The sequence below is a fragment of the Lutimaribacter degradans genome (assembly GCF_023703375.1).
Lineage (GTDB): Bacteria > Pseudomonadota > Alphaproteobacteria > Rhodobacterales > Rhodobacteraceae > Lutimaribacter > Lutimaribacter degradans.
Map to the genome: position 1 here is coordinate 1 of NZ_JAMQGO010000005.1, position 222,877 is coordinate 222,877.

Sequence of the window (222,877 nt, forward strand, 5' to 3'; positions counted from 1 at the left end):
GACGTGTGGCGACCCGATACGACAGATGCCCAAAGGTCTTCCTCTCCGCCATCGCACTCGCGGCGCTCGTCATTTATTGGCTATGAGTCCTGAGCCTAGAGACCATCATGACGGGTCCTTTAATTGCTATATTTTTGTGTTGAGGCTGAGAAAATACACGCAGGTCTGAATTTTATTAACGGTGCTCAGTTTGGTCATGTTGCGCGACTGCTGTAAACTGACCTTGCGGGCAGGTTCACGACTACTGCAAACTGGCCAAATGGACAGGGTCAGGACTGCTGATCTCCCCCGTCTGCGATGGGTTGATACCCGTCATCTGAGTGTTGCGCATCAAGGATGCAGGGCCGGGAAGCGATACCATGCGTCCCGTGGGGCGCTTATGTCAGGTGCTGATCCCTAAAGCGTTTCGCGAAAAACCTGCAACACAGCTTTTCGCGAAATGCAGTGCAATAGCCAATCGTTGCACGCGTTTCACCTTTCGCTGATGTCTCAGGTTAAAGGCGAAAGTTGGATTCAACTCACCAGTGCAACTTGACTGTTGGTGACAGTGTAAGGCGGCGATGCTCTTATGCTTCTTACCGACTAAAGTTAAGGAGCATCGAATGCGAGCCTACCGTCGCCTTACGGAAGACGACCGTATAGAGATTTACGCCTCATTGAAAGCGGGCGAGAGCCAAGCGGCCATTTCACGGGCCTTGGGGAACCATGACGAGTCACTCGCGGCGGATTTCAGTTTCTGCATCGTCCTCAATAGCGGTGATGACGGGCGCGTCGAGACTGAGCGGTGCGCGCATAAGGAACACGTTGTAGAGCGGTTTCCACCGGGACATCGTGAAGCGGACGTCCGTGTCGAGCGCTTCGCCCGGCACGATATAGGGGGCATAGAGGCCCGGGTAGTCGCCGGCATGGGCTACGGTCTGCGCCGCGCTCCATGGACCGACAAGATCGGGCGCGGTGCGCAGGACGATCGCGGCCATGCTCTCGTCGAGATACATCATCAGCCAGCGGTGGTGCGTCTCGCTCCAGGCGACCGAAAGCTCGCCTGCCGGTGCCGGAACCACGGTCGCGGCCGCATGGTGATCGGACACCCAGCCGCTGCCATCCCAGTACCTGTAGGCGGCAGGATCGAACAAGGCATCGCGCGCGACACGGCGCAGCCGCACACCGCCGAAGCGGCCCGCGGGGATGCCGAAGCTGTAGATCAGCTCGCCCTGATCGACGAAGGCCACCTGCTCAAATCCGGACCCGTTCGGCCAGACGGCCGTTGGCGAGCGGTTCCAGCTATGTCCATCGTCATCGGAATAGGCGAGGCCGGACTCGCTGACCAGCCAGCGGCCGTCCGAGGTCCACATTCTCACGGACATGTAGTGCAGCACCATCCGCTCGCCCAGCGAGATGCCGTTGGTGGGGATCACGGTCCACTCGATGCCCGGGATTTTCGCAGAGCGGATGAGTTCCTTTGCGTTGCCGTCAGGGTCCGAGATCATCTGCGCGAAGTCAAAGGTGCCGCCCTGGTCGGAGATGCGTGCCATCGTGCTGCTACGCCACGCGCTGCCATCGGCCCCGTAGGTATCCCCAAACACCATGTAGAGCGCGCCCTTGTGGCGGATCATATGGCCAAGGTCGGTGCCATGGACATTCCAGCGGTCGGTCTCATTGGCCGACACCGGGCCGGTCAACTGCTGAACCATTTCGGCTGGCCCGATGCTGAGAGTCGCTACGCCGGGCGTGCTCTCCGGCACTGGTGCTGCCGACACTGCGGGTTCGATCGCGACGACCCCGTCGCCCGCTTGTTGCGCATCCGGCATTGCAAACGCCTGTGCTTGCGCCAGAAACATTCCGGCGGCGACACAAATCCCGATTGTTGCAAGATGCAAACTCACCCGTGGGCTCCTGATGTTAGGAAATCTGCGGCTGGTTCCACTTGGTCAGTGGACCATGGCCTTTGGGGACTTATACGCAGAAAACTGCCGATAACGCCAGTATATAAGCAGAGTCTCGCGGTCACGATTTCGTTGACGTGACGCCGTGGCGACAAGATTGTGGCCCGGTTCCCGCTACCTGCCGCCTTCGGGTCCCGGTTCCGCATCGGTGGCGGTGTCGGGGGCGCAAAGAAAGCCATAGGCGGGCCATGGCGTCCCCTCCGGCTGGTCAAGAGCCCAGGACCGGCAGGCGAGGTCGGGATGGCGATGCTCGATCCAGCGCAGGAGTTGTTCGCCATCGGTCGGCACGACAATGCCACCCACCTCCTCCCGTTCGACGGCGGCCTCTTCCGCGCGCCAGGGCACGCGATAGCGGGCCTGCGGCGTTTCGCCCAGAAATTCGTGGTAGAGCGTGGCCATCCTGAGCCCGTAGGGCATTGAGACCAGCGGATCTTCGATCGGGGCTTGGGCGACCAGCGGGCCGAGTGTCTCCGGCAGGTCGGTGAAGATCGGCTGGCGCGCGGTCAGGCCCTCTGCCATCACCGCGACCCGCCAGATGCCAAGCGCGATCAACAACAGGGCCGTGCCGCGTTGCAGCCCCCGCCAGCGCCCGGCCCACCAACCGATCGCCGCCACGGCGCCGACGAGCAGTGGCCCCAGCACCGGCAGGTGAAAGGCCTGGATATCATAGGCCCCGTACCAGATCACGAAGGGCACAAAGGACAGCGCCACACCGAACACGGTTGCCACGCCAATCCATCCCGCATCGCTGCGGCGCCAGCCCATCGCGAAAAGCACCACGCCCGCAACGATGAGCGGCGCCGAGATCCACGGATGCGCCGAGCGCAGCGTCACCAGCAGCGTCTCGGAACTGTAGGTTGATTGCAATCCGGAGCCGTAGAGGCTGCTGAAATAGGAGCCTGTGATGTACTGAAAGAACTCCTTCAAGGTTGGCGGCAGCGGCAGGTATTCCGAATAGGCCGTCTCCGGGTGGTGGGTGATGTAGGCGAGGTAAAGGTACTGGCTGGCGCCGAGCGCGAGGAGGACGAGAATGGAGGCCACGATGCGCAGACGCAACAGACGCCGCCAGTGCAGTGCGATCACCACAAGGCCCAGCGGCGCCAGCATGATCATCATAAGATGGTTGCCGAAGGACAGCGCGTAGACACCGCAGGCGGCCAAGAAATAGCCTTCGCGCTTGGTCTCAAGGAAGAGGACCAGAAGGAAGGTCGTCGAGAGGACGAAGGCCAGAGCGAGCGGGTAGACCTCCGCCTCGGTCGACTGGACGGCCATCAGCCCGGCGCTGCCCAGAAGGAGCGACCCAGCGATGCCGAAGAGCAGGCTGCGGGTCACGCGTGCGACGATCAGGAATGCCATCGTGTTGGCGACCGCGCCGGGGAGCGCCGCAATGGCGAAGGTCATCGCGCGCCAAGGTTCGACCGGCAGGTCAAGCGCGCGCAGCACGGCGCCAAGGAACAGGATCAGCGGGTAGCCGGGCCCATGGACGAGGATCTGGGTATGCCCGAGCGTTTGGAACTTGGCCGTATCGCCAGCATTCATGACGCCGCCCAGCCCGGGAAACAGGCACCAAGCATAATACGCCGCCCAGAACGCGAGCAGGCCAAGCGCGATGCAGACCCGGAGCAATCCCGACCACGGCCGGTCCACCCGCATGCCCGGGATGGTCCGGGGTGTTGTCTCGGTCGCGGTCATGGCGCGCCCCGACGGGTGGCCGGCGTGATGCGCGCCGGTGTCCGCTGTTGCTTTCTGACAGCGCCCGGCCTCATTCGACTTCTCCCTCTGCGGCGGCCCCGGACGTCAGTTCGTCGCCGCTGCGCGGCACGCCCGCCGCCACGACCGGCGCCGCAAGCGTTCCCCCCAGTCCGAAGGGCAGATCGACGATCGGGGACGCGTCGGCGTCGTCGGCGAGGTCGTCGAGGAGCCTGGCCTGTCCGTCCCCGCGGATCGCCCCGATCCCGAGGTCAGCTTCGCCGAGCATGTCGATGTCGTAGCGCCCGCCGCGGATTCGAAACATGGAGATGCGCGCGACCCCGGGGCCGAAATCGATCCGGCCCTCTGCCGTGTCGAACTCGGTGCGGCCGGCAGATGGGATCAACGGTCCGTCTCGCTCTGTCATGATTTTGCGGCCGTCCGCCAGCCCCTCCAGGGTCATGGCCAAATCAGCCCCCGCAACGCTGCCGTCGCGCGCTTCAGCTTTGATTGCGCCGTCCAAGGCCGTGACCATTGCGCCCAAGGTCGCGCCTCGGGTCGCGAGGTCGATATCTGCATCGAGCGTGCCTTCGGGCATTGGCGGTGGACTGACGAGCGGGGGCGGCGCGAGCAACAGCAGGGTGCGCCCGGTCGCGCCCATATCGACGCTTTCCAGACGGCCATTCACCGCGACCTGCGGTGGGCCACCAGAGGGGACGGCATCAAGCATCAGGTCGCCCCGCAGCCGCCCCAGATCGCCGGCGGCGGCAACTTCGAGCCGGGCGCGACCGTCCTGCGCGTGAAGCCGGATCCGCCGTGCCTCGACACTCTGTCCGGCGAGCCTGCTGTCGCGGAGCCTTGCGGCAAGCGTAACCTCCAGCGGCGCCAGCCAGTCCAGCGTGACAGGCGCGTCTCGCCACGCGCCCGCCGCGATGGAAGTGGCCGCGTCACGCCAGGCTGCCGCCGCTCCGCGGACCACGTCGTCCAGCTGATCGACGGGCGGCTTCTGGCCCGTGAGGGCGATGGTCATGTCGCCTTCTCCCAATAGGCCGCCGAACGAGACCCTCGCATCGGCGACCCCGAGCGTTCGCGGCATGGCGGAGACCCGTCCCTCGATCGCAATCCGACCTGCGCCGGTCAATCCGACCACAGCTGCGATCCGCCTCAGACCTGAGATTATCGGGGTCTCCTTGGCGGCACCGGGCATGTCGGGCTGCGGCTGCGGTGGCGGCGTGCCCGCATCGTCCGCGGTGGCCGCGCCCGACAGAGCCAGCCGTGCGTTACTGCCAGAGCCCGACAGGACGGCGACCGGATCATCAAGCCGACCTTGCACATGCAGCCGTCCCCTCCCGGCGGGAAGGGTGCCGCTGAGCAGAACCGCGGTCGAGCCGGGCTCCGCCGCAATGCGCAGGTCCATGCCATCGAAGCCGACGCGCCGCCCGGCCGACCCCTCATAAACGAAGCTTGCATTGGTGACGATCACCTCGCCCTCGGGCTTGGGGAGGTCCGGTTTGTCGGCCCGAAGGTCGCGCAAGGCGGCCATCGCAGACTCGTCGTGGTCCACTAGGCGCAGGTGCGGCGCCTCCAACGTAAGGGTCTCAATCTCCAACTTGCCCCACAGCAAGGGAAGCACCCGGACCGTGGCCTTGATCGCGGCCACCCCCAACTGCCACTCGGCACCGCCGAAGGTGCCGCCGAATTTCGCGTTCTCCAATGTGATGACGCGGCCCCGCACGGATGAGACCGCCGTGTCCGCGGGCAGGTGGACTTCGCCACCGCTCCAGATCGCGGCATGGGCGGTCAGAGCCCTGCGCAGCCTATCCTCGGACACGAGGCTCGGAAGGGCCCAATAAGCCGCCGTCCCGGCACCGACCACGACAGCGGCAATCGCCACGACTAGGATGTGTCGCAGCTTCGGACGTATCTTGTGGATCCAAGTCACTGTTCCGCGACCTTCCTTTGCTTGCGCCGGACGTCAGGCGCGGAACGTACCATCCTTCGCGGTTCACCTGCAGGGCGGGGCACGGTCGTCTTGCCCCGATATGACCGTCGAAATCCCTCTCGGCTTTCGATTTAAAGGGAACTCGGACACCGTGCAAGGTCGGGGCCGACCTGGTCGGATCAACGGGTCCACCCCGCGCGTCCCCCCTCCATCGCCGGACTCAGTAATCTCCGTCGCCCTCGGGCCCCGCATCCCGGGCCCGGCAGTCCGGCAGACCGCCTTCGAAATAGGTCTCAGGCACGTGGCGCGCCTCGGTGACGACGAGGTTGCGGTCGTCATCCCACGGCAGGTGTCTTTCCCAGACCAGTTGGCCCTCGGTGTCGACTTCCAGAACGCGTCCGCGCTCCGCCTCCGTCAGCAAAAGATTGCCGTCCGGAAGGATCTGATGTTTGCCCCGCCGCCACGAGTAGAAGGGTACCTTGTCGTTTCCCTCGAAGACAACCGACATAGTGTCGTCCGACGGATCGACCCGACGGATCAGCGATCGTCCGGTCCCAGTGCCGTTGTCGTAAACAGTGATGGTTCCGTCGGGCTGGAAGTCTGGATCATGCTGCCGGATCCATGGGCCGTGATGCCACCACTTCAAGCGTCCGGTCCCCGGATCGACGACTGCAACAAGATTGATCTCGCGCAGGCTGAAAAGGATGTCACCCGGCGCGAACATCGGAAAGGCATCGGCCATCTGCGCAGTCAGCGGCTCGGCGTCGTTGGGGTGGAATGGATCCTCGACATAGACCATGCGATCGCCGACTTCTTCCAGAGTGACCGTGCGCAGTTCAAGGTATCCACGCTGCTCGCCCTTGGCCGCCGGGATGACATCCCGCCGGATGTCGAGCACCGACAGCTCCTCCCCGGTCTCCTCGTTGAGGCGCACGATGGCTTCGTCGCGCCATGTCACCAATGCGCCTTCGCCGTCGCGCGCAATGGAATGATGGTAGTTGCCGTTCTCGACCCACATGGGTTCGCCGCAGGCGTCGATCCGCGCGATGGCGTTGCCCACGTCGAAGGTCACCGCCAGCGAGCCGTCCTCGAAGACCTCCATGCCGTGCATCACGACGTTGCGCGGGCTCATCTTGTCGTCGAAGCTCTCATAGCGGACCGGCCAGCGATGCACCTCCTGGCCCTCGTCATCGAACATCTGCACGAGGTGGCTGGAATTCGTCCGGTCATCGCCGAGTGTCGTGACCAGCACAAAGCCCGGCGTCGGCTCGGCTCCGGGCGTGGGGTGATAGCCGCGGTCGGGGTCATTGTCCGCCGCGGGCACCAGGTGACGGGTGGGCGCGAGGCCCAAGTCGTTGCGCCAGAACAGTGCCAGATCGACGATCGTGTCATGCGCCAGCGCGATCTGCGGCGCCGGGAACCAGCCCCGCACCGAGGCGACCGCGCCGTAAACGACAGAAAGCACCACGAGCGACAGCACGAAGGCCGCGGCGGCGAGGCGATCGGAGAGCGGCGTCTTCATGCCGACCTCGGTGCCGGTTCGGGAGCGAGCGATTTGCTGCACAGCTCGGCATGTAGCTCGCGTGCCCGTCGCATCAGGCCGGGCGATGCCTCGGCGAGCGCCGGCGCAGGTGACGGCGGCCGCAGGGTATTTGCCTGCTGCGTCAGCGCCTCGGGAGCAGACAGATCCAGCGCCGTGGCAAGCGTGTCCAACTGCGGTACGGGATCGCGGCAAAGCGCGTCGTGGTCGACGAAGATCGTCCGGTCCCCGGCGCTGGACAAGATGTGCCGGTAAGCGCTGATCCAGTAACGCAGCCAGAAATCCACGTGCCCGGCCTCGGCGGGATCGGGGGTCGCCCCGTCAAAGGCGATGGGCCGCAATGCCGCGCCGAACTCGAAATGGCCAAGCCCCTCCATGTATTGGCGAGCGAAAGGCTCTTGGGCATGCAGCTCAGAAAACCGCGCGTGCTGGCGCATCAGCGAGGCGACCTGTGCCGCCGGATCGCGTAAGGGGATCACGATGGTCGCGTCGGGGTGCATTGCTTCAAGAAGCGGAAGCCGCGCGATGTTTGCGTTATTTTTCGACAGGTAGCGCCGTGCGCCGGGTTTCGTCGCGACGATCTTGGCAAGGTGGGTGCGAAAGAACGCCTCGAACTGCGCATCGCGGTCGTCGCCGCGCCAGGGGCGGATGTGGTCGCGTCGGTAGTGGTCGGGCCAGAATGCCAGCCAGGCCATCTCCTCGAAGGCCTCGGGGCTGTCCAACCCGACTTCGATCCCGTCGCCATGCGCCCTTTCTGTAAGTTCCGACGACTTTCGGAACGCGGAAGAGAACCCGCCCCAAAGCAGTGGCGCAAGCGTGAAGGGCATGTGCCGGTAGGTGGCTGATGCCAGCTCCGGACAGCGCGCCAGCATCTGTAGCAGGATTGTCGTGCCGGCGCGCGGCAGCGAGGTCACGAAGACCGGCCGCGCCGCCCGCGCCGGGTCAATGCTCCGACGGTAGAGCTGCGACTCGACCTTGGCCAACCGCCGCTGCCGTGCGGGCGCGGCGAAGGCCAAGTTGTGCAACGCCTTGTCGAGCGGACCGTAAGGCACCTCGCTCCCGTCCTCATCGCTGCCGCCTGCGACCCTGGCCCGGCGATCAAGGAAGATCCAAGCCGCCACGGCACTGGCGCTCGAAACCAAGATGAACGGCCAGCCGGTCCCGACGTGCAAAGCCCCTTCCAGGCTGTAAAGGCCGGCGGCCGCGCCCGACCATACCACCACCCCTGCCACGGCCAGCGCCGCGATCCCGATGCCGGCGATCACGAAGAACCGGCCGCCAAGGCGGATCGACGCGCGCCGCACGGCCGCTTCCTTCGCGTCTTCGGACAGATCCGGGTCGGCCATGACCGCGAGCGCATCCTGCGCCGTCCGGACGATCTCTTGCCCGACGGCGGCCGCACGCATCAGCCTGATCGCGGCGAGAAATGCCGCCAGCCCCGCGATGAGGAACACGACCGTCATTCGGGCGCGCGGTCGGCCTTGTCGCCGTCGGAGGCGCGCTTGCGTTTGCGCCGCAGGCGTTTGAGCGGATACCAGACGAAGCCGACGACCGCGAGACCCAGCGCCAGGATGAGCGCGATGACAGTGCCGAGCGCCGTCAGCCCAGCCCCGGGGCCGATGTAGGCCTGCGCGGCCTGCGGAAACGTGGCGGCCGCGGCCGCGGCGAAGGTTGCCCGGATCGCGACGGATTGCGACCAGAACGTGCGGGGCCGGCGGGGCGGCAGGGGTGTCTCGTGTGTCATCGGCGGAAAAATGATCACAAATCGTAGCGGATGGCCAGAGCACCGCATTTGTATTAGCTTACTGCGCATGTCTTTGCCAACCGACGTGAACAGAGCCGAAACCCCGAGCGATCAGACGCATCGTCGCGCGGCTGCAGGCCGGGTGGCGCACTGTCGGCAGCATCTTGCCGAGGGGTGGAGCGCATGAATACCGTGAAGCCTTGGGCGGCGGCGTCGGCGGCAGCCCGCGACGCGGGCGTGGCCGAGACCCACCCGTTGCCCGATGTGCTGGTGGTCGATCTCGACGGCACGCTCATTCGGACCGACATGCTATTCGAGACGTTCTGGGCTGCGCTGTCGCAGCGCTGGACGAGTATCGTCGGGGTCTTGGGCGCGCTCCCCGAGGGCCGCGCGCACCTCAAACGCACTCTTAGCGGGCTCGGTGCCGTCGATGTCGCGGCGCTGCCCTATAACGACGACGTGGTGGCCTATGCACGGCGCTGGCGCGAGGCTGGCGGGCGAGTGGTTCTGGTCTCTGCCGCCGATCAGCGGATCGTCGATAGCGTCGCCGCGCATCTGGGGCTTTTCGATGCAGCGCATGGGTCGGACGGGCAGACGAACCTCAAGGGTGCGCGCAAGGCGGCGTTCCTGTCTGAACGCTTCCCCGAAGGCTTCGCCTATTTTGGCGACAGGGACGCCGACTACCCGATCTGGCAGCGCGCGACGCGCGCCATCACCGTCGACGTGCCGCAGTCGCTACGGGCGCGGGTCGATGCGCTTCCCGTCCCGGCCGAACACCTGACGACCCGCGGATCGCCCTTGCGACCGCTCTTTCGCGCGATCCGGCCGCAGCAATGGCTGAAGAACGTGCTCGTCTTCTTACCGCTGCTCGTGGCGCACCGGTTCACGTTGCCGGCGATCGGCGAGGCCGCGCTGGCCTTCGTCGTCTTCAGCCTGGTCGCCTCGTCGGTCTATGTGCTCAACGACCTGCTCGATCTGGAGGCGGACCGCGCGCATCCGCGCAAGCGCGAACGCCCCTTCGCCTCGGGCGCGCTGCCGCTGTCGTGGGGCACCGCGCTGGCACCGGGGCTGCTGCTGGCCGGCGGGCTTCTCTCGCTGCCGCTGGGGCCGGAATTTCTCGGGGTGATTGTGGTCTACTACCTTGTCACCACGGCCTATTCCTTCGTGCTCAAGCGGCGGCTCGTGGTCGATATCTGCGCGCTTGCCGCCCTCTACACGTTACGGATCATTGCCGGGGGCGTCGCCACCGGCATCCCGCTTTCGGTCTGGCTTCTCGCCTTCTCAATGTTCTTCTTCTTCTCGCTCGCCGCGATGAAGCGTAAGACCGAGCTGGTCTCCAGCGTCGAGGAGGGTGCGGAGGTAGCGCCCGGGCGTGGCTATATGACGGACGACCTGCCGCTGGTGTCGAACATGGCGGTGGCGTCGGGCTATGTCTCGGTGCTGGTGATGGCGCTCTACATTAATTCGCCGGCGGTGACGGTTCTCTATTCTGCGACGGCACCGCTCTGGGGCATCTGCCTCATCCTGCTCTATTGGCTCAGCCGGATGATGATGCTCGCCCATCGGGGGCAGATGCACGACGACCCGGTGGTCTTCGCTGCCAAGGACCGCGTGTCGCTGCTCTGCGGCGGGCTGATCTTCGCCCTGGTGCTATCGGGCATGCTGCTGTGACCCGGACGACGCTGGTCATCCGATACACGGCCTTCGCCGTCGCCGCGACGCTGGCCAATCTCGGGGCGCAGCGGTTGGTGCTCGCGCTCGATGAGGGGCCTCGGGGCTTTGCGGCAGCGGTCCTCGCCGGCACGCTGGTCGGTCTGGTGCTCAAGTACCTGCTCGACAAGCGGTGGATCTTCGAGGACCACACGACCGGGGTCGCAGCGCATGGCCGCAAGTTCACCCTTTATACCGCGATGGGTATCGCCACGACCGCGATCTTCTGGGCGACCGAGACGGCGTTCTGGATCATATGGCACACTGATCTGGCGCGGGAGACGGGCGCCGTCCTCGGGCTCGCGGTTGGCTACGTCATCAAGTACCGGCTCGACCGGCGGTTCGTGTTCACCAACACCGTGGCCGGGGCGGCGTGATGCAGGACTTTCGCACCGAAGAGCTTGCCGGCTGGGGCCGCTACCCGCGGTGCCCGGGGCCTGTGGCGCGGCCGCGCCACGCCGAAGCCGTGGGCGCCCTGATCGGTGCGGGCGGTGTGATCGCCCGCGGCAACGGCCGCGCCTACGGCGATAGCGCGATGGGGGCGGCGGCCACGCTCGACCTGCGGCGGCTGAACCGGATGCTGTCCTTTGATGATCAGGCCGGACGCCTCGTGGCCGAGGCGGGGGTGCTTCTGGGCGACGTGATCGCAACCTTCCTGCCGCGAGGCTGGTTCCCATGGGTGACGCCGGGGACGAAATTCGTGACGCTGGGCGGTGCGATCGCGGCTGACGTGCACGGCAAGAACCACCACCGGGACGGCGCCTTTGGCACCTTCGTTGACTGGATCGACGTGATGGGGGCGGACGGCGAGGTCGTGCGCGCCAGCCGCGACGAGAATTCTGAGCTTTTCGCCTGGACCCTTGGCGGCATGGGGCTGACCGGCGTGATCCTGCGCGCCGCGATCCGGCTCCGCCCGGTGGAAAGCGGCTGGATTGCCCAGACCACCATCCCGGCACAGAACCTTGCCGAGGCGATGGACGCCTTCGAGGCGGCCGACGATGCAAGCTACTCGGTTGCCTGGATCGACTGCCTCGCCTCGGGTGCGGCGCTCGGCCGGTCGCTGGTGATGACCGGAGAACATGTGCAGGCCGACGACCTGCCGCCGGATCGCCGGACGCACCCCTACCGCACACCGCGCAAGCGCCAGCTGTCGATGCCCTTCGACGCGCCCACCGCGGCGCTCAACCGGTTCTCGGTCGGCGCCTTCAACGCGCTTTACTGGCGCCGCGGTCTGCGCGCCCCGCGAAAGGCGCTGGTCGACTGGGACAGCTATTTCTACCCGCTCGACGCGATCCTCGGCTGGAACCGGATTTACGGCCGCCGCGGTTTCGTGCAGTTCCAATGCGCGTTGCCTCTGAACGCCTCCGAGGCGGGACTGCGGGCGCTGCTGTCCGAAACGGCCGTTGCGGGGCAGGGCTCCATCCTCGCGGTGTTGAAACGCTTCGGCCCGCAGCAGAGCCGGTTCTCCTTCCCCATGGCGGGCTACACGCTGGCACTGGATTTCCCGGCCAATGCGCGGACGCTGGCGCTTCTTGATCGGCTCGACGCCATCGCCGCGGACCATGGTGGGCGATTCTACCTTGCAAAGGATGCGCGGCTGTCGGCCGCGACACTGCACCGGGCAGATCCGCGCGCCGCGGCGTTTCGTGCCATGCGGCGGGAAACCGGATGCGACCGCGCGTTCGCTTCTGCACAATCTGAAAGGTTGCTCCTATGACAGATACCGTTCTCGTCCTCGGCGGACGCTCCGACATCGGGCGCGCCGTCGCGCACCGCTTTGCTGCGGCCGGGCATCCGGTGGCCCTCGCCGCGCGCAATGCCCCCGATCTTGAAGCGGACCGCGCCGACATCGCGATCCGTCATGACGTCGAGGCGACCTTGCACGAATTCGATGCGCTCGACACCGACGCCCTCGGCGACTTCGTGGACGCCTTCGATCCGGTGCCCGGCATCGTGGTCTCCGCGATCGGGGCGATGGGCGATCAGACCACGAGCGAGACCGATCCGGCCGCCGCGGCCCAGGTCATGCGCATCAATTACGAGGCACCCGCGCAGGTGCTGGAGCTGTTCGCGGCCCGGATGGCGGCGCGGGGCGGCGGCACGCTTGTCGGCATATCTTCCGTGGCTGGCGATCGCGGGCGGGCGGTGAACTACGTCTACGGCTCGGCCAAGGCCGGGTTCACCGCCTATCTCTCGGGGCTGAGAAACCGCCTGTGGGGCACTGGCGTGCATGTCGTCACAGTCAAACCGGGTTTCGTCGAGACGCGAATGACCGAGGGCATGGACCTACCCGGTGCGCTGACCGCGCGCCCCGAGGCCGTGGCCGAGACGATATTCCAAGCCGTGGCGCGGGGCCGCTCTGTCGTCTATGTCAAGCCAGTCTGGAGGGCGATCATGATCATCATAGGCGCCATTCCCGAGCCAATCTTTCGCCGGACCCGCATCGGCAGTTGAACGGCCAGACGCTGACCCACCGGATCTCGAGTGGCCCAATCCGGGCACCGAATTGCAAGGCCCTATTGTCCAGAAGGTTTTGTCTTGAGTTTCTAAAGCGTTTCGCGAAAAACCTGCAACACAGCCTTTCGCGAAACGCTGTGCTGCATCTGATCGTTGCACGCGGTTCGCCTTTTGCTGATGTCTCAGGTTAAAGGAGGAATGCTTTAGAACAGTTCCAACGGCAGCGGGCGCAGGATCGTCGATGCGGAGCTGTGGGCCGCGTTCGTACTCGCGCAGGATGCGAGTGCCCGCGATCAGGACGGCGGCGATCAGGCCGTAAATCAAAAAATCGGTGGAAGTCATTGCTTGGCCTCGCCTTGCTTGCGGTGGACCGTGAACTTCAACCCTTTGAGGCTGGCGATCTTGACCGTGTCGCCGGGTTTCAGATGGGGGCGGTCCGCGTGCGCGCCAACGCTCGCCATGCGCGTGGACATGGCCGCCGCCGTCGGCGCACTCGGCAGTCCCCCGCCACGCATCTGCACGGGCAGCGCGGCACCGAAATTCGTGCGCCGCGCCATAGCTGCAACGCGTTCAGACGAGGATCAGCAGAACGGGGATCGTGACGCTGAGCTTGCTGCGCGATATCCGAGCGACAGCACTGCGAAAACCGCATTGCGTCATCTGGTCAGAGGGTCAACGTCCAGTGTGGGCCGTTCGTGAAAGCGCCCAGGCCCGAGGTATTCGGATCCGACCATGAGCGGCTCTCGCATCCACCGTGCCAGCGATGCCCGTGTGCCTTCAGAAATTTCAAAACGCACGGGCTTCTGGGTCTTGCTCTGCAGCACCGACGCGCGTGCCTTAATTTGACCTGACGCCATGACATCGACCACCTTCATCTTCACCAGATTGCAGCCGCGCAGCTTGCTGTCGATGGCCAGATTGAAAAGCGCCAAATCACGATAGTTCTCAGCCAGTTCCAGCCGCACCCTTATTGCCCAGACGTGTTTAGGCGTGAGCGGCCGTTTCTGGCCGACAATCCGGCCCTTGTTCCTTGCTGGACGCAATGCGCGAATGGCGGGTAAGTTTGGTGTTTGCATGATGGATCCTCCGATCCACCAAGCCCTCCCACATCGACAACTCGAAGTTGACAAGGCATCATATCATGTGATGCTGCGTTGCATCCGAGGTCGGGTCAGAGCCCAAACTGAATGATGCTGCGGGCAACTTGAATGGCCGCTTCTCACTGTGTCATGAGCTAAACGAAATCGGATGATCATAGCAGGTTTCGCAGGGTTGACTAATAGGTTAGCAATAGCTAACCGCATTGGTATGACCCAAGACCAACCATATGTTCATGACACAGATGCGCCCGGTAAGGCGCTCATCCTTCAAGAGGGGCTACGTCTTTTCGCGCGAAAAGGGCTGTCTGCGACATCAATCAGAGACATTGCCCAAGCCACCGGGCTAAGTAATCCGGCGCTATACAAGCACTTTGCTACAAAGGACCAACTGGCCTTGGTCTTGTTCGAACGGCTGTACCGCGCCCAGTTGCAGCGCGTTTCGCGGACAACAGGACAATCGTCTACATTCCGCCTCAAGTTTCGGGCATTTCTTGAGACCGGGTTCCGCGCAGTCGATGAACATCCCGAAGCGACAGTATTTGTAGCGGACAATCTAAGGACGCTTTGGCCCCATATGCCGGACGGCCTAAAGTCCCGAACAATGCTGTCTGTCCTGCGGGACATTATTCAGCTGGGTCGATCAGAAGGAGACGTGGCGTCCAGCGTTGACGAGAACATGCAGCTGGCTTTGGTCGTTGGCATGCTTGAGAACATCACGCGTCAGGTATTCTTTGGGTCACTGGCGCACCCAGCTTTGGCGCAACTGGACGACGCGGAGCATCTTCTTCGCAAGGCTCTTCGGTAAGTTTTTTTACCACAGGTTAGCGACTGCTAACCATTTAGCCCGGCGCTATGCGCATAACGCAACCACCCAATAGGAGATCCATCATGAAAATCCACGGAATCGAGACAGGACGAGTCAAAGTCACTGAACGCTGGAGGAAGGGTGAGGGCAAAGGAATAAAACGTCTTCTGAATGCGGTATTCGACAAGAAAATGACGGCCTGGCTGCCAATCCATGTTTGGATCATCGAGCATCCTGAAGGCCTCATTGTTATAGACACTGGTATTCCATCTGACGCTAATAAGCCGCGATATTTCCCTCCCTACATGCCACTGTTGCAACGGGCGGCCGTCTTTGATGTCTCGCCAGAGGATGAGATCGGTCCCCAAATACGAAGGCTTGGATTAAATCCAGACGATGTGCGTTGGGTTGTGCTGACCCATCTACATCAGGATCATGACGGAGGCCTGCACCATTTCCCGAACGCCGAGATCGTTGTTTCGCAAGATGAATGGAACTTCGCCTCTGGGTTCAAGGGACGTATGAACGGCTACCTCAATCAACGCTGGCCTCGGCGTTTTAGTCCAACACTCGTGGATTTTCAGGAGACGGCATTCGGGCCTTTCGCAAGCCATGCGAAACTTACCCATGCGGGTGACGTCACGCTTGTTCCAACGCCCGGCCATTCACCAGGGCATTTATCCGTATTTTTGAATGAGGGCGACACGACTATTATGTTTGCTGGTGATACGTCTTATACGGAACGTCATCTGGTTCAGCTGATGGCCGATGGGGTCGGAACTGACATTGTTGCGGAAATAGAAACACACCGCAAAATCCTTGCCTATGCCGCTGAAAACCCCACTGTGTATCTGCCCAGCCATGATCCGGATGCGCTTCAACGATTGGCTGACCGCGCTATAATCAAGATGCAAGAATAGGCGACTGAGGGTATTGCATTGAAAGCGGACCTTCGCGCAGCCGTAGCGAAAGCTCACTTCGTCCGCTCTGCCGACCTTCGTCCTTTGAAAATGCTGCACCATGGACGAATGGCCGCTCTGGTGAAGCTGCGCTGCGGCATGGGCGTGGCGGGTGGAAGGCATCTGTGGGTGGCTCCTGCATTGCAAGAGTTTTTTGGCGATTTCTGCGGTCATTTTTGTCAGTACTGTCGTCTGTCCGGCCTGTTTGTGTGGTGGTGTTCCACTGGCCCTGATGAATTCCGCAAGCGAGGTTCCAATCGGCTTATCGACCTCAAAGGGCCGCTGCCATTCCCGGAGTGTCCTTGCTCTTGGTTGACTTATTTTCGCATCATCACTTCAACGTCTTGCATCTCATGGGCAGTCGGCGCGATTAGAACGCAGGCTGCCGGTATTCCTGTTTCTTCGTGAGCATCGCCCAGATGGCCCGAGTGGCCTTGTTGGCCATGGCGGTTGTTGCCAATCGGAATGGTTTGTCTGCGATGATCTTCGCCGTCCAGAGATCGACTTTCTCTGGCGAACGTTTCGCCATGACAGCGCGAGACGTCATGCCCACGACCAGAAGTTTGCGAATGTATCGATCACCCTGCTTCGTAATCTTGCCCAAACGTTCCTTGCCGCCGCTGGATTTGTTGAGAGGGGTCAGTCCGAGCCAGGCTGCCAGATCACGCCCTGTGCGGAACTGCTTTGCGTCCCCGATCGTGGCGACAATCGCTGAGGCTGTGATCGGCCCGATACCAGGCATGCGCATCAGTCGGCGTGCGTCTGTGCTCAGCATCGCATGCTGCTCGATCATCTTCGTGTAACCCGCAATACGCTCGTTCAAGCCAATGAACTGATAGCACTGCATGCCGAGCATGCCGTTTGCGATATCCGGCATGTCCGGGTGATCTCCATCCAGATGGCGCTTGGCGAACGCTGTGACTGCCTCAATCCCAATCGGCAGAATATGCCCAAACTCGCGTAGTAAGCTGCGGATCATGTTGACCATCTGGGTGCGCTGCCGGACAGCCAGATCGCGGGTGCGATGGATCGACAGAACCGCCTGTTGATCCTCAGTTTTGATCTCGACAACCCGGCAAAGGGAATCCCGCTTTTCAAACAGCAAAGCGATGGGTGGGAGCCTTGGCCAGATGATGTGCGGGATGAGTTTGAATGGCTCGCAACTCCGCGGGCGCGCCTTGTCTACGAGCTTTGCCTTGGGACCGGACAGAGAATCGGCGACGTCCTCAAGATGGAGTGGGCTAACGTTGCGAACGACGGCTTCGACCTGACTCAAGGCAAGACGAATAAACCGCTATGGATCCCACTTACGGATCGCCTGAGTGACTATCTGCAAGGCTTGGAACGTCGAGAGGGACGCCTAGTCACCGACAATGGTCAGTCCGTCAGCTACCGGACGATTGCTCAGGAAATGCGCGCGATAAAGGCGCGGATGAAGCACGCGGACGCCGCGCGATACAAGACCCACGGGTTACGCAAAAACGCGACGATCGAGCTCTATCTGGCTGGCTGCGATGACGAGATGGTCAAGTCCGTGACCGGACATTCTGGCGTTGAGATGCTGAAGAAATATGGCGGCCAGGTCCGGCAACGAGAGCTCGCAAGCCGCGCTCAGGAGGCTCGGAACCGACTGGCGCGCGAAAAGAACGAACCATGAAAGTTTCAACGATTGTTTCAAAATCAACGGCGAAGGAGGTCGAAAATGACGCAAGTCATTGATTTTATTGGAGGCGAGTACCGGAATCGAACCGGTGTACACGGATTTGCAATCCGCTGCGTCACCACTCCGCCAACTCGCCATCCGGGTGGTGCTGCGGAGGTATCGGATTGTTCTGAGCCTTGCAAGTGCCTTAAACACCGCCCAGCGTCGAAATGCGCATGCCTTGGCCGTTGCCGCCATGGCCCCGATGTGACAAAACGATCCTGAACCATGAATGCAAAGGTTTGGCCCCATGACCGATTTTGCCACGCGTCGCACCGTGATGGTCGACACCCAAGTCCGCCCCAATGATGTAACGAAATTCAACGTGATCGACGCGATCATGGCCGTCCCGCGCGAGGATTTCGTGCCAGCCGAAAAGCGCGAAACTGCCTATGTCGGCGAGAATGTCGATATCGGTGGCGGTCGCGTTTTGCTTGAGCCGCGCACGCTGTCGAAAATGCTCGATGCGCTGGATATCCAGCCCGATGAGCTGGTCATGGATATCGGCATCGGGCTTGGGTATTCGGCGGCGGTGATTTCGCGTTTGGCCGAGGCTGTCGTGGCCGTCGAGGAAGACGAGACCATGGCGCAGGAGGCACAGACCGCGCTGGCCGAGGCCGAGGCCGACAACGTTGTCGTGCATGTCGGCCCGCTGGCCGAGGGCGCGGCGCAACATGGCCCCTATGACGTGATCTTGTTGCAGGGGGCCGTTGCCCATCTGCCGGACCAGATCATTGAACAGCTCAAGGATGGCGGTCGCATCATCTGCCTGTTTGACGAAGGCGTCATGGGGACCGTGCGAATCGGCTACAAGGTCGACGGCGTGATGTCCTGGCGCGATGCCTTCAATGCCGGCGCGCCCGTTCTGCCCGGGTTCGAGCGGCACACGGCGTTCACCCTTTGAGTTATTCCAGTTGTCAGACCCTTGTCAGGAGCACAGCGTGACCCTTCTTAGAAAAGTCAAAGCCGGTATTCTGGTCTCCGTGCTGGCCGTTTCCATGACAACGGGCGGCGCGCGCGCCGACAGCCTGGCCGACGCCATGGCCGATGCTTATCGCAACAGCGGGCTGCTTGATCAGAACCGCGCCGTCATGCGCGCCGCCGACGAGGACGTGGCCATTGCCGTGTCTTCGCTGCGGCCGGTCGTGAACTGGGTGGGCGACATCACGCGAACATTTGGTGATACGCGTAATCTCGGGGTGGTGCGCAACAACGAGGCGACATCTGCCTCGATCGCGCTGAACGCTGAAATCGTGCTGTGGGATGGCGGACGATCCAGGTTGAACGTCGATATCGCCAAGGAAACCGTCCTGGCCACGCGGCAGGCGTTAATCTCGGTCGAGCAGTTGGTTTTGCAGCGTGCGGTCAACGCCTTCATGGACGTGCGCAGCACGTATGAAATCGTGCAGCTGCGCCGCAACAACATCCGCGTCATCAGCGAGGAATTGCGGGCGGCGCGTGACAGGTTCGAAGTGGGCGAAGTGACACGCACGGACGTGGCCCTGGCCGAGGCGCGCCTGGCGGAGGCGCGCAGCAACTTGGCCCAGGCCGAGGGCGATCTTGCCATCGCGATCGAGGAATTTCGCGCCACGGTGGGCCGTGCGCCTGGCAACCTGACGCAACCACCGTCGATGCAGATGCCGGTGCGCACCGTCGAGGCGGCCAAGGCCGTGGCAGTGCGCGCGCACCCGGATATCAAGAGCCTTCAATCCCAGGTGACGGCGGCCGACCTGGGCGTGCTGCTGGCGCGCCGCGCGACGGCGCCCGAGGTGAAGCTGACCGGGCGGCTGAGCGTGAGCGAGGGGTTCGGCAACGACAATTACACGCGCGGCGGTTCGGTCGGGGTGCAAACCGGCGGCGTGATCTACCAGGGCGGTCAGTTGATGGCGCAGGCGCGCAAGGCAATGGCACAGCGCGATGCGCGCCGGGGGGAGTTGCTCGATACCCAGCGGGTTATCGCGCAGAACGTGGGCACCGCCTATGCCCGCGTGCAGGTGGCACAAGCCGCGCTGCGGGCCGTCGATGAACAGATTCGGGCCGCGCGCGTGGCCTTTCGCGGCGTGCGAGAAGAGGCCACGCTGGGCGCACGTACAACGCTGGACGTGCTGAATGCCGAACAGGATCTGCTGGATGCGCAGGCCAACAGGATCACCGCCGCCTCGAACGAGTACAAGGCATATTACGCCCTGCTTTCGGCGATGGGGCTGCTGACGGTAGACCAGTTGAACCTGGACGTGCCGCAATATGACCCGGCCGCCTATTACAACATGGTCAAGGATGCCCCCAGCGCGATCAGCGAGCAGGGCCGCCAATTGGACCGTGTGCTTCAGAAGCTGGGCAAAGAGTAAAGTTCCAAGCATCGGTTGTGCGATGGCTGCGCTGCGGGTAAGCTCAAACCAGAGCAGAGAAGGTGGCACAGGCATGTCAGACCCCTTGAAAAGCGCGGATATCGAAGATGTTCTTTCTTCGATTCGCCGGTTGGTGTCCGAGGAATCTCGCGATGTTCCCTTGCGACGGTCCGAGGCAGAGCCGGACAAGCTGCTGCTGACACCCGCGCTGCGCGTCCCCTCGAACGACCAGCAGGACGAGGCTGGAAATATGGCCGCCGAGCCCGAGATGCCCGAGGCGGCGCCCCCCGAAGAACAGGCAGCCCAAGATGCGGAAACGCCTGATGCCGCGCCGCAGGCGGATACTGCCGATGCTGCACAGTCCTCGGTTACAGACGCCCAGGATCTGATCGACGCCTTCGTTGCCGGCGAAGAATATCGCGCTGACGACCAGGGCCATCAAGATGAACCCGAAGCGTCACAAGCCGATGACGCGGCCGAGCTGTTGGAATGGGAAGACCACGCCCAAGGCAACGAAGGCGACAGGGCAGAAGAATGGGCTGGCACGCTCTACGATGCGGCGCGCGCGCATGGCGAAGAGCCGCCGGTGACCGATACTGCCTCCGCGCCGGAGATGACCGCGCCGCAGGATGACCCGCAGACCGAAGAACCGGCTGCTGATCATGCGGCCGCACAGGGTAGCGCGCGGGAATCAGACGCGCAGAATGACGAAGTTTTCGATTTTCTGGCGGGCGACGACGCGGTGCTCGACGAAGAGGCGCTGCGCGAACTGGTGGCCGATATCGTTCGGCAAGAATTGCAGGGCGCGCTGGGTGAACGCATCACGCGCAACGTGCGCAAGCTGGTTCGGCGGGAAATCCACCGCGCGCTTTCCGCGCAAGAGCTTGACTGACAATCAGACCATCGGCGCGGCCAGCCGCAAAATTCCGTCGATGTCCAGATTTGCCTCGAGATGCGTGGCAAGTGCGTCCAGCGTGTCTTCGACCCGGTCTTCGTAAGACAGGTCTGACTGGGCGCCAAGGCGTGCCAGATACGCCGCGCGAAACCCGTCATCGGAAAACAGCCCGTGCATATAGCTGCCCAGGACGCGCCCCGAGGCGCCGGTGGCCCCCTCCAGCGTTCCATCCGAAAGGCGCAGCCATGCGCGGGCGCGGCCCGGCCCCTCGGTTTGGCCCATGTGGATCTCGTAGCCCGCGACGCGGTCGCCGGTGGGTATGTAGGTGGCCCGGGTCAATGACAGGTGCTTTTTCGGGTGCAGAACGGTCGCAACATCAAGATGCCCCAACCCGTCGACCGTGCCGGACGGCCCCTCCAGCCCGTCCGGGTCGGCAATGCTGCGCCCCAGCATCTGGTAGCCGCCGCACAGGCCCAGCACATGCCCGCCGCGCCGTATATGAGCGGCCAGGTCAATGTCCCAGCCGGCGGCGCGAAACGCGGCAAGATCGGCGATGGTCGCCTTTGAACCGGGCAACAGCACCAGCCGCGCATCCCCCGGCAAAGGGTGCCCCGGTGCAATCAACCGAAGGTCGACGCCCGGCTCTCCTGCCAACGGGTCGAGGTCATCGAAATTTGCAATGCGGGGCAGGCGGGGCACGGCGACAACGATGCCGGTGCCGCTGCCTCGCCGCGTCTCGATATCCATCACGTCCTCGGCCGGAAGGCGCCACGCTTCGTCGAACCATGGCACGACCCCGAAACCGGGCCAGCCCGTGGCGCGTTCGATCACGGGCAAGCCGTCATCGAACAGCCTTGGGTCGCCGCGAAAGCGATTGATCGCGAACCCCCGGATCATAGCACGGTCGCCGGGGTCGAGCACCGCGTGCGTGCCCACGATCTGCGCAATGACACCGCCCCGGTCGATATCGCCCACCAGCAGTACCGGAACCTCGGCTGCCCGTGCAAAGCCCATGTTGGCGATGTCGCGCGCGCGCAGATTTACCTCGGCGGGGCTGCCCGCACCTTCGACCAGCACCAGGTCGGCGCGGCTGCCAAGCCGGGCAAAGCTGTCCATTACAGCGGGCAGCAACCGCTCGCGCAGTGTGCCGTAGTCACGGGCTTCGGTCGTGGTCAGGCACTGGCCCTGCACGATCACCTGTGCGCCGGTTTCCGAGGCGGGTTTCAACAGAACAGGGTTCATATCGGTGTGGGGCGCAACGCCTGCCGCGCGGGCCTGAAGGGCCTGCGCGCGCCCGATCTCGCCGCCATCGGCGGTGACGGCGGCGTTGTTCGACATGTTCTGAGGCTTGAACGGAAGCACCCGCATCCCGCGGCGCGCACAGGCGCGTACCAGCCCGGCCACCAGCAGTGACTTTCCGACGTTCGAGCCGGTGCCCTGAATCATCAACGCGCGCGTCATCTGTGATCCGCCCGGAAAAGAAAAAGCGCGCCGTTGCGGCGCGCCGTCTCTTGCAGTGTGGTCACGCCAGTTGTCAGGCGGCTTCGGCCTGCTGGGCGGCGTTGCGGCGCTCGCTTTCCTCACGCGACAGCGCGACCGAGGTGCGCACCCCGCGGCCCACGAAATCCATCAGACCCTGCACGACCCGCTCGTTCGGGTCGATACCCGCACAGCTCAGCACCTCGCGCCCATCGCGCGAGCGTGCCCAGCGGGCGATTTGCTCGGGGCCATTGCCGTATTTCTTGTCATCGGCGATGGCGTCATCCAAGGCAGCCAACACAACGGCTGCGAACAGTTTGCGGGCCCGGTTTCCTTGCTCATTGTTGAAAGCCGTACCGTCAACGAAATCTTTCATGTTTCGTCCTTATTTTATTGCACTTGCAATTCTGGCGTGGCGTCCCTTGTGACAGATCGCACACGATTCGGATAGGCCGATAATGCATGCCTGCCATGCACCTGGCGCAAGTTTTCTGCACATGCAGCACGACATTTCGTCGTCTTGTCAGCAGGTGCAACGCCAGATATAGGTGCCGTCAAAGTCACTTCAACCTTTTGCCAAGGTTACGCCAGAATGCCCAAGATCAACGGAAACGAGATTCGACCCGGCAATGTGCTGGAACATGACGGTGGCCTGTGGGTCGCGGTCAAGGCCGACCATGTGAAGCCCGGCAAGGGCGGGGCCTTTGCCCAGGTCGAGATGAAGAACCTGCGAAACGGTTCGAAGCTGAACGAGCGATTCCGCAGCGCCGACAAGGTCGAGCGTGTCCGCCTTGAACAGAGGGACATGCAGTTCCTTTACGAGGACTCGGGCCAGTTGATCTTCATGGACACCGAAACCTATGACCAAGTGCAACTGCCCGCCGATATCCTGGGCGAACGGCGTCCGTTCCTGCAGGATGGCATGACGATCGTCGTGGAATTTCACGAGGACGAGGCGTTGAATGCCACGCTGCCGCAAAAGGTGACCTGCACCATCGAAGAGACAGAGCCGGTGGTGAAGGGGCAGACCGCTGCCAACAGTTTCAAACCGGCATTGCTGGACAATGGCGTGCGCATCACCGTGCCGCCCTTCGTGGGGCAGGGTGAGGCGATCATCGTCAACACCGAAACCATGGAATATGCCGAGCGCGCCTGACCTCGGGGTTCGTGCGCACATACCCCGTAACCAGCCGGGGGTGTTACAGGACAGATGAAGGGCCTCCGGCGCAAGCCAGGAGGCCTTTTTCAATGATCGATCTTGCAAGTGAAGCCGATATTCTCGCGCTGGCAGATATGCTGCACGGGCCGGGCGCGCTGCAGGCACCGCGTTTGCAGCGCGCGATGGGGCAGGGCGCGCAAATGCTCGTCTACCGTTTGCAGGGCGTGCCGCGCGGCTACTTGATCTGGTCTTGGTCAAAGGCATGCGATGCGGCGCCCGAAAGTGCGGGCCGCTTGGCGGTGCTGGATCATGTCCAGGTCGAGCCGAATTTCCGCAGGCATGGGATGGCGCGCCGACTGATCGCCCGGTTCGAGATGGAAATCGCGCGCGCCGGGGCCGCGGGGTGGGGCTGCCCGATCCATCGCAAGCCCGGTTGCGCGGCCTTGATGTGTGGGGCCGGTGCCCTGATACGCGGTGAAAGGTTCGAAAAGCGGCTTCAGACGCCGCACTCCTCCAACAGTCCGGCCACCAGCCCGCTGTAACCCGCCCCGAAAAGCCGAAGATGCACCAGCGCAGGCCATAGCGCGTAGATCGGCCGGCGCGCCTGCCAGCCCGGGCGCAGCGGTCGTAAGCATCGGCAAAGCCCGGGCCGGGCTGGCCGAAAAGATGCAACATGGTTAGGTCCACCTCGGCATCGCCGTGGTAACAGGCCGGGTCGATCAGCCAGGCACGAGGCCCGGCAAACAGCACGTTGCCGGGCCAAAGGTCGCCATGCAGCAGGGCCGCAGGCGGCGCGCCGGGCAGCAGGTCGGGCAGCAGGGCCGCCAGCCGTTCGATCCGCCGGGCAAGTGCCGGGTCGTCGGGCAGCAGGGCAAGCAGCCGGTTTTCGGCCCAGAACGCGGGCCAATCGGAGGTACGGCTATTGCGGAGGGGCGCGGCGCCAAAGGCATAGTCCTCGGGCCAGCCATAGCTTTCGCCTTTGTGGGCATGCAGCGCGCGCAGGGCGTGGCCCAGATCGGCCCAGCCGCCCGGAAGGGGCCGGGATTCCTCCAGCCACTCCAGCACGAGCAGATCGCCCGCTTGGCCCAGGACACGTGGCACCGGCGCGCCTGTATCGGCCAGCGCGGAAAGCATCCGCCCCTCGATTGCGACGAGCGGCCCGCGCTTGGCCGCCGCGCGGCTGCCATCGGCCAGGGTTACGGCCATGACCTGTGAAAGATCCCCGCCATGCAGGGGGTGCAGCCGTGCAACTGGTTGCCCCAAAAGCGCGGCAATATCGGCATGTGCCTCGCTCACAACGGCGACAGGGTGGCCCCGTCGGCCTGCATCCCTTCGCGCATACGATCAAAGCGCAGATAGGCGATGGCTTGCCCGCCCGACTGCGTGAACAGCGTGCCTGCCGGTTTGCCATCCACCGTGATCGGTGTGCCCACGGGCGCGGCGCCGTCGATGGCCACGGTGATCAACCCCTTTTTCAGTTGGGTCTTGTGCTTCATGCGGGCGGTGACCTCTTGGCCGACATAGCAGCCTTTCTTGAAATCGACGCCATTCAGCCGCTCGAACCCCGATTCAAGGATATAGCTGTCAGGCGTCAGCTCGATACCCGACGCGGGGATGCAATGGGCCACGCGGAAATGATCGAAATCGCTGCCATCATCGCCGCCCTCGGCCCCGTAGAGCCGCCAGCCCAGATCGGGATGGCGCGGGTCGGCCACCGCGCCCTCGGGGGCGGGCCCGGTGCCGCGTTTGACCTGCAGATCGGTCTCGGCGATCTCGACCTCTGCGCGCAGCTTGTACATCGACAGGCGCGGAATGAACCCGGCGGCGATCGTGGCATCCACATCCAGCAGGATTCCATCACCGTCTGCCACCAGCAGGAAATCGGCCAGGTACTTGCCCTGAGGGGTCAACATCGCGGCATAGACCGGGCCCGCGTCAACGCGGGCCACATCGTTGGTGACCAGCCCTTGCAGAAAATCCCGCGTGTCGGTGCCGGTGATGCGATAGATCTTGCGCGTCATGGTGACCTCCGTTCAGCACTGTCTTTTATGTATGGTCGCCGCGGCGCGGGGCAACGGGTCAACGCCCAAAGATCCGTGCCCAGAGTCCGCGGGCCGCACTTTCGGGCTTGGCTGTCTTCAACAGGGCGCGGCTGGCGCGGGCCTCGGCCGTGGGGCCGTCGCTGCGGAATTGCAGGTCATGCAGTCGCGCATAGATTCCGCCGCGTTGCAGCAGCATGTCATGCGTACCCTCGTCGACAACCCGGCCCTTGTCCATCACCACGATCTTGTCGGCCTCGCGGACGGTGGACAGGCGGTGCGCGATCACCAGCGTGGTGCGACCCTTGGCCAGCCGGTCAAGCGCTTCTTGCACGGTCTGCTCCGATTCCGCGTCCAGCGCCGAGGTCGCCTCGTCCAGCAGCAGGATAGGCGTGTTGCGCAAAAGCGCGCGGGCGATGGCCACCCGTTGGCGCTGCCCGCCCGACAGCGCCGAGCCGCGCGGCCCCACGGGCGTGTCCAGCCCCTTGGACAGGTTCGGCAGGAAATCCGACACATGCGCCGCGTCCAGGACATGTTTCAACTCGGCATCGCTTACATCGGTGCGACCCAGCAGGATGTTTTCGCGCAGGGTTTCATCGAACAACGCGGCATCCTGGCTGACCACCGAGAACAGGCCGCGCAGGTCTTGCAACGCCATCTGGCGCACATCGGTGCCGCTCAGCGTCACGTCGCCCTGGCCCGGATCCACCAATCGGGTCAGCACGTTGAAAATAGTCGATTTCCCTGCGCCCGACGGGCCCACCAGCGCGGTCGTCTTGCCCGCCTCGGCCACCAGTGTCGCCCCGCGCAAGACGGGCGTTTCCCCGTAGGATAGCTGTACATCCTGCAGCCGTATCTCGGGCGTGCCGGTTGGCGCGGGCGCGGGTTTCGCGGGCGAAAAGATCGTGGCCTCGGTCTCCAGCAATTGCTTGAGCCGTTCCAGCGCGGCGGCGGCGGATTGCCAGACACCGCTGATTGCGCCCAGGCGGCGCAGCGGCTCGAAGGCAAATCCGATCGCGGTAAAGAACGACATGAACTCGCCGATCGTCTTTTCGCCGGCCATGATCTCGCGGCCGCCGAATACGACGACACCCAGGAACCCCAGCCCCGCCATCAGGTCGACCAGGCCGGGAATGGCGGCGGCCCCCATGCGGGCACGCACCTCGGCGCGGACCAGCTTGTCGGTCAACGCGCCATACTGGCCCGATTGATATTTCTCCAGCCGGTTCAGCTTGACCGGCACGATCCCGTGAAACACCTCGTCGAGCCGCGTTGCAAGACCGGCGCCCAGGTCGCGCGCCTCGCGGGCGCGGCGCCTGACGAACCGTTGCGCCATGCTGGCCGGCACCAGCATCAGCGGAATGCCCACACAGGCCACCAGCGTCCACACCGGATCGACACTGATCGCGACACCCAGCAGGATGAACAGCGAGATCGTATCGCGCCCCGCGCCGGTAATGATCGCGGTCCACAGCGCCTTGACCGCCTCGACATCGCCCTGCACGCGCTGCACGAGGAAGCCAGGCGGATGCGTCTGGTGAAAACTGCCATCCAGCGTCATCAGGTGATCGAGAAGATCACAGCGCAGCCCGGCGGCGGTGCGCTGTTCGACGACCGACAGCATCACCCGCTGGCCGACGTTGGCGATGGCGCGCACCACGAAGATGCCCAGTATTCCGAACCCGACCCACCACAGCGCGGCGTTGTCCCCTTCGACGAATACCTTGTCGAACATCGGCTGCATCATGTAGCTGAGCGCGCCGAGCATACCGCCCTCGACCGCCATGAGAAGCATGGCAAACAGTACCAGCCCAAGATGGCGGCGCAGGTAGGTATGCCAGATCCAACCCAGCAATACGCGCGAGGTTTCGCCATGCGGGGCGTTCTGGGCCGTGTCGCTTGATCTGTCGTCTTGCACGCTGTGCCTGCCCCTGACGGTTGCCTTGCCGGCCTGTCCTATCCGCTGGCCGCGGGGCTGACAAGTTCACCGGCGTGCTTGACGCCGCGCGCAGCGGCGGTAGGGTCGCATGGTTGACCTATTACGAGGCTTGCCATGACGCTTTCAAACGGGCGCGAATACCTTGCCATTCCGGGGCCATCGGTGATGCCCGACCGCGTGCTGCGCGCGATGAATCGCGCCGCGCCCAATATCTACGAGGGCGACCTGATCGACATGGTCGCCGCCATGATTCCCGATCTGCGCGCGGTGGCGCGTACGCGCCACAACGCCGCCATCTATATCGGCAACGGCCACGCCGCGTGGGAGGCCGCGCTGGCCAATGTCATCGCACCCGGCGACACGGTGCTGGTGCCCGCCACGGGCCGCTTTGCCCACGGCTGGGCCGACATGGCGCATGGGTTGGGGGTGAAAACCGATATCATCGATTTCGGAAGATCCACCCCGCTTGACCCGGCACGGGTCGAAGAGTCGCTGCGCTCCGATACCAAGGGCCGGATCAAGGCGGTGCTGGTCACCCATGTCGATACCTCGACCTCGATCCGCAACGACGTGGCAGGCGTGCGCGCCGCCATCGACGCGGCGGGGCACCCGGCGCTGTTGATGGTCGATTGTATCGCCTCGCTCGCCTGTGACCGGTTCGAGATGGATGCCTGGGGCGTCGACGTCATGGTGGCGGGCAGCCAGAAGGGGTTGATGGTGCCGCCCGGGCTGGGTTTTGTCTTTTTCAGCCCCAAGGCGGCCGAGGCCCGCGCCCGCATGCCGCGTGTCAGCCGCTATTGGGACTGGACGCCGCGCGCCAACCCCGAACACTTCTACCAGTATTGGGGCGGCACCGCGCCCACCCATCACCTGTTCGGCCTGCGCGAGGCGCTGACCATGTTGCATGAGGAGGGGATGGAGGCCGTCTGGGCCCGTCACGCCGCGCTGGCCCGTGCCATCTGGGCGGCTTGCGAAACATGGGGGCAGGAGGGGCCGCTGACACTCAACCTGACCGACCGGGCGTATCGCTCGCACGCGGTAACGTCATTGCGTATCGGGCCGCCGCACGGCACCGAGCTGCGTCAGTGGGTGTCTCAGAAAGCAGGCGTAACGCTGGGAATCGGGCTGGGCATGGCCGAGCCGGGCGACCCCGCCTGGCACGGGTTTTTCCGTATCGGGCACATGGGCCACGTCAACGCGCATATGGTTCTGGGCGTGCTTGGCGCGATCGACGCGGGGCTCAAGGCTATCGGCGTGCCGCATGGGCCCGGCGCGCTCGATGCCGCCACGGCCGTGATCGCCGAGGCCGCGTAAACCGCCAGTGGTGTTGCCGCGGGTGCCGACACCCGCGGCAACACGTGCCCGTGTCAGCCGCGCCTCGTTCCTGCAAACCGGGTGATAGCCCGGTTCAACAGCAGGGCCACGATCACAACCCAGCCCATGCCGAACAGCGCCCAGATCACGGCAAATATCCATGTCAGGTTCACCGCGCCCATCACCAGCGCGGCATTGGTAAAGTCCGGGGCCTTGTTCAATCCGTCATTGCGCATGGCAACTCTCCCTGCCGGGAAAGTGTACCGCGGATCGCGGGAAATACGAGTTAACTTTGTCGTGCCGCGTCCAGTGCCGGGCCGAACTCTGCCTCGAGCACGTCCAGATCGGCATCGCGCCCGCAACTGATGCGCACGCAGCGGTTCAACGGCACCACGCCCGGCATCCGGATGAAAACGCCACGCGCGTTCAACGCGTCCAGGAATGCCCGCGCCAGCACGTGATCGCCGCCCATGTCCACCGCAACGAAATTGGTGGCCGAGGGCAGGGCAGATAGCCCGTGCGCCTGCGCGATGGCCGCGATGCGCCCGCGCGCATGGGCCACTTTCTCGCGGATATCGGCCACGTAATCGGCATCCTGCAATGCGGCCAGCGCGCCGTCCTGTGCCGCCCGGTTCATGCCGAAATGGTTGCGCACCTTGTCAAAGGCCCCGATCAGGCCAGGCGCGCCGATGGCATAGCCCACGCGCGCCCCCGCCATGCCGTGGATCTTGGAAAAGGTCCGCGTGCGGATCACGCGGGGGTCGTTCGGGTCGATCCGGGGCGCGGTGCCCTTGGGGGCAAATTCGATATAGGCCTCGTCCAGGACCAGCAGGCAATCCTCTGGCAGATGCGCGTCTATCGCCTTTTGCAGCGTGGCGCCCTCGTGCCAGGTGCCCATCGGGTTGTCGGGGTTGGCAAGATAGACCAGCTTGGCCCCGACTTGGGCCGCCTTTTCGAACAGGCTGGCGGGGTCTTCGTGATCGTTCACGTAAGGCACCTTGTGCAACGTCCCGCCAAAGCCCGCGACGTGGTAATTGAACGTCGGATAAGCCCCCTCCGAGGTGACAACATGATCGCCCGGCGCCACCGTCAGCCGCACCAGGTTGCCCAGGATACCGTCGATCCCTTCGCCCACCAACACGTTCTCGGGGGCGACGCCCTGCGCGTGGGCCAGGGCATGGCGCAAGTCGTGGCTGCTGGAATCGCCGTATTTCCAGATATCGCGCGCCGCGCGCTCCATCGCGTCGATGGCGCGGGGCGAGGGCCCGAATATGCTTTCATTGGCGCCAAGCCGTGCACGAAAGGGGCGGCCGTTTTGGCGCTCTTGTGTTTCCGGCCCCACGAAGGGCACGGTCGAGGGCAGGCTGGCGGCAAGTGGGGTCAGGCGAAATCCGGTCATGCGCGCAGATAAACCAAGCCGGCGCACGGGGGCAAGCACGATTGCGCGACGCAGCGGCAGGCTTGTTTGCCGGCCTGCCTTCGGGTGATCATGCGCGAAACCGCAAAGGGAGGAACCGATGCCCCGCGTCACCACCGAAATCACCGATCACATCGCCCATGTCACGCTGACACGGGGCGACAAGATGAACGCCGTCGACCCTGAGATGGCCGAGGCCATCGTCGAGGCCGGCACCGCGCTGGTCGGCAATGACGACATCCGCGCCGTGGTGCTGTCGGGCGAGGGGCGCGGTTTCTGCGCCGGGCTCGACGTGGCCAGCTTTGCGAAATTCGCGGCGCAAGACCCCCATGACCGCATCATGCCCCGCACCCATGGAGACTCCAACCTCATGCAAGAGGTCTGCATGGTCTGGCGCAAGGTGCCAGTGCCGGTGGTGGCAGCGCTGCACGGCGTCGCCTTCGGCGCGGGGTTCCAACTGGCGCTGGGGGCCGATATCCGCATCGCGCATCCCGATACCAGCTTGGCGATCATGGAGGCGAAATGGGGCCTTGTGCCCGATATGGGCGGCATGGTGATCCTGCCGCGGCTCGTGCGCTCCGATATCCTGCGTCGCATGACCTATTCGGCCGAGCCGGTTCTGGCACGCCAGGGCGTCGATTGGGGCCTGGTGACCGAGCTTTCCGACGATCCGCAGGGCGTCGCGCGCGCGCTGGCGCAAACCATCGCGGGAAAATCGCCCTCGGGTACCCGCGCCGCAAAGCGCCTGATCGCCGTGGCCGAAAGCGGCGCGGATGAGAAAACCGTGCTTTACGAGGAAAGCCGCGAACAGGCCGACCTGATCGGCAAACCCCACCAGATGGAGATCATCGCCGCCAACATGGCAGGGCGTGCACCGAAATTCTAACAGCTCGCACCCTCACGTCACCCATGCCAAGCAGCTTCCTCTTGCCGCAAATACCCCGGGGGGTGAGGCCGCAGGCCGAGGGGGGCAGCGCCCCCCCTTGCCCCGCGCCCCGCAGGGCCCGAACACGCGTCGCGCACGACGCGATTTAGCCCAGTTCGGCCAGGCGCGCGACAGCGGCCTTGATCTGGGCCTCCTCGTCTTCCTTCACGCTCAGCGTCTCGCGGGTTTCGATCACCACCTCATCGGGCGCGCTTTCGACGAATTTCGGGTTGTTCAGCCGCCCGCGCAGGCCGCCAAGATCTTTCGCCAGCTTGGCAAGGGTCTTTTCCAGCCGGGCCTTTTCCTCGGCCACGTCGATGATACCCGCCAATGGCAGGCCAAAGGTGCCGCCCTCCATCGGGATGGTCGCCGTGCCCTTGGGGAACTCGGCCACCTCTTGCAGGCTTTCGATCCGTGCCAGGCGCCGGGCCAGCACCTCGTTGCGGCCCCAGGCCGCGCGCGCCTCATCGCCCAGCCCTGTCACCAGCAATGGCACGTAGGCGCCCGCCGGCACATGCATCTGCGCCCGAACCGAGCGGACCTCTTCGATCAGCCCGATGATCCAGCCCATTTCGCGGTCGGCGGCCCGGTCGGCCAGGTCCGCGCCGTAGCCGGGCCAGTCGGCATGGACCAGCATCTTGGGCCGGGTGCCGGTCTGGCCCCAAAGCTCTTCGGTGATGTAGGGCATGATCGGATGCAGGAAGATCATGCACTGATCCAGAACCCAGGCCATCACTGCCTGCGTTTCGGCGCGCTCGGGCGCGTCCTCGGCCAGAAGCGGTTTGGCAAACTCGATATACCAGTCGCAGACCCGGCCCCAGACGAAGGAATAAAGCGCGTTGGCCGCGTCGTTGAAGCGGTATTCCTCCAGCGCGGTGTCGACGGTTTCGCGTACGCGCGCTGTCTCGCCTATGATCCAACGGTTGACGGTGGCCGTGGCCTCGGGTGGCGTGTCTTGCGTGGCGTGGCCTTCCCATACACCGTTCATCTCGGCGAACCGGCAGGCGTTCCAAAGCTTGGTGCCAAAATTGCGATAGCCCTTGATCCGGTCTTTCGACAGTTTCAGCACACCGCCAAGCGCGGCCATCTGCGCCATCGTGAAACGCAGCGCGTCGGCGCCGTATTCGTCCACGATATCAAGGGGGTCGATCACGTTCCCCTTGGTCTTTGACATCTTCTGCCCCTTCTCGTCGCGCACCAGCTGGTGCAGGTAGACGGTGTGGAACGGCACCTCGTTCACCACGGCCAGTTGCATCATCATCATCCGCGCCACCCAGAAGAAGAGGATGTCGAAGCCTGTAACGAGAACATCGGTGGGGAAGTATTTCTTCAATTCCTCGGTCTGGTCCGGCCAGCCGAGCGTGCCGATGGGCCACAGGCCGGACGAGAACCATGTATCCAACACGTCGGGGTCGCGGAACATCGGGATTTCCTGCGGCGCCTCGAACTGGCGAATGGCCCCTTCATCGCCGGTGTCGGCATGGTCGATGCGATTTTGCAGGACGGCCACCGCCTCCTGCGCGTCGGCCACGATACGGATATCCGTACCATCCACGAAACGGTTGCGGGCAATCTCGATGGCCTCGGCCTCGGTCGCGGCGCAGATGGGCAGCCATTCTTCCTCGCCGGGCAGGTACCAGACCGGAATCTGGTGCCCCCACCACAATTGGCGGGAAATGCACCATGGCTCGATATTTTCCAGCCAGTGGTAATAGGTCTTTTCACCGCTTTCCGGCATGATCGTGGTGCGCCCGTCGCGCACGGCCTCAAGCGCGGGGCCGACCACCTTTTGCGCGTCGACGAACCACTGGTCGGTCAGCATGGGTTCGATCACCACGCCCGAGCGGTCACCGAAGGGCTGCATGATCTTCTTTTCCTCGACCAGCGGTACGAGGTTCTGATCCTCGGTGCGCATCTCGCCGCCTTCGGAGGGTTCCACCGGGGCTTTTTCGGCCGCCTTGCCCAGCCGCGCATCCGTGGATTCGGTCATCACGGCAAGCCCTTCCGCGGTGATCTCGTCGATCACGCGGTTGCGCGCCTCGAACCTGTCCAGCCCACGCAGGTGATCGGGCACAAGGTTCAGCGCGTCGGTTTCGGCCTCGGTCAGGGTCTTTTCCCCGCGCGCCACGGCCTGCGCTACCTCGGCGGCCTCGGTGTAGGGGGCGCCATCGTCGCGCATGTGCCCGCGCGTGTCCATCAGGCGGTAGCAGGGGATACCCCCGCGCTTGGCCACGGCGTAGTCGTTGAAATCATGCGCGCCGGTGATCTTGACCGCGCCGCTGCCGAAATCGGGGTCGGGGTAATCGTCGGTGATGATCGGGACAAGGCGCCGGTGCTCTTTCGGGCCGACCGGGATTTCGCAAAGTTTGCCGACGATCGGCGCGTACCGCTCGTCCTTGGGGTGAACCGCAACGGCTCCATCGCCCAGCATGGTTTCGGGCCGCGTCGTGGCGATCGAAATGTAATCGCGCGTTTCTTCGAACAGCACGGCGCCGTCCTCGTCGCGCTCGACATAGGTGTAGGTCTCACCACCCGCCAGCGGGTACTTGAAATGCCACATATGGCCGTCGACCTCGATATTCTCGACCTCGAGATCGGAAATCGCGGTTTCAAAATGCGGGTCCCAGTTGACCAGCCGCTTGCCGCGGTAGATCAGCCCCTTTTCGAACATGTCCACGAACACCTTGATCACCGCATCGTGGAAATCGGGGCTGTTTTCGTGCCCCGTGCGCGGATCGCCCGGCGCGCCGGCCATGGTAAAGGCGTTGCGGTCCCAGTCGCACGAACAGCCCAGCCGTTGCAGCTGCTGGACGATGGTGCCGCCATACTGCGCCTTCCATTCCCAGACCTTGCCCAGGAATTTCTCGCGTCCCAGTTCGCGCCGGCCCGGTTCGCCCTGGGCGGCAAGCTGCTTTTCCACCTGCAACTGCGTGGCGATGCCGGCATGGTCCTGGCCGGGTTGCCACAGCGTGTCGAACCCGCGCATCCGGTGCCAGCGCACCAGTATATCTTGCAGCGTGTTGTTGAAGGCATGGCCCACATGCAGCGCGCCCGTGACGTTGGGCGGCGGGATCATCACTGTGAATGTCTCGTCGCGGCTGGCATTGGCGCCCGCGCGAAAGGCACCGGCCTGCATCCAGGCGTCGTAAAGCCGCGGTTCGGCTTCGGCGGCGTCAAAGGTCTTGTCCATGCCCATGGGGTAATCTCTCCGTCATCCGGGGTTTGCCGGGTCACTTAGCGAATGTAGCCGCAAAGGGAAAGGCCGCGCAGGCCTGCAGGGCAGGCCCGCCCGGGCCCGCTTCAACCCGCTTGCGGCACCAATTTGCCGGGGTTCAGGATGTTGTGCGGGTCCAGCGCCGCCTTCAGCGCGGCCATCACCTGCCAGCCATCGCCGTGCTCGGCCTGCATGTAGGCCCGTTTGCCGATGCCGATGCCATGTTCGCCGGTGCAGGTGCCGCCCAGGGCCAGCGCGCGTTCCGCCATGCGATGCGACAGCGCCTTGACCGCATCCAGCTCGGCCGGGTCGTCGGGGTCGAACAACAGGATCGCATGAAAATTGCCATCGCCCACATGGCCCAGGATCGGGCCGTTGACGGGGCTGTCGGCGATGTCGGCGGCGGTGTCTTCGACCGCCCGTGCGAGCGCCGAGATCGGCACGCAAATATCCGTCACCAGCGCGCGCTTGCCCGGTGCCCCGGCCAAGGTCGACCAATGCGCGCGGTGGCGCATCTCCCACAGTTTCGTGCGGTCCTCGGGGCGGGTGGCCCAGTCAAAGCCGCTGGCGCCGTGATCGGCCACGATCTGCCCGAAGGTTTCGGCCTGTTCGCGCACGCCCGCGTCCGATCCGTGGAATTCGACCATCAGGTGTGGCACCTCGGGCATCGTGGCGCCGCTTGCCGCGTTGAAGATGCGCGCCATCGCGGCATCGACGAATTCGATCCGTGCCATCGGAACGCCCATCTGGATCGTTTCGATCACCGCCTGCACCGCGCCGTGCATGTCGGGAAAGGCGCAGACCGCCGCCGTCACCGCCTCGGGTTGGCCATGCAGGCGCAACGTCAGTTCCGTGACCAGCCCCAGCGTGCCCTCGGATCCGACCATCAACCCGGTCAGGTCATAGCCCGCCGATGATTTCCGCGCCCGCGTGCCGGTGCGGATCACGCGGCCATCGGCCAGCACCACCTGGCAGCCCAGCACGTTGTCGCGCATCGTGCCATAGCGCACGGCGGTCGTGCCGCTGGCGCGTGTCATCGCCATTCCGCCAAGCGTGGCATTGGCACCGGGATCAACCGGGAAGAACAGGCCGGTCGTGCGCAGTTCGGTGTTCAACTCTTCGCGGGTGCAGCCGGGCTGGACGCGCACATCCATATCCTCGGCATTGATCTCAAGCACCTTGTTCATGTGCCGGAAATCCACCACCACGCCGCCCGAGAACGCCTGGGCCTGCCCTTCGAGCGAGGTGCCCGCGCCCCAGCCTGTGACCGGGCAGCCATGCTCGGTGCAGATCGCCAGCAGACGCGCGACCTCTTCGGTGGTGTCGGGATAGGCCACCGCATCGGGCGGGGCAGGCGGATAATATGACTCGGATGCGGCATGTTGGTCCAGATCGGGCTTGGACCGGCTCAACCGTTGTCCTAACAATTGCGAGAGCGCATCCAGCGCGGTCGATATGGTCATCGGGCTACTCCGGTTCCGGGGTGTTGCGCGCGACACTAGGGCAGGTCGACACAGGGGAAAAGAGGGCGCCGTGCGGCAAATCCTGACAGAGCAATGGTGCGCGATGATCCTGTCGATCAAGGACGGCTGGGCAATCCTGCGTGCGCAGGGCCCGTCAAAGGTGCAATTCTGGTTCATCGCGTTGCTGATCGGCGTGGCCGCCGGATTTGCCGCGCTGTTTTTCCGCAAGGGAATCAACGCGCTGCAAACCGCGCTTTACGGCAGCGAAGACCCCACCCAGTTGCACAGCTTCGCCGAAACCCTGCCGTGGTACTGGATCGTGCTGATCCCCATCGCGGGCGGCACGGTGGTCGGGCTGATCCTGAACTACTTTACCCCCGATGGGCGGGTGCGGTCTGTCGCCGACGTGATCGAGGGCGCGGCAATGCAGAACGGCCGGGTCGAGATAAAGGCCGGGATCGGTTCGGCGCTGGCGTCGATGATCACGCTGGGCTCGGGCGGGTCGTCGGGGCGCGAAGGGCCGGTGGTGCACATGGCGGGGGTGATATCCAGTTGGGTCAGCAACCGCATCCAGGCCGACGGCATCACCGGGCGCGACCTGCTGGGCTGCGCGGTGGCGGCGGCGGTGTCGGCCAGTTTCAACGCCCCCATCGCCGGTGCGCTTTTCGCGCTCGAGGTCGTGTTGCGCCATTTCGCGGTTCACGCCTTTGCCCCCATCGTCATCGCCAGCGTGGCGGGCACGGTCATCAACCGGCTGGAATTCGGCGGCGTGACCGAGTTTGCGTTGCCCTATGCCAGCACGCTGCAATTCTACCAGGAACTGCCCGCCTTCTTGCTGTTGGGGCTGGTCTGTGGCGTGGTCGGGGTGCTGCTGATGCGGGCGATTTTCCTGGCCGAGGACCTGGGCAATTTCGTGCAGGCGCGCACCGGCTTGCCGCGATGGATGCGCCCGGCGATTGCCGGCGCGATGCTGGGCGCGATTGCCGTGGGGTTTCCGCATATCATCGGGGTGGGTTATGAAACGACCTCGGCGGCGCTGACGGGCCAGTTGCTCTGGCACGAGGCGTTCGTCTTCGCGGTGCTGAAATGCGTTGCCGTGGCGATCACGATCGCCGGTCGGATGGGCGGTGGCGTGTTTTCACCCTCGCTCATGGTGGGGGCGTTGACGGGGCTGGCCTTTGGGCTGATCGCCACGGGTATCTTTCCCGAGGTGTCGGGCAGCCACACGCTTTACGCGCTGGCGGGCATGGGGGCGGTGTCGGCCGCCGTGCTGGGGGCGCCGATTTCCACCACGCTCATCGTGTTCGAACTGACCGGCGACTGGCAGACGGGGCTGGCGGTGATGGTGTCGGTGTCGATCTCCACCGCCATTTCATCGCGGCTTGTGGACCGGTCGTTCTTCCTGACGCAGCTGGAACGGCGCGGCGTTCACCTGGCGGCCGGCCCGCAGGCTTATTTGCTGGCGATGTTCCGCGCAGGCATGTTGATGCGCAAACCGGGCGATCCGGGCGCCGCGACCGAGGAAACCTGTCTCGAAATGATCGAGGATGGCATCGCGGTGGATTTCAACGCCACGCTGGAGGAGGCGATGCCCCTGTTCGAGCGCGCGGGCGTGCCGTTCTTGCCCGTCACCATCGTTGAAAACGGCGAATCGCGGCTGTTGGGCGCGCTGTTTCATGTCGATGCGTTGAAAACCTACAACAAGGCATTGGCCGCAACCGCGGCCGAGGAACATTCCTGACGCCGGGCTACCGGCGCCCGAAAAGCCGCATCAACGCGCCGTACTGCGAAAGCGCCACGCCGCACAGGATCAGCACCATTGCCACCAACAACGAGGGATAGAGCGGCTCGCCCAGCAGAAGTACGCCTAGAATCATCGACCAAAGCGGCACCTGGTAATTCGTCAGGTTCATGAAGACAGGGCCGGCCGTGCGGATGACCGAAACCCGCAGCATGTTCGCCGCCGCCGTGGGCACCAGCCCCAGGAAGGCCAGCACGCCAAGACCGTAAAACCCCGGGTTGGCCGGGGTGCCTTCGACCGTGACCGCCACGGGCAGCACGAAAACCGCCCCGATCAGCAGGGTGACGCCCGACAGTCCCACCGGGTCGATGGGGGGCAGGCGGCGCATCAGTACCGAAGACAGGGCGTAACACCCGGCCGCCCCGATACAGGCCATGCGGCCCCAGATCTCGCCCGCTACGCCGGTTGAACGAAATGCCTCGGGGCCGATCAGCACCACCACGCCCACGAACCCGACGACGAAACCGGCAAGGCGACGCAGGGTCATGCGTTCGCCGGGCACCATGAAATGCGCCAATGGCAGCACGATCAGCGCCACCGCCGCCATGCTGACGCCCGCGAAACCCGAGGTCACGTATTGCTGCCCCCAGGCCAGCGCCATGAAGGGCAGGGCGGTCGACAAGACCCCCACCAGCGCAAGGTTGCGCCAGTCTTGCGTCGCGGTCAGGAACAATCGGCCGCCGCGCAGGCGCCAGATCGCCAACGTCAGCAATGCGGCAAAACCGATGCGCGCGCTGGCGATCCAGAAAGGTGTCATGACGTCCAGCGCAAGTTCCGTCACCATGAACGTGCCGCCCCAGACAAAGCCCAGCGTGGCGATCATGGCCCAGCTTGCGCCGGTGATTTGCGGGGCGGTGGTGGTGTCGGTCGTGGCGGTCATCGGCTATCCCTGGCGCGGTTGGAGCCTGATTGGGTCAGCCGCGCAAGGGATGCAAGCGTCAACCGCGCGGGTTAGCCGCTGACCAGCCCGCCATCGACGATCAGGTTTTGCCCCGTCACGGCCCGCGCCCAGGGCGAGGCGAAAAACAGCACCGCGTCGGCCAGTTCCTCGGGCGTTGTGACCTGGCCCAGCGGCGTTTGCTGCGCGATCAGGTCGAACACCGCATCGGGTGTGGCAGCGCTGGCATCGGTCACGCGCAACAACCCGCCCGACACCATGTTGACCGTCACCCCCAGCGGGCCCAGGTCACGCGCCGCCGTGCGGGTCAGCGCCAGCAGCGCCGCCTTGGCGGCCGTGTAGTCATGGTAGGGCACGACCGGGTTTTGCACCAGGTTGGTGCCGATGGTGACGACACGGCCTGCACCGCGTTCGGCAAAATGCGGGCGCAGCGCACGGATCAGGTTCAGCGCGCCGCCCACGGCCGTTTCCGCCTGATGCGCGATATCGGCCCATTCCATCGTATCCAGCCCCTTGCGCGCATCGCCGTTGAACTGGAAATCGGCCAGCGCGTTATGCACCAGCACGTCGGGTGCGCCGAAACGGTCGGTGATGGCGGCAACCATGCCCGCTACCGCACCCGGGTCGGTCACGTCGGCCTGGAACGCGGCGGCGTTGGCCCCCAGTTCCGCGGCAAGGGCCTGCGCGGCCTGTTCGCTCTTGCGATAGTTGATGGCCACCTTGGCGCCTTCGCGGGCAAAGGCACGCGCAATCGCGGCGCCCAGGCCGCGGCCCGCCCCGGTGACAAGCACGGTCTGATCGGTGAAAACTGTCATCTGGTGTTTCCTTGTCCTGCATTCATGGGCTGCAAGCGGGCGCCCCGCAGCGGCGCGGGGAAAGGAAAACATCGCTGGTCGAAGGTGGTATTCATCACGTCCCTTCGCCTGCGCGAAAGGACGAAGCCGCCATGAAGGGGACGGTTCGCAACTTCCTACGCCGGCATGATCCGGTTCAGGTTCCAAGGGTGCTTCTCAGCCCGCGTGCGCGGACGCCCCCGTTGCAGTGCCCGCACCCCACCGCATCGCCGCGCCGCTGTCAAGCGGCAGGAGCCTGGAACTCAAAAAGGCGGACCCGTGGGCCCGCCTTTCTCATCCGGTATCGAAACAGGATCAGTTCTTTTCGCGGTCAACCATCTTGCCCGCGGAAATCCACGGCATCATCCCGCGCAGCTTTTCACCCACTTCCTCGATCTGGTGGGCGTCGTTCATGCGGCGCGTGCCCTTGAAGAAGGGTTGGCCAACGGCGTTTTCGGTCATGAAGTCGCGCACGAACTTGCCGGTCTGGATGTCGTTCAGGATCGCCTTCATGCGCGCCTTCGTCTCGTCGTAGGGCAGAACGCGCGGGCCGCTGACATATTCGCCATACTCGGCCGTGTTCGAGATCGAGTAGTTCATGTTCGCGATGCCGCCTTCGTAGATCAGGTCGACGATCAGCTTCACCTCGTGCAGGCACTCGAAATAGGCCATTTCGGGCGCATAGCCCGCCTCGACCAGCGTTTCAAAGCCCATGCGGATCAACTCGACCAGGCCACCGCACAGCACGGCTTGCTCGCCGAAGAGGTCGGTTTCGCACTCTTCCTTGAAATTGGTCTCGATGATGCCCGAGCGCCCGCCACCGATGGCCGAGCAATACGACAGCCCGATTTCCAGTGCCTTGCCGGTGGCGTCGTTGTTGACGGCCACAAGGCAGGGCACGCCACCGCCCTTGGTGTATTCGCCGCGCACGGTGTGGCCAGGGCCCTTGGGCGCCATCATGATGACGTCGACGCCTGGCTTGGGCTCGATCAGGCCGAAATGCACGTTCAGGCCGTGGGCAAAGGCAATCGCCGCGCCTTCGCGCAGGTTGTCATGCACGTATTTGTGGTAGGTTTCGGCCTGCAATTCATCGGGCATGGTGAACATGATCAGGTCACACCAGGCCGCGGCTTCGGCGATGCCCATGACCTTCAGGCCCTCGGCCTCGGCCTTCTTGGCCGACGCGCTGCCTTCGCGCAGGGCGACGACAAGGTTCTTGGCGCCGCTGTCACGCAGGTTCAGCGCATGGGCGTGGCCCTGGCTGCCATAGCCCAGGATGGCCACTTTCTTGTCCTTGATAAGGTTGATGTCGCAATCGCGGTCGTAATAAACGCGCATGATTTTTCCTCTTGTTGCGGGTCGGTTGCGGCGCAGTCTAGGCGGTTCCAGGAAAAGGTGTTTGCGTTTTGCGTGGAAATTGGCAATTTGGCGGAAATTCAATTCACGAAAATTCCCAGATACGGAAAATCCATGCTTGACGATGCCGATCGCCGCATTCTTCGCCAGTACCAGGCTGCCCCTGACATGCCCGCGGCCGACCTTGCTGCACGCGCCGGCGTCACGCCCAGCACGCTGACCCGCCGGCTGGACAGGATGCGGGCGACGGGTGTGCTGCGCGGCCTGCGCGGGCGGGTGAACTGGGGCGTGCTGGGTTACGAGGTCGAAGTCAGCCTGCGCGTGACTCTCGACAAGACGCAGCCGCGCGCCTTCGATGAATTCATCGCCGCCGCCCGCGCGGTGCCCGAGGTGATCGAGATCCAGACCCTCCTGGGCGTGGTCGATGCCCGCCTGTCGGTGATCGCGCGCGACATAGCCCATTACCAGCAGGTGTATCGGGATCGCATCCTGACCTTGCCGCATATCGCCGATATCGAGGCGCTGATGCACGTGGCGCTGCTGAAAAGCGACGAGGCGCTGCCGCTATGATCGAGCTGGACGAAACCGACCGCCGCCTGGTTCGCGCGGTGATGACGGATGCCGGACAATCGGCCGGTGCGTTGGGCCGCGCGCTGGGCCTGTCGCAGCCTGCCACCTGGCGGCGTCTTAAACGGTTGCGCGACGCGGGCGCGTTGCGCGCCCCCCGGCTCGATCTCGACCATGCCGCGCTTGGCTTTGGCGTGACCGTGTTCCTGGGGTTGAAACTCGCCACCAAGGGCCGCGTCAGCCTGGAAGATTTCGAACGTGCGGTCACCGCGATCCCCGAGGTTCAGACGGTTGAGCACGTGCTGGGCCTGTATGATTATCGCCTGCGCGTGGTGGCCCGCGACATCGCCGATTTCGAACGCGTCCTGCGCCGGCGGATCATGACCTTGCCGGGCGTCGGCAATGTCGAGGCCAACGTGCTCCTCTCCGAAGAACGCCGCCCCGGCCCGATCTGAAGGCCGGGCCACGATTGGTTTTGCCTTTCGGGTCCGCCAGGCGTTATCAGGGCACCAAGACGCATGAAAAAGGACACGCCATGACCGCTTTGCTCGATTCAGTCGATCCCGATGGGCTGCTGGAATACTCGGTGGTTTTCACCGACCGCTCGCTGAACCACATGTCTGCAAGTTTCCAGCATGTGATGCGCGACATCTCCGACATGCTTGCAGAGGTGTATAACGCCGATGGCGTGGCGCTGGTGCCCGGGGGCGGCACCTACGCGATGGAGGCTGTTGCGCGCCAGTTCGGCCACGAGGCCCACGCGCTGATCGTGCGCAACGGGTGGTTCTCCTTCCGCTGGAGCCAGATTTTCGACGCGGGGCAATTCACCCGCGAGACCACGGTCTTCAAGGCCCGGCAGACCGGCAACGGCGCGCAGGCGCCCTTTGCGCCCGCGCCGATCGACGAGGTGACAGCCGCCATTCGCGCCGCGCAACCCGACGTGGTGTTCGCCCCGCATGTGGAAACCAGCGCCGGGCTGATCCTGCCCGACGACTACATTTCCAAATTGGCGCAGGCCGCGCATGACGTGGACGCGCTGATGGTGCTCGATTGCATCGCCAGCGGCTGCGCTTGGGTAGACATGAAATCAACCGGCGTCGACGTGCTGATCTCGGCCCCGCAAAAGGGGTGGTCCGCCTCCCCCTCGGCTGGCCTTGTCATGATGTCGCAGCGCGCGCTCGACCGTCTGCCCGAAACCAGCTCTGACAGCTTTGCCATGGATCTCAAGAAATGGCGCGCCATCATGGAAGCCTACGAACAGGGCGGTCACGCCTATCACGCGACCATGCCCACCGATGCGCTGCGCGCCTTTCGCGACACGATGCTCGAAACGCGCGACTTTGGCTTTGAAAAGCTGCGCCAGGCACAATGGGCCCTGGGCAATGGCGTGCGTGCGATGCTGGCCGAGAAGGGCGTGAAATCGGTTGCCGCCGAAGGTTTCGGCGCCCCGGGCGTGGTCGTCAGCTACACCACCGATCCCGAGATCCAGAATGGCAAGAAATTCGCCGCGCTGGGTATGCAGATCGCTGCGGGTGTGCCGCTTCAATGCGATGAGCCCGAGGGCTTCATGACCTTCCGCCTGGGCCTGTTCGGTCTCGACAAGCTCTACGATGTGCCCGCTGCCCTGGACCGGCTGCAAAAGGTGGTCGACCAGGTGCTCTGATCTCTTCCTCTTGCCTGAAATACCCCGGGGGTGAATTGGCCCATAGGGCCAAGAGGGGGCAGCGCCCCCTCCTCCGGGCGGGCCCGAAGGGTGCGCAAGATCACCCCCGCGCGCCCAGCCCCATCTGCATCATCGTGCGTCGTACCGCGGGCAGTGAATAGATCGCGTTCAGCCCCATCATCCGCAGATCGCGCATGGGCTGTGCCGACACCATCGAGGCACGGTTGAGCACGTCGATTCCGGTTACGCGTGCCTGCACGTCGAGGTGCCGCCGCCTGTGATAGGTTTCAAGCATTTTCGCATCGCCCAGGCGGTCGGGCGCGGCCTCGGCCAGTTCCAGCAAGACGCGCATGTCGCCCAGGCTCATGTTCAGGCCCTGCGCGCCGATGGGCGGCACCACGTGGGCGGCCTCGGCCACCAGCGCCACGCGCTCGGCATACATGCGTTCGGCCAGTTGGCTGATGATTGGCCAGACCGTCCGCTGCGAGGCCAGCGTCAATGGTCCGTAAAGCAGGCAGGACCGCGCGTTCATGGCCGCTTCGAACGCGTCGACCGGCAGGTTCGACAGGCGTATCGCTTCGGGCCCTTGCTCCATCCAGACCACGGCCGAGCTGGGCCGCCCCTCGTAATCGGGCAGGGGCACCAGCGTGAAAGGCCCACCCGAACGGTGGATCTCGGTCGAGATGTTGTCATGCGGAACCGGATGGGTGACGGCAAAGGCCAGTGCTTTCTGCCCATAGCGCGTGGTTTTCACGGGCACGCCCACGGCCTGCCGCACGGGGCTGTCTCGCCCGTCGGCGGCGATCACCAGCTTGCAGCGCAGTTGCGTGCCATCGCTCAGGCCCACGCGCGCCTCGCCTTCGCGGGTGAAAACGGACGTGGTGCCGGTGCCTGCACGAAACTCGACATTCTCGAGCTCGTGCAGCCGGGCGACCATCTCGCGCCGCAAAAGCCAGTTGGGCAGGTTCCAGCCAAAGGGGCGTTCGGAGATGTCTGAGGCGTTGAAGTCCTTGGTCAGCCGCGCCGTCGGATCGGGCCCGCCGGCATCGACGATACGCATGATCTGCAAGTTTGCCGCGTGGGGCGCCAGCCTGTCCCACAGCCCGGCGCGTTCCAGCAGGGCCTGCGCGGGTTGCAGAAAGGCCGTGGTGCGCAGGTCGCTGCCTTCGGCGTCGCGTTCGGTGACCGGCGGGGCGGGGTCGACGCATATAACCGAAAAGCCCGCCGCCCCGAACACGGCCGCAGCGGTCAGCCCGGCGACACCGCCGCCGGACACCAGAATATCAACTGATTGATGGGTCATGGCCTGTTTGCCTCCTGTCACGGGCAATCTAGGCCGGTTGGGGGCAGGTTTCCAAGCGGCATCCTGTCCCGCCGCGCTGACGGGTCAGCCGCGGCTGATCATGATCAGCACGACATACATCACCGGCACCATTGCCAGCGCGGGAATGTAAAGGCCCGGCACGCCCCATTGGGCGATGGCCAGCCCCCAGCCCACCAGCGCCAGAAGCACTGTCAGCAGGATCTTGCGGGCCAGCGCGTCTTCGCTTTTGGTGTCGTTGCGGGGGTCGGACGCGGTGGTTTGGGTGTCGGCAAGTGTCATGATCGGTGTCTCCTGGTTGCGCTGTTGCAACAGTTAACATTCACGATCGCGAATGAAAGATGCAGATTGCCGCAGTGCGACAATGCGCCTGCGCCACGGTTACAATATCTTGGCCAGGAACCCTGACAGGTCGTCCGTGTGGTGATGAATATGGCTGGCCTGAAGGCGCTCTGGTGCCACGTGAACGGTGCGCATGCCCATCTGGTGCGGCGCGGTCAGGTTGCGCGGATCGTCTTCGAACATCGCGGCGCGGTCGGGGGCCAGGCCGTCGCGCTCAAAGATTGCCTGAAAGGCCTCGCGCTCGGGTTTGGGGCGGTAGCCCGCGTCCTCGACCCCATAGATCGCGTCGAACAGGCCCGACAGGCCACGCTGGGCCAGAACCCGTTCGGCATAGGGCGCGCTGCCGTTGGTATAGACGATGCGCCGCCCGGGCAGATCACGGATGCGCGCGGCCAGGTCAGGGTCGGCATCCAGGTGGCGCATGTCGATGTCATGCACCTCGACAAGGTAGGGCTCGGGGTCGATCTGGTGCTCGCGCATCAACCCGGCCAGCGTGGTCCCGTGCGTTTGCCAGTAATGGTGGCGCAAATGGTTTGCCTGGGCATGATCGACGCCCAGATGGTCCATCACGAATTGCGTCATGCGTATCTCGATCTGGTCGAACAGGCGCGCCTGGGGCGGGTAAAGCGTGTTGTCGAGGTCAAAGACCCAATTGTCGACATGGCTGAAGAATTCTCTGGGCATGGGCTCTGCCTACTGCGGCGCGGCGCCGCGCACAAGACACGGCGCTTGATTGCCGGGTGCAGTGAGGGCTACCTTGTCGCGATCGAGCACGGAGACCAGACGGATATGAGCGATCTCAAGACCCCGCAAAAGGATGCCTACAGCCTGATCCTGGACGCGATCGACAGCGGCACCTATCGGCCGGGCGACCGGCTGGTGGAAAGCGAGTTGGCCGACCGGTTCGGGGTGTCACGCACACCGATCCGCGAGGCGTTGCAGCGTCTTGAAACGCAATCCCTGTTGACGCGCGACGGGCGGTCGTTGATCGTGGCGTCGCTGGACCACAACCAGTTGAGCGAACTTTACGTGGTGCGTGCCGAGTTGGAGGGGTTGGCCGCGCGGTTGGCCGCGCGCCATGCCACGGAAGAGGAAATTCGCGTTCTGCGCGACATGGTCGAGGATGATCGCGGCCTGACCGATCAGCCGCAGGCCCTGAGCCGCGCGAACCGCCGGTTTCACAAGCAGATCCACCTGGCCAGCCACAATCGGTACCTGGTGCAGCAGCTTGGGTTGGTGCATCGCTCGATGGCCCTGATGGCCACCACCTCGATCGCGGCCGAGGGGCGCGGGCGCGACACGATAACCGAGCATGACGCCATCGTTGACGCGATTGCCAACCGGAATGAAGAGGTGGCCTATCAAACGCTGAAAGACCACATTTCAAAGGCTTTCGTGACGCGTCTGAAGCTCGATTCTGGCGCTGTCAAATCGGTGGGGGACTAGGCCCCGACTGGGCAGATGCAGCGACAGGCCATGTTCCGTCTTGTCCCAGTAAAAAGGCGCCGTGATCAACTCCCATAGCGCCTTGTATGCGGCGATGCAGCCTAGCGGAAAGTACAAATGCAGGCTGGGCACCCAGGGCCAGAGATGGCGGTGCTCGGCGCCCCGCACGGCATAGATCGCCGCACCCATGGTCAAAAGCTCGACCCCGAGAAACAGTTTTCCCATCATCAGCAGCAAGTCGCGTGACAGCACGTGTTCCATAGGATGCGTGACCCCCAGCGGCATGAGCCAGAACGACCACAACAACGGCGCCAGCAGAAATTGTGACAGCGCGGTGATGAAATGGGTCTGCATGCCAAGGAATTTCCACCACCCCATCTGCCGGATCAGGACACGCGGCCGGCGCATATGCACGATCCAGGTGACCATGTACCCCTTGAGCCAGCGCGAGCGTTGCTTGATCCAGGGCCAGATGCGGCAGTTCGCCTCTTCGCCGGTGGTGGTGTCGATCATTTCCGTGCGATAGCCGTGGCGGGACAGCCGAAAGCCCAGATCGGCGTCCTCGGTCACGTTATGGGCATCCCAGCCGCCCAGTTCCTCCAATGCGTCGCGGCGAAAGAACAGCGTGGTGCCGCCCAGCGGGATGGCAAAGCCCAGCCGCGCCATTCCCGGCAGCATGACGCGAAACCATGTGGCGTATTCGATGGTGAAACAGCGCGCCAGCCAGCTTTGCCGGGGGTTGTAATAATCAAGCACCCCTTGCAGGCAGACCAGGTCGTCAGGCGCTGTCAGGAACCGGGCGGCCACGCGATCGATCTGCTCGGGCGCGGGGGCATCCTCGGCGTCCCAGATCCCGATGATGTCGCCGCGGCAGCAATCCAACGCGTAATTCATCGCCCGCGGCTTGGTGCGCGGCTGACCGTCTGGCACGACGACCATGCGCATCCATGGCGGCAGCGTGACATCGGCTAGCACGTCGCGTGTCAGCGTGTCGGTTTCTTCCAGCACTAGGACCACGTCCAGCAATGCCTTGGGATAGGTCAGGCGCGACAGGCGCTCGACCAGGACTGTGGCCACGTTGCGTTCGCGAAACAGCGGCACCAGTACCGAGACTCGGGGCAGGGGGGCGTTGGTGGGCGGCTGTACTGGCCCGGGGCGGCGCGGGCGCGTCAAGAAGGAGACCAGCGCCGCGGTTTTCTGAAGGGCCGATACGATCAGCGTGAAACAGGCCCAAGTGACCAGCGCCGTCAGGCTTTCGAACGGATAGGCGATCACGAGGGCAAGACAAAGGATGACGGCGACAGCGGTGCAAGCCAGGCGGCGGCGCGGATGCCGGCCCCAGGTGCGGCAGCTTTCCCGCGCCGGAACACGGGCCGACGCAGCGGCAACCAGCACGGATTTTCCGAGCGCGGCGACGGTTTGCTGCACCGTGGCCTCGTCCGTCAGCACGAGGGGGGCGTCAGCCCAAACCCGGGGCAGCGTGTTGCGCACCCGGTCAAGCCGATCAGGCCGGGCGCAAACCAGCAGGCGCTTGCCCGCGCGGTCGCGCGTTGGCAGAAGCGTATGCTTGAGGCAGGTCGCCGGGCCAAGTGCCGCCAGGGCATCGGTATCGACCATGTGCCTGGATTGATCGAACAGACCGACCCCGAGGTGGTCGGCCCGTGCCTGCAACAGCATGTTACCGTCAATGCCATATCCAAGGCGCAACAGGTCCGACAGGTCGGCATCCTGATGTTGCCGGGCCGATTGCGCCCTGAGCAGCACTTGGGGTGAAACCAACCCGCGCCTGCGCAAATGCGACGCGAAACTATACGGCCTGACCGGCTTGTGCGCCGTGAACGGCGTTTGGACGAGTTCTGTCACCCGCTGTTTCCTTCCCTTTTCCCAAGGGGTAAAACAGCAGGGTTAACAGTGGATTAATCGCAATGGGGCCCGACGAACGGCGTCAGGCAGGTTGACGCGTGTTCATGGAAGCGGCGAAGCGTTCGAACAGGTAAAAGCTATCTTGCGGGCCGGGGCTGGCCTCGGGGTGATACTGCACCGAGAAGACCGGGCGATCGGCCACGCGCAGCCCGCAGTTCGAGCCATCGAAAAGCGAAACATGGGTTTCCACGATGCCCTGCGGCAGGCTCTGGCTGTCAACGGCAAAGCCGTGGTTCATGCTTGTGATCTCGACCTTGCCGGTTTCCAGGTCCTTGACCGGGTGGTTGGCGCCATGATGGCCATGGTTCATCTTGACGGTCCGTGCCCCCAGCGCCAGTGCCAGCATCTGGTGGCCAAGGCAGATGCCGAACATGGGCAGATCGGTGCGATCCAGCACGCCGCGGATCATCGGCACGGCGTACGCGCCGGTTGCCGAAGGGTCGCCCGGACCATTCGACAGGAACACGCCGTCGGGCTCATGCGCCAGCACCTCGTCCGCGGTGGCGGTGGCGGGCAGAACGGTCACGTCACAGCCCGCGCTGGCCAAGCAACGCAGGATGTTGCGCTTGGCACCGTAATCTACCGCGACGACCTTGAATTTCGCATCCGTCTGCGGCGCGTAGCCCTGTGGCCAGGCCCACCGCATCTCGTTCCAGCGATAGGATTGTGCACAGGTGACATCCTTGGCCAGGTCCAGCCCTTCGAGCCCGGAAAAGGCGCGGGCGCGGGCAACCAGTGCCTCGACGTCGAACTGGCCATCGGGGTTGTGTTCCAGCGCCACGTGCGGCGCGCCTTGCTGGCGGATGGCACGGGTCAGGCGGCGGGTGTCGACGCCGCCAATGGCGATGCGCCCGCGCCGGGCCAGCCAGTCTGACAGGGGCTCGACCGCGCGCCAGTTGCTTGGTTCGGTCGGATCCCATTTCACCACCATGCCGGCTGCCACCGGATCGGCGGTTTCATCGTCATCGGGGTTCACGCCCACGTTGCCGATATGGGGGAAGGTGAAGGTTACGATCTGGCCGGCGTAGGACGGGTCGGTCATGATTTCCTGGTAGCCGGTCATCGCGGTGTTGAAACACAGCTCGGCCTGGGCCTGACCGGTGGCGCCGAAGCCGCGCCCGTAAAACAGCGTGCCATCTGCAAGGGCAAGGCAGGCGGTGGGGCGGGGTGTCTGCGACATGGGGAATCCTCCGAGCGGCCAAATTGGCGGATACCTATGCCCCTGGCCTCGCCCGGTCAAGGGCGAAGCGCGGTTGTCAGAGAGGGTGTTTGTGCCTATCTCTGACCCTTCAAACGAAGCCAAGGGGATGGCGACGACATGGATATGAGAGAGCGGATCACCGCGGCGCTGAAAAAGGCGATGAAGGAAAGGCAGGCTGACCGATTGTCGACGCTGCGCCTGATCAACGCGGCGATCAAGGATCGCGATATTGCCGCGCGCGGCGATGGCGAAGAGGGCGGTGTCAGCGATGCGGACGTGCTTGCCATACTTGGCAAGATGGCCAAGCAGCGCCAGGAAAGCGCGCGCGCCTACGAAGAAGGCGGGCGGCTGGACCTGGCCGAGCGCGAGCGCGCCGAGATCGAGGTGATCGAAGAGTTCCTGCCCCGGCAGTTGAGCGACAAGGAAGTGCGCGCCGCGATAGATGCGGCAATCACCAACATCGGCGCAACGTCTATCCGCGACATGGGCAAGGTGATGGGGGCCCTGAAAGAAAAATATACCGGCAGGATGGATTTCGGTGCGGTCGGCCCCATGGTGAAAGACCGGTTGAGCACCTGACGCAATGACCTTTGCAAGGATGCCCCGCCCGGCCTGTGCCGTGGCGGGGTTTTTCGTGCCTGCGGGACCGGGATGCAGCACTGTCGGCCCAAGCCTACCAGAAGGTCAGTCGGCCAGTCGCGCGCGGTCGTCAGCCATCCGGGCCATGGGCCGCGCGGGTTTCGCTGAGCGCGCTCGCCAGTTCCCCATAAAGGCTGCGGCGCTCTTCCTCTGACAGGAAGGCGCCGATTTCAACCGTGCGCCCGTTGCCCTTGAGCGTCACGTAATAGGGCACAGGGCCGCCGGTTTGGTGCATCTCGGCGCGCACCCAATAGCTGTTGGCCTGCCATTCCTTTTGGGCCACCTTGTGCGCGCTGCGGCTGAGATGGATCGTTTCTGGATCGAGCGTGAGCACCTCAAGTATCTCGCCATCGCGATAGCTGCGTTCCAGCGCCCACCAGATGCCACCCACGGCCAGCAGCATGAAGGGCAGTATCCCCCACAGAACGAAGGTACCGAGCAGCGGATAAAGCGGAATCGTGATCAGCGTGAAGGTGCCCAGGATGAAGGCGGCGAAACCGCGTCGCGGCAGCGAGCGGTGCGGCCAGAGTTCAAGCCGGCGCGCGGTCGGGGTTTGGACGGTCCAGCGATAGGGCATGATGTCTGGCTTGTTTGCGGCAGAAAATGGAAGGGCCCGGACGATCTGTCCGGGCCCCGATCCGTGTGGTTCAGAGCGTGGCCCTTAGTGGGCGTGCCCCTTGTCCCAGTCTTCCTGCTTGGGCAGTTGCTCGAACGTGTGTTCGGGCGGAGGGCTGGGCAGGGTCCATTCCAGCGTGTCGGCGTATTCGTTCCACGGGTTCGCCTCGGTGGCGCGGGCGCCGCGCAGCAGCGAGTAGATGATCACACCGAAGAAGAACACGAAGGATGCGAAGCTGATGAAAGCCCCGATCGACGACCAGTAGTTCCAGACCGCGAAGGCCTCGGGATAGTCGATGTAGCGGCGCGGCATGCCCTGACGGCCCAGGAAGTGCTGGGGGAAGAATGTCAGGTTTGCGCCGATGAAGAACGCCCAGAAGTGCAGCTTGCCCGCCCATTCCGGATACATCCGGCCTGTCATCTTCGGGAAGTAGAAGTAGACGCCCGCGAAGATGGCAAAGACGGCGCCCAGCGACATCACGTAGTGGAAGTGCGCCACAACGTAGTAGGTGTCGTGATAGGCACGGTCAACACCCGCCTGGCTGAGCACCACGCCGGTCACGCCGCCGACGGTGAACAGGAACAGGAAGCCAAAGGCCCAGAGCATCGGTGTCTTGAATTCGATCGAGCCGCCCCACATCGTCGCGATCCAGCTGAAGATCTTGACGCCGGTCGGGACCGCGATGACCATCGTGGCCAGCATGAAGTAGGATTGCTGGGTCAGCGACATGCCCACCGTGTACATGTGGTGTGCCCACACGATGAACCCGAGAAAGCCGATGGCGATGAGGGCCCAGACCATCGGCAGGTAGCCGAAGATCGGTTTGCGGCTGAACGTGGCGACAACGTGAGAGATGATGCCAAAGCCAGGCAGGATGACGATGTAAACCTCGGGGTGACCAAAGAACCACAGGATGTGCTGGTAAAGAACCGGGTCGCCGCCACCTGCCGGGTCGAAGAAGGTGGTGCCGAAGTTCCGGTCGGTCAGCAGCATCGTGATCGCGCCTGCCAGAACCGGCAGTGCCAGCAGGATCATCCAGGCGGTGACAAAGATCGACCACGAGAACAGCGGCACCTTGAACAGGGTCATGCCCGGCGCGCGCATGTTCAGGAACGTGGTGATCATGTTGATCGCGCCGAGGATCGAGGAGGCACCCGAGACGTGGACGGCGAAGATCGCCAGGTCCATCGACATGCCGCCCTCGTTGACGCTGAGCGGCGGGTAAAGCACCCAGCCGACGCCCGAGCCAAGCTGGTCATTGCCACCGGGGGCAAGCAGCGAGGCCACGCCCAGCGACGTGCCCGCAACGAACAACCAGTAGCTGAGGTTGTTCATCCGAGGGAAAGCCATGTCCGGCGCGCCGATCTGCAGCGGCATGAAGTAGTTGCCGAAGCCGCCGAACAATGCCGGGATCACCACGAAGAACATCATCAGGACACCGTGATAGGTGATCATCACGTTCCAGAGGTGCCCGTTGGGGGTGCATTCGCCAGCGGCGGCCGCGGTAAAGCGTGCGCCTTCGAGGCACATGTATTGCACGCCGGGCTCCATGAGCTCCAAGCGCATGTAAACGGTGAAAAGCACCGAGACCAGGCCGACAATCGCCGACGTGATCAGGTACAGAATCCCGATGTCCTTGTGGTTGGTCGACATGAACCAGCGGGTGAAGAAACCGCGCTGATCTTCATGGTCGTGGCCGTGAATGGCTGCGTCTGCCATTGTCTGCCTCCTGTTGTGTCCCTTGGTATGCGGCGGAATCCCGACGCACGGCTATCCATTCGCGTTTTAGAATGACTGGTGGGCACCGGCAATGGCGTTGTTTGATCCAGATCAAAATTAATTGTCGCACCCCCCCCCCCGCTTGGCCAAGGCAGGCGGGGCCGGGAATTCACGCGCCGACGTGGCGCTTGCCGGGGCCGGGATCGTTACGGGTCATGCCTTGTGCGGCCGGTACACAGGCGCGGGATGCGTCGGGCGATCGCCCGAAAGGCAAACGGCCGCGCAGGGGTGCCGCGCGGCCGCATTGCATTTCGGTTGAACTATGGGCGCAGGCAACGCGCCCTCGGGTTACTCGGCGTCCGAGAAGGTCGCGAGATAGGCCGCGACATCCTCGCCACCCCTGCGCAGCTTGAACGTCATCTTGGACTGGTTCGGATAGCCCTGCGCATCCAGCCATGCCCTTGGGTCAGCCACGTATTCTGCGATCGCTTCGGCCGTCCAGACGAACTCGTCCTCGGCGGCGGCTTCAAGGCCGTTGCCGTAGCGGAAACCCTCGACCGAGCCGGCCACGCGCCCCACGATGCCGTGCAGGTTCGGGCCAGTGCGGCCACCCTTGACGATCTCGGTGCCGTCATCGGCCACGATCATGTGGCAGGCCTTGCATTTGCGGAATTCCTTTTCGCCCTCGGCTGCGTCACCCTCGGCGAAGGCAGGAGCGGCAAGCGCCATGAAGGCTGCGGCTGTCAGAAACTTGTTCATGTATTCTGGTCTCCAGTTGGTTGGTCTCGCATTGTATGCACAAATATGATGGTTTGTCGGCAAGGCAATGTGATCTTTCGGCGCACCTTTTCGTGACGCCCTGCACGGATCGTCATCGATCCGTCGAAAAGACGCGGGTAAAACTGCGCTTCAGCGCCAGGTCGATGTCATCCATCGTCACGGGCAAGCCCAGGTCGACAAGGCTGGTCACGCCATGATCGGTGATGCCGCAGGGCACGATGCCGTCGAAATGGCGCAGGTCGGGATCGACATTTATCGAAATGCCGTGAAAGCTGATCCACTTGCGCAGGCGTATGCCGATGGCCGCGATCTTGTCCTCGGTCACCTGGCCATCCGCGCCAAGCGGCTTTTCGGGGCGGGGCACCCAGACGCCCACGCGGCCTTCGCGAATCTCGCCTGTCACGTTGAACTCGGCCAGGGTGGCGATCACCCAGGCTTCAAGCTGCTGCACAAACCGGCGCACGTCATGGCCGCGTTGTCCGACGTTCAGCATCACGTATACCACGCGTTGCCCCGGCCCGTGATACGTATACTGGCCGCCGCGTTTACTGGGGTAGACCGGGAACCTGTCGGGATCGACCAGATCGGCGGGTTTCGCGCTGGTGCCAGCGGTATAGAGCGGCGGATGCTCCAGCAGCCAGATCGCCTCGTCCGCGGTGCCCGCGGCAACGGCGGCGGCGCGCTCCTCCATCACCCGGCAGGCGTGGTCATAATCGGTCAATCCGTCAGAGATGATCCATTCCACCATGCTGCGCGCTTTAGACCGAAGACCCGCGAAAGAAAAGGCGGATCAGGCGGGCTCGGCCACAAGCTGGTGCAGGATATGGGCATACCCCTCGGGCCCCTGTGCGCCGGTGACAAGGTATTGCTGCGCGAACACCATGGCCGGCACGCCGGTGATGCCCTGCTGTTGCCAGAAAGCCTGTTTGCGCCGTACGGCGTCGGCGTGGCGGCCCTCGTGCAGCGCGGCTTCGGCATCGCTGGCATCCAGTCCCAGCGTTTCGGCGATGCCGGCCAGCGTGGCGATGTCATCGACATTCAACCCGGCGCTGAAATGCGCCGCGAACAGCGCCAGTTTCATATCGTGTTGCGCGTCATTGCCCTCGGCCCAGTCTATCAATTGATGCGCGCGGAACGAGTTGCGCATGCGCGTCCCCGGGGCAAAGGCGAAATCAATGCCCAAAGCCGCCCCCCGCTGTTTCAGAACCGCGCGGTTCTCCGCGCTTTGTTCCTGGGTGATGCCGTATTTGCGCATTATATGGGCGGTCATTTCTTCGCCATCGGGGCCCATGTCGGGGTTGAGTTCGAACGGGTGCCAGCGCAACCCCAATGTCACCCCCGTTTGCGCGGCGGCGGCCTCGAGCTCTTTGTAACCGATGATGCACCAAGGGCACATGATATCAGACACGATGTCGACACGGATTTGCGGCATGGTCATTGACGGTCCTTTCCTTTGGGCAACGGCGCGGCCCGGCACGGGGTGGGCACGAAAGCGCGGCGGACGGTGCCGCACCCACCAGGCCAGCCCCATCACCCGAATATATAGGCGGTTTAACCGAAAATGACATGCCCCGGCGCCGGGTGCATGGCGCGGGCACGGGGTGCTGCGCATGCGCGACTGTCGATGTGGCCCCGCAGCCGGCGCCTGGCGTGCCACCCGGGTCAGCCGCGCGGCACGGGAAAATTTCGGCATGAAGGGGCCGTTTTGGGCCTTCACAACGCCGCGCCGCTCGTCTATACGCCCGCTCACCAAGTCAAGGTCTGCGGCCGTGGCGGAATTGGTAGACGCGCAGCGTTGAGGTCGCTGTGAGGTAACACTCGTGCGAGTTCGAGTCTCGCCGGCCGCACCACATTCCCCTTTGTTCCGGTCTGCCAGTTGTTGTGACGTCCCGTCGCGCGGCTTGGAGCTTTTCATCCTGACCGCGACGTGCTGATATGGCTGCGAAATCAAATTTCGCAGGTTGGAACGGTCTGAGGGAGGAGCTGATCTATGGACATGAATTTCGGGATGCGCGAGGAAAACCGCAAGCTGCTGGCCCGCGTGGCAGAGATGATCCGCAGCGAGATCGCGCCGCTGGCCGAAGAATACGAGCAAGAGGTGGCCAAGGGCGATCGCTGGGCCTTTACCGAGCGGCAGACAGAGATCCTGGAAGGCCTCAAGACCAAGGCCAAGGCCGATGGTCTGTGGAATTTCTGGCTGACCGACAGCGACCGGGGCTTTGGCCTGACCACGGTGGAATATGCCTATTTCGCCGAAGAAATGGGCCGCACGCCGCTTGGCGCCGAGGTGTTCAACTGTTCGGCCCCCGACACCGGCAACATGGAAGTGTTCGAACGCTACGGCAACGAAAAGATGAAGGAAGAATGGCTGGCGCCGCTGCTCGAGGGCAAGATTCGCTCGGCCTACCTGATGACCGAGCCGGACGTGGCCAGTTCCGACGCCACGAATGTTTCGATGTCCTGCGTGCGCGATGGCGATCATTACGTGCTGAACGGCGAGAAATGGTGGGCCTCGGGCGCGGGCGACCCGCGTTGCAAGGTCTATATCGTCATGGTCAAGACCGGCGGTGACGACGCGCCGAAACACCAGCGCCACTCGATGATCGTTGTGCCTGCCGACACCCCCGGCATCGAAAAGCTGCGCGCGATGGAGGTTTACGGCCATGACGACGCGCCGCACGGGCACATGCATATGCGATTCACGGATGTTCGGGTGCCTGCGGAAAACCTGCTACTGGGCGAGGGGCGTGGTTTTGAAATCTCGCAGGGTCGGCTTGGGCCGGGGCGTATCCATCACTGCATGCGGGCCATCGGCCAAGCCGAATCTGCGCTGGAACTGATGTGCAAGCGGTCGCTTGAGCGCGAGGCCTTTGGCAAACCGTTGGCGCAGCTTGGGGCCAATTTCGACATCATCGCGGAATGCCGGATGGAGATCGAACAGGCACGCTTGCTGTGCCTGAAGGCTGCCTGGTACATGGACCAGGGCGACGCGCGCGCCGCGGCGCCGTGGATTTCCATGATCAAGACGGTGGCGCCGCGTATGGCGTTGAAGGTGATCGATGAGGCCGTGCAGTTGCATGGCGGCCAGGGCATCAGCCAGGACACGCCGCTGGCGCATAAATGGACGCAGGTGCGCACCCTGCGCCTTGCCGACGGGCCCGACGCGGTGCACCGCCGCCAGATCGCCCGGACCGAGCTGAAGAAATACACGCAGATGAAGATATGAACCGTTTCAAAGCTGCGAAACGCGAAAAAGGGGCCAGGCGGGCCCCTTTTTCATGCGTGGATTGCGGGTTTATTCCGCCGGCTGGAACCCTTCGATCAGTTGCCGCAGGCCAAGCGCCGCGCCCGCGATGATCGAGGCAAAGACAAGCGGTGCCGAAAAGGCCAGCATCGAAAAGGCCGACAGCCCCTGGCCGATTGTGCAGCCCAATGCCAGCACGGCCCCGGCGCCCATCAGGGCGGCGCCGATGATCTGGCGGCGCAGTTCGCGCGGGTCTTCGCAGGCTTCCCAACGGAAATGCCCCTTGATGAGCGAGCCGATAAAGGCCCCGACCGCAACCCCCGTGACCGACCCCACCGCGAAAGACGGCGCGCGCGCCGAGCCGGTCATGGCGAAAAGCAAGGTTTCGCCCACGGGCGCGGAAAAGCTGTGCGACACCACGGGCATGGGCGTGAAGCCGTTGCTGGCCACCCAATAGCTTCCGGCCCAGCCGCTGACCACGGCGATTCCCACGATCGCGGCCCAGAAGATCGATTGCGGGCTGGCCAGGATGCTGCGCGAGGACAGTGCGCCGATGGTCACGACCGCGCCGATGGCCAGGCCGATGGCCGAAACCGAGATGCCGGTCCATTCGTGCAGCAGATGCGCCAGGCCCGGGGGCATGTCATTGACCACGTCGGCCTGGGGAAAAGCCCAGACGCGCAGCGTGGCCAGCGGCCCAGACAGCACAAGGTAGGCCGAAACCCCCATGATCACCACGATCACGAAGGCGCGGAAATCGCCGCCGCCCGCCCGCGCGATCGAGCCGAAGCCGCAATTGCCCGCCAGAGCCATGCCGTAGCCGAACATGAGCCCGCCCAGGACGGCCGCGACGGGCATCCAGCGGATCGACAGGTAATACGACGTTTCAAGCTCGAGCACGCCGATAGCGGCCAGCCCGAACGTGCCAAGGATGGCGACGCCGATGGCCAGTATCCACATGCGCATGCGCAGGTCCGATCCGCCGTAAAGCATGTCCTCTATAGCGCCCATGGTGCAAAACCGGCCCAGCCGGGCGGCCAGGCCCAACAGGATGCCGCCACCCAGCCCGACCAGGGCTACGAGCGCTTCGTCTGAAATCCATTCAAGCATTGTGTCCTCCTGGTCTACGGTGGCGCGTGACGGTCGCGGTCACTCGCAAAACAGGTCGTAGACCAGTTCCAGTATACGTTTTGGACGGTCGTCTGCCAAACGATAATAGATTGCCTTGCCTTCGCGTCGGGGGATCACCAGACCCTCGAGGCGCAGGCGCGAAAGTTGCTGACTGACCGCGGCCTGTCGGGCGGAAAGCAGCTCTTCAAGTTCTGTAACGGATTTCTCGCCCGAGACGAGGTGGCACAGGATAAGAAGTCGGCCTTCGTGGCTTACGGCCTTGAGAAAGTTCGAAGCAGTCGTGGCATTGCCCATGATGCGGTCCATCTCGCTGTCCGAGATGCCTTCATCGAAAACCGGTAGGCTCACCTGTCTTCCCCTCTACTTTTCCCTGCCGCCTTGTGCTCCCCAGCGACCCTGTGTTCTTGTCCGCATACGCCAGTGCCCGGCGCGGGCATGGCCGATGCGGAGATCAATTCGATCCGGTATACCCGGCTTCCTCGGTCAGCAACCGATGCAGCATCCCCCAAAAGAAATCCTCTCCCGGGTGCCCCTCGATCCGGCCCAGTTCTTCCCCATCATCCACCAGAACGAATGTCGGGGTAAAGACGACACGGCCATCGAAACTGACATCGTCGGGAGGCGTGTCGGAAATGTCGATCATGCGCAATGGCGCGAATTGCCCCATCTCGGTGTTGGGGTAGGCGGGGCCGATATCTTCTTTCCAGGCAATACAGTAATGACAGCCCTTCTGTTCGACCATTATCAATTCGACTGCCATGGCCGGCGTGGCAAGGCCCGAGGCAAGCAAAACACCGGCCAAAAAATTCCTGATCGTCATGACGCATCCAATTGACTACAACGGTATACACAACTTAATCTGAATATGTGAATTTCTCAAGGAGAGTATGGTCAAATGGATGTCACGTTCGCGGGTGCGGCCTTGGCCGGTTTTTTGGCATTCTTCACCCCATGCATCCTGCCCATGGTGCCGTTCTACCTTAGCTACATGGCCGGCCTGTCCATGACCGAACTGCGCGGCGAGGGCGAGATTGCGCCCGGTGCGCAGCGGCGGCTTTTCCTGTCGGCGGTGTTTTTCGCGCTTGGCGTGACCAGCATCTTCATGCTGATGGGAATGGGCGCGACGGCCTTGGGCCAGGTGTTTCGTGATTGGTTCGACGTGTTGCGGTACGCTGCGGCGGCGCTGATTTTCGTGTTCGGCCTGCATTTTCTGGGCGTGATCCGCATCGGCATCTTTTACCGAGAGGCGCGCATGGAATCCAAGATGGACCCAAGCTCGGTGATCGGGGCCTATGTGATGGGGCTGGCCTTCGGCTTTGGCTGGTCGGCCTGCGTGGGCCCTGTGCTGGCCACGATCCTGATGATCGCCAGCGGCATGGGCGAGGTTTGGCGCGGGGGGCTTTTGCTGGCGCTTTTCGGAATCGGCATGACCGCACCCTTTGTCGTCGCCGCGCTGTTCGCGCGCCCGTTCCTGAATTGGGTGCAGCGCAACCGCAAGTACCAGCCCTATGTCGAAAAGGTGCTGGGCGTGATGCTGGTCGTTTTCGCAATTCTTATTGCAACAGGCATGATCAACGAGATTGCGAACTGGATGATCGACACCTTCCCCGTGTTTTCGCGACTCGGGTGAAGCCGATAAAGGGAGGAAGCTATGAAGAAACTGATACTGGGCCTTTGGGCCATCATGTTCGCCCTGCCGGTATGGGCGGCCGAATTGGGCGATGACGGGCTGCACAAGCAGCCGTGGATGCGCGACACCTTCAAGGATCTGCGCGATGACCTGGCCGAGGCCAATGCCGAGGGCAAGCGGCTGGTGCTGATGATGGAGCAGCGCGGCTGCATCTACTGCAAGAAGATGCATGAAGAGGTGTACCCGCGCGAAGATATCTCGACCTATATCGACGAGAATTTCTTTGTCGTGCAACTCAACCTGCATGGCGACACGGAAATGGTGGATCTGGACGGTGAGGCGCTGAGCGAAAAGGCCGCCGCGCGCAAATGGGGGATTCTCTTTACGCCAACCGTCATCTTCCTGCCCGAAGAGGTGCCCGAGGGCATGACGGCGCAGGATGCAGCCGTTGCAATCATGCCGGGCGCCTTCGGTGCGCAGACCGCCTACGACATGTTCGTATGGGTGAACGAGAAACGGTACGAGCTTGATAACGGGGAAGATTTCCAGCGTTATCACGCAAGAAAAATTCAAGAGCGCCAACAGCAAGGTAACGATTGATCGCAAGGTCTGGAAAATCAATAATTCATAATTGTGAATTTGATGTTGCCAATACGGGGCTTGGTAAACTACGGTATACCGAGCCAACTCGGTCACAAGAGCTGAAGCCACGGGAGGAATCATGAAGCTTGCAACATTGACACTGGCGGCAACGCTGGTAACCGGCGCCGCATTTGCCGCTGAGATCGCACCAAGCGATGTCCAGTTCGACGAATACGGTGCTGTCGACCAATCGCTTACCGGAACGCCCGGAAACCCCGAAGAAGGGGAAAAGATCATGACCAATCGCGGTCTGGGCAACTGTGTTGCCTGCCACGAGGTCAGCGCATTGGATTATGCAGCCTTCCAAGGCAATGTCGGACCCAGCCTTGACGGTGTGGCCGATCGCTGGAACGAAGCGGAACTGCGCGGAATTCTGGTTAATGCCAAGAAAACTTATGATGGGACTGTGATGCCGTCCTACTACCGTGTCGACGGTTTTGTCCGCCCGGGCAACGCCTACACGGGCAAGGCGGCTGACGATTCGTTCGGCCCGCTGCTGACTGCGCAGCAGGTCGAGGATGTTGTCGCGTTCTTGGGCACTCTGGAATACGAAGAGTGACCAGGGCGCTGTACCAAACCACTGAGGAGTAGAAACATGGACTTTACACGTCGCGATACGCTGGCCCTGGGTGCCGGTGCTGTTGCCCTGACCGTGCTGCCGTTCCGCGTGAACGCGGCGGGCGAGGATGCCATCGCCGAGTTCACCGGCGGTGCTGACGTCGCCGAAGGCGGGGTCAACCTGGACGCGCCCGAGATCGCCGAGAACGGCAACACCGTTCCGATTTCGGTTTCCGCCGAGGGCGCGAGCGCCATCATGGTGCTGGCCATGGGCAACCCGACCCCGGGTGTGGCGACCTTCAACTTTGGTGAGCTGGCCGGCAGCCAGTTCGCATCGACCCGCATTCGCCTTGCCGGCACGCAGGACGTGGTGGCGATCGCAAAGCTGGCCGACGGCAGCTTTGCCAAGGCAACCAAGAACGTCAAAGTGACAATCGGCGGCTGCGGCGGCTGATCCCGAATTTCAAGGAGATACGATAATGGCAGATGGTGTTAGGCCCCGCGTAAAGGCACCCCGTTCGGCTGAGGCCGGCGAGGTTGTCACGATCAAGACCCTGATCAGCCACAAGATGGAATCGGGTCAGCGCAAGAACAAGGATGGCTCGGTCATCCCGCGTTCGATCATCAATCGCTTCACCTGCGAGTTCAATGGCACATCCGTCCTCGACGTGAAGATGGAGCCGGCGATCTCGACCAACCCCTACTTCGAATTCGAAGCCACGATTCCCGAAGCCGGTGACATGAAGTTCACCTGGTACGATGATGACGGCTCGGTCTACGAAGACACCAAGACCATCAAGGTCGGTTAAATAAAAGAAACGGCCCTGTCCTCGCTAACCGGGGGCAGGGTTCGCCCATGGGAGGACGCTAAATGAAATTCAAGGCACTGACGGCCATCGCAGCACTGATGGTCGCGGCACCCGCACTCACCTTTGCCGATCCCGACGATGACACGCTGGTCATCGAAGGACAGGAAATGGTGACCAAGACGGATTTGCCCGCGCATATGGAAGACGCCAACATGGACATGATCATGTCGGGTTGGCACTTTCGGTCGGACGAAACCCAGGCTCTGCAAATGGACGATTTCGACAATCCCGGCATGATCTTCGTCGATCAGGCGCTGGATAACTGGGAAAGCGTCGAAGGCTCCGCTGGCAAGTCCTGTGCGTCCTGCCACGAGGGGCCCGAAAGCCTGGCTGGTGTGCGCGCCACCTATCCTAAGTGGAACGAAGACGCCGGCGAAGTGCGCACCATTGCCATGCAGGTAAACAGCTGCCGCACGGAAAACATGGGCGCCGAGCCTTATAAATATGACAGCACGCAGATGGCCGCGATGGAGGCGTTGATCACGCTGCAGTCGCGCGGCATGCCTGTTGATGTTGCGATTGATGGCCCGGCTGCCGAAACTTGGGAAAAGGGCCAGGAAATCTATTACACCCGTTACGGCCAGCTGGAGCTGAGCTGCGCGTCCTGCCATGAAGAGAATTATGGCAACATGATCCGCGCCGACCACCTGAGCCAGGGTCAGATCAACGGTTTCCCGACCTATCGCCTGAAGAACGCCAAGCTGAACACTGTGCATGGCCGTTTCAAGGGCTGCGTGCGTGACACGCGCGCCGAAACCTTCAGCCCCGGCAGCCCCGAATTCGTGGCGTTGGAGCTTTATGTCGCGTCCCGCGGCAACGGTCTGTCGGTCGAAGGACCGTCGGTTCGTAACTAAAAACCTGAACCCCGCGTGTGTCCCTTCGGGCAGACGCGGGGTTTGTTCTTGATGACTTATTCACATATGCGCATGTGTCATGCATGTGCGACGTGACAGTGAAGAGAGAAGCACGCTCATGATCTCCCGCCGCGATTTCCTCCAGGTCTCGATGGCCGCATCCGCGCTTGTCGGCGCATCCGGCTTTGGCAACTGGGCCCGTCTGGCCGCACAGCAAAGCCTGACACAGGATCAGCTTTTGCAGTTCGATACGTTTGGCAACGTGTCGCTCATTCACATCACGGACATTCACGCGCAGCTCAAGCCGATTTATTTCCGCGAGCCGGAGGTGAATATCGGCGTGGGCGACAACCGCGGTCAGGTGCCCCATGTGACCGGCGCCGATTTCCGCAAGCTTTACGGCATCGACGATGGCAGCCCCAGCCATTACGCGCTGACCTACAATGACTTCTCCTCGCTGGCCAAAACATATGGCCGGGTCGGCGGGCTTGACCGCGTCGCAACGGTGATCAACGCAATCCGTGCCGACCGCCCCGATGCGATCCTTCTGGATGGCGGTGACACCTGGCATGGTTCCTACACCTGCTATCAGACCGAAGGCCAGGACATGGTCAACGTGATGAATGCGCTGAAACCCGACGCGATGACCTTCCACTGGGAGTTCACGCTGGGGTCGGACCGCATCGCCGAGATCGTCGAGGGCCTGCCCTTTGCGGCGCTTGGCCAAAACATCTTTGACGCCGAGTGGGACGAGCCCGCCGAGTTGTTCCCGCCCTACAAGTTCTTCGAACGTGGCGGCACCAAGATCGCCGTGATCGGGCAGGCATTTCCCTACATGCCCATCGCCAACCCGGGCTGGATGTTCCCCGAATACTCCTTTGGCATCCGCGACGAGAACATGCAGGCCATGGTCGACGAGGTGCGCGCACAAGGCGCCGAACTGGTCGTGTGCCTCAGCCATAACGGTTTCGACGTCGACAAGAAGATGGCCGGCATCGTCAAGGGCATCGACGTGATCCTGTCGGGTCACACCCACGACGCGCTGCCCGAGCCGGTTCTGGTGGGCGACACGATCATCGTGGCCTCGGGCTCGAACGGCAAGTTTGTCAGCCGCGTCGATCTGGACGTGCAGAACGGCAAGATGATGGGTTTCCGCCACAAGCTGATCCCGATCTTCTCGGACGTGATCGAACCCGACAAGGACGTGGCCGCCCTGATCGACGAACAGCGGGCACCCTTCAAGACGCAGCTGGAAGAGGTGATCGGCCAGACCGACAGCTTGCTGTATCGTCGTGGTAACTTCAACGGTTCGTGGGACGACCTGATCTGCGACGCGTTGCTGAGCGAGCGTGAGGCCGATATCGCCATGTCGCCCGGCGTGCGTTGGGGACCGTCGCTGATCCCCGGCGATGACATCACCCGCGAAGACATCTGGAACGTCACCTCGATGACCTATGGCAAGGCCTATCGCAACGAGATGACCGGCGAATTCATCAAGGTGATCCTTGAAGACGTGGCCGACAACATCTTCAACCCCGACCCGTATTACCAGCAGGGCGGCGACATGGTGCGTATCGGTGGGATGGGCTACCGCATCGACATCACCAAGCCGCAAGGCGAGCGGATCAGCGATATGACCCTGCTGAAAACAGGCGAGGCGATCGACCCGGCAAAGAACTACGTGGTCGCCGGCTGGGCCAGCGTCAACGAGGGCACCGAAGGCCCGCAGATCTGGGATGTGGTCGAAAGCCACATCCGCAAGATGGGCACCGTTACCGTGCAGCCCAATAACAGCGTAAAGGTGATAGGGGCGTAAGCCCCGCACCGTGACATTTGGATAATCGTTTGGCCGGCCGGCCCTTTTGGCGGGGCCGGCGATCTGAGAGGAGGCTTAAAACCATGACAGCCAGCTTCAAAGGCAAGGTGCCCTCGCGGCGCGCCTTTCTAAAGGGCTCGATCGCGGCAAGTGGTGCCGTGCTCGGGGCCAGTGCGGCCAGGGCCGCGGAACCCGATCCGCTGATCACCGAGGTGCAGGAATGGGCCTCGGGTCTGGGTGAGGGTGTTGACGCAACGCCTTATGGCCTGCCGATCAAGTACGAGGATGACGTCATTCGGCGCAACGTGGAGTGGCTCACGGCGGATACGATCAGCTCGATCAACTTTACGCCGATCCATGCGCTCGACGGTACGATCACCCCGCAGGGCTGCGCGTTCGAACGGCACCATTCCGGCGCGATCGAGCTGCGCAAGGAAGATTACCGCCTGATGATCAACGGCCTGGTTGATACGCCGCTGGTGTTCACCTACGAAGATCTTGAGCGGTTCCCGCGCGAACAGCATGTCTATTTCTGCGAATGCGCGGCGAACACGGGCATGGAATGGGCCGGTGCGCAGCTGAACGGCGCACAGTTCACCCACGGCATGATCCACAACATGGAATACACCGGCGTGCCGCTGCGCACCCTGCTGAACGAGGCAGGCGTGCAGACCGAGGGCAAGTGGATATATGTCGAGGGCGCCGACGCGTCTTCGAACGGCCGCTCGATCCCGCTGGACAAGGCGATGGACGACGTGCTGGTGGCTTTCAAGGCCAATGGCGAAGCGCTCCGCAAGGAACACGGCTACCCGGTGCGCCTGGTCGTTCCCGGCTGGGAAGGCAACATGTGGGTCAAGTGGCTGCGCCGCGTCGAAGTGACCACGCAGGCCATCGAAAGCCGCGAGGAAACCAGCAAGTACACCGACACGCTGGAAGACGGCACCAGCCGCAAGTGGACCTGGGTGATGGACGCCAAGTCGGTTGTCACCAGCCCCAGCCCGCAATCACCGATCAAGCATGGGCATGGCCCGCTGGTCGTTACCGGCATGGCCTGGTCTGGCCGTGGCGCGATCACAGGCGTCGACGTGTCGACCGATGGTGGCATGACCTGGCAGCCCGCGCGGCTGGCCGCGCCCGGCACGTCGAAGGCGTTGACGCGCTTCTATCTCGATATCGAGTGGAACGGCGAAGAGATGTTCCTGCAATCGCGGGCACGCGACGAAACAGGTTATGTCCAGCCGACCAAGTCAGAGCTGCGCGAGGTGCGCGGCGAGAACTCGATTTACCACAACAACTGCATCCAGACCTGGTGGGTGAAAGCAAACGGAGAGGCCGAAAATGTCGAAGTCTCTTAACCTTTACGGCGGCCTCGGGGTTGGCCTGGTCGCGCTGCTGACCGGCGCTTACAACTTTGCCGATCGCAGCGTCACGCCGATACCCGACGAAGCGCCGCGCATGAACGCCGAAGCCGATACCGATTTCCAGTTGATCGCATCGGCGCAAGCCAGCAATGCGGCGGCTGACGGCAAGTTCGGCCTGGGCCGCCCCGCGCTGCCCGAGGAAGTGGCCGCTTGGGATCTGGACGTGGCGCCAGATGGCACCGGCCTGCCGCCCGGCTCGGGTGATGTCTGGACCGGCGAGGAAGTTTTCGTCGAGCAATGCGCCGTCTGCCATGGCGATTTCGCCGAGGGCGTCGGCAACTGGCCCAAACTGGCCGGTGGCGATGGTACCCTGGCCGACGAAGACCCGTTGAAAACCGTCGGCTCTTACTGGCCTTACCTGTCGACGGTGTGGGATTACGTGCACCGCTCGATGCCGTTCGGGCAGGCGCAGACGCTTACCCATGACGAGGTATATGCCATTACGGCCTATATCCTTTATTCCAACTACCTGGTGGATGACGATTTCGTTCTATCGAATGAGAATTTCCTCGAGGTCGAGATGCCCAATGCCGACGGCTTCATCATCGATGACCGGGAAGAGGCGGAGAAGCATTTCTGGAACGCCGAGCCTTGCATGGAAAACTGCAAGGATAGCGTGGAAATTACCATGCGTGCCACGATCCTTGACGTGACGCCCGACGAGGGCGGCACCGAGGAAGAGGCCGCGGCCGAACCCGCAGCCGAGGAAACCCAGGTGGCATCGGCGGACGCGACTGCCGAAGAACCCGCCGCCGAAGAAGCATCGGCCGAGCCTGCTGCCGCGTCCATCGACATGGCGCTGGCCGAAGAGGGCGAAAAGGTGTTCCGCAAGTGCAAGGCCTGCCACCAGGTCGGCGACGGTGCCAAGAACCGCACCGGCCCGGTGCTGAACGGCGTGATCGGCGCGGATTTCGCCCATGTCGACGGTTTCCGCTATGGCAAAACCATCCAGGAAATGTCCGATGAGGGCATGGTCTGGAACGAAGAAAACCTGACTGCCTTCCTGGCCGATCCGCGCGGTTTCATCAGCGGCACCAAGATGTCCTTTGCCGGTTTGCGCAAGGATGACGACATCAAGGCCGTCATCGAGTACCTCAAGACCTTCCAGTAAGGTGTATCGGGCCCGGTTCTTCCGGGCCCGAACAGCCCGTTTCAAGCGAACGAACCTTCCCTGTGTTCGGTGTTTTACGGGATGCTTTCGAACGCGCGTTTCCCCTTGGGGAACGCGCGTTCTTTTTTGGGCGATTGGGAAAAAAATAATTGAAAACAAAGTGTCCCTTGGCCACGATGAAGAAAAAGCAGTGGGCTGAACCCGCGCATTTGTTGGGAGGATCAGTCGCCATGGTAAAGGGCGCAAAAACGATTTTCGGCGTCGCGTTCTTCGTATCATGCGTGGCGGCATCATCGTCTGTGGCGGATGAAATCGGTGACGCAGAGCGGGGAGAGAAGCTTTTCCGCCAATGCGCGGCCTGCCACCAGGTCGGACAGGGTGCCAAGCACCGCGTCGGGCCCCATTTGAACGGCATATTCGGGCGCAAGGCGGGCACTGTCGACGGGTTCACCCGCTATTCCGAGGGGCTGGTGCGCGCTGGCAATGACGGGCTGGTTTGGTCTTTGGACAAGCTGCATGCCTACCTTGAGAACCCGAAATACCTCGTGTCGGATACGCGCATGAATTTTGCCGGTATCGAAAAACGCGAGGACCGGGCGGATGTGTTGGCCTATCTGCGCCAATTCTCGGACAACCCCGCCGACATCCCCGAGGCGCAGCCGACAGCCTTGGCGCCCGAGGTTGAACTGTCGCCCGAGACCCTGGCGATCGTTGGCGACCCGGATTACGGCGAATACCTGGCCAGCGAATGCACGACCTGCCACCAGCGCGACGGATCCGACCAGGGCATCCCGTCGATCACGGGCTGGCCGCGCGAGGATTTCCTGATCGCCATGCATGCCTACAAACGCAAGATTCGGCCGCATCCCGTCATGCAAAGCTATGCCGGGCGGCTGTCCGATGAAGAGATCGCGGCGCTTGCCGCGTATTTTGAGGGCCTCTGACAGCAGAGATGCCCGATCCAAGGGAGGACATGATATGAAACTGAACAGACGCGCCTTTATCGGCACGGGTGCCGCGGCGGCTGCCGCCTTGCAGGCGCCGAGCGTATGGGGGGCCGCGCACGGGCGGCCCAAGGTCGTTGTGATCGGGGGCGGTGCCGGCGGCGCCACGGCCGCCCGGTATCTGGCCAAGGACAGCAAGGGCGAGATCGACGTAACATTGGTCGAACCCTCGCGCCAGTATTACACCTGCTTTTTCTCCAACCTCTATATCGGCGGGTTCCGTGACCTGAGTTCGATCGCGCATAGCTATGGCACCTTGGCGTCAGAATACGGAATCAACGTGGTGCATGACTGGGCAACTGGTATCGACCGCGACGCCAAGACCGTGACTTTGGCGGGTGGTGCGGTGCTGCCCTATGACAAGCTGGTGCTGAGCCCGGGTATCGATTTCGTCGAGGGCGCCGTGCCGGGCTGGGATCTGAGCACCCAACACAAGATGCCGCATGCCTACAAGGCCGGCAGCCAGACCGAACTGCTCAAGGCGCAGATCGAGGCAATGCCCGAAGGTGGCCGCTTTGCCATGGTGGCCCCGCCCAACCCCTATCGCTGCCCGCCTGGGCCGTACGAGCGCGTCAGCATGGTGGCGCACCTGCTGAAAGATATCAATCCGACGGCCAAGATCCTTGTCGTCGATCCCAAGGCGAATTTCTCGAAACAGGCGCTGTTCGAGGAAGGCTGGGCCAAGCATTACCCCGGCATGGTCGAGCGGATCGGCCCGGATTTCGGCGGCGAGAATGTATCGGTGAACGCCGACGAGATGACGGTGGATATCGACGGCGTGGTTGAAAAGATCGATGTCTGTAACGTGATCCCGGCGCAAAAGGCTGGCCGAATCTGCGAACTTGCCGGCATCAACGAAGGCAACTGGGCGCCTGTTGACGGGCATACCATGGCCAGCCGAATGGATGAAAGCATCCACGTTCTGGGCGACGCGACGAACCAGGGCGACATGCCGAAATCGGGCTTTTCGGCCAACAGCCAGGCCAAGGTGGCGGCGATGGCAATCCGGGGTGATCTGACCGGCTCCAAGGTGTTCCCGGCCAAGTTCTCGAACACCTGCTGGTCGCTCATCGACACCGATGACGGGGTCAAGGTGGGCGCGTCTTACCAGGCAACCGATGAAAAGATTGCCAAGGTCGACGGGTTCGTCAGCCAGACTGGCGAGGATGCCGCCCTGCGCAAGGCGACCTACGAAGAAAGCCTGGGCTGGTATGCGGGGATCACCTCCGACATGTTCGGCTGATCTCGTAAAGCGCCGGGGCCTGATTGGCCCCGGCTGCGATTCACGCCAGGCGACGGGCGGCGACAAGCCAAAGCACGACCAGCGCAAGCGACATGAGCAGGTTCCAGTTGGCCATCGTCAGGCTCAGGAAGAACGGTTGCACTTGGTCGCACATGACAAGGGCAGGGGCCTCGGACTCGGCGCCGGGCAGCAACATGCCGCCATCACCGGCCAGGGGCGCATCGCCACTGCAGCTTGACGGCCCCTGCCACCATTTCCGCTCGACCCCGGTGTGGTAGGCTGCCAGACCGGCGGAAACCGCCATTGTCGCGGCCCCAAGGGCCGGCAGCCCCCGCCCACCGATGCCGACAGCCATCAGCCCGATGACGCCTGCCACGACATGCGGCCAGCGTTGCCAAAGGCATAGCTGGCAGGGTGCCCAGCCCAGGAACTGGAACAGGAAGGCCCCGGCCAGCAGGGCAACCGAGGCGCCCGCGGCAAGGTATATCAGGTGATGGCGTTCCAGGGTCACAAGAACCTCACGATGTAAAAGCCTGCCAATAGCATGGTCAGGAACAGCACAAACATCAATCCAAGTCGTCGTTCGATGAAATCACGGATGGGTGTGCCGAATTTCCACAAAAGCCCGGCCACGATGAAAAACCGCAAGCCGCGCGCGATGATCGAGGTGACGACGAAGGTGGCCAGCGGCAACCCTGTCCAACCCGACATTATGGTAATCACCTTGTAGGGGAATGGCGTCATCCCGGCGATCAGAACCGGCCAGAACCCGAAATCGTTGAAGCGGCTGTTGAACTCGGCCATGGCGTCAGCCTTGCCCATCGCCTGCAAGATGGGTTGGCCGATCTGCTCATAGGCAAAGGCCCCGATGGCGTAGCCCAGCATTCCGCCCATAACCGAGGCCGCAAGCGCCACCCCGGCGATCAGCCAGGCGCGGGACGGTCTGGCCAGGATCATGGGGATCATCAGAACATCCGGTGGAATCGGAAAGACCGAGCTTTCGAGAAACGAGATCACCGCCAGCACCCAAAGGGCGCGGGGGCGATCGGCCTGTGCCATGGTCCAGTCATAAAGGCGGCGCAGCATCTTTTGTCTTTCATATGCGGCAATCACGCCTGTGTAGCGTGCCGGGCTCTGACAGCAAGCCCCAAGCGATTTGTATCTGGACGACGGGCGCACACCAAGTTAGACCATGCACCGGGCCCAAGTGGCGGAATGGTAGACGCAGGGGATTCAAAATCCCCCGGTAGCAATACCGTGCGAGTTCGAGTCTCGCCTTGGGCACCAAGTTTTAACGGTTTCCTGTTAAGCAAGCCGGCCTGTTCCCTTCACCGTGGCATGTCTTGCAGAATCGATTCGGGGCTCGCCTCGGTGAATTGGTCATTCTGCGTGAACAATCTGGATATTCCCGTGGCAGTGCGGTCTTTTCGTGAACAGGTGCTCCCGGCCATATCGGAGCGCCAGGCTTTTATATGCCACGTTTCAGAAGCGTCGATTTGTTTCCCAAATTGAACCAATACGTGTGGATTCGCCCATGCGGAAACTTGGCTGACCCCTTAAAAATTGAAGTTTGTCCGGCATCTTTCAGCCAAAAGTGTTTTTTCTTTCTTCGAAGCGGAAACAAACGTGCCGCCAGGTGTGGCGCGGTCTTGTCCGCTGTAAGGCTAAAAATAGGCAAATGTGGTGAAAACTTTTCTTTGAGCGCAGGCCGGGTTCGGGTATCTATTCCGTGCCCAACTGGGGGGCATGAAATAGGCCACGGGGGCGGCCGCTGAACTGTCTGCATCTGGAAGGATGCGGGGGATGCGATCGCGGTTTGTGCGTTGAGGCGCTGCCAATCGCCAGAATAGATTCGATCTGTGCCGACTCGGCACAGGTGTGGCTATGCGCGTATTTCCCTCTCCAAGTCGGGTGCAGCTGTGATGTAAAGCCGAGCGAGCGCGTGCGTCAGGGCGTGGTGTCGCAGGACAGTGAAATTAATGCGACCGGGTTGTGCCCTGTTTGTTGTTTAGGAGTGATGGAATATGACCGCTACCACCCATGTGAATGTCATCTATCTTGGGAATTTCTCTTCCGTCGACACGGATGAAAGTGACAAGGATGTTGAGAACGAGGGGTCGCTCGTAGGTACCACGGTTGATCACACTTCGCTGGAAATGCTGTCGTTGCGCCTGGATGATCGTGATCACGACGGCACGATCAGCGACGATGAAAGCAATAGTCACTTTTTCCCCGACAAGGTGACCTACGACTTGGGCAACGGCGAAATCTCGAACGAGACCGATGCCAGCTTCGAGGGGCACGTCACCCTGACACTCAGCGATGGCAGCACGCGGCAGGTCGAGGCGCTTTTCATCCAGCAAACCAACGGTGACCTGTTCCTGAACGACTTGGAAAATGAAGGCGCGCTGGACGATCTGGAAATCAGCTCCATCACAATCGACAGCTTCAAAGACGACGACGAAGATGGTGACGACGACGGCCATGATGACGACGATGATGACGACGATGATGATGACGATGATTGTGACGACGATGATGACTCCGGCTGGGACACGGACCAATCGGTGGACAACACCAGCATCGTTGCCGCGGCCCCAGAACCGGACGGCATAGTCGAGGGCACCGCGGGCAACGACACGATCGACGCGAGCTATACCGACGACCCCGAGGGCGACATGATCGACGCCGGCGATGCGCTGGCGCCCAAAACCGGTGATGAAGACATCGTCGATGCCGGCTGTGGCGATGACCTGGTGCATGCAGGCGCGGCTGATGACGAGGTTTATGCCGGCGGCGGGAACGATACCGTTTACGGCAACACCGGCAACGACACTATTTTCGGCGATGACTCGCTGGGCGAGGCCGGCACGGACGGCGATTCCAAGGTTCTGGACTGGGGGGGCCTCAAGACGGGCACCGACATTACCGAAGGTAGTCCGATAAACATTGATGCGGGCGGCATCAACGTGGAGGTGTCATTCGACAAGCAGGATTGGGGCGCCACTGCGTCCACCTCGGACGACTCTCTATATGTCGATACCGGCAATGATGAAACCTTCGACACCGATTCATCCTTGCAGCTTTACGGCAAAGGCGGCGATGACGATTTTGACGACACCTCGACCACGCGGATCGACTTCAGCTCGACCAATTCGGCTTATGCCAACGAGGTGCAGAACGTCTCTTTCCGTATCAACGATATCGACGATGGCAATAGCTACGACGATCACATCGACCGCGTGACAATTCGTGCCTATGACGCGAATGGCGATCTTGTGCCGGTCGAATTGAACGCTGGCAGCTTTATTGACCTTGATGGCGACACGGCCACTGGCGATGATGATCAGCATTACGACTATGGCCCCGACGAAGAGCGCAGCTCGCTTCTGGTCGAGATCGCCGGCCCCGTTGCCTATTTCGAGATCGATTATGACAATGGCGAGGAAACCGACCAGTCGATCTGGGTCAGCGATGTGCATTTCGACACGATCGGCACGGCCGAAGAATGCGAGCCTGGCGATGACCAGCTGTTCGGCGGTGACGGCGACGACGTGATTGACGGCGGCGCCGGGAACGACTCGATCTACGGCGAAGACGGCGCTGACAGGATCGTGGGTGGTGCGGGCAACGATCTTCTTGTCGGCGGAGCCGGTAACGACACGATCGACGCGCGCGATACCGAAGGTGGCGGCGTCGCCTCCACCGGGCCCAACCTCATTGTCAACGGCTCGTTCGAAGATACCTCGGGCATGTCGGGTACTGGCTATGGCTACGTGGCCACTGGGGAAATCCCGGGTTGGACGACGCAAGACCCGGAAAACGAAATCGACGTACACGACGATGGCCGTGGTGATGTCGACCCGACCGATGGCAGCAACTGGCTCGACCTGGAGGCCAGCCCCGGCAACATGCGGATCGGCCAGGACATCGACGGTGTGAGCGAGGGCGAAACTTACGTGATTTCGTTCGATGCGGGTGACAGCGGAGATGTGTCCAGCGCGAACGAGAACCTGATCAACGTCTATTGGGGGGGCGAGTTGATCGACACGATCGATCCTGCCCAGGGCCAGATGGACAGCTATGAATTCACGGTGACTGGTAATGCAGACGGGTCCAACCGGTTGGAATTCGAGGGTATCGGCACCGAAGACAATTTCGGCGCTTCGGTGGACAACGTGCAGATGTTCCTTGTCGCACCCGAAGATGGTGATGGCGTCGACACGGTGCAGGGCGGCGATGACGAAGACCTGATCTTTGCGGATGCCGGTGATACCGTCGATGGCGGTGCCGGCGGGGAAGACCATGACATCCTCGACCTCACGGGGCAGGGACCGTTCCGCCTGGAGAATGTCACGGAGGATTCGAACGGAAACGGCATTGATGGCACTGTTGTATTCCTGGATGGCGACGGCAATCCGACGGGCGAGACAATCGAGTTCGCCGAGATCGAAGAAGTACGCGGCGAGATCGTTAACCGCGACCCCGACGCCGTGGATGACACGGCCACGGGCGACGAGGACTCCACGATCACCGGCAACGTGCTGGACAATGACGAGGATCTTGACGGTGACACGCTGACGGTGACGGGGAACACCGACCCGTCGAACGGCACGGTGACGGTGAACGAGGACGGCACGTACGAGTACACGCCGGACGCGGACTTCAACGGCACGGACAGCTTCGAGTACACGGTGAGCGACGGCAATGGCGGCACCGACACGGCCACGGTGGAGATCACGGTTGGCGCGGTGAACGACGCACCCGACGCCGTGGATGACACGGCCACGGGCGACGAGGACTCCACGATCACCGGCAACGTGCTGGACAATGACGAGGATCTTGACGGCGACACGCTGACGGTGACGGGCAACACCGACCCGTCGAACGGCACGGTGACGGTGAACGAGGACGGCACGTACGAGTACACGCCGGACGCGGACTTCAACGGCACGGACAGCTTCGAGTACACGGTGAGCGACGGCAATGGCGGCACCGACACGGCCACGGTGGAGATCACGGTTGGCGCGGTGAACGACGCCCCCGACGCCGTGGATGACAGCAATAGCACCGATTATGGCGAGACCGTATCGGGCAACGTGTTGGACAACGACGAGGATCTTGACGGTGACACGCTGACGGTGACGGACAACACCGACCCGTCGAACGGCACGGTGACCGTAAATTCGGACGGGTCTTACGAATACACGCCGAGCGCGGGTTTCGCGGGCACTGACAGCTTCGAGTACACGGTGAGCGACGGCAATGGCGGCTCCGACACGGCGACGGTGACGATCACGGTGACCGACACCCGCGACGGGATCGTGGAAGGCACTGCCGGTGACGATTTCATCGGCACCGACTCGGAATTGAACCCGGGCTTCACCTATGAGGGCGATCCCGACGGTGACCTTGTCGACAGCAACGACGAGATCCTGCCGGGCGAAGGCCCCAATGACGACATCATCCGTGGCTACGAGGGCAACGACACGATCGATGCCGGCGAAGGGAACGACGAGGTCCATGGTGGTGTCGGCGACGATGTCATGTATGGCCGCGACGGCGATGACGAGCTTTACGGCGACGCGGGCAACGACTCGATCCGTGGCAACGAGGGCCAGGACACCATTCATGGCGGCGACGGTCAGGACACGCTGCGCGGTGGTGAAGGCCAAGACGAGATCCTGGGCGGTGCTGGCGATGACAGCCTGATCGGTGGTGAAGGCGATGACAGCCTTTATGGCGACGCCGGAGACGACACGATCCGCGGGACCGAGGGCAACGACGAAATCCATGGCGGCGCAGACAATGACGAGCTGTATGGCGAGGATGGTCGCGATACCGTTCATGGCGACGCCGGGGATGATTACATCGATACCGGCTCGCGCCTTGGTGTGTCGAGCCCGCTGCCCGATATCGACTATCCGGATTTCTATGGCGCGGATACCGACCCCGATGATGATCGTGACCTGGCCTTTGGCGGTGAGGGCAACGACACCATCCTGACCGGCGACGACGCCGACACCGTTTATGGCGGTGCGGGCAATGACAGCATCGATGGCGGCATTGATGCCGACCTGCTGCATGGCGAGGATGGCGACGATACGATCATCGGTGGCGAAGGGGCCGATACGATCCATGGCGGTGAAGGTGATGACCTGATCTATGGCGGCTTGCCGCCTGCCTTCCCCGATTTCGTAAACGTGCCGGATGACACCGATCTGCGGCCAGCCAACAACACCGACGAAATCCATGGCGGTGCCGGTAACGACACCATCTTCGGGGCCGATGATGCCGACGTGATCTATGGCGACGCGGGCAACGATGTGATTGACGGCGGTGTTGACGACGACTCGATCTATGGCGGCGACGGTGATGATACGCTGCGGGGCGGCCATGGCGCCGACGTGATCGAAGGCGGCGACGGCAGGGACCTGATAGAAGGCGGTGATGGCGACGACGTGATCGACGGCGGCCTGTCTTCGGATACCATCTTTGGCGGTGCCGGCAACGACACCATCGAAGGCGGCGGTCAGGCTGACATCATCCATGGTGAAGATGGCGATGACAGCATTACCGGCAGCAACGGCTCGGACCAGTTGTTCGGCGGTGAAGGCAACGACACGCTTGAAGGCACCGATGGACAGGACTCGCTCTATGGCGGTGCTGGCGACGATCAGCTGATCGGTGGATCGGGGGCTGACCTGCTGGATGGTGGCGATGGCAATGACACCATTGACGGCTTCACCAATGGCGATGAAATCCACGGTGGCGCGGGCGATGACGTGATCACGGCCGGCGGCGGCGATGACACCATCTACGCCGGTGATGGCAATGACATGGTCCAGGGCGGGTTTGACGACGACTCGATCTTTGGCGGCGCAGGAGATGATACGCTGCTGGGCGGTGATGGCGCCGACGTGATCGAAGGCGGCGACGGCAAGGACCTGATCGAAGGCGGTGATGGTGACGACGTGATCGACGGCGGCCTGTCATCGGATACCATCCATGGCGGTGCCGGTAACGACACCATCGAAGGCGGCGGTCAGTCCGACATCATCTATGGTGAAGATGGCGATGACAGCATTACCGGCAGCAACGGCTCGGACCAGTTGTTCGGCGGTGAAGGCAACGACACGCTTGAAGGCACCGATGGCCAGGACTCGCTCTATGGCGGTGCTGGCGACGATCAGCTGATCGGTGGATCGGGGGCTGACCTGCTGGATGGTGGCGATGGCAATGACACCATTGACGGCTTCACCAATGGCGATGAAATCCACGGTGGCGCGGGCGATGACGTGATCACGGCCGGCGGCGGCGATGACACCATCTACGCCGGTGATGGCAACGATAGCATCACGGTCGGTTTTGATAACGACCTGGCCGATGGCGGTGCCGGTGACGACACCTTTGTCGGCAGCGATGGATCGGACACCTTGCAGGGTGGTGATGATCGTGACCTGTTCACCAATGTAAGCGCGGGCGACACGATTGATGGTGGCGCTGGCGGAATTGACTATGACGTGCTGGACCTGTCGGGCTCGGCCACGGCGGGCGGCAGCTTGAACATCACGATCACCGGGCCTGATAGCAACGGTAACGGCAGTGACGGGTATGTCACCTATAGCGACTCTACCGGGGCCGAGATTGGCCGGCTTGATTTCTCGGAAATCGAAGAGATCGTGCCCTGCTTTACCCCCGGCACCGCGATTGCCACCCCCAAGGGCGAGCGCCTGGTCGAGGAACTGCAGGTCGGGGACCGTGTGATCACGCGTGACAACGGCATCCAGGAAATCCGCTGGATCGGTGCCAAGCCGATCACGGGGGTGGAGCTGTCGCGCGTGCCGCACATGAAGCCGATCCTGATCCGTAAGGGGGCGCTGGGGAATGGTCTGCCCGAACGTGATATGCTGGTCAGCCCCAACCACCGTATGCTGGTCAATAACGACAAGACGGCGCTGTATTTCGAAGAGCGCGAGGTTCTTGCCGCGGCCAAGCACCTGGTGGGCGCTGAGGGCATCCACGAGGTCGACGTGATGAGCACGACCTATATCCACTTCATGTTCGATCACCACGAGGTGGTGCTGTCGAACGGGGCCTGGACGGAAAGCTTCCAACCCGGCGACATGAGCCTGAAGGGCGTGGGTGACGCGCAGCGCAAGGAGATCTTCGAGCTCTTCCCCGAGCTTCGCACGCGCGAGGGTGTCGATGATTACCAGGCGGCGCGACGCTCGTTGAAAAAGCACGAGGCGCGGCTTCTTATCAAGTGATGCAGCAGGTGCCGGGCAGTATTGCCCGGCACCAAACCGATCAGTCGGGGGCGCTGGTCGATCAGGCCCCTCGGTGTCGTGCGCTTGATACGATGCACCGTATGCGCGCGGGCCGAGGGTGTTTCTGATTTTATGACAATATATTCCCGATAGCAGGATTGTTTATAGGAAGGCGCGGCTGGCTGTGCTCTTGCAGGTATGGCGCCAGTGCGGCTGCGACTCGCATTTTTGCCATTTTCGGGATGATCGCCGCCCCACGATTCGTCGTGATCGCGGCGTTTGCGTTTTCGACAGGGCAACAAACCGGGGCAAGTTCGACGGTTGTTTTGGTGAGCGCTGCACGAACCCGATCATGCCAAGATTTTTCCTTTTTCCAGCCCCGCAACAAAATGCACGGCAAAGCTGTTTCTGATCGGCAAAAGCGCGCGCTTGGCGTGATCTTGCGGCTGATTTGCGCCCGTTTCGTCAACAACGCACTGGGGTAGTGCGGGGGTGGTTCACCAATATCCGAGCGACGGCTTGTCAGAAAACCCAAGGATCGCCTAAACCCGGCGCGGGAGGCGGCTGCGCCCGGTAAGAGTGCCAGGCCGTGTTCAGGCTGAAACGAGTGAGAGAAAGATTTTATGTTTGTGTACGCGACCGCTTCCCGAAACACCCGCAGCACTTTCCTGGCCGAGACGATGAGCCTGAGCGGTGACCAAACCCTGGTCGCCACCGCGCGTGGCGAGATGCCACTGGAGCGGCTACAAGCCGGGAACATGGTTTTGACGCGTGACAATGGTTTGCGTCCGGTCCGCCGCATCCGCAATTTTCCGAAACATGCGGTCGCCCATCTCGACGCGGTGACGATCCGGGCAGGTGCGCTGGGTGACGGTATGCCCTTTCGCGATGTCACGTTGAGCGCGGCGCATCGCGTCGTCGTGACCGGTGAAATTGCCGCCATGCTGTTTGACCGGCCCGAGGCGTTGATCGCGGCGCATCGTTTGCGCGGTGTTTGCGGTGTGTCGCTTGGACCCGCCCGTCTTGGCGTACACGTCGAGTTCGACCAACCAGAGGTGATCCTGGTCAATGGTGTATGGTCCGAATGCTTCCTGGCCGCGCAGCCTAGCCGTGATCCTGAGCAGCAAAACGCCGCGGCCGAGCTTGCCGTGGCCGATCTTTCTGGCGCGATGCAAGATACGAATCTTCGCGGGTAGGCCCTCTACCCGGTTGCCCAGGGAAAACGGCGCGTGCCTTGAGGCACGCGCCGTTTTTCTTGAAACTTGCAAGCGGCACAATCATGGCGCGCAGCACGTGGCGATACCCGAACGTGCACGCGAATTTCCCGAAAACGCCACAAACTTACCCGCTTCTCTTCATGCCATGGGCCGTTTTCGCCCCATTCGTGCCACCACATTGTTGTTTGAATCGGGCGGTTAACAAGTGTCGTTCAGCTCATGTCCGAGTCGCGAACCAGACAGGCGCGGCATTTGTCCGAAGAGGATGTTTTCCGGCAAATTTGTGGCCGGACGAGGATGAGGCAGGCCAGTTGATGGTAGTCAGACCGGAAAGACGGGGCGCGTGGCAACCCACGGCGCCCCTTTGCGCCCCCTCAAGCACGGGTGGCGTGAAAATGCCACCGGCACCCTGCCGCGCAGTCAATGCGCCGATCATGGTCTAGGGGGCGAGATGCCAACGACATTTTCCCTTTTTTACCTTGGCGATGCCCCAGAAATCGACACGGTCGAAGGCAACACCTATTCCGAAAACGATTCCGCGCTCAACGGAATGGTTTTCGGCGGGTCGGGCAACGAGATCGCGTCGAACCTGCAAACACTGAGCGATGCGCCTTCCGACAACTACACAGGTGGCACATCCTCCGCCTATGACGCGAACAACCTTTACTGGAACGAGAGCTTTTCAATAGATGGTGGCCCGTTGCAGGTGCATGACGCCACCATGCTCTATAATGGCACCACGATCCGCTACACGGACGGCACAACCGCCACGGTCGATGCCATCGTGATGCAGGATACAAACGGCAGCCTGTATCTGCTGCCTCCGACGACGGGGCCCAATGCCTATAGCGACGCGCTGGAAGCCAAGCCGATCTCGTCCGTCACCCTGGGCACGTCGGCCCCGGCGAACGGATTTGGCGCCTATGGCATGACCGCCGACCGTTATGTGCTTACCGTCAATGACTTCACGGTCGAGGGCACGGTCGGCAACGATGTGATCGACGCGGGGTATGACGGTGATCCCCAGGGCGACCGTGTCGATGGCAGCGACAATATCGCCGGCACGAACGATGACATGATCGAAGCCCATGACGGCGACGACTTGGTGTTCGCGGGCGATGGCGCCGACACCGTCGACGGTGGCACAGGCAACGACACGCTGAACGGACAGGCCGGCAATGACCTGCTGATCGGTGACACCGGCGATGACCTGCTTGATGGCGGGGCAGGGGCAGACACGCTGGTTGGCGGCGCGGGCAGCGACACGGCGATCGGCAGTGAAGGCGCGGACGAGATCAACCTGAACAATGGCCAGGATTATGTCGACTACAGCGGCTCTGGCGGGGCGGTCAATGTCGACCTGACGACGAACACGGGCAGCGGCGGTTACGCCGAGGGTGATACCTATCAGGGCGTCGACGGTGTGACCGGATCGGCGTTCGACGACACGATCACCGGCTTTGACGGGCAATCCTTTGATCAGGAAGATGGTTATACCAACGATTTGTCCGGTGGTGGCGGAAATGACCGGATTTCCGGTCTTGGTGGCGGCGATACGCTACGCGGCGGCACTGGAAACGACACGCTTTATGGCGGCGCGGGCCAAGACACGGTTTCCGGCGATGAGGGCGATGATTACATTTTCGGTGACAGCCAGGGGCTGGATACTGATGATTACCTTTCGGGTGGTGGCGGCACGGCAACCAGCCTGACGGTGACGAACCAAGCCGACGCGCCCATCGAACTTTGGTGGATCGACGGTGAGGGGACGTTGCAGTTTTACGCGACGATCCAGCCGGGCGACACGCATGTGCAGCCAACCTTTACCGACCACAACTGGGTGTTGCGCGATGAAGATGGCCTTGACCTGGAAATCATCGAAGGCGCCGCCAACCAATCTGTTACCTATGGACCAGATCTGGACGATAGCCTGATCGGAGGGGCGGGCAACGATACGATCCATGGCCAGCATGGCGATGACACGATACTTGGCGGCGCCGGCGACGATGTGATCCATGGAGGCCCCGGCGCCGACCATATGATGGGCGAGGCTGGCAACGATGTTTTCACCCTGACCAGCGGCGACACCGCCACGGGTGGGGATGGTGATGACGTGTTCAATGTCGGGCCCGGCGACCTGGCCGGCGGCACGCTGACGGTCGACGGATCGGAAGGCGCGGAAACCGATGGCGACACGCTGAACATCACTGGCCCGGCGGAAATAATCCATGATTCCGATGACCCCGAGGCCGGAACCGTCACCTGGCTGGATGGCACCACCTTGTCTTTCTCGAATATCGAGAATGTCAATTATGTGCCCTGTTTCACCGCCGACAGCCTTATCAAGACCCTGCGCGGCGAGGTGCGGGCGGTGGATATCCGGCTGGGCGACATGGTTCTGACGCGCGACGCGGGCTATCAGCCGGTGCGCTGGACTGGCGCGCGGCGGTTGTCGCCATCTGTCTTGCGGGCCAACCCCGAACTGCGCCCGGTGCGTATCGGTGCCGGGGCGCTTGGGTGCAACCAGCCCGAGCACGACCTGACCGTGTCACCGCAGCACCGAGTGCTGATCGGTAGTGCGCTGACGCAGCTTTGGTTCGGCGAGGAAGAGGTGCTGGTCGCGGCGCATCATCTGACCTGTCTTGACCGCGTGAAACAGGTTCGGCCTGACACGGGTGTCACCTATGTGCACATGATGTTCGACAATCACCAGATCATCTGTGGTGACGGCGCCTGGAGCGAGAGTTTTCAACCCGGCGATATGACATTGGCCGGGATGGACGGCCCGCAACGCGAAGAACTGTTCGCGGTCTTTCCGTCGCTGCGCCGCAAGACCGTCAGTGCTGCCTATCCGGCGGCGCGGATAACCCTCAAGGCGCACGAGGCAAGGGTGTTGGCACTGGCTTAACCCGGTTGCCGGGCTCGCCAGTCGGCCCATGCCTCGGGCGTGTCGAGGTCGGTGGTGGCATGGGTGCCGGGCAGGGCACACAGGCGCAAGGCGTCCGAGTTTGCGAAAATAACGCTGCGGGCGCCATTATCGCCAGATATGTTTTGCAGTTGTGCAAAGGTGTAGCGTGGAAAGATCACCGGGTGGCCCGGCGTGCCATCGGCAGACGTGGCCCGCAGGATGCCGCCATCGTGAGTCTCGGCCATTTGCATCATATCGTCGGTGGTGATCTCGGGCATGTCGGCAGGCAGGATCATGACTCCCGAGACGGTGGCGGGCAACGCCGCCACCCCGGCGCGGATAGAGGCCGCCATGCCCTCGTCGGCATCGGGCACGGGCACGGGCTGCGCGCCCCTTGGCAACAGCGCGCCGCGCGGATGGAAAAGGGCTGGCAGCGTGACCCATACGGGCAACCCGGTGTCCAGCGCCCGGCGTGCCACGACCGACAGCAGGGCGGTGCCATCGACCGGCTCGGCCAGTTTGTCGGCCCCGCGCATCCGGCTAGATTGCCCCGCGGCCAGTATGAGAATTGCCAGCGTCATGCCTGCGCCCATTGCCCAGCCTTGTGCCATCGGCCAATCGCGCGGACCTCTGGCCAAGGTTTTCCCGGCAAGATGAAGCGGCAGAGGGCGCGCGCGGTCAACCCCGCATCCGGCTGCCGTCGGGGTCGAACAGCGGCGCCAACTGGCGGCGGGCGGTGCACATCTCGCCCAGAATTTCGATCTCGACCTCAAGGTCATGGGTGATCTTGTCCACCGGCACGAAACCGAAGGCGATGGATTTGCCCATGTGGTGCGAATAACCGCCCGAGGTGCAAAAACCCACCACAGCCCCATCAAGCCAGATCGGTTCATAGGCCACGACATCGGCATCTTTCACCGCGACCTCGAAGGTCAGCAAGCGCCGCGCCGGGCCGCTGTCCCGCTCGGCCCGGGCGGCGGCGCGGCCAATGAAATCGGCGTCTTTCTTCCAGGCGATGAAGCGGTCCATTCCGGTTTCGGCGGGGGTATAATCAGGGCAGAACTCGGCCCCCCAACTGCCAAAATGCTTGTCGAGCCGCAGCGACATCATTGCGCGCATCCCGAAGGGGCGCATGCCCCAGGGTTTTCCGGCCTCCCACAGGGTGTGCCACAGCGCACGCTGGGCCATCGGGTCGCAATAAATCTCGAAACCCAGGTCGCCGGTATAGCTGACGCGCTGGACCAGGCAATCTGCCATGCCAAGGGTTGCGTGGCGCAGGTCCATGAAACGCATATCCGACAGGTCGCTGCGCGTGCAGGCGGCCAGAACCTCGCGCGCCTTGGGGCCTGCGACCTGGAACCCGGTCAGCCGGTCGCTGATGTTTTCCACCCGCACGCCCGGCGCCTCGTTCCTTTCGAACCACCGCATGTGGAAGGCCTGCGCGCCGTAGCTGGCGGTAAGCTGAAAGGTTTCCTCGTTCAGGCAGGACACGGTGAAATCGCCCATCAGCCGCCCGGCAGGCGACAGCATCGGCGTCAGTGACAGGCGCCCGGGCGCGGGTATGCGGCCGGCCATGACCCGATCCAGCCAGGCCCGCGCGCCGGGGCCGGTGACCATGTATTTGCCGAAATTATGCACCTCGTTGATGCCCACGCAGCCGCGCACCGCCGCTACCTCGCGCGCGGTGGCATCCCACGCGTTCGAACGCCGGAACGACGGGGTCTCAAAGCGCGGCTCGTCGGCCTCGGCAAAGTAATTCACCACTTCCAGACCGTATTGCGCGCCCCAGACGGCGCCCATCTGGTCGAAGATGTCGTACATCGGTGTCTGCCGGAACGGGCGCGCAGCGGGCAGCTCCTCGTTCGGGTAGCTGACGGAAAACCGTTTCTGGTAGTTTTCAATCACCTTGGGGCGGGTATAGCCCGGCGTGATCCAGTCGCCGAAGCGGGCGCAATCCATGGCGAAAGTGTCACGCTCGGTCTCGCCCTCGACCATCCATTGCGCCAGCATCAGCCCCACGCCGCCGCCTTGCGAAAAGCCGGCCATGACCGCGCAGGCCGACCAGTAATTGCGCATTCCCGGCACCGGCCCGACCAGCGGGTTGCCATCGGGGGCAAAGGTGAACGGCCCGTGGATGACCGATTTGACACCTGCCTTTTCAAGCGCGGGAAAGCGGCGATAGGCAAAGGCAATGCTGTCTTCGATCTTTTCGAAATCGTCGGGCAACAGTTCGTGGCCGAAATCCCAGGGCGTGCCATCGACGGCCCAGGGGCGGCAGGGTTGTTCGTAGAAACCGATGCAAAGGCCCTTGCCCTCCTGGCGCAGGTAGCTTTCGCCGGCCGGGTCCATCACGTGGGGGTGTTCGCGGCCCTCGGCGGCCATGTCCAGGATCAGGGGCACATCCTCGGTGACGATATACTGGTGCTCCATCGGGTGCAGCGGGAAATAGACGCCGGCCATCGCGCCCAGCTCGCGCGCCCAAAGGCCGGCGGCGTTGACCAGGTGTTCGGCGTGGATCGTGCCTTTTTCCGTCACGACATCCCATGTGCCATCGGCGCGCTGGGTTGTGGCGACCACCTTGCAGTGGGTTTCGATCGTGGCCCCGCGCATGCGCGCGGCCCTGGCATAGGCGTGGGTTGTGCCCGACGGGTCAAGATGCCCGTCCAGCGGATCGTAGAGCCCGCCGATAACGCCATCGAGGTTGGTGACCGGCGCGATTTTCGCGATCTCTTCGGGGCCGACGATCTCGGTCTCGAGCCCCATGTAGCGGTGCTTGGCGCGTTCGGCCAGGAACATGTCCATACGTTCAGGGGTGTCGGCCAGCGTCACGCCGCCAACGTGGTGCAACCCGCAAGACATGCCGGTGATCTCTTCGAGCTCTTTGTAGAGCCGGATCGTGTAGCCCTGCAGAGCGGCCATGTTCGTATCGCCGTTGAGCGTGTGAAACCCGCCCGCCGCGTGCCAGGTGCTGCCCGAGGTCAGGTCGCTGCGTTCGATCAGCATCACGTCGGACCAGCCCAGTTTCGTGAGGTGATACAGAACGCTACAGCCGACAACGCCGCCGCCGATCACGGCCACTCGGGTGGTGGTTTTCATCTGCCTTATCTCCCTGTCGCTTTACCGCAGGCTTTCCTGTCCGGGGATGTCCCGCAAGCCAAAAGACGACACTTTGCGTCGCGCAGGGCAAATGCCGACTTGTATCAGCGCGACGAAACATGTCGGGATCGGGCAATTATCGCGCCGGGAATCCGTCAATCTGAGCCTAAACGCGGACCAAGGGATGCCAAGATGAAGACCCATGCCCAAGCTGTCGTGATCGGCGGCGGTGTAATCGGATGCTCGATCCTCTATCACCTGACCAAGCTGGGCTGGCACGACGTGGTGCTGCTGGAGCGTGACGAACTGACAAGTGGTAGCACCTGGCACGCGGCTGCCAATATCCACGGGCTGCATGACAGTGCCAATATCAGCCGCCTGCAACACTATACCATGACGCTCTACAACGCGCTCGAGGCCGAAACAGGCCAAAGCTGCGGCGTGTTCCAGCCTGGCAGTCTGTACCTGGCCCAGACCGAGAACCGCGAACACCAACTGCGCCTGCAAGAGGCCAAGGCGCGCCTTTACGGCATGAATTTCCACGAAATATCCCGCGACGAGGCCGAGCGCCTGCACCCCTTGGTGAATTTCGATGGCATCCGTTGCATCATGTATGAACCCGATGGCGGCAATGTCGACCCTTCGGGCGTGACGAATGCCTACGCGGTGGGCGCGCGCCAGCGCGGTGCCGAGATCCATCGGTTCACGCCCGTCACCGCCACCGAGGCGCAGGCAGATGGCACATGGATCGTGCGCACGCCCAAGGGCGATATCCGCACCGGCTGGGTGATCAACGCCGCCGGTCTTTGGGGGCGCGAGGTGGCGCGGCTTGCAGGGATCGAAGTGCCGCTGCAACCCACCGAACACCAGTATTTCGTCACCGAAACGATCGAGCAGATCGCTGGGCTGGACCGGCGCTTGCCCTCGGTTGCCGACCGTGACGGCGAATATTACCTTAGACAAGAGGGCAAGGGCCTGCTGATCGGCGCCTATGAACGCGACATGCGCTTTTGGGCCGAAGACGGCACGCCGCTGGATTTTGCCCATGACCTGTTCCCCGACGATCTGGAACGGATCATGGAAAACGTCATGCGCGCGATGGAGCGTGTGCCCGCCGCGGCCGAGGCGGGCGTGAAACGCGTGATCAACGGCCCGATGATCTGGTCGCCCGACAGCAACGTGATACTCGGCCCGGTGCCCGAGCTGCGCAATTATTTCATGTGCGGCGGTATCATCCCCGGATTCAGCCAGTCGGCGGGAATGGGGCTGATGGCGGCGCAATGGATCACGCAAGGGGAAATGGAATACGACATGTTCCCCTGGGACATCGCGCGGTTCGGCCTGTGGGCCATTAACCGCGATTTCGTCAAGGCCAAGGTGCGCGATGTCTATGCCCATCGGTTCGCCATCCATTACCCGGGCGAAGAACGTGCCGCCGGCCGCCCCCTGCGCACGCGCCCTGCCTACCGCATGCAGCGCGACATGGGCGCGGTGATGGGGCTGAACTATGGTTGGGAACATCCGCTCTACTTTGATGCCGATACCCCCGACAGTGCGGGGTTTACGCGGCAACCGTGGTGGGACAGCGTCGGCCGCGAGGCACGGATGTTGCGCGACGCGGCGGGCATCATCGACATATCGAATTTTGCCAAGTACCGGGTGCAGGGGCCGGGTGCCGAAAACTGGCTGAACGCCGTTTTCGCCAACCGCATGCCGCGCGCGGTGGGGCGGTCCTGCCTGACGCCGCTGATCGGCAAGCGCGGTGGTATCGCGGGGGATGCCACGGTCACGCGCCTGGCCGAGGACGAGTTCCTGGTGATCAGTTCGGGCATGGCCGAGCGCTATCACGGGCGGTTCTTCCGGCAGGTGCCGCTGCCCGAGCGCACGCGTTGCGACAGCGTGACCGAGGCATTGTGCGGCTTCAACGTGGCGGGTCCAGGATCGCGCGACCTGATCCAGCGATTGACCAATGCCTCGCTCGCGACGCCGGATTTTCCGTTCATGCGCTCGCAACGTATCACCGTTGCGGGTGTCGACGTGGTGGCCTTGCGGGTCAGTTTCACCGGCGATCTCGGGTGGGAGCTGCATTGCGCCGCCGAAGATCAGGTCGCGCTATACACCGCGCTGCTCGAGGCGGGCCGCGACCTTGGCGCCGGCCCCGTGGGCAGCCGCGCGTTGATGAGCCTGCGCATCGAAAAGGGCTATGGCTCTTGGTCGCGCGAGTTCAGCCCCGAATACTGGCCGCAAGAGGTTGGACTGGCGCCCCTGGTCAAGATGGACAAGGCGTTCCTGAACAAGTCGGCCGTGGCCGAGGTGTTGGCAAAGCCCGCGCGCGAAAGGCTTGTCGTGCTTGAACTCGACTCCGACAGCGTCACCGCCAGCAATGCCGACGCGACGGGCGGCGAGCCTATTTTCAAGAACGGGCAGGGCATCGGGCGGGTAACCTCGGGCGCCTATGGTTACAGCGTTGGCAAATCCCTGGCCCTGGGGTTTGTCAGCAACGCGGCCCCCGGCGACCGGGTCGAGGTGATGGTTCTGGGCCGCCCGCATGGTGCGACCATCTTGCCCGAACCACCCTTCGACCCGGCGGGCGAAAAGTTGCGCGCCTGAAGCCTGCGCGCGCCTCTCGTTTCCTCTCTCGAGAAATATCCCGGGGGTTTGGGGGCAGAGCCCCCAATACCAAAACGAATAGCGTGTGGCGCAGCCACGTCGCTGGCTCGGCGTTACTCTTCGCGCCCCGCCGCCTTCAGCCGCCCGTGCAACGCGGCTGCCTCGGGCGCCCCGGCCTCCAGCGCAAAGACATAGGCATGGGTCAGGTAGAAACAGGCGGCGTCAAAGTCGTTCACGCTGTCGCCGGCCTCGGTATACAGGCCGATCAAGGCGGCGCGATCTTCCCGCGCATGGGCTGCCAGCAAGCGGCCGTCCAGGTCGCTCATTGCGCGGCCCGCCCGGTGGTGGCGCGATGGATGTTGATCTTGGCCGCCACCCAGTCGTGAAAGCAATGTGTGGGCCCGTCCATCGCGGGGCTGAACCGCCCGCCATCGAACAGCGGTGCGTGGCGACCGCGCTGCATGCCCTCGACCACGAAAATGTCTTCTTCGAACACGGTCTTCCAAAGCTGGGTATTGCGCGCGCGCATGCCTTCGTCGGTGTCGGGCTGCGTATAGTAAAGGTGGACGTTCTCGACCGTTCGTTCCGGGCCCTGTGGCAGAAGAACGATGGCAAAGGCATGGTCACGATGCACGCCCAGCAGCACGTTGGGATAGATCGCCAGATATTCGGCGGCAGTATCCCACTTGTCGCTCAACCCGGCGGAATCCGGAAATGTCTGGCCGTGTTCATTGCGCAACTGGCGATAGACCAGCGTGCCCTGGCCGGAATACTCGCCGGGTTTCTCGATGTTGTAATGATCTTCCAGTCGGGAATAGCTGTTGAGCCCGGGATGCACCCAGGGCAGGTGGTAGCTTTCGCAATAATTTTCGACCGCCAGTTTCCAGTTGCTGGCCACCTCAAGCTGGAACTTGCTGTTGGTGCCCCCGTGATACATCGGCTTGTCGAACTCGTGCCAGCGGGCCAGCACATCGGCCATCGCGTCGTTGAATTCGGGCGCGTCGCCCGAGACATTGATCCAGACAACGTCGAACCAGACATGGCAGCGAATTTCCACCAGGCCCAGTTCCGACCGGTTTACCGCGTCATGCGTGTTACGCCCCGGCCCGCCCACATGCGGCGTGCTGACCAGGCGGCCATCGGTTGCATAGCACCACGAATGATAGGGGCAGCGGATCGCACCTTCGATCTTGCGGGGTTCCTCGACCAGGATCATGCCGCGGTGACGGCACGTGTTCTGGAACACCCGAACGGCGCCGGATTTGTCGCGCAACAGCAAAAGCGGCATGCCAAGGAAATCGATCGGCACGGCATCGCCCGGTTCGGGCACATCCGCCGCAACCGCCAGCCCGGCCCATTGTGAAAACAGAAGTGCGTGCTTTTCTTCATCGAAAACGGCCATGTCGACATAGTGCGCGTTCGGCAGGCCATTGGCCTGATCGACCGGGCGACGCACCGTTTCAAGCTGTGTCAAAGTCATCCGTGCCTCCTGCCTTGCGATGCCAGGCAGGATAGGCGCGTTTTCGGGGTGGCTATAGCCCGCATGCGACGCGCGTGTGTCGCAAACCTGTCGGATCAGGCGATGGGTTGGTCGTCTTGCAGAAGCCGCAGGTGATGTTCCAAAAGATCTTCGGCACCGCAATACCCCGCGTGCCGTGCCGTTTGCAGTATGGCATGGGTGGCGGTGCCCAGGTGTTCGTAAACAAGGCGCGAAAAGCGCCGCCCCGCCGATTGGCTGCGTACCGTGCGCGCCACGTACCCTTCCCAATAGTTGTTTTCATAAGAGGCAACCGGTGAAAGAAAGTTGAAACTTCCGGTCATGCCCCCCCGCCGCGAGATCAGGATGGAAATCCCGTCATCCTGCCGCAGAACGGCACCGCGAAATTCGCGGTGGGCGAGCGGGGTGTCGGACAGGCCCTGTTGGCGCAGCGCCTCGCGCGGTTCCAAGCCGCGCATGAAGGTGTGCCCGTTTTGGCGCCGCACGATGACAAGGCCCTGAACAAAGCGGCTGTCATCCAGCAGACCGCGCCGCGAGAACCGGTAGAACCCCGAGGGAAACATGCTTTCGGGCACATGGGTGGCCTTGGGGCCCAACCAATCGCGCAGGTAGCTGTGTGAAAGCTGCCCGGATTCGGACATTTCAAGCTGATCGAGCGGTATGAGCAATATCCGCGCATCGACATCGAAAAATGCGCAGATCCGTGCCAGGATATCCGGCCGGGGAAAGCTTTCGCCCGAAAGGTAGCGGTTGAACTGGGTTCGGTTCACCCCAAGCGTGCGGCACAGCGCGGTGACGGAGGGATAGGTGCTTGTCAGCGTTCTGAGGTTTTCGCCGAACACGCCGCGCAGCTCGGCGGGGGATTTCGGCTGCTTGTTACCAGTCATGGCTTCGATCGTTTTATGTCTGCTCTTGTCGATGATTTGCACAGCCAAGGGTATAGCGCCACACGAAATACACGAATACTGACGCTAATCCGCAAAACCCTGACGCTAAAGCGCGTCAGTTCCGATCCTTTTTGACACAAATGCTAACGGTCCGGTGCTGAATTTTTCATATTCTACTTTTGATTGTTTCGTCAGTATTGACGTAGGGGAAGAAAATTGGGGACCTGGAAATGTACGGGGTAGTACTTTGGTGTTCGGCCGACAGCCGAAAAGCAGTGATCTGGTGCGAAGATCATGGTGATCTTGCATTTTACGAGGACGTGGCGGCCCAAACGGCGCTTGATCCGGGGGATCTCGTGAAATTTCGTTCGGAGCAGACGCGGCGTCGACGGCTTGCCCGCGACCTTGAATTGATCGAACAAGACAGGTTTCGCAACCTGCCCGATGACCTGAAAGCCGCGGGGCGGGTTCATCCCGCGTCAAACACGCCGGAAAACGGCAAGGTCGTTCGCCTGTGCAATGGCCGTGATGCGCGTGGGGCGCAGGCAAAACCCGCGCCGCGGCAGCTTGTGGGCGTATAACGCGCCCTTGCGCGGTTGTCAGGCGCCGCGCGACAGGGCCGCAACGCCGGTGCGCGCGACTTCGACCAATCCCAGCGGTCGCATCAAGTCGGCGAAAGCGTCGATCTTTTCCGGCGTGCCGGTGATTTCGAACACGAAGCTTTGCAGGGTCGAATCCACGACATTGGCACGAAAGATATCGGCCAGCCGCAGCGCCTCGACGCGCTTGTCGCCGTCACCCGCGACCTTCAGCAGGGCAAGTTCGCGCTCGACGCTGGGGCCCTCGACTGTCAGATCGTGCACGTCATGCACCGGCACGATGCGGCCCAACTGTGCCTTGATCTGTTCGATCACCTGCGGCGTGCCGGTCGTCACCACGGTGATGCGGCTTAGCCCGCTGGCGTGGTCCACCTCGGCCACTGTCAGGCTTTCGATGTTGTAGCCGCGCGCCGAGAACAGGCCGATCACACGCGCCAGAACGCCCGCCTCGTTGTCGACGAGCACCGCCAGCGTGTGACGCTCCTGGGTGTCCGAGAAATTGGGCCGCAGGTTATAGGCCGAATGCTTGGACGAGCCTTTCTTGATCTGAAGTGCGGACATGGTTCTGGTTCCCTCGCTTCGGCCCGAGGCCGGAATGGTCGTGGATGGCCGGGCCAAGCCTTCATCAAGGCCTGGCCCGATTTCCTGTTAAAGAAATCGGTGCGTCAAACAAGCACCGCGCCCGAGCTGCCGATCGCGTCCTTGGTGCTGGCCTCGCCCAGCAGCATCTTGTTATGCGGCGCGCCCGACGGGATCATGGGGAAGCAGTTTTCGTGCTTTTCCACCAGGCAGTCGAAAATCACCGGCCCGTCATGGTTGATCATCTCCATGATCGCATCGTCCAGGTCGGCGGGGTCGCTGCAGATGATGCCCTTGGCCCCGAAGGCCTCGGCCAGTTTCACGAAATCGGGCAGCGCCTCGGACCACGAGTGGCTGTACCTCTCACCATGCAGAAGCTCTTGCCACTGGCGCACCATGCCAAGGCGTTCGTTGTTCAGGATGAATTGCTTGACCGGCAACCGGAACTGCACGGCGGTTCCCATTTCCTGCATGTTCATCAACCACGATGCTTCGCCCGCGACATTGATAACCAGCGCGTCGGGATGGGCCATTTGCACGCCGATCGAGGCCGGAAAGCCGTAGCCCATCGTGCCCAGCCCGCCCGATGTCATCCAGCGGTTGGGCTCTTCAAAGCCCAGGTACTGCGCGGCCCACATCTGGTGCTGTCCGACCTCGGTGCAGATATACCGGTCGTGCCCCTTGGTCAGTTCTTCGAGCCGCTGCAAGGCGTATTGCGGTTTGATGGCCGGGCCGTTCTGCTTGAAGGCCAGGCAATCGACCTTGCGCCATTCCTCGATCTGCGCCCACCATTTGGCCAGCCCCTCGCGGTTGGTCTTGCGCCCGCGCGCTTTCCAGACCTTCAGCAGGTCTTCCAGCACGTGGCCCACATCGCCCACGATGGGAATGTCGACGCGGATCACCTTGTTGATCGACGAGGGATCAATGTCGATATGCGCCTTTTTCGAGTTCGGGCTGAACGCGTCGATGCGGCCGGTGATACGGTCATCGAAGCGCGCGCCGATGTTGATCATCAGGTCGCAATCATGCATCGCCATGTTCGCCTCGTAGAGGCCATGCATTCCCAGCATCCCCAGCCATTTCTGGCCCGATGCGGGATAGGCGCCCAGCCCCATCAGTGTCGAGGTGATGGGAAAGCCCGTCGCATCGACAAGCTCGCGCAGCAGCTGGCTGGCGCCGGGGCCCGAATTGATCACGCCGCCACCGGTGTAGAAGACCGGGCGCTTGGCGGTTTCCAGCGCCTCGACCAGTTCGGTTATGGCGTCCATGTCACCCTTGACGCGGGGCGCGTAGTGGCTGGTTCGTACCTGCTTTGGCGGGGTATATGTCGCGCTGGCAAACTGCACGTCCTTGGGAATGTCAACCAGCACCGGGCCGGGCCGGCCGCTGGTGGCAACGTGGAAGGCCTCGTGCAGAACGTGGGGCAGGCGCTCGGTATCCTTGACCAGCCAGTTGTGCTTTGTGCACGAACGCGTGATGCCCACGGTGTCGGCCTCCTGGAACGCGTCCGAGCCGATCATGAAGGTCGGCACCTGGCCGGTCAGAACGACGATCGGGATCGAATCCAGCAATGCATCTGTCAGCCCCGTTACCGCGTTGGTCGCCCCCGGGCCCGAAGTCACAAGGCAGACGCCCGGCTTGCCGGTTGCGCGGGCATAGCCTTCGGCGGCATGCACGGCGCCCTGTTCGTGGCGCACCAGGATGTGGCGAATCCCGTTTTGCTGAAAAATTTCGTCATAAATGGGTAGCACTGCCCCGCCTGGATACCCGAATACGACGTCCACGCCCTGGTCCTTGAGGGCCTGAACAACCATTTTCGCTCCGGTCATCTGACGTGTCATGTGCTTGCTCCGTCTATCAACGTCTTGTCATGCGCAAAGAAAAGCCCCCGAGGATCAGTCGGGGGCGCATGGGGTTCCATTATGGTGTCCGTTACCGGCCCATGCGCCATTTTCCCAGAATAATTACTACCTTGGTCATCGGTCTGGTCTCCTTCACGTGCGCACGGTTTTAAGGAGGGGCGTGCAGGGCGTCAACATCCGAAATGGCGAATTTTATGTCTCTGGCGGCGTTTCTGGCGAATTTTTGTTGCGCAATCTCTGCGCGCCGCGTCAGGAATGGGTTTTGCGACGGTGTTTCGCTCTCATCCCTTGGCCGGTTGCGCGCCCGGGAGCGAGATATTCGCCACCTGTTCGGCAATCGGATCGGTGTTCAGCGGGTGAAGCTCGGATGAGTAATCGGCCGGGTTGCGCATCCTTTCCCAGCGGTTGCCGACATAAAGTTCGACCCCGGCAAATTTTGCCTTGTAGCCCATCTTGGGGCTGCCCGGCACCCAGTAGCCCAGGTAGACGAAGGGCAAGCCGGCCTCGCGCGCGATCTCGATATGATCGAGGATGATATAGGTGCCCAGCGATGCCTTGCTACGGTCGGGGTCGTAGAAGGAATAGACAAGGCTTACCCCGTCATCTAGGACGTCGGTCAGGCATACGGCGGCCAGCGCGTCGTTTTCGCGGTCGGTATATTCCACGACCCGGGTGCGGATCGGCGTCTCTTCGATCATGGCGGCGAATTCGAAGACGTCCATATCGGCCATGCCGCCATCGGCGTGCCGGCTTTCAAGGTAGCGGCGGAACAGTTCGTATTGCTCTTCGGTGGCCCAAGGCGACGTGGCGTTGCGCGCCAGCCCGGCATTGCGTCGCACCGCGCGTTTCTGGCTTTTCGTCGGTGTGAAATCAGCCACGCGGATGCGCGCCGACATGCAGGCCGCGCAATCTGTGCAGGACGGGCGGTAAAGCACGTTTTGCGACCGCCGGAACCCCTGCTTTGACAGGGTGTCGTTCAGGCGTTCGGCCCCGTCGCCTTGCAGCGCGGTGAACAATTTGCGCTCCATCCGCCCGTCAAGATACGGGCAGGGTTGCGGAGCCGTCACATAGAACTGTGGCGCGATGGGTAATGTGTGCTGCATGAGATCCGCTCGTCGTTCGCCTGAAGCAAAGACTAGCCCACAGTTTTCGATCCGCCAAGGGTTTGCGCGAGCGCGTGATTAGCGCCGTGCGCGCCGGTTCAGCGCGACGCTGCCCAGCACCTTGTCGCTCAGGCCCTGGCCCCGTTCATCGACCAGCATCATCACCACCGAGATCGCCTGCGCCACGAATACACCCATCGACACCGTGAAGCCCACGGTGTGCAAAACGGCGGTCAGCGCGTCGAAGGGCCGCCCGTCATGGGTGCGAAACTCGATCGCCATCAGTCGCATTCCCAGCGTGGCAGACCGATTGGCAAGTGTCACGACGCGATAGGCCGTTCCCACCACCAGCATCAGGATCGGGAAAAAGAAAATCCCGGTGAAGGCCGTGAAAGGCAGGATCACCAGGCAGCCGATCACGATGATTACCGTGTCGATCACGAAGGCCAGCAACCGCTTCATCGGCACATCGGCATAGAATTCGGGCTGCAGGTGAGGGTCGGGCAGGGCGGAATATGTCATCGGACACCAGAATGAAGAGCAATGGGACGGCCCGCAAGGGCGGGCCTGTCCGGGGTGTTGCCAGGAACGGCGGAGATCATTCGCCCTGCGCGTCTTCGCGGGGGGCGCGGCGGGCCTCTTTCGCGCGGTCGTCCATGAACTGGTCGAACTCGGCCTTGTCCCTGGCAGCGCGCAGGCGTTGAAGGAAGGTTTCGAACTGTTCCTGCTCTTCCTCGAGTCGTTGCAGCGTGTCGGCCTTGTAGGCGTCAAACGCGGTGTTGCCGCTGGGTTTCATCGCGCCGAAAGCGTGGCGCGTCATCGGGTTGTGGCGGCTGCAGGATTTTCCGAACATGCGTTTGCTCCAGATCATGTAGGCAAGAAGGGCAAGGCCGATGGGCCAGAATACGATGAAGCCCAGAACCATGGCGGCAATCCAGGCGCCTTTGCCCCGGTCATCCAGCCATGTCTCGGCACGTGCCAGCCAACTGGCGGGGCGCGAAAGCGCATGGGTGCAGGTTTCGGCGGTTGTCATGTCTCTCTCCGTTCAGGTGATGTAAATGCCGTTCACATCAAAGGAGATGGGACCGCGCCGCCGTCCGTGCAAGGGTTTATGTAAATCTTTTTTACATTGTCGGCATCAGGCCGTGAAATCGGCAACCTGCGCGCCGCTCAACCGGGCCAGGTCGGCGGAGTGCAGGGGGAATACGTGGCGCGGGGTGCCAGCGGCGGCCCAAATGATGTCGAATTCCAGCAGCCGGGGGTCGGCCCAGGCGCGGATCGGGTTCAGATGTCCGACCGGGCTGACCCCGCCGATGGCAAAGCCCGTTTGCGCCCGCACGGCGGCCGCATCGGCACGGTCCAGCGTTTCTCCGGCCAGCGTTCCGGCCTTTGCCGCGTCAACCTGGTTGCCGCCTGCCGTCAGGAACAACAGGCATTGGCCGCTGTCATGGCCCTGAAAGATGATGGATTTCGCGATCTGATCCAGCGTGCAGCCCACGGCATCGGCGGCCTCTTGCGCGGTGCGCGCACCATCGGTTTCGCGAATGTCGGGGGTGATCCCTGCCTCTTCCAGCGCGCGGCGCACGCGGGCCATGCTCTTGCTCATCTCTCGCCCTTTCCTGTGGAACACGGGTTTTGTGTCACGATCCCCGCCAAGTTTGAAACCGTTTTCTGCCAGCCCGCAAGTATATGGCCCCGTGGGCATGTGCCTGACAAAAGCGCGTGGCCGCGCATAGACGAGCGATTGACGCCACCCGGCCTTCAACACATTGTTCCCGCCATGAGTTTCACATCCCGCATCACCCGCCTGCCGATCCCCCATGACCCCGACCGCGGCGCCGAGGCGCGCGCCGCCGTGCCGGAACTGTCGGGCGATCTTGCCACGCTTGTCGAAGGGGCCGGGGGCAGCGCGCCCTACCTGAAGGCCCTGACCGAGAAAGAGGCCGAGTGGCTGCCCGGTGCGCTGGATGACCCCGAGGCCGCGCTGGACGCGGTGTTTGCCGCCGTGCAGGACGCGGCGCCAGATGTGGTGGCAAATGTTTTGCGACAGGCCAAGCGCCGCGTGGCACTGCTGACCGCGCTGGCCGACCTGGCCGGAGTCTGGCCGCTGATGCAGGTCACCGGCGCGCTGACACGATTGGCCGACCTGGCCACCCATGCCGCGATGCGGGCCTGCGTGGGTAATGAAATTCGCCGCGGTAAACTGCCCGGTGCAACCGAAGACGATTTGGACCGCGCCGGTGGCATGGTGGCGCTTGCCATGGGCAAGATGGGCGCGGGCGAACTGAATTACAGCTCGGATATCGACCTCATTTGCCTGTTCGACGAAACGCGTTTTGACGAAGATGACTGGCACGAGGCACGCGCCAGTTTCGTGCGTGCCACCCGCAAGATGGCCGCGATGCTGAGCGACATGACCGCCGAGGGCTATGTCTTTCGCACCGACCTGCGCCTGCGGCCCGACCCCTCGGTCACGCCGGTCTGCATGTCGATGGCGGCAGCCGAAACCTATTATGAAAGCCTGGGAAGAACCTGGGAGCGCGCGGCATATATCAAGGCTCGTGCCTGCGCTGGCGACATCGACGCCGGCGAGAAGTTTCTCAAAACGCTGAGACCTTTTGTCTTTCGCAAGCACCTGGATTTCGCCGCCATCCAGGATGCCCATGACATGCGCCTGCGTATACGTGAACACAAGGGGTTGGGCGGGCCTATCACCTTGCCGGGCCACAACATGAAACTGGGACGCGGCGGTATCCGCGAGATCGAGTTCTTCACCCAGACGCGGCAATTGATCGCCGGCGGGCGCGACCCGGACTTGCGCGTGCGCGGCACGCTGGACGGGTTGGAGGTTCTGGCCCGCAAGGAATGGATACCCGGGCATGCCGCCGATGTGCTGGCCGATCACTACGTCGCCCATCGCGAGGTCGAGCATCGGTTGCAGATGATCAACGATGCGCAGACCCATGATCTGCCCACCTCGGATGACGGGTTCGCGCGGCTGGCCTGCCTGATGGGGCGCCAAGCGGATGCGTTGAAATCCGATATCCATCGCCGCCTGACCGAGGTGCATGAAGTGACCGAAAGCTTTTTCGCGCCCGATCCGCAGGCCAGCCAGGCCGAACCGCCCGCCCATGCGTTCAATCCCGAGATCCTTGACCGTTGGAAAAGCTATCCCGCGTTGCGTTCGGCGCGGGCGGTGGAAATATTCGACCGGCTCAGGCCCGATATTCTCGACCGTCTTGGCCGCACTGCCAAACCGGACGAGGCGTTGCTTGCGCTGGATGGGTTCCTGGCCGGTCTGCCTGCCGGTGTGCAACTGTTCTCGCTGTTCGAGGCCAACCCCCAGCTTATCGACCTGCTGGTGGATATCGTCGGCACGTCGCCCGCGCTGGCCGCGCATCTGTCGCGCAACTCGGGTGTGTTCGACGCGGTGATCGGGGGCGATTTCTTTGCCGAATGGCCCGGCATGGCGGCGCTGCGCGATGAACTGGCTGCGCGCATCGCGCCCGAGGACGATTACGAGCGCAAGCTGGACTCCGTGCGCCGCTGGGCGAAGGAGTGGCATTTCCGCATCGGCGTGCATCACCTGCGCGGGCTGATCGACGCCGATACTGCCGGGCGCCAGTATGCCGACCTGGCCGAGGCATGTCTTGCCGCGCTTTACCCGGTCGTCGTGGCGCAGTTCACCATCAAGCACGGGCCCCCGCCGGGGCGGGGCGCGATGGTGCTGGGCATGGGCTCGATGGGCGCGGCGCGGCTGAACGCCACCTCCGACCTGGACCTGATCGTCATCTACGATGCGGCCGGGGTCGAAAGTTCAGACGGGCGCCGGCCGTTGGCGGCGCGGGCCTATTACGCGCGCTTGACGCAGGCGATGGTGACCGCGGTGACCGCGCAGATGGCCGAGGGGCGGCTGTACGAGATCGACATGCGGCTGCGCCCCTCGGGCACGCAGGGGCCGGTGGCGACTTCGCTGGCGTCCTTTGAAAACTACCAGAAAAACGAAGCCTGGCTGTGGGAACATCTTGCGCTGACGCGTGCGCGCCCGGTGGCGGGCGAAACGGGCGTTGCCGAGGATGTCGAAAAGGTGCGCCGCGAGGCGCTGACCGTATCGCGCGACGCGGCCGGGGTTTTGAAGGATGTGCGCGATATGCGCGCGCGCATCGCCGCCGCCAAGCCGCCCGCCGGGCCCTGGGATGCCAAGCTGGGCAAGGGGCGTTTGCAGGATGTCGAACTGGTGGCCCAGGCCGGTGCCCTGCTGGGGGGAGGCACCGAACGCACGGTCGAGGCGGGGCTGGCCTGCGCGGCGGAAGCCGGATGGCTGGAAAACGACGAAATCAACGCGCTGGATGCCGCGCATGCGCTGTGCTGGAAGGTGCAGGCCGTGTCAAAACTGCTGAGCGACAAGGCATTTGATCCCGATGCCACCGGCGAGGGCGGATGTGCCATGATGTTGCGCGAAACCGGGTTCGATGATCTGGCGGCGTTGGAACGGGCGTTGACGGATTGCACCGCGGGCGCCGGGCAGATTGTGGACAAGGTGCTGGAGCGGCTGCCAAGGGGGCTGGAATGAAAAAGGGTGATGCGCTGGACCCGAAGGGGCTGATCTTCGAATCCTACCGGATCGAAGGCATCACGCCCGAGGAATGTCGCACGATCTTTCTTGACTGGGCGTTGAGCCTGCCCGAGGGGCAGGACAGCCGTACCGCGCTGGCCAGCCTGATCGACCGCTACGGGCCGGATGCGCCCGCGCATCCGATGACGCGGGTCATGCGCGAGGGGCTGGAAAAGATGGACCGCCCCCGGCGACGGGGCGGGTGGCGCAGCCGCCCGCGAGATGGTGGCCAGAGCTAAAGCGCCGCAGCCTGACGGGCCAGGTCGGTGATGGCATCGAAATCGCCTGCCGCGACCAGGGTCTTTGGCGCGACCCAGCTGCCACCGACGCACAGCACGTTGTCCAGCGCCAGGTAATCGGGCGCGTTCTCGGGGCCGATCCCGCCTGTCGGGCAAAATCGGACCTGCGGCAGTGGCGCGCCGATGGCTTTCAGCGCCTTTGCACCGCCGATTGCACCGGCTGGAAAGAATTTCTGCACGCTATAACCGCGTTCCAGAAGGGCCATTGCCTCGCTCGCGGTGGCGGCCCCGGGCAGCAAGGGCAGTTCCGCTGCCTCGCAGGCCGCAAGCAGCCGGTCGGTCGCACCTGGTGACACGGCGAATCGGGCGCCCGCGGCCTTGGCGGCGGCCACGTCTTCAGGTGTCAGCACGGTGCCCGCGCCCACGATGCCGCCCGGCACGCGCGCCATTGCGGTGATCGCATCCAGTGCGGCAGGCGTGCGCAACGTGACCTCAAGCACCGGCAGGCCCCCGGCCACAAGGGCCTTGGCCAGCGGCGCGGCCTCGTGGGCGCTGTCGACCACCAGGACCGGGATCACCGGCGCATGGCGGCACAGGCTTTCGGTGGCTTCGCTGATCTGCCGGGGTGTCATCATCAGACCACGACACCCGCGCCGGTGCTGGCAGGCCCGACGTTCCGGCGGAAGATCTCGAACAGCTCGCGCCCGATGCCATGGGTATTGGCAGACAGGTCGGGCGTGGCGGGCGCGCGGTTCAGCGCGCCCTCGGTCAACACTTCCAGCGTGCCGGCCTGTGCGTCCAGCCGCACCAGGTCACCATCGGCCAGCCGCGCCAGCGGACCGCCGGCCGCCGCCTCGGGCGCGACATGGATGGCAGCGGGCACCTTGCCGCTGGCGCCCGACATGCGCCCGTCGGTTACCAGTGCCACCTTGTGCCCGCGCCCCTGCACCACGCCCAAGGGCGGCATCAGCCCGTGCAATTCCGGCATTCCGTTGGCCTGCGGTCCCTGGAACCGCACCACCACGACCACGTCCCTGTCAAGCTCGCCGGCCTGAAAGGCTGTCTTTACCGCGTCCTGCGAGTCGAAAACGCGGGCCGGGGCCTCGATCACGTGGGTCTCTTCGGCAATGGCAGAGGTCTTGATGATCCCTTCGCCAAGGTTGCCATGCAGATAGGTCAGGCCGCCGGTTGGCTGGAACGGGTCACCCGCGGGGCGCAGGATCTTTTCGTTCAGGCTGTGATCCGTGCCCGGCCCCCATGCCACGGCGTCACCGTCCAGTTTCGGTTCCCGTGTATAGCGGTCAAGGCCCATGCCGGCGACGGTTTGCACGTCTTCGTGCAGCAGCCCGGCCTCCAGCAATTGTCCGATCAGGTAGCCCAAGCCACCAGCCGCGTGAAAATGGTTCACGTCGGCCAGGCTGTTGGGGTAGACCCGCGCCAGCATTGGCGTCACTGCGGACAGATCAGCAAAATCCTGCGGCAGCAGCTCGATCCCGGCCGCGCGCGCCATCGCGGGCAGGTGGATGACAAGGTTCGTCGACCCGCCGGTGGCCATCAGCCCCACGATCCCGTTGACGAAGGCGCGTTCGTCGAGAACGTCGCAGACCGGCGTATAGGCTTCGCCCAGCCCGGTGATCGCCAAGGCCCGCTGCGCGGCAGCGCGGGTCAGCGCCGTGCGCATGGGCGTGTTCGGGTTGACGAAACTCGCACCGGGAAGATGCAGCCCCATGAACTCCATCAACATCTGGTTGGAATTCGCCGTGCCGTAGAACGTACAGGTGCCAGGGCCGTGATAGCTGTCCATCTCGGCGCGCATCAGCGTAGCGCGATCCACCTCGCCGGCGGCGAATTTGCGTCGCACTTCGGCTTTTTCCTCGTTCGGCAGGCCGCTGGTCATCGGGCCTGCCGGCATGAAGACGCTCGGCACATGGCCGAAAGTGGCCGCGGCGATCACCAGCCCCGGCACGATCTTGTCGCAAACGCCCAGGTAGACGGCGGCGTCAAAGGTGTTGTGCGACAGCGCGACGCCGGCGGCCAGCGCGATCACGTCGCGCGAAAACAGCGACAGCTCCATCCCCGGTTGGCTTTGCGTGACCCCGTCGCACATGGCCGGAACGCCGCCTGCCACCTGTGCCGTCGCCCCGATATCGCGTGCGGCGGCGCGGATCACGTCGGGAAAGGTTTCGAACGGCTGATGGGCCGATAGCATGTCGTTATAGGCGGTCACGATGCCAAGATGCGGCGCGCGGCCCGTGGCCAGCGCCTGCTGGTCGGGGCCGGTGGCGGCATAGGCATGAGCCTGGTTCGAGCAACTCAGATGGGCGCGCTGCGGCCCGTCATCGCCCGCGCGGCGCATCCGTGACAGGTATTCGCCGCGGCGGGCCTGGCTGCGGGTGCGAATACGGTCGGTCACGCGCGCCACTGTATCGTTGAGTGCCATCTGTCCCCCCTTGGATATGGGCCAAGCATAAGGCGTTAGCGATAACGCCGCAACCGATGCGCCGTGTGAATGCCATGGCATCTTCCCGCAATTGCACGGCTTTGGTCCCAGTTTCGCCCCAATCCTCGGTCATCTTGCCTGCAACAGACCCGGGCAGAACGCCCGAAGGAGGAAGAGTATGAAACATCGTCGCATCATCGCTGCACTTGCCTTGGGCCTGAGCGTTTCAGCCTGCACATCCATCGACACCGCGTCGCGGAACGCGCCGCTGGAAAGCACCGCCGCGCTTGCCGCCGAGGCCCCGTCGGCCGCGGTCCAATCGGTGGCCGTTCAATCCTACACCGTCAAGGTGCCACGCTCGCTGCGGGTAAGCGAGGCCAACACCTATTACCCTATGGGCGACATTGTCTGGCGCGAAGATCCGATCGGAGATCGGCACGCACAGGTCGCCGACATCTTCAACACCAGCGTGAGCCGGGCCGTTGAAACTGTCGATGGCGCGCTGCCCGTCGTGGCCGAGATCGTGGTCAAGCGGTTCCATGCCCTGACCGAGAAAACCCGCTACACCATCGGCGGTGTTCACTCGATCACGTTCGACCTGATCCTGCGCGATCCGGAGACCGGCCTCGCGATCATGCCGCCGCGCGAAATCAGTGCCGACCTCAAGGGGTTCGGCGGCTCCAGGGCCATCGCGGCCGAGCGGCAGGGTGTCACGCAAAAACTGCGCATCACGCGGCACCTGGCCAACGTGATCCGTATGGAACTTGAACAGCCCGGCTCGGCGCCCAAGGGCGTGACCGAACTGGTGGCCGGGCTCGAGGTCAACCCGATCTGATCTTTCCCCTGACAAGAATGACCAGTAAGAGGACGGCATGACGCCGTCCTCTTTTCCCGTGATCCGCCTGAAACCCAAGGCCAATGCCCGCGCCATCCGCCACGGCGCGCCCTGGGTCTACGACAACGAGATCGTAACCGATCGCCGCACCAAGAATATTGCGGCGGGCACAATCGCCATCCTGGAAGATGCCGACCGCGCGCCGCTGGCGCTTGTGGCGGTGAACCCGAATTCGCGCATTTTCGCCCGCGTGCTGGAGCGTGACACCGGCGCGGTGATCGACCGCGCATGGCTGGCTACACGGTTGGAGCACGCGCTGGCGCTGCGTGAACGGTTGTTCGACACGCCTTTCTATCGCCTGGTCCATGCCGAGGCCGACGGCCTGCCCGGTGTGGTGATCGACCGTTTCGGCGATGCTGCCGTGATCCAGCCCAATGCCGCCTGGGCCGACGTGATGATAGATGACCTGGCACAGGCCCTGGCCGATGTGACGGGCGTGACGACTATATTGAAAAATGCCAGCGGCCGTGCCCGCACCCTGGAAGGGTTGGACGAGGACGCCGCCATACTGCTGGGTGCGGCGCCCGAGGCGCCGGTGCAGGTCCCGATGAACGGTGCCACCTATATGGCCGACCTGACCGGCGGGCAGAAAACAGGGTTGTTTTTCGACCAGCGCCCGAACCACGCCTTTGCCGCGCGCCTGGCGCAGGGCGCGCGTGTGCTGGACGTGTTTTCCCACGTAGGCGGCTTTGCGCTGGCCTGCCTTGCAGGCGGCGCACAAAGCGCGTTGGCGGTCGATGGGTCGGACCCGGCGTTGCAACTGGCCCGCGCCGGTGCGCAGGCGGGCGGCGTGGCCGAGCGACTTGATACGCGGCGCGGCGATGCGTTCGACGTGTTGAGCGCGCTGGGCGACGAGGGCGCGCAGTTCGATGTGGTGATCTGCGATCCACCCGCTTTCGCTCCGTCGAAACAGGCGCTGGATGCCGGTTTGCGCGCTTACGAGCGCGTCGCCCGCCTGGCCGCGCCGCTGGTGGCGCCGGGGGGCTATCTGGGGCTGTGTTCGTGTTCGCACGCCGCTGACCTGGGCAAATTCCGTACTGCCTGCACGCGCGGCATCGGGCGGGCGGGCCGCGCGGGGCAGATCATTCATACCGGGTTCGCCGGGGCCGACCACCCGTTGATGCCACAACTGGCCGAAAGCGGTTACCTCAAGGCGCTGTTCTATCGCCTATGAAGGTGCTGCTGGATACCTGCGTGCTGTATCCCACGGTGATACGCGAGATGCTGCTGGGCGTTGCGGGGCAGGGGGCGTTCATCCCGCTCTGGTCTGACAGGATACTCGAGGAATGGGCCCGCGCTGCCCGCAAGATCGGCCCGCAGGGCGAACCGCAAGCGCGCGCTGAGATCGCGCTGGTGCAGGCGGCCTGGCCGGGCGCGGCGGTCACGTGCCCGCCTTCGCTGGAAAGCCGGCTGTGGCTGCCCGACCCGGCCGACACCCATGTTCTGGCCGCCGCCATCGCGGGCCATGCCGATGTGATCGTGACGTTGAACGCAGGCGATTTTCCCCGCAACATACTGGCCGAAGAGGGGCTGAGCCGCGCCGACCCCGACGGGTTCCTGCACGGAATCTGGCAAGCGCAGCCCGACCTCGTGGCGCATGTGGGTGCGCAGGTCCTGGCACAGGCCCGTCGGTTGTCGGGCGACGATTGGGATATTCGACGCCTTTTGAAAAAGGCCCGCCTGCCGCGGCTGGGCAAGGCGCTGGCGGGCTAGGTTTTGTCCGGTGCACCCAGGCCCCAGTCGGCCTCGTGCCGTTCGATCGCGGCGATACGGTCCTTGGTGGGGGGGTGCGACATCAGCCAGGCGGGCATGACGCCCGCGCGCGCATCGGTCAGCTTGTCGAGCTTGTGAAAAAGGGTCTTTTGTGGCTCGGTTCCGATCCCGGCCTTGACCAGCAACGCCGAGGCGTATTCATCCGCCTCGTATTCATCCCCGCGGCTCAGTTTTGCAGCAAGCAGCGAGGTAAGGCTGTTGGCGATCCATACACCGATGCCCGGCAGAAATCGCGCCAGCACCATCGCCAGCGCCGTGCGCAGCGCGTTCTGGCCGGAAAAGTCGATCATCCGTCGACGTGCATGGCCCAGAGCCACGTGACCCAGTTCGTGCGCGATGACGCTGGCCATTTCCTCGGCCGTCACCTCGCCTTGCCGAAACTTGTTGTAAAACCCGCGTGTGATGAAGATTCGTCCATCCGGCGCGGCCAGGCCATTCACCGGCTCGATCTCGTAAAGCTGAACCTTGACGCGTGGAATTTCCAATGCCGCCGCCATCCGGTCAAGCATCGGGGCCAGTTTCGGGTCAAGCAACTCGGTCGAGCGCGCGCTCAGTTCGGCCTGGGTGCGCCAGACCGAAAAGCGATACATCACCAGGCCATAAACCAGCGCCAGAAGAATGGGGGCAAATTTCAACATGGGTCTGATATGGGGCAGCAGCGCGCGCAGGGCAAGCGATGGGTTGCCACGGCGCGCAAAACACGATGTGTTGGGGCGTTGATACGGTAGGGGCTGGGACATGGCACAACCTTATGAATTGGATCACGGGTTCGGCGACGGGCTGCGGCTGGGGCTGATCGTTCTGTCGACCGATGAAAGCCTTGAAAACGAGGCCCGCACGGTTCTGGCCGGGCGCCCGCTTAGCCTACTGCACGCGCGCATCCCCGCCGAGGCCGACGTGACGCCCGAAAAGCTGGCCATGATGGCCGAGCAGATGACAGCCACCGCCGAACGGCTGCCCAGGGGGCTGGACGTGATCGGGTATGGCTGCACCAGCGCCTCGACGATCATCGGCCCCGACCGGGTGGCCGCGCTGATCCGAAAGGCGCATCCAGGGGTCAAGGTCAGCACCCCCATCACGGCGGTTACCGCCGCGCTCAAGGCGCTTGGGGTGGGCCGGGTCGGCTATGGGTCGCCCTATGTGAAAACCGTGACAGCGCCGATGCGCGCTTACTTGGCCGAGCAGGGAATCGACACGGTTGCCGAGGCCAGTTTCGACCAGGGTGATGATTACACAGTCGCGCGCATCACCGAAGATTCGACCCGCAACATGCTGAACAAGCTGGCAGAAAATGATGCGGCTGATGGTTTTTTCGCAAGCTGCACCAACCTGCGCACCTTTGGCATTATCGACACGGTCGAAGCCGAAACCGGCCGCCCGGTTGTCAGTTCGAACCAGGCGATGCTGTGGCACATGCTGCAACTTGCCGGCGTCGATGCGCGCGGCTGGGGGCCGGGGCGGCTTTTCCAGACCACGCTTTAGGCGGAATCAATCGGGTAGGGGTGATGACGGCGCGGCGCGGCGCCTAGCGCGTCAGTTCTTTCATGCCCTGTTCGATTCCCGCCAGGGTCATGGGTACCATGCGATCTTCGAAGATTTCGCGGATCATGCCGATGGAATGGGTGTAGCCCCAGTATTTTTCCGGCACCGGGTTGATCCACATGTGATCGGGCCATTGCGCGCGGGCACGCTGTAGCCAGACCTGCCCGGCCTCGGCGTTCCAGTGTTCGTTGGCGCCACCGGGATAGGCGATTTCATAAGGGCTCATGCTGGCATCGCCCACGAAGATGCACTTGTAATCCGAGCCATAGGTATGCAGCACGTCCCATGTCGGGGTCTGCTGATCCCAGCGGCGGCGATTGTCGCGCCAGACACCTTCATAAAGGCAATTGTGGAAATAGTAATATTCGAGGTGCTTGAACTCGGCCCGGGCGGCGGAAAACAGCTCTTCGACCACCTTGATATGTGGGTCCATGCTGCCGCCCACATCGAGAAACAGCAATACCTTCACGGCGTTACGACGTTCGGGGCGGGTTTTGACATCAAGGTACCCGTGCTCGGCCGTGGCGCGGATCGTGCCATTCAGGTCAAGCTCGTCATGGGCACCGTCGCGGGCCCAGCGGCGCAGGCGCTTCAGCGCCACCTTGATGTTGCGCGTGCCCAGCTCGATGCTGTCGTCGAGGTTCTTAAATTCGCGCTTGTCCCAGACCTTGACCGCGCGCTGGTGGCGGGATTTCTCCTGCCCGATGCGAACCCCCTCGGGATTGTAGCCATGCGCGCCGAAGGGCGATGTGCCGGCGGTGCCGATCCACTTGTTGCCGCCCTGGTGGCGGCCCTGCTGTTCCTTCAGCCGCTCTTTCAGCGTTTCCATCAGCTTGTCGAAACCGCCAAGGGCCTCTATCTCGGCCTTTTCTTCGGCGCTCAGGTGCTTTTCGGCCAGTTTTTCCAGCCAGTCGGCGGGGATGTCGACTGCGTTCAGCACATCGCCCAGCTTGATGTCTTCCAGCCCCTTGAACGTGGCGGCAAAGGCCCGGTCGAACTTGTCGAGGTTGCGCTCGTCCTTCACCATCGCGGTTCGGGCAAGGTAATAGAACCCCTCGACATCATAGGTCACGAGACCCGATTTCATCGCCTCGAGAAAGGCGAGGTATTCCCGCAGGGTGACGGGAATTCCGGATTTGCGGAGGTTTTCGAAGAACGGCAGAAACATACGCTGAACTTAGGCCAGTGCGCAGCGCACGACAACAGCCAAAGCCCTGTCCCCGCTCACAACGAGGCGCGGTGAATGAACAGGGTGATGAACAAGGCCACGATCATGAACAAGATCGCGAAACCGGCCGCGTATTGCGCGATATCCAGCGGTCTGCCCTTGCGACGTGCCGCAAGGACGGCCCCGAAAATCGCGCCCAGAAGCGCCCCTGTCAAAACGATCATCTCGTGTCAGCCTCAGCTAGGTCCGTTGACCGGATTGAGCGCGGCAACCTCGCGCAGCTTGGCATGAACGGCCCAATCCGCGCCGAACCCGTATCGCGCCCAACCCAGACTGTCCAGCCTGACGGTCATGGCCTCACGGCTGCGGCCCAAGAGTTCCAGCGCCTCGGCCCGCAACAGCATCAGCGTCGACAGCAAGGCCGCGTTTTCATACCGCTCGGCGGTGCCTAGATGCCGGCTTGCCAGCGTCAGCGCGTCTTCGCCGCGCCCTTGCGCAAGGGCGTAGGCGGCCAGTTGCGAGGCCACGTAAGCACGGTGCAGCGCGGTATTGGGCGTTAGCGAGTAATAATGGTCGGCCGCGATGAAATGTTCCTGTGCGACGCCGTCATCCAGCCGCTGCGTCAACCGGCCCATTGCATAGTGCGAAAAGGCCATGCGGTGATCTTTCCATCCCATGGTGCGGGCGATTTGCAGCGCCTGTTCGGCGGCGCGGCGGCGTTCGGCCGGTCCCGTGCCCGGGCCAAGGGCTGTCTGAATCGCCAACACCCAACTGCGCGGCGTGTTGCCGTCGTGGCGTGGAGACAGGTTCTGCCCGGCGGGGTTGATGCGGGCCAGCAGCGCGGGCAGGCGGGCCGCGACCTCGCTACGCGTCATGCCGGCGCGCAGTTCGGGCGCATAGTAAAGCCGCAGGATCATCATGTCGAAGCCGGTCAACACGGTGTGAACGTTGTCGTCGTTGAACACGCTGTCGGGCAGTCGGTAAAGATCGTTGAGCGGGCCCAACGCCTGCGCAAGCTCTTCGTGCAGGCAATCCCTGACTTCCTGTGGCGCCGCGTCGGATGGCAGGAAAATGGCCAGGCGCTTGCGCTCCTTCACCTGCGCCCAATCGGTGCGCCCCGTGCGCCGTGCCTTGCGATACTCGCTCAGCTTGGAGATGTTGGGCACCACGAAACACGCGGCTTGCGGCAGGTTGCGCCTGATCTCGGCCCGGCTGACGGCTTCGATCGTGATGTTGGCCTCGGCAGCGTTGGTCAGGTGGATGTCGAGGCCCGCCTCGTTGCGCAGCCGCGACAGCAGGCGATTGAGGTCAAGCCGCAGGTTGGCAGGCGGCGTGCCCGTGACGTGCACCGACACTGGTCCCTCGAAGCGCGAAAAATACGGCAGGCGCCGACCCGATTCCAGCATGAAGGTCAGGTCAAGGAAATCACGCGCGATGTCGGAATTCGATTGCTGCGGCAGGCTGGGACGCGGCACTGCGAACGTCTTCATCGGCGGCATCGTGCTTTCGCCGAACTGCGCCGCGCGGGTTGCGGTTTCGGTGGGCGCGGCCGGCATGCAGGCGCTCAGCATGAGGCAGACGGGAACGAGGATGCGGCGCATCATTGCCGCGCCACCCCGGCCAGGCCGCAGGTGGGGGCAAAATCGTTGCTCTGCTCAGGCATAGACAGGCCCCGGCAAGGGGGTTGGGCTGTCCCGGTCATGATCTGCCTCGAACTTGTCATTCGGTTGAGGGGACTGTTGCCCCTCTTGATGTCGCTGTTAAGGGGGAATTGGGGCAGAAATGTGACCATTCGCTTTTGGGGCGAACCGTCGGAGCCTTGCCCAATAAACCTAATTTCCATCAGTAGCTTGGCCGGTTGTTCTGCTTGTGGAAACAGCCTGTTGCCGCAGCGTGGCGACCCCGAAAACCCCGGTCTGCGCGGGGTTTTCGGGCGAATGTGGCAAAATTGCGTCAACGCCCCGACGGGCGCGTGTCAGCCACCGCGCCGCGCCATGAAGGCCAGCCGTTCGAACAGGTGGACATCCTGTTCATTCTTGAGAAGTGCGCCATGCAGCTTGGGCAGCGCGTTGGGGCCGTCGCGTTTCAGATCCTCGGGTGTCAGATCTTCGGCCAGCAGCAATTTCAGCCAATCAAGCACCTCCGAGGTCGAAGGCTTTTTCTTCAACCCGGCCATGTCGCGGATTTCATAGAACTGCGTCAGCGCGGTGGTCAGCAGTGCCTCCTTGATGCCGGGGTGGTGCACCTCGACGATCTTTTTCATCGTCTCGGGGTCGGGGAAGCGGATGTAATGAAAGAAACAGCGGCGCAGGAACGCGTCGGGCAGTTCCTTTTCGTTGTTCGAGGTAATGATCACGATCGGGCGGTTCTGCGCGCGGATCAATTCGCCGGTCTCGTAGACGAAGAACTCCATCCGGTCGAGCTCTTGCAGAAGGTCGTTTGGAAATTCGATATCCGCCTTGTCGACCTCGTCGATCAGCAGCACGACCTTTTCACCGGCCTCGAACGCCTCCCACAGCTTTCCCTTCTTGATGTAGTTGCTGACATCGTGCACGCGCTCGTCGCCCAGCTGGCTGTCGCGCAGGCGGCTGACGGCATCGTATTCGTAAAGGCCCTGCTGCGCCTTGGTGGTGGACTTGATGTTCCATTCGATCATACGCAGCCCAAGCGCGTTGGCCACCTGGCGGGCCAGTTCGGTCTTGCCGGTTCCGGGCTCACCCTTGACCAGAAGCGGCCGCTCCAGCGTCACCGCCGCGTTGACGGCGACGGTCAGATCCTCGGTTGCGACATAGGCGTCTGTGCCTTCGAATTTCATGAATGGTCTACCTTGTTTTTGCGCATTTGCCCGCAACTTAGCCTGATGCGCACGGACGGGCAATGCAGGGCGGCGTTTCACGTTTTGGGGTAGTGACAAAGACCCGTGAGATGTGTATCTGCCTGCGCAGGGGGTGCCATATGCCACAGGAAAATTTTACTGCGGTTGGCTTTGAAGAGGGAGCGCATATGAAAGCCGAAGTCTTTCTTCCCGACGATTACAGACCGGCGGAAGATGAACCATTCATGAACGAGCGACAACTGGAGTATTTCCGACGCAAGCTGGTCGCGTGGAAATCTGAATTGCTTGAAGAAAGCCGTGACACGATAGAGGGGTTGCAGGAAAGCACCCGCAACATTCCCGACGTCGCCGACCGCGCCAGCGAAGAGACCGACCGCGCGATCGAACTGCGCACCCGCGACCGCCAGCGCAAGCTCGTGGCCAAGATCGACGCCGCCTTGCGCCGCATCGACGAGGGGGAATACGGGTATTGCGAAGTGACGGGCGAACCCATCAGCCTGAAGCGGCTGGATGCCCGCCCGATTGCCACGATGAGTCTGGAAGCGCAGGAGCGGCACGAGCGCCGCGAGAAAGTGCACCGCGAAGACTGACGCGGGCGCAAAAACCGATATATCGAATGGCGCCGGGGCTTTCGCTCCGGCGTTTTTCGTCCCAAAAGGCGGCACATGAACAGCGAACGACTCAGGGTTCTGGTGATCGGCGGCGGTATCGGCGGCCTTGCTGTCGCGCGTGCGCTGGCGATGGACGGGGCCAGCGTGACGGTGCTGGAACAGGCATCAGAGATCGCCGAGGTTGGTGCCGGCATCCAGATCAGCCCCAACGGTTTTGCCGTGCTGCGGGCGCTGGGGCTTGACCGGGACGTGGTTGCAAGGTCGGTTCGCGGGCAATCGGTCAGCCTGCGCGATTTTCGCGCGGGTGAGGTGTTGAAGCTGGACCTGACACAGCTCAAGCGGCACGAGTACTATTTTGTCCATCGTGCTGACCTGATTGACATTTTACTCAAGGGTGCCCGTGCCGCCGGTGTCAAGATCCGGCTTTTGCAGCAGGTCGAGCGGGTCGAGCCCGGGCCAAGGCCACGGGTGGTTCTCAAGAATGGCGACACGCGCGAGGCGGACCTGGTGATCGGTGCCGATGGGCTACATTCGGTGATGCGGCCGGCCTTGAACGACGCGGCCAAACCGTTTTTCACCCGGCAGGTGGCCTGGCGCGCGGTTGTGCCCAATATCGAGCGGCGCGGGCCACAGGTTCAGGTGCATATGGGGCCGGGGCGGCACGTGGTCAGCTACCCGCTGCGCGATGGCAACGCGCTGAACATCGTGGCCGTGCGAGAACAACGTGACTGGGTGGCCGAAAGCTGGACCCAGGATGACGACCCCGCCAACCTGCAGGCTGCTTTTGCCGATTTCGGTGCCGATGTGCGCGCCATGCTGGGTCGGGTGCAAACCGTGCGGCAATGGGGCCTGTTCCGGCACGTGGTGGCCGCACGTTGGCAGGGCGGGCATTGCGCGCTTTTGGGGGATGCGGCGCATCCGACATTGCCCTTCCTGGCGCAGGGGGCGTGCATGGCGCTGGAAGATGCCTGGGGCTTGCGCCTGATGCTGCAACGGGCGCCTGACCTTGAAACGGGGTTGTCGCAGTATCAGCAATTGCGCATCAGCCGCGCACGCCGGGTGATTGCGGCGGCCAGCCGAAACGCCTGGAAATACCACCTTCGATTTCCGCCCTTGCGGGGCGCGGCGCATATGGCGTTGCGCCTTGGGGGCGCTGTGGCGCCCGAGCGGATGTTGCACCAGTTCGACTGGCTTTACGACTACGATATCACCAGCGCGGCGTAACCTTGCAGAGCCCGGTCGCGCGCGCCGGTCACCTCGGCCCCCGGTCTTTTGTCATGGCCTCGGGCAGGTGGTCTGGCTAGTTGTCGAGCATGATCCAGACGGGCACGTGGTCGGAGGGCTTCGGCTTCTCGCGGCCGCGAATATCGCGGTCGATCTGGCAATCGGTCATGAGGTCGGCCACCTGCGGACTAAGCAGGAAATGATCGATGCGAATCCCTTCGTCGCGGTTCCAGGCGCCGCGCTGGTAATCCCAGAACGAATAATGCCCCGGCGATTGCACCCGGGCGCGGAACGCCTCGGTCAGGCCCAGGTTCACGATTCGGCGAAAGGCGGCCCGGCTTTCCGGGCGGAAAAGCGCGTCCCCGCGCCATTTGTCGGGGCTTTTGGCGTCTTCTTCCTGGGGGATGATGTTGTAATCGCCCGCCATCAGGAAGGGTGTTTCCTGGGCCAGCAATTCGGCCGCGCGGGCGCGCAGGCGTTCCATCCAGGCCAGCTTGTAGGCATATTTGCCACCCGCGACCGGCTGGCCGTTGTCGTCCAGTTCAACCGGGTTGCCATTGGGCAGGTAAAGCCCACACAGCCGCACCGCAGTTTTGCCGACCACCGTGGCCTCGATATAGCGGGCCTGTTCGTCGTCGTCATCGCCGGGCAGCCCGCAGGTCACATCTTCAAGCGGCAGCTTTGACAGGATCGCGACCCCGTTAAAGCCTTTTTGACCATGTGTTTCGACATTGAAACCACGATCTTCGAACAGGTCCCGGGGGAAAGCCTCATCAACCGACTTGATTTCCTGCAGCAGCACGATGTCGGGCTGGGCTTCGTCCAGCCAGTCACACAGCGCCTGGTGGCGCGCCTTGATCCCGTTGATGTTGAACGTGGCAATCTTCATGTCGCGGCCCCAATGCAGTTGGGGTTCTATCGCCCAGCCCCGCATTCGGTGCAAGGGGGCGGCGCAAGGCTGTGCTCCCTAATACGACCAAGGGTTGCGAGAATCAGTTGACTGGCGCGTAAAGGTTGTATTACCTGACGGTGCGCAACCTAGAGGAGAAAGTTCCATGTCTGCACTTCGCAAGATCACCCACACCGTCGACACCCGGTCAGGCGCCTGCCTGCATGGCGGTGAAGAAACCCAGATGTTTTCATCGGCCGCCGCGCTCACTTGCGCCGATATGCTGCAGGGCGGCGGGGTCGAGATGTTTTCGTCTGCCGCTGCGCCGATGATGATCGGCGATATGGCCGGTGGGGCAGAAACCGGCCTGTTCTCATCGGCGGCCGCCCCGGTGACGGGTGAGCTGGTGTCCTTGTTCAGTTCGGCTGCTGCGCCGGCTGCCCGGGCGCGGCTGGAGGACGGCACCGGCACGCATCTGTTTTCGTCGGGCGCATAAGCGCCTGTCGGCGCGGGAAAAGGAGGAACAGCCATGGCCCAGGTCATCCAGCTTGCCAGCCACCCGCGCCCCCCGTCAGGGGCCGCGGCGAGAGCGGCCCTTGTCGATGCCGTTCGCCATCATCGGCGCGACGATGGCGATGTTTTCTGGCTCAAGGAAAATGCCGAGCTTTTGAACGTGATGGAAACGACCGGCCAGGGTGAGCCCGATCTGTTGGCCGGCTATCAGGATATCTATGACGGCCTGGCCGAACGCTTGCGGTTTTTCCCGCAATATTATCGCTTCCTGCTGTCAATCGCCCTCGACCTTGAGGATATGGGCCTGCCCGGCGACGTTGGCACGCGCATGGCGCAATACGTGGCCCGGCAAGGGCTGGCCGGGGCCGAACTGTCAGATCTGCAACGGGCCGAGGCCAGGCGGCTTTTGGCTCGGCGTGACCTGGCGGCGCCCGATCCGGGCCTGGAGGGCCGGTTGCACGCCTTTGCCAATCGTGCCGATACCTTTGCGCTGCCCAACCGGAAGGCAGCGTATGAGCTGACGCATATCGTATTCTACCTGTCCGATTATGGCCGTCGCGCCCCCGGGCTTGGCCCCGAGGCGCTGACTTCGCTGCGCTATGCGGGCCTGGTGGCCCTTTTGGAACATAACGCCGATCTGCTGGCCGAGATATGTATCGCGCTGCGTTTTGCCGGGGAAGGCGCTCCGCATGAATGGCTGGCGTGGTTGCGCGCAAGGCTGCGGGCCGCGCGCGTGGTGCAGGGCGCGCAGGCGCTTTTGCCCGACAGTTATCACGACTGGCTGATGGTGCGATGGGTGCTGGCGCTCGAGGGGCAGGATCTTTGCACGACCGGCTTGGGGCAGGGGCGGTTGAGCTTCCAAATGCCCCAACCCGACGGGCCGCTGCGGCGGTTGTCGGAAACACTGTTGCGGATGGGCGGAAACCGCGCCCCCGATTGGGCGCAAATGCGCCCGGCAATCTGGCCGACCTTGTCGGATGATCAGCAAGCCACGATGGCGCTGGCGGAATCCGCCCCTTGGTTCGAGCCATTTTTTGCGCGGTTCGCCCGCGCCTGACCCTGCGATCAGATCGAGAATGACGTGCCGCAGCCACAAGAGGACGCGGCATTCGGGTTGTCGATCACAAAGCGCGCGCCGATGATCTCTTCTGCGAAATCTATCACCGCGCCGGTCAGGAAGGGCAGTGAGATCGCATCGACCACCACCTTTTGCCCATTGCCTTCCAGTACCAGGTCATCCTCGGCCGGGTTGTCGAGCCGGATGTCATATTGGAAGCCCGAACAGCCGCCGCCCTCGACAGCGACGCGCAGGGCCTGCCCCTGGTCGGCCGCGCCGATTTCGGCAAGCCGGGCAAAGGCGCGCTCGGTCACGGATGGGGGGAGTTGCATCGAAAACCTCCGGATGGTGTTACACCTAGGAATATGTCTTGCGGGGTGCGGTGTTTCAAGGGTTTGGCGCGCGGGGTTGTTCCCACGGCCCGCGCAGGGTTAACTGCAACCCGAGAATGGCCAACGCGCAGGCAGAGACATCATGACACTTCAGCCCTATGCCAGCGACCCCGCCAGATCGCGCGGGCGGCGCTATGCCGAAGAGGAAAGCGCGTTCCGATCGTGTTTCCAACGCGACCGTGACCGGATCATCCATTCCAGTGCCTTTCGGCGGCTCAAGCACAAGACACAGGTTTTCGTCGAACACGAGGGTGATTACTTTCGCACCCGGCTGACCCATTCGATCGAGGTGGCGCAGGTGGCCCGCACCATCGCGGGGGCCTTGGGGCTGAACCTGGAATTGACCGAGGCGGTGGCGCTGGCGCATGATCTGGGCCACACGCCCTTTGGTCATACCGGCGAGGATGCGCTGGCCGAAATGATGGCACCGCATGGCGGGTTCGATCACAATGCGCAGGCCATTCGCATCGTCACCGCGCTGGAGCGCCACTATGCCGGCTGGGACGGGTTGAACCTGACGTGGGAAACGCTGGAAGGTATTGCCAAGCATAACGGCCCCGTCACTGGTGCGGTTCCCTGGGCGCTGGCCGAGTGCAACGCCGAGTTCGATCTTGAACTTTCGACCCATGCCAGCGCCGAGGCGCAGGTGGCCGCGCTGTCGGATGATATTGCCTATAACAACCACGATTTGCAGGACGGGTTGCGCGCGGGGCTTTTTACCCTCGAAGAGCTGCGCGACCTGCCGATCCTGCAAGGTTGCATAGACGCGGTCGACAGCGCCCACCCGGGGCTTGAAACGGGGCGGCGCCGGCACGAGGCGCTGCGGCGATTTTTCGGGGTGCTCGTTGGCGACGTGATCGAGGTGAGCCGCGCCAACCTGCACCAAAGCGGTGCGCGCGAGGTGGCCGAGATCCGCGCCGCCGGGCGTATGATGGTGCAGTTCTCGCCCGCGGTCTGGGCTGACCTGAAACAGATCCGGGCGTTCCTGTTCACGCGAATGTATCGGGCGCCCTCGGTCGTCGAGATGCGCACGCAGGTAACGGCGGTGATCCGTGCCCTGTTTCCCGCCTACATGGCCGACAGCAGCCTGTTGCCGGCCAATTGGCAGCAGGATGTCGCCCGCGCAGACAGCGAAACCGCGCTCGCCTGGATCGTAAGCGATTACATTGCCGGAATGACCGATCGGTTCGCGTTGCAGGATTTCGAGCGCCTGACAGGCACCCCGGCGTTGGTAGGGCGCGACGGCATCTAGCATGCGCCCCGTGCATAGCGGAGAGGAACGACAGCGATGGCAACAGCAGCGGAGGGCGCCGCCCTGGCCCCGGTGACAGCGATTGCGCTGGTGGGCGTGCTGGGTGTCGGCGCGCAGCTTTGGGCCTGGCGGCTGAACATTCCCGCCATCGTCCTGATGCTGGCGGCGGGGTTTGTCGTGGGTCCGCTGCTTGGCCTGTTCGACCCGGCGCGCGATATTGGCCCGCTCATGACACCGATGGTGGCCATTGCCGTCGCGATCATCCTGTTCGAAGGCGGTTTGACACTGAACTTCCACAGCTTGCGCGACGCGGCCCATGGTGTCGTGCGCCTGGTGGTGATCGGCGCGCCGCTGGGCTGGCTGATGTCGGCCCTGGCGCTGCATTACGGCGCCGGGCTCAGCTGGCAGACCTCTGCGGTGTTCGGCGGCATCATGATCGTCACCGGCCCCACTGTCATAGCGCCGCTTTTGCGCGGGGCGCGCCTGTCGCGTCGACCGGCGCAACTGCTGCAGTGGGAGGCGATCCTGAACGATCCTATCGGCGCGCTGGCCGCGGTGCTGGCCTTTTCGGTGGTGCAGGTGATCTATGCCTCGGCCGACGGGCCCGCGGCGGCCCTGCAACTGGTCCTGGGCATCGCGGTCGCGGGCCTCGTGGGGGCGGCGGGCGGCTGGTTGATCGTTCAGGGCTTTCGCCGTGGCTGGGTGCCGGAATATATCAAGGTGCCGCTCTTGTTCGTCGCGGTGTTGGCCGCCTTTGCCCTGTCGGATGCGATGCTGCATGAAAGCGGGCTGCTGGCGGTCACGGTGATGGGCATCTGGATTGCCAATTCCGATCTGCCTTCTTTCGTCGAGCTGCGCCGCTTCAAGGAGCACGCGACCGTATTGCTTGTTTCGGGGGTTTTCATCCTGCTCACGGCATCGCTCGACCTGTCGGCGCTGGGTGCGCTGACATGGCGTGCGGTCATCTTCGTGGCGCTGGTGGTGCTGGTTGCGCGGCCGGTAACCGTGCTGCTCTCGCTTCTTGGCACCGATGTTCCGTGGCGTGAACGGCTGCTGGTGGCGTTCACCGGGCCGCGCGGCATCGTGCTGGTGGCCGTGGCGGGGCTGTTCGGTGAACGGCTGCAAGAGATCGGCATCGACGACGCCGCGCTCGTGGGGCCTTTGGCATTCGTGCTGGTCAGCGCCACGGTCGTGCTGCACGGCTTTACCCTGGCGCCGATGGCGCGGCTTTTGGGCGTGGCGGCCAGCGAAAGGCCGGGCGTGTTGCTGGTCGGGGGGTCTAACTGGGCGACGGCTCTGGCCGAGGCGCTGAAAAAGGCCGAGGTGCCGGTGCTGATCAGCGACGCCAACCATCTGCGCCTGCGACCCGCGCGCGAGGTCGGCGTGCCCACGTTCTATGGCGATATCCTGTCGGAAGCGGCCGAGCATAATGTCGAGCTGACGCAATATGACACGGTGATTTCCGTCAGCGACAATGACGCCTACAACACGCTCGTCACATCCGACCTTGCACCGGAGTTCGGGCGCGACAACGTGTTTCAGATCCGCCGCGAAGGCAGCGAAACCGCGCGCCATGCGCTGCCCGCATCGCTGGGCGGGCGGCCCTTTGCGCAATGCGCCACCTATCGCGAGATGGCGCAGCTTCACGCCCGCGGCTGGGAGTTTCGCGTGACCGGCCTGACCGAGGAATACGGGATCGCGCAATGGCGCGAAGACCGCCCCGAGGCCCGGGTCATCGCGCTGATCGACGACGCCGGCAACCTGCGCTTTCCCTGCGAGGAAAGCGAGATCGGCACCGGCGCGGGGTTGAGCCTGGTGCATTTCTCGCCCGCCAAGAAAGAACGCCAGCAGGTTCCGCCCGACGCTTAGGCGCGGCGCGCATTGACGCGGCCGCGATTGCTGGTAAACCCGCGCCCAAGCGAAAGGATGGCGTCGATGAACCTCTTTACCGAAATCCGCGACACCGTGATCGAAAGCCTGAACCGCATGACCGCGGCGGGCGACCTGCCCGAAGGGCTGGACCTTGCCAATGTTGCGGTCGAGCCGCCGCGCGATGCCGCCCACGGCGATATGGCCACGAATGCCGCGATGGTGCTGGCCAAGCCTGCTGGCAAGAAACCGCGCGACATCGCCGATGCGCTGGCGGGCCACCTGCGCGCCGATGACCGTATCGCCAGCGCCGAAGTGGCCGGGCCGGGGTTTTTGAACCTGCGGCTGTCTGATGGCGTTTGGCAAGGTGTCGTGGCTCGCGTGCTGGCCGAGGGCGCCGATTTCGGCCGGGCCGGCCTGGGGCAGGGACGCCGGGTGAATGTCGAATATGTTTCGGCCAACCCCACCGGACCGCTGCATGTGGGCCATACACGCGGGGCGGTTTTCGGCGACGCGTTGGCCAGCCTGCTGGACTATGCCGGCTGGGAGGTAACGCGCGAATACTACATCAACGACGGCGGTGCGCAGGTCGATGTCCTGGCGCGTTCGGTCTACCTACGGTACCTAGAAGCGCACGGTCGCGAGGTCGAGTTTCCCGATGGCACCTATCCGGGCGCATACCTCAAGGACGTTGGCGCTGCGCTCAAGGCCGCGGTGGGCGACGCCTACCTGGACCAGCCCGAAGAGGTCTGGCTGGAAAAGGTGCGCGACTTTGCCACCGATGCCATGATGGAGCTGATCCGCGACGACCTGGCCGCGCTGGGTGTCATGATGGATCGGTTCTTCAGCGAAAAGTCGCTTTACGGCACCGACCGGATCGAGGCCGCGATCGACGCGTTGCGCGCGCGCGGGCTGATCTACAAGGGCGTGCTCGAGCCGCCCAAGGGCAAGAAACCCGAAGACTGGGAGCCGCGCGAGCAGACCCTGTTCAAATCCACCGAACATGGCGACGACGTGGACCGCCCGATCATGAAATCGGATGGAAGCTGGACCTATTTCGCCCCCGACATCGCCTATCATTATGACAAGGTCGAACGCGGCTATGACCTGCTGATCGACGTGTTCGGCGCCGATCACGGCGGTTACGTCAAGCGGATGAAAGCCGCCGTTTCGGCGCTCAGCGATGGCAAGGTGCCGCTCGATATCAAACTGACACAGCTTGTGAAGCTGTGGAAAAACGGTGAACCCTTCAAGATGTCCAAGCGCGCGGGCACATTCGTGACCCTGCGGGACGTGGTCGACCAGGTTGGCCCGGGCGTCACGCGTTTTCACATGCTGACGCGCAAGAACGACGCGCCGCTTGATTTCGATTTCGCCCGCGTGCTTGAGCAATCCAAGGACAACCCGGTTTTCTATGTGCAATACGCCAATGCGCGCGCGCATTCGGTGCTGCGCAAGGCCGGCGAAGCCCAGATTGCCGCCGACGATGCCACGCTGCGTGCCGCCGATCTGGGCGGGCTGACGCACGAAGCCGAACTGGCGGTGATGAAAAAGCTGGCCGAGTGGCCGCGGTTGGTGGAAATCGCCGCACGCACGAACGAGCCGCACCGCATTGCCTTCTATCTTTACGAACTGGCCAGCGAATTCCACGCCCTGTGGAACCGGGGCAATGACGACGCGGCACTGCGTTTCCTGCAAGAGGGCGATCCTGCCACATCGCAGGGTAAAATGGCGTTGGTGCGCGCCGTGGCCGTTGTCATTTCGGCAGGGCTTGGTATTCTTGGGGTCGAGCCGGCGGAAGAGATGCGATAAAAAAACGCGCCACCGCCCGGCGGAGTTGAGGCAGCAAGAGACCCCGGCGGCAATGTATCGCCGTGGGCAGTGAGGCGAGACATGGCAGAACTATATGCGGGTGCGCGGGCCGAACAGCCCGCCGCAAGCGTTTCCCTCGGTAGATTGACGAACTGGCTTGGGGCGCTGGTATCGGTGGCGCTGATCGTCGGTGTGTCGGTCTGGGGCTACAAGCTTTTGGTGCGCGACGTCAGCGGCGTGCCGGTCGTTCGCGCGGCCGAAGGCCCGCTGCGCGTGCAGCCCGACGATCCGGGCGGCCGACCGGCCGATCACCAGGGACTGGCCGTCAACAACGTGGCCGCCGTGGGCACCGCCGCGCCCCCGGCCGAGCGTTTGGTGCTTGCGCCGCGCCCGGTGAGCCTGACCGAGGATGACGCACCGCGCGCCGTTCTGACGGCCGCGCGCGCGTTGGCCTCCGATACCGTGCCAGATATGGCTGATGCGGCGCAGCGCAACGGGGCGAACACGGCGCAGGATGATGCGCCGGCGCAGCCTGGGGATGATGCGACCGTGGATGACCTGGTGGCCAAACTGACCGCCAATTCCGAGCCGTTGAGCGCGGGTGACGATAGCGACACCATGTCCGCAGATGCGCCCGGGGAAAACGCCGAAACCGCGCCGGCCCGTCCCGAAAGCGGCCTGGCCCGGTCGCTGCGTCCGCAGTTGCGCCCCACCGGCATTGAAACGCAGGTGGCCAGCGCAGACTCATCCGCCGCTGTTGTTGCCGCGGTTGCGGCCAATTCCGGCGCGCGCGATGTCGATCCTGCGGATATTCCCGTCGGTACCCGCCTGGCACAGCTGGGCGCGTATGACAGCGCCGAGGTCGCACGCAAGGAATGGCGACGCCTGGAACAGCGCTTCGGTGAATACATGGACGGCAAGGACCGCGTGATACAGCGCGCGCAATCGGGCGGGCGCACCTTCTATCGCCTGCGCGCCATGGGGTTCGAGGACCTGCCCGATGCGCGCCGGTTCTGTGCCGCCTTCGTGTCGGAAAAGGCCGATTGCATCCCGGTGGTCACAAGGTGAGCAGGCGGTTCGGCGCGACGATACTCGACGCCGAAGGTCTGCGCCTGACGCCGGAAGAGAGGCGCTTTTTCACCAGCGCAGACCCGTTCGGGTTCATACTGTTCGCGCGCAACATTGACACGCCCGGCCAGGTGCGCGCGCTTTGCGCCGAGATGCGCGACGCGGTGGGTCGCGACGCGCCTATCACTATCGACCAGGAAGGCGGGCGCGTGCAGCGGCTGCGCGGGCCACGCTGGCGTGAATGGTTGCCGCCGTTGGAGCATGTGCAACGCGCCGGCCCTCATGCCGAAGCGGCGATGTATCTGCGCTATCGCATCATCGCGCACGAGCTGAATGACCTTGGCATAGACAGCAACTGTGCCCCGATGGTCGACGTGGCCACCCCCCGAACCCATGCATTTTTGCAAAACCGTTGCTACGGTTTCGAAGCTGCCACCGTGGCGCGGCTGGGCCGGGCCGCTGCTGATGGCATGTTGGCCGGCGGGGTGCTGCCGGTGCTGAAACACATCCCCGGCCACGGTCGCGCGGTGGTCGACAGCCATTTCGACCTGCCCGTTGTCACCGACAGTGTCGAGACCCTGTGGCAAAACGATTTCGCGCCTTTCAGGGCGCTCAACGACCTGCCGATGGGCATGACCGCGCACTTGGTCTATGCCGCGCTGGACGACGCACCCGCCACGCTGTCAGAGACCGTCATGACGCTGATCCGTGACCAGATCGGGTTTGACGGGTTGATCATGACCGATGATATCTCGATGAAGGCGCTGCGCGGCAGCCTGTCCGATCTTGCCCGCAGCGCGTTGGCGGCTGGATGCGACGTGATCTTGCATTGCAACGGCACGCTGGAGGAACGCCGCATGGTGGCCGAGGCCGCGGGCCGGATGGATGCCAGCGCCCAGGCACGCGCCGAACGCGCCCACGCGGCCCGCAGAACGCCCGACGAGGTTGACATCGCCGCCCTTGCGGCCAAGCTGGAGGCGCTGCTAGACGGGCGCCTTGATGACTGACGAAACACCGCAATTCGACACGACCTCCCAGCCGGACAGCGTCGCCGCTCGGCTCGCGGCCGAGGCGCTGATCGTCGATGTCGACGGTTTCGAGGGGCCGCTTGACCTGTTGCTGACGCTGGGGCGCACGCAAAAGGTGGATCTGCGCAAGATCTCGATCCTGCATCTTGCCCAGCAATACCTGGCCTTCGTGGAAAAGGCCAAGGAACTGCGGCTGGAACTGGCGGCCGATTACCTTGTTATGGCGGCGTGGCTTGCATTCCTGAAATCGCGGCTGCTTTTGCCGCCCGACCCGACCGAGGCAGGGCCCTCGGGCGAAGAGCTGGCCGCGCACCTGGCCTTTCAATTGGAAAGGTTGCAAGCCATGCGCGACATGGCCGCGCGGTTGATGGGGCGCGACCAGAAAGGGCGTGACTTTTTCGTGCGGGGCCTTCCCGAAAGCGTGTCGCGCGTCAAGCGCGTGACCTATACCGCCACCTTGCTTGACCTGATGCAGGCCTATAGCCGCATCCGCACACGCGACGAATTTCGCCCCTTCGTGATGGACCGCGACGCGGTTTTCACCATGGAACAGGCGTTGGAGCGGATGCGTGGGCTTATCGGTTTCGCCGGCACCTGGACGGATATTTCCACCTATCTGCCCGAGGGTTGGTCGGCTGACCCGGTTCGCCTGCGCTCGGCCACGGCGGCCACTTTTGCCGCCTCGCTTGAACTGGCCAAGGAAGGCAAGGTTGAGCTTCGGCAATCGGAGACATTCGCGCCGATCCAGCTGCGCAGACGAGGAGAGAGCGATGGTTGAGGACGCGCGAGAGGGGATGCCAGGCCCGGCCGAGGATGAGGCCCCCACCGAGGCCCAAAGCCTGTTCGAGGCCCCGCCCATCGGCGAGCAGGAACGCATGGTCGAGGCGATCCTGTTCGCCAGCGCCGAGCCGGTGACGGTGAAGGAATTGAACGACCGGATGCCGCATGGATGCGACGCGGCCGAAGCGCTGGTGTACTTGCGCAAACGCTACGAAGGACGGGGCGTGCAGGTGGTGCGCGTGGGCGATGCCTGGGCCATACGCACGGCGCCCGACCTTGGGTTTCTGATGCAAAAGGAAACCGTCGAGACGCGCAAGCTCAGCCGCGCGGCGATCGAGACGCTGGCCATCATAGCCTATCATCAGCCCGTCACCCGTGCCGAGATCGAGGAAATACGCGGCGTGGCCGTCAGCCGTGGCACGGTCGACCAGTTGCTTGAAATGGAGTGGATACGCTTTGGCCGCCGTCGCATGACGCCCGGCCGCCCGGTGACATTCGTCGTGACGCAGGAATTCCTGGATCATTTCGGGCTGGAATCCGCGCGCGACCTGCCGGGGCTGAAAGAACTGCGCGCCGCGGGACTGCTGGATAACCGCCCACCGCCGGGCGCGATGCCGCAAATGGGCGAGGGCGACCACGACGCGGACGAGGAAACCGGCGAGGGGCAGTCGGAACTGTTCGAAGACTAGGCGCATCACCGCCTGCTGCCGCAAGATTTCTGCCGCGACGCCCTGATTTTATCGCAATTACCTGTTATGTATGCGCGGAAGTGGAACAGGAGAGCGCAATGAATGCCAATCAACTGATCAACATGGTCATGCGCTTGTTCGTTCGGAAAGTGATGAACAAGGGTATCAATGCCGGGATCAACCGGGTAGCGGGCAAGGGCAAACCACGCGGTCAGATGTCTGGCGGGGAACGCAAGCAGGCCCAGCAGGGCAAACGCGCGGCGCAAACCGCGCGCAAGGCGGCCCGGGTCACGCGCCGCATGCGCTGAGGGCGCGTCAAGCTGCGCCGGCATGCGACACGGCGCTCGTGCCGTGAATCAGCCCTTGAAATGCTTGGACAGTTTCAGCCCCTGGCCCTGGTAGTTCGAAGCAATGCCGGCGCCGTATAGCTGGTCGGGGCGCGTGGACATGCGTTCATAGACCAGCCGCCCCACGACCTGCCCGTGCTCCAGCACGAAGGGCGCCTCGTGGCAGCGAACCTCAAGCACGCCGCGCGAGCCGGCCCCGCCCGCCGCGTCATGGCCAAAGCCGGGGTCGAAGAAGCCCGCATAATGCACGCGGAATTCACCCACCATAGCTATGTAGGGCGCCATTTCGGCGGCATAGTCGGGCGGTATATGCACCGCCTCGCGGCTGACCAGAATGTAGAACGCCCCCGGATCAAGGATGATTTGGCCATCATGGCTGATCACCTTTTCCCAGAATTCCGCGGGGTCATATGCGCCGATCCGATCAAGATCGATGACGCCGGTATGCGGCTTGGCGCGGTATCCCACCAGCCCGTCTTGACCGGCCGTCAGGTCGACGGAAAAGCCCAGGCCGTCGCGGATAACCGCCGTGCCGTCTACCAGCCGGGCGCTGGCATGCAGCGCGCGCAGCGCGTCGTCATCCAGCACGGCTTGGCCCTGGCGAAAGCGGACCTGGTTCAGCCGCATGCCGGGGCGCACCAGCACCGAAAACGAGCGCGGGCAGATCTCGGCGTAAAGCGGGCCGCTATAGCCCGGGGGGATGCGGTCGAACTCGACCCCGCCATCGCTTACGACGCGGGTCAGCAGGTCAAGCCGCCCGGTAGAGCTTTTGGCATTGGCGACTGCCTGGATGTCGTCGGGCAGGGCGAGCGATTCCATCAAAGGCACCAGGTAGACGCAGCCCTTTTCAAGAACCGCCCCCTGCGACAGGTCCACCCGGTGCATTTCGAACTGTTGCAACCGATCGGCCACGCTGCGGCCCCGCCCCGCAAGAAACGAGGCCCGCACACGGTAGGCAATTTGCCCCAGCCGCAGATCAAGGCTGGCGGGCTGCACCTGGCCCTGGGTCAGCGGCTGCGTCAGACGGATGGCCCCGTCATCGCATAGTGCCTTGATCTGTTGGCTGGCCAACACCCCTGTCATCGCGATAATCCCCCGGTGGTTCGCGGTGTTTTGCCGGATAACCCCAACCGGGCGCAAGAAAAATCATGTCTTCCGACATGCAGGGAAAGCTGGGGTGGGTGAAATGGTCGGGCTAGCAGGATTCGAACCTACGACCTCCCGTCCCCCAGACGGACGCGCTACCAGACTGCGCTATAGCCCGACGTGGGGGCCTTCTTAATGGTTTTGCGTGCGGGGGCAAGTGTGAATTTTGCCTTTCGTCCACTCTTTCTAGTTTTGCACCATGCGTGCGCGCAGGCGGGCCAGATCGTCGCGTGCAGCGGCCATTTCTGCCGCCTGCTTGGCATCCAGAGTTCCGCGGTATGTGGCCAGGGCCGTCAGCACGCCACCTGCCGCGGTGACCTGGTCCAGCGGGGGTGTTTCGGGCACCTCGACGATGGCGGGGCGCGGTGACGGTTCATCGGACGGCGTGGCAACAGGGGCAGAGCCGGGCGTGCTGTCGTCATCGGCGGCCTCGTCCACTTGTCCGGCCTCCGGCGCGTCGTCTGCCTGCTTGTCCGTATTCGGTTCCATTTCGGGGGCAGGGGCGCCCTCGTCATCCTGTGGTGCCATCGGCGCGCTGTCGGCGGGCGCGGTTTGCCCCTCTTTTGCTTCGGCCGCTTCGGTCGGCTCTGCCTCGGGCGTGGGGGCAGGGGGCGTTGGCATGCCGTCTGCCGCATCGTCCTGCGTGTCGGTTGCCTCGGCCGCCGGTGTCTCGGGCGGGTCGGGCTCAGCCGCGCCAGGCCCGGTTTCACGATGAAATGCGACGACCGTATCGTCCTTCACAGGCAAAGGTGCGGCATCCTGCGACCCGGTGCTGCCAACCTCGTGCGGGGTCGTCTGCGCCAATTCATCTGCATCTGGCATGTTGTCTGCCGCGTCGTCTTGCGCCACGGCCCGGGTGACCTCGTCCAGTGGTTGCGACAGGGCGGATACGTGCTTAACCCCTTTTTCGCGCAGCATTTTCTGAACGCCCTTGATAGTCATCCCGTCGTCGTGCAGCAGCTTCTTTATGCCGCCCAGAAGAAGCATGTCATCGGGGCGATAATAGCGGCGCCCACCGGCGCGCTTGACGGGCTTGAGCTGTGTGAACTTGCTTTCCCAGAACCGCAGAACATGGGCGGGCTTGTCCAACCATTCGGCCACTTCGCTTATGGTGCGGAAGGCGTTGGGGGATTTGCTCATCGCCCTGGGGCCCCGGCTTACCGTTTGTTCCCGGCGGCGACGCGGTCTTTCATCAGGTGCGACGGACGGAAGGTCAGAACGCGGCGCGGATTGATTGGCACCTCTTGCCCGGTCTTGGGGTTGCGGCCAACGCGGGCCGCCTTGTCGCGTACCGAGAACGTGCCGAAGGATGAAATTTTAACTTGCTCACCCCGCACAAGCGCATCGGACATATGGTCCAGCACGGATTCGACGAGTTGGCTGGCATCGTTGCGCGACAGGCCGACCTCGCGGTAGATGGCTTCGCTCAGGTCCATGCGCGTTAATGTCTTGCCGGTCATTCACTTTCCCCCTGCGGTTTTGCGCGATGATAGGGGCAGGCTAATTTCCGAGTCAATATCAATGGGTTGGCCAGCGACATTTACAGCGCATCCTTGCCGCTACCAGCGCAGGACAACAGCCCCCCATGCCAGGCCGCCACCGATCGCCTCGGTCACGATCAGATCGCCCGGCTTGATCTGGCCGCGCGCGCAGCCCACAGAGAGCGCCAGCGGGATCGACGCCGCCGAGGTGTTGCCATGGTCCTGCACGGTGACCACCACGCGCTCCATCGGCACGCCCATCTTTTTCGCCGTGCCCTGGATTATGCGGATATTGGCCTGGTGCGGCACGATCCAGTCCACGTCGTCGTGGCCCAGGCCGGCCTTTTCCAACGCGCTATCGGCGGTCGCAGCCAATTTCTCGATCGCGTGGCGAAAGACCTCTTTGCCCTCCATCCGCAGATAGCCGGTGCTTTGGGTCGAGATACCGCCATCTACATACAGAATATCGCGGTGGCGGCCATCAGAATGCAGATCGGTCGCCAGGATACCGCGGTCGTCGGTGGTGCCCGCACCCGTTTGCGCCTCAAGCACCAGCGCCCCGGCACCGTCGCCGAAAAGCACGCAGGTTGACCGATCGCTCCAGTCCATGATGCGGCTGAAGGTTTCCGAGCCGATGACCATCACGCGCCGTGCCTGGCCCGACGCGATCAGCGCATTGGCGTTGGCCAGCGCAAAGATGAACCCGGCGCAGACGGCCTGCACGTCAAAGGCAAAGCCGCCGGTCATGCCCAGCTTGTGTTGCACCATCGTCGCAGCCGACGGAAAGGTAAGATCGGCGGTCGAGGTGGCCAGGATGATCGTATCCAGGTCGTTGGCGCCGATACCGGCCATGTCCAGCGCGGCCTGCGCCGCCTTCGTGGCCATGTCGGATGTGGTTTCACCCTCGGCTGCGAAATGCCGCCGTTCGATGCCGGAACGTGCGCGAATCCATTCGTCAGTCGTATCAAGCGAGGCTTCGAAGTCGCTGTTTTCCACAACGCGCTCGGGCAGGTAATGCCCGACGCCTCGCACCACCGCCCGTATCGTCATGCGCTTTTATCCTTGTCGTTCGTCATCTCGTGCAATTGCGAGGTGGCCGCGGCCACCCGTGCGGCAAGCCTGTCGGAAAAACCGCTTTGCGCCAGCTGAAAGGCCAGTTTCACGGCCGCCGACACGCCTGTAGCGTCGGCCGAGCCGTGCGATTTTACAACCGTGCCGTTGAGACCCAGGAAAACGCCGCCATTCACCCGGCGCGGGTCGATACGCTTGGCCAGGCGACGCAGCGATGTCAGCGCCAAAAGCGCCGCGATACGCGACAGCGGGGTGTATTTGAACGCCTCTTTCAGCAGGTCGCCGATCAAGCTGGCCGTGCCCTCGCCGGTTTTCAGCGCGATATTGCCGGTAAACCCATCGGTGACGATCACGTCGCAGCGGTCGCCCGGAATGTCGCCGCCCTCGGCGAATCCCACGAACTGGTAATTGCCCTTTTCGGCATTCGCCGCCATCAGCTCATGCGCGGATTTCAATTCGGGCCGCCCCTTGTGTTCTTCGGTGCCCACGTTCAGAAGGCCGACCCGCGGCGTGGTAATGTCCAGGCCGTTGCGGGCATAAGAGGCGCCCATCAGGGCGTATTGCAGCAGATCCTGCGCATCGGCGCGGATGTCGGCGCCCACGTCCAGCATGACGTTGAAGCCGTGCGGGTTGCGCGATGGCCACAGCACCGCGATGGCTGGCCGATTGACGCCGGGCAGCTTTTTCAGCCGCACCATCGACAGCAGCATCAACGCGCCGGTGTTACCGCAGGATACGCAAACCGTGGCCTCGCCGTTACGCACGGAATCGAGCGCCGACCACATCGAGGTGTTCTGCCCGTGCCGCATGATGTGGCTGGGCTTGTCCTCCATCCTGACGGTATCGGCGGCGTCGCGAATCTCGCATCGTCCGGCCAGGTGGCGGCGCTTTGCGACAAGGCGTTCCAACTCGTCGCGGGGCCCGTGCAGGATAAAGGCAATGTCGGGGTTTTTCTTGGCCGAACGCGAAATGCCGGCGACAACGGTCGCAGGCCCCCGGTCGCCACCCATGGCGTCAACGGATATGACGATACGACCGCCGTCTGAAAGGGACCGAGGCTGCGCTTCAGTCATGCGGACAGTCGCCTCCGTGCGATCAGGCCGCGTCTTCGTCCAGATCAACCTCGTCAACCAAGGCGACCACTTCGCGGTCGGCATAGTGGCCGCAGGCCGCGCAGACATGGTGCGGACGCTTGAGTTCACCGCAATTCGAGCACTCATTGGGGTTTGCCGCAACCAGCGCATCATGGGCGCGGCGGTTGTTGCGGCGCGATTTCGATACTTTGTTCTGTTGGACAGCCATGTCGCAACCTTTATTCCTATGGCGCGTCGCGCCGTGTTTCACAAGGGTTTGGGGGCACTTACAAGAGTGTAACCCGCATGTCCAACCCTGAATTCGATGAAGCGCGGAAAATACTGTGATTCCGCGTCGAGGCAAGCGGTTTTTTGCCCCGGGTCTATTCGTCCTTCTTAAGTGCATCCCGCAGATCGGCCAAGCCGGCAAAGGGCTTTGTATCTTCATCGCGGATGGGGGCCTTGCCCGGTTCGGTCACGACCGTCTCGCCCAGTTCGGCGTCTTCGGCACGCGGGTAAAGTGGCAGCGCAAGCGCCAGCGACTCGGCCATCACCGTATCGAGGTCGATCACGTCGCCCAGCGGTTCGATCGAGTCGTCCTCGGGCATCTCGACCTCTTCTTCTTCTCCGGATTCGGGCATCCGCGACAGGAATCGCCGGGTCACGGGTTCTTCCAGGCGGGTGGTCACCGGCGCCAGCGTGACGACGCAGGGCTGTGTCACCGTGGCGCCCAGATGCCCATCGAGGCGCCAGTCGTGCGCCCCGTCGGGCCGAAGCTCACCCTTGAAAGACAGTTTGCGCAGGCCCGACAGCCCCAGTTCCGCGGCCAGCGCGGCGTTGGCCTCGGGTGTGGGGCGCAGTTCGAATGGCAGGGGGCGGTTCGGGGGCAGATCGGCGACGCGATGGCGGTTTGGGCGGTGGGTCATCTGGGCGCTTCCATTCTTGAACCCTTTCGGTTCCTTCTGTAATCGGGATAGAAGGCACTGTGTGCCGTGACAAGGGGGGCGTCGATGGTCCGTAAATTCGCTGCAATATTCTGTGTGCTGATACTGGCGGGCTGCTCTTCGGTTTATCGCAACCACGGCTACGTGCCCAACGACGAGGATCTTTCCCAGATCGTTGTCGGCGTCGATACCCGTGACACGGTGGCCGATGTGGTGGGGTCGCCCTCGGCGGGCGGGGTGCTCGACAGCTCCGGTTACTACTACATTTCCAGCCGCGTGCGCCATTTTGCCTATCGCCGCCCCGAGGTCGTCAACCGCGAGGTTCTGGCAATCTCGTTTGACGAGGCGGGCGTGGTGAGCAACATCGAGCGGTTCGGGCTTGAGGATGGCCAGGTCGTGCCGATCACGCGCCGCGTCACCGAAACCGGCGACACAAGCAATGCCTTCCTGCAGCAGCTTTTGCGCAGCCTGGGCAATTTCGCGGCAGACGATCTGTTGGAGTAAGGCCGTCCGCGCGCTGCGTCGCGCGGTTGTCATATCTTGTATGCTATGGCGCGTGAGACTACGGTTTGCGCATCACAGGCGTGGGGTATGTCCGCCATGACGTATTTGACAAAGGGCCGCTACGTGGCCCGGCTGGCCGAAACGGATGAGGATGTCGCCGCAACGCAGGTTTTGCGCCATCTTTCGTTCCACGGCACGGATGGCAAGGACGCCGATCGCTTTGACGAAATCTGCACGCATATCCTGGTCGAAGAGGTGGATTCGGGCCGGCTTTTGTGCTGTTTTCGCTTTCTGCCCCTTGCGGGCGGCGCCGAGATCGACCGCAGCTATTCAGCGCAATATTATGAGTTGTCGCGCCTGCACGACTTTGCCGGCCCGATGGTCGAACTGGGCCGGTTCTGCATCCACCCTGATGTGAAAGACCCCGACATCTTGCGCATGGCCTGGGGCGCGATGACGGCTTATGTGGACGATCACGGGGTCGAGCTGCTTTTCGGCTGTTCCTCGTTCAAGGGCACCCGGGCCGAGCAATACCTGGATGCCTTTACTGTCCTGCGCGACCGGCACCTGGCGCCCAAGCGCTGGTTGCCGCGGGTCAAGGCGCCGCGGGTATTCCGCTTTGCGCAGCTTTTGCGGCGCAAGCCCGACGCGAAACTGGCAATGTTGCGGATGCCGCCGTTGCTGCGCACCTACCTGCTGATGGGGGGGTGGGTCAGCGATCACGCGGTGGTCGACGACCAGATGAACACGCTGCATGTGTTCACGGGGCTGGAAATCAACGCCATTCCGCCCGCGCGGAAGAAACTGCTGCGCGCGGTCGCCGGCTGAACCGCTTGACGGGGGCGAGCGGCGGTTATAGCTGCCCCCCATGGCGCGCGCACCTCTTTTACAACTCAACGACATCTCGCTCACCTTTGGCGGCGATCCGGTGTTTTCCGGCCTTTCGCTTGTCGTGCAGCCGGGCGACCGGGTGGCGCTGGTCGGGCGCAACGGGTCGGGAAAATCCACCCTGATGAAAGTTATGGCCGGCCTGGTCGAGCCTGACAACGGCGACCGTGTCGTGTCACCGGGCGTTTCCGTGGGTTACATGGAACAAGAGCCCGACATGGCCGGGTTTGCCACGTTGGGCGATTACGCGGCCAGCGAGTTGGACGCGGGCGAGATGTATCGCGTGGAAATGGCGGGCGAGGGCCTGAAATTCGACCCCGCCCGCCCGGTCGAAACCGCCTCGGGCGGCGAACGCCGCCGCGCGGCGCTGGCCAAGCTGATGGCCGAGGCCCCTGAGCTGATGCTGCTCGACGAGCCGACGAACCACCTCGATATCCACGCGATCCGCTGGCTTGAGACCGAGTTGAAACAGACCCGCGCGGCTTTCGTCCTGATCAGCCATGACCGCGCCTTTCTGCGCGCGCTCACCCGCCAGACCCTGTGGATCGACCGGGGCGCGGTGCGCCGCCGCGAAGAGGGGTTCGAAGGGTTCGAAGCCTGGCGCGACAAGGTCTGGGAAGAAGAGGACATTGCCCGCCACAAGCTGGATCGCAAGATCAAGGCCGAGGCCCGCTGGGCCGTCGAAGGTATCAGCGCGCGGCGCAAGCGCAACCAGGGCCGGGTGCGCGCGTTGCAGGCGCTGCGCGCCGAACGGGCATCCCAGATCTCGCGCCAGGGCACCGCGGCGATGGAGCTGGAGCAGGGCCCGAAATCGGGTCGAAAGGTGATAGAGGCGCAAGGCATTTCAAAGGCTTATGATGAAAAAGTAATCCTGCGACCTTTTGATATCCGTATCCTGCGCGGTGACCGCGTGGCCTTTGTCGGGCCAAATGGGGTGGGTAAGACGACGCTGCTGAAGATGCTGATGGGTGAAATCGCGCCCGACAGCGGTACCGTCACGCATGGCACCAACCTGCAGGCTGCCGTGTTCGACCAGGCGCGTGCCCAGCTCGACCCGGAAATGACCCTGTGGGACAGCCTGACGGGTGACCCGGACATGCGCGTTTCGGGCAAGGCCGACCAAGTGCTGGTGCGCGGCCAGCCCAAGCACGTGGTCGCCTATCTCAAGGATTTCTTGTTCGACGAAGCGCAAGCACGCGCGCCGGTCAAGTCGCTTTCGGGCGGGGAAAAGGCGCGGCTATTGCTGGCCAAGCTGATGGCACGGGAATCGAACCTCCTGGTGCTGGACGAACCTACCAATGACCTGGACATCGAAACGCTGGACCTGTTGCAAGAGCTGCTGGACGATTACGATGGCACGGTGCTGCTGGTCAGCCATGACCGGGATTTCCTGGATCGCGTCGCCAGCACCACCATCGCGATGGAAGGCGATGGCCGCGCGACCGTCTATGCCGGCGGGTGGAGCGATTACCAAGCCCAGAAGGCCGACGATACGACGCAGAAAAATGACGAAAAATCAAAAGACAAGAAGGCGAAGTCAAGGCAGGACAACAAGCCGGATAAGCGCGTGCAGCCAAAGCTGAGCTTTACCGAGAAGCACCGATTGGACGAATTGCCGAAAGAGATCGAACGCTTGGAAGCGGAGATTGCCAAGCTTGAGGGGTTGCTGGCCGACCCCGATCTGTTCACCCGTGAGCCCGTCAAGTTCCAGAAGGCGACCGAGGCGTTGACGACCCGGCAAGAGGCGCTGGCGCAGGCCGAGGAGGAATGGCTTGCGTTGGAAGAAAAGGCAGAGAATGCTGGCTGAACCGGATCGCCGGTACCAAACGGTTTTCGCGTCGGGGCAATAATGGCCGAAGACAGACAGTTGAAAGATCGCGTCAGGCTTCTTTACGAGGGGCGCAGCAAGCGCGCCACGCGGTTTCGATACGCGCTTTTGTTGTTCGACGCGGTGACGATCGTGTTCTTCCTGGCGACCGCGGCCATGCCCCTCACGCCGGCGCTGCTGGTGGCTGATGCGGTGATCGGCAGCCTGATCGCGCTGGACCTGATTTTGCGCCTGTGGATTGCCGAGAACAAGGCCAGGTTCCTGCGGCGGATCTACGTGATCGTGGATATCATCGTGCTTGCCTCGCTGCTGGCGACACCGTTCCTGGGGCAGGGGTTGGCGGTGCTGCGGGTGATCCGTTCGCTGCGCCTGATCCACTCCTATCACCTGATGCATGACCTGCGCCGGGATTCGCTGCTGTTCCGGCGGCACGAGGATACGTTTGTCGCGGCGTTGAACCTGCTGGTCTTTATCTTTGCCATGACGGCCATCGTGTTCGTCTTGCGCGGCCAGGAAGAGCCGGGCCTGACGACCTATGTCGACGCGCTGTATTTCACGGTGGCGACGCTGACGACAACGGGGTTTGGCGATATCACCATGACCACGCCCACCGGCCGGCTGTTGTCGGTCGGTATCATGGTGGTGGGCGTGGGGTTGTTCCTGCAATTGGTGCGGGCGATTTTCTCGCCCGCCAAGGTCAAGCACAAGTGCCCGGAATGCGGGCTGACCAAGCATGATGTGGATGCCATCCACTGCAAGCATTGCGGTCACGATTTGAAGATCGAGACCGAGGGGGCGCTTTGACCGGGGTCAGCGCATGCGCAACGCGCCGTCGATTCGGATCGTTTCGCCGTTCAGGTACCCCGCTTCGACGATGAACCGCGCCAATTCCGCGTATTCACGCGGATCGCCAAGCCGCTTGGGGCAGGTCACGTCCAGCGCCAGTTGCTCGCGCACCTCTTCGGGCAGGCCCATCAGCATCGGCGTCAGGAAAATACCCGGCGCGATGGCCATGACCCGCACGCCTTCACGCGACAGATCGCGGGCCATCGGCAAAGACATGCCGGCGATGCCGGCCTTGGAAGAGGCATAGGCCACCTGGCCCTTTTGCCCGTCAAAGGCCGCAACCGAGGCGGTGTTGACGATCACGCCGCGCTGGCCATCGTCGGCGGGCTCGTTCTTGGCCATCTCCACCGCAGCCAGGCGTGACACGTTGAACGTGCCAACCAGGTTGATGCCGATCACGCGGTTGTAGTGCTCAAGGCTGTGGGCGCCGTCTTTATGCAGGGTCTTTTCCGCCGTGCCGACCCCGGCGCAGTTGACCACGGCGTTGATCTTGCCCATCGCCTTGACGCCCTGGTTTACCGCGTTCTGAACCGACTCCTCGCTCGTGACATCGGTTTCGACGAAGGTTGCGCCGATCTCATCGGCCACTTTCTGTCCTCGCTCCGCGTCACGGTCGAGGATCGTGACCTGTGCCCCGCTGTCACGGAACAGGCGCGCCGTGGCCTCGCCCAGGCCCGAAGCGCCCCCGGTGATGAGTGCAGCCGTGTCTTGCATTTTCATGGGATTGGCCTTTCTGCCGATCAATTGAACATGCGTTCAGATAACGCAGGGTCAAAGGCAGTGTCAAAGCGTGCGGCGCTGAACGTAGCGTCCGAACAACGCCAGTTCGATCACGGTCACGATGATGCGCCAGATATGATGGGCGGTGACAAGGGCGGGGTTGGCGTTGAGCGACAGGGCAATCAGCGCCATTTCCGTCACACCGCCGGGGGCGAAGCTGACCATAAGAACATCCAACGGTTGGCCGGTAACGTGTTCAAGCGTCAGCGAAAACGCCAGTCCGACCCCCAGCATGAGACCCACCGACAACAGCCCGAGCCCCGCGCCGCGCAGCACCGCATGGCCGCGCAGGCCGCCCAGCCGCATGCCAAGGCTTGCGCCGATCACGACTTGGCAGACCGAGATCATCCAGTTCGGCAGGTCCAGCACCGCCAGCCCAGATGCCGCAACGAGGGCCGCGGCAAAAAGCGGGCCTGTCAGGTGACGGGCGGGAAGGCGCAGCGGTTTGCCGAGCAGAAGGCCCACCAGGGCGGTCAGGACCACCTCGTGCAAGTGACTGAAATCACTTGGGTTTGCGTGGGTCAGCGTCATGCCCCCGGCACTGCCCACGGGGGCGCCCATCCAAAATGACAGCCCGATCGGAACCAGCGTTATCACCAGGATGATGCGCAGGAATTGCTGCATCGTCAGCGTCGCGATATCGGCGCCTGCGGCCTCGCCCATGGTGATGGATTCCAACAAACCGCCCGGCGTGGCCGAGTAGAAGGCCGTTGGCCGGTCATATCCGCCAATATGGCGGAAAATCAGGTAGTTGCCGCTATGCGCAAGCCCGACGAACAGCACGATCGCGGAAAAGCTGACAAGCATGGCGGGCAGCATCTCGATCAGGTCGGGCGAGACCTGCGCACCGATCATCACGCCGATGACCGCCAAGAATACCAGCCGGAACTTCTGTGGAAAAACATAGCCTTCCGGTATCACGCGCCCGAAAAGCGTGGCAATCAGCGCGGTGGAAACAAGGCTGCCCAGCATGAAGGGCAGCGGCGTTTGCAGCCAATGCGCGATGGTTCCGCCAACGCCGCCGATCAGAACAAGACCCAGCGTTGTCAGAATTTTTTCCAGCATTTGGAAAGCCTTGTCCGGTGCACCGCGATCATGGCGCGGCTGCAAGGAGAGTGCCATCGGGCGGGGATGGAGCGGGTGAAGGGAATCGAACCCTCGTCTTCAGCTTGGGAAGCTGCGGCTCTACCATTGAGCTACACCCGCGACGCGATTGGAGGTAAGCCAGCCCGCGCCCTCCGTCAAGTGGGATTTGGCAGGGCGCGCAAGGCGCGAAATATAATTAGCCGCGCCATAAACATGCCAGAACCGCGCGATCCGATGGCAAACCCGCGCGGTTCGGTGCGCCCAAGGCCAACATTTCAGGCCGGGTCGGCGCCATAGTCGGCATCGGCCACCTTTTCGAGCCAGTCGGCGGCGCTGTCGCCATCCTTTTCCTGGATCGCGATATGGCTCATGGCGCAATCGGGGGCGGCGCCGTGCCAGTGCTCTTCGCCCGGATCGAACCACACCACGTCGCCGGGGAAAATCTCCTGCACGGGGTCGCCGCGCTTGCCGACGCGGCCTTTTCCGGCGGTCACGATCAGGGTCTGGCCGAAGGGGTGGGTGTGCCACGCGGTGCGCGCGCCCGGCTCGAACGTGACGTTCAGCGCGTTGGTGCGGGCGGGCGCGTTGGCCGATATCACCGGGTCAAAGCGAACGGTGCCGGTGAAATAGTCGGGGTTCGGGCCTTGCGAGGGGCGGCTGCCCGCGCGGTGGATTTTCATGGTGGTGCTCCTGTCGCTGTTGTTGGCCGTCAGGATAGCGAGGCATGGCGCATGGGCAAGGCGGGTGTTTGTCAGCCCCGCCGCCGCCTGCGACGACCGCCACCGTCACCGCCGCCACCTCCGCCGGTGTTGAAGCTGACCTTGGGCAGCGGCACCACGGCAGAGAGTTGCGGGAACGGGTCGGTTGCGTGGGGGATGGCGTTCGCGGCGACGAAATGCTCCTGGAACTTGGGTTCGATCGCGGTTTCCACCTTGGTGATCGTGTGGACCACCTTTTCGATCTCGGCGCGGGCGGCGATGTTGTGCAGCGCGATGCGCGCGCCGGTGCCGGCGGCGTTACCCGCGCTTGTCACCCGGTCCAGCGCCACATCGGGGATCATGCCCAGCACCATCGCGTGTTTGGGGCTGATATGCGCGCCGAACGCGCCGGCCAGCACAACGCGGTCCACCTTGTCGACGCCCATTTCATCCATCAGCAGCCGCGCCCCGGCATAAAGCGCCGATTTCGCCAACTGGATCGCGCGGATATCGCCCTGGGTCACGCTGATGAGCGGGCCGCCATCGGCCGTGCCATCGTGGATGACATAGGAATGGGTGCGGCCATCGGCGATGCAGCGGGGCGTTCCGGTCTGTTCGGCCGAGCCGATCAGGCCCGACGGGTCGAGCAAACCGGCCATGCGCATTTCCGCCACCGCCTCGATGATCCCCGAGCCGCAAATGCCGCTGATGCCGGTTTCGGCCACCGCCGCGTCGAACCCGTCATCGTCCGACCAGAGGTCGACGCCGATCACGCGGAACCGCGGTTCCTTGGTGGCAGGGTCGATCTCGATCCGTTCGATCGCGCCCGGTGCGGCGCGTTGCCCGGAACTGATCTGGGCGCCCTCGAAGGCCGGGCCGGTGGGCGAAGAGCAGGCCAGAACGCGGCTCTTGTTGCCCAGAAGGATCTCGGCATTGGTGCCCACGTCGCAGATCAGCACCAGGTCGTCGGACTGGTCGGGCCGTTCCGACAAGGCAACGGCGGCGGCATCGGCGCCGACATGGCCCGCGATACAGGGCAATATGTAAACCTGCGCGTCGACGTTCAGCGCGGACAGGTCCAGCGTGGGGGCGGGCAGGGTCAGGCTGTCGGAGGTGGCCAGCGCAAAGGGCGCCTGGCCCAGTTCGACGGGGTCGATGCCAAGGGCCAGGTGGTGCATCACCGGGTTGCAGACCAGAGTTGCCTCGTAGATGGCGGATGGTGCGATCCCTGCCTCGGTCGCCAGCTCTTGTGCCAGCGAGTTCAGCGCCTCGCGCACCGCGCGGGTCATCTCGGCGTCGCCGCCGGGGTTCATCATGGCATAGCTGACGCGGCTCATCAGGTCTTCGCCAAAGCGGATCTGGGGGTTCATCAACCCCGAGGAGGCCAGTACCGCCCCGGTATCGAGGTCGCACAGATGCCCCGCGATCGTGGTGGAGCCAAGGTCGATCGCCAGCCCGTAAATGCCGTCTTCGTAAAGGCCGGGCCAGATGTCGAGCAGGCGCGACGGCCCGCCGCGATGGTCGTGGTAAAGCGCCACGGTGACCTGCCACTTGCCCTTGCGCAGAACTGGTTGCAGCTTGCCCAGAAGCGCCACGTCGGCGGTGACATGTTCGACCTGCCATTCGTCGCGCAGCGCGCGGGCCAGGCGTTCAAGATCGCCGGTGGGTTCGTGCATGTCGGGTTCTTGCACTTCGACGAAATATAGCCGCGTGGCCGGGTCCATCGTGATCACGCGGGTCGATGCGGCCTTGCGCACGACCTGGCGGTGGACCTGCGATTCGGGGGGCACGTCGATCACCACGTCGCGCTGCACCGTGGCCTGGCAGCCCAGCCGGCGGCCCGGTTTCAACCCGCGTTTGCGATCATACCGTTCCTCGACCGCGTTCCATTCGGAAAGCGCATCGTCGGCCACGGATACCCCGTGTTTCGAGAATTCGCCGTAAGAGGGCGTGATCTGGCATTTCGAGCAGATGCCGCGCCCGCCGCAGACACTGTCGAGGTCAACCCCGAGCTGGCGTGCCGCCGTCAGCACGGGCGTGCCAACGGGAAAGCGGCCACGCTTGCCCGAGGGGGTGAAGATGACAAGGGGATCTTGGGTGGGATCGGTGCTCATGTCTGGACCTGCTTGTTCACGCCTTGACAGACCATAGGCCCTAACCGCGCAGACGAAAGCCGGCAAACGTCATTTTCTGACGTTGGGGCGGCATTCGGACGTGAAAGTTTCGCGTTATCTTGTTCGATGACGTTCAACCCCAACCCGCGCCGCGCGCGTGCAAGATCGCGCCAAGGGTGGAAACGGCGCCACGGGCGATTGGAACGGGGCACCCCTGGCTGTTTTTTCCAATCAGGCCCGCCTTGGGCCGGGCCCTTGCCCCCAACGGTTGCCCATGGCTTGCCCGGTTCCCAGCGGGTGCGCCGGGGCGCGGCGATTTGGGGCTTTCCCCCGCGTCTATCCCATGCGATAGGGACGTGCCAACCGAACCCACGCACTGGAGTTGCACCATGGAGATTCGCGAGGCCCTGACCTTCGATGATGTTTTGCTTGTTCCCGCCGCGTCGAGCGTGCTGCCCAGCACGGCTGATACGCGCACGCAGGTGACGAAATCCATCACTATGAACATCCCGCTGCTGAGCTCGGCCATGGACACCGTGACCGAGGCGCGCATGGCCATCACGATGGCGCAGGCGGGCGGCATCGGGGTGATCCACAAGAACCTAGATGTCGAGCAGCAATCGCGCGAGGTGCGCCGGGTCAAGCGGTTTGAATCGGGCATCGTCTACAACCCCGTCACCCTGACCCCCGACCAGACGCTGGGCGATGCGCGCGCGCTGACCGAGCGGTACGGTTTTTCGGGTTTTCCGGTGGTCGACGACAAGCACCGCGTGGTGGGCATCGTGACAAACCGCGATATGCGCTTTGCCGAAACCGACGACACGCCGGTGCGGGTGATGATGACCACCGAGAACCTGGCCATCCTGCACGAACCGGCTGACCGCGACGAGGCCATCAGCCTGATGAAGGCACGGCGGATCGAAAAGCTGCTGGTGACGGATGCGACGGGCCGACTGACCGGGCTGCTGACGCTGAAGGATACCGAGAAGGCCGTTTTGAACCCCACCGCCTGCAAGGACCACCTGGGCCGGTTGCGGGTGGCGGCGGCCACAGGCGTGGGCGATGCGGGGTTCGAGCGGTCCGAGGCGCTGGTGGATGCGGGCTGCGACATCATCGTGGTCGACACCGCCCATGGCCATAGCGCAGGCGTGCTGGAGGCGGTGACGCGGGTGAAAACCCTGTCGAACGAGGTGCAGGTGATCGCCGGCAACGTCGCCACCGCCGAGGCCACCCGCGCCCTGATCGACGCGGGTGCCGACGCGGTCAAGGTGGGTATCGGGCCCGGCAGCATCTGCACCACGCGGATGGTGGCCGGCGTCGGTATGCCGCAACTGACGGCGGTGATGGATTGTGCCGCGGCGGCGGGCGACGTGCCGGTCATTGCCGATGGCGGCATCAAGTTCTCGGGCGATTTCGCCAAGGCCATCGCTGCTGGCGCCTCCTGTGCGATGGTGGGCAGCATGATCGCGGGCACGGACGAAAGCCCCGGCGAGGTGATCCTGTACCAGGGGCGCAGCTTCAAGGCGTATCGCGGCATGGGTAGCCTCGGCGCGATGGCGCGCGGCTCGGCCGACCGCTATTTCCAGAAGGACGCCGCCAGCGACAAGCTGGTGCCCGAGGGGATCGAGGGGCAAGTGCCCTACAAGGGGTCGGCGGGCACGGTCATTCACCAGCTTGTCGGCGGTTTGCGCGCGGCCATGGGCTATACCGGCTGTGCCACCGTGCCCGAGATGCGCAGCAATTGCCGTTTCGTGAAAATCACCAATGCCGGGCTCAAGGAAAGTCACGTGCACGACGTTCAGATCACGCGCGAAAGCCCGAATTACCGGGCCGGATGATGGGCGCTGATCGCAGCCTGGGGCCGGCGCGGCCCCGGCCCGGGCGGCCGCGCGTGGTGGTGGCATGACCCCCGCCGCGCGTGTTGCCGCCGCCATCGACATTCTTGACCGTATCGCCGATGGCGAGGCTGCGGAGCGTGCCCTGACGCGCTGGGCGCGGGGCGCGCGTTTTGCCGGCTCCGGGGATCGCGCGGCGATCCGCGACCACGTGTTCGACGTGCTGCGCCGCTGGCGCTCCTGCGCGGAGTGGGGTGGGGGTGATACGGGCCGGGCGCTGATGCTGGGGCTGTTGCGCGGGCAGGGCGCCGAGCCGGACGCCTTGTTCACGGGGCAGGGGCATGCGCCCGCGCCGCTGTCGCCCGACGAGCGCGCCGCCGGGGCCGAGCCGCAGGGTGCGGCGGCGCTGGACCTGCCCGAGTGGCTTTGGCCGCATTGGCAGCAAAGCCTGGGCGATCAAGCGACTGCCGTGGCCGACAGCCTGCGCCACCGCGCGCCCGTCATGCTGCGGGTCAACAGCCTGCGCGCCACGCCCGAGGCCGCCCGTGCCACCCTTGCCGACGAGGGCATCACCTGCGAGCAAGCCGGTATTGCCCCGACCGCGTTGCGGGTGACCGAAGGGGCCCGCCGCGTGGCGCAATCGGCGGCCTATCGCGAGGGCATGATCGAATTGCAGGACGGGGCCAGCCAAGCCTCGATTCACGAGATTCCGGCGGCAAGCTATTGCAATATATTGGATTATTGCGCCGGTGGCGGCGGCAAGGCACTGGCGCTGGCCGCGCGGTTCGACGCCGCCGTGACCGCCCATGACGCCCTGCCGGCCCGGATGAAGGACCTGCCCACCCGGGCCGCGCGGGCGGGGGCCGTTCTGCGCATGGCCGATGCGGCGGGCGTGGCTGCATCGGCGCCCTATGATCTGGTTTTCGCGGATGCGCCCTGTTCGGGCAGCGGCGCGTGGCGGCGTGCGCCCGAGGGGAAATGGGCCTTGACGCAAGCCCGGCTGCAAGAGCTGACGGCCACGCAGGACGACATCCTGCACCGCGCGGCGCGGCTTGTGGCGCCGGGGGGCGTGCTGGCCTATGCAACCTGTTCGGTGCTGACCTGCGAGAACGAGGACCGCGTGACCGCCTTTTCGCGCGCGATGCCCGATTGGCGGTTGCTGCACCAGCGGCGCTGGCTGCCCGGCCCAGAGGGCGACGGGTTTTTTATCGCCATACTTGAACTGTCCAAAAAATAAAGCAACCTTTGCGGGAATGTCGTGCCGTATTAATCGCCGATTAACGGATCGTGCGATCTTATGGCCTGGCAGGTTTGGCATCGGGGGCGTCCAGTTGACGGAAACCGCCATTTCACCAGGGCCGTTGGCCCGCAACGGGGGGCGCATCATGCGCCGCCCTGGTATCGCGCTGGCAATGGCGTTGCTGTGCCTTGGCGTGGCCTGGGCGGCGCCGCAGCCCTTGCTGGCCGTGGCCAGCCTTGCCATGGCGCTGACTTTGCTGGGGGCGATGGCCATCGCGGCGTTGTTGGCGATATGGCACCGCCAGCGACAGCGTCACACCCTGGCGATGATCGATGCCTGCGTCGCACATGACGCGATGCCAACCTTCGTGACCTTTGTCGATGGCACGATCCGCACCCGCAACAAGGCCGCGACGCGCCTTTCGGCGCAGGCCGCAACGTTGGCCGCCGCGCTGGAGCGCAACATGGCCAGCCCCGGCGCGGTGCTGCTTCGGGTGCAGGGCCGCGCGATGTCCGATGGCCGCGCGTCCGAAGATGTCGTGTCGCGCGGCGGCCATACTCGGATCACGGCGCATATGCTTGACGATACCCTTCTGTTGTGGCGGTTCGAGGACATGACAGACCGCACGCCCGCGGCGCGCGGTTCGATTGCCTTGCCCCTGCTGACGGTGGGCCGGAGCGGCACGGTGCTTTCGATGAACGAGGCCGCGCGGCGGCTGGTGGGCGACCGGTGCAAATCGCTTGACCGAATCTTTCCCGACCTGCCGGTACGGCCCGGCCACGTTCAAAAGGTATCGGCTGCCGATGGCACGATTGATTGCCTTGTCGCGCAGAGCGAGGGGCTGGCAGGCCGACGCGAGATCTACCTGCTGTCGCCGCCTGCCGGAAGCACGGAATCCACCCCGCCCGACGCGTTCTGGGACATGTTGCCGGTGGCCTTGCTGCGCCTCGATGCGCGTGGCCACGTGATGCAGGCAAACCGCAGCGCGTTGGAGTTGCTGGGGCGGGATGGGTGCGAGGGCATCCCGCTGTCATCTTTGATGGAGGGGTTGGGGCGGTCGATTTCCGACTGGTTGTCGGACGCGGTGGGTGGCCGCATGGCCCAGCGTTCGGAATTCCTGCGCCTCACGCGGGAGGATCGCGATGTTTTCGTACAGGTGTCGCTGCATCGGGCGGGCAGCGGTGACAGCGCCGTGCTTGTCGCGGTGCTGACCGATGCCACCGATTTCAAGGCGCTCGAGGCGCAATTCGTGCAAAGCCAGAAAATGCAGGCCATCGGCGAACTGGCAGGCGGTGTGGCGCATGATTTCAACAACCTGCTGACCGCGATCACGGGCCATTGCGACCTGCTGCTGTTACGCCACGACCAGGGCGCCCCGGATTTTGCCGATCTCATGCAGATAAACCAGAATGCCAACCGGGCCGCGGCGCTGGTGGGCCAGTTGCTTGCCTTTTCGCGCAAGCAGACCCTGCGGCCCGAGGTGCTCGATATGCGCAACACGCTGTCGGACCTGACACATCTGCTGAACCGCCTGGTGGGAGAGCGGATCTCGCTGAGCCTGTCGCACGACCCGGCCTTGCATGCGATTCGCGCCGACAAGCGCCAATTGGAGCAGGTCTTGATGAACCTCGTGGTGAATGCCCGCGATGCGATGCGTGACGGCGGCGAGATTCGCATCGAAACCGAGAACCTGACGCTCGAGGCGCCCGCCAACCGCGACCGGGCCGTCATCCCGGCGGGCGATTACGTGACGGTCAAGGTGTCGGATGACGGCTGTGGCATGGGCGCCGATGTGCGCGAGCGCGTGTTCGAGCCGTTCTTCACCACCAAGGGCGTGGCAAAGGGCACGGGGCTTGGCCTGTCAACCGCCTATGGCATCGTCAAGCAGAGCGGCGGGTTCATCTTCGTTGATAGCGAAAAGGGACGTGGCACCGTGTTCACGCTGTATTTGCCGCGCTGGCACGACGCTGACATGCCCGCCCGGCCCGAGGCCGCGGCGCGCCCCGCGCCGATCGCCACGAAGCCGGCCGAGGGTGTGATTTTGCTGGTCGAGGACGAGGCGCCGGTGCGTGCCTTTGCCGCCCGCGCCCTGCGCTTGCGCGGCTACACGGTGATCGAGGCCGACTCGGCCGAGGCCGCGCTGACCGTTCTGAAAGATCCCGAGTTGTCGGTCGATGTCTTCGTGACCGATGTGGTGATGCCGGGGCGCGACGGGCCAAGCTGGGTGCGCGAGGCGTTGCAGGATCGCCCCTCGGTGCAGGTTGTGTTCGTGTCGGGCTATGCCGAGGAAAGTTTCGGCGAGGTGCAGCGGGACATGCCGAACTCAGTGTTCCTGCCCAAACCGTTCTCGCTGGCCGAATTGACCGACACGGTGCAGCAGCGCCTGCAATGAAAGGGCCCGCGGGTGGATGTTATCGTGTCGGGCGAAGGGCGCGTATCGCGGCGGCCTGACCAGGCGTCGCCCCCGGGCGGGGCGTTCAGCCGTGGCGGATCGAGTCGTAAAGCGCGAATTCCTCGGGTTTCTTGCGGCGCAGCTTTTCGGCCACGCCGGGCGACAAGGTCAGCTCCATCTCGGGCGAGACATTGGCGCGGGGCAGGGTGATTTCCGTATCCAGGCGATTCTCGAGAAAGGCGACCAGCCCCGCCTGGTCCTCGTAGCGGAACAGGTGCGTGACGGCGGTTCCGTTGGGGCGCGGCTCGAGGAACTTGGCCTGGCTGCCGACATTCGCGAAGGCTGGTGGCTTGCCCTGCACGTAAGCCTCGACGAATTCGTCGAAACTCACATCGAACGTGGCATTCGCGCGCCCCTTCATGAAGGGGCGCCGGCGGTAGCGATACCAACTGCCCAGCCACGAAACCGGCTCGCGCATGACGGCCAGGGTTTCCATGTCGTCGCAGCCAGCGGCCTTTTCGAACATCGGCCGGAAGAAGCGGTTATACCGGTAAAGCGGCGCGTGTTTCAGCTCGGGCGGATCGAGAATCACCATCGACGCCAGAGGAGCCAGTGCCTGTTGATAGGCCGTGGTGCCCGTCTTGGGCACCGAAAGGAACACCAGTTTCTGCTTCCAAAAAACCAACATGACCCAAACCTCGTTTCGCCGCGCATGGCCCGGCACCGTTTAAACACTTCTTAACCAAAAGCGGGAAATCTGGAAATGCGCAACATTACTGTTGAAATGTTCCTGTTTTGGTCCCATACATGTTGGCAGGAACAATATGCGAACAACAGGCAAGTGTTGCCGCCCCCGACAGGGTGTGGAATAACGGAGCGGAGCAAACGCAGATGGCAGATCTTCTCAGCATGGACAGCAAAAAAAACGCCGACAAGCAAAAGGCGCTAGACAGCGCTCTGGCCCAGATCGAACGGCAGTTCGGCAAGGGGTCGATCATGAAGATGGGCAGCGACAACCCGGTTCGGGATATCGAGGCAACATCGACCGGCTCCCTGGGGCTGGATATCGCGCTGGGCATCGGCGGGCTGCCCAAGGGGCGGATCATCGAGATCTACGGGCCCGAATCCTCCGGCAAGACGACGTTGACCCTGCACTGCATCGCGGAAGAGCAGAAGAAAGGCGGCGTTTCCGCCTTTGTCGATGCCGAACACGCCTTTGACCCGCAATACGCCAAGAAACTGGGCGTTGACCTGGACGAACTGCTGATCAGCCAGCCCGACACCGGCGAACAGGCGCTGGAGATCGTGGATACGCTTGTGCGCTCGGGCGCGGTGAACATGGTGGTGGTCGACTCGGTCGCGGCGCTGACCCCGAAGTCCGAGCTTGAAGGCGATATGGGCGACAGCAGCGTGGGCGTGCAGGCCCGCCTGATGAGCCAGGCAATGCGCAAGTTGACCGGCTCGATCAGCCGCTCGAACTGCATGGTTATTTTCATCAACCAGATCCGGATGAAGATTGGCGTGATGTTCGGCAGCCCCGAAACCACCACCGGCGGCAACGCCCTGAAATTCTACAGCTCGGTCCGGCTGGATATTCGCCGGATCGGATCGGTCAAGGACCGTGACGAGGTGGTCGGTAACGCGACCCGCGTGAAAGTGGCCAAGAACAAGGTGGCGCCGCCGTTCAAGCAGGTCGAGTTCGACATCATGTACGGCGAAGGCATCTCGAAGATGGGCGAAATCCTGGATCTTGGCGTCAAGGCCGGCGTGGTCGACAAATCCGGCGCCTGGTACAGCTACGGCGACGAGCGGATCGGGCAGGGGCGCGAGAACGCCAAGACCTTCCTGCGCGAAAACGCGGCCATGGCGCTGGAGATCGAGGACAAGATCCGCGCGGCGCACGGGCTGGATTTCGCCATGTCCGACGATACGCCGGATGACAGCGAGGTGTTCGAGGGCTGAGGCCCCGGCAAGGCGCTGACAAGACCGGCACACCAAGGTTGCCTGTGGTTGGCCGAGGATATTCCGAGAAACGGAGCGTCGGACGCGGCGCCCCGTTTTCGTTGGGAATCCCGCATGAAACCCCAACCCGTTATGGACAGTGCGGGACGCCAAGGATACACCTGCGCCAATCCGCAAATGACAAGGCCAGAGATCGCCCATCATGCCGACGCTGAACGACATACGCTCGACCTTTCTGAACTACTTTGCCAAGCAGGGGCACGAGATCGTGCCGTCAAGCCCGCTGGTGCCGCGCAACGACCCGACGCTGATGTTCGCGAATTCGGGCATGGTGCAGTTCAAGAACCTGTTCACCGGGGTCGAACACCGCGATTACACCCGTGCCACCTCGGCGCAGAAATGCGTGCGCGCGGGCGGCAAGCACAATGACCTCGACAATGTCGGCTATACCGCGCGCCACCATACGTTCTTTGAAATGCTGGGAAATTTCAGCTTTGGCGACTATTTCAAGGAAAGCGCCATTCCTTTTGCCTGGGAGCTGATCACCAAGGAACTGGACATTCCCAAGGATCGGCTGCTTGTCACCGTCTACCACACCGATGACGAGGCGGCCGATATCTGGAAAAAGGTCGCGGGCCTGCCGGATGAACGCATCTTGCGTATTCCTACCGACGACAATTTCTGGATGATGGGGCCGACGGGGCCTTGCGGGCCGTGTTCGGAAATCTTTTTCGACCATGGTGAGCAATACTGGGGCGGCCCGCCGGGAAGCCCCGAGGAGGATGGCGACCGTTTTGTCGAGATCTGGAACCTCGTGTTCATGCAATACGAGCAGTTCGAAGATGGCAGCCGCACCGACCTGCCCAACCAGTCGATCGACACCGGCATGGGGATCGAGCGGGTGGCGGCGTTGTTGCAGGGCACCAATGACAACTACGCCACCGACCTGATCCGCAGCCTTATCGAGGCCAGCGCCGATGCCACCAGCACCGACCCTGACGGGCCGGGCAGCGTGCATCACCGAGTGATCGCCGATCACTTGCGCTCGACCTCTTTCTTGATCGCCGACGGGGTGATGCCCAGCAATGACGGCCGCGGTTACGTGTTGCGCCGCATCATGCGCCGGGCCATGCGCCACGCGCACCTGCTGGGGGCGAAAGACCCGCTGATGCACCAGCTTGTGCCGTCGCTTGTGCACCAGATGGGCGCGGCCTATCCTGAACTTGGCCGGGCGCAGGCGCTGATCGAAGAGACGCTGAAACTGGAAGAAACGCGGTTCAAGCAAACCCTGGATCGCGGCCTGAAGTTGCTGGATGACGAATTGTCGGACCTGCCCGACGGCACGGCGCTGCCCGGCGTAGCGGCGTTCAAGCTGTATGACACTTACGGGTTCCCGCTGGACCTGACGCAGGATGCGCTGCGCGAAAAGGGCCGTACCGTCGACACTGACGGGTTCGACGCAGCCATGGCCGAGCAGAAGGCAAAGGCCCGCGCGGCCTGGGCCGGCTCGGGCGAGGCGGCCGACAGCGCGATCTGGTTCGATATCGCCGAAGAGCATGGCACGACCGATTTCCTGGGCTATGACACCGAAACCGCCGAAGGGCAGGTGATGGCGTTGGTGCAGGAGGGGGCGACCGTAAAAAGTGCCGCCCAAGGCAAGCCGGTGCAGATCGTGATGAACCAGACTCCGTTTTATGCCGAGGCCGGTGGCCAGGTTGGGGATACCGGCGTGATCCGCACCGATGCCGGCCGGGCCCGCGTGACCGATACGAAAAAGGTGGCGGGCGTCTTCATCCATTTCGCCGAGGTCGAAGAGGGTGAGATCGCCCAAGGCGTAGCCGCTGTTCTAGAGGTCGATCACGCCCGGCGCACGGCCATTCGTGCCAACCATTCGGCCACGCACCTGTTGCACGAGGCGTTGCGCCGCGCGCTTGGCGATCATGTCGCGCAGCGCGGCAGCCTGAACGCGCCCGACCGTCTGCGGTTTGATTTCAGCCATGCCAAGGCGTTGAGCGCCGAGGAACTGGCGCAGGTCGAATCCGAGGTGAATACGTTTATCCGGCAGAACAGCCCGGTGAGCACCCGGATCATGACACCGGATGATGCGCGCGAGATCGGGGCGCAGGCGCTGTTTGGTGAGAAATACGGCGACGAGGTGCGCGTAGTCTCGATGGGCACGCTGGCCGGCAGCGGCAAGGGCACCGATGGCGATACCTATTCGATCGAACTGTGCGGCGGCACCCACGTGGCGCGCACCGGCGACATCGGCATGTTCGCGATCACGCAAGAGGCGGCTTCCTCTTCGGGCGTGCGGCGGATCGAGGCGTTGACGGGCGATGCCGCGCTGTCGGCGCTGCGCCAGCAGGAGCGGCGCCTGGTCGAGGCGGCAGAGGCGCTGAAGGCGCCCGCCTCTGAATTGCCTGTACGGGTGCGCGCATTGCTGGACGAACGCAAGGCACTCGCCAACGAGGTGGCCCAGTTGCGCCGCGAACTGGCCATGGGTGGTGGCGGGGGCGCCGCGCCCGACGTGCACGAGGTTGCCGGCGTGAAATTCATCGCCAAGCTGTTGACGGGTGTCAGCGGCAAGGATTTGCCGCCGCTGATCGACGAATACAAGACGCAACTGGGCAGCGGCGCTGTCCTGCTGATCGCTGATGCCGGCGGCAAGGCCGCGGTTGCTGCGGGCGTGACCGATGACCTGACAGGGCGGCTGTCGGCGGTTGACCTTGTCAAGGCCGCCGTGGCCGAACTTGGCGGCAAGGGCGGCGGGGGTCGTCCCGACATGGCGCAGGGCGGCGGCAAGGATGCGGCCAATGCCGAACAGGCCATCGCGGCTGCCAAATCTGTTATCGGAGGTTAAGACATGCCCGCGCTCTGGATTGCCCATGTGGCCGTGACCGACGCCGATGCCTATGGCAAATACGCCGAGTTGGCAGGCCCCGCCATCGCCGCTCACGGCGGAGAGTTCATCGCCCGTGGTGGCCGCTACGTGCAACTGGAGGGCCGCGACCGCGCGCGCAACGTGGTGGCGCGGTTCCCGTCGCTCGAGGCGGCGGAAGCCTGCTACAACAGCCCGGAATACCAGCGCGCGCTGGATCATGCGCGCGGCGCATCCGAGCGTGACCTGGTGATCGTCGAAATCACCGAGTGACTGGCCACGCCCCGGTTTCGCCCTAGCTTTGCGCGCAGGGCAAGGAGGGCGCGATGGGACGGGCTTTGACGCTTTTGGTGCTGCTGCTGCTACCCGGCCTGGCGGCGGCCAACGACTGGGCGGCACTGGAGCGGCCGGGCGCGATCGCGTTGATGCGCCACGCGCTGGCGCCGGGCACCGGCGACCCCGACCGTTTCGAACTGGAAGATTGCAGCACGCAGCGGAACCTGGATGCCCGCGGGCGCGACCAGGCACGGCGCGTCGGCGCGGCGTTGCGTGACCGTAGCATTGTTTTCGACTCCGTCTGGACCAGCCAATGGTGCCGGTCGCGCGACACAGCGGAATTGCTGGGCTTGGGCGACGTGACTGAAGTGCCGTCACTCAATTCCTTTTTCGCGGGGCGCGGTGAGCGTGCGACGCAGACCGCCGCAACGCTTGAACGCCTGCGCGCAGCGCGGGGCGACAGGCTGATGTTGGTCAGCCACCAGGTGAATATCAGCGCTTTGACGGGCAGTTTCGCCCGCTCGGGCGAGATCGTGGTGGTGGAATGGCGTGACGACGGGCTGGCGGTGACGGGCCGTATCCTGATCGACCCCTGATCGGGCGCGCGCCACGAAGCCTTGGCCCCCTTGGCCGGGGCAGGCAGGCGCCAGGGCAGGCCGACCCCGAAGGATCGGCCTTCATTGCGTCAGTTGCTTTTCGACATCCGCTTGCGTTCATGCGGGTCGAGAAAGCGTTTGCGCAGCCGGATCGCGTTTGGCGTCACCTCGACCAGCTCGTCGTCGTTGATATAGGCGATCGCTTCTTCGAGGCTCAGATTGATCGGCGGCGTCAGGCGCACGGCCTCGTCCGTGCCCGAGGCGCGCACGTTGGTGAGCTTCTTGCCCTTGAGAGGGTTCACCTCGAGGTCGTTTTCGCGGCTGTGTTCGCCGATGATCATGCCCTGGTAGATCTTGGCCTGCGGGCCGATGAACATGCGGCCGCGATCTTCGAGGTTCCACAGAGCATAGGCCACGGCCTCGCCATCTTCCATCGAGATCAGCACGCCCGCGCGGCGGCCCGGGATCGGGCCCTTGTGCGGTGTCCAGCCATGAAAGACGCGGTTCAGAACGCCGGTGCCGCGCGTGTCGGTCAGGAATTCGCCATGATAGCCGATCAACCCGCGCGAGGGCACATGCGCGATGATCCGTGTCTTGCCGGCACCGGCGGGTTTCATCTCGGCCAGGTCGCCCTTGCGCGCGCCGGTCAGTTTCTCGATGACCGCGCCGGTATAATCGTCGTCAACGTCGATCGTGACCTCTTCGACGGGTTCCAGCGTCTGGCCGTCTTCCTCGCGCAGGATCACCTGCGGGCGCGAGATCGACAGTTCGAACCCTTCGCGGCGCATGTTCTCGATCAGAACGCCCATCTGCAATTCGCCACGGCCCGAAACCTCGAACGCTTCGCCGCCGGGGGTGTCCTTGATGCGGATGGCGACGTTGGATTCAGCCTCTTTCAGGAGGCGTTCGCGGATGACCCGCGATTGCACCTTCTTGCCGTCGCGGCCTGCCAGCGGGCTGTCATTGATGCCGAAGGTGACGGTGATGGTGGGCGGGTCGATGGGTTGCGCCTCGAGAGGCTCCTCGACCGCCAGCGCGCACAGCGTGTCTGACACGGTGGCCTTGGACATGCCGGCCAGGCTGACGATGTCGCCGGCCTGCGCCTCTTCGATGTCCTGCTGGCCCAGGCCGCGAAACGCCTGGATCTTGGTGATGCGGAATTGTTCGATCTTCTGGCCCACGCGCGACAGTGCCTGAACCGTCTGGCCCACCTTGGCGCGGCCCGATTCGACGCGGCCAGTCAGGATGCGGCCCACGAACGGGTCAGACCCCAGCGTGGTGGCCAGCATGCGGAAGTCATCGTCCTGATGCTTGATCTGCTTGGGCGCGGGGACGTGGTTGATGATCAGGTTGAACAGCGCGTCCAGCCCCTTGCGCGGGCCGTCCAGCTCGGCATCGGCCCAGCCAGAGCGGCCCGAGGCATAGAGATGCGGGAAATCAAGCTGATCCTCGTCGGCGCCAAGGTTTGCAAACAGGTCGAAACATTCGTCCAGCGCGCGGTCGGGCTCGGCATCGGGCTTGTCGACCTTGTTCAGCACGACGATGGGCCGCAGACCCAGCGCCAGCGCCTTGGAGGTTACGAATTTCGTTTGCGGCATCGGGCCTTCGGCGGCATCGACCAGCAGGCAGACGCCATCGACCATCGACAGGATACGCTCGACCTCGCCGCCGAAATCGGCGTGGCCGGGGGTGTCGACGATGTTGATACGCGTGCCTTTCCATTCGACCGAGGTGGCCTTGGCGAGGATGGTGATTCCGCGCTCGCGCTCAAGATCGTTGCTGTCCATGGCGCGTTCTGTCGTGGCCTGGTTCTCTCGGTAGGTGCCGGATTGTTTCAGCAGCTCATCGACGAGAGTCGTCTTGCCGTGGTCGACGTGGGCGATGATGGCGATATTGCGAAGATCCATGCGAGCGTGTGTCCTTTAGGGCCTGTTCGCCGCTCGCCTAGCCTGTGTTGGATCGAAATACCAGTAAATAACGCCGCATTGCGGCATCACATCACCAGGGCTGTGGCCCCGAGAACGCGCGGACGCGCGCCCGTGCCCAGCTTGTACCGGGCCAGGCCCGGGGCGGTGTCGGTGTCGATCGTGCCCAGCTCGAGCAGGGTTGTTCCCCATTCCCGCAGGGTGCGGGCTGCCTGCCACAAAAGCAACCTGTGCGCATCGGCGCTGCGGCCATCGGCGTTGACCCATCCGATCTGGTATGTGGCGCGGCGCCCTGTCAGCAGGAAAAGCATTGCCGCCACAGGTGCTTGCGTGGGGCCCGCAACGAAAAGATGCGCCGTGCCCTGTGCCGCATGTGCGGCCAGCAGGGCGGGGGGCCAAGGGCGGTAGCGGCGTTGGCGGGCCTGCGTGGCCTCGCGCTGCAGCAGCCAGTGGGCCGGGTCCGGCGGCATCGCGCGGTGGCATATGGGCAGATGCGCGCGCTCGGCCCGTGCCAGCCGGTTGCGCCATTTCTGGTGCAGGGCGGCCCGCAGATCCCATTCGGCGATGGTTTGTGGCGTCACCAGCGGCAGCAGCCGCGGCGTGGCGGGCAAAGCCGTGTCGCCATTCACCAGCAGGATGCTGCGCGCGGGCAGAGCGTGGCGCACTGCGCGCAGATCATCGAGGTTGGGCGCGCGTCCATCGGCCCAGACCGGCCCGCGCGGCAACAGCGCCAGCGTCAGAGGCCCGAACCGGCGCAACAAGACGTTGGCACGGCCACCATCGGGCAGCGCAACGGCAAGGACACCGGCGCCGATGGCGCGCAAGGCGGCGGCATGGGCCGGGTGCTGTTGCAGCGGCACATGGTCCATCTCGGAAACAGGGGTCGCGACGCCATCCATCATCGCGCGCATTAACCCATGAGAAAGTGAACCGTGGCTTAATCGCCGCCATGCGAAAGACAGAGTCAACCGTGATGGGGGTGTACGCCCCGGCTGCGCGTCTTAGTTGGCAGGGGGCCGCCATGCTGGCACTGGCTGTCGCCGTGCCGGCGGGCGTGGCGATCGAACTGGTCTGGGGCTGAAACGAAAACCGCCCCCGGTTCGGGGGCGGTGCGGGATCAGAACGGGATCTCGTCGTCCAGGTCGCGTGACGGGGCGGGCGCGCTGCTGCCGGGGCCGCTGTCATAGCCGCCACCGTAATCACCGCCGCTGTCATAGCCACCGCCCTGGCTCCCGCCACCACCACCGCCGCCGCCGCTGTCGCGGCTGTCGAGAAAGGTCAGCTCGCCGGCATAGGGGCGCAGCACGACCTCGGTCGAGTAGCGGTCCTGGCCCGACTGGTCTTGCCATTTCCGGGTTTCCAGCTTGCCCTCGACATAGACCTTGGACCCCTTGCGCAGGTATTGTTCGGCCAGTCGGGCAAGGTTTTCATTGAAGATGGCGACCGAGTGCCACTCGGTCCGTTCGCGCCGCTCGCCGGTGTTGCGGTCTTTCCAGTTTTCCGATGTGGCGATGCGCAGGTTGCATACGCGTCCCCCGTTCTGGAATGTGCGCACCTCGGGGTCGCGCCCCAGGTTGCCCACCAGAATTACCTTGTTCACCGAGCCAGCCATGCCATCCCTCCTGTCGAGTCGTGTTTGCCCAGGTTACATCATCCCGCGCCGGTGAAGGAAAGGTAAACTTAATCAAAAATACCGCGATAATCGGCGCCGGATGGCCCATCGCGCGCGACGGGTTTTCGCGGGCTGCAAAATCCGTATACTGTCGCGCAAGCGTTCGGGGGAAGTATCGTTATGCGCAGACCTGTTTTTCTGGCGGTTGTCCTGGGGGTGGTCCTGCCCGGCGCAGCCGCGGCCGACGTGCTGTCATCGAAGTCGCGCACGAAGCTGTTCAGTTCGCAGACCAAGGTTCTGGATACCCGCGCCTCTCAGCAATACAACAACTCGGTCCGGTTGCAGCCGGCCAGGGTGGTCACGCCCACCAAATGGGGTGACGAGGTCAAATCCTACAAAGGGCGCTACAACGGCCCCTACCTGCAGATGGCGCGCGACGCGGCGCGGCGTCATGGTGTGCCTGAGGATCTGTTTTTGCGGCTGGTCAACCAGGAAAGCCGGTTCAACCCCAAGGCCGTGTCGCACAAGGGGGCGATCGGGCTGGCGCAATTGATGCCGTTCACCGCCCGAAAGCTGGGCGTTGATCCGCATGATCCGTATCAGAACCTGGATGGCGGCGCGCGCTACCTTGCACAGCAGTTCCGCGAATTCAAAAGCTGGCCGCTGGCGCTGGCGGCCTATAATGCCGGCCCCGGTGCGGTCAAGAAACATGGAGGCGTGCCGCCCTTTCGCGAAACCCGCAACTATGTCAGCGTGATCTGGGGCAGCTAGGGCTCAACGCCCCTTGGGGTCGGCATAGTGCCGTTCCACGCGGGCGACGCGTAGCCGGTAATGCTCGTACCACCGTGTCTTTCCCAATTGCTGCGCAACCAGGTGCTGCGCATCCGCTTTCCAGGCCAGCACGGCGGCCTCGTCACTCCAATAGCTGACGGTGAGGCCGAACCCTTCGGCATCGCGCGTGCTTTCCATCCCGATGCAACCCGGTGACGCGGCGGCCAGCGCGGCCATCTTCTCCGCCATCACCTCGTATCCGGGGTCGGCGCCGGCGCGCTGGTTGGCGAAGATCACCGCGTAATAGGGTGGATCGGGCAGGGGGGCGAAACGGGTCATTGGCGCGGCCTTTCATGGATGCGCCGACGCTATGCGTTGCCGCGCGGGCAAGGCAAGCGTGGCGTGATCCGAAGGCGAGACTGCGCCGCAGGTATCAATGCGACGGGTCAGGCCCGCCCTGGCGGCGCTGGCTCACTTCACTCGGCGGCGACCTTGATCACGGGTTCCATGCGTTCAAGGATATCCTGTGCCAGGTGGCACTTGATCTGGTGGCCATCGGCCATGCTGCGCTGTGGCGGCACCTCTTTTTCGCAAAGGCCTCCGGGCACCTGGTCTTTCCAGCGGCAACGCGTCTGGAACGGGCAGCCCGGCGGCGGGTTCATGGCGCTGGGAATATCGCCTTCCAGCACGATATGCTGTTTTTCCACCCTGGTATCGGCTATTGGCACGGCCGAAAGCAGCGCCTCGGTATAGGGGTGGTAGGGCGGGGCAAAAACCTGATCGGTCGTGCCCAGTTCCACCACGTGGCCCAGATACATCACCATCACCCGGTCAGACAGGTAGCGCACGATCGACAGGTCGTGGCTGATGAACAGAAGCGTGGTCTTGTTCTCGCGCTGGATTTCCATCAGCAGGTCGGTGACCGCCGCCTGTACCGACACGTCCAACGCCGAGACGGGTTCATCCGCCACCACGATGCGCGCGCCGCCCGCAAAGGCCCGGGCGATGCCGACGCGCTGTTTTTGCCCGCCGGAAAGTTGCCGCGGCATGCGGTCGGCAAAGGCACGGGGCAGTTTCACAAGGTCGAGCAGTTCCAGCATGCGCTTGCGCCGGTCACCATCGGTCTTGCCGATGCCGAACACTTCTAGCGCACGCATGATCTGCCGGCCCACGGTCATCGACGGGTTGAGCGTGTCGAACGGGTTCTGGAACACCATCTGCACATCTGCCACCGTCTTGGTGTCGCGCTTCTGGATGGGGGTGCTTTCGATGTTCTTGTTGTCCAGCAGGATCTGGCCCTCGGTGGCGGTTTCCAGCCCCATCAGCACCTTGGCGAAGGTGGATTTGCCGCAGCCCGATTCCCCCACGATGGCCAGTGTTTCGGATTCGCGTGCCTCGAAGGTGAGTTCCTCGTTCGCCTTGACCACCTTCGTCGCGCCACCGCCGCCGAACAGCGCGTTGGCCGCGACCTCGTAATATTTCTTCAGCTTGTCCATCTTCAGGATGACATCGCCCGGCTCGGTCTTGGCGGTCTTGATGCTGGCGGCGACGGGGGCGTTCCAGTCGATCTCGTCGATGCGCAGGCAGCGCGAGCGATGGCGGTCATCGCCCGGAATATCGGCCATCGGCACACGCTGGTCTATATCGCACAGGCCTTCGCGGAAATAGTCGCAACGCGGCCCGAAATTGCATCCCGGCGGGCGTTCATGCGGCAACGGAAAGTTGCCCGGGATGGCCACGAGCGGATGCGCGTTCTTGTCGGTGCCCGGCAGCGGGATCGAGCGGAACAGCGCCTGCGTGTAGGGGTGCTGCATCTTGTCGAACACATCCTTGATGGAGCCGGTTTCCACCGCTTCGCCGGAATACATCACGCAGATCCGGTCGCAGGTTTCCAGAACGAGCCCGAGGTTGTGGCTGATGAACAGCATCGAGGTGCCGTATTTCTTTCCGAGATCCTTGACCAGGTCCACCACGGCCGCCTCTACCGTGACATCAAGCGCCGTTGTGGGTTCATCGAGGATCAGCAGGCTCGGTTTCGACATCAGCGCCATGGCGATCACGATGCGCTGCTGCTGGCCCCCCGATAACTGGTGCGGATAGGATTTCAGGATCCGTTCCGGGTCGGGCAGCTTGACGTCCGTCACCACTTCGAGAGCACGTTGGTAGGCATCGGATTCGCTGATCCCCTCGTGGATCATCGGCACTTCCATCAATTGCCTGCCGACCTTCATCGCGGGGTTCAGGCTGGCCATCGGCTCTTGATAGATCATGGCGATCTCGTTGCCGCGGATGCCGCGCAACTCGTCGGCCGACATCTCGCCAAGGTCGCGCCCCTTGAACTTGATCGAGCCGCCGACGATGTGCCCGTTCACGCCCAGATCCTGCATGACACCCAGCGCCACGGTGGATTTTCCGCAGCCCGACTCCCCCACCAGGCCCATCGCCTCGCCCGGTTGGACCACGCAGGAAAAATCCATCACCGCGGGAATTTCGCGCAGGCGGGTGAAAAAGGAAATCGACAGCTTGTCGATTTCCAGGATGGGGCCCTCGTATTCAGCCAGTTTGCTCATTCTTGTTGTCTCCCTGTCGGAAAAGGCGCTTTTGGCTTCCTTTCCCTGGAAATGTCGTGGCGGCCGGGGTGACCCCCGCTTTCGCCCTTCTTGTCAGTCCTTCAGGCTTTCCTCGCGCAGGCCGTCGGCCAGCAGGTTCAGCCCCAAAACCAGGCTCAGCAAGGCAATTGCCGGCGGCAGGGCGGGGTGCAGGTAGATCGACAAGAGCTTGCGGCCCTCGTTGATCGTGCTGCCCCAATCGGGGCTTGCGGGCGGCAGGCCCAGCCCAAAGAACCCAAGGGTGCCAAGGAGGATGGTGGTATAGCCGATGCGCAGGCAGAAATCGACGATCAGCGGCCCGCGCGCGTTGGGCAGGATTTCCCATAGCATGATATACCACGGGCCTTCGCCCCGGGTCTGCGCGGCGGCGACATAGTCACGCGTCTTGATGTCCATCGTCAGGCCACGCACGATGCGGAACACGGTGGGCGAGTTGACGAAGACGACCGAGACGAACACCACCAGGATACCCGACGGAATATCGAAGAAATCGAGCGGCCAGAAGTCGATCTTCGAGTTCTGGGCGTTGATCACCGACATGTAGAGCAAGAAGAGCGGGACAAGCACGATGGCGAGATATGTCCAGTTCTTGCTGGGCTGCCCCCTGTAGCGCGCGTTGATCAGCACTGCGCAAAAGATCAGCGGAAAGATGAACAGGGCTACCGCCATGAATTGCGGCAGGCCCGTCGCCGCGATTTCCGGCGTCACCAGCAGGTAGAACAGCAAGATGACCGGGAAGGCGAGAATAAGGTTCGCCAGAAACGACAGGAAGGTATCGAGCTTGCCGCCGTAATAGCCCGCAGGCAGGCCAAGGGTGATACCGACCATGAAGGCAAAAAGCGTGGCCAGCGGCGCGATGGCGATCACCACGGTCGAGCCCTTGAGCATCCGGCTGAACACGTCACGCGCCAGCGTGTCGCCGCCCAGCAGATACCACTGGAACTGCCCGTCCTCGGGGCTGCGCAGGGGCGTGCCGGGGCCCTTGTTCTTCATCCCCGACAACTGGTCGAGCGCGCCATGCGTCAGCAGCATGTCGAACCCGGCGAACAGACCCGTGAAGACCCAGAACATCACAAGGCCAAAGCCGATCATGCCGATCGTGCTGTCAAACAGCTTGCCGTAAAGACCCAGCTTGCGCTTGAAATTGATCGACAGGGCGAAAAGCACCACCAGCGCGATCCAGACCGGCACGAGTTGCTGGCTCATGCCGCCGATGATACCCGCGCCGGTCGCGCCCATGATGGCACCGGCGATCAGGTAGGTCAGTACCAGCGCCAGCAGGCCCAGCCCCGTCCAGTTGCCCATTTTCGGCACCAGGACGGCGGGACCGCCGCTGGTGGCGGAAAGCGTGCCGTCGGGGTTGGTGTGCATCGTGGGCGCGGGCAGCAGCACCGATACGGCGATGCGCAGCACGATCAATGCCAGGAATACCGGCACCAGCACGAAAAGGATCGGGTCAAGAATGTTTCCCAGCGATCCGGTCCAGGTCAATGGTTCCATGATCTTGTCCCTTCCTTACGTCACGCTGATGCGCGGGTTGAGATAGACATAGCCGATATCCGATATCAGCTGCGTCACCAGAACCACGATCACCGACACCACCGAAACGCCCAGCAGCAGCTCGATGTCGTTGTTGCCCGCGGCCTGCACCAGCGTCCAGCCGAAGCCCTTGTAGTTGAACAGGGTCTCGACGATCACGACGCCGTTCAGCAGCCAGGGAAATTGCAGCATGATCACCGTGAAGGGCGCGATCAGCGCGTTGCGCAGGGCGTGTTTCATCACGATGTTCGGGAAACTTACACCTTTCAGCCGCGCGGTGCGGACATATTGCGCGGTCATCACCTCGGCCATCGAGGCCCGCGTCATCCGCGCGATATAACCCATGCCATACAGGGCGATGGTCAGCACCGGCAGAAAGAAATTCTCGAAAGTCGGGTTGTCCATGGCGCTGGTGGCCGTTCCCTTGAACCATTTCAGCCCCACCGCGGACGAGGTGAATACCGCGATCAGGATCACCCCCGACACGTATTCGGGCGTCGCCGTCGTGGTGATCGCGAATGTCGAGAGCGTGCGGTCCGTGGTGCTGCCCTCGCGCATCCCCGCCAGAACGCCCAGAACCAGCGCCGAGGGCACCATGAGCAACATGACCCAGAACATCAGCCGCCCGGTCAGGCCCAGCTTGTCGCCCACGACGCTGGCCACCGGTTCCTTGAAAACGGTCGATTGTCCCCACCAGCCCTGCAACACGCCGCAGAACCTGGGCGCGGTTTCGGCATCGCGGGTGATCGAAACGCAGCGGCCCAACGTGTCGCCATCCTGGTTCTGGTAGGTCCATCCGGGCACCACGCCCAGCCATTCGCCATATTTCACAGGCATCGGCCGGTCATAGCCCCGGTTTTCAAGCCAGGAGGCGACCTGCGCGTCTGTCATGCGCACGTTGCCTTGCGATTTGGCCAGTTTTTCAAGGTTGGGATAGAGGTTCGTGAGAAAGAACACGACAAATGTCAGGCACAGGCAGGTCAGCAGCATCAAGCCCGTGCGGCGCAGTATGAACAATCCCATGTTGTCTCCGTCTCTGGCGCGGAACGGTGTCCGGTCCGGCTGGGCGGCAGGCGCGGCCAGCATGGGGCTGGCCGAACCACCGAAAAGGGGCCGCCACGGTTGTGGCAGCCCCCGCGGTGTCGTCAGGCGGCAAAGCCGTACTTGTAGAAATGGAACTCATGCGCGGGGTGCTTTTCCACGCCAACCACACCGGGGCGGTGATGGTTGTAGAGCGAGCGCCAGTAGGGCTGGATGATCACGCCCTCGTCACGCATGATCTGTTCGATCTGCTCCATGATTTCGCGCCGCTCGTCGGCATCGGCAATCGCCAGCGCCTCGTTGATGAGCCGGTCGAACTCGGCGTTCGAAAAGGCCGATTCGTTCCACGCTTCGCCGGTGCGATAAGCCAGCGACAGCACCTGCACCTCGAGCGGGCGATGGTTCCAGGTGGTGGCCGAGAACGGGTGTTTCGTCCAGTCGTTCCAGAAGGTCGCACCGGGCAGCACCGTGTGCTTGGCCGGGATGCCCGCATCGTTGAGCTGGGCCACGATGGCGGCGCCGGTATTGCGCTCGAAATCATCGTCGACGGTGATCAGCTCGTGCTCGAAATCGGCCATTCCGGCGGCTTCCATCTCGGCCTCGGCCTTTGCCGGGTCATGCTCGGCCATGCCGATATCGGCATAGGCGGGATGGATCGGGCAGACATGGTGGTTTGCCGCCACGACGCCGCGCCCGGAATAGCCCAACTCAAGGCAGACCTCGTTATCGACCGCCATTGCCATCGCGCGGCGCACCTGCACCGACGAATAGGGCGTCATGTCGCCCACTTGGGCCTCCTGGTTGGGCCGGATCACCAGTGTCGCGGCGGTGATCGCCTCGGTCCGCTCCCAGCCCAGGCCATCCATGACGTCGATGTAATCGCCCACGGTTTCATAGAACATGTCGACTTCTTCGGCCTCGGCCGCAGCCAGCCAACCCGACGGATCGGTGCCGTAATCGATCATCTCGATCCGGTCCACGTAGGGGCCGCCAAACACATCGGTTCCCCACCAGGGCTGTTCGGTGCGCTCCATCACGCAACGCTCGCCCACGCTCAGCTCCACCCCGTGGAACGGCCCGGTGCCGATCCAGGTGTCATAGGGTGCTTCGTGGTCGTGGTCCTTGTGCGCGATCGCCGCCGGATAGTCGGACATGTTGGCGATGATCGCGATGTCGGGCACGCTCAGGCTCAGCTTCACGGTCAGGTCGTCGACGGCGGTGATGGCACCCGGACGTGCCTTGCCATCTTCCATCAGGCCGCCCATGCGCGACGCCATCGAGTTTGTCTCGACGCTGCCATCGCACCAGCCTTCGATGTTGCGCACGACATCGGCGGCGGTGAAATCGGTGCCGTCATGCCATTTGATGCCGGGGCGCACGCGCAGCGTGTACTCGGTGGCGTTCTCGTTCACGTCCCAGCCTTCCAGCAACATGCCGCGGAAGGTACCGTTGGAATTGTATTCGACCAGGTATTCCAGGATGCCGCGGCTTTGGTTGCCGACCTCGGACCAGTCATAGCTGCGCGGTTCCTTCATCGCCTTGATGCTGGTTTGAATGCGCAGCGTGCCGCCCTGTTGCATCGGAACCGAGGCTTTCGCAGGTTGTGCCAGCCCGCCCAGTGCATAGGCCGCAGAGGCCGAAACCCCCATCGCGGTGGCACGCGACAAGAATTCGCGGCGGCTCAGCTTGCCGGCCTTGAACTCATCGGCATACATGGCCGCGGCGCTGTGGACGGTTTCATTCAATGGTGTTGTTTGCGTCATCTTGTTCTCCCTGTGACACAGTAAACGGATGGGTTTGATCTGTCTGATAGCGTTCGGGTCGTCGCGCTACACAAGTGAGCCTTTTGCATGCCCTGCCGTGTCATCCCCTCCTTGAACGGTATTCGGCACCAGAAGACGCCCTGCGTCAACGCCCGCAATCGTCATTCCATATACCAAAAGCGACACGTACATCATACAAAAACGACATAGAGCGTGTCTGCAACGGGGAAATCCCCGGTTACTACTTTTTGGCGTGGGCCGATCTTGCCTCGCGCAGGGCGCTGGGGCTGGAGCCGGTCTGCTGGCTGACGAACCGCGAAAAATAGGCCGCGCTGCCAAAACCCAGATGCGCCGCGATGCGCGACAAGGGGGCATCGCCCTGTTCGATCAGGCTGCGCGCGGCATGCAGAGTGACCTGGCTTTGCATTTCCGCGGCGGTCAGGCCGCAGGCCTGTTTGCACGATCGGCTGAGATGCGTCGGCGTGACATCCAGCATCGCGGCCAGTTCGGCCATACTGACACCCGTGTGGTGATGACGCACGAGAAGGTCGCAATATTGCGCCACCAGCCTGTGCATGGCCGTCGCCTGGTCGGCATCCGGTGTGATCTCCTGGCGGTGCAGCCAGACGGCGACCAGTTGCCCGTAGGCGCGCATCGCCTGGCCGGTCAGCACGTTGTCGCGCGCGGTTTCGCGCTGCATCGCCTCAAGCAGGGCGGTCAGGTCCGACTGGGCCTGCTGATCGCGGATGCGCAAATGCCGGGGCATGCGACCGAACCCAAGCTCGGCACCGTCGGGCAGCGTCAGGGCCAGCCCGAAACTTTGCGGCCCGGTTTCAAGCGCGTGCAATGTGCCCGCCGGTATGAAAAGCGCGTTATGCGCGCCGACACCCCGCCGGCGGCCTTCGACGATGGCACGCCCCTGGCCGCGGGTCATCCAGACAAGCAGGTCGTGATCGCAGGCATGCAGCAGTTCCAGCCGCCAACTCGCACCACCCGCATATTGCAGCAGGGTCTGGATCGAGGGCGCGGAAAGGCTGGCGTGGTCTTCCATGTCACTTCCGATAGCGGTCGACAGATTCATGCCTTGGTGTGGCGCAAAAGACACCGTGAAGTCAAAGATTCTGCGCGGCAATGCGCGTCCATCCGCCCATTCGGGCGCGGAACCACGTGCGCTGGCGCTTGGCGAATTGCCGGGTGGCAATGGTCGCGGCCTCGCGCGCCTCGTCCAGCGACAGCTCACCGCGCAGATGGGCGACGAGTTCCGGCGCGCCGATCGCCTTCGCCGCCGGCAAGGCCGGATCCCATCGGGGCAACAGCGCGCGCGCCTCGTCCAGCGCGCCCTGGGCCAGCATCGCGTCAAAGCGCCGTGCGATGCGGGCGTTCAGCCACTCTTTCCCGGCCTCGACCAGCAGGGGCGTGGCGCGGTCCAGCGGCAACAGGGGCGGGGGCGTGTCGTCTTGCCAACTGGCCAGGCCGCGGCCGGTGTTGCGCTGCACCTCCCACGCGCGCTGCACGCGCATCGGGTTCTGCCGGTCGATCCGCGCCGCGGTATCCGGGTCAAGCGCGGCCAGCAGTGCCGGCACGCCCCGGTCGCGCATCAGGGCATCGGCCTCGGCCCGGATTTCGGGGGGCGTGGCGGGAATGTCGGCCAATCCCTCGGTCAGGGCGCGAAAATACAGCCCCGTGCCACCCACGATGATCGGGCGCGCGCCTTGGTGCACGATATCCGCGACCTCGCGCAGCCAATGCCCGACCGAATAGGCAAAATCACAGGGCACGTGGCCGTAAAGCGCGTGCGGTGCGCGGGCCAGGTCCTCGGGGCCGGGGCGCGCGGTCAGCACGCGCCAGCAGGCGAACACCTGGATGGCGTCGGCGTTGACGATCACGCCGCCCCCCGCCTCGGCGATACGCAGCGCGAGGGCCGACTTTCCGCTGGCGGTCGGGCCCGCGATCAGCACGGGGCGGTCATCTGGTATGTCGTCGATCAGGCGCATGGCGCTCGATGTAGCCGCAAAACTGCGCGGATACAAAAGCCAAAACACCGGCCCCGCAAGTTCGCGGATTGATCCCGGGGGGGATTTCGGACATTTTGCCGCCAATCCAGACAAACCGATGGGAGCCCCATATGGCCGACGCTGCCAAGACCCCGAAACCCGCGTTCCGGCGCGTTTTGTTGAAAATCTCGGGCGAGGCGCTGATGGGCGACCAGGGCTTTGGCCTGCACCCGCCAACGGTGCAGCGAATCGCCAGAGAGGTGCAATCGGTCCACGAACTGGGCGTCGAGATCTGCATGGTCATCGGCGGCGGCAACATCTTTCGCGGATTGGCCGGTAGCGCCCAGGGGATGGAGCGCACGACCGCCGATTACATGGGAATGCTGGCCACGGTGATGAACGCGCTGGCGATGCAATCGGCGCTAGAGGGGCTGGGGGTCTATACCCGCGTCATCAGCGCGATCCGGATGGACGAGGTGGCCGAGCCCTATATCCGCCGCCGGGCGGTGCGCCATCTTGAAAAGAAGCGCGTCTGCATCTTTGCCGCCGGCACGGGCAACCCCTATTTCACCACTGATACCGCCGCCACGTTGCGCGCCAACGAAATGGCCTGCGAGGCGATATTCAAGGGCACCAAGGTCGATGGCGTTTATGACAAGGACCCGGTGAAATACCCCGATGCCAAGCGCTATGACCAGATCAGCTATGACGACGTGTTGCAGCAACACCTGGGCGTGATGGATGCCAGCGCCATCGCGTTGGCGCGCGACAACAACCTGCCGATCATCGTCTTTTCACTGGACGAGCCGGGCGGCTTCAAGGGTATCCTGGCGGGCGAGGGCACCTATACCCGCGTCGGCGGCTGACCGCCGCGCTGCTCTGGCCAAAGAGCCGGGCTTGGATTAGACGGGTGTCAGAACAATACTCAACAGCGTGCAAGGGCAAACATGTCAGACGACTTCATCCTCGATACGGAAGATCTTGAACGGCGCATGCAGGGCGCGATGACGAGCCTGCGGACCGAATTCGCGTCGCTGCGCACCGGCCGCGCCTCGGCCACCATGCTGGAGCCGGTGACGGTCGAGGCCTATGGCCAGCAAACCCCGATCAACCAGGTCGGCACCGTGAACGTGCCCGAACCGCGCATGGTGACCATCAATGTCTGGGACAGGTCGATGGTGGGCGCGGTTGAAAAGGCCATCATGAATTCCGGTCTTGGCATCAATCCGCAGACCAACGGCACCATCATCATGCTGCCGATCCCCGAATTGAACGAGGAACGCCGCCGCGAACTGGGCCGCGTTGCCGCGCAATATGCCGAGCATGCCCGCGTGGCCATTCGCAATGTGCGCCGCGACGGCATGGACCAGATCAAGAAGGGCAAGGATCACATGTCCGAAGATGACCAGAAATTCTGGGAAACCGAGGTTCAGGACATGACCAACCGCTTCATCAAGATGGTGGACGAGGCGTTGGAAGCCAAACAAGCAGAGATCATGCAGGTTTGATGCATGACCGCGCTGAACCCGTGACCTCGCCTTCGAATACCAAGGGGGCACCGCGCCACGTGGCCATCATCATGGATGGCAACGGGCGCTGGGCCCAAAGCCGTGGACGGCCGCGCCTGTTTGGCCATCACGCGGGCGCCAAACGCGTGCGCGAAGTGGTTGAGGCCTGCCCCGATCTTGGCGTCAAGTATCTGACGATATTCGCCTTTTCGACGGAGAACTGGAAGCGCACCCAGGTCGAGGTGGCCGGGCTGATGAGCCTGTTCCGCCGCTACATCGCGAAAGAGGCCCGCGCGCTGCGCGACCAACAGGTGCGCGTGCGCTTCATCGGTGACCGGGTGCGGCTGGATGCCAAGCTGATCGCCCTGATGGACGAGCTTGAAAAGATCACCGCCGAGAATGACGGCGTGAACCTGACCATCGCGCTGAATTACGGCGGCCGCGACGAGGTGGCGCGCGCCACCAAGCGCCTGGCCGAGGATGTCGCCGCCGGGCGGCTTGATCCGGCAAGCATCGACCAGGAAACGCTGCCGAAATACCTGGATACCTACGTGTTGCCCGATCCCGACCTTGTGATCCGCACCAGCGGCGAGGCCCGGATATCGAACTTCCTTCTGTGGCAGTCGGCCTATGCGGAATACGAGTTCATCGACACGCTTTGGCCCGATTTCACCAAGGCAGAATTCGCGCGGCTGATTACCGGCTACGGCACCCGCGAAAGACGGTTCGGTGCCGTATCGGCATGACGGCGTCGGCCTCGAAATGGAATGACCTCTGGGTGCGCGTGGCGTCGGCAGTTGCGATGCTGGCCATCGGCGGGGTCGAGGTCTGGCTGGGCGGTCTGTGGTTCAACAGCTTCGTCGGGGTCATCATCGGGCTGATGATGTGGGAACTGGTTCGCATGTTGACAGGCGATGGCCGGCACCGTGCGGTTGAAATCGGCGTGGTGTCCGGTGCGGTGATGGTGGCACTGAACTACGTGCCGGCGCCGGTCGTGCTGCCGGCGATCGCCGGTATCGTGGTGGCGGGGGCCGCGCTGACGCGGACATATCGCAAATCCTGGTTGCTTTACGCACCAATGATATTGCTGTCGGGCTATGCGCTGTGCTGGATTCGTGACGGGCTGGGCATCGAATTCCTGATCTGGCTGCTTTGCGTCGTCATCGCGTCGGATGTGGCGGGATACTTTGCCGGGCGCCTGCTGGGCGGGCCGAAATTCTGGCCCGCGATCAGCCCCAAGAAAACATGGTCGGGCACTGTTGCCGGCTGGGTCGGCGCGGCGGTGGTCGGGGCCTATTTCGTTCATGTTTTCGATGTTTTCTTTGACGGGGCCGCGCAACCGGCACTCGTGGTTCTGATCTCGGTTCTGGTGGCGCTGGCCGCGCAGATGGGCGACATCGTCGAAAGCGCGATCAAGCGGCGCGTGGGCGTCAAGGACAGTTCGGCGCTGATTCCCGGCCATGGCGGGCTGCTGGATCGGTTCGATGCGCTGATAGGGGCCTCGCTGGTGGTACTGGCGCTTGGCGTGTTGCTATGACCAAGCGTCGGGTGACGATTTTCGGGGCGACCGGCTCGATCGGGCAAAGCACGATCGACCTGATCAAGCGCGCGCCCGACCGTTTCGAGGTGGTGGCGCTGACCGGCGGGCAGAATATCGACCGGCTGGCCGCCGACGCGCGGGCGCTGGGTGCGGGCCTTGCCGTGACCGCCGATCCCGCGCGGCTGGATGATCTGCGCGCCGCGCTTCACGAAAGCGGGGTCGAGGCCGCGGCAGGGCCCGCGGCGCTGATCGAGGCCGCAACGCGCCCCGCGGATTGGATCATGTCGGCCATCGTGGGCGTGGCGGGCCTGGCACCGGGGCTCAAGGCGCTGGAGCAGGGCACGACCCTGGCCCTGGCCAACAAGGAATCCCTGGTGACGGCCGGGCCCTTGCTGATGCAAACAGCGGCCCGCCACGGCGCGCGCATCCTGCCGGTCGATAGCGAACATTCGGCCATTTTCCAAGCCCTGGTGGGCGAAGACATGGCCGCGGTCGAGCGCATCGTGATCACCGCCAGCGGTGGCGCGTTCCGCGATTGGCCTCTGGAACGGTTGGCACAGGCCAGCGTGGCCGAGGCATCGAGCCACCCCAACTGGGACATGGGCCAGCGCATCACGATCGACAGCGCGTCGATGTTCAACAAGGCGCTTGAGGTCATCGAGACAAAAGAGTTTTTCGCAATCGCACCCGAACGGATCGAGGTGTTGGTCCATCCCGAATCCCTGGTTCATGCGCTGGTCGGGTTCCGCGACGGGGCCTTGATGGCCCATGTCGGCCCGCCCGACATGCGCCACGCCATCGGCTATGCGCTGAACTGGCCCGAGCGCGCCGAGCTGCCGGTGGCGCGGCTTGACCTTGCGCGCGTCGGCCAGCTGAATTTCCGAGCCCCGGACCCGGCACGCTACCCTGCGCTTGCCCTTGCGCAACAGGTGATGGCGCAGGGCGGGCTGGCGGGCGCGGTGTTCAACGGGGCCAAGGAGCGCGCGCTTGACTGCTTCATCGCCGGGCAGATCGGCTTCAACGACATGACGGCCCTCGTGGCGGGCGCGCTTGACCAGATCGGGTCGCAGTCCGGCCTTGATGATGGCGAAATCACACTTGATAACGTCGCCCGGGCAGACCATCTGGCACGCAAGGCGATTGACGCGCAAATTGCCCGGCGGGCCTGACCGGCCGTGAGGCGGCGCAAGGCAAGACAAAAAAGGACGGGCATTTGGATATTCTCACGCTGCTACCCCAGTTCGGCAATCTTATCTGGACGCTGGCCGCCTTTGTCATCGCGTTGTCGGTGATCGTTGCGATCCATGAATATGGTCACTACATCGTCGGGCGCTGGTCGGGGATTCACGCGGATGTGTTCAGCCTGGGCTTTGGCCCGGTCCTGTACGCGCGCACCGACAAGCGCGGCACCGTCTGGCAGGTCGCGGCCTTGCCTTTCGGCGGCTATGTCAAGTTTCGCGGCGATGCCAACGCCGCCAGCGCCCCCGACGACGAGGCGGTGCGCGAAATGTCGGAAGCCGAGAAACGCTCGACCATGGCGGGCGCGCCGCTTTGGGCGCGCACCGCAACGGTCGCGGCCGGGCCGATCTTCAATTTCGTGCTGGCGATTGCGCTATTCACCGCCGTCGGCATGACCCGCGGCGTCGCGGTCGATCCGTTGACGGTGGGTGAAATGCGCCCCTTGCCGCAGGAAACCGCGCTGCAAGAGGGCGACGTGCTGCTTGAGATCGACGGTCTGCGCATGCCGGATTTCGAGAACCCGACCGCCTTTGACGACATGCTTGCCGACCTGCCGGAACAGCCGCTGCTGGATTACACGGTTGAACGTGATGGACAGCAACTCGTGGTTTCGGGTCCGTGGCTGATGCCGCCGGTCGTCACGCAGCTTGCGCCGCAATCGGCAGCGTTTGCCGCCGGGCTTGCCGTGGGCGACGTGATCACCGCCATCGACGGGCAGGAAATCTTTTCCTTTTCGCAACTGAAGGAAAAGGTCGAGGCTGGCGAGGGGGCACCGCTGGCGCTGAGCGTTTGGCGCGGGGGCGAGATTATCGAGATGACGTTGGAGCCGCGGCGCGTGGACGAACCGCAAGCCGATGGCGGTTTCCAGACGAACTGGCGTATCGGTATCGTTGGCGGCATGGCCTTTACGCCCGCCACCACCACGCCCGGCATTGCCGAAGCATTGTGGGGCGGTGTCACCGGCACCTACGAGATCATGCGCGGCTCGATCTCGGGTTTGTGGCACATGGTCACCGGCGCGATTTCCAGCTGCAACATGTCGGGCCCCATCGGCATTGCCGAGGTATCGGGCCAGATGGCCAGCCAGGGCGCGATGAACTTTGTCTATTTCATTGGCGTTCTGTCGGCGGCGGTGGGTCTGCTGAACCTGTTCCCGATCCCGGTGCTGGATGGCGGCCACCTGGTGTTTTATGCCTACGAGGCCGTGGCCGGCAAACCGCCCAGCGATGGCGTGTTGCGTGTACTGATGACCGTCGGGCTGGTTTTGATCCTGTCGCTGATGGTGTTCGCGCTGACCAACGATATCTTCTGCCCCTGACGGCTATTGGCCACGCGCTGCCCGATTGGCGCCAAACTTGCGCCACATTGCCTCGTTAATCTTCGTGAAAGAAACGGAAAGAACGAGGTGTGACATGCAAACTATCCAGGCAAGCGCGCGTGGTCTTGCGCTGCTTCTCCAGCTCAACTGGGATCGCATCCTGTTCGTGGGAACCATCTACATGTGCCTATTGATGTCCGCGTACTTCTACAGCTTGTGATCGGTCAAGGGACGGCAGCAACAAGCGCGCCGGGCCCGGCGCGCTTTTCGCGTTTTGACAAGGTGCGGTATTGCCGGTAGTCAGGTGGGCAATTGCACCTCTGACCTGGGGATCAGAATGATCAACGCATTTGCTGCGCTTGGGCGACGCCCTGCCATGCCCACCGCCATACTGCGCCGCGTTGGCGGCATGTTTTTCCTTTTGATTGCAATGGCTTTGACCGGCCTGCCGGAACCGGCATCGGCACAATCCTATCGCTTTACCGATGTGCGCATCGAGGGCAATCAGCGGATCGAGCCGGGCACGATCATGTCTTACGCGGGAATCGCCCGCGGCGAGACGGTTTCGGCCGCTGGCCTGAACGATGCCTACCAACGCATCTTGGGCTCGGGGCTGTTTGAAAGCGTCGAGATCGAACCGCGCGGCAGCACGCTGTTGATTTCGGTTACCGAGTTTCCGACGATCAACCGCATCTCGTTCGAGGGCAACCGCCGCATTGATGACGATGTGCTGCAACAGGTCATCGAATCCGAGCCGCGCCGCGTTTTCAGCGCCTCGGTGGCAGAGCGTGATGCCACGCGCATCGCCGAGGCCTTTAACAATGCCGGTCGTCTTGGTGCGCAGGTCACGCCGCGCATAATTCGTCGGGGTGACAACCGGGTCGACCTGGTGTTCGAGATATTCGAGGGCGGCCTGGTCGAGATCGAGCGCATCGGATTCGTCGGAAACCAGGTCTACTCCGACAACCGTTTGCGCCGCGTTCTGGAAAGCAAGCAGGCGGGCCTGCTGCGCGCCTTCATCCGCAAGGATACCTTCGTTGCCGACCGGATCGAATTCGACAAGCAGGTGCTGAACGACTTTTACCAAAGCCGCGGCTATGTCGATTTCCGCACCACCGGCGTCAACGCCGAGCTGACGCGGGAACGCGACGGGTATTTCATCACGTTCAACATCTACGAAGGTCAGCAATTCCGCTTTGGCGAAATCACAACGACGACGGAACTTGGCGAGGTTGACCCCGATGAGTTTCGCGATGCCTTGCGGGTGCGGCCGGGCGTGGTCTATTCACCCAGCGTCGTCGAGAATTCGATTGCACGGCTGGAGCGTTTGGCGATCCGAAAGGGTCTGGACTTCATCCGGGTCGAGCCGCGCATCACGCGCAATGACCGCGACCTGACGCTGGATGTGGAATTTGCCATCGTGCGCGGGCCGCGTATCTTTGTTGAGCGTATCGACATCGAAGGTAACGCCACGACGCTCGACCGCGTCGTGCGCCGGCAGTTCCGCATTGTCGAGGGCGACCCGTTCAACCCCCGCGAGATCCGCGAAAGCGCGGAGCGCATCCGCGCGCTCGGGTTCTTTGAAACGGCCGATGTAAACGCGCGCGAAGGGTCCAGCCCCGACCAGGTGGTCGTCGAGGTTGATGTCGAAGAAAAGCCGACCGGGTCACTGTCCTTTGGGGGTGCCTTCTCTTCAAGCGACGGTTTTTCGTTGCAGGCCGCGTTGACCGAAGAGAACTTTCTCGGGCGTGGGCAGCGCGTGTCGCTGTCCTTGTCGGGGGCCGAAGACAACCGTGTTTACCGGCTGCAATTCACCGAGCCTGCCTTGCTCGGGCGCGACCTCGAGTTCGGCATCGACGTCGGGTATATCGAAACCGATAACCTTGACTCCAACTATGACACCGATCTGGTCCGCTTCCGGCCCAGCCTGGGCTTTCCCGTCGGTGAACGCAGCCGGCTGAACCTGTTCTACCAGGCCGAAAGCGTGAACATGGAAGCCGACTATGAAGAGTTCACGGCACCGCTGCCCGCGGTTGTCACCGGCAGCGTCATCTCGGACGAGGCTGGCCTGGGCCGCGTTCTGACCAGCTCGGTTGGCTACACCTACTCATACGACAGCAAGATCAACGGCCTGAACCCGAATGCTGGCTGGCGTTTCCAGTTTGGCCAGGAATTTGCCGGGCTGGGCGGGGACAACAAGTTCATCCGGACCACTGCCAAGGCCTCTGCGGAAACCTCGGTTCTTAACGAAGAGGTCACGTTGCGCGCGTCGCTGGAAGGCGGGGCCCTGACCTTCAGCCAGGGCACGTCACGTGTGACCGATCGTTTCAACATCGGCGGATCGATCATGCGCGGCTTCAGCCCCGATGGCATCGGCCCGCGCCAATATGTCGACGACGGGGCGGGCAACGTCATCAACGACGCGCTGGGCGGCAACATCTATGCCGTGGCCAAGCTCGAGGCCGAGTTCCCGCTGGGCCTGCCCGAGGAATACGGTATTCGCGGTGGTGCCTTCTACGATGTCGGTTCGGTCTGGGGGCTTGACGATTCCTTTGCATCGGGCGCGTCGGGCATTCAGTACGAGGACCGGTCATTCCGTCACGTGGTGGGCCTGTCGATTTTCTGGAATACGCCGATCGGGCCGCTTCGCTTCAACTTCACCAAGGCGCTTGAGAAAGAAGCTTTGGACGACGAACAGAAATTCGACGTCACGCTCTCGACCCGGTTCTGATGCGGCTCTGGGCTGCCTGTCTCGGGGTCTTGGTGGCACTGGCCACGCCCCTTGCCGCCCAGTCGCTTTCGGAGGGCGAGCCGGTCATTCGCAGCCCGGTTTTGTCGATCAATTATGATCGGTTCTTTTCGCGCTCGGCGCTGGGAAAAGAGCTGGTGGCCGAGCTCGAGGCCGAGCGTATCCTGCTGGAGGCCGAGAACCGGCGTATCGAAGCCGAGCTTGAGGCCGAGGAGATCGAGCTGACCAAGGCGCGGGAAACCATGCCCGCCGACGAATTTCGCGCCGCGGCCCAAGCCTTTGACGAAAAGGTGCAGAACATCCGCGACGAGCGCCGGCAATTGGCGCTGGAACTGACGGAAAAGGGCGACACGGTGCGCCAGCAATTCGACGAGGCCGCGTTGCCCGTGCTGACACGGATCGTGCGCGATGCCGGTGCGGCGGTCGTGGTTGATACGCGCTCGGTCGTGCTGACGCTCGATGCGATCGACATCACCGACCTCGCGATCGCGCGGCTGGATGCCGCGCAATCCACCGAACTGGACGATGCCGAGGAAAACGCCCCCGACGATGCGGCCGACCCCGAGCCAATCGACCCCTGACTCTTGCGCGCTTGCCCCGCCGAGGGGGAGTTGCTAGGGACGGCTGGCAGCCGTTACAGACCAAGGAAACCACATATGAGTGACACGCTGAAAAGCGCCGATATCCAGTTGATCCAGCGCATCCTGCCGCATCGCTACCCGTTTCTGCTGGTCGATCGCGTCACCGATATCAACGGAACATCCAGCGCCGTCGGGCTGAAGAATGTCACCATGAACGAGCCGCATTTCCAGGGCCATTTCCCGGGAACGCCGATCATGCCCGGAGTCACGATCGTCGAGGCGATGGCCCAGACCGCTGCCGTGATGGTGGGCGTGGCGATGGACCTGGCCGACCGCGATTTGCTGATCTATTTCATGGGTATCGACGGCTGCAAGTTTCGCCGCAAGGTCGTGCCGGGCGACCGGCTGCGGATGGAGCTGAGCACCCTGCGCGGCAAGCCGGGTGCGAAAGTCTGGAAATTCAAGGGCGTGGCCACGGTGGATGGGGACATGGCCTGCGAGGCCGAGTTTACCGCCATGATGGACCTGCCGCAGGAGTAACCCCGCATGGCGAGCCTCATTCATCCATCTGCGATCATCGAAGAGGGCGTGACGCTGGGCGAGGGCGTGCGCGTGGGCCCATTCTGCCATGTGGGCGCCGACGTGACCCTGGCTGACGGGGTCGAGCTGAAAAGCCATGTCGTGGTGGGCGGGCATACGAGCATCGGTGCCGACACAATCGTCTTTCCTTTCGCGGTGATCGGCGAGATCCCGCAGGACCTGAAATTCAAGGGAGAGCAGACACGGTTGGAAATCGGCGCGCGCAATCGCATCCGTGAACATGTGACCATGAACACCGGCACCGAGGGTGGCGGCGGCCTGACGCGCGTGGGTGATGACGGGCTCTTCATGGCAGGTTGCCATATCGCGCATGACGCGCAGGTGGGCGACCGGGTGATTATCGTCAACAACTCGGCCATCGCCGGCCATTGCGTGATCGAGGATGACGTGATCGTGGGCGGGCTGTCGGGGGTGCATCAATGGGTGCGCATCGGGCGCGGCGCCATCATCGGCGCGCTGTCGATGGTTGCCAATGACGTGATTCCGCACGGTCTCGTGCAGGGACCGCGCGGTAAACTGGACGGGCTGAACCTGGTGGGGTTGAAACGCCGTGGTGTGGCGCGCGCCGACATCACCGCTTTGCGGGCCGCGTTCCAGATGCTGGCCCAGGGCGAAGGCACCTTTCAGGATCGGGCCAATCGACTGGGCAAGGAAACCGAAAGCGATTATGTCCGCCAGATCGTCGATTTCGTCACCGCCGGAACCGACCGGCATTTCCTGACGCCGCGTTAGGCCATGCTGGCGTTGATCGCAGGGAGGGGTAGTTTGCCCGCGGCGGTGGCCGCGGCGCAGAAGGTGCCGCCGCTGGTATGCGCGCTGCAAGCCCAACCGCCCGACACGCTGAAACCTGACCTGACATTCCGGCTGGAAACGCTGGGTAGCCTGCTGGGGCAACTGCGGGCGCGGGGGGTGACCGATGTCTGCCTGTGCGGTGCCATCGACCGCCCCGACCTTGACCCTGCCGCGCTAGACGCGGAAACCGCGCGGCTGGTGCCTGTCCTGCAACAGGCGTTGGGGCAGGGGGATGACGGGGCCTTGCGCGCGGTCATGGGCCTTTTCGAGCAATCGGGTTTCGCGATCCGCGCCGCGCATGAGCTGGCCCCCGGCCTGCTGCCAACCGCCGGCGTGCTGACCAAGCGGCAACCGCAGCAGGGGCACCGGGCCGACGTGGCCACCGCGCTTGAGGTGCTGGCCGACCAGGGACGCGCCGACCTGGGGCAGGCCTGCGTGGTGCGGCGTGGCCAAGTTCTGGTGCGCGAGGGCGAGGAAGGCACCGATGCGATGCTGGCCACGCTTGCCCAACAGGGGGGGGATGGCAGCTGGGATGGCGACCCGATCACATGGTCTTTCGACCTGGCCGGTGACCTGATCGGCCAGGCCGCCGACTGGCTGTCGAACACGGCTGAACGCAGCCCCGACGCGCCCGGCGCGGGCGCTATCCTGTTCAAGGCGCCGAAACCGGGCCAGGACTGGCGCGCCGACCTGCCCACGATTGGCCCTGTAACCGCCATTCGCGCGGCCGAGGCGGGGCTGGATGGTATCGTGATCGCAGCGGGCGGGGTGATCGTGTTGGATCGCGCGCAGGTGGTGGCAATCTGCGACGCGAAGGGCCTGTTCCTGTGGGTGCGCTGACGGTTTTCCTGATCGCGGGCGAGGCCTCGGGCGACCGGCTGGGCGCGGCGCTGATGGCGGGGCTGAAAACGCTGCATCCCGAGGTGACCTTTCAAGGAGTGGCCGGCCCGCAGATGCAGGCCGAGGGGATGGAAAGCCTGTTCGCGATGGAGGAACTGTCGGTGATGGGGCTGGCAGAGATCCTGCCGAAATACCGCCATCTGAAACGCCGCATCGCGCAGACCGCGCAGGCGGTGTTGGACGCAAGGCCCGACGTGCTGATCACCATCGACAGCCCCGATTTCTGCCTGCGCGTGGCGCGGCAGGTCAAGGCGGTCCGCCAGGTTCGCTGCGTGCACTACGTGGCGCCCACCGTCTGGGCGTGGCGGCCGGGGCGGGCCGACAAGATGGCGCAGGTGATCGACCAGGTGCTGGCGCTTTTCCCGTTCGAGCCGCCCTACATGGAGGCCGCCGGAATGCGCTGCGATTTCGTGGGGCACCCGGTGGTGGCCGAGCCCGTCGCAACCGATGCGCAGGTGCGGGCCTTTCGGGCCGAACATGGCCTGGGCGATGCGCCGCTGCTGCTGCTGCTGCCGGGCTCGCGCAGGGGCGAGGTGGGGCGGTTGATGCCGGTTTTCTCGCAGGTCTGCGCGCAATTGCGCCAGGCACGCACGCAAATGCGCGTCGTTATTCCGGCGGTGGCCCATGTCGCACCGATGATCGAGCAGGCAACGGCGGGTTGGGAAGGGCCACCCATCGTGCTTGACCCGCGTGGGGCAGCGCCGGGTGCTTTCGCGGCGCAGAAACGGGCGGCTTTCGCGGCGGCGAATGTGGCCTTGGCGGCGTCGGGCACCGTGTCGCTGGAACTGGCCGCGAATGGCACGCCGATGGTCATCGCCTATGACATGAACTGGCTCAGCCGTCAGATCATTTCGCGGATGGTGCGCGTCGATACAGTGACCTTGGTGAACCTGGTGTCAGAAACCCGCGCGGTGCCGGAATTCATTGGGGCCAGGTGCCGGGCCGACCTGATCACCCCGGCGGTGGCCGGGGTGCTGGACGCGCCGGATGCACAGCGCGCGGCGATGGATCTGACCATGGAGCGGTTGGGCCGGGGGCAGGCCGCGCCGGGGCTGCGCGCGGCCGAGGCGGTTCTGTCGGGGCTGGGCCTGGCCTGATCAGGTGCCGCAAAAGGTCTGCTTGACCTCTTCATGGGGTTCGGGCGGACGTTTCAGATCGGCATCGTCGACGTGGTCGTCAAACGGGTGCGACAGCGCCTCCACCAGCCGTTCGAAGGGCGCGAAATCGCCCCGCGTGGCCGATTGTATCATCTGCTCGACCCGGTGATTGCGCGGTATGATCGCGGGGTTCGTGGCACGCATCAGCCCCTGCGGGTCATCTTCGCGGGCAATCCGGTCTTGCCAGCGCGTGGCCCATGCATCGAATCCGCTTGGGTCGGCGAACTGGTCACGCGCTGTGCCATCGGCCAGCCCGCGGAACGTGTTGGTGAAATCTGCGCCATGATCCTGCATCAGTTTCAGCAGATCCTCGATCAGCGCGGTATCGCCGCCTTCGTGCGAGGCCAGCCCCAGCTTGCGGCGAAACCGCAAGCGGCGCTCGCCTTCGACGCGCGCCGGCATCGAGTGGATCATTTGCGTGAATTGCGTCACCGCCGCGTCCTGGTCGGGCATCAGGGGGACCAGCGCCGAGGCGAGTTGCGCCAGGTTCCAGGCGATGATCTGGCCCTGTTGATCATAGGCGTAGCGCCCGTAACGGTCGATCGAGGAATAGACCGTGACCGGGTGATAGGCATCCATGAAGGCGGCCGGACCATAGTCGATCGTTTCGCCCGACAGCGTGGTGTTGTCGGTGTTCATCACGCCGTGGATGAACCCCGCCGCCAGCCAGTCGGCCACCAGCGCGGCCTGACGGTCGATCACCGCGTCCAGCATCTCGGCCGGGTCGGCGGCGTCGGGGTAATGGCGGTCACGGGTGTAGTTGAACAGCGCCTCAAGTGCCTCGAGATCGCGGCGCGCGGCGAAAAACTCGAAGGTGCCCACCCGGATATGGCTGGCCGCGACACGCGTCAGCACCGCGCCGGGCAGCGCGCCCTGTTCGCGGTAGACCGGATCGCCCGTGGCCACCGCGGCCAGTGCACGCGTCGTGGGGATGCCCATCGCGTGCATTGCCTCGGACAGCACGTATTCGCGCAAGACAGGCCCCAGCCAGGCGCGCCCGTCGCCCATGCGGGAATAGGGTGTGCGCCCCGACCCCTTGAGCGCGATGTCGCGGCGGTGGCCCGCGCGGTCGACGACCTCGCCCAGCAGAACGGCGCGGCCATCGCCCAGTTGCGGGGAGAAACCGCCGAACTGGTGCCCGGCATAGGCCTGCGCCAGGGGCATCGCGCCCTCGGGCGTTTCGTTGCCTGAAAAGATGCGGGCCAGCATGTCGGGGTCGCCGTCGTCAATGCCCAGTTCATCGGCCAGCGCGTGGTTGAAGCGGATCAGCCGCGGGGTTCCCACGGGCTCAGGCGCCTGCAAGGTGAAGAACCGCTGCGGCAGGGTTGCGTAGGAGTTGTCGAAAGGCAGGTGCAATGTCATGATACAAAGATAACCCTGATACGCATCTTTACCAAGCCCCCTCAGCGCAGAACGCGGGTCATCAGGCTGGATTTCTCGCGCAGGCGAAAGCCCGCGCGGGCATAAAGCTTTTGCGCGCGCTCGTTGTCGCGGCCCACCTCCAGCGACAAGCCGCACAGCCCGTGTTGCGCCAGCGCGGGCATCAGGCCCAGCAGCACCTCCATCCCCATGCCGCGGCCACGCACGGGCGGGCGTATCCAGAATTCGTCGATCACCCCGTCGATGCCGCCCAGCTTGACCGAGTAGCCGAAGGAAATGACGATATAGCCCACCGGGCTGCGGCGCGGCCCGATCAGATAGGCCACGCCCAGCGGCGTGCCATCCAACAACGGCGTCAGCGCGGCGGTGCGCTGCGCCTCGTCGCTGTCGATCCCTTCCTCGGCATGATTGGCCGTGACCATGGGCAACAGGCGCGGCAAGTCGTCGGGCGTGGCGATGTGCAGCGATGTCACAGGCGGGCCAGCCTTTCGGTCAAAAGCGTGAAGAAGCCCGTGGCGTCGATATCGCCCATGAACATCGCATTGGGCGCTCGGCCCGAAACGCCCCACCAATCGGCCACTGTCATGCCCATTGTCAGGTCGGACTGCGTTTCGATTTCCACGTTGACGTGGCGCCCGGTGAACAGGTCGGGCCGGATCAGGTAGGCGGTGACACACGGGTCATGCAGCGGCGCGCCGACCGAGCCATATTTTTCCTTGTCGAACCGTTCGAAGAAGTCGGTCATCTGCGCCACGGCCACGCCCACGGGGGTGCCAAGGGCGCGGAACGCCTCGTTTCTTGGCGCGGTGACAAGGGCCTTGTGGGTAACATCGAGCGGCATCACCACCAGCGGCGCGCCCGATTTGAACACGATGCGCGCGGCCTGCGGATCGACATAGATGTTGAACTCGGCCGCGGGGGTGATGTTGCCGACCTCGAAATAGGCCCCTCCCATCAGAACGATTTCGGCCACCCGCGGCACGATGTCGGGCGCCTTTTCAAAGGCCATGGCAATATTCGTCAACGGCCCCAAGGGGCACAGGGTGACGGTGCCCTCGGGCTCGCTACGCAGCGTGTCGATGATGAAATCCACCGCGTGAGCCTTTTGCAGGGGCATCGCGGGCGGGGGCAGATCGGGGCCGTCGAGCCCGGTCTTGCCGTGCACATGCTCGGCCGTCACCAGATCACGGCCCAGGGGGCGGTCGCAACCGGCGTAAACCGCGATATCGGTGCGCCCGGCCAGTTCGCACACCATCCGGGCGTTGCGCGCCGTCAACTCAAGCGGCACGTTGCCCGCCACGGCCGTGATGCCCAGCACCTCGAGATCGTCCGGGCTGGCCAGCGCCAGCAAAATGGCAACGGCGTCGTCCTGTCCGGGATCGGTGTCGATGATGATCTTCCTGGGTAGCATGGCGGCCTCGTATTGCGTTTGGGGGACAGTGGCAACCAAGCTGCACATTGTCCATGACCGCGCATTGCGCAGGCGCGCGTTTCCGCCCATTCTGCCACGAAAGATCACGGGGGGAGAGGGCATTTGGCAGAGCCGGTTCAGGTATATTTGCACGCAGGCGCGCACCGCACCGGAACCAGTAGTTTCCAGATGTGCCTTGATGTGAACCGGGCTGCGCTGACTGGCGCGGGGTATGACCTGGCCTATCCCGGGCGCGACGGCATTCCCGGTGGCAAGCTCAAGATGAAACTGCCCAGCCCCCGCCACGGGTTGCGAAAGGCCAAGGGGTTTGCCGGCCCGGCCCGCGACGAGATCGACAGGCACCGCGATGGTCGGCCAGGGCTGATCCTGTCGGAAGAGAACATCCCCGGCCGGATGCTGCATTTCACGCAAGGCAAGTTCTACCCCGCCAAGGAGATTCGTGCGCGGGTGCTGGCGCAGGCGTTGCCGGGGCCGGTGGCACATCTGCTTTACGTAGTGCGCCCCTACGATCAGCTTTTCGTATCGGCCTATCGCAAGCGGGCCGAGGATATCCCGGTTGAGCCGTTTGACGAGGTGGTCCCCGGCCTGATGCAGGTGGATGAAGGCTGGCCCGAACTTATCGCCACGTTCCAGGCCCATCTGGCGCCTGCCAAGTTGACGGTCGTGACCTATCGCGCGCGCGGGTCCAGCCGCGATTTGCTGTCACGGCTGGTGCCCGACCTGGATGCCGATGCGCTGGCCGAGCCGGAGCGGCACCTGAACCTCAGCCCGACCGACGCCGCGTTACAAGATCTGCAGCGCCGTTATCACGCGGGCGAAACCCTGTCGAAAAGGCAGTTCAAAGAGATCATGGCCCGCCATGCCGACAGTCGCGGCAGCCTTGGGCTAGCCGAGTTTCCGGCCGCCGAAAAGGCCAGATTGGACGCCCGTTATGCCGCCGACCTTGCGCGGCTGGCGCGGATGGATGGCGTGACGCTGGTCGATTCTGCGGGTGTTTAGCGATCATGCTTGGTGCCCCCGCGCCGGCGGTGGCGGGCTTTTGCCGGGGCGTGGGCTGTTTTGGCAAGGGCTTGCGCGGGCCGCGTTTTGGCCCTTGAGCGCGTATTGACATTACCGCCGGGTCGGAGTGCCGGGTTGCAACCTATCGTCGTGCAATGGAAATTGCGTGGTCGCGAATACGCCGCGCTGCGCCTCAAGGCGCCGCCACAGGCCGCAGCAGGTGCAAGGCGGGCAAGAATACGCCTTGGGATCGGTTGGATAATGCCGGTTAAGTCTTTGCCTTGGTTTGATTAATTCCTTCGCCAGCCCGAGGCTGCGTGGCGACGGTGGCAAAAACGCTGCCGTTCAAACCAATGATGGAGGACGAAATGAAAAAGAGCGTACTTGTGATCTTGCCTGCCCTGATGACTGCCACGCCCGCATTTGCGCAAGCGGCGCTGGTGGATGCGGATGGGAACGGCACCTATTCCCATACCGAACTTACCGCGGCCTATCCCGAGGTGAGCGAGGACGATTTCGCCCAGATCGACGCCAATGGCGATGGCGAGATCGACGAGGATGAACTGGCAATGGCCAAGGATGCCGGCATCCTTGGCAGCGAGGGCTGAGACCTCCATTCACGCAACGAAAAGCGGCCCCCGGCTTGATGCGGGGGGCCGTGTTTGCGGGGGTCAGGCCAGCGTGCCGTCGGCTTGCAGCCGCGTCTTGCCGCGCAGGTAGGGATGCAGGGCCTGTGGCAACTCGACCGCGCCATCCTCTTGCTGGCCGTTTTCCAGCACGGCGATCAGCGCCCGGCCCACCGCCAGCCCCGAGCCGTTCAGCGTGTGCAGGAATTCCGGCTTGCCGCCCTCGGCAGGCTTGAAGCGGGCGTTCATGCGCCGCGCCTGGAAGTCACCGCAAACGGAAACCGAACTGATCTCGCGATAGGTGTTCTGCCCGGGCAGCCAGACCTCGATATCGTGGGTCTTTTGCGCGCCGAACCCCATGTCGCCGGTGCACAGAACCACCGTGCGATAGGGCAGGCCCAATGCCTCCAGCACGCCCTCGGCGCAACGGGTCATGCGGTCATGTTCGTCAAGCGAGCGGTCGGGGTGCGTGACGCTGACCATCTCGACCTTTTCGAACTGGTGCTGGCGCAGCATGCCGGCGGTGTCCTTGCCCGCGCTGCCGGCCTCGGAGCGGAAGCACTGGGTATGGGCCACGTAGCGGCGGGGCAGGCTGGCCTCGTCGACCGTCAAACCATTGACGATGTTGGTCAAGGTGACCTCGGCGGTGGGCACCAGCCACCAGCCGTTCGTGGTTTGGTAACTGTCCTCGCCGAATTTCGGCAGTTGCCCGGTGCCCTGCATCATCTCGTCACGCACCAGAACAGGGGTCCATGTTTCGGAAAGACCGTTGTTTTCAACGTGATGGTCCAGCATGAACTGCGCAAGGGCCCGGTGGATGCGCGCCACGCCGCCCGTCAGCACGACAAAGCGCGAGCCGGACAGTTTCGCCGCCGTCTCGAAATCCATGCCGGGCACGACGCCGTCGATCTCGAAATGCTCTTTCGGGGCAAACGCGAATTCGCGGGGGGTGCCCCAGCGGCGGATTTCCACGTTGTCCGCTTCATCCTCGCCCTCGGGCACGTCCGAAAGCGGGGTGTTGGGCAGGGTCATCAGCACATCGGTCAATTGCGCGTCAAGCGCCTTGGCCTCGGCCTGCATGCGCGCCACTTCGGCCTTTTTCTCGGCCACCAATGCGCGCAAGCGTTCAAACTCGGCCTCGTCGCCGCTTGCCTTGGCGGCGCCCACTTCCTTGCTGGCGCGTTTCTGCTCGGCCTGAGCGGTTTCTGCCGCGTGGATCACCGAACGGCGCTTTTCATCCAGTTCCAAAACCCTGGCCGACGCAGCCTCGGCCCCGCGACGGGCAAGTGCGGCATCGAGGGCGGCCGGGTTTTCGCGGATCGCGCGGATATCATGCATGGCTGTGCTTCCCTGAAACTGGATATTGGCGCGCCCCTATTGCCCGAAAACCGGGGGCGGGAAAAGGGGGATCGGGTTGGATGCGCCGGTAACACGCATCTGACGCGGGAATGCTTTGCGGGCGGTCGGTTGCGGGGGCGGCAAATGCCAGATGATCAGCCGCGCCAATGGCGCCCGGGCGCGGCGCTTTGCGCTTTGTCCGGTCCGCGGCCCGGTTCGTCTTGCAAAAGCCCTTTTGCGCACATAGGTTCCGCCCAATTCTCGCCTCGGTTTCGGGGCGATCCCATTTGCAGACAAGGACACCCCGATGGAAGGCTTTGCCCAGTTCGTGCCGCTTATCCTGATCTTCGCGATCATGTATTTCCTGCTGATCCGCCCACAGCAGAAGAAGTTGAAAGACCATCAGAAGATGGTCGAGGCCCTGCGCCGCGGCGACCAGGTGGTAACCCAGGGCGGGCTGATCGGCAAGGTCAGCAAGGTCAAGGAAGACAACGAGATCGAGGTGGAACTGTCCGAGGGCGTGCGCGTGCGCGTTGTCAAGTCGACCATCGCGCAGGTTTTGAACAAGACCGAGCCGACCGAGGCCACGTAAACCGCCCCCGCGCCGGGCCGCGGCGCCAGTAACAAGGCAGGATCATGCTACAGATCGATCTATGGAAGCGGGTGGTGATCTGGGCGCTGGTGGCGCTGGGTCTTCTGTTGGCGATGCCCAACGCTTTCTACACGCGCGTCGAAACATCGAATGACGCGCGCGCCGCGCTCGAGGCGGGCGGCACGGCCGACGGGCTGGAAGATCAGGCCGGCCTTTGGCCCGATTTCCTGCCCTCGGGGCTGGTAAATCTTGGTCTTGATCTGCGCGGCGGTGCGCATCTGCTGGCCGAGGTTCAGGTTGCCGATGTCTACGAGTCGCGGATCAAGGCGATGTGGCCCGAGGTTCTGGCGCTGTTGCGTGAAGAGCGGGCGCGGATCGGCACGTTCCGCTTGCAGGATAGCGCGCCCGAAGAGCTGCGTATCCGCCTGAACGAAAAACCCGACATGGCCAGCGAAGCGGCGTCGCTGGTGCGCGGGCTGGCGCGGCCCGTGAACAGCGTGGCGGCCGCCGGATCAAGTGATATCGAGGTATCGGTCGAGGGCGCGGAGGTGGTCATCCGCCTGTCAGACGCCGAGCGGCTGGCGATGGATCAGCGCACGGTTGCGCAGGCGCTTGAGATCATCCGCCGCCGTATCGACGAGGTAGGCACGCGCGAACCCACGATCCAGCGCCAGGGCACCGACCGTATCCTGATCCAGGTGCCCGGCATCGGCAGCGCGGCCGAGCTCAAGGAAATCATCGGCACTACGGCGCAACTGACATTCCAGCCGGTGGTCACACGCACCACGAAAGGTGACATGCCGCCGGGCCCGGGCAACGAACTTCTGCCCAGCCTTGACGAGGAGGGCGTGTTCTACGTGGTCGAACAGGCGGCGGTCGTGACCGGCGAAGAGCTGGTCGACGCGCAGCCCAGTTTCGACCAGAACGGCAGCCCCGCCGTCAATTTCCGTTTCGACCCAACCGGCGCGCGGCGTTTCGGCGACTACACGGCAGAGAATATCGGTAGCCCCTTTGCCATCGTCCTGGACAATGAGGTGATCAGCGCGCCCGTCATCCAAAGCCATATTCCGGGCGGGTCGGGCATCATCACCGGCAACTTCACGGTTGACGAGTCGACGAACCTGGCCGTTCTGTTGCGCGCGGGAGCCCTGCCCGCGGGGCTGGAGTTCCTGGAAGAACGCACGATCGGGCCAGAGCTTGGCGCCGACAGCATCGAGGCAGGCAAGATGGCCAGCATCGTTGCGGGGATCGCGGTGCTTGTGTTCATGTTCCTCAGCTATGGCCTGTTCGGCGTGTTTGCCAATGTCGCGCTGATAGTGAACGTGGGGCTGATCTTTGGCTTGCTCAGCCTGATCGGGGCCACGCTGACCCTGCCGGGCATCGCGGGGATCGTGTTGACCATCGGCATGGCGGTCGATGCCAACGTGCTGGTGTTCGAGCGGATCCGCGAAGAGACGAAAACCGCGCGCGGCCCGGCGCGGGCGATCGAGCTGGGTTACGAAAAGGCGATGAGCGCCATCGTCGACGCCAATATTACCACCTTCATCACGGCGGTGATCCTATACGTCATGGGCTCGGGCCCGGTGCGCGGCTTTGCCATCACGCTGGGCCTGGGCATCATCACTTCGGTCTTTACCGCCTTCTTTGTCACCCGGTTGCTGGTCGCCATGTGGTTCGAGCGCCGCCGCCCCAAAACGTTGGAGGTGTGAGATGCGCCTGAGATTTGTTCCCGACGACCTCAAGTGGGATTTTTTCGGCCGCTCGAAACTGTGGCTTGGGATATCGGCTGTCATGGTGGTTGTCGCCCTTGCCTCGTTCTTCCTGCAGGGCTTGAACTACGGCATCGATTTCCGGGGCGGCACGACAATTCGTACCGAAACCCCGTCGCCGGTGGATGTGGGAGCCTATCGCGGCGCGGTCGATCCGCTGGGCCTGGGAGATATCACCATAACCGAAGTGTTCGACCCGTCCTTTGATGACGATCAGAACGTGGCGATGATCCGTATCCAGGCGCAAGAGGGGCAGGAGTCTGTCACGCCCGAAGTGATCGAGCGGGTCCGCCAGGCGTTGCAGACCGTGGCCCCTGAGATCCGGTTCGTCAGTGTCGAATCCGTTGGCCCCAAGGTCTCGGGTGAGCTGATCCAGACCGCGATCATCGCGGTGGCGCTCGCCATCGGGGCGGTGCTGGTCTACATCTGGCTGCGCTTTGAATGGCAGTTCGCCCTGGGGGCCGTGGCGGCGCTGGTCCACGACGTGGTGCTGACAATCGGCATTTTCTCCGAGCTTCAGATACGGTTTGACCTGGCCATTATTGCCGCCTTGCTGACGATCGTGGGCTACTCGCTCAACGACACGGTGGTCGTGTTCGACCGGGTTCGGGAAAACCTGCGCAAGTACAAGAAGGCCGAGCTTAAAGAGGTTCTGAATATCTCGATCAACGAAACGCTCAGCCGGACCGTCATGACCTCTGTTACAACGCTGATCGCGCTTTTGGCGCTGTTCGTGCTGGGCGGCGACGTGATCCGCGGGTTCGTCTTCGCGATGATCTGGGGTGTGATCGTGGGCACCTACAGCTCGATCTTCGTGGCGTCGGCGTTGCTTTTGCGGCTTGGGGTGAAACGCGATTGGTCGAAACCCGACAACAATGCCGGAACGCAATACGCCAACATAGATGCCTGATGCCTCGGCGCAGGCTTCCCGAAACCGGGGGCCTGTGGCTGGCCTTGCGGGTGCTTGATCCCGGCCATGCCCCTATTACCTTGGGGTCCAGGTACACGATCACCTTCACCGCTGGACCCAGCGGGCCTGACAATACGGGGTTCTTGCCATGGAGATGAACGAAATCCGCTATGACAGCGCCGTGCCGGTCGATGGGTACGGCCCGGGCTTTTTTCGCGTCGACGGCGCGCTGATCGAAGGCGCGATGATCGCGACTGGAGAACGCGCCGTAGGCTGGGCCGGGCTGGACGACCCCGCGCCGCTCGAGGCGCTGGCCGGCGAGGTCGATGTGGTGTTTCTGGGCATGGGCGCCGAAATTGCCCACGCGCCGCGTGCCCTGCGCGACCGCCTGGAAGAAATGGGCTTGGGCGTCGAGGTGATGTCGTCACCCGCCGCCTGCCGCAGCTACAACGTGCTTTTGGCCGAGGGGCGGCGCGTTGCCTTGGCGGTGTTGCCGGTCTGACGGGGAATCGCCCAGCCCCTGATTTTGTGCGATTTTTCGCACAAATCTCGTGACAAGCTGTGTGGTTTTCCGCACGTCCTGACGGCCTGTCATGGAGAGCTTGCGTCTGCTGCATTTCCAAATCGCTGAAATCATGCGCCTTTTGCCCGCGTCTTGGGCAGATGTCACAAAGGCTTGAGCGTGGCGCGCCGTTTGGTGAAAGTTGCCCATGCCGCGTGGCGCATGCCCGCCGCGCTAACTGTAAGTCTCAAATCCGGGAGGAGACCCATGAGAAAGCTTTTGACCACCGCCGCCATGGCGCTGGCTGTCGCGGCCACCGCGCAAACCGCCACTGCCGCCTGTGACGATGGCGAAATTGTCATCAAGTTCAGCCACGTCACCAATTCCGACCGCCACCCCAAGGGCATCGCGGCCACCCTGTTGCAGGAACGTGTGAATGCCGAGATGGACGGCACCGCCTGCATGGAGGTGTTCCCCAACTCGACGCTTTACAACGACGACCAGGTGCTTGAGGCGATGCTGCAGGGCGACGTGCAGCTGGCCGCGCCCAGCCTGTCGAAATTCGAGCAGTTCACCAAGACGTTCCGCCTGTTCGACCTGCCGTTCATGTTCAAAAACATCGACGCCGTCGATGAGTTCCAGAACAGCGAAACCGGCCAGGCGATGAAGGAATCGATGACGCGCCGTGGCCTTCTGGGCCTGCAGTTCTGGCACAACGGCATGAAACAGATGTCGGCCAACAAGCCGTTGATCGAACCGTCGGATGCCAACGGCTTGAAATTCCGCGTGCAGAACTCGGACGTGCTCAAGGCGCAGATGGCTGCGCTCGGGGGCAGCCCGCAGCCGATGGCCTTTTCCGAAGTGTATGGCGCGCTTCAGACCGGTGTCGTGGACGGGCAGGAAAACACCTGGTCCAACATCTACGGTCAGAAGTTCTTCGAGGTGCAGGACGGTATCACCGAAACCAACCACGGCATCATCGACTATCTGCTGGTGACCAACGTGGACTGGTGGGAAAGCCTGGACGCCGATGTGCGTGACCAGTTGGCAACCATCATGGCCGAGGTGACAGAGACCCGCAACGCGGCTTCTTTCGAGGTGAACCAGCAAAACCGCCAGGCCATCATCGACGCCGGGGGCACCGTGCGCGAGTTGACCGGAGAGCAGCGCGCCAAGTGGGTCGAGGTGATGAAGCCCGTCTGGGAACAGTTCACCGACGATGTGGGCCAGGAAAACATCGACGCGGCCCAGGCGATCAACGCCAAGCACTGAGTTCCGGCCATGCCGGAAGGCCCGGCCCCCGGTGCAGGGGGCCGGGCCAATGCATCTGTCACACAATCGGGGGAGGCTGGCAGTATGTCGGGACGCTATGAACCGGACAGCATTATCGGCCGCGTTGTCAACGAGATCGAGGAAACCGCGATCGCGGTTTTGCTGGGGTTGATGACGCTCATCACCTTCATCAACGTGGTACTGCGATACGGGTTCAACACCGGCCTGATCTGGGGGCTCGAGGCGACGACCTTCCTGTTTGCCTGGCTCGTGGTTTTCGGCGTCAGCTACGCCGTCAAGGTGACAGCGAATCTCGGCGTCGACGCGCTGATCAATCTTTTTTCCCCGCCCGTGCGCCGGGTGCTTGCACTGCTGGCCGCTGCGATCTGCATCGCCTATGCCTTTTTGCTGTTCAAGGGCGCGTGGGATTACTGGGCCAATTTCGCCAACCTGCCCAAAACCACGGGGCGATGGTTTCCGACCGGGCTCGAGGAGATGAAACGCACCTCCTATCGCGGCTGGTACGAGGTGATCGACATCCCCATGCCCGAGTGGCTGCGCTGGATCGAACCGTTGATGAACGAGGGTGAATCCTATGAAAAGATCCCCCGCTTCATCCCGTATTTCATCCTGCCCTTCGGGATGGCGCTGCTGCTGTTCCGCTTCGTACAGGCTGGGCTGCGCATCTGGCGCGGCGACCAGGCAAGCCTGATCGTAAGCCACGAGGCCGAAGACGCGGTCGAAGACGTGGCCCACATGAACCGCGGAGACTGAACCCATGGAAGTCGCCATTCTTTTCGCCATGGTCGTGGGCCTGATGCTGATCGGCGTGCCGATCGCCGTATCGCTGGGTTTTTCCTCGACGATCTTCCTGCTGGTGCTCAGCGACACGTCGCTGGCCTCGATCGCGCAGTCGTTCTTTCAGGCGATGGCCGGGCATTACACGCTGCTGGCCATTCCGTTCTTCATCCTGGCGTCAAGCTTCATGTCGACGGGCGGCGTGGCGCGGCGGATCATCCGCTTTTCCATTGCCATCGTGGGGCATTTCCCCGGTGGGCTGGCTATCGCGGGCGTCTTTGCCTGCATGTTGTTTGCGGCGCTCAGCGGCTCATCACCCGCCACCGTCGTTGCAATCGGCTCGATCGTGATCGCCGGGATGCGCCAGGTCGGCTACAGCCGTGATTTTGCCGCCGGCGTCATTGCCAACGCGGGAACGCTGGGCATTCTCATCCCGCCGTCGATCGTGATGGTGGTCTACGCATCGGCCACCGACGTGTCCGTGGGGCGCATGTTTCTTGCAGGTGTCATCCCGGGCCTTATGGCCGGCACCATGCTGATGACGACGATTTACATCATCGCGAAATTCCGCAACCTGCCCAAGGGCGAATGGCTGGGCTGGGGCGAGGTGTTCGAGGCCGGTGCAGACGCGGGGTGGGGCCTGTTCCTTATCGTCATCATCCTGGGCGGTATCTATGGCGGGATATTCACGCCCACCGAGGCCGCGGCGGTGGCTGCCGTCTACGCTTTCTTCATCTCGTGCTTCGTCTATCGCGACATGGGGCCGCTGGCCCGGCCCGATGGCGAACGCAACCTCAGCTTGATGCGCAAACCCATCGCGCTGGTCACAGCCTTCTTCCACCGCGACACGCGCGACACGCTGTTCGAGGCCGGCAAGCTGACCGTGACGCTGATGTTCATCATCGCCAACGCGTTGATCCTGAAACACGTGCTGACGGATGAGCAGATTCCCCAAAGCATCGCGGCGGCCATGCTGGATGCAGGGCTTGAATGGTGGGCTTTCCTGATCATCGTGAACATCATCCTGCTCATCGGCGGCCAGTTCATGGAGCCTTCGGGGCTGATCGTGATCGTGGCACCGCTGGTTTTTCCCATCGCCATCGAGCTGGGGATCGACCCGATACACCTTGGCATCATCATGGTGGTGAACATGGAGATCGGAATGATCACGCCCCCGGTGGGGCTCAATCTTTTCGTCACATCTGGCGTGGCGGGCATGCCGATGATGCGCGTCGTGCGCGCGGCGCTGCCCTTTCTCGCGGTGCTCTTCGTTTTCCTGATCCTGATCACCTATATCCCGTGGTTGTCCACATACCTGCCGACAACCTTCATGGGCCCCGAGATCATCACCAACTGAGTGCAAGCCGGGCCGCGCGAACACACGGGCGCGGCCCCTTGCTTTTCCTCTTGCTTCAAATACCCCCGCCGGAGGCACCCGCCGCCCGCCGCGCGCGCACGGCTTCAGGCAAAAGCCACGGCGCGGCAACCGGCACCGACCCGAGGGCGCAAGCCCGAGGCAAACGGCGCGCCGAAGGCGCACATTTCAATCAGGTCACTACCCGCGAAACGTCATCATGAACGGAGAGGGAAAGTGCAGGCTTCTGTTGCCAGGTGCCTGCGAACCCCGCCTTACGCGGCTAGGCGCAAGGGCTTAGGTTTCGGTCTTGTTACCGCTTACGCGGCAACTGCAACCGGAGCACGATTGTCGTTGGCAATTATGCTTTTGTGAACCGATAACGGTGGTGTCTCACCGGGACAAAGCTAACCCCTTTAGACGTTCGTCGATCCTGTTTCGGCCCCATGTCCCGCCAACGCCGGGTATTTGGTGGAGCCGCCGGGTACCGCCCCCGGGTCCGATCCGCTTATTACGAGCGCGTTTATGTCCATAGTCCCGAAGGACAGTTTGAATATAGGGCCGGCTGCCGCGTTTGAAAAGAGGGGATTGATCTTTGTGCCCATCACCGGAACACTGACCGGCAGGTAAAGGCCATGTGTTTTCCGTGGCTTGGAAGGACGGTCTTGGTAAAGGGCAGGCGATGATCACACCCGAGTGCGTGCGCCGCTTGGCGGCCTACAATGCCTGGCAGAATCGGCAGCTCGACGCGGCGATGGGCAAGCTGGACCACGCGGCATTGCTGGTCGATCGTGGCGCGTTCTGGGGCTCGATCCTGGGCACCGCCAATCATCTTCTTTGGGGCGATGCGACCTGGATGGCGCGGTTCGGCGTGGGGGCTGCACCGGAACGGCCCCTTGCGGACAGCGCGGCGCTTTTCCCCACGCACCCCGCCTGGAGCGCCGAGCGCTTTCGCCTCGACGGTCGGATCACGCTTTGGGCCGAGGAGCTGCGCGCGGTCGACCTTGTCGGCAGATTGCGCTGGTATTCCGGCGCCGCGGGCCGCGAGATTGAAAAGCCGGTGGGTGAAATCGTGCTGCACATGTTCAACCACCAGACCCATCACCGGGGGCAGATTCACGCGATGCTCGGCGCGGCGGGTGTGACCGCGCCGGTCAGCGACCTGTTCCTGATGCCGGAGGACGGGTAAGGGGCTTTGCGCTGTCGCCCGCGCGGGCGCGCCCGCAATATTTTTGGAATTGGAATGCCGGGGCGGGGTGCCCCGGCTGTGAAAGGGAGCGAAAAACATGTTCAACGCGCTGGTCGTGAACAAGGACGAAGACGGAAAAACCCATGCAGGCGTGCAGCAATTGGCGCTGGATGACCTGCCCGAGGCCGAGGTGACCGTCGCGGTGGACTATTCTACCGTGAACTACAAGGACGGCCTGTGCATCGGGCCGGGCGGCGGCTTGGTGCGGAACTATCCGCATGTTCCGGGGATCGACTTTGCCGGAACGGTCGAAGCCAGCGATGACGACCGTTACAAGCCCGGCGACAAGGTGGTGCTGACGGGCTGGCGCGTGGGCGAGGCGCATTGGGGCGGCTATGCGCAAAAGGCGCGGGTCAGGGCCGATTGGCTTGTGCCCTTGCCCAAGGGGCTGGACGCGCGCCAGGCGATGGCGGTGGGCACGGCCGGCCTGACCTCGATGTTGTCGGTCATGGCGTTGGAGGACCACGGGCTGACACCGGGGCACGGGCCGGTGCTGGTCACAGGGGCGGCGGGCGGTGTCGGCTCGGTCGCGGTGGCGGTGCTGGCTGCCCTTGGGCACGAGGTGGCGGCCGTTACCGGCCGGCCCGAACAGGAAGGGTACCTGCGCGAGCTGGGCGCAAGCCAGATCGTCGCGCGTGACGAGTTGACCGAGGTGACTCGCAAGCCGCTGGAATCCGAGCTTTGGGCCGGCTGCGTCGATGCGGTGGCGGGGTCGATGCTGGGCAGGGTGCTGAAGCAGATGAAATACGGCACATCTGTCGCTGCCGTGGGGCTTGCCGGCGGTGCCGCCATCGAGGGCGCGCTTATCACGCCATTCATCCTGCGCGGGGTGAACCTGCTGGGCATCGACAGCGTGATGCAACCCTATGAAAACCGCCTGCGCGCCTGGGAACGGATTGCGCGGGATCTGCCGATGGACAAGCTTGAAGCGATGGTCCAACCGGCCACGCTGTCGGACCTGCCCGGATTGGGCGCAGATATCCTGAAGGGCCAAGTCAAGGGCCGCGTGGTGGTTGATGTCAACGCCTGATCGCCAGGCAATGGCCCGGCACAAGGGCAGTTCCGCGCGGGGCGGCCCTTGGTTTCCGGGTTTTCCAGGTCCTTGCACCCGGGGGGTGGCTCTGCGTATCCGGGCGACGGGTCTTGGCGAAATGGGGTCAGCCGGTTCTGGAAATGTCGCTTTCCGCAACGTAAATGCCGCGCGTTTTTTTACATCGGCGAATTCCCGCGCTACTGTTGAAACAGGAGGTCGTGTCACGGAACCGTCGTGGCGCCCTCTGGACACGACAAGGAAAACAACGCGCGGGGCAATGGAATCGGCCCGCTGATGCGGCCGTTCCGCCCCCCCCGGGTAACAATCGCGGAAGGAGGGAGACACGTGTTCAAACGTATCATGGTGCCTGTTGATCTGGCACATTCGGACAAGCAGCAACGCGCGCTGCAATGCGGCGCCGATATTGCCAAGCTTTACGGCGCGCCGGTGGTTTACGTGGGTGTGACGGCGGAAACGCCGGGCAGCCTTGGCCACAACCCGGCAGAATACAACGAAAGGCTCACCGCCTTTGCCGCCGCCCAAGGCGAAAGCAACGGCATTGACACAAGCGCGAAAACGGAGCTGAGCCATGATCCGACCTCGGATCTGGACGACATCCTGCTTCGAGCCATTGACGACACCGGGGCCGACCTGGTGGTGATGGCCAGCCATATCCCCGGTCTGACCGATTACATCTGGCCGTCCAATGGCGGCAAGGTTGCAGCGCATGCCAAGGTCAGCGTCATGGTCGTCCGTGACTGAGACAGGGACAAAACAGGGAACGCAAGAAAATGAGTGATTCATCAGACTACGGTATCCCCGAACCGGAAGGCGCGTCGGATATCATCGAGACCGATTACGAGATCGGTCAGGACAACGTGGAAACCAAGATTGGCCCGATCCGGCTTGATTTTCACAACCCGGTATTTCTGATTACCGGTGCCTTGGTCCTGGTCTTCGTGGCCATCGCGCTGATCTGGCCTACGGGCGCGCGCGACGCCTTCATGGCGATGCGCACCTTCGTGCTGACCCAGTTCGACTGGTTCTTCCTTATGTCGGCCAACCTGTTCGTCATCTTCGCGCTGGTGCTGATCGTGACGCCTTGGGGGTCGGTCAGGCTGGGTGGCAGCGATGCGACGCCCGATTACAGCTATCCGGCATGGTTCGCGATGCTTTTTGCCGCCGGCATGGGCATCGGGCTGATGTTCTTTGGTGTGCTCGAACCGGTTTACTATTTCGGCACCCCGTGGGGCGATCAACCGCTGGGCGGAGACCTGGGTATCGTCGATGGCGAGGTGGCAGACGCGGCCACCGTTGAAGCCGCGCGGCAGATGGCGATGGCGGCCACGATTTTCCACTGGGGTCTGCACCCTTGGGCGATCTATGCCATCGTGGCGCTGGCTTTGGCGCTGTTCAGCTACAACAAGGGGTTGCCTCTGACCCTGCGTTCGGCGTTTTACCCGCTTCTGGGTGAGCGTGTCTGGGGCTTCTGGGGCAACGCGATCGACACGGTCGCGGCCTTCGCGACGCTCTTTGGCCTGGCGACATCGCTTGGCCTTGGCGCGACGCAGGTGGCATCGGGCCTGACCGAGGTTTTCGGCTCGGGCGACGCCGAGGCCGGCACGCGCAATTTCCTGGGGTTCCTCTGGGGCAACGCGGCCGAGAACACCGCGGGTATCCAGAACAGCTCGATGCTGTTGGCGCTGATCATTGCTTTCATCACGGCAATCGCGCTGGTTTCGGTGATCCGTGGCCTCGACGGCGGCGTCAAGATCCTGTCGGAAATCAACATGGGCTTTGCTGGCCTGCTGTTGGCCTTCGTGTTCCTTTCCGGGCCGACGGTTGCCATCCTGGGTAACTTCGTCAGTGGCTTGGGCGCCTATGCGCGCGAGATCGTGCCGCTGTCGAACCCGTTCGGCCGCGAAGATACCAGCTTCCTGCATGGGTGGACGACCTTCTACTGGGCGTGGTGGATCTCTTGGTCACCTTTCGTCGGCATGTTCATCGCGCGCGTCAGCCGCGGTCGCACGGTGCGCGAGTTCATCACCTGCGTGTTGCTGATTCCGTCGCTGGTCTGCATCTTCTGGATGGCGACGTTCGGTGGCACCGCGATTACCCAGGTGGTCGAGGGCGCAACTGAATCGGGGGTGTTCCAGAACGTGATCGCGTCCTACAAGCCCGAGATCTCGCTGTTCGCCATGCTGGGCGAGTTGCCGCTGGCCGCGATCACCTCGACGCTCGCGGTTGTGCTGGTGATCATCTTCTTCGTCACCTCTTCGGACTCCGGTTCGCTGGTGATCGACACGATCACCGCGGGTGGCAAGGTTGATGCCCCGGTGTCGCAGCGTATCTTCTGGTGCATCTTCGAAGGTGCGGTGGCGGCCGTGCTGCTGCTTGGCGCGGCCGGTACGGCCGGGCTCGACAGCCTCCAGGCCATGGTCATCTCGACGGGCCTGTTCTTTACGGTGGTTCTGCTGGTCATGTGTTTCTCGATCTTCCGGGGGCTGATGACCGAACGTCAGAACACCTGACAGGACTCTATTGAACCGGTTGAAAGGCCCCGCTCCGGCGGGGCCTTTTGCATTTGCGCCGCCTGCGCGCGGCACCGCACTGGCCGGGCAGGTCTGCCCGGCACGACAAGCGGGGATTGCGCCCGCCGCGCATTTGCATTTGAGTATGCGCGAAACGAATGTGGAGCGGATGATGGACCTGGATATCGATTTCGTGCGTGCGCAATTTCCGGCCTTTGCCGAACCTTCGCTACAGGGGCAGGCGTTTTTCGAGAACGCGGGCGGGTCGTATACCTGCAAGCCGGTGATCGACCGGCTGACGCGCTATTACCACAGCCGCAAGGTGCAGCCCTATGGCCCTTACGAGGCCAGCCGCCTTGCGGGCGAAGAAATGGACGAGGCGCGCCGCCGGCTGGCCGCGATGTTGGGTGTCGATACCGATGAGCTGAGTTTCGGGCCGTCGACCACGCAAAACACCTATGTTCTGGCGCGCGCCTTCGGCGAATGGATGCAGCCGGGCGAGGCGATCATCGTGACCAACCAGGATCACGAGGCCAATACCGGGCCGTGGCGACGTCTTGCCCAGCAGGGAATCGAGGTCCGCGAATGGCGCATCGACCCCGATACCGGCGCGCTTGACCCCGAGGATCTGGCCGATCTGCTGGATGAACAGGTGCGGCTGGTGTGTTTTCCACATTGCTCGAACGTGGTGGGACAGGTCAATCCGGTGGTCGAGATCACCGCCATGGCCCATGCCGCCGGGGCTTTTGTCTGTGTTGACGGGGTCAGCTATGCGCCCCACGGCCTGCCCAATGTCGGGCTGATGGGCCCCGACATCTACCTGTTTTCCGCCTACAAGACCTATGGGCCGCACCAGGGGGTGATGGTGATCCGCCGCGCGCTGGGTGAGCAGCTTCCCAACCAGGCCCATTATTTCAACGCCGGCACGCTTTACAAGCGCTTCACCCCGGCCGGCCCCGACCATGCGCAGGTAGCGGCAAGCGCGGGGATCGCCGATTATTTCGACGCGCTGGCAGATCACCACGGGGTCACGGGCGATGCCGCGACCCGCGCCGAGGGGGTGCATGACCTGATGCGCGCGCATGAAACGCGCCTGTTGCAGCCGCTGCTGGATTACCTGAAATCCAGGAACTCGGTTCGCTTGCTGGGGCCGGGGCAGGCCGAGGGGCGCGCCTCGACCGTGGCCGTCGATGCCCGGCAGCCGGCCGCGCCGCTGGCCGCTGCACTGGCCGACCGGGGCATCATGGCGGGGGGCGGTGATTTCTACGCCGTGCGTGCGCTGGAGGCGATGGGCGTCGACCCCGCACGCGGCGTGCTACGGCTTAGCTTCGTGCATTATACGCACGCCAACGAAGTTAAGAAACTGATCGAGGCGTTGGACGACGTTCTTTAATCCGATCTGCGGCTTGCTACGTATAAGGTAACAAAACGGAGCAGCCCCTTGCCGGATACATCCCCCACGATCTTGTGGCTTCGCCGCGATTTGCGGTTAAGCGACCATCCCGCCTTGCGTGCCGCCTGCGACGCGGGTGGGCCGGTCATTCCGGTTTTCATCCATGATGAGCAGGTGGCCGCGCTGGGCGCCGCGCCGAAGTGGCGATTGGGCCTGGCGCTGGAATATCTGGCCGGGTCGCTGGCCGACAAGGGCAGCCGGCTGGTGTTGCGACGGGGCGATGCGCTGACGGTGCTGCGCGGGCTGATCGAAGAAACCGGCGCGCGCTTTGTCTGTTGGACCCGCGCCTATGACCCGGACGCCATCGCGCGCGACAGCGCCGTCAAGGCCGCGCTGAAAGAAGACGGGATCGAGGCGCGCAGTTTCGGTGGGCACCTGCTGTTCGAGCCATGGACGGTCGAAACCAAGCAAGGCGGTGTGTACAAGGTCTACACGCCATTCTGGAACGCGGTGAAGGGGCGCGACGTGGCCGCCCCGCTGGCCACGCCGGGCACCATCCCGGCGCCCGATCGCTGGCCCGCCTCAGACGTCCTGGGCGATTGGCGGCTGGGGGCTGCGATGAACCGCGGGGCCGACGTGGTGCGCCCCCATGTGCAACTGGGCGAGGGTGGGGCGCAATCGCGGCTGGGCGTCTTCATGGCGCACAAGGTAGCCGACTACGACAAGTTGCGCGACATCATGGCCGAGGATGGCACGTCGGCCCTGTCCGAGAACCTGGCCCAGGGCGAGATCAGCCCGCACCAGTGTTGGCATGCCGGGCTGCGCGCCCGCGAAGAGGGCAAGAAGGGCGCCGAGACATTTCTGAAAGAGCTGGCCTGGCGCGAATTCGCCTATCACCTGACCTATCACACGCCCCGTATCCTGAGCGGCAACTGGCGCGAGGAATGGGATGCCTTCCCCTGGAACCAAGACGAAACGGTGGCCGTCACCCGCTGGAAGCAGGGGCGCACGGGGGTGGAAATGATCGATGCCGCCATGCGCGAGATGTATGTGACGGGCCGGATGCACAACCGTGGCCGCATGATCGTGGCCAGCTTCCTGACAAAGCATCTGCTCACGCATTGGCGCGTTGGGCAGAAATGGTTCGAAGACTGCCTGATCGACTGGGACCCGGCCAGCAACGCTATGGGCTGGCAGTGGGCGGCCGGATCGGGGCCGGATGCCTCGCCGTATTTCCGCGTTTTCAACCCGGCCACCCAACTGGACAAGTTCGACCCCGACCGCCGTTATGTGCGCCGCTGGATCGCCGAGGGGCAGGGCACCCCGCCCGCCACCGCGACCAGCTATTTCGCCGCCGTGCCGCGTCGCTGGGGGCTGTCGCCCGATCAACCCTATCCCGCGCCCGTGGTGGCGTTGGACGAGGGGCGCAAAAAGGCGCTCGCGGCTTATGAAAACCGCAGCTTTTGATTGATAAACCCATGAAATTCTTGCCCTTGGGCAGGAAACTTGCCAGCTTTGGCTACAACCGAAGGGGATGAGCGGATGATCCTGACAACAACCGAGGGCCAAAAGAACTTGCCCCGCTACTTTTCGCGCGTGTTCGAGATGGCGCAGGAGATGCCGCGCGGGCGGCTTGATTTCGTGCTGCCCGACGGGCGGTATTTCCGCGCGGATGGCAAGGCGCCCGGCTACGTGGCCGAGTTGCACATCCACAACTCGGATATCTTTGCCCGGCTGATCCGCGAGGGCGACCTGGGGTTTTGCGATGCCTATATTGACGGGTGGTGGAGCACGCCCGACCTGCAAGCCTTCATGGATCTGGTCCACGACGAGAATGACGAGATGTATGACGGTTTTCCGGGCATCGGGCTGGTGCGCGCCTTTGAAAAAATGCGGTTTTGGCTGCAATCCAACAGCAAGCGGCAGGCCCGGAAGAACATCAGCTATCATTATGATCTGGGCAATGATTTCTACGGACTGTGGCTGGATGATACGATGACCTATTCCAGCGCCCTGTTCGAACCCGGCCAGAACAGCCTGGAGCAGGCCCAGATTGCCAAATATGCCTCGATGGTCGACCAGATGGGCGCCCAGCCGGGCGATCATATCCTGGAAATCGGCTGCGGTTGGGGGGGCTTTGCCGAATATGCCGCCAAGGAGCGCGGATTGCGCGTGACCGGCCTGACCATCAGCGAAGAGCAGTTTAAGTATGCGAGGGAACGAATTGAAAAAGCAGGGCTTTCAGATCTCGTGACCTTCAAGTTGCAGGATTATCGCGATGAAAGGGGCACCTATGATGGCATCGCCAGCATCGAGATGTTCGAGGCGGTCGGCGAAAAATACTGGCCCATCTATTTCGACACGCTGCGCGACCGGTTGAAGCCGGGCAAGAACGCCACGTTGCAGATCATCACGGTGCAGGACCGGCGGTGGGATGTGTATCGCCGCGGGGTTGATTTCATTCAGAAATACATCTTTCCCGGCGGCATGTTGCCCGCGCCCTCGGTGTTGCGGACCGAGATCGAAAAGGCCGGTCTGCAAGTGGCCCGCCAGATCGAGTTTGGCGAAAGCTACAGCCAGACCCTGCGCCGCTGGCATGAAACGTTCAACGACAAGTGGGAGCAGGTGGCCAGCCTTGGCTTTGATGAGCGGTTTCGCCGGATGTGGAATTTCTACCTCACCTCTTGCGCGGCGACCTTTCATAGCGGAAATTGCGACGTGACGCAGATCACGGTAACGAAACCCGCATGACCTATACTGCCGCGCGCGTTGTGGCCGCGCTTTTACTTGCGATCACGGGTTGGGTGGCCTCGCGGCTGATCATGCCGCTGCTGCCCGAGGCGACGGATTTCGGCATTTTCGAATATCTCAACGCGGGCCTCGGGGCGGCGGTGGGCTGGACCGTGATTGGCAGCCGCACGGGCCGGGGTATGTCGAACGCCATTGGCGTGGGCATAACGGCGGCGGTGGTGCTGACCTTTTGGGGCGTTTTCGTTCAATCCGCGCGCGAGATGTTCGCGCTGGCCAACAAGCGTCGCTACGACAACCCGATCGAGGCAATCATTGGCATTTTCGATATCGGTATCGATTATGTCGTGACCATGGCAACCCCCACTGTTCTGGGGGCGCTGGTATTGGGCGGTATCCTGAGCGCCGTCTTGGCCGAGCGCGCGGCGCGCGTGTGGCGCTAGGCCAATGGCGATTTTCCTATACGGCACCTTGCGGCATCTACCGCTTCTGGCGATCGTTCTGGGGCGCGATCCGGGCCCTAATCTGCGCGAAGCCACGTTGCATGACCACGCGGTGCATTGGGCCGCTGGGCAGAGTTTTCCGATGATCCAGCCCGAAAACGGCGCGCAGGCCCAGGGCCTGTTGCTGGATGGCCTGACTACCGACGACCAGGCGCGGCTGGATTTCTACGAAGGTGGTTTCGGGTATCAGTTGCGCCCGGTCACGGTTCAGACCGGGCAGGGCGCGGCCGAGGCCTTGGTATATTTTCCCGATCCGGGCCTAAGGGTTCCGGCTGCGCCCTGGGACTTGCAGGATTGGGTCGCGCGTGACGGCGCGATCGCGCTTGGCGCGGCAACCGAGGTGATGGAGCGCATGGGCCATAACAGCGCGCAAGAGGTGGCGCGCATCTTTCCGGCGATCCGGGCGCGGGCCTGGGCGCGGATCATGGGCGCGCGCGGTGCGCCCACCACCGTGCGCCGTGATGCTCGGCGCGAGGATATCGAGATATCGCCCCGGCCGACGGGCTTTGACGGGTTTTTCCGCGTCAAGCATTTCGACCTCCGCCATCGCACCTTCAGCGGCGGGCAAAGCAACTGGTTTCAGCGCGAAACCTTTGTTGCCTTCGACGCGGCGCTGGTACTGCCCTATGACCCGGAAACCGACCAGGTGCTGTTGATCGAGCAATTGCGCTATGGCCCGATATGGCGCGACGATCCGGTGCCCTGGACGCTGGAACCCATTGCCGGGCTGGTCGATGCCGGTGAACCGCCCGCCGACACCGCCCGCCGCGAGGCGGTAGAAGAGGCGGGGTTGCAGCTGGGCGATCTGCAACGGATGTTCGCGGGCTACCCGTCGCCGGGCTATTCCAGCGAACATTTCCACTGTTTCCTTGGCATTTGCGACCTTGGCAAGCCGCTTGCCGAAAACAGCGGCCTGGACGACGAGAACGAGGATATCCGCAGCCATATCCTGCCGTTCGAACGCGCGCTGGCACTGATCGACAGCGGCGAGATCACGGCGATGCCGTTGACCGCGATGCTGCTATGGCTTGCACGCCATCGTGATCACTTGCGCGCCTCGGCTTGAGTTCGACCCCGGCGGGCCCTAAACCTGATGCAAGCGACAAGAGGGGGATGCATCATGCGAATTGCAGGCGATTTGGCCCAGGCGGTGGGAAACACGCCGTTGATCCGGCTGCGCGCCGCCAGCACGGCGACCGGCTGCGAGATCCTGGGCAAGGCCGAGTTTCTCAACCCCGGCCAATCGGTCAAGGACCGTGCGGCGCTGTTCATCATCCGTGACGCTGTTCAAAAGGGGCTGCTCAAGCCCGGCGGCACTATCGTCGAGGGCACGGCCGGCAATACCGGCATCGGCCTGGCGCTGGTGGGCGCGTCGATGGGTTTTCGCACGGTGATCGTGATCCCTGAAACCCAAAGCCAGGAAAAGAAGGACATGCTGCGCCTGGCCGGTGCCGAACTGGTCGAGGTGCCTGCCGTTCCCTATGCCAACCCCGACAATTACGTGAAATATTCTGGACGCCTGGCCGAGCGCCTTGCCCAGACCGAGGAAAAGGGCGCGATCTGGGCCAACCAGTTTGACAACGTGGCCAATCGGCAGGCCCATATCGAGGGCACAGGCCCCGAGATATGGGAGCAGACGGGTGGCCGCGTCGATGGTTTCGTTTGCGCCGTGGGCTCGGGCGGGACGCTGGCAGGCGTTGGCATGGCGCTGCAGCCAAAGGGCGTGAAGATCGGCCTGGCCGACCCCGAGGGCGCGGGTTTGCTGAAGCTTTACACGGGCGAAGAAAACCCCGGAAACTCGATCACCGAGGGGATCGGGCAGGGGCGCATCACCGCCAATCTCGAAGGTTTTACCCCCGATCACGCTTGGCGCATCCCCGATGCCGAGGCCCTGCCCATCGTCTTTGACCTGCTGTCGGACGAGGGGTTGTGCCTTGGCGGCTCGTCAGGGGTGAACGTTGCCGGCGCGATGCGCCTGGCGCGCGAGCTGGGGCCGGGCCACACCATTGTCACCATCCTGTGCGACTATGGCACACGCTATCAGTCCAAGCTGTTCAACCCGGAATTCCTGGCCGAAAAGGGGCTGCCTCAGCCGGAATGGATGGCAGCCCCCGCGCGCGATCTGCCGACGGTGTTCGACGATGCGTAGTCGTGTTCTGGGGCTGCTGGCCGTTCTGGCGCTGTGCCTGCTGTCCTGGGTGGATATGTCCGTGGCGCAGACGGCCACGCCCGAGGGTGGCGAAGAGGCGCCGGCCACCACGCCTGCGGCCACAGGCGCTGCGGCGCCCTATGATGACCCCGCTTGGGAAAGCCTGGCCATGCGCACCGAGAACGCGCTTGAGGCGGGGCGGGCCTCGAATTTCGCGCTGTCGACGCTGCGCGAGGATTTGGTGGAATGGCGCGCGCTGTTTCTGAACATGCAATCCGCCAATGCCGGGCGTATTCGCACGCTTCAAAGCCAGCTCCAGGCTTTGGGCGAAGCGCCTGCCGAGGGCGAGACTGAACCCGAGCGTATTGCCAGCCAGCGCGAAACGCTTGAAACAAGGTTGGCGAATTTGCGCGTGCCCGTGCAACTGGCGACCGAGGCGCATACAAGGGCCGATCGGCTGATTGCCGAGATCGACACGCTGGTGCGGCAACGCTGGGTCGATGACCTGAGCACGCGCGTTACCTCGCCCCTGAACCCCGAGGTGTGGTTCGAGGCATGGCACGGGCTGCGCGACGGGCTGCGCGCCGTCATGAACGAAGTGCGCGCCCAATACGCCAACCCCATCCGGCGCGACCAGATGTGGAGCAACCTGCCGGGGTCGATCCTGCTTGGGGTGATCGGGCTGGTTTTGTTGCTGCGGGGACGAAAATGGACCGACTGGCTGGCCCGGCGTGCCAGTGCAAGAACCGCGCGCGGGCGCGGGGTGGTGGAATTCATCCTGTCGTTGGGCAAGCTTGTGCTGCCCTTCGCGGGCGCGTTGCTTTTGTCGATGGCCTTGCAGATCACGGGTCTGTTCGGCATGCGCGGCGAAGCCATCGTGGAAAACCTGCCGGCCATCGTGGGCCATATCATCGTGGCGCGCTGGCTGATGTCGATGCTGTTTACCACGCGCGACGCAGGGCGCGGCAACCCGCTGGAAATGGCCGAGGAAACATTGGCGCGCGTGCGCCGGTTGTTCCTGACGCTGGCCTGGGTGTTGTCGGCGGGGGTGCTGATCAAGCTGCTGGCCGATACGACCGACATCACCGATACCGGCCGCGCGGCGCTGTTTTTCCCTTTGGGGGCATTGGCAGCGGTGTTGTTGTGGCGCATCGGCAAGTCATTGCGCCAGTTCGACACGCCCGAAGATGAGGATGGCGGACACGCCAAGCCCTATCGTTTCTTCCTGGTGGCCCTGGTGGGGCGGGGCCTTTCGCTGGTGGGAATCGCGGCGATCTTGCTGGGAATACTGGGCTATGCCCAGGCGTTCGACCTGTTGATAAACGCCAGCACTGGCACGCTCTTCCTTCTGGGGGCGCTGGCGTTGTTCCAGGGGCTTGTCTTTGACATCTATTCGCTGATCACGCGCACCGAAGAGGGCGCGCGCGAGGCGCTGGTGCCGATCCTGATCGGCTTTATGCTGAGCTTTGCGGCGCTGCCGGTGCTTGCACTGATCTGGGGCGCGCGGCTGAGCGACATGAGCGAGCTTTGGACGCGGTTCCGCGAAGGGTTCAATATCGGGGCGACACAGATTTCGCCCACCGATTTCCTGACCTTCGTGCTGATCTTTGCGCTCGGGTATACTGCCACGCGGCTGTTGCAGGGCGCGTTGCGCACGACGGTGCTGCCCAAGACGCGGCTTGATACCGGCGGACAGACGGCGGTGGTATCGGGGCTGGGATACGTGGGTATCTTCCTGGCCGCGGTCATTGCCATCACGACCGCCGGGATCGACCTATCGGGCCTTGCCATCGTTGCCGGTGCCCTGTCGGTCGGCATCGGTTTCGGCCTGCAAACCATCGTGTCGAACTTTGTCTCGGGGATCATCCTGCTGATCGAGCGCCCGATAAGCCAGGGCGACTGGATCGAGGTAGGCGGGCAAATGGGCTATGTGCGCAACATCTCGGTCAGGGCCACCCGGATCGAGACTTTCGACCGTACCGACGTGATCATTCCCAATGCCGACCTGGTCAGCGGCACGGTTACCAACTACACCCGCGGCAACACGGTGGGCCGGGTGATCGTGCCGGTCGGCGTGGCCTATGGCACCGATACCAAGCGGGTGGAACGGATCTTGCAAGAGGTGGCCGAGGCCAACCCGATGGTTCTGTTGCAGCCGCCGCCGGGCGTGCTCTTCATGGGGTTCGGCGCCGACAGCCTCGATTTCGAGATACGCGCCATCCTGCGCGACGTGAACTGGGTGCTTTCGGTCAAATCGGAAATGAACCACGAAATCGCCCGCCGCTTTGCCGAGGAGGGAATCGAGATTCCCTTTGCGCAGCGCGATGTCTGGCTGCGCAACCCCGAGGTTCTGCGCCAAGGGGCGGACGACGAGCCCGAAACGGATGGCGACAGCGACACCGCGCCACCACCCCCCGAGCAGGTCGCGCCCGCCGCGCGCACCCTGCCGCGTACCGCACACCTTGACGAAAGCGATATGGACAACAGCCCTGATGGCGATGCTGACGGAGGCGATGGACGATGACCGAGACCGATTTCCGCACCGATTCCTACCTGCGCCAGTCGGCGGCGCGAGTCACGGCCCATACACCCGAGGGGGGCGTGGTGCTGGATCGCACGATCTTTTACCCGACCGGTGGCGGCCAGCCGGGCGACAGCGGCCGTCTGGAATGGCCGGGCGGCGCGCTGGACATTGCCACCACCGTCAAGGCCGAAGACGATGCCGTTGCGCTGGTGCCCGCCGAGCCGCAGCCTTTGCCCCCCATGGGCACCGAGGTGACGCAGACCCTGGATTGGGATCGCCGCCACCGCCACATGCGCATCCACACCGCGCTCCACCTGCTGTCGGTCGTGATCCCGTTGCCGGTGTCGGGCGGTGCGATCAGCGCCGAGAAGGGGCGGCTTGATTTCAACATGCCCGAGGCCCCGCAAGACCGCGATGCGATCGAGGCGGCGCTGAATGCGCTAGTGGCGCGCGATCTGCCCGTGACCGAGGATTGGATCACCGACGAGGAACTGCGCGCCAATCCCGGCCTGGTGAAAACCATGTCGGTGATGCCGCCGACGGGGCAGGGGCGGGTGCGCCTGATCCGCATCGGCGAAGGCGATGACCAGGTCGACCTGCAACCATGCGGCGGCACCCACGTGGCCCGCACCGGCGAAATCGGGGCGCTGCGCCTGGGCAAGATAGAAAAGAAAGGCCGCGAGAACCGCCGCGTCGCCATTCACCTGGAAGACTGATCCGGGGGTGCACTGGCTGACGCGGCGCGCGCCTGTCAGGCGCGCGTGTCGTCCTTGGCCTGGCCATCCTGCGCCTGCGGCGCATCCGACACGGGCTGCTCGCCGTCGGACAAAGAATTCTGCGCGGGCGGGGGAAGCTCATCCTCGGCCTCGGGCAGGCCCTCGCGCGACAGCAATATGGCGATGGGCCGCAGCGCGGGCACGTGGCTACAAACGATCATCATCGCCACCATGATCGGCACCGACAGGAACATGCCGGGAATGCCCCAGACTGCGGCCCAGAACGCCAGGCTGATGATGATCCCGAACGACGACAGCCGCAACGCGCGCCCCATCAACATCGGGTCGATCACGTTGCCGTTGATGAACTGTATGGCCCCGGCGATCAGGAACACCGCCAGCGTCAGCGACGGGTCGGTCAGTTGAACGTAGGCCACCAGCGCCAGCAGAACCGTTGCCACGATGGAACCGATATTGGGAATGAAGTTCAGGATGAAGGTGATCACCGCCATTGCCAGCGCCAGGTCCAGGCCAAAGGCCTTGGCCACGACAAAGATCATCGCCCCTGTCACCGTGCTGACCAGCGTCTTTACCAACAGGTAGTAATTCACCCGGTGAATGATCGACCCCATGATGCGGCCCACGCGCTCGGCCTGTTCGGCATCGCCTATGAAATTCGTCAGTTTCGTGGAAAACCAGATGCGCTCGGCGAACAGGAAACCCACGAACAGGATGACCAGCACCGTGCCTTGCATCAGGTTGCCGGCCTGCCCCGCAAGCGACCGCAGGTAACCAGATACCTCGACCGTGCGAAAGGAACTGAAAACGGCCATTTCCACGTCTTCGCCCAGCCAGGCGAACATCGCGGCCAGCGCCTCGGGCGCGCGCTCGGTATAGGTAAGCGTGGTGGATAGCACCGTGTTGACCTGCGTCAGGATGATCGAGGTCAGCGACAAGAGCGCGGTCGAGATCATCACCAGCGCCACGATCGAGGCCAGCCAGTTGGGAACGCGGAACGGGCCCACCCGCTGGCGCGCGATGAAATTGATCGCATCCGACGTCAACGCGAACAGAACGATGGCCGTCGCCAGCGAAATCAGCAGGAATCGCGCCTGCACCAGCAAAAACAGCACAACCGCGAAGGCGATGATGATCAGGGCGGCCGTTTGCAGCTTGTAAGGATCGGCATGAAAGGGCGCTGCGGGTCGGGACTCGTCGCGGTTCATGCGGTTGGCGGGACGGTTCATCGGTGTCCTGTTTTTTCTGCGGCTGCACGGCAGTATGGGCGATGGCGCGGCCATGCGCAACGCATGCACCCGGGTTTTGCAAATCCCCCTTGTGTTCGGGGTAGAGCTGTGGCTAGAACACGCCCCACGGAGAGGTGGCCGAGCGGTCGAAGGCGCACGCCTGGAACGCGTGTAGGCGGGAAACCGTCTCCAGGGTTCGAATCCCTGTCTCTCCGCCAATTTTCTTCCCGAGAAGAAGCAAGTTTACCAATGATTTCAGGCGCTTAACCGAAGTCATCGTAAACACGTGGTTGACAATGGTCCACTTTTTTGTCCACATTTTTGCTACATTGTCCGCCGCTGGGGTCTGCCCATGTCTCTCAAGAAGATCGGAAACACCTTCCATCTGCGCCGCCGGGTGCCCAAGCGGTTCGCGCCCATAGAGCCGCGTGAGCTGATCTCCCAGAGCCTTCACACTGACTCGGCACAGCTCGCCAAGCTCAAGGCGGAAGCCGCATGGGCGGAGCTGATAGAAGGCTGGGAAGCGCGGCTGGCCGGGGACACGGACGACGCGGAGCGCCGCTTTAAGGCGGCCCGGGAGTTGGCAGAGCGCCGGGGCTTCCGCTTCCTGCCCGCCGCCAAGGTGGCGGAGCTGCCCAAGGTGGAGCTTCTGGAACGCATCGAAGCCGTGCCAGAGCACAAGGGTGAGCCGAACATGGTGGAGGCCGCTGCCCTCTTGGGTGGCGTCTCTGAGCCGCTCATCACGGTGACGCGGGCGCTGGAACTCTACTGGGGACTCGCCAAGGACAAGACCTTGGGCAAGAGTGAAGACCAGCTTCGCCGCTGGGAAAACCCGCGCAAGAAAGCGGTGAAGAACTTCGTGGACGTGGTAGGCGACAGGCCCCTGCCCGAGATAACCGGAGACGACATGCTGGCCTTCCGGGACTGGTGGATTGATCGAATTGTCGAAGAGGACATGACACCCAACAGCGCGAACAAGGACCTGATCCACCTTGGCGACGTGCTCAAGACGGTGAACCGCATGAAGCGGCTGGGGCTGGTCTTGCCCCTCACCGACCTGTCCTTGAAGGAAGGCGAGAAGAAGAAGCGCCCGCCCTTCTCGGAGGTGTGGATTCAGGAAAGGCTCTTGGCTCCGGGGGCTTTGGACGGCTTGAACGATGAGGCCCGGGCCATCTTGCTGGTGATGGTGAACACCGGATGCAGACCCTCGGAAATTGCCGCCCTGACGCCGGAGACAATTCACCTCAAGTCTAACGTGCCGCATATCTCGATTGAGCCCGTGGGCCGCCAGCTCAAGAGCCGCCGGGCGCGTCGGAAGATCGCCCTCACCGGGGTCAGCTTGGAGGCGATGCGCGGCTTTCCAGATGGCTTCCCGCGCTACCGTGACAGCTCTGCCAGCCTGTCCGGTGTCGTGAACAAGTTTCTTCGGAAAAACGGGTTGCTCCAAACTGACAGACATTCGCTCTACTCGTTGCGACACGCTTTTGAAGACCGCTTGCTTGCGGCCAAGGTTGATGAGCGGGTGCGGCGGGATTTGATGGGCCATCGCCTCACCCGGGAAGAGTATGGCGACGGGGCCACGCTGGATTTTCAGCGCGACGTTCTTGCGCCTCTGGCGTTCTGAGCAACGGCCCGGGCGCGGGCAACAATGTCGTCCATCGCCTCAGCCTCGGCAATTTCTGCCTCAATGCGCTGGAATATCGGCGCATAGGCCGGGTCGGCCACCACCATCCGCGCAACCTTGTCCCGCGCCCTGTGGAGGCGCAGCAGGTCGGAGGTAATGGTGGCCGGGGCGTTCATCGTCTCAGCCGTTGAGCCGCACGTTGACGGTGCCGCTGGGGTTGGCGGCGGCGGTCACGGCCAGTCCGATTTCCGGGTTGGTGCCGGTGTCGTCGTCGGTCGTGACCAGCCCGGCGGAGTCGTCCCAGTAGACGACGGTCCCCACGGTGAAGGCGTCGGTATTGACCTTGGGCATGGTGAAGACGCCCACGGTCACAAGGTCGAGGTCTTCGCCAATGGCGGCGTCCCCGGCGGCGATGCCGAAAAGACTGCCAACAAGGACGCCTTCGCCGGAATTGGCGGCGGCGGTCGCGGTCACGGTGATATTCTCACCCTTCTGCACATAGTTCTTCATCTCAGAGTCCTTTCGAGGTTCGGAAGAGGATTGTGGACGGCGGACGCGACTGAGCCGCCGCGATCTCGGCGTCCAGCGCCGCCAACGCCCGGGCCATCTCGGAGTCAGAGCGGTATTCCACCTCTTCCCCGTTCTGGTCCCGGAAGCGGCGGGCACCGGACATGCGGGCGGCGTGGAGGTCCGCCCGCATCTTGGAAAGCTCTGCCACGGTCGCCATGATCAAGCGCCCGGGTTGAGGTAAGCGCCGCGCCAGTCAACGGCACCGCAGCCGAAGTCCAGCACAACCCGGAACTCCATGCCCAGCACGTCCCAGCCTTCACGGGACGCCATCTGCGGCCCCTGAGCGGAGCTGAGATAGCTGTATTCCAGCACGGGCAGGACGCCGGGGTCCGCGAAGATGTAGAAGGACTCGTCGGCAATGCGCGGCTCAACCAGTAGCGTCAACCGCCCGGTGAAGGGGTTGGCGTCGGCCACGGTCGCGGCATAGATGCTGGCAAGGATTTGCTCTGCCGTAGTTTCGAGTTCCGGTCCTACCAGAAGGTAACGCGGGGTGGCGTTGATCGGGGTCTTGCCGTCCAGTGCCTTCATGCCGCGCATGGCTTTGCGGGCCGCGTCCAGAGCTGCGATTTCCAAAGCGGACCCGGCGGCAAGGTTGCCGTGGTCGGCATGGAAAAGCGCCTTGCCGTCTTCGCCCATGGTTGGGTTGCCCAGTAGCAGCGACAGCATCAGGTTGGCTTCTGTCTCCGCCGCCATCCGTCCCGCCGTTGCGCCCCAGTCGCGGAACGCGCCAAGGTCGTCGTTGATGAGTGCCTTGCGGCTGATAGCGAACTGCGTGGCATAGGTGTCCAGCGCGTAGGATTCGGACGCCTCTGCCCGGCTGGTGTGGGTGATTTCGCCCGACTCGCTGACCTTGGACAGCGTGCCCACGTCGGAAAGTCTCAGCCGAGTCCCGGGCCGGAAGTCGGCGAGGGTGGACTGTCGGGCCAGCGTCGTCTTCACCGGGCTTTGCGCTGCCTGATAGGCCGCCACCAACGTCCGGTTGCCGGTGCTGGTGAGAAGCTGGGGGAAGTCGGACGTGGTGTGCATGGCGGCTCGGAAGAGCTGGTCCGCGTCCATTGCCCGGGTGCTGGTGCCAGTGGCCTCCACGCAAGCCCGTGCCATGTCGCGCAGCGACTCGTTCATATAAGGTCGTGCCTCTTCGGAGGGTGCTTCCCCGTTCACGCGGGCAAAGAGTGCATCAGCACGGCGTTGCAGGACCGTGGCGGGGTTGTCTGCCTCGCTGGTCGCCGTGCGGATGCGCGGCGTGGTGCGGCCACGGTCCTGCATTGCCACGAAGGCTTCCGCCCGGGCTTCGGTGATGGACAGCTCACGGTCCACCATGTCGTCTGCCTGTTCGCTGGTCAGGCCAGCGGAACGGGCAATCTGACGGATTGCGGCGCGGGTCTGCGTCCGGTCATCGTCGCGGGTTTCGGTGGAGGTGTCCTCAACCGTGATTTCGTCGTTTTCCATTTGGTTACTCCTGATTGTGGCCCCCTTGTCGGCGGGCACGGGGACGAAAGAGATTTCCGAGATTTCGGGGGTGATGGTGCGCACCGGCTGTCCGGTTGCGGGGTCGGTGGAGCGGGTGGCCTTGCCTTGGCGATAGCCAATGCTGGCACTGGTCACGATTCCGGCTTCGATCTCGCCCAAGAGCCAATCGGCCCGCTCAGAGATTTGCACGTCAGCCCAGAGGCCCGCGTCATCCACACCAGCGGCCACGACGCGGCCCAGAAGGTTGTCCAGCCCGTCCTGCCGGTGGGTGTTGAGCACGGGCAGCCCCACGATGGTCTGCGGGTCTGGTAGCGTCAGCCGCTCAATGTAGCCGCGCCGCTGGACGGCGGCCCCGGTCGAGACGGTCACGCGAACGGTGCGGTTGTCGCGGTTGAGTGAAGACGGACGGAAGGCCGCCCGCCGCGTCATCAGATCAAGCGGCATTGTCGGACTCCTTGGGCTTGGCGGTGAAAGGGTCGGCGGCAATCTCCGAGTCCAGGTCTTCGAGTGCCCAGCCGCGTTCGGCCACGGCCTTGCGGCGGCTGGTCAGCCCGGCTTCCAGTTCGGCCACGGTCGCTTGCACGTCCTTGAGCGGGTCCACCTGCATGGGCTTCGGGGGCAGCCAGTCGCAGGCCAGATAGGCCCGGGCATTGGACTCGAAGTCCGGGGCCGCCAATTCACCCGACAAGACGCCATAGGTGACAACGCGCCGCCAGATCGGGCGCAGCAATTGGGGCACCAGCGTTCCGTATTGGATTTGCTCCACGCGCTGCCGGAAGGGCAGCAGACCGGCCCGGAGGCTGGAATAGTTGGCCCCGGTCAGATCACCCGAAAGAAGGTGCTCCGGCAGCCCCAGCCCGGCGGCGAGCTGTTGGAGGTTGAGGCGCAGAAAAGCACCGATTTCCTGAGCCTGCCCGGGCGTGTTGAACTTCACGTCATAGCCGGTGGGCAGCCGCTTCATAGTGCCGGGCTCAAGGCCGGTTTCCATGATGCCGCCCGACTCCGTGCCGTCATAGGGTTCCCCGGCAGTGCCGTTCATATCGACAAGAAAGGCCGCGTGCATTGCCGCCACCTTTGTGCCCACCAGCAGCGCATCACAGAGCTGGTCAAATTCAGAGGCGGGCAAGATGACGGGGGCCAGCCAAGAGACGCCCCGGACCTGTCCCGCCGCCAGCGGCTTCATCACATGCAGAATCTCTTCCGCCGGGATACGGACGGGCGGGGCATAGTTGGCGAACTGGTCATGGGGACGGCTAGGAAGAACGTGATAGGCCACCCGGGTCCCATCCGAATCGAACTCGACTCCTTGAACGATGCAGGCCCCGTCCGCCAGTTCGCGTGTTAGGGACTCGTCCACCAATTCCGGCGGGATCAGGCGTAGACGCGGCCCGGCTTCAGTGGTGATGATCTGGACAAAGGACTCGCCGTCGATGACCAGCGCCCGGGCAATGTCGGCTTGCAGGCCCCAGAAGTCCGTCCGGCCATCGGCGTCGGCGTTGTCAGCCCAGAGATTGAAATGGGCGGTGAGTTCCGCCCGGGTGTCCACGTCGGGGTGCTTCGGGGTGGGCACAATGCCCGGCCCCACCAGAGCCCCGACCCAGTTGGCAACAGCTTGCGCCAGCCAAGGGTTGTTCGCGGCAAGGTAGCGGGCGCGGCTCCGAAGAGAAGCGCCAGCGGCGGAGACTTCCGGATTGATGCGCCCCATCGTGCCCATGCCCCAGCCGCGCCGCCCCCCGGCTGCCCCGTCGAAACGGCGAACATGGGTGGGCTTGGCGGCGCGGCGGAGGAACTTGGGCAGGAAGGGGAACGCCATCGGATCAGCCTTCCGCCTTCAGCCGCCCGGAAATGGCGGTGAAGAGCTCAGTCAGCTCAAGAACGACGCGAAGGCGGTTGGGCTTTCGGCCCAGAATTGCAGCCACGTCGTCGCCATTGCCGCCGGGCGCGTCCAGCCACCCGAAGGCCGCGTGAACCTGAGCGGGAACACTGCGCCCGGGCTGTTCCTGCCGGATCGTGAGGCCCCAACGCTCACCCGCCGCCGCGCCCCGGATTGCGTCCAGAAGGCCGCCGAAAGACCGGCGGAGCTCATCGCCGCGCTGAGACGGTGCCCACTGGTCCACGTCCAAGAGCGGCAAGGCTTCGGCGGCTTCCGTCACCTTGCGAAGAACCGGAGCGCCCATGTCGATGGACAAGAGGTCGCAAAGGACGGCGGCGTGGAAGACTTCGGCCTCGGGGAAGACCAGTGTCCCCCGTTCGTCGATTGCCTGCCCGTTGTTCAGGAAGCCACGTTTGGCGAGATGCCTGACACGCTCATGCGTGATCTTCATGTCTTCGCGGTCGGTAAGCCCATCCGCCTCGCAAATCAGGTGGGAGATTTCGGTCACGGTGTAATCGGTCATGGTCAGCAACTCCTTTGCTGACTAACCGATAGCATGGGTCTGGGACATTGGCCAGATTTTTCTGGGACATTGGCCAGACCCGTGTTAAAACTCGATTCGACGCTGAGCGAGATGCGTCTTTCTTTCCTCTGAAAAATCGTGCGGGGCGACGTCACCATGTCGCCCCGTTTACCTTTCTCAAGCCTTCGCCATCTGACGCAAGATACCAAATGGCAGCTCGAGAACGTGCCCGGCTGTCGAGGACAACCACCAAACGTTCAGTAGGAAACCACAGTTTTGACCCTCTAAGTAGCTTGCGCGTGGACTAAAGTCGCATATGGTTAAGAGCAATACCACAGAAGGGCCAATATGTTAGCTGACCAGCTTTCCCGCTTAGCCAAAGAATACACCTATGAACGTGCCAAGCCGTTCACAGGTTCAAAATTTGGCGACTTTGTGCGACATGACATTGCGGTGGAGGCAAAAAAACTACTCGCGTTTGGTCCATTTGATCTGAAGGTTAAGGCCAGCGTTGGACAAGGCGTCTGGGCGTCTGTGCCCTGGCTGGCTTTTTTCGATCCTTTGGTCACTGAAACTGCAACACAAGGCTTCTACGTTGTTTTCCTAATTAATCCGGATGCGCAGACTATTACTCTATCGATGAATCAGGGAACAACAGCGATTTACAACGAGTTCGGGCCAGCCCACGGCCGGGATGTGCTTAAACGGAGAGCCCGTGACATAGCAGATCGTATACCAGAGTTTGCGAAGAAATTTTCTGATGACCCTATCGACTTGGGTTCAACGGCTGGTCTTCCGGCCGGGTATGAGGCTGGGCACGCTTTTGGAAAAACCTACAAAGCTGCAAAGCTCACTGACGAAATTCTCCAGGCGGACCTCCATCAGATGCTTCTTGCATACGAAGCGCTTGTGAACCGGGGTGGAACGACACCAAGCGAGGTGATGCAGGAAGAGGCCAAAGGGAAAAATATCGACGAGACAAGGCGTTACATTCTTTCTCGGCGCATCGAACGGTCTCCAAACGTGCGCAAAGGTGTACTAAAATTAAAGGCACCGGTCTGCGAATGCTGTGGCTTGGACCCCAAACGCGACTATGGCTTCAACGGCTCAGCGCATGAAATGCCGCTCGATGTGCATCATGCCGCACCTCTTCGTGACCTCGCTGAGGGTGAAACGCGGCGATACAGAATTCCAGATGACTTTATGGTGCTTTGTCCGACCTGTCATCGCATGATACACAAGATTGGCGATCCGTCAGACTTGTCCAAGCTTAAAAGAATGCTGCGTTTCAAGATTGCGCGTGAGGTTTTTTCCCTCACATATTGAGTGTCTCTGAATTGACTTTTTTCAAATTAAGGAGCCAAAATTTCTAGATGAAGTATAAAATATCACCTTGTCACTAATTGCTTTACTTGGCGGCCGTATACCTAAATTAGATAAATTATTCGCTTATAAGGAAATGCTATAACTTCCCGATTAATTATCTGTTCAACCAAGACGACTTCACCACAGAGCGGGCCGTTTTAGGAAGTTTCTTCGCCTCCACTTCCTCTTCGCGGCGTTCCACCTTGGCGTTCACCAGCGCCCGGACGGCCATGGCGTAGACGACGCAATCCAAGCTCTCCGCCCGCCGCCCAGGAATCCGTTCCCATTGCCGCACGGGGGCTCCTTTCACATAGCGCATGACCAGCCGTTCGGAGGCCAACTCTTCATAAAACCGGCCCTCCAAGCTGTCAGAAAACCGAACGCTCTTGCCCCGGCTCAGGCGGCTGGTGAGTTGGCCCTTGACCGAGTCCACGCCCACGATGAAAAGGCGGCTGCCCCGCGTGTCGCTGGCCCGGATCACGGGCCGGTTCCCTGCGGCCCCCTTGATCGCATAGACCCGGCGGACAGATCGTGGGCGGCAGAACGCAATCACGCGGTCCATGGTTTCGCCGTCGCCTGCGTCCACCGCCGCCGCGTCGACGCGCAGGATGCCGCCCTTGGGGTGTTTCCAGATGGTGCGCAAGGCGTCGTCCAATTCCGCCCACACGTCGTCGGCTATCGGGTTGCCCCAGATGACGAATTGGCTCAGCACGAAGATTTCATCCCGGCCCCAGCCAAGAAACACGATTTCCAGCCGGTCGCGTTGTACGTCCACACCGGCGGTCACGAATAGCACATCTGGAGGGATCGCATCGGGCAGCCCAAATGGTTCGGCCCGGGCGGCCAAGACCGCTTCGTCGAGCTCTTCCGCCGCCTCGCGCCAGCCTTGTGCAAGGATCGTGTTGACGAAGACCTGCAAAGTGTCGGGCTGTTTCTTGGCCTCCACGAACTCAGCCGCCAGCTTGCCCCATGAGGCGTTGGCCAGCGTCGAGACAAGGGCATTGAGCCGAAAGCCCGCATGGCCCACCACATGCGGCTGTGTGGCCCGCCAGCGGCCCTTCTGGATCATCTCCGCCTTGTGCCGCTCTTCCACCACGCTGCCACACTCCGGGCAGACGTAGGCAGCCTTCTGGGGCTCGCCTTCGGGCCAGACAATATAGGCCCATTGGATTTCGTGATGGTGCCCGCAATCGGGGCAAGGCACCTCATAGATTCGCTGGTCGGAGCGGGCATAGGCCCGGAGCACGTTGGACGTGGCCTCATGGGTTGGGGTGCTGCCCAAGATGATCTTGCGGTTGGCAAAGCTCAGGGTGCGCCGCTCCGCCAGCGTGATCGGGCTGCCCTCCACGCCTGCTTCCATCGCGTCGGCTTCGTCTATCAACAGGACGCGGACGTTGTGGCGGCGAAGGTTGCGGGGGCTCTTTGCAGCGATGATCTTTAGCGATCCGCCGGGGAAGCGGCGACTGAGCAAAGTGGAACGGCCCGATTCGTCGGCGTCGGCAGAGATAAGCCCGCGCAACGCGGGGGTGGCCTCAAAGATCGGCTCAAGGTCGGAAACGGTGTAATCCCGGCAATCGGCCTCGGTCGGCAAAAGGGCCAAGATCGGCGCGGGCTCGTTGGCGACATAGGACGCCAGCGCCCCGGTCAACAGCGTAGTGAAGCCCACCCGGACGGGCTTGACCAGAGTCACCCGCTCAAGAGTCGGGTCGGAAATGGCGTCAGCAATCTCGCGCTGGTAGGGCCAGAGCGACACGCGCCCCGGCAGAGCGGAGACACCTTCGGGAAGCCGCATGTGGGTTTCGATCCACTCGGACAGGGACAGGCGCGGCGGCGGGGTAAGCGCCTTCAGGGCGTTCTGGCGGGTGATGGTGAGCGCGTCAGTCATGGGCGGTTTCCTCCAAGGCGTCCCGGACTTCCCGGTCTATCGCGGCAATGTCGTGCGGGGTCAGATGGCCAGCGGTTTGCGCCACCCGGGACGGCACCGCCAGCATGGCGGCCCGGACGCCCCGGAGGACGGCGGCCCATTCCCGTTCCACCTCGGCGGCGGGGATCAACTCGGCCCGTGCCTTTGCGTTGGCGGTTTCCGCCTTTTCCGCATTGGCCTTTGCCAAACGGAGCTTTTCGGCGGCGAGTTCCGCGTCCACCTGTTTTCCCCGGGCGAGGGACCGGGCGTGTTCGCAATAGGCCAGCACGGCGGCCCGGAGGGGATAGCGGGTGCCGTCCACCCGGGGCAGGATACCGTCTCGCCCCAGTGCATGAATCCGGTTCGGGGCAATCCCCAGCCATTCCCCCAGTTCACCAGCACTCACCACGGGGGACGCTTCGCCGGGGGCGTCGTCTTCGTCTGGGGCCTCCAAGATTTCTTCGATTTGTTCCAGTGTGTAGCTCATTGCTCGTTACCTCTCAGGGGGCATTTTCCCACGGGGATTTCCCCCACGGGTTTTCTCGATTCCAGATTCTCTCCACAGGGGGAAAACCCGGGGCTCCGCGCCCCCCGCACCCCGGCCCCCCGGGAAGGACCCGCCAATCCCCCACACTGGGGCTCTGTCCCCCAAGCGTCCGGCCCAAGGGGAGTGTGGACCGTGTGGGCCGTAGCACGGTCCACGCATAACCCATTGAAACGAATGGGAGATAGTCCGTTTGTGGACCGTGTGGACCGTAAAACGCCATTGTAACCCCCCAGAGCCTTGTCCCGCCGCTGCCCAAGGGGGGCATACCGCTCTGAGACTCTTTTTGCTCTGATACGGTCCACACGGTCCACACAACGGATTCTCCCTTGGGAATCAGAGTCTTGCATGTGGACCCTGCGGTCCACGGCACGGTCCACACGGTCCACGGCTAAGGTCACAGCAAATCCCCCCTGCACCAGACGTTCTTGCTCCGGGTCTTCCGCTTTTCCCACCCCAGATCGCGCATGATTGCGGCGGCCCGCTTCTGGTGACCTTGGTGCTGCTGTGCGCTGGTGAGCCCCAGAGCTTCCCCCAGCACCTCGGAGATGGTGACTTCCGTCCTGACGGTGCCCTCTTCGTCCAGATCGTGCGGGGGGCAATCCAGCCACGCGGCCACGTCCTCTGACCAGCTATCGGACTCCCGTGCCGCCTCCTGCACCGGCTTCGCGTGTTCCGCCTCAAAGTCACGGTCCAGCCACCACGACTCCCCGTCGTTGTAGGCCGCGAAGGCTTCGGCAAAGAGCTGGTCCCGCTCAGCGGCAAGCGCGTCAATGTCGATGACCTTGCCCACGGTGATGGGCCAGAAGCGCCGCCCGCCCGTGGTGTCCCGGAGGAACTGTTCCTCATTCGTCGTGCCGACGAAAACGCACTGGCGGGGGAACGCTTCGTCATAGCGGGCATAGGGCAGCCGCACCCGGTCAACGGCACCGGAAAGGAAGGCTTTCAGGTCTTCCGTTTCGCTCTTCCGGGACGGGGCCAGCTCCGCCAGCTCCACCAGCCACTTCCCCTGAAGGTGCCGGATTGCGTCAGTCCTGTCCGCCGTGATGCTGGGCAGCGTGTCGCTGAAATACTCCGCCCCAGCGAGGACGCGGCAAGCAGTGCTCTTGTTCTGCCCCTGCGGCCCGGACAGGACAAGCGTGTGGTCCGCCTTGCACCCGGGCTGCATCACCCGGGCCACCATCTGAATGAGGAACTTGCGCCCCACGGCCCCGATATAGGGGGAGTCGTCCGCCCCGGCATGGCGCACCAGCCACGAGTCCAGCCGGGGCTTGCCGTCCCAGCGGAGCGCTCTGAGCTGGTCCCGGATCGGATGATAGGCCAGCTTCCGGGCCACGGTCTGAGCAGCGTCTGCCACCAAGTCCTTGCCCACGGTTTGCAGGCCCAGCCGCTCAAGAGCTATGCGGGCAAGAGCCACGGCGGCGTCCGTCAGCGGCCCGTCGCGCCATTCGTCGCGGCCCGTCATCATGTTGTGGGCAAGTCCGGGCAGGACGGAGTCTAGGTTTCGGCCCAGATACAGCGTCGTGTTGTGCAGGTTGATGACGGGACTGTTGCCCCGCATGATCGGGGTGCCCCAGTCCGCCTTCGCGGGCAGCACCTCCTTGCCCTCCAACATCGCTTCCACGTCTTCCAGCGTCCACTTGCGCGGCTCCGGGGGCTTGTCGTCATCGGTCAGCAGGTCCAGCAACTCGCCACGCTCTCGGGCCACCTTGGCGAAGGCGCGTTCAACGGCCCGGTCCCTCTGCCGTTCATCGACTCGGCTCCACCATTCCCCGGCGGCCCCTTCGTGCTCGGCAATCGCTTCCCGGGCTTCCTCTTCGCTATCGCCCAGCCGGGCGAGATTTTCGAGGAAGCGCCACGCCTCACCGCTGCCCGACACGTCCTTGCCACCCTTGCCGGTGGCGCTGGCCTTGGCCTGCAAAGACGGCCCGTGCTCTCCCAAGAGCCAGCGGAGCGCGTCCAGATCAACGCGGCGGAGCTCTTCGCCGTCGCTCACCATGTTGCCGGTGACGGTCAGGAACTTGCGTTCGGTGAAGAGCGCGATTTCCTTGTGATTGCCCGGCAATGCGAAGGCGCGTCCCGCCCCCGGGCTGCCATCGGCGGCGGGCAGTATCAGGCCCTCTTCCCGGAGCGCGCCAACGTCCGCATCTCGGCAGAGGAAGAGCACATGAACGCCGGTCTGCCCGGGCGACACGTCGGCATAGCTCTGGAAGCGGCGGAGGACGGGCGCGGCCCAAGAGGTGAGTTCACCTGTCTCCGGGTTCCGGCAACCGTCCAGATCAATGCCCCCAAGCCGCCAGCCGGGCAGGTCCGGGACGCCCGCCAGCATGATGCCCAGCCCCTTGGGCCGGTTGGTCTTGAAGGCGTCGGAGCGGCGCTGTGCGGCGGCTCTGGTGCCCCAAGTCCTCGGCTTGGTCGTGCTGGCCAAGCTGCCCGTCTTCGGGTTCTTGGGCGGCTTGCTCCACCTGTCCTTCTGCCACACCTCTTCCCAAGCCGCCCAGACGGGCGCAGTGGCCAGATCGGACAGCGGAACGGCTTGCAATTTCGGCGAAAGATTATTAGCATTCCTCATGTGATTGTCCCTTTTTTGTGAGCGGCTTTCATGTGATCTTCCTGTATGGTGAGGGGAGTTCATTTCTTTGTCCCTGCTGGGAATCCTGTTCAAGCCCCCTGCCGTTGGTCCCGGCAGGGGGCTTTCCTTTTGCGCGTTCGATTCGGTATGATAGCGGCCGTTCGCAGATGTTCTTGTCCACATCGTTGTCCACATTTCTGACCACGCGGATTTGCAACGTGTTGTTTTTGAAATGTTTTTCAGGACGTCATTTGCGGACGGACGGACTGTCTCTCCGCCACTTGCCTTCGCGAAAGCGTTCTCCCGATCTGACTGCGGTCGATTTTTCTCGTTGTTTTCGAGGGTTATGCGGGAGGGGCTGAACACCGCCCCTTGCGCCAGATGAGCCGAAGGCGGTCTCTCAGGGCCGACATTCTCCGGACCTCATGACTGCGCCGATTTGGTGAATAGCTTGTAACCGACAGAAAATGTTGAGGTTTTTTGAGGGCGCAGCTGAGCACTTGGATGAGGGTGGCGTTCTTGAGATGGAACAGAAATCGAACTGTTGCACTCATCATCAGACTTGCCTTTGGGCTCATGGCGCGGCGGCAGCGCGCGATCGAGTCCGCAACGATGGTTCACCCCAGTAACTGAAGTGATCTGCTTACAGTCCTTCCACCTGGATTCCGTTTTCAGCCAGCCACGCTTTGCGGCTTCTCCAGTCCGGCAAATGCTGGTCAACCTTGATCCAGAATGCCGCAGAGTGATCGCGATGATGCGCATGCGCTAGTTCGTGGACAACAATGTACTGGGCGATGCGCGGTGGGAGAAGAATAGCCTTCCAATGGAAGAATACTCTTCCGTCAACTCCAAAGGATCCCCAGCGGAAGCCGAGATCCTGCACCCTTACCTCTTTGACGTCCACGCCCATGAGGTTTGCCTGCTCGGCTACCTGCCTCTCAAACCATTGCTGCGCCCGTCGCGCATACCAGGACACGAACACCTCTCTCCCGCGGTATACGGAACTCCTTCGCAGACAGAAGCGGCCGTTCTTGAGGTGCAGATCGACCAACTGTCGATCGATCAAGCGCAGTCGGTAGCTCTTTCCTAGATACAGAAAGCCTTCGCCGTCTACGAACTCCTTTACCGGAGCACGTTGCTGAAGCCTGGCCTTATCCGCGAGCTTGGTGTGAACCCAGAGGAGCTTCTCCTCCACGAACTGGACCAGTTCTTGGTCGGCCACCTTGGAGGGGGCGACGATGAACAGCTCGCCTGTCCGCTCGACTGTAATTTGGACAGTTTTCCGCCGATCGCTCCGTAGGACTTCGAACGATAGACCGTCAACCTCAAGTCGGTGATCACTGTTCCGGGCAGGTTTGCCTCCGGTCCGGATAGGGGACAGCGGCAGTGTCGGCATCAAGCAGCCCTCAGTTTTTCGTCGTTGGCCTTTGCCTGTTGCATGAGCTGATCTGCCAGAGCTTCGGCGTCGGAGACGCTAAAGCCCTTCAACTGCTTGTCAAAAATGAGCTCGAAAATCTCGGATCGTAGGTTCTCTTGATCCGCCATCTTGAAGCTGCTCCAGATCGAACGATTAGCACAGATCTCCTGAATTATGAGGTCTACTATTTCCATGGTCATCTGGTGGATCACATGCAGGTCCTCCTTGGGGGGCGCCTCGTCGGCCGAATAGGCCTCAAGCACTGTCCGAAGGAAAGGAACATAGACGTCTGGTATATCTGCGGAGGCTTTATCAGGAGGCTGGACTGCTGAGCAAAGCTCATCAATGATTGCCTGCAGTTGCTCAATAATCTGGTCCCATTGCTGTCCGAAGCCGTCGAGAATCTGGTTCAGACGTTCGGACATTTTCTTGAACCGCACCGGGTCAGTTTCAAGGTTCTTCCGGATATGGGAACGGATCGCATGCTCCATCTCCGATGCCTTTGCTCGACTACTGGGCGCTTTCCCCAGCTGATTCTCGAACTCAGCATCGGTCAATTGAACGGGAGGGATTTTGGGGTCGATCCCGAGGGAAATCACGTGATCATCAATTAGCTTGCGCACCTTGGCCCCAACATCCGATCCAATGATCATAACATCGCGGTACCTATTTCTGGCCCGAGCGTGAATGTATGCAAGGCGCTTTGCGTCCTTGACGAAGGGCAAGCCTTCTGGACGGGGAAGTACAATTTCTAGTGATTTCAGAAAATCCTTGAGCTTCACCGTGAATTCGGCTCGTGCTTTCTCAGTGGATAATACGTTCAGGCAGGCTTCGTCATTGGATAGATCGTCCATGCCTGCGCGCCGGAAGATGTCGACGACGCGAATGTGGCGATCCCGCAGAACCGGGATTTGGTCGTTCAGGCTAGCTAGCGCTCCATCGACGTCTTCGTCGGAGTAGGCAGCCAGGGCGGCCTTAAGGTGGTGAGCGACGCCGAAGTAGTCGACCACGATCCCGCACGTCTTGCCGAACCCGGTGCGGTTCACACGTGCGATCGCCTGCAAGAGCTCCGCTTCGCGGATGGATCGGTCCAGATACATCACACCCTCGATCGGAGCATCAAAGCCGGTCAGGAGCATCGATTTGACAGTCAGGAAGGCCAGCGGATCGGCCTTGGTTGGGTCTTTGTGGAAAAGAGGCTTCTTGAACCGCTTGATCCGCGTCTCCTGCGCGGACCCTTCGGTCCATTTTTTCCAGCTGGCATCGTCGTTGTTGCCGCTGGACATGACGGCAGCGAACTCGATTTCCTTGAGTATTTCGCGATAGCGCCAAGCCTGCACCAATGCCTGCAGTCTTACAGGTTTTGTGCACAGCACTTCGTCATCCATCGCCTTATCATGGTCCGAGAGCGCGGCCGCCTCCGCCAAAAACTCATCACGGGCCTCGAGAAAGGCTGCATGGTACCGGACCACCGCCGTCCGGCTGTAGCACACGACTTGAGCCTTGTAGCCGTTGGGCAGCAGATTGGTCACGTAGTGCCGCAGCATGTCGCGGGCTTTTTCGGCGATCAACGCGGGCGCTTCGAGAATATTGCCCTTCGTCGCGTACTTCTTACGGATCGCCTCCAACTCTTCGTCGGATCGTCCGCGGAACATGTCCTCGAACAGCCCGTCCAGAGTTGCGCCATCCTTGACCGCACCCTCTGCGGTTCGGCCCTCATAAAGCACCGGGACGGTGGCGCCATCGGCTTCGGACTCCTTGATCGTGTACTTGTCGATGAACTCGCCGAAGATCTGAGTAGTGCGCTTCTTCTCGCCCATGATGATCGGCGTTCCGGTGAAGCCGATGCGTGCGCAATTCGGCAGCGCCGCCAGCAGGTTCGCGTGCAGGTCGCCCGCCTGCGTACGATGCGCCTCGTCGACCACGACCAGGATCGTTTCGTCCTCGTTCAACACCTCGAAGGCTGGGCCCTTCGTGACCTCGGCCACATCCTCATCGGTGCGGTACTTCTGGATCGTGGCGAAGATCAGCCCCGGCCCCTTGCGCCTCGCCAGCTTCTTCAGCGATCCTGCGCTTGTCGCCAGCTCGACCACGTCGCCGGACAGGTCCGCGGTCTCGGACAACTGCCGCTGCAGGTCGCGGCGGTCGGTGACCATGATGACCTTGAATTTCCGCAGGCCCAGGTCCGTCCGCATCTTGCGGATCATGAACACCATCGTGAGGCTCTTCCCCGAGCCTTGGGTGTGCCAGACGATGCCGCCACGGCGGTCGTACTCGCCATCCTGTATGCGGATCTTTCCCGTCCGCAGCCGTTCCAGCGCACGGTTCACGGCGCGGTACTGCTGGTACCGGCAGACGGTCTTGATGGTCTGACCGCCGACATTCATGAACAGCAGAAAATGCCGCAGGATATCGAGCAGATGCGCGGGGCGCAGCATGCCGGCGACAAGGCGCTCCTGTTCGGACAGCCCCTTCTTGCCGAGCGCGTCGGTTATGTCGTCCTCGGAGCCCGCTCCATCAGGCCCGACCACGGTCTTCCACTGCCCGTAATGCTCCAGCCCCGCACCGATGCAGCCCACGCGCGCCTGGTCGAAACTCGTGGCGATCAGCAGCTGGACAGAGGAGAAGAGCGCGGGCGCGCCTTCGTTCTCTTCGACCTCCAGCGCCGACTTGCGGGCGTTGTGGTAACGCCGGAGCTGCTTGGCCGCCTCAGCCAGCGGTTCGGGAATGCCGGGGCTTTTCGCCTCGACCACGACCAGGGGAATGCCGTTCACCAGAAGAACGAGGTCGGGGATGATGAAGCCCTTGCCCACGTCATGCCCGGGCGGGCAGTCCACGCGGAACTGGTTCGCGACGGTGAAGCTGTTGGCCTCCGGGTCGTCCCAGGCGATGTAGCGGATGGTCTGGCCGCGCCCGCCGTCCCAGCCTGGCAGGCCCTCGACCGTCAGGCCCTTGAGCAGAAGATGGGTGACCGCCTGGTTCGCCTCCATCAACCCGCGCTGCCCGTGCCTGGTCAGCGCGCTGACGGCCTCGGAGAGGCGCGCATCGTCGAGCCAGGGCTGGCCGTCGGGGCCGGAGTTGATGGCGCGCAGACGCTCGCGCAGGGTGGCTTCGCTGATGACCTCCTTGAAGCTCGTGCGCCCCGTCAGCGCGGGGTCGTCCCTGGTGCCCGTCTGCGCCTGCCAGCCCATGGCAACGCACTGGTCGATGAAGGGCTTCTCGACGTCCGTGTATTCGTGCCCCATGACCAGACCCTCGACTTACAACAGCGGCGTGACCGGCACCCGCCCGGTGAGCAGGTCGTCCATCAGACCGGATTTTGCGGCGCGCAGCTTTCGCAGCTCCTGCTCATTGCGACCGATATTGCCTTCCATCTCAAGCAGGATTTCAGCCGAGCGATCCTGTTCACCCTTGGGCGGCAGAGAGATCACGTATTTCTTGAAGAATGACAACCCGATGGTCTTGATCGTGCTACCCATTGCGATTGCTTCGAACTTTGGCTTCTCTCGTTGAAGCAGGTAGTAGAGAAATACATGGTTGAGCCTCGGACTGCAGCGCCAAGCCATAAAATGCTGGCTCACCGCCATTTCTGAGGCAAGAATAGCACTTTTACCAATGCCAGCATCGCGAGAAAGGATGACTGTATTCTCAGGATGCCGAACGGCGGATGAATTCGCAAGTCCGGCTTCACTGATCTCTTTGTCCGTCTCCGAAATATACACTTGATCCAGACGATGAGAGTCTGCCAATGAGACCCATTTGATCCCACCGTTCCAGTAGGATGCAATCGACTTGCTTGGGGTATGACCGCTGCCGCGTTGCGCCACGTCATCGAGAAGGCGATCCTCCCACTCCTTGGGCATCCAGCCGAGCGGGGTTTGTTTGTAGAGGTGGGGGGCCTCGGGCTGTGGGGGGCGGAGGTCTCCGTTGGCGTCGATGCCGCGCGTCAGCAGGTCATGCAGCAGCCCCTGCTTCATCGCCTTCAACTTGGCCACCACCGCCTCGGTCCCCCGGATCGCCGTGTCCAGCGTGTCGAGGACTTCGGCGATCTTGGATTGAAGTGGAACGGCCGGAACCGCCAAAGCCAACTTTGCCAAGGACGCCTTGTTGAAGGTGGCACCCTTCACAGCGGTGTCTGTCACAGCAGTCGCGGCCGCTCTCGGGAGGGAAAAGTAAAGCCAGCGGTGGTCTACTCGCCCATGGAGTGGCTGAAAAATTGCGATTGCCTCATTGCAATACATCAGCCGCTTAACAATTCCAGCCTTACCGACGCTCAGTTTGAAACTCATTACCAATGTATCGGGCGCGATAGCCTTAACGTTGCTGCTTCGCGCACCAAGATCGGTGATGTGCTCTTTGGTTTCGAAGAGATATTTCTGCTTCATGTCTGCTATTGAAAGCCAGGCGTGACCGTCAGGCGGCTCCGCCCAGAAGGCTGGAACGCTTCGTGATGGCGTTCCGCCTATGTTTATCTCACACAGGTCGGCCAGTTTTTCAGTCGGCCAGTTGTGGAGGTGAGTGTCAGACATACCCCAACCCCCTCAGAAACCCTGTGAGCTTCTCGGTCGCCTGCGCCCGGGCGTCTTCGATCTCGGTCAGGGTCACGCGATACTTGTCCCACCAGGTCTCGAACGCCGCCACGATCTGGCCGCGCTGCGCCGCGATGTAGCGGGTCAGGATCTTCTCCATGTCGTCATGCAGGATCTTGAGCAGCAGGTCGGCGGCCTCCTGCGGTGACAGACCGTCCACGCCCTTGTTGAGCTCGGCGGCAAACTGCTCGCGCTTGGCCTTGAGCGTCTTCTTGACCTCGGTCAGCTGCTTCTTCCAGCGCTTGATCTGCGCCTCGTCCAAGGGCTCCGCGTCCTCCTCTTCGTCTCCCTCTTCGTCCTCCTCCGGCTTGGCGGTCGCGGCCTTGATCTGAGCATCGAGTTCCGCCTTCCGCGCCTCGAGCTCGGCGATCTCGCGCACGAAGTCGCCCATCAGGAAGGCGACAAGCTTGTGGTCCAGCGGGCTTTCCTTGTGCCCTTTGTCCTCGAGCGCCGTCACGATGGAGGTGCGCCAGGCATCGACCACGCCGCGCGTGTCGCGCGCCATAAGCGTGAGGAAGTCGAACCGCGACTGGTTCCAGAACTGCGCGATGATCCCGCGCACGGTGAAGGGATCCAGCACGGCCAGACTTTCGAGCGTTTCGGAGAAGCTGGAGAGCAGTTCATCGCGCAAGGCAATGAGGGCGGCGGGGTCTTCATGCCCGGCAAGCGCGGTGATGTTTTCGGTGTGGGCGTCCCACCAAGCGTTAAAATTTTCCCAGATCTCGGCCTCGCGCGCCATGAGCCCCGCGTTGTTTTCGATGGTAGGCTTGATGTCGGCTTTGGTGGTCACACGGCCGATGAAATCCAGATAGCGGTCATCGCGCGGGGTCAGCAGGTCCATCGGGTCCAGTCCGTGGGACTGGAATAGCTCGGATTTCGCCACGACCTCGGCCTTGGGGATGCCGCCAACGAGGTGCGCACGCACGTCATGCGGCTCGGGCGGCGGAGCGTTATCGGCATAGCGGCGGATGTTCAGGTTCCAGTCGTTCTCCTTCAGCATGTCAATGTCGACAATGGCGGAGAAGCCGGGGATCTCGCGGTATTCTTCGAAGGTGGTGACGATCTTCTCGATGTGCTCGGGCAGCAGGTGGTTCTGCGCGCGGCCCTCGAAATACTCGCGATCGGCGTTGATGAAGAGCACCTTCCCCTGGCGCTCCTTCGTCTTGCCGGAGACGAGGTTCGCACCGTGGTGGACGCGCTGGCGCAGGATGATGATGCAGGCCGGAATGCCGGTGCCGTAGAAGAGGTGCGGGCCGAGGCCAATGACCGCCTCGATCTGGTCGTTCTCGATGATCTTCTGGCGGATCTTGCCTTCATCCCCACCGCGGAAGAGGACTCCATGGGGCATGACAGTGGCGACCATGCCGCCGTCACGGGTGACGTGCAGCATGTGCTGCAGGAACATGAGGTCGGCCTTTTTCGAGCCGAGTGGCACCTCATGAAAGAAGCGCTCACGGAACTTGGGCTGCCACGCGTAATCGCCGGACCGATCCTTGTCTTTCGAGCCCCAGTTGATCGAGAAGGGTGGATTGGTCAGGATCCGGTCGAAACGCCGTAGCTCACCGTTTTCGACGTGCTGGGGCTCACCCAACGTGTCCTCGTTGCGAAGATCGGCGCTGCTGATGCCATGCAGCAGCATGTTCATCTTGGCGATGGACCAGACGGTGCCCGCGTTCTCTTGGCCGAACAGGTTGGCTTTGCGGCCGTCCTGACCGTGCTCGTCGATGTATTCCTTGGCCGCAATCAGCATGCCGCCGGAGCCGCAGCACGGATCATAGATGTCGTGCTCGAGGGTCGGCTTGAGCAGACGTACCATCATTCGCACGACGGAACGGGGCGTGTAGAACTCCCCGCCCTTTTTGCCAGCGGAATCGGCAAATTCTCCGATCAGATACTCATAAGCAGCGCCTAGTGTTCGCCACCTGACACAAGATTCCCATCGGCGGCTTGATGTGCCATATTCGGGGCATGAGACGCAGTGACATCTGCCTTTACCTTGGCCCCGCC

The 222,877-nt window shown here is 63.4% G+C and carries 198 protein-coding genes, 6 tRNA genes, 1 other RNA gene, 4 pseudogenes and 1 riboswitch; of the genes and pseudogenes, 108 read left to right on the forward strand and 101 right to left on the reverse strand.

Features of this window, described 5'->3' with window-relative positions:
• Positions 1-86, forward strand: a pseudogene (locus tag M8744_RS09145) (IS5/IS1182 family transposase); the annotation flags it as partial.
• Positions 87-713: 627 nt separating this feature from the next.
• On the opposite strand, the gene M8744_RS09150 reads toward M8744_RS09145, so the two are convergent.
• The 6 genes from M8744_RS09150 to M8744_RS09175 all read right to left on the reverse strand — a co-directional run bounded on the left by M8744_RS09150 (position 714) and on the right by M8744_RS09175 (position 8,858).
• Positions 714-1,838, reverse strand: coding sequence for a glycoside hydrolase family 183 protein (locus tag M8744_RS09150; protein WP_251413833.1), 1,125 nt, complete (start codon positions 1,836-1,838; stop codon positions 714-716).
• Between the two features lie 219 nt (positions 1,839-2,057).
• Positions 2,058-3,635, reverse strand: a complete 1,578-nt coding sequence (locus tag M8744_RS09155; RefSeq protein WP_251413835.1) for a protein O-mannosyl-transferase family — start codon at positions 3,633-3,635, stop codon at positions 2,058-2,060.
• A gap of 70 nt (positions 3,636-3,705) precedes the next feature.
• Entirely contained in the window at positions 3,706-5,574 is a 1,869-nt protein-coding gene (locus tag M8744_RS17830) for an AsmA family protein (RefSeq protein WP_251413838.1), read from the reverse strand.
• Between the two features lie 220 nt (positions 5,575-5,794).
• Entirely contained in the window at positions 5,795-7,096 is a 1,302-nt protein-coding gene (locus M8744_RS09165; RefSeq protein WP_251413841.1) for an arylsulfotransferase family protein, read from the reverse strand.
• A complete protein-coding gene (locus M8744_RS09170) occupies positions 7,093-8,577 on the reverse strand; it encodes a sulfotransferase family protein (RefSeq protein WP_251413844.1) in 1,485 nt (494 codons plus the stop codon). The genes M8744_RS09165 and M8744_RS09170 overlap by 4 nt, the downstream gene beginning before the upstream one ends.
• The gene (locus tag M8744_RS09175) at positions 8,574-8,858 is read right to left on the reverse strand and encodes a hypothetical protein (RefSeq protein ID WP_251413847.1); all 285 of its coding nucleotides are present in this window, start codon (positions 8,856-8,858) and stop codon (positions 8,574-8,576) included. The genes M8744_RS09170 and M8744_RS09175 overlap by 4 nt, the downstream gene beginning before the upstream one ends.
• A gap of 183 nt (positions 8,859-9,041) precedes the next feature.
• On the opposite strand from M8744_RS09175, the gene M8744_RS09180 reads away from it, so the two are divergent.
• Genes M8744_RS09180 through M8744_RS09195 form a run of 4 tightly spaced genes read left to right on the forward strand, consistent with a single transcriptional unit; the run spans position 9,042 to position 13,022 of the window.
• Positions 9,042-10,529, forward strand: a complete 1,488-nt coding sequence (locus tag M8744_RS09180; protein WP_251413850.1) for a UbiA family prenyltransferase — start codon at positions 9,042-9,044, stop codon at positions 10,527-10,529.
• Positions 10,526-10,945 (forward strand): GtrA family protein, encoded by a 420-nt coding sequence (locus M8744_RS09185; RefSeq protein ID WP_251413852.1) that lies wholly within the window; start codon positions 10,526-10,528, stop codon positions 10,943-10,945. Before M8744_RS09180 ends, M8744_RS09185 begins: the two co-directional genes overlap by 4 nt.
• Complete coding sequence (locus tag M8744_RS09190; RefSeq protein WP_251413855.1) at positions 10,945-12,285, forward strand: FAD-binding oxidoreductase; 1,341 nt, start codon at positions 10,945-10,947, stop codon at positions 12,283-12,285. The genes M8744_RS09185 and M8744_RS09190 overlap by 1 nt, the downstream gene beginning before the upstream one ends.
• Positions 12,282-13,022, forward strand: coding sequence for an SDR family oxidoreductase (locus tag M8744_RS09195; RefSeq protein ID WP_251413858.1), 741 nt, complete (start codon positions 12,282-12,284; stop codon positions 13,020-13,022). The genes M8744_RS09190 and M8744_RS09195 overlap by 4 nt, the downstream gene beginning before the upstream one ends.
• Before the next feature lie 341 nt (positions 13,023-13,363).
• Here M8744_RS09195 and M8744_RS09200 read toward each other — a convergent pair whose 3' ends face one another.
• Positions 13,364-13,582 carry a hypothetical protein gene (locus M8744_RS09200; protein WP_251413861.1) on the reverse strand — a complete coding sequence of 73 codons (219 nt, stop codon included), beginning with the start codon at positions 13,580-13,582 and terminating at the stop codon, positions 13,364-13,366.
• Between the two features lie 132 nt (positions 13,583-13,714).
• Positions 13,715-14,101, reverse strand: a pseudogene (locus M8744_RS09205) (site-specific integrase); the annotation flags it as partial.
• Between the two features lie 232 nt (positions 14,102-14,333).
• Between M8744_RS09205 and M8744_RS09210 the strand changes: the two are divergent.
• The 3 genes from M8744_RS09210 (at position 14,334) to M8744_RS09220 (ending at position 16,297) form a co-directional block, all read left to right on the forward strand.
• Positions 14,334-14,930 (forward strand): TetR/AcrR family transcriptional regulator, encoded by a 597-nt coding sequence (locus tag M8744_RS09210; protein ID WP_251413863.1) that lies wholly within the window; start codon positions 14,334-14,336, stop codon positions 14,928-14,930.
• Positions 14,931-15,013: 83 nt separating this feature from the next.
• On the forward strand, positions 15,014-15,850 hold the full coding sequence (locus tag M8744_RS09215) for an N-acyl homoserine lactonase family protein (RefSeq protein ID WP_251413866.1): 837 nt from the start codon (positions 15,014-15,016) through the stop codon (positions 15,848-15,850).
• 108 nt (positions 15,851-15,958) lie between these two features.
• Positions 15,959-16,297, forward strand: coding sequence for a hypothetical protein (locus M8744_RS09220; protein ID WP_251413869.1), 339 nt, complete (start codon positions 15,959-15,961; stop codon positions 16,295-16,297).
• Here the strand turns inward: M8744_RS09220 and M8744_RS09225 are convergent.
• Positions 16,260-16,994, reverse strand: a complete 735-nt coding sequence (locus M8744_RS09225) for an IS110 family RNA-guided transposase (RefSeq protein WP_251413885.1) — start codon at positions 16,992-16,994, stop codon at positions 16,260-16,262. The genes M8744_RS09220 and M8744_RS09225 overlap by 38 nt on opposite strands.
• On the opposite strand from M8744_RS09225, the gene M8744_RS09230 reads away from it, so the two are divergent.
• Positions 16,914-17,546, forward strand: a complete 633-nt coding sequence (locus M8744_RS09230; RefSeq protein WP_251413901.1) for a tyrosine-type recombinase/integrase — start codon at positions 16,914-16,916, stop codon at positions 17,544-17,546. The genes M8744_RS09225 and M8744_RS09230 overlap by 81 nt on opposite strands.
• 68 nt (positions 17,547-17,614) lie before the next feature.
• Here M8744_RS09230 and M8744_RS09235 read toward each other — a convergent pair.
• Positions 17,615-17,688: transfer RNA gene (locus M8744_RS09235), tRNA-Cys, on the reverse strand.
• A gap of 153 nt (positions 17,689-17,841) precedes the next feature.
• On the opposite strand from M8744_RS09235, the gene M8744_RS09240 reads away from it, so the two are divergent.
• From M8744_RS09240 to M8744_RS09250, 3 genes are all read left to right on the forward strand, one after another.
• The gene (locus tag M8744_RS09240) at positions 17,842-18,495 is read left to right on the forward strand and encodes a protein-L-isoaspartate O-methyltransferase family protein (protein WP_251413904.1); all 654 of its coding nucleotides are present in this window, start codon (positions 17,842-17,844) and stop codon (positions 18,493-18,495) included.
• 37 nt (positions 18,496-18,532) lie between these two features.
• On the forward strand, positions 18,533-19,939 hold the full coding sequence (locus M8744_RS09245) for a TolC family outer membrane protein (RefSeq protein ID WP_251413907.1): 1,407 nt from the start codon (positions 18,533-18,535) through the stop codon (positions 19,937-19,939).
• 73 nt (positions 19,940-20,012) lie between these two features.
• Positions 20,013-20,831: a hypothetical protein gene (locus tag M8744_RS09250; protein WP_251413910.1), complete on the forward strand. Its 819-nt coding sequence runs from the start codon at positions 20,013-20,015 to the stop codon at positions 20,829-20,831.
• Between the two features lie 3 nt (positions 20,832-20,834).
• On the opposite strand, the gene M8744_RS09255 is transcribed toward M8744_RS09250, so the two are convergent.
• Both M8744_RS09255 and M8744_RS09260 read right to left on the reverse strand, forming a co-directional pair.
• On the reverse strand, positions 20,835-22,295 hold the full coding sequence (locus M8744_RS09255; RefSeq protein WP_251413913.1) for a cobyric acid synthase: 1,461 nt from the start codon (positions 22,293-22,295) through the stop codon (positions 20,835-20,837).
• Positions 22,296-22,368: 73 nt separating this feature from the next.
• Entirely contained in the window at positions 22,369-22,689 is a 321-nt protein-coding gene (locus M8744_RS09260; protein WP_251413915.1) for a DUF6280 family protein, read from the reverse strand.
• Between the two features lie 216 nt (positions 22,690-22,905).
• Between M8744_RS09260 and efp the strand changes: the two genes are divergently transcribed.
• The gene (gene efp / locus M8744_RS09265; RefSeq protein ID WP_251413917.1) at positions 22,906-23,469 is read left to right on the forward strand and encodes an elongation factor P; all 564 of its coding nucleotides are present in this window, start codon (positions 22,906-22,908) and stop codon (positions 23,467-23,469) included.
• Positions 23,470-23,561: 92 nt separating this feature from the next.
• A complete protein-coding gene (locus M8744_RS09270; RefSeq protein ID WP_251413919.1) occupies positions 23,562-24,014 on the forward strand; it encodes a hypothetical protein in 453 nt (150 codons plus the stop codon).
• 121 nt (positions 24,015-24,135) lie between these two features.
• Here M8744_RS09270 and M8744_RS09275 read toward each other — a convergent pair.
• The 3 genes and pseudogenes from M8744_RS09275 to M8744_RS09285 all read right to left on the reverse strand — a co-directional run.
• Positions 24,136-24,678, reverse strand: a pseudogene (locus M8744_RS09275) (fructosamine kinase family protein); the annotation flags it as partial.
• 86 nt (positions 24,679-24,764) lie between these two features.
• Positions 24,765-25,493, reverse strand: a complete 729-nt coding sequence (ygfZ, locus tag M8744_RS09280; RefSeq protein WP_251413921.1) for a CAF17-like 4Fe-4S cluster assembly/insertion protein YgfZ — start codon at positions 25,491-25,493, stop codon at positions 24,765-24,767.
• A gap of 58 nt (positions 25,494-25,551) precedes the next feature.
• A complete protein-coding gene (locus M8744_RS09285; protein WP_251413923.1) occupies positions 25,552-27,429 on the reverse strand; it encodes an ABC transporter ATP-binding protein in 1,878 nt (625 codons plus the stop codon).
• Between the two features lie 135 nt (positions 27,430-27,564).
• On the opposite strand from M8744_RS09285, the gene M8744_RS09290 reads away from it, so the two are divergent.
• Entirely contained in the window at positions 27,565-28,764 is a 1,200-nt protein-coding gene (locus M8744_RS09290; protein ID WP_251413925.1) for a pyridoxal-phosphate-dependent aminotransferase family protein, read from the forward strand.
• 53 nt (positions 28,765-28,817) lie between these two features.
• Here the strand turns inward: M8744_RS09290 and M8744_RS09295 are convergent, their stop codons facing one another.
• Together M8744_RS09295 and M8744_RS09300 are read right to left on the reverse strand one after the other, a co-directional pair.
• Positions 28,818-29,000, reverse strand: a complete 183-nt coding sequence (locus M8744_RS09295) for a hypothetical protein (RefSeq protein ID WP_251413928.1) — start codon at positions 28,998-29,000, stop codon at positions 28,818-28,820.
• Between the two features lie 50 nt (positions 29,001-29,050).
• Entirely contained in the window at positions 29,051-30,163 is a 1,113-nt protein-coding gene (locus M8744_RS09300; RefSeq protein ID WP_251413930.1) for a pyridoxal phosphate-dependent aminotransferase, read from the reverse strand.
• Positions 30,164-30,281: 118 nt separating this feature from the next.
• On the opposite strand from M8744_RS09300, the gene M8744_RS09305 reads away from it, so the two are divergent.
• Positions 30,282-31,067 (forward strand): crotonase/enoyl-CoA hydratase family protein, encoded by a 786-nt coding sequence (locus M8744_RS09305; RefSeq protein WP_251413933.1) that lies wholly within the window; start codon positions 30,282-30,284, stop codon positions 31,065-31,067.
• A 145-nt stretch (positions 31,068-31,212) separates the two neighbouring features.
• Here the strand turns inward: M8744_RS09305 and M8744_RS09310 are convergent, their stop codons facing one another.
• A complete protein-coding gene (locus M8744_RS09310) occupies positions 31,213-34,302 on the reverse strand; it encodes a valine--tRNA ligase (protein ID WP_251413944.1) in 3,090 nt (1,029 codons plus the stop codon).
• Positions 34,303-34,406: 104 nt separating this feature from the next.
• Complete coding sequence (locus tag M8744_RS09315; RefSeq protein ID WP_251413953.1) at positions 34,407-35,783, reverse strand: FAD-binding oxidoreductase; 1,377 nt, start codon at positions 35,781-35,783, stop codon at positions 34,407-34,409.
• 103 nt (positions 35,784-35,886) lie between these two features.
• Here M8744_RS09315 and M8744_RS09320 point away from each other — a divergent pair, with 103 nt between their 5' ends.
• Complete coding sequence (locus M8744_RS09320) at positions 35,887-37,524, forward strand: chloride channel protein (RefSeq protein WP_251414688.1); 1,638 nt, start codon at positions 35,887-35,889, stop codon at positions 37,522-37,524.
• Between the two features lie 7 nt (positions 37,525-37,531).
• Here the strand turns inward: M8744_RS09320 and M8744_RS09325 are convergent, their stop codons facing one another.
• The 3 genes from M8744_RS09325 to ilvC form a co-directional block, all read right to left on the reverse strand.
• Positions 37,532-38,464, reverse strand: a complete 933-nt coding sequence (locus M8744_RS09325; protein WP_251413955.1) for a DMT family transporter — start codon at positions 38,462-38,464, stop codon at positions 37,532-37,534.
• Between the two features lie 71 nt (positions 38,465-38,535).
• Positions 38,536-39,297: a 3-oxoacyl-ACP reductase gene (locus M8744_RS09330; RefSeq protein WP_251413958.1), complete on the reverse strand. Its 762-nt coding sequence runs from the start codon at positions 39,295-39,297 to the stop codon at positions 38,536-38,538.
• A 135-nt stretch (positions 39,298-39,432) separates the two neighbouring features.
• Positions 39,433-39,527, reverse strand: a riboswitch (TPP riboswitch).
• Between the two features lie 103 nt (positions 39,528-39,630).
• The gene (gene ilvC / locus M8744_RS09335) at positions 39,631-40,653 is read right to left on the reverse strand and encodes a ketol-acid reductoisomerase (RefSeq protein ID WP_251413961.1); all 1,023 of its coding nucleotides are present in this window, start codon (positions 40,651-40,653) and stop codon (positions 39,631-39,633) included.
• Positions 40,654-40,785: 132 nt separating this feature from the next.
• Here ilvC and M8744_RS09340 point away from each other — a divergent pair, with 132 nt between their 5' ends.
• The 3 genes from M8744_RS09340 (at position 40,786) to M8744_RS09350 (ending at position 42,901) form a co-directional block, all read left to right on the forward strand.
• Positions 40,786-41,241 carry an Lrp/AsnC family transcriptional regulator gene (locus M8744_RS09340; protein WP_251413964.1) on the forward strand — a complete coding sequence of 152 codons (456 nt, stop codon included), beginning with the start codon at positions 40,786-40,788 and terminating at the stop codon, positions 41,239-41,241.
• Entirely contained in the window at positions 41,238-41,693 is a 456-nt protein-coding gene (locus M8744_RS09345; RefSeq protein ID WP_251413967.1) for an Lrp/AsnC family transcriptional regulator, read from the forward strand. Before M8744_RS09340 ends, M8744_RS09345 begins: the two co-directional genes overlap by 4 nt.
• An 80-nt stretch (positions 41,694-41,773) precedes the next feature.
• On the forward strand, positions 41,774-42,901 hold the full coding sequence (locus M8744_RS09350) for an aminotransferase class V-fold PLP-dependent enzyme (RefSeq protein WP_251413969.1): 1,128 nt from the start codon (positions 41,774-41,776) through the stop codon (positions 42,899-42,901).
• 100 nt (positions 42,902-43,001) lie between these two features.
• Here the strand turns inward: M8744_RS09350 and M8744_RS09355 are convergent, their stop codons facing one another.
• The 3 genes from M8744_RS09355 to M8744_RS09365 all read right to left on the reverse strand — a co-directional run bounded on the left by M8744_RS09355 (position 43,002) and on the right by M8744_RS09365 (position 45,248).
• Positions 43,002-44,204, reverse strand: a complete 1,203-nt coding sequence (locus M8744_RS09355) for a UbiH/UbiF family hydroxylase (RefSeq protein ID WP_251413972.1) — start codon at positions 44,202-44,204, stop codon at positions 43,002-43,004.
• Between the two features lie 84 nt (positions 44,205-44,288).
• Entirely contained in the window at positions 44,289-44,504 is a 216-nt protein-coding gene (locus M8744_RS09360; RefSeq protein WP_251413975.1) for a hypothetical protein, read from the reverse strand.
• Between the two features lie 99 nt (positions 44,505-44,603).
• Positions 44,604-45,248: a pyrimidine 5'-nucleotidase gene (locus tag M8744_RS09365; RefSeq protein WP_251413977.1), complete on the reverse strand. Its 645-nt coding sequence runs from the start codon at positions 45,246-45,248 to the stop codon at positions 44,604-44,606.
• Between the two features lie 105 nt (positions 45,249-45,353).
• Between M8744_RS09365 and M8744_RS09370 the strand changes: the two genes are divergently transcribed.
• Positions 45,354-46,010, forward strand: a complete 657-nt coding sequence (locus M8744_RS09370) for a GntR family transcriptional regulator (protein WP_251413980.1) — start codon at positions 45,354-45,356, stop codon at positions 46,008-46,010.
• On the opposite strand, the gene M8744_RS09375 is transcribed toward M8744_RS09370, so the two are convergent.
• Both M8744_RS09375 and carA read right to left on the reverse strand, forming a co-directional pair.
• On the reverse strand, positions 45,948-47,789 hold the full coding sequence (locus M8744_RS09375; RefSeq protein WP_251413995.1) for a glycosyltransferase: 1,842 nt from the start codon (positions 47,787-47,789) through the stop codon (positions 45,948-45,950). The two genes, M8744_RS09370 and M8744_RS09375, sit on opposite strands and share 63 nt — an antisense overlap.
• A 166-nt stretch (positions 47,790-47,955) precedes the next feature.
• On the reverse strand, positions 47,956-49,113 hold the full coding sequence (gene carA, locus M8744_RS09380) for a glutamine-hydrolyzing carbamoyl-phosphate synthase small subunit (RefSeq protein WP_251414014.1): 1,158 nt from the start codon (positions 49,111-49,113) through the stop codon (positions 47,956-47,958).
• Between the two features lie 138 nt (positions 49,114-49,251).
• On the opposite strand from carA, the gene M8744_RS09385 reads away from it, so the two are divergent.
• Positions 49,252-49,713, forward strand: a complete 462-nt coding sequence (locus M8744_RS09385; RefSeq protein WP_251414017.1) for a GatB/YqeY domain-containing protein — start codon at positions 49,252-49,254, stop codon at positions 49,711-49,713.
• 130 nt (positions 49,714-49,843) lie between these two features.
• Here M8744_RS09385 and M8744_RS09390 read toward each other — a convergent pair whose 3' ends face one another.
• The 5 genes and pseudogenes from M8744_RS09390 to M8744_RS09410 form a co-directional block, all read right to left on the reverse strand.
• The gene (locus M8744_RS09390; protein ID WP_251414021.1) at positions 49,844-50,350 is read right to left on the reverse strand and encodes a DUF2244 domain-containing protein; all 507 of its coding nucleotides are present in this window, start codon (positions 50,348-50,350) and stop codon (positions 49,844-49,846) included.
• Between the two features lie 84 nt (positions 50,351-50,434).
• Positions 50,435-52,108, reverse strand: a complete 1,674-nt coding sequence (gene ctaD, locus M8744_RS09395) for a cytochrome c oxidase subunit I (protein WP_251414024.1) — start codon at positions 52,106-52,108, stop codon at positions 50,435-50,437.
• 348 nt (positions 52,109-52,456) lie between these two features.
• Positions 52,457-52,867: a c-type cytochrome gene (locus M8744_RS09400; protein WP_251414026.1), complete on the reverse strand. Its 411-nt coding sequence runs from the start codon at positions 52,865-52,867 to the stop codon at positions 52,457-52,459.
• Positions 52,868-52,979: 112 nt separating this feature from the next.
• Positions 52,980-53,639 (reverse strand): annotated as a pseudogene (gene lipB / locus M8744_RS09405) (lipoyl(octanoyl) transferase LipB); the annotation flags it as partial.
• A gap of 39 nt (positions 53,640-53,678) precedes the next feature.
• Positions 53,679-54,326 carry a DsbA family oxidoreductase gene (locus tag M8744_RS09410; protein ID WP_251414030.1) on the reverse strand — a complete coding sequence of 216 codons (648 nt, stop codon included), beginning with the start codon at positions 54,324-54,326 and terminating at the stop codon, positions 53,679-53,681.
• 325 nt (positions 54,327-54,651) lie between these two features.
• On the opposite strand from M8744_RS09410, the gene M8744_RS09415 reads away from it, so the two are divergent.
• Positions 54,652-54,738: transfer RNA gene (locus M8744_RS09415), tRNA-Leu, on the forward strand.
• A gap of 140 nt (positions 54,739-54,878) precedes the next feature.
• Complete coding sequence (locus M8744_RS09420) at positions 54,879-56,114, forward strand: acyl-CoA dehydrogenase family protein (RefSeq protein ID WP_251414032.1); 1,236 nt, start codon at positions 54,879-54,881, stop codon at positions 56,112-56,114.
• Between the two features lie 69 nt (positions 56,115-56,183).
• Here M8744_RS09420 and M8744_RS09425 read toward each other — a convergent pair whose 3' ends face one another.
• From M8744_RS09425 to M8744_RS09435, 3 genes are all read right to left on the reverse strand, one after another.
• A complete protein-coding gene (locus M8744_RS09425; RefSeq protein ID WP_251414034.1) occupies positions 56,184-57,242 on the reverse strand; it encodes a YeeE/YedE family protein in 1,059 nt (352 codons plus the stop codon).
• Between the two features lie 39 nt (positions 57,243-57,281).
• On the reverse strand, positions 57,282-57,569 hold the full coding sequence (locus tag M8744_RS09430) for an ArsR/SmtB family transcription factor (RefSeq protein ID WP_251414691.1): 288 nt from the start codon (positions 57,567-57,569) through the stop codon (positions 57,282-57,284).
• Positions 57,570-57,714: 145 nt separating this feature from the next.
• Positions 57,715-58,083 carry a thioredoxin domain-containing protein gene (locus M8744_RS09435; RefSeq protein WP_251414036.1) on the reverse strand — a complete coding sequence of 123 codons (369 nt, stop codon included), beginning with the start codon at positions 58,081-58,083 and terminating at the stop codon, positions 57,715-57,717.
• Positions 58,084-58,158: 75 nt separating this feature from the next.
• On the opposite strand from M8744_RS09435, the gene M8744_RS09440 reads away from it, so the two are divergent.
• The 11 genes from M8744_RS09440 (at position 58,159) to M8744_RS09490 (ending at position 68,411) form a co-directional block, all read left to right on the forward strand.
• Positions 58,159-58,893: a cytochrome c biogenesis CcdA family protein gene (locus tag M8744_RS09440; RefSeq protein WP_251414038.1), complete on the forward strand. Its 735-nt coding sequence runs from the start codon at positions 58,159-58,161 to the stop codon at positions 58,891-58,893.
• A 21-nt stretch (positions 58,894-58,914) separates the two neighbouring features.
• On the forward strand, positions 58,915-59,493 hold the full coding sequence (locus M8744_RS09445; protein WP_251414040.1) for a thioredoxin family protein: 579 nt from the start codon (positions 58,915-58,917) through the stop codon (positions 59,491-59,493).
• Positions 59,494-59,614: 121 nt separating this feature from the next.
• Positions 59,615-60,094 carry a sulfur oxidation c-type cytochrome SoxX gene (soxX, locus tag M8744_RS09450; RefSeq protein WP_251414043.1) on the forward strand — a complete coding sequence of 160 codons (480 nt, stop codon included), beginning with the start codon at positions 59,615-59,617 and terminating at the stop codon, positions 60,092-60,094.
• 36 nt (positions 60,095-60,130) lie between these two features.
• Positions 60,131-60,547: a thiosulfate oxidation carrier protein SoxY gene (gene soxY / locus M8744_RS09455; protein WP_251414045.1), complete on the forward strand. Its 417-nt coding sequence runs from the start codon at positions 60,131-60,133 to the stop codon at positions 60,545-60,547.
• Between the two features lie 25 nt (positions 60,548-60,572).
• Positions 60,573-60,902, forward strand: coding sequence for a thiosulfate oxidation carrier complex protein SoxZ (gene soxZ / locus M8744_RS09460; RefSeq protein WP_251414047.1), 330 nt, complete (start codon positions 60,573-60,575; stop codon positions 60,900-60,902).
• 62 nt (positions 60,903-60,964) lie between these two features.
• A complete protein-coding gene (gene soxA, locus M8744_RS09465) occupies positions 60,965-61,816 on the forward strand; it encodes a sulfur oxidation c-type cytochrome SoxA (protein ID WP_251414049.1) in 852 nt (283 codons plus the stop codon).
• A gap of 118 nt (positions 61,817-61,934) precedes the next feature.
• The gene (gene soxB, locus M8744_RS09470) at positions 61,935-63,632 is read left to right on the forward strand and encodes a thiosulfohydrolase SoxB (protein ID WP_251414051.1); all 1,698 of its coding nucleotides are present in this window, start codon (positions 61,935-61,937) and stop codon (positions 63,630-63,632) included.
• Positions 63,633-63,715: 83 nt separating this feature from the next.
• The gene (soxC, locus tag M8744_RS09475; RefSeq protein WP_251414061.1) at positions 63,716-64,987 is read left to right on the forward strand and encodes a sulfite dehydrogenase; all 1,272 of its coding nucleotides are present in this window, start codon (positions 63,716-63,718) and stop codon (positions 64,985-64,987) included.
• Positions 64,971-66,164: a c-type cytochrome gene (locus M8744_RS09480; RefSeq protein ID WP_251414064.1), complete on the forward strand. Its 1,194-nt coding sequence runs from the start codon at positions 64,971-64,973 to the stop codon at positions 66,162-66,164. The genes soxC and M8744_RS09480 overlap by 17 nt, the downstream gene beginning before the upstream one ends.
• A 230-nt stretch (positions 66,165-66,394) precedes the next feature.
• Positions 66,395-67,108, forward strand: a complete 714-nt coding sequence (locus M8744_RS09485) for a c-type cytochrome (protein ID WP_251414067.1) — start codon at positions 66,395-66,397, stop codon at positions 67,106-67,108.
• Positions 67,109-67,142: 34 nt separating this feature from the next.
• Entirely contained in the window at positions 67,143-68,411 is a 1,269-nt protein-coding gene (locus M8744_RS09490; protein ID WP_251414082.1) for an NAD(P)/FAD-dependent oxidoreductase, read from the forward strand.
• Between the two features lie 40 nt (positions 68,412-68,451).
• Here the strand turns inward: M8744_RS09490 and M8744_RS09495 are convergent, their stop codons facing one another.
• Complete coding sequence (locus M8744_RS09495; RefSeq protein ID WP_353049790.1) at positions 68,452-68,922, reverse strand: disulfide bond formation protein B; 471 nt, start codon at positions 68,920-68,922, stop codon at positions 68,452-68,454.
• On the reverse strand, positions 68,919-69,497 hold the full coding sequence (locus M8744_RS09500; RefSeq protein ID WP_251414085.1) for a YqaA family protein: 579 nt from the start codon (positions 69,495-69,497) through the stop codon (positions 68,919-68,921). The genes M8744_RS09495 and M8744_RS09500 overlap by 4 nt, the downstream gene beginning before the upstream one ends.
• A gap of 115 nt (positions 69,498-69,612) precedes the next feature.
• Here M8744_RS09500 and M8744_RS09505 point away from each other — a divergent pair.
• Positions 69,613-69,698, forward strand: a tRNA-Leu gene (locus M8744_RS09505).
• Between the two features lie 737 nt (positions 69,699-70,435).
• A complete protein-coding gene (locus M8744_RS09510; protein WP_251414087.1) occupies positions 70,436-76,681 on the forward strand; it encodes an Ig-like domain-containing protein in 6,246 nt (2,081 codons plus the stop codon).
• A gap of 130 nt (positions 76,682-76,811) precedes the next feature.
• Here M8744_RS09510 and M8744_RS09515 read toward each other — a convergent pair whose 3' ends face one another.
• Entirely contained in the window at positions 76,812-77,150 is a 339-nt protein-coding gene (locus M8744_RS09515) for a hypothetical protein (RefSeq protein WP_251414089.1), read from the reverse strand.
• Between the two features lie 154 nt (positions 77,151-77,304).
• Here M8744_RS09515 and M8744_RS09520 point away from each other — a divergent pair, with 154 nt between their 5' ends.
• Both M8744_RS09520 and M8744_RS09525 read left to right on the forward strand, forming a co-directional pair.
• Positions 77,305-77,877, forward strand: a complete 573-nt coding sequence (locus M8744_RS09520; RefSeq protein ID WP_251414091.1) for a Hint domain-containing protein — start codon at positions 77,305-77,307, stop codon at positions 77,875-77,877.
• A gap of 472 nt (positions 77,878-78,349) precedes the next feature.
• Complete coding sequence (locus M8744_RS09525; RefSeq protein ID WP_251414094.1) at positions 78,350-80,806, forward strand: Hint domain-containing protein; 2,457 nt, start codon at positions 78,350-78,352, stop codon at positions 80,804-80,806.
• On the opposite strand, the gene M8744_RS09530 is transcribed toward M8744_RS09525, so the two are convergent.
• Together M8744_RS09530 and M8744_RS09535 are read right to left on the reverse strand one after the other, a co-directional pair.
• Positions 80,803-81,417: a nucleotidyltransferase family protein gene (locus M8744_RS09530; RefSeq protein WP_353049791.1), complete on the reverse strand. Its 615-nt coding sequence runs from the start codon at positions 81,415-81,417 to the stop codon at positions 80,803-80,805. The two genes, M8744_RS09525 and M8744_RS09530, sit on opposite strands and share 4 nt — an antisense overlap.
• A 67-nt stretch (positions 81,418-81,484) precedes the next feature.
• The gene (locus tag M8744_RS09535) at positions 81,485-83,902 is read right to left on the reverse strand and encodes a GcvT family protein (protein WP_251414098.1); all 2,418 of its coding nucleotides are present in this window, start codon (positions 83,900-83,902) and stop codon (positions 81,485-81,487) included.
• A 192-nt stretch (positions 83,903-84,094) separates the two neighbouring features.
• Between M8744_RS09535 and M8744_RS09540 the strand changes: the two genes are divergently transcribed.
• The gene (locus tag M8744_RS09540) at positions 84,095-86,512 is read left to right on the forward strand and encodes a GcvT family protein (protein WP_251414100.1); all 2,418 of its coding nucleotides are present in this window, start codon (positions 84,095-84,097) and stop codon (positions 86,510-86,512) included.
• A 113-nt stretch (positions 86,513-86,625) separates the two neighbouring features.
• Here M8744_RS09540 and M8744_RS09545 read toward each other — a convergent pair whose 3' ends face one another.
• From M8744_RS09545 to M8744_RS09555, 3 genes are all read right to left on the reverse strand, one after another.
• Positions 86,626-86,838 (reverse strand): hypothetical protein, encoded by a 213-nt coding sequence (locus M8744_RS09545; RefSeq protein ID WP_251414103.1) that lies wholly within the window; start codon positions 86,836-86,838, stop codon positions 86,626-86,628.
• Complete coding sequence (locus tag M8744_RS09550; protein ID WP_251414105.1) at positions 86,835-87,992, reverse strand: aromatic ring-hydroxylating oxygenase subunit alpha; 1,158 nt, start codon at positions 87,990-87,992, stop codon at positions 86,835-86,837. Before M8744_RS09550 ends, M8744_RS09545 begins: the two co-directional genes overlap by 4 nt.
• Positions 87,993-88,087: 95 nt before the next feature.
• A complete protein-coding gene (locus M8744_RS09555) occupies positions 88,088-88,897 on the reverse strand; it encodes a helix-turn-helix domain-containing protein (RefSeq protein ID WP_251414107.1) in 810 nt (269 codons plus the stop codon).
• A gap of 230 nt (positions 88,898-89,127) precedes the next feature.
• On the opposite strand from M8744_RS09555, the gene M8744_RS09560 reads away from it, so the two are divergent.
• Complete coding sequence (locus M8744_RS09560; RefSeq protein WP_251414109.1) at positions 89,128-89,478, forward strand: hypothetical protein; 351 nt, start codon at positions 89,128-89,130, stop codon at positions 89,476-89,478.
• 18 nt (positions 89,479-89,496) lie between these two features.
• On the opposite strand, the gene ilvN is transcribed toward M8744_RS09560, so the two are convergent.
• The 6 genes from ilvN to M8744_RS09590 all read right to left on the reverse strand — a co-directional run bounded on the left by ilvN (position 89,497) and on the right by M8744_RS09590 (position 94,646).
• Positions 89,497-90,057, reverse strand: coding sequence for an acetolactate synthase small subunit (gene ilvN, locus M8744_RS09565; RefSeq protein WP_251414128.1), 561 nt, complete (start codon positions 90,055-90,057; stop codon positions 89,497-89,499).
• Positions 90,058-90,161: 104 nt separating this feature from the next.
• Positions 90,162-91,916 (reverse strand): acetolactate synthase 3 large subunit, encoded by a 1,755-nt coding sequence (locus M8744_RS09570; protein WP_251414134.1) that lies wholly within the window; start codon positions 91,914-91,916, stop codon positions 90,162-90,164.
• Positions 91,917-92,218: 302 nt separating this feature from the next.
• Entirely contained in the window at positions 92,219-93,040 is an 822-nt protein-coding gene (locus M8744_RS09575) for an arginyltransferase (RefSeq protein ID WP_251414150.1), read from the reverse strand.
• 78 nt (positions 93,041-93,118) lie between these two features.
• Positions 93,119-93,562, reverse strand: a complete 444-nt coding sequence (locus M8744_RS09580; protein WP_251414153.1) for an RDD family protein — start codon at positions 93,560-93,562, stop codon at positions 93,119-93,121.
• A 76-nt stretch (positions 93,563-93,638) separates the two neighbouring features.
• Complete coding sequence (locus tag M8744_RS09585) at positions 93,639-94,073, reverse strand: DUF2852 domain-containing protein (RefSeq protein ID WP_251414155.1); 435 nt, start codon at positions 94,071-94,073, stop codon at positions 93,639-93,641.
• Between the two features lie 105 nt (positions 94,074-94,178).
• The gene (locus M8744_RS09590; RefSeq protein WP_251414157.1) at positions 94,179-94,646 is read right to left on the reverse strand and encodes a YbaK/EbsC family protein; all 468 of its coding nucleotides are present in this window, start codon (positions 94,644-94,646) and stop codon (positions 94,179-94,181) included.
• A gap of 174 nt (positions 94,647-94,820) precedes the next feature.
• Between M8744_RS09590 and glnE the strand changes: the two genes are divergently transcribed.
• On the forward strand, positions 94,821-97,613 hold the full coding sequence (gene glnE, locus M8744_RS09595) for a bifunctional [glutamate--ammonia ligase]-adenylyl-L-tyrosine phosphorylase/[glutamate--ammonia-ligase] adenylyltransferase (protein WP_251414160.1): 2,793 nt from the start codon (positions 94,821-94,823) through the stop codon (positions 97,611-97,613).
• The gene (locus tag M8744_RS09600) at positions 97,610-97,894 is read left to right on the forward strand and encodes a hypothetical protein (protein ID WP_251414163.1); all 285 of its coding nucleotides are present in this window, start codon (positions 97,610-97,612) and stop codon (positions 97,892-97,894) included. The genes glnE and M8744_RS09600 overlap by 4 nt, the downstream gene beginning before the upstream one ends.
• Here the strand turns inward: M8744_RS09600 and eda are convergent.
• Complete coding sequence (gene eda, locus M8744_RS09605) at positions 97,891-98,526, reverse strand: bifunctional 4-hydroxy-2-oxoglutarate aldolase/2-dehydro-3-deoxy-phosphogluconate aldolase (RefSeq protein WP_251414697.1); 636 nt, start codon at positions 98,524-98,526, stop codon at positions 97,891-97,893. The genes M8744_RS09600 and eda overlap by 4 nt on opposite strands.
• A gap of 2 nt (positions 98,527-98,528) precedes the next feature.
• Positions 98,529-100,334: a phosphogluconate dehydratase gene (gene edd, locus M8744_RS09610; protein ID WP_251414178.1), complete on the reverse strand. Its 1,806-nt coding sequence runs from the start codon at positions 100,332-100,334 to the stop codon at positions 98,529-98,531.
• Between the two features lie 178 nt (positions 100,335-100,512).
• On the opposite strand from edd, the gene M8744_RS09615 reads away from it, so the two are divergent.
• Genes M8744_RS09615 through M8744_RS09625 form a run of 3 tightly spaced genes read left to right on the forward strand, consistent with a single transcriptional unit; the run spans position 100,513 to position 102,942 of the window.
• Positions 100,513-101,169, forward strand: a complete 657-nt coding sequence (locus tag M8744_RS09615) for a DUF6778 family protein (protein ID WP_251414181.1) — start codon at positions 100,513-100,515, stop codon at positions 101,167-101,169.
• A gap of 37 nt (positions 101,170-101,206) precedes the next feature.
• Positions 101,207-102,403, forward strand: coding sequence for an RSP_2647 family RNA methyltransferase (locus tag M8744_RS09620; RefSeq protein WP_251414184.1), 1,197 nt, complete (start codon positions 101,207-101,209; stop codon positions 102,401-102,403).
• On the forward strand, positions 102,400-102,942 hold the full coding sequence (locus M8744_RS09625) for an RSP_2648 family PIN domain-containing protein (RefSeq protein ID WP_251414187.1): 543 nt from the start codon (positions 102,400-102,402) through the stop codon (positions 102,940-102,942). Before M8744_RS09620 ends, M8744_RS09625 begins: the two co-directional genes overlap by 4 nt.
• Here the strand turns inward: M8744_RS09625 and M8744_RS09630 are convergent.
• The gene (locus M8744_RS09630) at positions 102,939-103,640 is read right to left on the reverse strand and encodes a M48 family metallopeptidase (RefSeq protein WP_251414190.1); all 702 of its coding nucleotides are present in this window, start codon (positions 103,638-103,640) and stop codon (positions 102,939-102,941) included. The two genes, M8744_RS09625 and M8744_RS09630, sit on opposite strands and share 4 nt — an antisense overlap.
• 100 nt (positions 103,641-103,740) lie before the next feature.
• On the opposite strand from M8744_RS09630, the gene M8744_RS09635 reads away from it, so the two are divergent.
• A complete protein-coding gene (locus M8744_RS09635; RefSeq protein ID WP_251414195.1) occupies positions 103,741-104,484 on the forward strand; it encodes a maleate cis-trans isomerase family protein in 744 nt (247 codons plus the stop codon).
• A 43-nt stretch (positions 104,485-104,527) separates the two neighbouring features.
• On the opposite strand, the gene M8744_RS09640 is transcribed toward M8744_RS09635, so the two are convergent.
• The 4 genes from M8744_RS09640 to M8744_RS09655 form a co-directional block, all read right to left on the reverse strand.
• Positions 104,528-105,712 carry a vWA domain-containing protein gene (locus M8744_RS09640; protein ID WP_251414198.1) on the reverse strand — a complete coding sequence of 395 codons (1,185 nt, stop codon included), beginning with the start codon at positions 105,710-105,712 and terminating at the stop codon, positions 104,528-104,530.
• A 56-nt stretch (positions 105,713-105,768) separates the two neighbouring features.
• The gene (locus tag M8744_RS09645) at positions 105,769-105,936 is read right to left on the reverse strand and encodes a hypothetical protein (protein ID WP_251414201.1); all 168 of its coding nucleotides are present in this window, start codon (positions 105,934-105,936) and stop codon (positions 105,769-105,771) included.
• Positions 105,937-105,948: 12 nt separating this feature from the next.
• Entirely contained in the window at positions 105,949-107,313 is a 1,365-nt protein-coding gene (locus M8744_RS09650; RefSeq protein WP_251414699.1) for a DUF2927 domain-containing protein, read from the reverse strand.
• Positions 107,314-107,687: 374 nt separating this feature from the next.
• A complete protein-coding gene (locus tag M8744_RS09655; protein ID WP_251414204.1) occupies positions 107,688-108,527 on the reverse strand; it encodes an AAA family ATPase in 840 nt (279 codons plus the stop codon).
• Between the two features lie 188 nt (positions 108,528-108,715).
• On the opposite strand from M8744_RS09655, the gene dksA reads away from it, so the two are divergent.
• Together dksA and M8744_RS09665 are read left to right on the forward strand one after the other, a co-directional pair.
• Positions 108,716-109,138 carry an RNA polymerase-binding protein DksA gene (dksA, locus tag M8744_RS09660; RefSeq protein ID WP_251414209.1) on the forward strand — a complete coding sequence of 141 codons (423 nt, stop codon included), beginning with the start codon at positions 108,716-108,718 and terminating at the stop codon, positions 109,136-109,138.
• Between the two features lie 75 nt (positions 109,139-109,213).
• On the forward strand, positions 109,214-110,383 hold the full coding sequence (locus tag M8744_RS09665) for an FAD-dependent monooxygenase (protein ID WP_251414221.1): 1,170 nt from the start codon (positions 109,214-109,216) through the stop codon (positions 110,381-110,383).
• 76 nt (positions 110,384-110,459) lie between these two features.
• Here M8744_RS09665 and xth read toward each other — a convergent pair whose 3' ends face one another.
• Entirely contained in the window at positions 110,460-111,272 is an 813-nt protein-coding gene (gene xth, locus M8744_RS09670) for an exodeoxyribonuclease III (RefSeq protein WP_251414235.1), read from the reverse strand.
• A gap of 166 nt (positions 111,273-111,438) precedes the next feature.
• On the opposite strand from xth, the gene M8744_RS09675 reads away from it, so the two are divergent.
• Positions 111,439-111,768, forward strand: coding sequence for a DUF6749 family protein (locus M8744_RS09675; protein WP_251414238.1), 330 nt, complete (start codon positions 111,439-111,441; stop codon positions 111,766-111,768).
• Between the two features lie 33 nt (positions 111,769-111,801).
• On the forward strand, positions 111,802-112,842 hold the full coding sequence (locus tag M8744_RS09680) for a DUF6902 family protein (protein ID WP_251414240.1): 1,041 nt from the start codon (positions 111,802-111,804) through the stop codon (positions 112,840-112,842).
• A gap of 8 nt (positions 112,843-112,850) precedes the next feature.
• Here M8744_RS09680 and M8744_RS09685 read toward each other — a convergent pair whose 3' ends face one another.
• Positions 112,851-113,174: a HesB/IscA family protein gene (locus tag M8744_RS09685; RefSeq protein ID WP_251414243.1), complete on the reverse strand. Its 324-nt coding sequence runs from the start codon at positions 113,172-113,174 to the stop codon at positions 112,851-112,853.
• Positions 113,175-113,316: 142 nt separating this feature from the next.
• On the opposite strand from M8744_RS09685, the gene M8744_RS09690 reads away from it, so the two are divergent.
• The 8 genes from M8744_RS09690 to M8744_RS09725 all read left to right on the forward strand — a co-directional run bounded on the left by M8744_RS09690 (position 113,317) and on the right by M8744_RS09725 (position 122,040).
• The gene (locus M8744_RS09690; protein ID WP_251414245.1) at positions 113,317-114,486 is read left to right on the forward strand and encodes a deoxyguanosinetriphosphate triphosphohydrolase; all 1,170 of its coding nucleotides are present in this window, start codon (positions 113,317-113,319) and stop codon (positions 114,484-114,486) included.
• A gap of 36 nt (positions 114,487-114,522) precedes the next feature.
• On the forward strand, positions 114,523-116,355 hold the full coding sequence (locus tag M8744_RS09695) for a cation:proton antiporter (RefSeq protein ID WP_251414249.1): 1,833 nt from the start codon (positions 114,523-114,525) through the stop codon (positions 116,353-116,355).
• A 66-nt stretch (positions 116,356-116,421) separates the two neighbouring features.
• Entirely contained in the window at positions 116,422-118,167 is a 1,746-nt protein-coding gene (gene argS, locus M8744_RS09700) for an arginine--tRNA ligase (protein ID WP_251414251.1), read from the forward strand.
• 81 nt (positions 118,168-118,248) lie between these two features.
• Positions 118,249-119,235 carry an SPOR domain-containing protein gene (locus M8744_RS09705; protein ID WP_251414254.1) on the forward strand — a complete coding sequence of 329 codons (987 nt, stop codon included), beginning with the start codon at positions 118,249-118,251 and terminating at the stop codon, positions 119,233-119,235.
• Positions 119,232-120,242 (forward strand): beta-N-acetylhexosaminidase, encoded by a 1,011-nt coding sequence (nagZ, locus tag M8744_RS09710; protein WP_251414257.1) that lies wholly within the window; start codon positions 119,232-119,234, stop codon positions 120,240-120,242. The genes M8744_RS09705 and nagZ overlap by 4 nt, the downstream gene beginning before the upstream one ends.
• The gene (locus tag M8744_RS09715) at positions 120,235-121,041 is read left to right on the forward strand and encodes a segregation and condensation protein A (RefSeq protein WP_251414260.1); all 807 of its coding nucleotides are present in this window, start codon (positions 120,235-120,237) and stop codon (positions 121,039-121,041) included. The genes nagZ and M8744_RS09715 overlap by 8 nt, the downstream gene beginning before the upstream one ends.
• Before the next feature lie 16 nt (positions 121,042-121,057).
• A complete protein-coding gene (scpB, locus tag M8744_RS09720) occupies positions 121,058-121,732 on the forward strand; it encodes an SMC-Scp complex subunit ScpB (protein WP_251414715.1) in 675 nt (224 codons plus the stop codon).
• A gap of 98 nt (positions 121,733-121,830) precedes the next feature.
• The gene (locus M8744_RS09725) at positions 121,831-122,040 is read left to right on the forward strand and encodes a hypothetical protein (protein ID WP_251414263.1); all 210 of its coding nucleotides are present in this window, start codon (positions 121,831-121,833) and stop codon (positions 122,038-122,040) included.
• A 48-nt stretch (positions 122,041-122,088) separates the two neighbouring features.
• Here M8744_RS09725 and M8744_RS09730 read toward each other — a convergent pair whose 3' ends face one another.
• The 8 genes from M8744_RS09730 to M8744_RS09765 form a co-directional block, all read right to left on the reverse strand.
• Positions 122,089-123,162 (reverse strand): 2'-deoxycytidine 5'-triphosphate deaminase, encoded by a 1,074-nt coding sequence (locus M8744_RS09730; RefSeq protein ID WP_251414266.1) that lies wholly within the window; start codon positions 123,160-123,162, stop codon positions 122,089-122,091.
• Between the two features lie 104 nt (positions 123,163-123,266).
• Positions 123,267-123,343, reverse strand: a tRNA-Pro gene (locus M8744_RS09735).
• 68 nt (positions 123,344-123,411) lie between these two features.
• The gene (locus M8744_RS09740; RefSeq protein ID WP_251414269.1) at positions 123,412-124,365 is read right to left on the reverse strand and encodes a MerR family transcriptional regulator; all 954 of its coding nucleotides are present in this window, start codon (positions 124,363-124,365) and stop codon (positions 123,412-123,414) included.
• A gap of 17 nt (positions 124,366-124,382) precedes the next feature.
• Positions 124,383-124,685 carry an integration host factor subunit alpha gene (ihfA, locus tag M8744_RS09745; protein ID WP_251414287.1) on the reverse strand — a complete coding sequence of 101 codons (303 nt, stop codon included), beginning with the start codon at positions 124,683-124,685 and terminating at the stop codon, positions 124,383-124,385.
• Between the two features lie 99 nt (positions 124,686-124,784).
• On the reverse strand, positions 124,785-125,756 hold the full coding sequence (locus M8744_RS09750) for a beta-ketoacyl-ACP synthase III (protein ID WP_251414295.1): 972 nt from the start codon (positions 125,754-125,756) through the stop codon (positions 124,785-124,787).
• Positions 125,753-126,850, reverse strand: a complete 1,098-nt coding sequence (gene plsX, locus M8744_RS09755; protein ID WP_251414308.1) for a phosphate acyltransferase PlsX — start codon at positions 126,848-126,850, stop codon at positions 125,753-125,755. Before plsX ends, M8744_RS09750 begins: the two co-directional genes overlap by 4 nt.
• Positions 126,851-126,872: 22 nt before the next feature.
• Entirely contained in the window at positions 126,873-127,079 is a 207-nt protein-coding gene (rpmF, locus tag M8744_RS09760; protein WP_251414311.1) for a 50S ribosomal protein L32, read from the reverse strand.
• Between the two features lie 154 nt (positions 127,080-127,233).
• Positions 127,234-127,776 (reverse strand): YceD family protein, encoded by a 543-nt coding sequence (locus tag M8744_RS09765; RefSeq protein ID WP_251414314.1) that lies wholly within the window; start codon positions 127,774-127,776, stop codon positions 127,234-127,236.
• An 84-nt stretch (positions 127,777-127,860) separates the two neighbouring features.
• Between M8744_RS09765 and M8744_RS09770 the strand changes: the two genes are divergently transcribed.
• The 4 genes from M8744_RS09770 to M8744_RS09785 all read left to right on the forward strand — a co-directional run bounded on the left by M8744_RS09770 (position 127,861) and on the right by M8744_RS09785 (position 131,818).
• On the forward strand, positions 127,861-128,298 hold the full coding sequence (locus tag M8744_RS09770; RefSeq protein WP_251414327.1) for an outer membrane protein assembly factor BamE: 438 nt from the start codon (positions 127,861-127,863) through the stop codon (positions 128,296-128,298).
• A gap of 96 nt (positions 128,299-128,394) precedes the next feature.
• Positions 128,395-129,126: a GNAT family N-acetyltransferase gene (locus M8744_RS09775; RefSeq protein ID WP_251414330.1), complete on the forward strand. Its 732-nt coding sequence runs from the start codon at positions 128,395-128,397 to the stop codon at positions 129,124-129,126.
• Positions 129,127-129,166: 40 nt separating this feature from the next.
• Positions 129,167-130,993: an ABC-F family ATP-binding cassette domain-containing protein gene (locus M8744_RS09780; RefSeq protein ID WP_251414333.1), complete on the forward strand. Its 1,827-nt coding sequence runs from the start codon at positions 129,167-129,169 to the stop codon at positions 130,991-130,993.
• Positions 130,994-131,035: 42 nt separating this feature from the next.
• A complete protein-coding gene (locus M8744_RS09785; protein WP_251414346.1) occupies positions 131,036-131,818 on the forward strand; it encodes an ion channel in 783 nt (260 codons plus the stop codon).
• A 6-nt stretch (positions 131,819-131,824) separates the two neighbouring features.
• Here the strand turns inward: M8744_RS09785 and M8744_RS09790 are convergent, their stop codons facing one another.
• The 5 genes from M8744_RS09790 to M8744_RS09810 all read right to left on the reverse strand — a co-directional run bounded on the left by M8744_RS09790 (position 131,825) and on the right by M8744_RS09810 (position 136,538).
• Positions 131,825-132,580: an SDR family NAD(P)-dependent oxidoreductase gene (locus tag M8744_RS09790; RefSeq protein ID WP_251414365.1), complete on the reverse strand. Its 756-nt coding sequence runs from the start codon at positions 132,578-132,580 to the stop codon at positions 131,825-131,827.
• A gap of 63 nt (positions 132,581-132,643) precedes the next feature.
• Entirely contained in the window at positions 132,644-133,705 is a 1,062-nt protein-coding gene (locus M8744_RS09795) for an AbrB family transcriptional regulator (protein WP_251414368.1), read from the reverse strand.
• A gap of 67 nt (positions 133,706-133,772) precedes the next feature.
• Positions 133,773-133,846: transfer RNA gene (locus M8744_RS09800), tRNA-Gly, on the reverse strand.
• 155 nt (positions 133,847-134,001) lie between these two features.
• Positions 134,002-134,406, reverse strand: a complete 405-nt coding sequence (locus M8744_RS09805; RefSeq protein ID WP_251414371.1) for a (R)-mandelonitrile lyase — start codon at positions 134,404-134,406, stop codon at positions 134,002-134,004.
• 71 nt (positions 134,407-134,477) lie between these two features.
• Entirely contained in the window at positions 134,478-136,538 is a 2,061-nt protein-coding gene (locus tag M8744_RS09810) for an ASKHA domain-containing protein (protein WP_251414374.1), read from the reverse strand.
• 389 nt (positions 136,539-136,927) lie between these two features.
• Between M8744_RS09810 and guaB the strand changes: the two genes are divergently transcribed.
• From guaB to M8744_RS09825, 3 genes are all read left to right on the forward strand, one after another.
• On the forward strand, positions 136,928-138,376 hold the full coding sequence (guaB, locus tag M8744_RS09815; protein ID WP_251414381.1) for an IMP dehydrogenase: 1,449 nt from the start codon (positions 136,928-136,930) through the stop codon (positions 138,374-138,376).
• A gap of 64 nt (positions 138,377-138,440) precedes the next feature.
• Positions 138,441-139,610, forward strand: coding sequence for an RsmB/NOP family class I SAM-dependent RNA methyltransferase (locus tag M8744_RS09820; protein ID WP_251414384.1), 1,170 nt, complete (start codon positions 138,441-138,443; stop codon positions 139,608-139,610).
• Between the two features lie 148 nt (positions 139,611-139,758).
• Positions 139,759-142,005: an ATP-binding protein gene (locus M8744_RS09825; protein ID WP_251414387.1), complete on the forward strand. Its 2,247-nt coding sequence runs from the start codon at positions 139,759-139,761 to the stop codon at positions 142,003-142,005.
• A gap of 85 nt (positions 142,006-142,090) precedes the next feature.
• On the opposite strand, the gene M8744_RS09830 is transcribed toward M8744_RS09825, so the two are convergent.
• The gene (locus M8744_RS09830) at positions 142,091-142,693 is read right to left on the reverse strand and encodes a gamma-glutamyl kinase (protein ID WP_251414398.1); all 603 of its coding nucleotides are present in this window, start codon (positions 142,691-142,693) and stop codon (positions 142,091-142,093) included.
• A 203-nt stretch (positions 142,694-142,896) separates the two neighbouring features.
• Between M8744_RS09830 and recA the strand changes: the two genes are divergently transcribed.
• From recA to M8744_RS09850, 4 genes are all read left to right on the forward strand, one after another.
• Entirely contained in the window at positions 142,897-143,967 is a 1,071-nt protein-coding gene (gene recA, locus M8744_RS09835) for a recombinase RecA (protein WP_251414412.1), read from the forward strand.
• Positions 143,968-144,169: 202 nt separating this feature from the next.
• On the forward strand, positions 144,170-146,827 hold the full coding sequence (gene alaS / locus M8744_RS09840; RefSeq protein ID WP_251414415.1) for an alanine--tRNA ligase: 2,658 nt from the start codon (positions 144,170-144,172) through the stop codon (positions 146,825-146,827).
• A 3-nt stretch (positions 146,828-146,830) separates the two neighbouring features.
• Positions 146,831-147,118, forward strand: coding sequence for a DUF1330 domain-containing protein (locus M8744_RS09845; protein ID WP_251414418.1), 288 nt, complete (start codon positions 146,831-146,833; stop codon positions 147,116-147,118).
• A gap of 53 nt (positions 147,119-147,171) precedes the next feature.
• Complete coding sequence (locus M8744_RS09850) at positions 147,172-147,717, forward strand: histidine phosphatase family protein (protein ID WP_251414421.1); 546 nt, start codon at positions 147,172-147,174, stop codon at positions 147,715-147,717.
• A gap of 89 nt (positions 147,718-147,806) precedes the next feature.
• On the opposite strand, the gene typA is transcribed toward M8744_RS09850, so the two are convergent.
• Both typA and M8744_RS09860 read right to left on the reverse strand, forming a co-directional pair.
• Positions 147,807-149,624, reverse strand: a complete 1,818-nt coding sequence (typA, locus tag M8744_RS09855) for a translational GTPase TypA (RefSeq protein WP_251414437.1) — start codon at positions 149,622-149,624, stop codon at positions 147,807-147,809.
• Positions 149,625-149,710: 86 nt separating this feature from the next.
• A complete protein-coding gene (locus tag M8744_RS09860; RefSeq protein WP_251414439.1) occupies positions 149,711-150,553 on the reverse strand; it encodes a GNAT family N-acetyltransferase in 843 nt (280 codons plus the stop codon).
• A gap of 38 nt (positions 150,554-150,591) precedes the next feature.
• On the opposite strand from M8744_RS09860, the gene M8744_RS17785 reads away from it, so the two are divergent.
• Positions 150,592-150,723, forward strand: coding sequence for a hypothetical protein (locus M8744_RS17785; RefSeq protein WP_256474239.1), 132 nt, complete (start codon positions 150,592-150,594; stop codon positions 150,721-150,723).
• 36 nt (positions 150,724-150,759) lie between these two features.
• On the opposite strand, the gene ssb is transcribed toward M8744_RS17785, so the two are convergent.
• Positions 150,760-151,254, reverse strand: a complete 495-nt coding sequence (gene ssb / locus M8744_RS09865; protein WP_251414442.1) for a single-stranded DNA-binding protein — start codon at positions 151,252-151,254, stop codon at positions 150,760-150,762.
• Positions 151,255-151,434: 180 nt separating this feature from the next.
• Here ssb and M8744_RS09870 point away from each other — a divergent pair, with 180 nt between their 5' ends.
• Entirely contained in the window at positions 151,435-152,025 is a 591-nt protein-coding gene (locus M8744_RS09870) for a lytic transglycosylase domain-containing protein (protein ID WP_251414445.1), read from the forward strand.
• Positions 152,026-152,028: 3 nt separating this feature from the next.
• Here the strand turns inward: M8744_RS09870 and M8744_RS09875 are convergent, their stop codons facing one another.
• The 7 genes from M8744_RS09875 to miaA form a co-directional block, all read right to left on the reverse strand.
• Positions 152,029-152,364: an antibiotic biosynthesis monooxygenase family protein gene (locus M8744_RS09875; protein WP_251414448.1), complete on the reverse strand. Its 336-nt coding sequence runs from the start codon at positions 152,362-152,364 to the stop codon at positions 152,029-152,031.
• A gap of 137 nt (positions 152,365-152,501) precedes the next feature.
• Positions 152,502-154,595, reverse strand: a complete 2,094-nt coding sequence (locus tag M8744_RS09880; protein ID WP_251414451.1) for a dipeptide ABC transporter ATP-binding protein — start codon at positions 154,593-154,595, stop codon at positions 152,502-152,504.
• A 93-nt stretch (positions 154,596-154,688) separates the two neighbouring features.
• Complete coding sequence (locus M8744_RS09885) at positions 154,689-156,134, reverse strand: ABC transporter permease (protein ID WP_251414454.1); 1,446 nt, start codon at positions 156,132-156,134, stop codon at positions 154,689-154,691.
• Between the two features lie 15 nt (positions 156,135-156,149).
• Positions 156,150-157,196 carry an ABC transporter permease gene (locus M8744_RS09890; RefSeq protein WP_251414456.1) on the reverse strand — a complete coding sequence of 349 codons (1,047 nt, stop codon included), beginning with the start codon at positions 157,194-157,196 and terminating at the stop codon, positions 156,150-156,152.
• Between the two features lie 122 nt (positions 157,197-157,318).
• Positions 157,319-158,977 (reverse strand): ABC transporter substrate-binding protein, encoded by a 1,659-nt coding sequence (locus tag M8744_RS09895; protein WP_251414459.1) that lies wholly within the window; start codon positions 158,975-158,977, stop codon positions 157,319-157,321.
• Positions 158,978-159,218: 241 nt separating this feature from the next.
• Positions 159,219-160,058 carry a helix-turn-helix transcriptional regulator gene (locus tag M8744_RS09900; protein ID WP_251414462.1) on the reverse strand — a complete coding sequence of 280 codons (840 nt, stop codon included), beginning with the start codon at positions 160,056-160,058 and terminating at the stop codon, positions 159,219-159,221.
• A 31-nt stretch (positions 160,059-160,089) separates the two neighbouring features.
• Positions 160,090-160,971: a tRNA (adenosine(37)-N6)-dimethylallyltransferase MiaA gene (miaA, locus tag M8744_RS09905; protein WP_251414465.1), complete on the reverse strand. Its 882-nt coding sequence runs from the start codon at positions 160,969-160,971 to the stop codon at positions 160,090-160,092.
• A 131-nt stretch (positions 160,972-161,102) separates the two neighbouring features.
• Between miaA and pyrH the strand changes: the two genes are divergently transcribed.
• The 12 genes from pyrH (at position 161,103) to lpxB (ending at position 173,295) form a co-directional block, all read left to right on the forward strand.
• A complete protein-coding gene (gene pyrH, locus M8744_RS09910; RefSeq protein WP_251414483.1) occupies positions 161,103-161,837 on the forward strand; it encodes a UMP kinase in 735 nt (244 codons plus the stop codon).
• A gap of 81 nt (positions 161,838-161,918) precedes the next feature.
• On the forward strand, positions 161,919-162,479 hold the full coding sequence (gene frr / locus M8744_RS09915) for a ribosome recycling factor (RefSeq protein WP_251414486.1): 561 nt from the start codon (positions 161,919-161,921) through the stop codon (positions 162,477-162,479).
• Positions 162,479-163,225: an undecaprenyl pyrophosphate synthase gene (uppS, locus tag M8744_RS09920; RefSeq protein ID WP_251414488.1), complete on the forward strand. Its 747-nt coding sequence runs from the start codon at positions 162,479-162,481 to the stop codon at positions 163,223-163,225. Before frr ends, uppS begins: the two co-directional genes overlap by 1 nt.
• Positions 163,222-164,016, forward strand: a complete 795-nt coding sequence (locus M8744_RS09925; protein WP_251414491.1) for a phosphatidate cytidylyltransferase — start codon at positions 163,222-163,224, stop codon at positions 164,014-164,016. The genes uppS and M8744_RS09925 overlap by 4 nt, the downstream gene beginning before the upstream one ends.
• Positions 164,013-165,188 (forward strand): 1-deoxy-D-xylulose-5-phosphate reductoisomerase, encoded by a 1,176-nt coding sequence (gene dxr, locus M8744_RS09930; RefSeq protein WP_251414496.1) that lies wholly within the window; start codon positions 164,013-164,015, stop codon positions 165,186-165,188. The genes M8744_RS09925 and dxr overlap by 4 nt, the downstream gene beginning before the upstream one ends.
• Positions 165,189-165,232: 44 nt before the next feature.
• Positions 165,233-166,576, forward strand: coding sequence for an RIP metalloprotease RseP (gene rseP, locus M8744_RS09935; protein WP_251414502.1), 1,344 nt, complete (start codon positions 165,233-165,235; stop codon positions 166,574-166,576).
• A gap of 337 nt (positions 166,577-166,913) precedes the next feature.
• Positions 166,914-169,307, forward strand: a complete 2,394-nt coding sequence (gene bamA / locus M8744_RS09940; protein WP_434481362.1) for an outer membrane protein assembly factor BamA — start codon at positions 166,914-166,916, stop codon at positions 169,305-169,307.
• On the forward strand, positions 169,307-169,906 hold the full coding sequence (locus tag M8744_RS09945; protein ID WP_251414504.1) for an OmpH/Skp family outer membrane protein: 600 nt from the start codon (positions 169,307-169,309) through the stop codon (positions 169,904-169,906). Before bamA ends, M8744_RS09945 begins: the two co-directional genes overlap by 1 nt.
• A 75-nt stretch (positions 169,907-169,981) precedes the next feature.
• Entirely contained in the window at positions 169,982-170,446 is a 465-nt protein-coding gene (fabZ, locus tag M8744_RS09950; protein ID WP_251414520.1) for a 3-hydroxyacyl-ACP dehydratase FabZ, read from the forward strand.
• A gap of 6 nt (positions 170,447-170,452) precedes the next feature.
• Positions 170,453-171,238: an acyl-ACP--UDP-N-acetylglucosamine O-acyltransferase gene (gene lpxA, locus M8744_RS09955; RefSeq protein ID WP_251414525.1), complete on the forward strand. Its 786-nt coding sequence runs from the start codon at positions 170,453-170,455 to the stop codon at positions 171,236-171,238.
• A gap of 3 nt (positions 171,239-171,241) precedes the next feature.
• Positions 171,242-172,138 (forward strand): LpxI family protein, encoded by an 897-nt coding sequence (locus M8744_RS09960; protein WP_252409431.1) that lies wholly within the window; start codon positions 171,242-171,244, stop codon positions 172,136-172,138.
• Positions 172,135-173,295: a lipid-A-disaccharide synthase gene (gene lpxB / locus M8744_RS09965; protein WP_251414720.1), complete on the forward strand. Its 1,161-nt coding sequence runs from the start codon at positions 172,135-172,137 to the stop codon at positions 173,293-173,295. Before M8744_RS09960 ends, lpxB begins: the two co-directional genes overlap by 4 nt.
• Here lpxB and M8744_RS09970 read toward each other — a convergent pair whose 3' ends face one another.
• Genes M8744_RS09970 through M8744_RS09980 form a run of 3 tightly spaced genes read right to left on the reverse strand, consistent with a single transcriptional unit; the run spans position 173,296 to position 176,146 of the window.
• A complete protein-coding gene (locus M8744_RS09970) occupies positions 173,296-174,717 on the reverse strand; it encodes a protein adenylyltransferase SelO (protein WP_251414542.1) in 1,422 nt (473 codons plus the stop codon).
• Positions 174,718-174,758: 41 nt separating this feature from the next.
• Complete coding sequence (locus M8744_RS09975; RefSeq protein ID WP_251414545.1) at positions 174,759-175,208, reverse strand: GNAT family N-acetyltransferase; 450 nt, start codon at positions 175,206-175,208, stop codon at positions 174,759-174,761.
• A complete protein-coding gene (locus M8744_RS09980) occupies positions 175,205-176,146 on the reverse strand; it encodes a nucleoside hydrolase (RefSeq protein WP_251414548.1) in 942 nt (313 codons plus the stop codon). Before M8744_RS09980 ends, M8744_RS09975 begins: the two co-directional genes overlap by 4 nt.
• A gap of 123 nt (positions 176,147-176,269) precedes the next feature.
• On the opposite strand from M8744_RS09980, the gene M8744_RS09985 reads away from it, so the two are divergent.
• Together M8744_RS09985 and M8744_RS09990 are read left to right on the forward strand one after the other, a co-directional pair.
• Positions 176,270-177,166 (forward strand): hypothetical protein, encoded by an 897-nt coding sequence (locus M8744_RS09985; RefSeq protein ID WP_251414551.1) that lies wholly within the window; start codon positions 176,270-176,272, stop codon positions 177,164-177,166.
• 353 nt (positions 177,167-177,519) lie between these two features.
• Positions 177,520-177,774, forward strand: coding sequence for an EF-hand domain-containing protein (locus tag M8744_RS09990; protein WP_251414554.1), 255 nt, complete (start codon positions 177,520-177,522; stop codon positions 177,772-177,774).
• A gap of 63 nt (positions 177,775-177,837) precedes the next feature.
• Here the strand turns inward: M8744_RS09990 and serS are convergent, their stop codons facing one another.
• On the reverse strand, positions 177,838-179,130 hold the full coding sequence (gene serS, locus M8744_RS09995) for a serine--tRNA ligase (protein WP_251414570.1): 1,293 nt from the start codon (positions 179,128-179,130) through the stop codon (positions 177,838-177,840).
• 307 nt (positions 179,131-179,437) lie between these two features.
• On the opposite strand from serS, the gene yajC reads away from it, so the two are divergent.
• From yajC to M8744_RS10030, 7 genes are all read left to right on the forward strand, one after another.
• Positions 179,438-179,722 (forward strand): preprotein translocase subunit YajC, encoded by a 285-nt coding sequence (gene yajC / locus M8744_RS10000; protein ID WP_251414585.1) that lies wholly within the window; start codon positions 179,438-179,440, stop codon positions 179,720-179,722.
• A 44-nt stretch (positions 179,723-179,766) separates the two neighbouring features.
• The gene (gene secD, locus M8744_RS10005) at positions 179,767-181,431 is read left to right on the forward strand and encodes a protein translocase subunit SecD (RefSeq protein WP_251414595.1); all 1,665 of its coding nucleotides are present in this window, start codon (positions 179,767-179,769) and stop codon (positions 181,429-181,431) included.
• A gap of 1 nt (position 181,432) precedes the next feature.
• Positions 181,433-182,401, forward strand: coding sequence for a protein translocase subunit SecF (secF, locus tag M8744_RS10010; RefSeq protein ID WP_251414597.1), 969 nt, complete (start codon positions 181,433-181,435; stop codon positions 182,399-182,401).
• A 148-nt stretch (positions 182,402-182,549) separates the two neighbouring features.
• Positions 182,550-182,903 (forward strand): Mth938-like domain-containing protein, encoded by a 354-nt coding sequence (locus M8744_RS10015; RefSeq protein ID WP_251414598.1) that lies wholly within the window; start codon positions 182,550-182,552, stop codon positions 182,901-182,903.
• Between the two features lie 267 nt (positions 182,904-183,170).
• On the forward strand, positions 183,171-184,175 hold the full coding sequence (locus tag M8744_RS10020) for a DctP family TRAP transporter solute-binding subunit (protein WP_251414599.1): 1,005 nt from the start codon (positions 183,171-183,173) through the stop codon (positions 184,173-184,175).
• 84 nt (positions 184,176-184,259) lie between these two features.
• The gene (locus M8744_RS10025; protein ID WP_251414600.1) at positions 184,260-184,949 is read left to right on the forward strand and encodes a TRAP transporter small permease; all 690 of its coding nucleotides are present in this window, start codon (positions 184,260-184,262) and stop codon (positions 184,947-184,949) included.
• A gap of 4 nt (positions 184,950-184,953) precedes the next feature.
• Positions 184,954-186,330, forward strand: coding sequence for a TRAP transporter large permease (locus M8744_RS10030; protein WP_251414601.1), 1,377 nt, complete (start codon positions 184,954-184,956; stop codon positions 186,328-186,330).
• A 233-nt stretch (positions 186,331-186,563) separates the two neighbouring features.
• Here M8744_RS10030 and ssrA read toward each other — a convergent pair.
• Positions 186,564-186,912: a transfer-messenger RNA gene (ssrA, locus tag M8744_RS10035) on the reverse strand.
• A 97-nt stretch (positions 186,913-187,009) separates the two neighbouring features.
• Between ssrA and M8744_RS10040 the strand changes: the two genes are divergently transcribed.
• The 12 genes from M8744_RS10040 (at position 187,010) to M8744_RS10095 (ending at position 201,173) form a co-directional block, all read left to right on the forward strand.
• Positions 187,010-187,516, forward strand: a complete 507-nt coding sequence (locus tag M8744_RS10040; protein WP_251414602.1) for a DinB family protein — start codon at positions 187,010-187,012, stop codon at positions 187,514-187,516.
• Positions 187,517-187,613: 97 nt separating this feature from the next.
• Complete coding sequence (acuI, locus tag M8744_RS10045; RefSeq protein ID WP_251414611.1) at positions 187,614-188,606, forward strand: acryloyl-CoA reductase; 993 nt, start codon at positions 187,614-187,616, stop codon at positions 188,604-188,606.
• A 348-nt stretch (positions 188,607-188,954) separates the two neighbouring features.
• Positions 188,955-189,371 (forward strand): universal stress protein, encoded by a 417-nt coding sequence (locus tag M8744_RS10050; protein WP_251414614.1) that lies wholly within the window; start codon positions 188,955-188,957, stop codon positions 189,369-189,371.
• A gap of 29 nt (positions 189,372-189,400) precedes the next feature.
• Entirely contained in the window at positions 189,401-191,140 is a 1,740-nt protein-coding gene (locus tag M8744_RS10055) for a BCCT family transporter (protein ID WP_251414616.1), read from the forward strand.
• A gap of 169 nt (positions 191,141-191,309) precedes the next feature.
• Entirely contained in the window at positions 191,310-192,533 is a 1,224-nt protein-coding gene (locus M8744_RS10060) for an aminotransferase class V-fold PLP-dependent enzyme (protein ID WP_251414723.1), read from the forward strand.
• A gap of 48 nt (positions 192,534-192,581) precedes the next feature.
• The gene (locus tag M8744_RS10065; RefSeq protein ID WP_251414619.1) at positions 192,582-194,000 is read left to right on the forward strand and encodes a cryptochrome/photolyase family protein; all 1,419 of its coding nucleotides are present in this window, start codon (positions 192,582-192,584) and stop codon (positions 193,998-194,000) included.
• 75 nt (positions 194,001-194,075) lie between these two features.
• A complete protein-coding gene (locus M8744_RS10070; RefSeq protein WP_251414622.1) occupies positions 194,076-195,284 on the forward strand; it encodes an SAM-dependent methyltransferase in 1,209 nt (402 codons plus the stop codon).
• Positions 195,281-195,724, forward strand: a complete 444-nt coding sequence (locus M8744_RS10075) for a TrgA family protein (protein WP_251414638.1) — start codon at positions 195,281-195,283, stop codon at positions 195,722-195,724. The genes M8744_RS10070 and M8744_RS10075 overlap by 4 nt, the downstream gene beginning before the upstream one ends.
• A gap of 4 nt (positions 195,725-195,728) precedes the next feature.
• Complete coding sequence (locus M8744_RS10080; protein WP_251414649.1) at positions 195,729-196,850, forward strand: NUDIX domain-containing protein; 1,122 nt, start codon at positions 195,729-195,731, stop codon at positions 196,848-196,850.
• A gap of 54 nt (positions 196,851-196,904) precedes the next feature.
• Positions 196,905-197,933, forward strand: coding sequence for a cysteine synthase A (locus M8744_RS10085; RefSeq protein WP_251414652.1), 1,029 nt, complete (start codon positions 196,905-196,907; stop codon positions 197,931-197,933).
• Positions 197,926-200,457 carry a DUF3772 domain-containing protein gene (locus tag M8744_RS10090; RefSeq protein ID WP_251414654.1) on the forward strand — a complete coding sequence of 844 codons (2,532 nt, stop codon included), beginning with the start codon at positions 197,926-197,928 and terminating at the stop codon, positions 200,455-200,457. Before M8744_RS10085 ends, M8744_RS10090 begins: the two co-directional genes overlap by 8 nt.
• Positions 200,454-201,173 (forward strand): alanyl-tRNA editing protein, encoded by a 720-nt coding sequence (locus tag M8744_RS10095; protein WP_251414656.1) that lies wholly within the window; start codon positions 200,454-200,456, stop codon positions 201,171-201,173. The genes M8744_RS10090 and M8744_RS10095 overlap by 4 nt, the downstream gene beginning before the upstream one ends.
• Positions 201,174-201,208: 35 nt before the next feature.
• On the opposite strand, the gene M8744_RS10100 is transcribed toward M8744_RS10095, so the two are convergent.
• Positions 201,209-202,399 (reverse strand): AI-2E family transporter, encoded by a 1,191-nt coding sequence (locus M8744_RS10100; RefSeq protein ID WP_251414725.1) that lies wholly within the window; start codon positions 202,397-202,399, stop codon positions 201,209-201,211.
• Between the two features lie 149 nt (positions 202,400-202,548).
• Here M8744_RS10100 and M8744_RS10105 point away from each other — a divergent pair.
• A tRNA-Ser gene (locus M8744_RS10105) sits at positions 202,549-202,638 on the forward strand.
• Positions 202,639-202,772: 134 nt separating this feature from the next.
• Entirely contained in the window at positions 202,773-204,044 is a 1,272-nt protein-coding gene (locus tag M8744_RS10110) for a DUF6538 domain-containing protein (RefSeq protein ID WP_251414658.1), read from the forward strand.
• Here M8744_RS10110 and M8744_RS10115 read toward each other — a convergent pair.
• Genes M8744_RS10115 through M8744_RS10140 form a run of 6 tightly spaced genes read right to left on the reverse strand, consistent with a single transcriptional unit; the run spans position 204,011 to position 208,480 of the window.
• A complete protein-coding gene (locus tag M8744_RS10115; protein WP_251414660.1) occupies positions 204,011-204,220 on the reverse strand; it encodes a hypothetical protein in 210 nt (69 codons plus the stop codon). The genes M8744_RS10110 and M8744_RS10115 overlap by 34 nt on opposite strands.
• Positions 204,221-204,224: 4 nt before the next feature.
• Positions 204,225-204,554: a DUF2190 family protein gene (locus tag M8744_RS10120; protein WP_251414662.1), complete on the reverse strand. Its 330-nt coding sequence runs from the start codon at positions 204,552-204,554 to the stop codon at positions 204,225-204,227.
• Position 204,555: 1 nt separating this feature from the next.
• Positions 204,556-204,771 carry a phage head-tail joining protein gene (locus M8744_RS10125; RefSeq protein ID WP_251414665.1) on the reverse strand — a complete coding sequence of 72 codons (216 nt, stop codon included), beginning with the start codon at positions 204,769-204,771 and terminating at the stop codon, positions 204,556-204,558.
• A gap of 2 nt (positions 204,772-204,773) precedes the next feature.
• Positions 204,774-206,528 (reverse strand): prohead protease/major capsid protein fusion protein, encoded by a 1,755-nt coding sequence (locus M8744_RS10130; RefSeq protein WP_251414667.1) that lies wholly within the window; start codon positions 206,526-206,528, stop codon positions 204,774-204,776.
• Positions 206,518-207,897 (reverse strand): phage portal protein, encoded by a 1,380-nt coding sequence (locus M8744_RS10135; RefSeq protein WP_251414670.1) that lies wholly within the window; start codon positions 207,895-207,897, stop codon positions 206,518-206,520. Before M8744_RS10135 ends, M8744_RS10130 begins: the two co-directional genes overlap by 11 nt.
• Positions 207,898-207,901: 4 nt before the next feature.
• Complete coding sequence (locus M8744_RS10140) at positions 207,902-208,480, reverse strand: hypothetical protein (protein ID WP_251414673.1); 579 nt, start codon at positions 208,478-208,480, stop codon at positions 207,902-207,904.
• 348 nt (positions 208,481-208,828) lie between these two features.
• Here M8744_RS10140 and M8744_RS10145 point away from each other — a divergent pair, with 348 nt between their 5' ends.
• Entirely contained in the window at positions 208,829-209,806 is a 978-nt protein-coding gene (locus tag M8744_RS10145) for an MrcB family domain-containing protein (RefSeq protein WP_251414674.1), read from the forward strand.
• A gap of 154 nt (positions 209,807-209,960) precedes the next feature.
• On the opposite strand, the gene M8744_RS10150 is transcribed toward M8744_RS10145, so the two are convergent.
• The 7 genes from M8744_RS10150 to M8744_RS10180 form a co-directional block, all read right to left on the reverse strand.
• On the reverse strand, positions 209,961-211,730 hold the full coding sequence (locus M8744_RS10150; protein ID WP_251414676.1) for a phage terminase large subunit family protein: 1,770 nt from the start codon (positions 211,728-211,730) through the stop codon (positions 209,961-209,963).
• Positions 211,723-212,235 (reverse strand): DUF1441 family protein, encoded by a 513-nt coding sequence (locus M8744_RS10155; protein ID WP_251414678.1) that lies wholly within the window; start codon positions 212,233-212,235, stop codon positions 211,723-211,725. Before M8744_RS10155 ends, M8744_RS10150 begins: the two co-directional genes overlap by 8 nt.
• A 454-nt stretch (positions 212,236-212,689) precedes the next feature.
• Positions 212,690-214,864 carry a VapE domain-containing protein gene (locus M8744_RS10160; protein ID WP_251414679.1) on the reverse strand — a complete coding sequence of 725 codons (2,175 nt, stop codon included), beginning with the start codon at positions 214,862-214,864 and terminating at the stop codon, positions 212,690-212,692.
• Between the two features lie 643 nt (positions 214,865-215,507).
• Entirely contained in the window at positions 215,508-216,260 is a 753-nt protein-coding gene (locus tag M8744_RS10165) for a M48 family metallopeptidase (protein ID WP_251414681.1), read from the reverse strand.
• On the reverse strand, positions 216,260-219,526 hold the full coding sequence (locus M8744_RS10170; RefSeq protein ID WP_251414683.1) for a type I restriction endonuclease subunit R: 3,267 nt from the start codon (positions 219,524-219,526) through the stop codon (positions 216,260-216,262). Before M8744_RS10170 ends, M8744_RS10165 begins: the two co-directional genes overlap by 1 nt.
• Before the next feature lie 15 nt (positions 219,527-219,541).
• Positions 219,542-220,810, reverse strand: a complete 1,269-nt coding sequence (locus M8744_RS10175; protein WP_251414685.1) for a restriction endonuclease subunit S — start codon at positions 220,808-220,810, stop codon at positions 219,542-219,544.
• Positions 220,803-222,877 (reverse strand): N-6 DNA methylase (locus tag M8744_RS10180; protein WP_256474242.1); only part of this gene is annotated, 2,075 nt, incomplete at its 5' end. The genes M8744_RS10175 and M8744_RS10180, both read right to left, overlap by 8 nt.

Coding starts and splice junctions, on each gene's coding strand:
- M8744_RS09150 (WP_251413833.1), bottom strand. CDS start 1,838: ATGTTTCTGGCGCAAGCACAGGCGTTTGCAATGCCGGATGCGCAACAA.
- M8744_RS09155 (WP_251413835.1), bottom strand. CDS start 3,635: ATGACCGCGACCGAGACAACACCCCGGACCATCCCGGGCATGCGGGTG.
- M8744_RS09165 (WP_251413841.1), bottom strand. CDS start 7,096: ATGAAGACGCCGCTCTCCGATCGCCTCGCCGCCGCGGCCTTCGTGCTG.
- M8744_RS09170 (WP_251413844.1), bottom strand. CDS start 8,577: ATGACGGTCGTGTTCCTCATCGCGGGGCTGGCGGCATTTCTCGCCGCG.
- M8744_RS09175 (WP_251413847.1), bottom strand. CDS start 8,858: ATGACACACGAGACACCCCTGCCGCCCCGCCGGCCCCGCACGTTCTGG.
- M8744_RS09180 (WP_251413850.1), top strand. CDS start 9,042: ATGAATACCGTGAAGCCTTGGGCGGCGGCGTCGGCGGCAGCCCGCGAC.
- M8744_RS09190 (WP_251413855.1), top strand. CDS start 10,945: ATGCAGGACTTTCGCACCGAAGAGCTTGCCGGCTGGGGCCGCTACCCG.
- M8744_RS09195 (WP_251413858.1), top strand. CDS start 12,282: ATGACAGATACCGTTCTCGTCCTCGGCGGACGCTCCGACATCGGGCGC.
- M8744_RS09200 (WP_251413861.1), bottom strand. CDS start 13,582: ATGGCGCGGCGCACGAATTTCGGTGCCGCGCTGCCCGTGCAGATGCGT.
- M8744_RS09210 (WP_251413863.1), top strand. CDS start 14,334: ATGACCCAAGACCAACCATATGTTCATGACACAGATGCGCCCGGTAAG.
- M8744_RS09215 (WP_251413866.1), top strand. CDS start 15,014: ATGAAAATCCACGGAATCGAGACAGGACGAGTCAAAGTCACTGAACGC.
- M8744_RS09220 (WP_251413869.1), top strand. CDS start 15,959: ATGGCCGCTCTGGTGAAGCTGCGCTGCGGCATGGGCGTGGCGGGTGGA.
- M8744_RS09230 (WP_251413901.1), top strand. CDS start 16,914: ATGGATCGACAGAACCGCCTGTTGATCCTCAGTTTTGATCTCGACAAC.
- M8744_RS09240 (WP_251413904.1), top strand. CDS start 17,842: ATGACCGATTTTGCCACGCGTCGCACCGTGATGGTCGACACCCAAGTC.
- M8744_RS09250 (WP_251413910.1), top strand. CDS start 20,013: ATGTCAGACCCCTTGAAAAGCGCGGATATCGAAGATGTTCTTTCTTCG.
- M8744_RS09255 (WP_251413913.1), bottom strand. CDS start 22,295: ATGACGCGCGCGTTGATGATTCAGGGCACCGGCTCGAACGTCGGAAAG.
- M8744_RS09260 (WP_251413915.1), bottom strand. CDS start 22,689: ATGAAAGATTTCGTTGACGGTACGGCTTTCAACAATGAGCAAGGAAAC.
- efp (WP_251413917.1), top strand. CDS start 22,906: ATGCCCAAGATCAACGGAAACGAGATTCGACCCGGCAATGTGCTGGAA.
- M8744_RS09270 (WP_251413919.1), top strand. CDS start 23,562: ATGATCGATCTTGCAAGTGAAGCCGATATTCTCGCGCTGGCAGATATG.
- ygfZ (WP_251413921.1), bottom strand. CDS start 25,493: ATGACGCGCAAGATCTATCGCATCACCGGCACCGACACGCGGGATTTT.
- M8744_RS09290 (WP_251413925.1), top strand. CDS start 27,565: ATGACGCTTTCAAACGGGCGCGAATACCTTGCCATTCCGGGGCCATCG.
- M8744_RS09295 (WP_251413928.1), bottom strand. CDS start 29,000: ATGCGCAATGACGGATTGAACAAGGCCCCGGACTTTACCAATGCCGCG.
- M8744_RS09300 (WP_251413930.1), bottom strand. CDS start 30,163: ATGACCGGATTTCGCCTGACCCCACTTGCCGCCAGCCTGCCCTCGACC.
- M8744_RS09305 (WP_251413933.1), top strand. CDS start 30,282: ATGCCCCGCGTCACCACCGAAATCACCGATCACATCGCCCATGTCACG.
- M8744_RS09310 (WP_251413944.1), bottom strand. CDS start 34,302: ATGGGCATGGACAAGACCTTTGACGCCGCCGAAGCCGAACCGCGGCTT.
- M8744_RS09315 (WP_251413953.1), bottom strand. CDS start 35,783: ATGACCATATCGACCGCGCTGGATGCGCTCTCGCAATTGTTAGGACAA.
- M8744_RS09320 (WP_251414688.1), top strand. CDS start 35,887: ATGATCCTGTCGATCAAGGACGGCTGGGCAATCCTGCGTGCGCAGGGC.
- M8744_RS09325 (WP_251413955.1), bottom strand. CDS start 38,464: ATGACCGCCACGACCGACACCACCACCGCCCCGCAAATCACCGGCGCA.
- M8744_RS09330 (WP_251413958.1), bottom strand. CDS start 39,297: ATGACAGTTTTCACCGATCAGACCGTGCTTGTCACCGGGGCGGGCCGC.
- ilvC (WP_251413961.1), bottom strand. CDS start 40,653: ATGCGCGTTTATTACGACCGCGATTGCGACATCAACCTTATCAAGGAC.
- M8744_RS09340 (WP_251413964.1), top strand. CDS start 40,786: ATGCTTGACGATGCCGATCGCCGCATTCTTCGCCAGTACCAGGCTGCC.
- M8744_RS09345 (WP_251413967.1), top strand. CDS start 41,238: ATGATCGAGCTGGACGAAACCGACCGCCGCCTGGTTCGCGCGGTGATG.
- M8744_RS09350 (WP_251413969.1), top strand. CDS start 41,774: ATGACCGCTTTGCTCGATTCAGTCGATCCCGATGGGCTGCTGGAATAC.
- M8744_RS09355 (WP_251413972.1), bottom strand. CDS start 44,204: ATGACCCATCAATCAGTTGATATTCTGGTGTCCGGCGGCGGTGTCGCC.
- M8744_RS09360 (WP_251413975.1), bottom strand. CDS start 44,504: ATGACACTTGCCGACACCCAAACCACCGCGTCCGACCCCCGCAACGAC.
- M8744_RS09365 (WP_251413977.1), bottom strand. CDS start 45,248: ATGCCCAGAGAATTCTTCAGCCATGTCGACAATTGGGTCTTTGACCTC.
- M8744_RS09370 (WP_251413980.1), top strand. CDS start 45,354: ATGAGCGATCTCAAGACCCCGCAAAAGGATGCCTACAGCCTGATCCTG.
- carA (WP_251414014.1), bottom strand. CDS start 49,113: ATGTCGCAGACACCCCGCCCCACCGCCTGCCTTGCCCTTGCAGATGGC.
- M8744_RS09385 (WP_251414017.1), top strand. CDS start 49,252: ATGGATATGAGAGAGCGGATCACCGCGGCGCTGAAAAAGGCGATGAAG.
- M8744_RS09390 (WP_251414021.1), bottom strand. CDS start 50,350: ATGCCCTATCGCTGGACCGTCCAAACCCCGACCGCGCGCCGGCTTGAA.
- ctaD (WP_251414024.1), bottom strand. CDS start 52,108: ATGGCAGACGCAGCCATTCACGGCCACGACCATGAAGATCAGCGCGGT.
- M8744_RS09400 (WP_251414026.1), bottom strand. CDS start 52,867: ATGAACAAGTTTCTGACAGCCGCAGCCTTCATGGCGCTTGCCGCTCCT.
- M8744_RS09410 (WP_251414030.1), bottom strand. CDS start 54,326: ATGACCATGCCGCAAATCCGTGTCGACATCGTGTCTGATATCATGTGC.
- M8744_RS09420 (WP_251414032.1), top strand. CDS start 54,879: ATGGACATGAATTTCGGGATGCGCGAGGAAAACCGCAAGCTGCTGGCC.
- M8744_RS09425 (WP_251414034.1), bottom strand. CDS start 57,242: ATGCTTGAATGGATTTCAGACGAAGCGCTCGTAGCCCTGGTCGGGCTG.
- M8744_RS09430 (WP_251414691.1), bottom strand. CDS start 57,569: ATGGACCGCATCATGGGCAATGCCACGACTGCTTCGAACTTTCTCAAG.
- M8744_RS09435 (WP_251414036.1), bottom strand. CDS start 58,083: ATGACGATCAGGAATTTTTTGGCCGGTGTTTTGCTTGCCTCGGGCCTT.
- M8744_RS09440 (WP_251414038.1), top strand. CDS start 58,159: ATGGATGTCACGTTCGCGGGTGCGGCCTTGGCCGGTTTTTTGGCATTC.
- M8744_RS09445 (WP_251414040.1), top strand. CDS start 58,915: ATGAAGAAACTGATACTGGGCCTTTGGGCCATCATGTTCGCCCTGCCG.
- soxX (WP_251414043.1), top strand. CDS start 59,615: ATGAAGCTTGCAACATTGACACTGGCGGCAACGCTGGTAACCGGCGCC.
- soxY (WP_251414045.1), top strand. CDS start 60,131: ATGGACTTTACACGTCGCGATACGCTGGCCCTGGGTGCCGGTGCTGTT.
- soxZ (WP_251414047.1), top strand. CDS start 60,573: ATGGCAGATGGTGTTAGGCCCCGCGTAAAGGCACCCCGTTCGGCTGAG.
- soxA (WP_251414049.1), top strand. CDS start 60,965: ATGAAATTCAAGGCACTGACGGCCATCGCAGCACTGATGGTCGCGGCA.
- soxB (WP_251414051.1), top strand. CDS start 61,935: ATGATCTCCCGCCGCGATTTCCTCCAGGTCTCGATGGCCGCATCCGCG.
- soxC (WP_251414061.1), top strand. CDS start 63,716: ATGACAGCCAGCTTCAAAGGCAAGGTGCCCTCGCGGCGCGCCTTTCTA.
- M8744_RS09480 (WP_251414064.1), top strand. CDS start 64,971: ATGTCGAAGTCTCTTAACCTTTACGGCGGCCTCGGGGTTGGCCTGGTC.
- M8744_RS09485 (WP_251414067.1), top strand. CDS start 66,395: ATGGTAAAGGGCGCAAAAACGATTTTCGGCGTCGCGTTCTTCGTATCA.
- M8744_RS09490 (WP_251414082.1), top strand. CDS start 67,143: ATGAAACTGAACAGACGCGCCTTTATCGGCACGGGTGCCGCGGCGGCT.
- M8744_RS09500 (WP_251414085.1), bottom strand. CDS start 69,497: ATGCTGCGCCGCCTTTATGACTGGACCATGGCACAGGCCGATCGCCCC.
- M8744_RS09510 (WP_251414087.1), top strand. CDS start 70,436: ATGACCGCTACCACCCATGTGAATGTCATCTATCTTGGGAATTTCTCT.
- M8744_RS09520 (WP_251414091.1), top strand. CDS start 77,305: ATGTTTGTGTACGCGACCGCTTCCCGAAACACCCGCAGCACTTTCCTG.
- M8744_RS09525 (WP_251414094.1), top strand. CDS start 78,350: ATGCCAACGACATTTTCCCTTTTTTACCTTGGCGATGCCCCAGAAATC.
- M8744_RS09530 (WP_353049791.1), bottom strand. CDS start 81,417: ATGGCACAAGGCTGGGCAATGGGCGCAGGCATGACGCTGGCAATTCTC.
- M8744_RS09535 (WP_251414098.1), bottom strand. CDS start 83,902: ATGAAAACCACCACCCGAGTGGCCGTGATCGGCGGCGGCGTTGTCGGC.
- M8744_RS09540 (WP_251414100.1), top strand. CDS start 84,095: ATGAAGACCCATGCCCAAGCTGTCGTGATCGGCGGCGGTGTAATCGGA.
- M8744_RS09545 (WP_251414103.1), bottom strand. CDS start 86,838: ATGAGCGACCTGGACGGCCGCTTGCTGGCAGCCCATGCGCGGGAAGAT.
- M8744_RS09550 (WP_251414105.1), bottom strand. CDS start 87,992: ATGACTTTGACACAGCTTGAAACGGTGCGTCGCCCGGTCGATCAGGCC.
- M8744_RS09555 (WP_251414107.1), bottom strand. CDS start 88,897: ATGACTGGTAACAAGCAGCCGAAATCCCCCGCCGAGCTGCGCGGCGTG.
- M8744_RS09560 (WP_251414109.1), top strand. CDS start 89,128: ATGTACGGGGTAGTACTTTGGTGTTCGGCCGACAGCCGAAAAGCAGTG.
- ilvN (WP_251414128.1), bottom strand. CDS start 90,057: ATGTCCGCACTTCAGATCAAGAAAGGCTCGTCCAAGCATTCGGCCTAT.
- M8744_RS09570 (WP_251414134.1), bottom strand. CDS start 91,916: ATGACACGTCAGATGACCGGAGCGAAAATGGTTGTTCAGGCCCTCAAG.
- M8744_RS09575 (WP_251414150.1), bottom strand. CDS start 93,040: ATGCAGCACACATTACCCATCGCGCCACAGTTCTATGTGACGGCTCCG.
- M8744_RS09580 (WP_251414153.1), bottom strand. CDS start 93,562: ATGACATATTCCGCCCTGCCCGACCCTCACCTGCAGCCCGAATTCTAT.
- M8744_RS09585 (WP_251414155.1), bottom strand. CDS start 94,073: ATGACAACCGCCGAAACCTGCACCCATGCGCTTTCGCGCCCCGCCAGT.
- M8744_RS09590 (WP_251414157.1), bottom strand. CDS start 94,646: ATGAGCAAGAGCATGGCCCGCGTGCGCCGCGCGCTGGAAGAGGCAGGG.
- glnE (WP_251414160.1), top strand. CDS start 94,821: ATGAGTTTCACATCCCGCATCACCCGCCTGCCGATCCCCCATGACCCC.
- M8744_RS09600 (WP_251414163.1), top strand. CDS start 97,610: ATGAAAAAGGGTGATGCGCTGGACCCGAAGGGGCTGATCTTCGAATCC.
- eda (WP_251414697.1), bottom strand. CDS start 98,526: ATGACACCCCGGCAGATCAGCGAAGCCACCGAAAGCCTGTGCCGCCAT.
- edd (WP_251414178.1), bottom strand. CDS start 100,334: ATGGCACTCAACGATACAGTGGCGCGCGTGACCGACCGTATTCGCACC.
- M8744_RS09615 (WP_251414181.1), top strand. CDS start 100,513: ATGAAACATCGTCGCATCATCGCTGCACTTGCCTTGGGCCTGAGCGTT.
- M8744_RS09620 (WP_251414184.1), top strand. CDS start 101,207: ATGACGCCGTCCTCTTTTCCCGTGATCCGCCTGAAACCCAAGGCCAAT.
- M8744_RS09625 (WP_251414187.1), top strand. CDS start 102,400: ATGAAGGTGCTGCTGGATACCTGCGTGCTGTATCCCACGGTGATACGC.
- M8744_RS09630 (WP_251414190.1), bottom strand. CDS start 103,640: ATGTTGAAATTTGCCCCCATTCTTCTGGCGCTGGTTTATGGCCTGGTG.
- M8744_RS09635 (WP_251414195.1), top strand. CDS start 103,741: ATGGCACAACCTTATGAATTGGATCACGGGTTCGGCGACGGGCTGCGG.
- M8744_RS09640 (WP_251414198.1), bottom strand. CDS start 105,712: ATGTTTCTGCCGTTCTTCGAAAACCTCCGCAAATCCGGAATTCCCGTC.
- M8744_RS09645 (WP_251414201.1), bottom strand. CDS start 105,936: ATGATCGTTTTGACAGGGGCGCTTCTGGGCGCGATTTTCGGGGCCGTC.
- M8744_RS09650 (WP_251414699.1), bottom strand. CDS start 107,313: ATGCGCCGCATCCTCGTTCCCGTCTGCCTCATGCTGAGCGCCTGCATG.
- M8744_RS09655 (WP_251414204.1), bottom strand. CDS start 108,527: ATGAAATTCGAAGGCACAGACGCCTATGTCGCAACCGAGGATCTGACC.
- dksA (WP_251414209.1), top strand. CDS start 108,716: ATGAAAGCCGAAGTCTTTCTTCCCGACGATTACAGACCGGCGGAAGAT.
- M8744_RS09665 (WP_251414221.1), top strand. CDS start 109,214: ATGAACAGCGAACGACTCAGGGTTCTGGTGATCGGCGGCGGTATCGGC.
- xth (WP_251414235.1), bottom strand. CDS start 111,272: ATGAAGATTGCCACGTTCAACATCAACGGGATCAAGGCGCGCCACCAG.
- M8744_RS09675 (WP_251414238.1), top strand. CDS start 111,439: ATGTCTGCACTTCGCAAGATCACCCACACCGTCGACACCCGGTCAGGC.
- M8744_RS09680 (WP_251414240.1), top strand. CDS start 111,802: ATGGCCCAGGTCATCCAGCTTGCCAGCCACCCGCGCCCCCCGTCAGGG.
- M8744_RS09685 (WP_251414243.1), bottom strand. CDS start 113,174: ATGCAACTCCCCCCATCCGTGACCGAGCGCGCCTTTGCCCGGCTTGCC.
- M8744_RS09690 (WP_251414245.1), top strand. CDS start 113,317: ATGACACTTCAGCCCTATGCCAGCGACCCCGCCAGATCGCGCGGGCGG.
- M8744_RS09695 (WP_251414249.1), top strand. CDS start 114,523: ATGGCAACAGCAGCGGAGGGCGCCGCCCTGGCCCCGGTGACAGCGATT.
- argS (WP_251414251.1), top strand. CDS start 116,422: ATGAACCTCTTTACCGAAATCCGCGACACCGTGATCGAAAGCCTGAAC.
- M8744_RS09705 (WP_251414254.1), top strand. CDS start 118,249: ATGGCAGAACTATATGCGGGTGCGCGGGCCGAACAGCCCGCCGCAAGC.
- M8744_RS09715 (WP_251414260.1), top strand. CDS start 120,235: ATGACTGACGAAACACCGCAATTCGACACGACCTCCCAGCCGGACAGC.
- scpB (WP_251414715.1), top strand. CDS start 121,058: ATGCCAGGCCCGGCCGAGGATGAGGCCCCCACCGAGGCCCAAAGCCTG.
- M8744_RS09725 (WP_251414263.1), top strand. CDS start 121,831: ATGAATGCCAATCAACTGATCAACATGGTCATGCGCTTGTTCGTTCGG.
- M8744_RS09730 (WP_251414266.1), bottom strand. CDS start 123,162: ATGACAGGGGTGTTGGCCAGCCAACAGATCAAGGCACTATGCGATGAC.
- M8744_RS09740 (WP_251414269.1), bottom strand. CDS start 124,365: ATGAGCAAATCCCCCAACGCCTTCCGCACCATAAGCGAAGTGGCCGAA.
- ihfA (WP_251414287.1), bottom strand. CDS start 124,685: ATGACCGGCAAGACATTAACGCGCATGGACCTGAGCGAAGCCATCTAC.
- M8744_RS09750 (WP_251414295.1), bottom strand. CDS start 125,756: ATGACGATACGGGCGGTGGTGCGAGGCGTCGGGCATTACCTGCCCGAG.
- plsX (WP_251414308.1), bottom strand. CDS start 126,850: ATGACTGAAGCGCAGCCTCGGTCCCTTTCAGACGGCGGTCGTATCGTC.
- rpmF (WP_251414311.1), bottom strand. CDS start 127,079: ATGGCTGTCCAACAGAACAAAGTATCGAAATCGCGCCGCAACAACCGC.
- M8744_RS09765 (WP_251414314.1), bottom strand. CDS start 127,776: ATGACCCACCGCCCAAACCGCCATCGCGTCGCCGATCTGCCCCCGAAC.
- M8744_RS09770 (WP_251414327.1), top strand. CDS start 127,861: ATGGTCCGTAAATTCGCTGCAATATTCTGTGTGCTGATACTGGCGGGC.
- M8744_RS09775 (WP_251414330.1), top strand. CDS start 128,395: ATGACGTATTTGACAAAGGGCCGCTACGTGGCCCGGCTGGCCGAAACG.
- M8744_RS09780 (WP_251414333.1), top strand. CDS start 129,167: ATGGCGCGCGCACCTCTTTTACAACTCAACGACATCTCGCTCACCTTT.
- M8744_RS09785 (WP_251414346.1), top strand. CDS start 131,036: ATGGCCGAAGACAGACAGTTGAAAGATCGCGTCAGGCTTCTTTACGAG.
- M8744_RS09790 (WP_251414365.1), bottom strand. CDS start 132,580: ATGAAAATGCAAGACACGGCTGCACTCATCACCGGGGGCGCTTCGGGC.
- M8744_RS09795 (WP_251414368.1), bottom strand. CDS start 133,705: ATGCTGGAAAAAATTCTGACAACGCTGGGTCTTGTTCTGATCGGCGGC.
- M8744_RS09805 (WP_251414371.1), bottom strand. CDS start 134,406: ATGAAAATCCACCGCGCGGGCAGCCGCCCCTCGCAAGGCCCGAACCCC.
- M8744_RS09810 (WP_251414374.1), bottom strand. CDS start 136,538: ATGAGCACCGATCCCACCCAAGATCCCCTTGTCATCTTCACCCCCTCG.
- guaB (WP_251414381.1), top strand. CDS start 136,928: ATGGAGATTCGCGAGGCCCTGACCTTCGATGATGTTTTGCTTGTTCCC.
- M8744_RS09820 (WP_251414384.1), top strand. CDS start 138,441: ATGACCCCCGCCGCGCGTGTTGCCGCCGCCATCGACATTCTTGACCGT.
- M8744_RS09825 (WP_251414387.1), top strand. CDS start 139,759: ATGCGCCGCCCTGGTATCGCGCTGGCAATGGCGTTGCTGTGCCTTGGC.
- M8744_RS09830 (WP_251414398.1), bottom strand. CDS start 142,693: ATGTTGGTTTTTTGGAAGCAGAAACTGGTGTTCCTTTCGGTGCCCAAG.
- recA (WP_251414412.1), top strand. CDS start 142,897: ATGGCAGATCTTCTCAGCATGGACAGCAAAAAAAACGCCGACAAGCAA.
- alaS (WP_251414415.1), top strand. CDS start 144,170: ATGCCGACGCTGAACGACATACGCTCGACCTTTCTGAACTACTTTGCC.
- M8744_RS09845 (WP_251414418.1), top strand. CDS start 146,831: ATGCCCGCGCTCTGGATTGCCCATGTGGCCGTGACCGACGCCGATGCC.
- M8744_RS09850 (WP_251414421.1), top strand. CDS start 147,172: ATGGGACGGGCTTTGACGCTTTTGGTGCTGCTGCTGCTACCCGGCCTG.
- typA (WP_251414437.1), bottom strand. CDS start 149,624: ATGGATCTTCGCAATATCGCCATCATCGCCCACGTCGACCACGGCAAG.
- M8744_RS09860 (WP_251414439.1), bottom strand. CDS start 150,553: ATGCGCGCGATGATGGATGGCGTCGCGACCCCTGTTTCCGAGATGGAC.
- M8744_RS17785 (WP_256474239.1), top strand. CDS start 150,592: ATGCGAAAGACAGAGTCAACCGTGATGGGGGTGTACGCCCCGGCTGCG.
- ssb (WP_251414442.1), bottom strand. CDS start 151,254: ATGGCTGGCTCGGTGAACAAGGTAATTCTGGTGGGCAACCTGGGGCGC.
- M8744_RS09870 (WP_251414445.1), top strand. CDS start 151,435: ATGCGCAGACCTGTTTTTCTGGCGGTTGTCCTGGGGGTGGTCCTGCCC.
- M8744_RS09875 (WP_251414448.1), bottom strand. CDS start 152,364: ATGACCCGTTTCGCCCCCCTGCCCGATCCACCCTATTACGCGGTGATC.
- M8744_RS09880 (WP_251414451.1), bottom strand. CDS start 154,595: ATGAGCAAACTGGCTGAATACGAGGGCCCCATCCTGGAAATCGACAAG.
- M8744_RS09885 (WP_251414454.1), bottom strand. CDS start 156,134: ATGGAACCATTGACCTGGACCGGATCGCTGGGAAACATTCTTGACCCG.
- M8744_RS09890 (WP_251414456.1), bottom strand. CDS start 157,196: ATGGGATTGTTCATACTGCGCCGCACGGGCTTGATGCTGCTGACCTGC.
- M8744_RS09895 (WP_251414459.1), bottom strand. CDS start 158,977: ATGACGCAAACAACACCATTGAATGAAACCGTCCACAGCGCCGCGGCC.
- M8744_RS09900 (WP_251414462.1), bottom strand. CDS start 160,058: ATGAATCTGTCGACCGCTATCGGAAGTGACATGGAAGACCACGCCAGC.
- miaA (WP_251414465.1), bottom strand. CDS start 160,971: ATGCGCCTGATCGACGACATACCAGATGACCGCCCCGTGCTGATCGCG.
- pyrH (WP_251414483.1), top strand. CDS start 161,103: ATGGCCGACGCTGCCAAGACCCCGAAACCCGCGTTCCGGCGCGTTTTG.
- frr (WP_251414486.1), top strand. CDS start 161,919: ATGTCAGACGACTTCATCCTCGATACGGAAGATCTTGAACGGCGCATG.
- uppS (WP_251414488.1), top strand. CDS start 162,479: ATGCATGACCGCGCTGAACCCGTGACCTCGCCTTCGAATACCAAGGGG.
- M8744_RS09925 (WP_251414491.1), top strand. CDS start 163,222: ATGACGGCGTCGGCCTCGAAATGGAATGACCTCTGGGTGCGCGTGGCG.
- dxr (WP_251414496.1), top strand. CDS start 164,013: ATGACCAAGCGTCGGGTGACGATTTTCGGGGCGACCGGCTCGATCGGG.
- bamA (WP_434481362.1), top strand. CDS start 166,914: ATGATCAACGCATTTGCTGCGCTTGGGCGACGCCCTGCCATGCCCACC.
- M8744_RS09945 (WP_251414504.1), top strand. CDS start 169,307: ATGCGGCTCTGGGCTGCCTGTCTCGGGGTCTTGGTGGCACTGGCCACG.
- fabZ (WP_251414520.1), top strand. CDS start 169,982: ATGAGTGACACGCTGAAAAGCGCCGATATCCAGTTGATCCAGCGCATC.
- lpxA (WP_251414525.1), top strand. CDS start 170,453: ATGGCGAGCCTCATTCATCCATCTGCGATCATCGAAGAGGGCGTGACG.
- M8744_RS09960 (WP_252409431.1), top strand. CDS start 171,242: ATGCTGGCGTTGATCGCAGGGAGGGGTAGTTTGCCCGCGGCGGTGGCC.
- M8744_RS09970 (WP_251414542.1), bottom strand. CDS start 174,717: ATGACATTGCACCTGCCTTTCGACAACTCCTACGCAACCCTGCCGCAG.
- M8744_RS09980 (WP_251414548.1), bottom strand. CDS start 176,146: ATGCTACCCAGGAAGATCATCATCGACACCGATCCCGGACAGGACGAC.
- M8744_RS09990 (WP_251414554.1), top strand. CDS start 177,520: ATGATGGAGGACGAAATGAAAAAGAGCGTACTTGTGATCTTGCCTGCC.
- serS (WP_251414570.1), bottom strand. CDS start 179,130: ATGCATGATATCCGCGCGATCCGCGAAAACCCGGCCGCCCTCGATGCC.
- yajC (WP_251414585.1), top strand. CDS start 179,438: ATGGAAGGCTTTGCCCAGTTCGTGCCGCTTATCCTGATCTTCGCGATC.
- secD (WP_251414595.1), top strand. CDS start 179,767: ATGCTACAGATCGATCTATGGAAGCGGGTGGTGATCTGGGCGCTGGTG.
- secF (WP_251414597.1), top strand. CDS start 181,433: ATGCGCCTGAGATTTGTTCCCGACGACCTCAAGTGGGATTTTTTCGGC.
- M8744_RS10015 (WP_251414598.1), top strand. CDS start 182,550: ATGGAGATGAACGAAATCCGCTATGACAGCGCCGTGCCGGTCGATGGG.
- M8744_RS10020 (WP_251414599.1), top strand. CDS start 183,171: ATGAGAAAGCTTTTGACCACCGCCGCCATGGCGCTGGCTGTCGCGGCC.
- M8744_RS10025 (WP_251414600.1), top strand. CDS start 184,260: ATGTCGGGACGCTATGAACCGGACAGCATTATCGGCCGCGTTGTCAAC.
- M8744_RS10030 (WP_251414601.1), top strand. CDS start 184,954: ATGGAAGTCGCCATTCTTTTCGCCATGGTCGTGGGCCTGATGCTGATC.
- M8744_RS10040 (WP_251414602.1), top strand. CDS start 187,010: ATGATCACACCCGAGTGCGTGCGCCGCTTGGCGGCCTACAATGCCTGG.
- acuI (WP_251414611.1), top strand. CDS start 187,614: ATGTTCAACGCGCTGGTCGTGAACAAGGACGAAGACGGAAAAACCCAT.
- M8744_RS10055 (WP_251414616.1), top strand. CDS start 189,401: ATGAGTGATTCATCAGACTACGGTATCCCCGAACCGGAAGGCGCGTCG.
- M8744_RS10060 (WP_251414723.1), top strand. CDS start 191,310: ATGATGGACCTGGATATCGATTTCGTGCGTGCGCAATTTCCGGCCTTT.
- M8744_RS10070 (WP_251414622.1), top strand. CDS start 194,076: ATGATCCTGACAACAACCGAGGGCCAAAAGAACTTGCCCCGCTACTTT.
- M8744_RS10075 (WP_251414638.1), top strand. CDS start 195,281: ATGACCTATACTGCCGCGCGCGTTGTGGCCGCGCTTTTACTTGCGATC.
- M8744_RS10080 (WP_251414649.1), top strand. CDS start 195,729: ATGGCGATTTTCCTATACGGCACCTTGCGGCATCTACCGCTTCTGGCG.
- M8744_RS10085 (WP_251414652.1), top strand. CDS start 196,905: ATGCGAATTGCAGGCGATTTGGCCCAGGCGGTGGGAAACACGCCGTTG.
- M8744_RS10090 (WP_251414654.1), top strand. CDS start 197,926: ATGCGTAGTCGTGTTCTGGGGCTGCTGGCCGTTCTGGCGCTGTGCCTG.
- M8744_RS10095 (WP_251414656.1), top strand. CDS start 200,454: ATGACCGAGACCGATTTCCGCACCGATTCCTACCTGCGCCAGTCGGCG.
- M8744_RS10100 (WP_251414725.1), bottom strand. CDS start 202,399: ATGAACCGCGACGAGTCCCGACCCGCAGCGCCCTTTCATGCCGATCCT.
- M8744_RS10110 (WP_251414658.1), top strand. CDS start 202,773: ATGTCTCTCAAGAAGATCGGAAACACCTTCCATCTGCGCCGCCGGGTG.
- M8744_RS10115 (WP_251414660.1), bottom strand. CDS start 204,220: ATGAACGCCCCGGCCACCATTACCTCCGACCTGCTGCGCCTCCACAGG.
- M8744_RS10120 (WP_251414662.1), bottom strand. CDS start 204,554: ATGAAGAACTATGTGCAGAAGGGTGAGAATATCACCGTGACCGCGACC.
- M8744_RS10125 (WP_251414665.1), bottom strand. CDS start 204,771: ATGGCGACCGTGGCAGAGCTTTCCAAGATGCGGGCGGACCTCCACGCC.
- M8744_RS10130 (WP_251414667.1), bottom strand. CDS start 206,528: ATGCCGCTTGATCTGATGACGCGGCGGGCGGCCTTCCGTCCGTCTTCA.
- M8744_RS10135 (WP_251414670.1), bottom strand. CDS start 207,897: ATGGCGTTCCCCTTCCTGCCCAAGTTCCTCCGCCGCGCCGCCAAGCCC.
- M8744_RS10140 (WP_251414673.1), bottom strand. CDS start 208,480: ATGACCGATTACACCGTGACCGAAATCTCCCACCTGATTTGCGAGGCG.
- M8744_RS10145 (WP_251414674.1), top strand. CDS start 208,829: ATGTTAGCTGACCAGCTTTCCCGCTTAGCCAAAGAATACACCTATGAA.
- M8744_RS10150 (WP_251414676.1), bottom strand. CDS start 211,730: ATGACTGACGCGCTCACCATCACCCGCCAGAACGCCCTGAAGGCGCTT.
- M8744_RS10155 (WP_251414678.1), bottom strand. CDS start 212,235: ATGAGCTACACACTGGAACAAATCGAAGAAATCTTGGAGGCCCCAGAC.
- M8744_RS10160 (WP_251414679.1), bottom strand. CDS start 214,864: ATGAGGAATGCTAATAATCTTTCGCCGAAATTGCAAGCCGTTCCGCTG.
- M8744_RS10165 (WP_251414681.1), bottom strand. CDS start 216,260: ATGCCGACACTGCCGCTGTCCCCTATCCGGACCGGAGGCAAACCTGCC.
- M8744_RS10170 (WP_251414683.1), bottom strand. CDS start 219,526: ATGGGGCACGAATACACGGACGTCGAGAAGCCCTTCATCGACCAGTGC.
- M8744_RS10175 (WP_251414685.1), bottom strand. CDS start 220,810: ATGTCTGACACTCACCTCCACAACTGGCCGACTGAAAAACTGGCCGAC.